This is a genomic window from Allobosea sp. OAE752, assembly GCF_050433265.1.
GTDB classification, from domain to species: Bacteria; Pseudomonadota; Alphaproteobacteria; order Rhizobiales; family Beijerinckiaceae; genus Allobosea; species Allobosea spartocytisi.
Genome location: NZ_JBNPXO010000006.1, coordinates 55249 through 283222, shown reverse-complemented (window position 1 = coordinate 283222; position 227974 = coordinate 55249). Strand labels below are relative to the sequence as shown.

201 protein-coding genes and 4 tRNA genes (2 of these 205 running past the window's edge) are annotated in these 227974 nt (G+C 67.6%); 93 read left to right on the top strand and 112 right to left on the bottom strand.

The window, feature by feature from the left end; all coding sequences use genetic code 11:
* The 15 genes from GGC47_RS17905 to GGC47_RS17835 all read left to right on the top strand — a co-directional run.
* Window positions 1-701 carry the 3' portion of a TRAP transporter large permease gene (locus tag GGC47_RS17905; RefSeq protein ID WP_142023160.1) on the top strand. 1186 nt of this gene lie to the left of the window's left edge, so only the last 701 of its 1887 coding nucleotides appear in the window; its start codon lies off the left edge, out of view; its stop codon occupies window positions 699-701.
* Between the two features lie 24 nt (window positions 702-725).
* On the top strand, window positions 726-1280 hold the full coding sequence (locus GGC47_RS17900; protein ID WP_142023159.1) for a VOC family protein: 555 nt from the start codon (window positions 726-728) through the stop codon (window positions 1278-1280).
* Between the two features lie 7 nt (window positions 1281-1287).
* A complete protein-coding gene (locus tag GGC47_RS17895; protein ID WP_142023158.1) occupies window positions 1288-2565 on the top strand; it encodes a ribulose-bisphosphate carboxylase large subunit family protein in 1278 nt (425 codons plus the stop codon).
* A gap of 7 nt (window positions 2566-2572) precedes the next feature.
* Window positions 2573-3829: a four-carbon acid sugar kinase family protein gene (locus GGC47_RS17890; protein WP_142023157.1), complete on the top strand. Its 1257-nt coding sequence runs from the start codon at window positions 2573-2575 to the stop codon at window positions 3827-3829.
* Between the two features lie 407 nt (window positions 3830-4236).
* A complete protein-coding gene (locus tag GGC47_RS17885; protein WP_429068578.1) occupies window positions 4237-4443 on the top strand; it encodes a putative quinol monooxygenase in 207 nt (68 codons plus the stop codon).
* A gap of 379 nt (window positions 4444-4822) precedes the next feature.
* Window positions 4823-5848: a Zn-dependent oxidoreductase gene (locus GGC47_RS17880; RefSeq protein WP_142023229.1), complete on the top strand. Its 1026-nt coding sequence runs from the start codon at window positions 4823-4825 to the stop codon at window positions 5846-5848.
* 44 nt (window positions 5849-5892) lie between these two features.
* Complete coding sequence (locus GGC47_RS17875; protein ID WP_038363331.1) at window positions 5893-6717, top strand: transporter substrate-binding domain-containing protein; 825 nt, start codon at window positions 5893-5895, stop codon at window positions 6715-6717.
* A 96-nt stretch (window positions 6718-6813) separates the two neighbouring features.
* Window positions 6814-7488, top strand: a complete 675-nt coding sequence (locus GGC47_RS17870) for an amino acid ABC transporter permease (protein ID WP_142023156.1) — start codon at window positions 6814-6816, stop codon at window positions 7486-7488.
* Window positions 7485-8162 carry an amino acid ABC transporter permease gene (locus GGC47_RS17865; RefSeq protein ID WP_038363325.1) on the top strand — a complete coding sequence of 226 codons (678 nt, stop codon included), beginning with the start codon at window positions 7485-7487 and terminating at the stop codon, window positions 8160-8162. The genes GGC47_RS17870 and GGC47_RS17865 overlap by 4 nt, the downstream gene beginning before the upstream one ends.
* Window positions 8159-8905 carry an amino acid ABC transporter ATP-binding protein gene (locus tag GGC47_RS17860; protein WP_038363322.1) on the top strand — a complete coding sequence of 249 codons (747 nt, stop codon included), beginning with the start codon at window positions 8159-8161 and terminating at the stop codon, window positions 8903-8905. Before GGC47_RS17865 ends, GGC47_RS17860 begins: the two co-directional genes overlap by 4 nt.
* Window positions 8906-8911: 6 nt before the next feature.
* Window positions 8912-9631: a GntR family transcriptional regulator gene (locus tag GGC47_RS17855; protein ID WP_370955042.1), complete on the top strand. Its 720-nt coding sequence runs from the start codon at window positions 8912-8914 to the stop codon at window positions 9629-9631.
* A gap of 28 nt (window positions 9632-9659) precedes the next feature.
* Window positions 9660-10856, top strand: coding sequence for a mannonate dehydratase (gene uxuA / locus GGC47_RS17850; RefSeq protein ID WP_370955043.1), 1197 nt, complete (start codon window positions 9660-9662; stop codon window positions 10854-10856).
* A complete protein-coding gene (locus tag GGC47_RS17845) occupies window positions 10853-11590 on the top strand; it encodes an SDR family oxidoreductase (protein ID WP_429068577.1) in 738 nt (245 codons plus the stop codon). Before uxuA ends, GGC47_RS17845 begins: the two co-directional genes overlap by 4 nt.
* A 323-nt stretch (window positions 11591-11913) precedes the next feature.
* A complete protein-coding gene (locus GGC47_RS17840) occupies window positions 11914-12585 on the top strand; it encodes a response regulator (RefSeq protein WP_429068576.1) in 672 nt (223 codons plus the stop codon).
* 49 nt (window positions 12586-12634) lie between these two features.
* Window positions 12635-14074, top strand: coding sequence for a sensor histidine kinase (locus GGC47_RS17835; RefSeq protein WP_429068575.1), 1440 nt, complete (start codon window positions 12635-12637; stop codon window positions 14072-14074).
* On the opposite strand, the gene GGC47_RS17830 is transcribed toward GGC47_RS17835, so the two are convergent.
* The 3 genes from GGC47_RS17830 to GGC47_RS17820 all read right to left on the bottom strand — a co-directional run bounded on the left by GGC47_RS17830 (window position 14068) and on the right by GGC47_RS17820 (window position 16879).
* Entirely contained in the window at window positions 14068-14943 is an 876-nt protein-coding gene (locus tag GGC47_RS17830; RefSeq protein ID WP_112764295.1) for an ABC transporter permease, read from the bottom strand. The genes GGC47_RS17835 and GGC47_RS17830 overlap by 7 nt on opposite strands.
* An 11-nt stretch (window positions 14944-14954) precedes the next feature.
* The gene (locus GGC47_RS17825) at window positions 14955-15779 is read right to left on the bottom strand and encodes an ABC transporter ATP-binding protein (RefSeq protein WP_113252058.1); all 825 of its coding nucleotides are present in this window, start codon (window positions 15777-15779) and stop codon (window positions 14955-14957) included.
* A gap of 101 nt (window positions 15780-15880) precedes the next feature.
* Window positions 15881-16879, bottom strand: a complete 999-nt coding sequence (locus GGC47_RS17820) for an ABC transporter substrate-binding protein (RefSeq protein ID WP_038363311.1) — start codon at window positions 16877-16879, stop codon at window positions 15881-15883.
* A 615-nt stretch (window positions 16880-17494) separates the two neighbouring features.
* On the opposite strand from GGC47_RS17820, the gene GGC47_RS17815 reads away from it, so the two are divergent.
* A complete protein-coding gene (locus tag GGC47_RS17815; RefSeq protein ID WP_142023151.1) occupies window positions 17495-17752 on the top strand; it encodes a hypothetical protein in 258 nt (85 codons plus the stop codon).
* Window positions 17753-17888: 136 nt separating this feature from the next.
* Here the strand turns inward: GGC47_RS17815 and GGC47_RS17810 are convergent.
* The 5 genes from GGC47_RS17810 to GGC47_RS17790 all read right to left on the bottom strand — a co-directional run bounded on the left by GGC47_RS17810 (window position 17889) and on the right by GGC47_RS17790 (window position 22797).
* Window positions 17889-17965 (bottom strand) — tRNA-Arg (locus tag GGC47_RS17810).
* A 563-nt stretch (window positions 17966-18528) separates the two neighbouring features.
* Window positions 18529-19446 carry a serine hydrolase gene (locus tag GGC47_RS17805; protein ID WP_142023150.1) on the bottom strand — a complete coding sequence of 306 codons (918 nt, stop codon included), beginning with the start codon at window positions 19444-19446 and terminating at the stop codon, window positions 18529-18531.
* A gap of 34 nt (window positions 19447-19480) precedes the next feature.
* Window positions 19481-20293, bottom strand: a complete 813-nt coding sequence (locus tag GGC47_RS17800; RefSeq protein ID WP_370955047.1) for an ABC transporter permease — start codon at window positions 20291-20293, stop codon at window positions 19481-19483.
* A 4-nt stretch (window positions 20294-20297) separates the two neighbouring features.
* Complete coding sequence (locus GGC47_RS17795; RefSeq protein ID WP_370955048.1) at window positions 20298-21233, bottom strand: ABC transporter permease; 936 nt, start codon at window positions 21231-21233, stop codon at window positions 20298-20300.
* A 37-nt stretch (window positions 21234-21270) separates the two neighbouring features.
* Entirely contained in the window at window positions 21271-22797 is a 1527-nt protein-coding gene (locus tag GGC47_RS17790; protein ID WP_113252083.1) for an ABC transporter substrate-binding protein, read from the bottom strand.
* A 113-nt stretch (window positions 22798-22910) separates the two neighbouring features.
* Between GGC47_RS17790 and GGC47_RS17785 the strand changes: the two genes are divergently transcribed.
* Both GGC47_RS17785 and GGC47_RS17780 read left to right on the top strand, forming a co-directional pair.
* Entirely contained in the window at window positions 22911-23789 is an 879-nt protein-coding gene (locus GGC47_RS17785; RefSeq protein ID WP_038363277.1) for a LysR family transcriptional regulator, read from the top strand.
* On the top strand, window positions 23786-24661 hold the full coding sequence (locus tag GGC47_RS17780) for a LysR family transcriptional regulator (RefSeq protein WP_370955049.1): 876 nt from the start codon (window positions 23786-23788) through the stop codon (window positions 24659-24661). The genes GGC47_RS17785 and GGC47_RS17780 overlap by 4 nt, the downstream gene beginning before the upstream one ends.
* 304 nt (window positions 24662-24965) lie before the next feature.
* Here the strand turns inward: GGC47_RS17780 and GGC47_RS17775 are convergent, their stop codons facing one another.
* The 9 genes from GGC47_RS17775 to GGC47_RS17735 form a co-directional block, all read right to left on the bottom strand.
* Window positions 24966-25799, bottom strand: coding sequence for an alpha/beta hydrolase (locus GGC47_RS17775; protein ID WP_429068574.1), 834 nt, complete (start codon window positions 25797-25799; stop codon window positions 24966-24968).
* A 2-nt stretch (window positions 25800-25801) separates the two neighbouring features.
* Window positions 25802-27787, bottom strand: coding sequence for a Fe(3+)-hydroxamate ABC transporter permease FhuB (fhuB, locus tag GGC47_RS17770; protein ID WP_429068573.1), 1986 nt, complete (start codon window positions 27785-27787; stop codon window positions 25802-25804).
* Window positions 27788-27790: 3 nt separating this feature from the next.
* Window positions 27791-28663: an ABC transporter substrate-binding protein gene (locus tag GGC47_RS17765; RefSeq protein WP_429068572.1), complete on the bottom strand. Its 873-nt coding sequence runs from the start codon at window positions 28661-28663 to the stop codon at window positions 27791-27793.
* Window positions 28664-28670: 7 nt separating this feature from the next.
* The gene (locus GGC47_RS17760; protein ID WP_429068571.1) at window positions 28671-31079 is read right to left on the bottom strand and encodes a TonB-dependent siderophore receptor; all 2409 of its coding nucleotides are present in this window, start codon (window positions 31077-31079) and stop codon (window positions 28671-28673) included.
* Between the two features lie 97 nt (window positions 31080-31176).
* Window positions 31177-32097: a FecR family protein gene (locus tag GGC47_RS17755; RefSeq protein ID WP_142023145.1), complete on the bottom strand. Its 921-nt coding sequence runs from the start codon at window positions 32095-32097 to the stop codon at window positions 31177-31179.
* Between the two features lie 196 nt (window positions 32098-32293).
* The gene (locus GGC47_RS17750; RefSeq protein ID WP_142023144.1) at window positions 32294-32794 is read right to left on the bottom strand and encodes an RNA polymerase sigma factor; all 501 of its coding nucleotides are present in this window, start codon (window positions 32792-32794) and stop codon (window positions 32294-32296) included.
* A gap of 91 nt (window positions 32795-32885) precedes the next feature.
* On the bottom strand, window positions 32886-34154 hold the full coding sequence (locus GGC47_RS17745; protein ID WP_429068570.1) for an MFS transporter: 1269 nt from the start codon (window positions 34152-34154) through the stop codon (window positions 32886-32888).
* Window positions 34151-34522 carry a hypothetical protein gene (locus GGC47_RS17740; RefSeq protein WP_429068569.1) on the bottom strand — a complete coding sequence of 124 codons (372 nt, stop codon included), beginning with the start codon at window positions 34520-34522 and terminating at the stop codon, window positions 34151-34153. Before GGC47_RS17740 ends, GGC47_RS17745 begins: the two co-directional genes overlap by 4 nt.
* A gap of 12 nt (window positions 34523-34534) precedes the next feature.
* A complete protein-coding gene (locus GGC47_RS17735) occupies window positions 34535-36763 on the bottom strand; it encodes a TonB-dependent receptor (protein ID WP_142023141.1) in 2229 nt (742 codons plus the stop codon).
* Between the two features lie 255 nt (window positions 36764-37018).
* Here GGC47_RS17735 and GGC47_RS17730 point away from each other — a divergent pair, with 255 nt between their 5' ends.
* From GGC47_RS17730 to GGC47_RS17705, 6 genes are all read left to right on the top strand, one after another.
* Window positions 37019-38041 (top strand): helix-turn-helix transcriptional regulator, encoded by a 1023-nt coding sequence (locus GGC47_RS17730; protein ID WP_185748045.1) that lies wholly within the window; start codon window positions 37019-37021, stop codon window positions 38039-38041.
* 321 nt (window positions 38042-38362) lie between these two features.
* The gene (locus GGC47_RS17725) at window positions 38363-39499 is read left to right on the top strand and encodes an ABC transporter substrate-binding protein (protein WP_429068568.1); all 1137 of its coding nucleotides are present in this window, start codon (window positions 38363-38365) and stop codon (window positions 39497-39499) included.
* Between the two features lie 14 nt (window positions 39500-39513).
* Window positions 39514-40575 (top strand): FecCD family ABC transporter permease, encoded by a 1062-nt coding sequence (locus tag GGC47_RS17720; protein WP_210323633.1) that lies wholly within the window; start codon window positions 39514-39516, stop codon window positions 40573-40575.
* Window positions 40576-40577: 2 nt separating this feature from the next.
* A complete protein-coding gene (locus GGC47_RS17715) occupies window positions 40578-41363 on the top strand; it encodes an ABC transporter ATP-binding protein (RefSeq protein WP_429068567.1) in 786 nt (261 codons plus the stop codon).
* Window positions 41364-41366: 3 nt separating this feature from the next.
* Window positions 41367-42155 carry a class I SAM-dependent methyltransferase gene (locus tag GGC47_RS17710; protein WP_429068566.1) on the top strand — a complete coding sequence of 263 codons (789 nt, stop codon included), beginning with the start codon at window positions 41367-41369 and terminating at the stop codon, window positions 42153-42155.
* 136 nt (window positions 42156-42291) lie between these two features.
* Complete coding sequence (locus GGC47_RS17705; RefSeq protein ID WP_113252033.1) at window positions 42292-43509, top strand: GGDEF domain-containing protein; 1218 nt, start codon at window positions 42292-42294, stop codon at window positions 43507-43509.
* A gap of 184 nt (window positions 43510-43693) precedes the next feature.
* On the opposite strand, the gene GGC47_RS17700 is transcribed toward GGC47_RS17705, so the two are convergent.
* The 13 genes from GGC47_RS17700 to GGC47_RS17640 all read right to left on the bottom strand — a co-directional run bounded on the left by GGC47_RS17700 (window position 43694) and on the right by GGC47_RS17640 (window position 61501).
* The gene (locus GGC47_RS17700; protein WP_429068565.1) at window positions 43694-44728 is read right to left on the bottom strand and encodes a GSCFA domain-containing protein; all 1035 of its coding nucleotides are present in this window, start codon (window positions 44726-44728) and stop codon (window positions 43694-43696) included.
* Between the two features lie 98 nt (window positions 44729-44826).
* Window positions 44827-46287, bottom strand: a complete 1461-nt coding sequence (locus GGC47_RS17695) for a polysaccharide pyruvyl transferase family protein (RefSeq protein WP_142023136.1) — start codon at window positions 46285-46287, stop codon at window positions 44827-44829.
* Window positions 46284-47468 carry a hypothetical protein gene (locus tag GGC47_RS17690; RefSeq protein WP_142023135.1) on the bottom strand — a complete coding sequence of 395 codons (1185 nt, stop codon included), beginning with the start codon at window positions 47466-47468 and terminating at the stop codon, window positions 46284-46286. Before GGC47_RS17690 ends, GGC47_RS17695 begins: the two co-directional genes overlap by 4 nt.
* A complete protein-coding gene (locus GGC47_RS17685) occupies window positions 47465-48643 on the bottom strand; it encodes a polysaccharide pyruvyl transferase family protein (RefSeq protein WP_142023134.1) in 1179 nt (392 codons plus the stop codon). The genes GGC47_RS17690 and GGC47_RS17685 overlap by 4 nt, the downstream gene beginning before the upstream one ends.
* 32 nt (window positions 48644-48675) lie before the next feature.
* The gene (locus GGC47_RS17680; protein WP_112764330.1) at window positions 48676-49980 is read right to left on the bottom strand and encodes a glycosyltransferase family 4 protein; all 1305 of its coding nucleotides are present in this window, start codon (window positions 49978-49980) and stop codon (window positions 48676-48678) included.
* A gap of 2 nt (window positions 49981-49982) precedes the next feature.
* Complete coding sequence (locus tag GGC47_RS17675) at window positions 49983-52169, bottom strand: glycosyltransferase family 2 protein (protein WP_142023133.1); 2187 nt, start codon at window positions 52167-52169, stop codon at window positions 49983-49985.
* Window positions 52170-52173: 4 nt separating this feature from the next.
* The gene (locus tag GGC47_RS17670) at window positions 52174-52941 is read right to left on the bottom strand and encodes a hypothetical protein (RefSeq protein WP_429068564.1); all 768 of its coding nucleotides are present in this window, start codon (window positions 52939-52941) and stop codon (window positions 52174-52176) included.
* Window positions 52938-54185 carry a glycosyltransferase family 4 protein gene (locus GGC47_RS17665; protein WP_142023132.1) on the bottom strand — a complete coding sequence of 416 codons (1248 nt, stop codon included), beginning with the start codon at window positions 54183-54185 and terminating at the stop codon, window positions 52938-52940. Before GGC47_RS17665 ends, GGC47_RS17670 begins: the two co-directional genes overlap by 4 nt.
* A complete protein-coding gene (locus GGC47_RS17660) occupies window positions 54182-55012 on the bottom strand; it encodes a class I SAM-dependent methyltransferase (protein ID WP_142023131.1) in 831 nt (276 codons plus the stop codon). The genes GGC47_RS17665 and GGC47_RS17660 overlap by 4 nt, the downstream gene beginning before the upstream one ends.
* The gene (locus GGC47_RS17655) at window positions 55009-57303 is read right to left on the bottom strand and encodes a glycosyltransferase (RefSeq protein WP_429068563.1); all 2295 of its coding nucleotides are present in this window, start codon (window positions 57301-57303) and stop codon (window positions 55009-55011) included. The genes GGC47_RS17660 and GGC47_RS17655 overlap by 4 nt, the downstream gene beginning before the upstream one ends.
* Window positions 57304-57450: 147 nt before the next feature.
* Window positions 57451-58110 carry a calcium-binding protein gene (locus GGC47_RS17650; protein WP_038363243.1) on the bottom strand — a complete coding sequence of 220 codons (660 nt, stop codon included), beginning with the start codon at window positions 58108-58110 and terminating at the stop codon, window positions 57451-57453.
* 281 nt (window positions 58111-58391) lie between these two features.
* Entirely contained in the window at window positions 58392-59747 is a 1356-nt protein-coding gene (locus tag GGC47_RS17645) for an HlyD family type I secretion periplasmic adaptor subunit (RefSeq protein ID WP_156115956.1), read from the bottom strand.
* Window positions 59744-61501 (bottom strand): type I secretion system permease/ATPase, encoded by a 1758-nt coding sequence (locus GGC47_RS17640; RefSeq protein ID WP_038363241.1) that lies wholly within the window; start codon window positions 61499-61501, stop codon window positions 59744-59746. The genes GGC47_RS17645 and GGC47_RS17640 overlap by 4 nt, the downstream gene beginning before the upstream one ends.
* 326 nt (window positions 61502-61827) lie before the next feature.
* Here GGC47_RS17640 and GGC47_RS17635 point away from each other — a divergent pair, with 326 nt between their 5' ends.
* Both GGC47_RS17635 and GGC47_RS17630 read left to right on the top strand, forming a co-directional pair.
* The gene (locus GGC47_RS17635; RefSeq protein WP_133565511.1) at window positions 61828-62442 is read left to right on the top strand and encodes a MarR family transcriptional regulator; all 615 of its coding nucleotides are present in this window, start codon (window positions 61828-61830) and stop codon (window positions 62440-62442) included.
* On the top strand, window positions 62439-63584 hold the full coding sequence (locus GGC47_RS17630; protein WP_370955069.1) for a glycosyltransferase: 1146 nt from the start codon (window positions 62439-62441) through the stop codon (window positions 63582-63584). Before GGC47_RS17635 ends, GGC47_RS17630 begins: the two co-directional genes overlap by 4 nt.
* Before the next feature lie 290 nt (window positions 63585-63874).
* Here GGC47_RS17630 and GGC47_RS17625 read toward each other — a convergent pair whose 3' ends face one another.
* Window positions 63875-64093: a YjiS-like domain-containing protein gene (locus GGC47_RS17625; RefSeq protein WP_038363236.1), complete on the bottom strand. Its 219-nt coding sequence runs from the start codon at window positions 64091-64093 to the stop codon at window positions 63875-63877.
* 103 nt (window positions 64094-64196) lie between these two features.
* On the opposite strand from GGC47_RS17625, the gene gcvA reads away from it, so the two are divergent.
* Entirely contained in the window at window positions 64197-65129 is a 933-nt protein-coding gene (gene gcvA, locus GGC47_RS17620; RefSeq protein WP_142023125.1) for a transcriptional regulator GcvA, read from the top strand.
* Window positions 65130-65159: 30 nt separating this feature from the next.
* On the opposite strand, the gene GGC47_RS17615 is transcribed toward gcvA, so the two are convergent.
* The 9 genes from GGC47_RS17615 to GGC47_RS17575 form a co-directional block, all read right to left on the bottom strand.
* Window positions 65160-66020 (bottom strand): metal ABC transporter permease, encoded by an 861-nt coding sequence (locus GGC47_RS17615; RefSeq protein ID WP_370955071.1) that lies wholly within the window; start codon window positions 66018-66020, stop codon window positions 65160-65162.
* Window positions 66017-66874 carry an iron/manganese ABC transporter permease subunit SitC gene (gene sitC / locus GGC47_RS17610; RefSeq protein WP_185748043.1) on the bottom strand — a complete coding sequence of 286 codons (858 nt, stop codon included), beginning with the start codon at window positions 66872-66874 and terminating at the stop codon, window positions 66017-66019. Before sitC ends, GGC47_RS17615 begins: the two co-directional genes overlap by 4 nt.
* Window positions 66871-67776, bottom strand: coding sequence for a manganese/iron ABC transporter ATP-binding protein (locus tag GGC47_RS17605; protein WP_142023123.1), 906 nt, complete (start codon window positions 67774-67776; stop codon window positions 66871-66873). Before GGC47_RS17605 ends, sitC begins: the two co-directional genes overlap by 4 nt.
* A complete protein-coding gene (locus GGC47_RS17600) occupies window positions 67773-68681 on the bottom strand; it encodes a metal ABC transporter substrate-binding protein (protein WP_142023122.1) in 909 nt (302 codons plus the stop codon). The genes GGC47_RS17605 and GGC47_RS17600 overlap by 4 nt, the downstream gene beginning before the upstream one ends.
* 151 nt (window positions 68682-68832) lie before the next feature.
* A complete protein-coding gene (locus GGC47_RS17595; protein ID WP_081925387.1) occupies window positions 68833-69804 on the bottom strand; it encodes a Csu type fimbrial protein in 972 nt (323 codons plus the stop codon).
* Complete coding sequence (locus GGC47_RS17590; RefSeq protein ID WP_142023121.1) at window positions 69795-72224, bottom strand: fimbria/pilus outer membrane usher protein; 2430 nt, start codon at window positions 72222-72224, stop codon at window positions 69795-69797. Before GGC47_RS17590 ends, GGC47_RS17595 begins: the two co-directional genes overlap by 10 nt.
* 10 nt (window positions 72225-72234) lie before the next feature.
* Complete coding sequence (locus GGC47_RS17585; protein ID WP_142023120.1) at window positions 72235-72951, bottom strand: fimbrial biogenesis chaperone; 717 nt, start codon at window positions 72949-72951, stop codon at window positions 72235-72237.
* A gap of 119 nt (window positions 72952-73070) precedes the next feature.
* Window positions 73071-73556, bottom strand: a complete 486-nt coding sequence (locus GGC47_RS17580) for a Csu type fimbrial protein (protein WP_142023222.1) — start codon at window positions 73554-73556, stop codon at window positions 73071-73073.
* A gap of 253 nt (window positions 73557-73809) precedes the next feature.
* Window positions 73810-74760: a LysR substrate-binding domain-containing protein gene (locus tag GGC47_RS17575; RefSeq protein ID WP_142023119.1), complete on the bottom strand. Its 951-nt coding sequence runs from the start codon at window positions 74758-74760 to the stop codon at window positions 73810-73812.
* A 121-nt stretch (window positions 74761-74881) separates the two neighbouring features.
* Here GGC47_RS17575 and GGC47_RS17570 point away from each other — a divergent pair, with 121 nt between their 5' ends.
* The 4 genes from GGC47_RS17570 (at window position 74882) to GGC47_RS17555 (ending at window position 79988) form a co-directional block, all read left to right on the top strand.
* Window positions 74882-76972, top strand: a complete 2091-nt coding sequence (locus GGC47_RS17570) for an oxidoreductase (protein WP_185748042.1) — start codon at window positions 74882-74884, stop codon at window positions 76970-76972.
* Window positions 76973-77170: 198 nt separating this feature from the next.
* Window positions 77171-78193 (top strand): ABC transporter substrate-binding protein, encoded by a 1023-nt coding sequence (locus GGC47_RS17565; protein ID WP_142023117.1) that lies wholly within the window; start codon window positions 77171-77173, stop codon window positions 78191-78193.
* The gene (locus GGC47_RS17560) at window positions 78190-79230 is read left to right on the top strand and encodes a FecCD family ABC transporter permease (protein WP_142023116.1); all 1041 of its coding nucleotides are present in this window, start codon (window positions 78190-78192) and stop codon (window positions 79228-79230) included. Before GGC47_RS17565 ends, GGC47_RS17560 begins: the two co-directional genes overlap by 4 nt.
* Complete coding sequence (locus GGC47_RS17555) at window positions 79227-79988, top strand: ABC transporter ATP-binding protein (protein WP_142023115.1); 762 nt, start codon at window positions 79227-79229, stop codon at window positions 79986-79988. The genes GGC47_RS17560 and GGC47_RS17555 overlap by 4 nt, the downstream gene beginning before the upstream one ends.
* Before the next feature lie 72 nt (window positions 79989-80060).
* Here the strand turns inward: GGC47_RS17555 and GGC47_RS17550 are convergent, their stop codons facing one another.
* The 7 genes from GGC47_RS17550 to GGC47_RS17520 form a co-directional block, all read right to left on the bottom strand.
* Window positions 80061-81386, bottom strand: coding sequence for an NAD(P)/FAD-dependent oxidoreductase (locus GGC47_RS17550; RefSeq protein ID WP_142023114.1), 1326 nt, complete (start codon window positions 81384-81386; stop codon window positions 80061-80063).
* The gene (locus tag GGC47_RS17545; protein ID WP_142023113.1) at window positions 81379-82143 is read right to left on the bottom strand and encodes an amino acid ABC transporter ATP-binding protein; all 765 of its coding nucleotides are present in this window, start codon (window positions 82141-82143) and stop codon (window positions 81379-81381) included. The genes GGC47_RS17550 and GGC47_RS17545 overlap by 8 nt, the downstream gene beginning before the upstream one ends.
* Window positions 82140-83639 carry an argininosuccinate lyase gene (gene argH / locus GGC47_RS17540; protein ID WP_142023112.1) on the bottom strand — a complete coding sequence of 500 codons (1500 nt, stop codon included), beginning with the start codon at window positions 83637-83639 and terminating at the stop codon, window positions 82140-82142. The genes GGC47_RS17545 and argH overlap by 4 nt, the downstream gene beginning before the upstream one ends.
* Window positions 83640-83675: 36 nt before the next feature.
* On the bottom strand, window positions 83676-84392 hold the full coding sequence (locus GGC47_RS17535) for an amino acid ABC transporter permease (protein ID WP_142023111.1): 717 nt from the start codon (window positions 84390-84392) through the stop codon (window positions 83676-83678).
* A gap of 10 nt (window positions 84393-84402) precedes the next feature.
* The gene (locus tag GGC47_RS17530; RefSeq protein ID WP_112764357.1) at window positions 84403-85065 is read right to left on the bottom strand and encodes an amino acid ABC transporter permease; all 663 of its coding nucleotides are present in this window, start codon (window positions 85063-85065) and stop codon (window positions 84403-84405) included.
* A 72-nt stretch (window positions 85066-85137) separates the two neighbouring features.
* Window positions 85138-85980 (bottom strand): transporter substrate-binding domain-containing protein, encoded by an 843-nt coding sequence (locus tag GGC47_RS17525; protein WP_142023110.1) that lies wholly within the window; start codon window positions 85978-85980, stop codon window positions 85138-85140.
* Window positions 85977-87170 (bottom strand): threonine synthase, encoded by a 1194-nt coding sequence (locus tag GGC47_RS17520; protein ID WP_210245703.1) that lies wholly within the window; start codon window positions 87168-87170, stop codon window positions 85977-85979. The genes GGC47_RS17525 and GGC47_RS17520 overlap by 4 nt, the downstream gene beginning before the upstream one ends.
* 106 nt (window positions 87171-87276) lie before the next feature.
* Here GGC47_RS17520 and GGC47_RS17515 point away from each other — a divergent pair, with 106 nt between their 5' ends.
* A complete protein-coding gene (locus GGC47_RS17515) occupies window positions 87277-88209 on the top strand; it encodes a LysR substrate-binding domain-containing protein (RefSeq protein WP_142023108.1) in 933 nt (310 codons plus the stop codon).
* 323 nt (window positions 88210-88532) lie between these two features.
* On the opposite strand, the gene GGC47_RS17510 is transcribed toward GGC47_RS17515, so the two are convergent.
* On the bottom strand, window positions 88533-89783 hold the full coding sequence (locus GGC47_RS17510; RefSeq protein ID WP_429068562.1) for an FAD-dependent oxidoreductase: 1251 nt from the start codon (window positions 89781-89783) through the stop codon (window positions 88533-88535).
* Between the two features lie 67 nt (window positions 89784-89850).
* Between GGC47_RS17510 and GGC47_RS17505 the strand changes: the two genes are divergently transcribed.
* Window positions 89851-90444 carry a TetR/AcrR family transcriptional regulator C-terminal domain-containing protein gene (locus GGC47_RS17505; RefSeq protein WP_142023106.1) on the top strand — a complete coding sequence of 198 codons (594 nt, stop codon included), beginning with the start codon at window positions 89851-89853 and terminating at the stop codon, window positions 90442-90444.
* Between the two features lie 45 nt (window positions 90445-90489).
* Here GGC47_RS17505 and GGC47_RS17500 read toward each other — a convergent pair whose 3' ends face one another.
* From GGC47_RS17500 to GGC47_RS17490, 3 genes are all read right to left on the bottom strand, one after another.
* Entirely contained in the window at window positions 90490-90936 is a 447-nt protein-coding gene (locus GGC47_RS17500; RefSeq protein WP_142023105.1) for a LysR family transcriptional regulator, read from the bottom strand.
* Between the two features lie 404 nt (window positions 90937-91340).
* Window positions 91341-91416, bottom strand: a tRNA-Glu gene (locus tag GGC47_RS17495).
* 181 nt (window positions 91417-91597) lie between these two features.
* The gene (locus GGC47_RS17490) at window positions 91598-92707 is read right to left on the bottom strand and encodes an alkene reductase (protein ID WP_429068561.1); all 1110 of its coding nucleotides are present in this window, start codon (window positions 92705-92707) and stop codon (window positions 91598-91600) included.
* A 230-nt stretch (window positions 92708-92937) separates the two neighbouring features.
* Between GGC47_RS17490 and GGC47_RS17485 the strand changes: the two genes are divergently transcribed.
* From GGC47_RS17485 to GGC47_RS17465, 5 genes are all read left to right on the top strand, one after another.
* The gene (locus tag GGC47_RS17485; protein WP_429068584.1) at window positions 92938-93684 is read left to right on the top strand and encodes a ComF family protein; all 747 of its coding nucleotides are present in this window, start codon (window positions 92938-92940) and stop codon (window positions 93682-93684) included.
* Window positions 93685-93731: 47 nt separating this feature from the next.
* Window positions 93732-93989: a glutaredoxin 3 gene (gene grxC, locus GGC47_RS17480; RefSeq protein WP_038363187.1), complete on the top strand. Its 258-nt coding sequence runs from the start codon at window positions 93732-93734 to the stop codon at window positions 93987-93989.
* Window positions 93990-94110: 121 nt separating this feature from the next.
* Window positions 94111-94578 (top strand): DUF1178 family protein, encoded by a 468-nt coding sequence (locus tag GGC47_RS17475; protein WP_142023102.1) that lies wholly within the window; start codon window positions 94111-94113, stop codon window positions 94576-94578.
* A gap of 564 nt (window positions 94579-95142) precedes the next feature.
* Complete coding sequence (locus GGC47_RS17470) at window positions 95143-95949, top strand: cell wall hydrolase (protein WP_142023101.1); 807 nt, start codon at window positions 95143-95145, stop codon at window positions 95947-95949.
* Window positions 95950-96145: 196 nt separating this feature from the next.
* Window positions 96146-98137 (top strand): methylmalonyl-CoA mutase family protein, encoded by a 1992-nt coding sequence (locus GGC47_RS17465; protein WP_142023100.1) that lies wholly within the window; start codon window positions 96146-96148, stop codon window positions 98135-98137.
* Between the two features lie 5 nt (window positions 98138-98142).
* On the opposite strand, the gene GGC47_RS17460 is transcribed toward GGC47_RS17465, so the two are convergent.
* Both GGC47_RS17460 and GGC47_RS17455 read right to left on the bottom strand, forming a co-directional pair.
* Window positions 98143-99000: an urea carboxylase-associated family protein gene (locus GGC47_RS17460; RefSeq protein ID WP_142023099.1), complete on the bottom strand. Its 858-nt coding sequence runs from the start codon at window positions 98998-99000 to the stop codon at window positions 98143-98145.
* 50 nt (window positions 99001-99050) lie between these two features.
* Window positions 99051-99668 carry a J domain-containing protein gene (locus tag GGC47_RS17455; RefSeq protein WP_038363182.1) on the bottom strand — a complete coding sequence of 206 codons (618 nt, stop codon included), beginning with the start codon at window positions 99666-99668 and terminating at the stop codon, window positions 99051-99053.
* Between the two features lie 97 nt (window positions 99669-99765).
* Between GGC47_RS17455 and GGC47_RS17450 the strand changes: the two genes are divergently transcribed.
* Window positions 99766-100038: a BolA family protein gene (locus GGC47_RS17450; RefSeq protein WP_038363181.1), complete on the top strand. Its 273-nt coding sequence runs from the start codon at window positions 99766-99768 to the stop codon at window positions 100036-100038.
* A 17-nt stretch (window positions 100039-100055) separates the two neighbouring features.
* On the opposite strand, the gene GGC47_RS17445 is transcribed toward GGC47_RS17450, so the two are convergent.
* The 5 genes from GGC47_RS17445 to GGC47_RS17425 all read right to left on the bottom strand — a co-directional run bounded on the left by GGC47_RS17445 (window position 100056) and on the right by GGC47_RS17425 (window position 104266).
* Window positions 100056-100454, bottom strand: a complete 399-nt coding sequence (locus GGC47_RS17445; RefSeq protein ID WP_142023098.1) for a type II toxin-antitoxin system VapC family toxin — start codon at window positions 100452-100454, stop codon at window positions 100056-100058.
* Complete coding sequence (locus tag GGC47_RS17440) at window positions 100455-100688, bottom strand: AbrB/MazE/SpoVT family DNA-binding domain-containing protein (RefSeq protein WP_142023097.1); 234 nt, start codon at window positions 100686-100688, stop codon at window positions 100455-100457.
* Between the two features lie 64 nt (window positions 100689-100752).
* Window positions 100753-101961 (bottom strand): MFS transporter, encoded by a 1209-nt coding sequence (locus GGC47_RS17435; protein ID WP_142023096.1) that lies wholly within the window; start codon window positions 101959-101961, stop codon window positions 100753-100755.
* A 94-nt stretch (window positions 101962-102055) separates the two neighbouring features.
* Entirely contained in the window at window positions 102056-103225 is a 1170-nt protein-coding gene (locus GGC47_RS17430) for an acetyl-CoA acetyltransferase (protein ID WP_142023095.1), read from the bottom strand.
* A 135-nt stretch (window positions 103226-103360) separates the two neighbouring features.
* A complete protein-coding gene (locus tag GGC47_RS17425; protein ID WP_142023094.1) occupies window positions 103361-104266 on the bottom strand; it encodes an EamA family transporter in 906 nt (301 codons plus the stop codon).
* A 217-nt stretch (window positions 104267-104483) separates the two neighbouring features.
* Between GGC47_RS17425 and GGC47_RS17420 the strand changes: the two genes are divergently transcribed.
* Genes GGC47_RS17420 through GGC47_RS17410 form a run of 3 tightly spaced genes read left to right on the top strand, consistent with a single transcriptional unit; the run spans window position 104484 to window position 108088 of the window.
* Entirely contained in the window at window positions 104484-106037 is a 1554-nt protein-coding gene (locus GGC47_RS17420; protein WP_185748040.1) for a serine hydrolase, read from the top strand.
* Window positions 106038-106054: 17 nt separating this feature from the next.
* A complete protein-coding gene (locus GGC47_RS17415; protein WP_142023092.1) occupies window positions 106055-106951 on the top strand; it encodes an EamA family transporter in 897 nt (298 codons plus the stop codon).
* Window positions 106952-106966: 15 nt separating this feature from the next.
* The gene (locus GGC47_RS17410) at window positions 106967-108088 is read left to right on the top strand and encodes a CobW family GTP-binding protein (protein ID WP_142023091.1); all 1122 of its coding nucleotides are present in this window, start codon (window positions 106967-106969) and stop codon (window positions 108086-108088) included.
* Window positions 108089-108176: 88 nt separating this feature from the next.
* Here the strand turns inward: GGC47_RS17410 and GGC47_RS17405 are convergent, their stop codons facing one another.
* From GGC47_RS17405 to GGC47_RS17395, 3 genes are all read right to left on the bottom strand, one after another.
* The gene (locus GGC47_RS17405; RefSeq protein WP_370955209.1) at window positions 108177-109790 is read right to left on the bottom strand and encodes an AMP-binding protein; all 1614 of its coding nucleotides are present in this window, start codon (window positions 109788-109790) and stop codon (window positions 108177-108179) included.
* 105 nt (window positions 109791-109895) lie between these two features.
* Complete coding sequence (locus tag GGC47_RS17400) at window positions 109896-110945, bottom strand: ABC transporter substrate-binding protein (protein ID WP_142023090.1); 1050 nt, start codon at window positions 110943-110945, stop codon at window positions 109896-109898.
* Window positions 110946-111061: 116 nt separating this feature from the next.
* Window positions 111062-111520 carry an Lrp/AsnC ligand binding domain-containing protein gene (locus GGC47_RS17395; protein ID WP_038363168.1) on the bottom strand — a complete coding sequence of 153 codons (459 nt, stop codon included), beginning with the start codon at window positions 111518-111520 and terminating at the stop codon, window positions 111062-111064.
* A 122-nt stretch (window positions 111521-111642) separates the two neighbouring features.
* Here GGC47_RS17395 and putA point away from each other — a divergent pair, with 122 nt between their 5' ends.
* The 3 genes from putA to GGC47_RS17380 all read left to right on the top strand — a co-directional run bounded on the left by putA (window position 111643) and on the right by GGC47_RS17380 (window position 115746).
* Entirely contained in the window at window positions 111643-114732 is a 3090-nt protein-coding gene (gene putA / locus GGC47_RS17390) for a bifunctional proline dehydrogenase/L-glutamate gamma-semialdehyde dehydrogenase PutA (RefSeq protein WP_370955082.1), read from the top strand.
* Window positions 114733-114841: 109 nt separating this feature from the next.
* Window positions 114842-115369, top strand: a complete 528-nt coding sequence (locus tag GGC47_RS17385) for an RNA pyrophosphohydrolase (protein WP_142023088.1) — start codon at window positions 114842-114844, stop codon at window positions 115367-115369.
* Window positions 115366-115746 carry a VOC family protein gene (locus tag GGC47_RS17380; RefSeq protein ID WP_142023087.1) on the top strand — a complete coding sequence of 127 codons (381 nt, stop codon included), beginning with the start codon at window positions 115366-115368 and terminating at the stop codon, window positions 115744-115746. Before GGC47_RS17385 ends, GGC47_RS17380 begins: the two co-directional genes overlap by 4 nt.
* A gap of 48 nt (window positions 115747-115794) precedes the next feature.
* Here the strand turns inward: GGC47_RS17380 and GGC47_RS17375 are convergent, their stop codons facing one another.
* The 6 genes from GGC47_RS17375 to GGC47_RS17350 form a co-directional block, all read right to left on the bottom strand.
* Window positions 115795-116208, bottom strand: coding sequence for a F0F1 ATP synthase subunit epsilon (locus GGC47_RS17375; protein WP_112764375.1), 414 nt, complete (start codon window positions 116206-116208; stop codon window positions 115795-115797).
* 115 nt (window positions 116209-116323) lie between these two features.
* Window positions 116324-117814 (bottom strand): F0F1 ATP synthase subunit beta, encoded by a 1491-nt coding sequence (atpD, locus tag GGC47_RS17370; protein WP_038363157.1) that lies wholly within the window; start codon window positions 117812-117814, stop codon window positions 116324-116326.
* 75 nt (window positions 117815-117889) lie between these two features.
* Window positions 117890-118759, bottom strand: a complete 870-nt coding sequence (locus GGC47_RS17365; RefSeq protein ID WP_038363156.1) for a F0F1 ATP synthase subunit gamma — start codon at window positions 118757-118759, stop codon at window positions 117890-117892.
* Between the two features lie 104 nt (window positions 118760-118863).
* Complete coding sequence (atpA, locus tag GGC47_RS17360; protein ID WP_038363155.1) at window positions 118864-120396, bottom strand: F0F1 ATP synthase subunit alpha; 1533 nt, start codon at window positions 120394-120396, stop codon at window positions 118864-118866.
* A complete protein-coding gene (locus GGC47_RS17355) occupies window positions 120396-120965 on the bottom strand; it encodes a F0F1 ATP synthase subunit delta (protein ID WP_429068560.1) in 570 nt (189 codons plus the stop codon). Before GGC47_RS17355 ends, atpA begins: the two co-directional genes overlap by 1 nt.
* A 208-nt stretch (window positions 120966-121173) precedes the next feature.
* The gene (locus GGC47_RS17350) at window positions 121174-123357 is read right to left on the bottom strand and encodes a primosomal protein N' (RefSeq protein WP_370955083.1); all 2184 of its coding nucleotides are present in this window, start codon (window positions 123355-123357) and stop codon (window positions 121174-121176) included.
* A gap of 59 nt (window positions 123358-123416) precedes the next feature.
* On the opposite strand from GGC47_RS17350, the gene GGC47_RS17345 reads away from it, so the two are divergent.
* Both GGC47_RS17345 and GGC47_RS17340 read left to right on the top strand, forming a co-directional pair.
* The gene (locus tag GGC47_RS17345) at window positions 123417-124343 is read left to right on the top strand and encodes a tyrosine recombinase XerC (protein WP_038363151.1); all 927 of its coding nucleotides are present in this window, start codon (window positions 123417-123419) and stop codon (window positions 124341-124343) included.
* Between the two features lie 155 nt (window positions 124344-124498).
* Window positions 124499-125059, top strand: coding sequence for a DUF4337 domain-containing protein (locus tag GGC47_RS17340; protein WP_038363148.1), 561 nt, complete (start codon window positions 124499-124501; stop codon window positions 125057-125059).
* A 29-nt stretch (window positions 125060-125088) separates the two neighbouring features.
* Here GGC47_RS17340 and GGC47_RS17335 read toward each other — a convergent pair whose 3' ends face one another.
* From GGC47_RS17335 to GGC47_RS17315, 5 genes are read right to left on the bottom strand one after another with little or no spacing between them, the layout of a single operon-like run.
* Window positions 125089-125889: an SDR family NAD(P)-dependent oxidoreductase gene (locus GGC47_RS17335; protein ID WP_142023086.1), complete on the bottom strand. Its 801-nt coding sequence runs from the start codon at window positions 125887-125889 to the stop codon at window positions 125089-125091.
* 26 nt (window positions 125890-125915) lie between these two features.
* On the bottom strand, window positions 125916-127304 hold the full coding sequence (locus GGC47_RS17330; RefSeq protein ID WP_142023085.1) for an amidase: 1389 nt from the start codon (window positions 127302-127304) through the stop codon (window positions 125916-125918).
* Between the two features lie 26 nt (window positions 127305-127330).
* The gene (locus tag GGC47_RS17325; protein ID WP_038363142.1) at window positions 127331-128191 is read right to left on the bottom strand and encodes an ABC transporter permease; all 861 of its coding nucleotides are present in this window, start codon (window positions 128189-128191) and stop codon (window positions 127331-127333) included.
* Window positions 128188-129132: an ABC transporter permease gene (locus tag GGC47_RS17320; protein WP_142023083.1), complete on the bottom strand. Its 945-nt coding sequence runs from the start codon at window positions 129130-129132 to the stop codon at window positions 128188-128190. The genes GGC47_RS17325 and GGC47_RS17320 overlap by 4 nt, the downstream gene beginning before the upstream one ends.
* A gap of 25 nt (window positions 129133-129157) precedes the next feature.
* Window positions 129158-130648: an ABC transporter substrate-binding protein gene (locus GGC47_RS17315; RefSeq protein WP_142023082.1), complete on the bottom strand. Its 1491-nt coding sequence runs from the start codon at window positions 130646-130648 to the stop codon at window positions 129158-129160.
* 174 nt (window positions 130649-130822) lie between these two features.
* On the opposite strand from GGC47_RS17315, the gene uxaC reads away from it, so the two are divergent.
* The 3 genes from uxaC to GGC47_RS17300 all read left to right on the top strand — a co-directional run bounded on the left by uxaC (window position 130823) and on the right by GGC47_RS17300 (window position 134680).
* Window positions 130823-132226 carry a glucuronate isomerase gene (gene uxaC / locus GGC47_RS17310; RefSeq protein WP_133565472.1) on the top strand — a complete coding sequence of 468 codons (1404 nt, stop codon included), beginning with the start codon at window positions 130823-130825 and terminating at the stop codon, window positions 132224-132226.
* Window positions 132223-133692 carry a mannitol dehydrogenase family protein gene (locus GGC47_RS17305; RefSeq protein WP_142023081.1) on the top strand — a complete coding sequence of 490 codons (1470 nt, stop codon included), beginning with the start codon at window positions 132223-132225 and terminating at the stop codon, window positions 133690-133692. The genes uxaC and GGC47_RS17305 overlap by 4 nt, the downstream gene beginning before the upstream one ends.
* 157 nt (window positions 133693-133849) lie before the next feature.
* The gene (locus GGC47_RS17300; RefSeq protein ID WP_112764383.1) at window positions 133850-134680 is read left to right on the top strand and encodes a transporter substrate-binding domain-containing protein; all 831 of its coding nucleotides are present in this window, start codon (window positions 133850-133852) and stop codon (window positions 134678-134680) included.
* Here GGC47_RS17300 and GGC47_RS17295 read toward each other — a convergent pair.
* The 3 genes from GGC47_RS17295 to GGC47_RS17285 form a co-directional block, all read right to left on the bottom strand.
* Complete coding sequence (locus tag GGC47_RS17295; RefSeq protein WP_142023080.1) at window positions 134647-136347, bottom strand: bifunctional aspartate transaminase/aspartate 4-decarboxylase; 1701 nt, start codon at window positions 136345-136347, stop codon at window positions 134647-134649. The two genes, GGC47_RS17300 and GGC47_RS17295, sit on opposite strands and share 34 nt — an antisense overlap.
* A 20-nt stretch (window positions 136348-136367) precedes the next feature.
* Window positions 136368-138056 carry an aspartate-alanine antiporter gene (gene aspT / locus GGC47_RS17290; protein ID WP_142023079.1) on the bottom strand — a complete coding sequence of 563 codons (1689 nt, stop codon included), beginning with the start codon at window positions 138054-138056 and terminating at the stop codon, window positions 136368-136370.
* Window positions 138057-138333: 277 nt separating this feature from the next.
* The gene (locus tag GGC47_RS17285) at window positions 138334-139485 is read right to left on the bottom strand and encodes an amidohydrolase (RefSeq protein ID WP_142023078.1); all 1152 of its coding nucleotides are present in this window, start codon (window positions 139483-139485) and stop codon (window positions 138334-138336) included.
* A 319-nt stretch (window positions 139486-139804) separates the two neighbouring features.
* On the opposite strand from GGC47_RS17285, the gene GGC47_RS17280 reads away from it, so the two are divergent.
* Window positions 139805-141514 carry a lysine--tRNA ligase gene (locus GGC47_RS17280; protein ID WP_370955084.1) on the top strand — a complete coding sequence of 570 codons (1710 nt, stop codon included), beginning with the start codon at window positions 139805-139807 and terminating at the stop codon, window positions 141512-141514.
* 3 nt (window positions 141515-141517) lie between these two features.
* On the opposite strand, the gene GGC47_RS17275 is transcribed toward GGC47_RS17280, so the two are convergent.
* A complete protein-coding gene (locus GGC47_RS17275; protein WP_429068559.1) occupies window positions 141518-142126 on the bottom strand; it encodes a histidine phosphatase family protein in 609 nt (202 codons plus the stop codon).
* A gap of 139 nt (window positions 142127-142265) precedes the next feature.
* Between GGC47_RS17275 and GGC47_RS17270 the strand changes: the two genes are divergently transcribed.
* Window positions 142266-142946, top strand: a complete 681-nt coding sequence (locus tag GGC47_RS17270) for a nitroreductase (RefSeq protein ID WP_142023075.1) — start codon at window positions 142266-142268, stop codon at window positions 142944-142946.
* A gap of 11 nt (window positions 142947-142957) precedes the next feature.
* Here the strand turns inward: GGC47_RS17270 and GGC47_RS17265 are convergent, their stop codons facing one another.
* Window positions 142958-144019: a DUF808 domain-containing protein gene (locus GGC47_RS17265; RefSeq protein WP_429068558.1), complete on the bottom strand. Its 1062-nt coding sequence runs from the start codon at window positions 144017-144019 to the stop codon at window positions 142958-142960.
* 199 nt (window positions 144020-144218) lie between these two features.
* Here GGC47_RS17265 and GGC47_RS17260 point away from each other — a divergent pair, with 199 nt between their 5' ends.
* Window positions 144219-144968, top strand: a complete 750-nt coding sequence (locus GGC47_RS17260) for an enoyl-CoA hydratase-related protein (protein ID WP_112764389.1) — start codon at window positions 144219-144221, stop codon at window positions 144966-144968.
* A gap of 10 nt (window positions 144969-144978) precedes the next feature.
* On the opposite strand, the gene GGC47_RS17255 is transcribed toward GGC47_RS17260, so the two are convergent.
* The 4 genes from GGC47_RS17255 to GGC47_RS17240 form a co-directional block, all read right to left on the bottom strand.
* On the bottom strand, window positions 144979-146481 hold the full coding sequence (locus tag GGC47_RS17255) for a tripartite tricarboxylate transporter permease (RefSeq protein WP_038363116.1): 1503 nt from the start codon (window positions 146479-146481) through the stop codon (window positions 144979-144981).
* A 13-nt stretch (window positions 146482-146494) separates the two neighbouring features.
* Complete coding sequence (locus GGC47_RS17250; protein ID WP_038363114.1) at window positions 146495-146986, bottom strand: tripartite tricarboxylate transporter TctB family protein; 492 nt, start codon at window positions 146984-146986, stop codon at window positions 146495-146497.
* A 78-nt stretch (window positions 146987-147064) separates the two neighbouring features.
* Window positions 147065-148054, bottom strand: coding sequence for a tripartite tricarboxylate transporter substrate binding protein (locus tag GGC47_RS17245; protein WP_429068557.1), 990 nt, complete (start codon window positions 148052-148054; stop codon window positions 147065-147067).
* Window positions 148055-148266: 212 nt separating this feature from the next.
* On the bottom strand, window positions 148267-149706 hold the full coding sequence (locus tag GGC47_RS17240) for a trypsin-like peptidase domain-containing protein (RefSeq protein ID WP_142023073.1): 1440 nt from the start codon (window positions 149704-149706) through the stop codon (window positions 148267-148269).
* 297 nt (window positions 149707-150003) lie between these two features.
* On the opposite strand from GGC47_RS17240, the gene GGC47_RS17235 reads away from it, so the two are divergent.
* Both GGC47_RS17235 and pbpC read left to right on the top strand, forming a co-directional pair.
* The gene (locus tag GGC47_RS17235) at window positions 150004-155262 is read left to right on the top strand and encodes an alpha-2-macroglobulin family protein (protein WP_142023072.1); all 5259 of its coding nucleotides are present in this window, start codon (window positions 150004-150006) and stop codon (window positions 155260-155262) included.
* 95 nt (window positions 155263-155357) lie between these two features.
* Window positions 155358-157454, top strand: coding sequence for a penicillin-binding protein 1C (pbpC, locus tag GGC47_RS17230; protein ID WP_429068556.1), 2097 nt, complete (start codon window positions 155358-155360; stop codon window positions 157452-157454).
* 509 nt (window positions 157455-157963) lie between these two features.
* Here pbpC and GGC47_RS17225 read toward each other — a convergent pair.
* On the bottom strand, window positions 157964-161050 hold the full coding sequence (locus GGC47_RS17225; RefSeq protein ID WP_112763088.1) for an efflux RND transporter permease subunit: 3087 nt from the start codon (window positions 161048-161050) through the stop codon (window positions 157964-157966).
* Window positions 161050-162132 carry an efflux RND transporter periplasmic adaptor subunit gene (locus tag GGC47_RS17220; RefSeq protein ID WP_429068555.1) on the bottom strand — a complete coding sequence of 361 codons (1083 nt, stop codon included), beginning with the start codon at window positions 162130-162132 and terminating at the stop codon, window positions 161050-161052. Before GGC47_RS17220 ends, GGC47_RS17225 begins: the two co-directional genes overlap by 1 nt.
* Before the next feature lie 433 nt (window positions 162133-162565).
* Here GGC47_RS17220 and phnC point away from each other — a divergent pair, with 433 nt between their 5' ends.
* The 4 genes from phnC (at window position 162566) to phnE (GGC47_RS17200) (ending at window position 166208) form a co-directional block, all read left to right on the top strand.
* Window positions 162566-163384, top strand: coding sequence for a phosphonate ABC transporter ATP-binding protein (gene phnC / locus GGC47_RS17215; protein WP_113251953.1), 819 nt, complete (start codon window positions 162566-162568; stop codon window positions 163382-163384).
* A gap of 71 nt (window positions 163385-163455) precedes the next feature.
* Window positions 163456-164370: a phosphonate ABC transporter substrate-binding protein gene (gene phnD / locus GGC47_RS17210; protein WP_142023068.1), complete on the top strand. Its 915-nt coding sequence runs from the start codon at window positions 163456-163458 to the stop codon at window positions 164368-164370.
* Between the two features lie 105 nt (window positions 164371-164475).
* Entirely contained in the window at window positions 164476-165357 is an 882-nt protein-coding gene (gene phnE, locus GGC47_RS17205; RefSeq protein ID WP_142023067.1) for a phosphonate ABC transporter, permease protein PhnE, read from the top strand.
* 2 nt (window positions 165358-165359) lie between these two features.
* Window positions 165360-166208, top strand: a complete 849-nt coding sequence (gene phnE, locus GGC47_RS17200) for a phosphonate ABC transporter, permease protein PhnE (protein WP_142023219.1) — start codon at window positions 165360-165362, stop codon at window positions 166206-166208.
* A gap of 13 nt (window positions 166209-166221) precedes the next feature.
* On the opposite strand, the gene GGC47_RS17195 is transcribed toward phnE (GGC47_RS17200), so the two are convergent.
* On the bottom strand, window positions 166222-167304 hold the full coding sequence (locus tag GGC47_RS17195; protein ID WP_142023066.1) for an alpha/beta fold hydrolase: 1083 nt from the start codon (window positions 167302-167304) through the stop codon (window positions 166222-166224).
* Between the two features lie 109 nt (window positions 167305-167413).
* On the bottom strand, window positions 167414-168181 hold the full coding sequence (gene phnF, locus GGC47_RS17190; RefSeq protein ID WP_142023065.1) for a phosphonate metabolism transcriptional regulator PhnF: 768 nt from the start codon (window positions 168179-168181) through the stop codon (window positions 167414-167416).
* Window positions 168182-168267: 86 nt separating this feature from the next.
* Between phnF and phnG the strand changes: the two genes are divergently transcribed.
* The 8 genes from phnG to GGC47_RS17150 all read left to right on the top strand — a co-directional run bounded on the left by phnG (window position 168268) and on the right by GGC47_RS17150 (window position 174845).
* Complete coding sequence (phnG, locus tag GGC47_RS17185) at window positions 168268-168711, top strand: phosphonate C-P lyase system protein PhnG (protein WP_210245702.1); 444 nt, start codon at window positions 168268-168270, stop codon at window positions 168709-168711.
* Entirely contained in the window at window positions 168711-169313 is a 603-nt protein-coding gene (gene phnH, locus GGC47_RS17180; protein WP_429068554.1) for a phosphonate C-P lyase system protein PhnH, read from the top strand. The genes phnG and phnH overlap by 1 nt, the downstream gene beginning before the upstream one ends.
* A complete protein-coding gene (locus GGC47_RS17175; RefSeq protein ID WP_142023062.1) occupies window positions 169313-170440 on the top strand; it encodes a carbon-phosphorus lyase complex subunit in 1128 nt (375 codons plus the stop codon). Before phnH ends, GGC47_RS17175 begins: the two co-directional genes overlap by 1 nt.
* Window positions 170437-171360: an alpha-D-ribose 1-methylphosphonate 5-phosphate C-P-lyase PhnJ gene (locus GGC47_RS17170; protein ID WP_370955098.1), complete on the top strand. Its 924-nt coding sequence runs from the start codon at window positions 170437-170439 to the stop codon at window positions 171358-171360. The genes GGC47_RS17175 and GGC47_RS17170 overlap by 4 nt, the downstream gene beginning before the upstream one ends.
* Window positions 171357-172163 (top strand): phosphonate C-P lyase system protein PhnK, encoded by an 807-nt coding sequence (gene phnK, locus GGC47_RS17165; RefSeq protein ID WP_142023061.1) that lies wholly within the window; start codon window positions 171357-171359, stop codon window positions 172161-172163. The genes GGC47_RS17170 and phnK overlap by 4 nt, the downstream gene beginning before the upstream one ends.
* Before the next feature lie 158 nt (window positions 172164-172321).
* Complete coding sequence (phnL, locus tag GGC47_RS17160) at window positions 172322-173017, top strand: phosphonate C-P lyase system protein PhnL (protein ID WP_133565451.1); 696 nt, start codon at window positions 172322-172324, stop codon at window positions 173015-173017.
* Complete coding sequence (locus GGC47_RS17155) at window positions 173017-174159, top strand: alpha-D-ribose 1-methylphosphonate 5-triphosphate diphosphatase (RefSeq protein ID WP_429068553.1); 1143 nt, start codon at window positions 173017-173019, stop codon at window positions 174157-174159. The genes phnL and GGC47_RS17155 overlap by 1 nt, the downstream gene beginning before the upstream one ends.
* Entirely contained in the window at window positions 174156-174845 is a 690-nt protein-coding gene (locus tag GGC47_RS17150) for a DUF1045 domain-containing protein (RefSeq protein ID WP_429068552.1), read from the top strand. Before GGC47_RS17155 ends, GGC47_RS17150 begins: the two co-directional genes overlap by 4 nt.
* A gap of 126 nt (window positions 174846-174971) precedes the next feature.
* On the opposite strand, the gene phnN is transcribed toward GGC47_RS17150, so the two are convergent.
* Entirely contained in the window at window positions 174972-175571 is a 600-nt protein-coding gene (gene phnN / locus GGC47_RS17145; RefSeq protein WP_051987983.1) for a phosphonate metabolism protein/1,5-bisphosphokinase (PRPP-forming) PhnN, read from the bottom strand.
* Between phnN and GGC47_RS17140 the strand changes: the two genes are divergently transcribed.
* Entirely contained in the window at window positions 175570-176190 is a 621-nt protein-coding gene (locus GGC47_RS17140; RefSeq protein ID WP_142023059.1) for an LbetaH domain-containing protein, read from the top strand. The genes phnN and GGC47_RS17140 overlap by 2 nt on opposite strands.
* A 110-nt stretch (window positions 176191-176300) precedes the next feature.
* Here the strand turns inward: GGC47_RS17140 and GGC47_RS17135 are convergent, their stop codons facing one another.
* The 7 genes from GGC47_RS17135 to rpsU form a co-directional block, all read right to left on the bottom strand.
* On the bottom strand, window positions 176301-176963 hold the full coding sequence (locus GGC47_RS17135; protein WP_142023058.1) for a class I SAM-dependent methyltransferase: 663 nt from the start codon (window positions 176961-176963) through the stop codon (window positions 176301-176303).
* Complete coding sequence (locus GGC47_RS17130; RefSeq protein WP_142023057.1) at window positions 176960-178114, bottom strand: glycosyltransferase family 4 protein; 1155 nt, start codon at window positions 178112-178114, stop codon at window positions 176960-176962. Before GGC47_RS17130 ends, GGC47_RS17135 begins: the two co-directional genes overlap by 4 nt.
* A gap of 47 nt (window positions 178115-178161) precedes the next feature.
* Window positions 178162-179658, bottom strand: coding sequence for a S8 family serine peptidase (locus GGC47_RS17125; RefSeq protein WP_133565446.1), 1497 nt, complete (start codon window positions 179656-179658; stop codon window positions 178162-178164).
* Window positions 179659-179722: 64 nt separating this feature from the next.
* Window positions 179723-180406 carry an anti-sigma factor family protein gene (locus GGC47_RS17120; protein WP_142023056.1) on the bottom strand — a complete coding sequence of 228 codons (684 nt, stop codon included), beginning with the start codon at window positions 180404-180406 and terminating at the stop codon, window positions 179723-179725.
* Window positions 180407-180454: 48 nt separating this feature from the next.
* Window positions 180455-181015, bottom strand: coding sequence for a sigma-70 family RNA polymerase sigma factor (locus GGC47_RS17115; RefSeq protein WP_142023055.1), 561 nt, complete (start codon window positions 181013-181015; stop codon window positions 180455-180457).
* A 271-nt stretch (window positions 181016-181286) separates the two neighbouring features.
* Complete coding sequence (locus GGC47_RS17110; RefSeq protein ID WP_185748039.1) at window positions 181287-181661, bottom strand: DUF6481 family protein; 375 nt, start codon at window positions 181659-181661, stop codon at window positions 181287-181289.
* 84 nt (window positions 181662-181745) lie between these two features.
* Window positions 181746-182009 carry a 30S ribosomal protein S21 gene (gene rpsU / locus GGC47_RS17105; protein ID WP_038363081.1) on the bottom strand — a complete coding sequence of 88 codons (264 nt, stop codon included), beginning with the start codon at window positions 182007-182009 and terminating at the stop codon, window positions 181746-181748.
* A 238-nt stretch (window positions 182010-182247) separates the two neighbouring features.
* Between rpsU and proB the strand changes: the two genes are divergently transcribed.
* The 11 genes from proB (at window position 182248) to tenA (ending at window position 192478) form a co-directional block, all read left to right on the top strand.
* Window positions 182248-183402, top strand: coding sequence for a glutamate 5-kinase (gene proB, locus GGC47_RS17100; RefSeq protein ID WP_142023054.1), 1155 nt, complete (start codon window positions 182248-182250; stop codon window positions 183400-183402).
* A gap of 113 nt (window positions 183403-183515) precedes the next feature.
* Window positions 183516-184757, top strand: coding sequence for a glutamate-5-semialdehyde dehydrogenase (locus GGC47_RS17095; RefSeq protein WP_142023216.1), 1242 nt, complete (start codon window positions 183516-183518; stop codon window positions 184755-184757).
* A gap of 37 nt (window positions 184758-184794) precedes the next feature.
* Window positions 184795-185400, top strand: a complete 606-nt coding sequence (locus GGC47_RS17090; protein ID WP_038363075.1) for a nicotinate-nucleotide adenylyltransferase — start codon at window positions 184795-184797, stop codon at window positions 185398-185400.
* The gene (rsfS, locus tag GGC47_RS17085; protein ID WP_081925377.1) at window positions 185342-185881 is read left to right on the top strand and encodes a ribosome silencing factor; all 540 of its coding nucleotides are present in this window, start codon (window positions 185342-185344) and stop codon (window positions 185879-185881) included. The genes GGC47_RS17090 and rsfS overlap by 59 nt, the downstream gene beginning before the upstream one ends.
* A 24-nt stretch (window positions 185882-185905) precedes the next feature.
* Complete coding sequence (gene rlmH / locus GGC47_RS17080) at window positions 185906-186388, top strand: 23S rRNA (pseudouridine(1915)-N(3))-methyltransferase RlmH (protein ID WP_112763104.1); 483 nt, start codon at window positions 185906-185908, stop codon at window positions 186386-186388.
* A 14-nt stretch (window positions 186389-186402) separates the two neighbouring features.
* Complete coding sequence (locus GGC47_RS17075; protein WP_142023053.1) at window positions 186403-187746, top strand: murein hydrolase activator EnvC family protein; 1344 nt, start codon at window positions 186403-186405, stop codon at window positions 187744-187746.
* Window positions 187746-189137, top strand: coding sequence for a S41 family peptidase (locus GGC47_RS17070; protein ID WP_112763119.1), 1392 nt, complete (start codon window positions 187746-187748; stop codon window positions 189135-189137). Before GGC47_RS17075 ends, GGC47_RS17070 begins: the two co-directional genes overlap by 1 nt.
* 121 nt (window positions 189138-189258) lie before the next feature.
* Window positions 189259-190506, top strand: coding sequence for a divergent polysaccharide deacetylase family protein (locus tag GGC47_RS17065; RefSeq protein WP_142023052.1), 1248 nt, complete (start codon window positions 189259-189261; stop codon window positions 190504-190506).
* Complete coding sequence (locus GGC47_RS17060; RefSeq protein WP_142023051.1) at window positions 190503-191027, top strand: RNA pyrophosphohydrolase; 525 nt, start codon at window positions 190503-190505, stop codon at window positions 191025-191027. Before GGC47_RS17065 ends, GGC47_RS17060 begins: the two co-directional genes overlap by 4 nt.
* 139 nt (window positions 191028-191166) lie before the next feature.
* Entirely contained in the window at window positions 191167-191808 is a 642-nt protein-coding gene (locus tag GGC47_RS17055; protein WP_142023215.1) for a TenA family protein, read from the top strand.
* A gap of 1 nt (window position 191809) precedes the next feature.
* Window positions 191810-192478, top strand: coding sequence for a thiaminase II (gene tenA, locus GGC47_RS17050; protein ID WP_113251932.1), 669 nt, complete (start codon window positions 191810-191812; stop codon window positions 192476-192478).
* 3 nt (window positions 192479-192481) lie between these two features.
* On the opposite strand, the gene GGC47_RS17045 is transcribed toward tenA, so the two are convergent.
* Both GGC47_RS17045 and GGC47_RS17040 read right to left on the bottom strand, forming a co-directional pair.
* Window positions 192482-193072, bottom strand: a complete 591-nt coding sequence (locus tag GGC47_RS17045) for a hypothetical protein (RefSeq protein ID WP_248312605.1) — start codon at window positions 193070-193072, stop codon at window positions 192482-192484.
* A 176-nt stretch (window positions 193073-193248) separates the two neighbouring features.
* Window positions 193249-193325: transfer RNA gene (locus GGC47_RS17040), tRNA-Arg, on the bottom strand.
* Window positions 193326-193353: 28 nt separating this feature from the next.
* Between GGC47_RS17040 and GGC47_RS17035 the strand changes: the two genes are divergently transcribed.
* Together GGC47_RS17035 and GGC47_RS17030 are read left to right on the top strand one after the other, a co-directional pair.
* Entirely contained in the window at window positions 193354-194145 is a 792-nt protein-coding gene (locus tag GGC47_RS17035; protein WP_142023050.1) for a hypothetical protein, read from the top strand.
* Window positions 194146-194148: 3 nt separating this feature from the next.
* Entirely contained in the window at window positions 194149-195633 is a 1485-nt protein-coding gene (locus tag GGC47_RS17030) for a M48 family metalloprotease (protein WP_142023049.1), read from the top strand.
* A 93-nt stretch (window positions 195634-195726) separates the two neighbouring features.
* Here the strand turns inward: GGC47_RS17030 and GGC47_RS17025 are convergent, their stop codons facing one another.
* From GGC47_RS17025 to GGC47_RS17000, 6 genes are all read right to left on the bottom strand, one after another.
* Window positions 195727-196326 (bottom strand): CarD family transcriptional regulator, encoded by a 600-nt coding sequence (locus tag GGC47_RS17025; RefSeq protein WP_038363047.1) that lies wholly within the window; start codon window positions 196324-196326, stop codon window positions 195727-195729.
* 377 nt (window positions 196327-196703) lie between these two features.
* A complete protein-coding gene (gene fdxA / locus GGC47_RS17020; RefSeq protein WP_038363045.1) occupies window positions 196704-197039 on the bottom strand; it encodes a ferredoxin FdxA in 336 nt (111 codons plus the stop codon).
* 170 nt (window positions 197040-197209) lie between these two features.
* Window positions 197210-197518, bottom strand: coding sequence for an RNA-binding S4 domain-containing protein (locus tag GGC47_RS17015; protein ID WP_038363042.1), 309 nt, complete (start codon window positions 197516-197518; stop codon window positions 197210-197212).
* A 20-nt stretch (window positions 197519-197538) separates the two neighbouring features.
* Window positions 197539-200928, bottom strand: a complete 3390-nt coding sequence (locus tag GGC47_RS17010; RefSeq protein ID WP_429068551.1) for a helicase-related protein — start codon at window positions 200926-200928, stop codon at window positions 197539-197541.
* 448 nt (window positions 200929-201376) lie between these two features.
* Window positions 201377-201823 carry a MerR family transcriptional regulator gene (locus tag GGC47_RS17005; RefSeq protein WP_197062748.1) on the bottom strand — a complete coding sequence of 149 codons (447 nt, stop codon included), beginning with the start codon at window positions 201821-201823 and terminating at the stop codon, window positions 201377-201379.
* 91 nt (window positions 201824-201914) lie between these two features.
* Window positions 201915-202889, bottom strand: a complete 975-nt coding sequence (locus GGC47_RS17000) for a KpsF/GutQ family sugar-phosphate isomerase (RefSeq protein ID WP_142023048.1) — start codon at window positions 202887-202889, stop codon at window positions 201915-201917.
* A gap of 172 nt (window positions 202890-203061) precedes the next feature.
* On the opposite strand from GGC47_RS17000, the gene GGC47_RS16995 reads away from it, so the two are divergent.
* A complete protein-coding gene (locus GGC47_RS16995; protein ID WP_185748037.1) occupies window positions 203062-204600 on the top strand; it encodes an outer membrane beta-barrel protein in 1539 nt (512 codons plus the stop codon).
* A 110-nt stretch (window positions 204601-204710) separates the two neighbouring features.
* On the opposite strand, the gene GGC47_RS16990 is transcribed toward GGC47_RS16995, so the two are convergent.
* Window positions 204711-206567, bottom strand: coding sequence for a M3 family oligoendopeptidase (locus GGC47_RS16990; RefSeq protein ID WP_142023046.1), 1857 nt, complete (start codon window positions 206565-206567; stop codon window positions 204711-204713).
* A 215-nt stretch (window positions 206568-206782) separates the two neighbouring features.
* Between GGC47_RS16990 and GGC47_RS16985 the strand changes: the two genes are divergently transcribed.
* From GGC47_RS16985 to GGC47_RS16975, 3 genes are all read left to right on the top strand, one after another.
* Complete coding sequence (locus tag GGC47_RS16985) at window positions 206783-208279, top strand: sigma-54-dependent transcriptional regulator (protein ID WP_038363032.1); 1497 nt, start codon at window positions 206783-206785, stop codon at window positions 208277-208279.
* 105 nt (window positions 208280-208384) lie between these two features.
* Entirely contained in the window at window positions 208385-210406 is a 2022-nt protein-coding gene (locus GGC47_RS16980; RefSeq protein ID WP_142023045.1) for a L,D-transpeptidase family protein, read from the top strand.
* 319 nt (window positions 210407-210725) lie between these two features.
* Window positions 210726-212480, top strand: a complete 1755-nt coding sequence (locus GGC47_RS16975; protein WP_429068550.1) for a peptidoglycan L,D-endopeptidase MepK — start codon at window positions 210726-210728, stop codon at window positions 212478-212480.
* A gap of 121 nt (window positions 212481-212601) precedes the next feature.
* Here the strand turns inward: GGC47_RS16975 and GGC47_RS16970 are convergent, their stop codons facing one another.
* Together GGC47_RS16970 and GGC47_RS16965 are read right to left on the bottom strand one after the other, a co-directional pair.
* Complete coding sequence (locus GGC47_RS16970) at window positions 212602-213210, bottom strand: glutathione S-transferase family protein (RefSeq protein WP_185748036.1); 609 nt, start codon at window positions 213208-213210, stop codon at window positions 212602-212604.
* A gap of 78 nt (window positions 213211-213288) precedes the next feature.
* The gene (locus tag GGC47_RS16965; RefSeq protein WP_112764901.1) at window positions 213289-214290 is read right to left on the bottom strand and encodes a LysR family transcriptional regulator; all 1002 of its coding nucleotides are present in this window, start codon (window positions 214288-214290) and stop codon (window positions 213289-213291) included.
* Between the two features lie 191 nt (window positions 214291-214481).
* On the opposite strand from GGC47_RS16965, the gene GGC47_RS16960 reads away from it, so the two are divergent.
* The gene (locus GGC47_RS16960) at window positions 214482-215069 is read left to right on the top strand and encodes a nitroreductase family protein (RefSeq protein ID WP_038363026.1); all 588 of its coding nucleotides are present in this window, start codon (window positions 214482-214484) and stop codon (window positions 215067-215069) included.
* Between the two features lie 127 nt (window positions 215070-215196).
* Here GGC47_RS16960 and GGC47_RS16955 read toward each other — a convergent pair whose 3' ends face one another.
* Window positions 215197-215439, bottom strand: coding sequence for a DUF2312 domain-containing protein (locus tag GGC47_RS16955; protein WP_038363023.1), 243 nt, complete (start codon window positions 215437-215439; stop codon window positions 215197-215199).
* A gap of 230 nt (window positions 215440-215669) precedes the next feature.
* Here GGC47_RS16955 and GGC47_RS16950 point away from each other — a divergent pair, with 230 nt between their 5' ends.
* The 3 genes from GGC47_RS16950 to pyk all read left to right on the top strand — a co-directional run bounded on the left by GGC47_RS16950 (window position 215670) and on the right by pyk (window position 218940).
* Window positions 215670-216974 carry a glycerate kinase type-2 family protein gene (locus GGC47_RS16950; RefSeq protein ID WP_142023043.1) on the top strand — a complete coding sequence of 435 codons (1305 nt, stop codon included), beginning with the start codon at window positions 215670-215672 and terminating at the stop codon, window positions 216972-216974.
* Window positions 216975-216976: 2 nt separating this feature from the next.
* Window positions 216977-217423 carry a DUF1036 domain-containing protein gene (locus GGC47_RS16945; RefSeq protein ID WP_038363021.1) on the top strand — a complete coding sequence of 149 codons (447 nt, stop codon included), beginning with the start codon at window positions 216977-216979 and terminating at the stop codon, window positions 217421-217423.
* 77 nt (window positions 217424-217500) lie between these two features.
* Window positions 217501-218940, top strand: coding sequence for a pyruvate kinase (gene pyk / locus GGC47_RS16940; protein ID WP_113251925.1), 1440 nt, complete (start codon window positions 217501-217503; stop codon window positions 218938-218940).
* A gap of 136 nt (window positions 218941-219076) precedes the next feature.
* On the opposite strand, the gene GGC47_RS16935 is transcribed toward pyk, so the two are convergent.
* Window positions 219077-219715 carry a tetratricopeptide repeat protein gene (locus tag GGC47_RS16935; protein ID WP_112764903.1) on the bottom strand — a complete coding sequence of 213 codons (639 nt, stop codon included), beginning with the start codon at window positions 219713-219715 and terminating at the stop codon, window positions 219077-219079.
* A gap of 157 nt (window positions 219716-219872) precedes the next feature.
* On the bottom strand, window positions 219873-219998 hold the full coding sequence (gene ykgO, locus GGC47_RS16930) for a type B 50S ribosomal protein L36 (protein WP_038363015.1): 126 nt from the start codon (window positions 219996-219998) through the stop codon (window positions 219873-219875).
* 247 nt (window positions 219999-220245) lie between these two features.
* Between ykgO and GGC47_RS16925 the strand changes: the two genes are divergently transcribed.
* A complete protein-coding gene (locus tag GGC47_RS16925; RefSeq protein WP_142023042.1) occupies window positions 220246-220455 on the top strand; it encodes a hypothetical protein in 210 nt (69 codons plus the stop codon).
* A gap of 45 nt (window positions 220456-220500) precedes the next feature.
* Here the strand turns inward: GGC47_RS16925 and GGC47_RS16920 are convergent, their stop codons facing one another.
* Window positions 220501-221814 (bottom strand): MFS transporter, encoded by a 1314-nt coding sequence (locus GGC47_RS16920; protein ID WP_142023041.1) that lies wholly within the window; start codon window positions 221812-221814, stop codon window positions 220501-220503.
* A 53-nt stretch (window positions 221815-221867) separates the two neighbouring features.
* The gene (locus GGC47_RS16915) at window positions 221868-222263 is read right to left on the bottom strand and encodes a MarR family winged helix-turn-helix transcriptional regulator (RefSeq protein WP_112764904.1); all 396 of its coding nucleotides are present in this window, start codon (window positions 222261-222263) and stop codon (window positions 221868-221870) included.
* A gap of 89 nt (window positions 222264-222352) precedes the next feature.
* Between GGC47_RS16915 and hisE the strand changes: the two genes are divergently transcribed.
* Complete coding sequence (gene hisE, locus GGC47_RS16910) at window positions 222353-222730, top strand: phosphoribosyl-ATP diphosphatase (protein ID WP_038364092.1); 378 nt, start codon at window positions 222353-222355, stop codon at window positions 222728-222730.
* Between the two features lie 244 nt (window positions 222731-222974).
* Window positions 222975-223051, top strand: a tRNA-Arg gene (locus GGC47_RS16905).
* A gap of 65 nt (window positions 223052-223116) precedes the next feature.
* Here the strand turns inward: GGC47_RS16905 and GGC47_RS16900 are convergent.
* From GGC47_RS16900 to GGC47_RS16890, 3 genes are read right to left on the bottom strand one after another with little or no spacing between them, the layout of a single operon-like run.
* Window positions 223117-223347, bottom strand: coding sequence for a hypothetical protein (locus tag GGC47_RS16900; protein ID WP_429068549.1), 231 nt, complete (start codon window positions 223345-223347; stop codon window positions 223117-223119).
* A 28-nt stretch (window positions 223348-223375) separates the two neighbouring features.
* Window positions 223376-224614, bottom strand: coding sequence for a flavin monoamine oxidase family protein (locus tag GGC47_RS16895; RefSeq protein ID WP_429068548.1), 1239 nt, complete (start codon window positions 224612-224614; stop codon window positions 223376-223378).
* Window positions 224611-226155 (bottom strand): cation:proton antiporter, encoded by a 1545-nt coding sequence (locus GGC47_RS16890; protein ID WP_113251920.1) that lies wholly within the window; start codon window positions 226153-226155, stop codon window positions 224611-224613. Before GGC47_RS16890 ends, GGC47_RS16895 begins: the two co-directional genes overlap by 4 nt.
* Before the next feature lie 419 nt (window positions 226156-226574).
* Here GGC47_RS16890 and GGC47_RS16885 point away from each other — a divergent pair, with 419 nt between their 5' ends.
* A protein-coding gene (locus GGC47_RS16885; RefSeq protein WP_038363004.1) for a B12-binding domain-containing radical SAM protein crosses the window boundary here: on the top strand, window positions 226575-227974 show its 5' portion. Its footprint extends 220 nt past the window's final position; the window shows 1400 of its 1620 coding nt (coding positions 1-1400); the start codon lies at window positions 226575-226577; the stop codon falls past the right edge of the window.

The window sequence follows — 227974 nt, the reverse complement described above, 5'->3', positions numbered from 1 at the left end:
GGCGCTATCGTGGAGAAGATCTGAGCCATGTGGTCCGGCATTCGAGCCGCGAGATCGCCAAGCTCTGCCTCATCGCGCTCCCCGCGATTGCCTTGCCCTTCGTCATCCGCGCCGCGGTCGTCGAAGGCGTTGCCACCGCGACCGAGGTTTCGACCATCGGTATCGCTTATGCCGTGCTGGCGGGGCTCCTGATCTATCGACAGTTCGATGTCCGCCGCCTCGGCAAGATGCTGGTCGACACGGCCTCGCTCACCGGCGCGATCATCTTCATCGTCGGCTGCGCCACCGCGATGGCCTGGGGGCTGACGCAATCGGGCTTCTCGCAGGATCTGGCCCGCGCCATGTCGTCGGTGCCCGGCGGAGGCTGGGGCTTCCTCGCCATCTCAATCCTGGCCTTCATCATTCTCGGGAGCGTGCTGGAAGGCATCCCGGCGATCGTGCTGTTCGGGCCTCTGCTCTTCCCTATCGCCAAGCAAGTTGGCGTGCATGAGGTCCATTATGCCATGGTCGTGATCTTCGCGATGGGCATCGGCCTGTTCGCCCCGCCTTTCGGCGTCGGCTATTACGGCGCCTGCGCCATCTCCAAGGTCAATCCCGACGACGGCCTCAAATACATCTGGGGCTACATGCTGGCCTTGCTGATCGGCCTTGTCGTGGTCGCCGCCTTCCCTTGGCTCTCCACCGGCTTCCTGAAATTCTGAACTGCTTGCATCGAGGTCATCACCATGAGCCGCTTTTTCGGCCAGATCCGCCAGGCCGGCTATGTCGTGCCTGATATCGAGGCCGCGATGGATTACTGGAGCCGCGTACTCGGCGTCGGCCCCTTCTTCTACAATCCCAAGGTTCCGATCCGGAATTACCGCTACAAGGGCGAGGCCCATGAGCCGCACAATTCCGTGGCGCTCGCCAATTCAGGGCCGCTCCAAATCGAACTGATCCAGTGCCGCAACGACGTGCCGTCGATGTACAAGGACTTCACCGATGCCGGCCATAGCGGCCTGCAGCACGTCGCCTACTGGACGTCGGATTACGACGCAGACCTTGAGCGGTTGCTGGCGGAAGGCTTCAAGCCGGTGATGAGCGGCGAGGTCGGCGAGCGCGGCCGCTTCATCTATTTCGATACGCATTATCACCCGGGCACCGTGATCGAGCTGTCGGAAGTGGCGGGGCCCAAGGGCGAGATGTTCCGGTTGATCCGCGAGGCGTCTGAAGGCTGGGACGGCAAGGATCCGGTACGGCCCTTCCCCGATCTCACGAAGCTTGCCGCAGCAAAGCGGTGACGCGGGCATGATGAACCATGACCGTTTCGAAGCCAGCTACCTGATCGAGACGCCGCTCGATCCCGCGCGCGTCGCCGAGATTATGGCCGGCGAGCAGTCAAGCGGTACCTTCACCCGTGTCGCTGGCGAAACCGACGCATTGCGCAATCGTACGCGGGCCGTTGTCACACAGGTGGAGGAGTTCGCGCCCGCCGCGACGCCGAGCCTTCCCAATGCCTGGCTCGCCCGCAAAGGCGTCTCTGGTCCTTATCGGCGGGCGCAGGTCTCCATCTCGTTCCCGGTCTCGAATGTCGGCGCCAATCTGGCCACGCTCGCCTCGATCGTCGCCGGCAATCTCTTCGACCTCGGCGAGACCACCGGGCTGCGTTTGGACAGCATCCGTCTTCCTGAGAGCTATCGCCGGCGCTTCGCGCTGCCTGCGCAGGGCATCGCCGGCACCCGTAGGCTCACCGGTGTGGACGCGGGCCCGCTGGTCGGCTCGATCATCAAGCCCAATGTCGGATTGAGCCCGGATGAGACAGCCGAACTCGTCGCGACGCTCTGCGCCGCCGGCCTCGACTTCATCAAGGATGACGAGATTTCAGCCAACCCGGACCATGCGCCACTCGCCGAACGCATCCCGGCGGTGATGGCGGCGGTCCGCCGCCATGCCGACCGAACCGGCAAGCAGGTCATGATCGCGTTCAACATCACGGACGAGACCGACGCGATGAGGCGCCATGCCGATCTCGTGGCGCGCGAAGGTGGCAACTGCGTGATGGCAAGCCTGAACTGGTGCGGCTTCTCCGGCATAGAGACCTTGCGCCGCTCGACCGATCTTGTCTTGCACGGCCATCGCAATGGCTATGGCGCGGTCTCACGCCATCCCTGGCTCGGCATCTCCTTTCAGGCTTATCAGACGCTCTGGCGACTGGCTGGCGTCGACCACATGCATGTCCATGGCGTGCAGGGTAAATTTGCGCAGGAGGACGAAGAAGTCGTCTCCTCAGCACGCGACTGCGTGACGCCGCTGACCGAAGACCTAGATGACCGGGTCCTGCCCGCCTTCTCCTCCGGCCAATGGGCCGGAACGGCGCAGCCGACCTGGGATGCGATCGGCCATGCCGATCTCCTGTTCATGGCAGGCGGCGGCATCCTGGCGCATCCGGGCGGGCCGGCCGCCGGCGTCGCCAGCATCCGCCAGGCCTGGGCGGCGGTGGCCGCGGGCGTGTCATTATCCGAGGCAGCCCAATGGCAGCCGGAACTGAAGCAGGCACTCGATACTTTCGGCGCCAAACCGTGCTGACCCCGAGATGACAATCCCGCCCTTCTACGGTTGGTTCGGTGACGACTTCACCGGCGCAACGGACACCCTCGCCATGCTCGCCGAGCGCGGCTTTCGGGCGCTACTCTTTCTCGGCATTCCCACCCCGGAGCAACTGGCCTCTGCCGGACCTCTCGACGCGGTTGGTATCGCGGGTGCGACCCGCTCGATGCCTCCAACCGAGATGGGCCCCGTGCTCGACACTGCCGGCCGCTTCTTCGCGCAGCTCGGCGTGCGGATCATGCACTACAAGTGCTGCTCCACCTTCGATAGCGCCCCTCACGTCGGCAACATCGGTGCCGCCGTCGCGGCGTTGAGGCCGCATTTTCCGGAAGGGCCAATCTCGATCATCGGCGGGCAACCCAATCTCGGCCGCTATTGCCTTTTCGGTCATCTCTTTGCTGCGGCCGGCGATGGTGAAGTCTACCGGATCGACCGGCACCCGACGATGAGCCGTCACCCCGTCACGCCGATGGTTGAGGCCGATCTGAGGCGGCATCTCGGGCTTCAAGGCTTCGGATCGATCAGCCTCGTGGACTACAGGGCCCTGGAAGGCGCAGGACCAGCGAATATTCTGGATCGGGACATCATCCTCTTCGATGTGTCACGCGAGAGCGACCTCACAGTGATCGCCGATCGGCTTCGGAAGTCTCTCGATGCCGCGCCTGGCCTGTTCGTAGGTGCGAGTTCGGTTGCGCGGATGGCGGCGCAACTCTTGGGGGGGACGGGGGAGCCGGCTGCGTCACAGCCTGTTGCACGATCGTACGGCCCTGTGCTTGCGCTGGTCGGTTCCCTCTCGCCCGTCACGCGAGCCCAGGTCGAGACCGCAAGCGGCTTCGCGCATCTGCCTGTCGATGCCGACCGGCTGCGCGATGAGCCATCCTATGGGCAGACGCTCTCTGAGCAAGCCCTGGAACTCCTCGCCGTCGGCGACACCATGCTCGTCACGAGACCACCTGACGGCGCTCCGGGCGATCCGCGCTCCGTCGCACAGGAGACCGGCCGTCTGATGCGCAGAATCATGGACCGTGCCCGCATCTCACGCCTCGTCGTCGCCGGCGGAGACACCTCCACTCTCGCAATCAAAGCGCTCGACATCTGGGGCCTATCTTACCGGGCCCCGCTGGTTGATGGAGCACCGCTTTGCCGCGCCCATAGCGCAGTTCAACAGTTGGATGGTTTGGAAGTTGTCTTGAAGGGTGGTCAGATGGGTCCAGTCGATTTCTTCCAGTTGGCTTCAAATTGAACGCCCATCTGCATCAGTCGCCTTCACACGGCGCTTCACGAGCAACTCCTGGATTGTTTTTGGTTTGAATTGGCTGGCGAAGTCACAGTGCCACAAGCTGACGTTGAAGGACCGCCCGGCAGCAGACGGTCTCAGCTTCAAGTCACCGGCGATGTTTTCCGAACGTGATCGATGAACGCGTGTAGCGGGATCGGCACCAGCCGGCGGCCTGGACAATAGAGAAACGAGCGCTCTCCGATCGACCGCAATTCAGGCGGGGATCGGCGGCGTTTAAGTAGCGAAAGTGGAGTTTGGCGTGCCGTCTCGGGCGATGATGAGAACTATGTCTGCTCCATAGTCCTCTACATTGAGAGCGGGGACATCGGCACCGCAGGAACGAGATCACTTCCGTCTGCCCAGACTATTGGATGCGAGGCCGAGGTTCGCGCAAAGCTCGGCATGGAAGACGAGCTGCGCAAGGCTACGCTCCCGCTCGTGGCGCAGGTTCGCAACGAGCCCCACAACCTGATCTACACGAGGATCGCACCGCGCCCGGCCATTTCATCTTCTACGAGATCTTCGCCACCGAGGCGGATTTCCAGGCGCGCAACGCGACGCCGCACGTGCAAACCTGAGTTCGCGCGCCTGCCCGAACTCGCAGAAGGCGGTGTCGCGGTCACGCATATGCAGATGCTCTCTGAAGCAAAGCGAGACCAGAACGACAAAGCATCGATTGGGCAGGAAAACGGGGCCCGCTCTCCTGCCCACAGAGCAGATTTGGCGCAGACTCACTGTCTGTTTCCCATTCGGCGTGGTCATTCGAAAAGGTGGAATCCTCAGGGCCGCCTCGCGCCACAACGCGGCTCGCGTCCCCTCAGCAGGCGGGTCTTTGGCGCATTGAGCTCAACTGGCGTGGGGCGACCGTTCTATCGATCGCCAAGCTTGCAGCCGGTCACCTGGAATGCTAGTGCACTTGTATACAAGAAGACGTTATCAAAATGATCCAGGGTGGAAATGGAGCCTATTGCCGTCAGCGTCGCGCGGCCGCACGCGCTCAGCCTGATTTCAGGCTCGCGGCCGAATCCCGGACCGGGTGAAGTGAAGCTGCGTGTCCGTCGCGCCGGAATCTGCGGCTCCGACATGCATATTCTCCACGGCTCCAATCCCTTTGCCCGCTATCCCCGCATCATCGGCCATGAATTCGCCGGCGAGATCACCGCGATCGGCGAAGGCGTCTCGGCGCTCGCGATCGGCGATCGTGTCGTCGCCGATCCGGTCGTCTCCTGCGGCCATTGCTATCCCTGCCGCCGCGGCCGGCCCAATGTTTGCGCCACACTCGAGGTCATCGGCGTCCATCGCGACGGCGGCTTCAGCAGCGAGGCGATCCTGCCGGCGAAGAACGCGGTGAAGGTTTCGCGCGACCTGTCATTTGCCGTGGCAGCCCTGGCCGAGCCGCTTTCGGTCGCCGCCAACGTGCTGACCGCGACGGGCTGCGATACCGAGGACACCGTGCTGGTCTATGGCGCGGGCACGGTCGGCATCACGGTGCTGCAAGTCGCCAAGCTGAAGGGCGCCCGCTGCATCGTCGTCGATATCGACGAGGCCCGGCTGGAGCGCGCCAAGAGCTTCGGCGCCGATCTCACCATCCACTCCCCTTCCCGCTCCGTTCCCGAAGCCGTGAAAGCGGAAATGGACGGCCTCGGCCCTTCGGTCGTGATCGACGGCGCCGGCATCCCGGCCTTGCTGGAGGAAGCCTGCCGGGTCGCGAGCCCCGCCGGCCGGATCGGACTGCTCGGCTTCTCGCCGGCACCCTGCAATGTCAGCCAGCAGGAAATCGTCCGGAAGGAGCTGTCGCTCTTCGGCTCGCGCCTGAACCGGCGGCTCATTCCCGAGGTCGTGAGCTGGCTTGAAAGCGGCCGCCTCGATCCGGCAGCCATGATCACGCAGACCTTCGCCGCGCGCGATGCGCGAGCGGCCTTCGATTTCGTCGAGACGCACCCCGATCGCTTGCTCAAGGTCCAGCTCGCCTTCGACGAATAAACCCGGCCTGACCGGGCCTCGCTTACAGGAAAGGGAGAGAAACAATGTTGTCCAAGCGCGGAATCATGAAGTCGCTTTGCGGTATCGCGGCGGTGGGGCTGTTCGGCATGGCCACGCTCGCGTCAGCGCAGGCGCAGAACGCCCCCGGCATTCTCCAGAGCATCCTCCAGCGCGGCACGATCCGCATCGCGGTCCTCGGCAGCCTGCCGCCCTATAGCCGCGTGATGCCCAATGGCGAGCCGGAAGGGTACGATATCGACATCGCCAAGCGGCTCGCAGAGGCGCTGAAGGTCAAGCCAGAATTCATCATCTCGGACATCCCGGCGCGCGTCACCGCCCTGCAGACCCGCAAGGCGGACGTCACGATCGCGGACTTCACCCGCAACGTCGAGCGCTCGACCTCGATCGCCTTCACCAACCCCTATCTCGTCACCACGATGCGCCTGCTCCTGCCGGCGAACAGCCCCTACAAGACCATCGCGGAGGCCAACGAGGCCGGCATCCGCGTCGCGATCTCGCGCGGCGGCACCGCCGAGCGCGCCGTCCCGGCCAATATGCCCAAGGCCCAGATCATCCGCTTCAACACCCAGGCCGACGAGCTCAACGCCGTGCTGACCGGCCAGGCCGATGCGATGGCCGAGGACAATTTCTACAACGGCAACGCGATCAAGGAGAATCCGGGCAAGCTGCGCGAGGCCGAGGGCGACCTGGCCCGCGCCGAAATCGCCATCGGCCTGCCGGCCGGCGACGCGGACTGGCTGCGCGTGCTCAACCTGTTCGTCGATCAGTTCAATGCCTCCGGCGACAACAAGAAGCTGTTCCAGAAGTGGTTCGGCTTCGAGCAGCCGCCGATCCAGGCGAAATACTGAGTTCGCACATGCGGCGACGCCCTCACGGGCGTCGCTCTTCCGCCGCGGAGTGTATCGGCGCCAGTTGAGCCGATGCCGGACAGGAAGGCCTGATCGGTGCCCTATTATTTCTCGTTTCGCAGCATTTACCCCTATCTCGGCGATCTCGCTGCCGCAGCTCAGGCGACGCTGCTGCTGTCCGTGCTCGCGATCGTGCTGAGCGTTGCAATCGGCTCCGGGGTCGCGCTGATGCGCCGCTCGGATTCGCGCCTCCTGCGCTTTACAGGCGGGCTCTATGTCGAGGTGATGCGCAACACGCCGCTGCTGGTCATCCTCTACATCGTCTATTTCGCGCTACCGCAGCTCGGCCTGCGCATGTCGCCCTTCAATTCCGCGCTGATCGGGCTGACGCTGAACAGCGCCGGCTATATGGCCGAGATCATTCGCGCCGGCCTCGTCGCCGTGCCGCCCGGCCAGTTCGAGGCCGCCGCCTCGCAGGGCTTCACCCGCTTTCAGCTCTACCGCCACATCGTGCTGCCGCAGGTCTTCCGCACCATATACGCCCCGCTCGGCAACCAGTTCATCGCCGTCATCCTCGCGTCCTCGCTGGCCTCGGCCGTCGCGGTCGAAGAGGTCGCGTCCTGGATGCAGACGGTCGGCTCCTCCTCCTTCCGCTTCTTCGAGACCTTCGTCATCGCGGCGGTGGTCTATCTGGTGCTCTGCCAGATCGTAAATCTCGGACGCATCGCCATCGGGCGCTGGCTGTTCCGCCAGCCGGAGGCCTATCGATGAGCGCGCAACTGCTCACCTACATGCCGCTGCTGCTGAAGGCGGCGCTCGTCACCATCTGGCTGTCCTGGCTCGCCCTGCTGATCGGCGCGGTCGGCGGCACGCTGATCGCGCTTGCCAGGATGTCCACGTTCCTGCCGCTCAGGCTGCTGGCACTGCTGTTCACGGAGTTCTTCCGCTCGATCCCGATCCTGATCGTGCTGTTCTTCGTCTTCTTCGGCATGCCGCTGGTCTTCGGGATCGATCTGTCTCCGTTCACCGCAACGACCGTCGCTCTGGCGCTCCATGCCAGCTCGACCATGTCCGAGGTCATCCGCGCCGGGCTCGAAAGCGTCGGCAAGGGCCAGTGGGAAGCGGCGCGGGCCGCCGGCATGACCTATTGGCAGATGATGCGCCACGTCATCGTGCCCCAGGCGCTGCGCGTCATCCTGCCGCCTTCGGTCGGCGTCTATATCGCGACGCTGAAGGAATCCTCGCTCGCCTCGATCATCGGCTATGTCGAGCTGACCAAGACCGGCCTCCTGATCCGCGAGACCATGGGCTCGAGCTTCGTGCCGCTGCTCCTGCTGGCGCTGATCTACTTCCTCATCAACTACGGCATCTCGCTCGGCGGGGCTGCGCTCGAACGGCGCTTCCACGTCAACACCCGCCTCATGACGGCCGGAGCAGGACAATGACCGACACCGTTCTCAAGTTCGACCATGTCGTGAAGCGCTTCGGGGACAGGACGATCCTCGACGGCGTCTCGACCACCGTGCAGGCCGGCGAGATCGTCTGCTTCATCGGCCCCTCCGGCACCGGCAAGTCGACGCTCCTGCGCTGCGTCAACGGCCTCGAGACCATCGAGGGCGGCAACATCCTCTTCGAGGGCAAGGCCGTGCAAGCCAAGCAGCGCAGCATCATCGACGTGCGCCGCCGCATCGGCATGATCTTCCAGCACTTCAATCTCTACCCGCATCTGACGGCGCTGGAAAACGTCATGCTGGCTCCGGTCGTCGTCCATGGCGAGGACCGCAAGACCGTCGAGGAGCGGGCGCGAGGCCTGTTCGAGAAGGTCCGGCTGTCGCACCGCATCAACGCCTATCCGGCGCAGATGTCCGGCGGCGAGCAGCAGCGCGTCGCGATCGCCCGCGCGCTCGCGACCAATCCGCATATCCTGCTGTTCGACGAGCCGACCTCGGCGCTGGACCCCGAGACCGTCGGCGAAGTGCTGGCCGTGATGCGCGACCTTGCCGTGGAAGGCCGGACCATGCTGGTCGTGACGCACGAGATCAGGTTCGCGGCCGATGTCGGCACGCGCATGGTCTTCCTGGACGGCGGCAAGATCGTCGAGGAAGGCAACCCGCGCGAGATGCTGGCGGCTCCCAAGAGCGAGCGCGCCAAGCGCTTCCTCAGCACCATCAGCAACGCCGCGCATTGACGCCCGATGGTCGTGGTCCCGAAAGCCGAGAGCCGCTGGACCGTCACCCAGGTCTATGACGACCTGAGCGGGCGTATCCTCACGGGCCAGTTGCGGCCGGGAGAGGCACTGTCCGAGATCAAGATGGCAGCGCATTACGGCCTGAGCCGGACACCGGTCCGCCAGGCCTTTCACCGCCTTTCCGTCGAGGGCTTGCTCTCCATCGTCCCTCAGGTCGGCAGCTTCGTCGCGCCGATTCAGCTATCGGCCGTTCGCGATGCGCAATTCGTGCGGCAAACCGTGGAATGCCGCGCCGTGCGCAGCGCCGCCCTCGCTACGGGCCACGAGAAGGAGCGCGTGCTGAACGGTTTGCTCAAGGAGCAGGCCAGGATCATCACGCGCCGCGACCATTATGGGTTCTTCAGCTCCGATGAGGATCTACACCGGGCGCTCATGCTGATCGCCGGTCATCCGCATGTCTGGGATTTCATTCTCTCGATGAAAACCCAGCTCGATCGCCTGCGCTATCTCTCGCTGGAGAGCCAGGAGTGGCTCGAAATGATCTTCCACCAGCATGAGCAACTGGTGAAATGCGTGCTCTCGCAGGATGCCGACGGAGCCGTGGCGTTGATGGAGACCCATCTGCACAGCGCCTCGCTGGCGCTCGAAAAGATCGCCGTCGAGCACGCCGAGTTTTTCGAGGATTCGCCTCCTCAGCCCGGCGGCACGCCGCCGAAATCGCTTTGAACTTGCCTATCTGAGAAAGCGCGAGACCATGGAACAGACCTGGCGGTGGTGGGGACCCAACGACATCATCCCCCTCGATCACATCCGGCAGACCGGCGCGACCGGGCTGGTGACGGCCCTGCACGAGGTGCCGGCGGGCGAGGTCTGGACACGCGAGCAGATCCGCGCCCGCTTCGATGCCATCGCCGCCAGGCCCGAGCTCGGCCTGCGCTGGAGCGTCGTCGAGAGCCTCTGGATCCATGAGAAGATCAAGCTGGCGGAGGATGATGTCGAGCCGCTCTACGAGCGCTTCCGCCAGTCGATGGTGAACCTCGCCGAGGCCGGCGTGCACATTATCTGCTACAACTTCATGCCGGTGCTCGATTGGGCCCGGACCGTGCTGCGTCACAAACTGCCGAGCGGCGCCATGGCCCTGCGCTTCAACGCGCATGAGTTCGCGGCCTTCGACTGCTTCATGCTGCAACGCGAGGGTGCGGAGGCCGACGTATCGCCCGAGGTGCTGGCCCGCGCCAAGGAATGGTACGACGCCTCGACGCAAGCCGACCGCGACCGCCTGCTCGCCACGATCATGGCCGGCTTGCCGGGCGCCTATGACCGCTACGACATCGAGGGTCTGCGCGTCATGCTGAAGCGTTATCACGGCGTCGGCCGCGAGCAGCTCCGCGACAACCTGATCCGCTTCCTCAAGGCGATCATCCCGACCGCCGAGAAGGTCGGCATCCGCATGGCGATCCATCCGGACGATCCGCCGCGGTCGCTGCTCGGCCTGCCGCGCATCGCCGGCTCCATGGAGGATTTCGAGGCGATCCTCAGCGCGGTCGACAGCCCCTCCAACGGCCTGACCTTCTGCACCGGTTCGCTCGGGGCCAATCCGAAGAACGATCCCGTCGCGATCGCCGAGCGCTTCGCCGATCGGATCCATTTCGCCCATCTGCGCAACGTCGCCAACGATCCCGACGGCTCCTTCATGGAAGCCGATCATCTCGGCGGCGATACCAACATGGTCGCGGTCATCCGGGTCCTGCTGCGCGAGCAGGCGCGGCGCAAGGCCGCCGGGCAAGCCGACTGGCGCATCCCCTTCCGGTCCGACCACGGCCATGAATTGCTCGACGACATCGGCAAGCCGACCTTCCCGGGCTACCCGGCGATCGGCCGCATGCGCGGCCTCGCCGAATTGCGCGGCGTGATGACGGCGCTGGCCGACGAGCACGGGTGGCCGCTGTGAGCGAAACCGGGAAGGTCCTTGCCGGCAAGACCGCCTGGGTGACGGGGGCCGCCAGCGGCATCGGCGAGGCCACGGCGCTTGCCTTGAGCCGCGCCGGCGCGACGGTGGCGCTGACCGGGCGGCGTCTGGAGCCGCTGGAGCAGCTCGCCGCGCGCATCGCGGGCGAAGGCGGGGAGGCGATCGTCGCCCCCGCCGACGTAGCCGATGTCGCGGCTATCGAGCGCGCGCTCGCGCTCCTCGTCGGCCGCTCGCTGGACATCGTCGTCAGCAATGCCGGCACGAACATTCCCGACCGCTCCTGGTCCAAGCTGACGCCGGATTCGGTCGACCTGCTGCTCGATGCCAATCTACGCGGCGCGCTCCAGCTCTCGCGGGCGGTGCTGCCGGTGATGCAGGCGCAGGGCGGCGGCGTCCTCATCCATATCGGCTCGCTGGCGGCGCATGTCCTCAGCGCCGGCCCCGGTCCGGTCTATACGGCCGCCAAGAGCGGTGTCGTCGCCATGAGCCATGCGATCAATATCGAGCACGGGGTGCACGGCATCCGCTCCTGCGTACTCTCGCCGGGCGATACGCTGACGCCGTTGATGGACAAGCGGCCAGTCAAGATGAGCGACGAGGTGCGGGCCCGGATGCTTCGCCCCGAGGATATCGCCGGCCTCGTGCTGCACGTCGCGACGCTGCCGCCGCATGTCTGCGTCAACGAGATCATCGTGACGCCGACATCGCTCGTCTGACAGCCAAACATGAGGTCAGAGGCGAGCACCAAGGCTCCGAGCAGGATCGCGCCCGTCACCCAGTCGAGTAGTCCGGCCGAGGACGGCCGTCGGGCTCAAGAAGAACGGCGCCTTCAAACTGTAGCGTGCCCACAGCCCACAAAGGTAGCCGACGCCGGACAGGCTGAGCGCTATCGCTAAAACTCCGGCGAGCAGAGCAGCGACAAAACCGCCACCGCCACTCGAGAGGAACGGCAGGACAGACAGTGCTGCCAGGCCGCGAACGAAACTCATCTTCGCGGAGAAGCTGGTTCTCGGCGCCGTGAAATGGCACTCTGCCCGCCATGCGCATCCTGCTGATCGAGGACAATCGCGAGCTCGCCGACTGGCTCTCCCGCCTGCTGCGCAAGAGCCGGTATGTCGTCGATGCGATCTATGACGGCGCGGATGCGGATGCCGCGCTGGCGACGCAGCTCTATGATCTGATCATCCTCGATATCGGTCTGCCCAACATGACCGGCCTGGAGCTGCTGCGGCGCTTCCGGCAGCGGCGCGGGCTCACTCCTGTGATCATCCTGACCGCCAATGACGCGGTTTCGAGCCGTGTGGCCGGGCTCGACGCCGGAGCCGACGACTATCTGGTCAAGCCTTTCGATCCGCAGGAGCTCGAAGCCCGTATCCGGGCCCAGCTACGCCGCAAGCAGGACAGCCGCGTTCCCCACCCCGCCTTCGGGCCACTGGTCCTGGAAACCGAGAGCCGCCAGTTCAAGCTCGAAAGCACTCCGCTGGATCTGACGGCGCGGGAGTACAGCGTTCTCGAAGCCCTCCTGCTGGCGTCGGGGCGCGTGGTCTCGAAAGCGGCCCTGACCGAAACGGTCTTCGGTCTCAACGACGACGCGACCGACAATGCGATCGAGATCTATGTCCACCGCGTCCGGAAAAAGCTGGGCGATGGCCCGATTGCGATCGGCACCTTGCGCGGGCTCGGCTATGCGTTGAGAAAGACTGCCGGCTAGAGCCGGAAATCCGAAGCGGCGACGCATCTAGACAGTGAGAGCAGGGTTCTTGCGAAAAGCCGGTTCCCCCTTTTTCGCATCCGGCTCGAGGAGCCTGCGCGCCGAGCTGCTGGGCTGGCTGCTGCTGCCTCTGGCCGGTATCGTCGTCTACAACGGCTGGACGGCACAGCGCAGCGCCGAAACCGTGGCCAATCTGATCACCGATCGCATGCTGCTGGCCTCGGCGCGCGTGATCGCCGAGCAGGTTCGCGAAACCGACGGGCGCGTCGAAGCGCTGATCCCGCCTTCGGCGCTGGAAATGTTCGCCTCGCCGGATCGCGACAGGGTGATCTATCGGGTGCTGTCGCCCACGGGGCAGCTGATCGCCGGATTTCCGGATATCGAGATGCCGCCTCAGCCGCCGCGCGATCTCCAGCCCGTCTTCTACAATGCGCGTTTCCGCGTCGACGATATCCGGGGCGTGGCTCTCGCACAGCCGGTGATCTCGGAAACCGCCGGGGGCAACGCGCTCGTCATCGTCGCCGCGACGTTAAACGGGCGCGACCGGCTGGTCCGGGAGCTCTGGCTGAGGTCGCTGCGCGACCAGGCGATCCTCGTCTGCATCGCCGCCCTGCTGGCGCTGCTGGGGCTCCGCAGCGGCCTTGCGCCGCTCCTGCGGGTCCGAAATGCCCTGCAGTCGCGCGATCCCGGCTCCCTGCAACCCTTGCGGCGGGAGGATGTGCAGACCGAGCTGCAGCCGCTGATCGATGCGCTCAACCAGGCCTTTGCGCGCGTGCAACGCTACATCGATCTGCAGCGACGCTTCGTGGCCGATGCCTCGCATCAGTTGCGTACGCCGCTCGCCGTGCTCAAGACGCAGGCCGCGACGGGGCTGCGCGAGGAGACCTCCGCGGGCAAGAGCGACGCGCTGGCCGCGATCGACGGCGGCATCGACGCCATGGGCCGCCTCGTCAATCAGTTGCTGACGCTGGCGCGCGCGGAGCCCGGTGGAGCCGCCTTGCGCAAGGAACGGATCGATCTCGCCCCCATCGCGCGCGCGGCTTTGGAGAGCCTGGCCGGCATCGCTTTCGACCGGAGCGTGGATCTTTCCTTCGAGGACAAGGTCGGCACCCTCCCTCTGGTCGGCCACAGCACGCTGCTGCGGGAGCTCGTGGTCAATCTGGTCGAGAACGCGCTTCGCCACGGGCCCTCCGGGGGCGCCGTGCGCGTGACGCTCGACCGGCAGGGCACGCAGGCCCTGCTGATCGTCGAGGACGAGGGGCCGGGCATTCCCGAGGCGGAGCGGGAACGCGTCTTCGAGCGCTTCCACCGGCTCGCTCCGGCGACGGTCGAAGGAACAGGGCTCGGACTCGCGATCGTTCGCGAGATCGTCGCGGCCCATGGCGGGACGATCTCGCTTTCCGACAGATCCGGCGGACCGGGACTGCGCGTCCTGGTCGAACTGCCCGTGGCGGACCGAGATGGCACACCACGGGAGGAGCCTCACTGAGTGTCGTGAAGGGGCGCCGGGCGCCAGGTCGCCAGCCGGTTCTCGACCAGCGTCATCAGATATTCCGCCGCCAGCGCCACGATCATGATGACCACGATCGCCGCATACATGCCGGCCGCATCGAAGGTGCCCTTGGCGATGTTGATGAGCAGCCCGATGCCGTGGCGGGAGCCGACGAACTCACCCACGATCGCGCCGATGATCGCGAAGCCGAAGCTCACATGCAGCGATGCGAAGATCCAGCTCATGGCCGAGGGGATCACCACTGAACGGGTGAGCTGCCATCCCTTCGCGCCCAGGATCTGGGCATTGGCCATCAGGTTGCGGTCCGCCTCGCGCACGCCCTGGAAAGCGTTGGCGAAGACGACGAAGAACACCATCACGAAGGCCAGCGCCACCTTGGAAGCGAGGCCGAGCCCGAAGATCATGATGAAGATCGGCGCCAGGACGACGCGCGGGACGGAGTTGATCAGCTTGATGTAGATCGAGAAGATGTCGGAGAGCATCCGGTTGCGGCCGAGCGCGATGCCGACGACGATGCCCGTCACCGAGCCCAGCGCGAAGCCCGCCAGCGCCTCCTCCATCGTCACCCAGAGATGGAGCCAGAGCGGGCCCTCCGAGGTGCCGTTGACCACCCAGTCGACCAGCCGTTCCCAGATCGCGCTCGGGCGCGAGAAGAAGAACTCGTCGATGATGCCGAGCCGGGCGCCCGCTTCCCAGCCGCCGAGCAGGACGAAGAGGATCACCCAGCGCCAGAACAGGACCGTCCGGCGGCGGTTGCGGGCGGCCTTGGCGGCGGCCGCCTCGATTTCGGCATCCGACGTGCCGGGCCGGAAGGTCGTGTCGGCTGTGAGGGCTATATCGGTCATGATCGATCTCCTCAGGCAGCCACGGCTTCGTCGCGGGCGGCGCCACGCTCGACCTCGTCGCGCAGATCGTCCCAGATCGTGCGCGAGAGGGCGATGAAGTCCTCCTGGTAGCGGATCTCGGCGACCACGCGCGGGCGCGGCAGCGCCACCGGATAGACCGACTTCACGGTCGCGGGGCCGGCGGTGAGCACATAGACCTTGTCGGCCAGCGCGATGGCTTCCTCGAGATCATGCGTCACGAAGATCACGGAGGCCTTCGCCTCGGACCACAATCCGAGCAGCACGTCGTGCATGATCACCCGCGTCTGCACGTCGAGCGCGGAAAAGGGCTCGTCCATCAGCAGGATCTGCGGCTCGTTGATGAAGGTCTGCGCCAGCGAGACGCGCTTGCGCATGCCTCCGGAAAGCTGATGCGGATATTTGCTCTCATGGCCGCTCAGATGGACCCGCGCCAGCCATTCGCGGGCCTTCGCATAGGCCTCCTCGCGCGGCTTGCCGCGGAAGAGCGGGCCGGCCACGACGTTGTCGATGACGCTGCGCCAGGGAAAGAGCGCGTCCGTCTGGAAGGCGAAGCCGATCCGGGGATCGATGCCGTCGACCGGGCCGCCGAAGAGCCGAACCTCGCCGCTCGACGGCCTGGCGAGGCCGGTGACGAGGTTGAGCGTCGTCGATTTGCCGCAGCCGGTCGGGCCGACCACCGCGACGAACTCGCCGCGGCCGACGCTCATGTTGAAGTCGCGGATGGCCGTCATCGACTTGCCGTCCGGAGTCAGGAAGCGGCGGCTGACATTGATCAGCTCGACCGCCGGGCTTGCGCTCGCCTCGATTGCAGGCATGGAGCCTCCTTCGCCGCGAAAGCGGCGGGATAGGGATAGGCCGAAGGGGAGCGGGCGGAGCAGAGCCACCGCCCGCGGAGAGTCTGGCTGCGAGACCCGCCTTACTTGGCGTTCTTCACGAACTCGGTCGTGTAGGTCTTCGACAGGTCGATCTGCTTGCCCTTGATGTTCTTCGAGAAGCCGGAGAGCACGGCCAGCACCGTCTCCGGGCCACCCTGCGGCATGACGCCGTCGGTGGTGAACATCGCCTTGCCGTCGGCCAGAGCCTTCACATAGGCCTCCTTGTTGCCGACGTAATAGTCCTTCGGCATCTTGTCGGCGATCTCTTCGGCGCTGTGGGTACCGATGTATTTCAGCGTCTTGACGAACGCGTTCGCCAGCTTCTGCACGATGGGCTTGTTCTTCTCGACCCAGGCCGTCGTCATGTAGAGCGAAGCGGCGGGATAGGTGCCGCCCAGAGCCGCCTTGGTCTGCTCGACCGTGCGCATGTCGACGAGGATGCGCGCTTCTCCGGTCGAGAGCAGGCGCGAGATCGTCGGCTCGGTCGTCATGCCCGCCTGGATCTTGTCCTGCTGCATCGCGGCGATGAAGGTGGCGCCGGCGCCGACCGGGACGGAGGTGAAGTCTCCGAGCTGCACGCCCGACTTCATCATCAGATACTGCGTCAGGAAATTGGTCGATGAGCCGAGCCCGGTGACGCCGAGATTCTTGCCCTTCAGATCGGCCATCGATTTGACGTCCGGATATTTCGACGAAACCAGCTCGACCTCGCCTGGCGCCTGACTGAACTGCACCACGGACATCACGAACTTGCCCTTGGACTGCAGGTCGACGCAATGGTCGTAGAAGCCGACCACGCCCTGGACCACGCCAGCCAGCATCTCGTTCTCGGCATCGACGCCGGCCGCCTCGTTGAGGAGCTCGACCTCGAGGCCCTCATCCTTGAAATAACCGAGACTCTCGGCGAGCTTGGCCGGCAGGTAGATCTGCTTCTCATAGCCGCCGACCATGATGGTCACCTTGTCGGCGGCCAGCGCCGCGGTCGACGCGGCAAAAAGCGAAGCGAAAGCAATCGAGCGGATGAGAGTCTGCGCGCGCATAAGGCTACTCCTTGTTCGTTTCCTCGTCCGGAAGCGCTTCTCTTGAGTGGAAGCTCTCCGACCATGCATCGGCTTCCTAGGCCGCCAAGCTTTCACCAACCTTTCGGCCTCGCCCGCCCACGGCACCGGCTTCCTTGCACGCGATGCGGCCGGCAGCTCCGCGGCTTGTGGCGCGAGCCGGTCAATAAAGGGCATCCCAGCCCAAACATAACAGCGTCGGCTATCCTACACCCTGTTAGACAACGCAAAAGTTGTCATTGAGACGCGAACGCCAACGGCACAACCTGGCCGCATCGATTTTTTGAATGTCCTAGCAAACGGCCATGATCGCGGCGTTCTGCGCGCGAGCTGACTAGATCTGTTGCAGTCATGGGGCGCTATGAAACCAGTGTCCGGTTTCGGGCGAGTGCCCAATCTCGGGTTGCGGCGCGACCCACGTGCAGCTGGGAACCGGCAATTTGTCACCGGTCCAGCGGCAAAGCCTGGCGCCGATATGCGCCGGGTTTGCGAAGCTGCATCGCCATCAACTGCCCCGATAGACTAAGCGGGTGCCGCTTGCTCAGGCCTTTCCGTTTCGGAGAAGCCCGTTAATCTCCCTTCCCGGGGAGCTGGCTGATGGACAACGCGCACATTGATAACCTGGAAGGAGCCGGAAACGGCGATAGCCAGACGCAAAGCAATCCAGAGATCGTTCCGGACGTTGCTACGGGCTTTACATACGCATCCTACCAGAACGCGATCCCGGTGATCCGCTCCATTCGGATCGCGAACATGAGCGGCCGGCATTTTGAGGGCTGCCGGCTCGATCTGACCTCGACGCCGTCTTTCCTGCGCCTCGGACGCGCGCACAAACGGCAGGCCATCCGCGACTGATGCTCTGCCGGTAAACAGCTGCTAGAGCCGCGTGTGGAGCTGCCCACGGTGGCTGTCGGGTGGCTATTCAGCAATTCTGACCGCTTTCGCCCGACCGCTCGCACAGAAAAAAGCATTGCAATTTCAAAGAGTTAGTTGGCGCGCCCGACACGATTCGAACGTGTGACCTTTGCCTTCGGAGGGCAACGCTCTATCCAGCTGAGCTACGGGCGCAAACCGTGGAAGGTGGATAGCCGATTGCCGGGCGCTCGGCAACGAGGGATTTTGCAAAGAAGCAAGGTGCCGACAGGCAAAGGTCGCATGATCGAATTGCGCCGGGCATGGCGGGAGTGTGCCGGCGCCGTTTATCTTCGGCCAGCGCTTCCCATATCCACCGGAATGACTGCTTGGTCATGGCCGACATCAAGGAGGCGCGCGCAAAGGTCGCTGCTGCCCTGGTTGCTCTGGAAGCTGTTCGAGCCGTCCAGTTGGGGAACGAAGACCCGCAGTGACGCGTCGCGGAATAGGATGCGGTTGGCTCTCTCCGGCACCGCATGAATTGAAGTCGCCTGCGGCGTGATCGTGCCGCCCAGGCTCACAAGAGGATTCGTAGCGACGATGTATCGCCTTATCCGTTGAAATATGTGGAGTTTTTGGGGGCGCATTATGCGCGATTCCCAGCTTCGGATGGACATGCTCCCTCGGCAAGCTGCCTTCAGCGGGCAGCGTTCTCTAGGGTGCGGGTTTCACCGTCAGTGTCGCGTCGTGTTGAACTCTCGATGAGATTGCAACAAGGATCAAAGGGCTAAGATCTCTTTCGCAGCGGTGGATCCGAGTAGCGGCAGAAATCCGTCATCCTCTGCGATTGCCTCGCCTTGTGAAAAGACCGTCAGGATGAACTCGGCCCCGTTCGGAAGGACGGCTCGAAGCGCATCGTGACGTCGAAAATCGGCGCGCTCGTCACCGAGCCAGCGGGTGCGCCCCGCCTTCGACCAGATCTGCGTTCCTCCGGGCATACCGCCGGCCAGATAGCCCGTGACCTGATAGGCTCCTCGCTGAAGGAAGGGGCTAGCGAGATCGCGGGCGAGTAGATTCTGGACCTTCTCTCGGCTCGCCTCGGTCAGCACCGAGCCGTGGAAGATCGCGTGCATCAGGCGGGCCATGGCGATCGGCGTCAGGGCATTGTGCCCGTCCGGTGAGCGATCGAGGCCGATCTTCTCCCGGCCATAGCGCAGGTCGTCCATCAGCTTCTGATTGAGGTTGATGCCGGCCAGCTCCGGCCAGCCGAGCTGCGCGAAGAAGCGATTGACCACCTGGCGCCGCTCACACCACTCAGCCATCTCCAGCTCAGAGAGCAATGTGTCTCCGGTTGTTCCGGAAAGGAGGTCGATGACGTAGTTGGTCGCCGAGTTCGAGGACCAGAGGATCATGTCGCGCATGGCGCGATCCAGTTCCTCGTGCTCGGTGAGTTGTCCTGCCTCAAGTGCGGCCTGCGCGGCGACGAGGAAGAAGACCTTGACCAGCGAGCAGGGATAGCTGCGCCAATCGGGCCGCAAGGCAACGCCCTTCGGTCGGCCGCCATCTCTCGCCGGCTGTAACAGGACGAAGCCGAACTGCTCGGCCGGGACGCCGCGTTCGCGGAAGAGGGCTTCTGCCTTCGCCGTCAGCAACGCGCCGATGCGCTGCAGGTTTTCATCCGTGTCGAAAAAGCTCATGGCGCACCTGTCGGGGGCGGGTCGGAAGCGGAGGTCAGCCTTTGGGCCGAAGGGCGGTGTCGAGGCCTTCGCCGATCAACGCGAAGGTCACGCCGGTGTAGATGATCGCGAAACCCGGGAAGGTCGCGATCCACCAGGCATCGAACAGGAACTGGCGTCCGTCCGAGATCATCAGTCCCCACTCCGGTGTCGGCGGCTGGATGCCGAGGCCGAGGAAGCTGAGCGAGGTCACGGCAAGGATGGTCAGCACCACGTCGGCCATCGCGTAGACGATCGCAGGGTTGACCGCATTCGGCAGGATATGGGCGGTGACGATCCGCGGTGTCGTGCAGCCGAGGCTGCGCGCCGCCTGCACGAATTCGAGATTGCGCAGCACCAGCACCTCGCCACGCACGATGCGGGCGAAGGAGATCCAGTTCACCAGCAGGAAGGCCAGGTAGAGATTGGCCTCGCCCGGCCCCAGCACGCCGACGATGGCGATGACGAGCACATAGAAGGGGAAGGCCCAGAAGATGTCCGTGACGCGCATGATGAAGGTGTCGACGCGCCCGCCGATGAAGCCGGAGATCGCCCCGATCATCACGCCGAGAAGGGCCGGCGCGACGACGCAGATCAGCGCGACCTTGAGGTCGACATAGCCGCCGGCCAGCACGCGCGAGGCGACATCGCGCCCGAGATCGTCGGTACCGAACCAGTTCGCCAGGGAAGGCGGCTGGAGCGTGTTGCCATAATCGACCTCGAACGGGTCATGCGGCGTCCAGATCTGGCCGAGCGCGACGAAACCGGCGAGCAGGGCCAGCATGACGAGCCCGATGAAAAGGCTCGGATTGGAGCGGAGGCGGCTCATCGTCTCACTCCAGCCGGATGCGCGGATCGGCGAGCGCATAGGCGATATCGGTCGCCAGGTTGATCAGCACGACGAGGACGGCGAAGACGATGGTCAGCCCCTGGATCAGCGGATAGTCGCGGGAGAAGATCGACTCGACGAAGAGCGAGCCGAGCCCCGGCAGGGCGAAGACGGTCTCGATCACCACCGTGCCGCCGATCACCCAGCTCGTATGAGCGCCAAGCACCGATATCGATGAGATCAGCGCATTGGGCAGCACATGGACGCCCATCAGTCGGCCCGTGCCGGCGCCTTTTGCGCGTGCCGTCGTGACGTAGTCGGAGCCGAGCACGGCGAGGATGGCGCTGCGCAGACTGCGGATCGTCAGCGAGGCGGTCGCCAGCGCGATGACGAGTGCCGGCAGCGTCGTATGGTGCAGACGCGAGAGCAGGTCATCGCCATAGCCCGAGGTCGGGAACAGCGGCAGCCAGATCGCAAAGAGGATGACGAAGATCAGCCCGAGCCAGAAGGACGGCATCGCGATGACGATGGTGAAGGCGAGCTTGATCGCGAGATCGACCGGGCCGCCGCGCCGCATCGCCGACCAGAGTGCGAGCGGCACCGTCATCGCCACGGCGAGCACTGTCGAATAGGCGACGAGCCACAAAGTCGCCGGCAGCCGCTCCAGCACGAGTTGCATCACCGGTCGGGCATGCACGACCGAGCGGCCGAGGCTGCCCGAGCCGATATCGGCGAGGAACAGCAGATATTGCCGCCAGAGCGGCAGATCGAGGCCGAGCCGCTGCTTCATCAGCGCGATCTCCTCGGGACCACCGCGCGCGCCGAGGAGCAGCGTCGCGGGGTCTCCGGGGAGGGCGCGCAGCAGCAGGAAACAGGCCAGAGTGATGCCGAAGAGGACCGGCACCAGCTGGGCGAGACGCTTGACGATGTAGATCAGCATGGCGGTGCACGAGGAAGGGCGCGGCAGCGCCCTTCCGTCACTTCAGCTTGACGTCCTCGAGGCGGAAGTTCGAGGTCGGCAGCACCTCGAAGCCCTCGACATTGCTGCGATAGGCATAGGAGGTGCCAGGATAGAACAGGAAGACCGAGGGTGCGCCGTCATGGGCGAGCTTGATGATCTCCTGGAACATCTTGCCCCGCTCCGGCCCGTCGGCCGTCACGCGCTCCTTCTCGTAGAGCTCGTTGACGCGCTCGTTCTTCCATTCGGTGTGATAGGCGTTGGCGCGCTCGGGATTGACGAGGAGGAAGCCGACGAGCTGGTCCGGATCGATCGTGTCACTCGTTGCATAGGCGACGGCCATCTCGTAGTCGCCGGATTTCGTCGTGGTCCAGTGCGTGCCGCCTTCGACGAGGCGGATATCGGCGGTGACGCCGATCTGCTTCAGCGCCGCCTGCAGGGCCTGGCCGAGCTGGCGATGCAGCGGGCGGCCGGAATCGACGAGGAGCGAGGTCTTGAAACCATCCTTGTAGCCGGCTTCCGCCAGCAAGGCCTTAGCTTTGGCGATGTCATGCGCGTAGGGCTTCAGGTCCGGATCGGCATAGGCCATCGGCGGCATCGGTGAGTTCGAGACCTTGCCCGTGCCGTAGAGCAGCGCCTTGAGCAACCCCTCTTTGTCGACGGCATAGTTCAAGGCCTGCCGGACGCGCAGGTCGTCGAAGGGCTTCTTCTTCGTATTCATCAGCACGAAATCCGTGCGGAAGACGTTGGCGACGGCCGTCTTGATCTTGCCGTCGCGTCCCAGTGCCTGGAGCTGGTTCAGCGGAATGTCGATCGCGGCATCGACCTCTCCAGCCTGCAGCTTGAGCACGCGGCTGTTGCCCTCAGGGATGACCATCAGCTCGGCGCCGTCGAGATCGGGCTTGCCGGCCTGCCAGTAGTTCGCGTTCTTCTTGAGAGACAGGCCCTGTCCCTTGTTCCAGGCCGCGACGGTGAAGGGGCCGCTGCCGATCGGTTTGTCGAAAAACTTGTCGCCCGCGGCCTCGAAGGCCTTCTGCGGCAGGATCGCCGAGGAGAACAGGGCAAGGTTGTTGAGGAGCGGCGTGAACACCTTCTTGAGCTTGAGCACGACGGTGCGATCGTCCGGCGTGTCGATGGTCTCTATGCCGGAGAAGAAGCGCTTCCAGCTCGAGGCATCGCTGCCGGCGCGCTTCAGCGAGAAGGCGACATCGGCGGCCGTCACTGGAGTTCCATCGGAGAACTTCGCCTCGCGCAGCTTGAAGCTGTAGGTCATGCCGTCATCGCTGACCTTCCAGCTCTCGGCGAGGCCGGGCTCGAGCTTCGTGGCATCCTTACTGGGCCGCAGCAACGTGTCGAAGATCAGGAGCTGCGCGTAGATCGAAGCGTTGTCGCTCGTCGCGATCGGGTCGAGCGAGACGAGATCCTGAGTCTGCGCCAATCTGAGAATGCCCTTGGCGAAAGCTGCGGACGGCGCGGTCACGAGCGCCGGGGCGCCGATGGCAAGCGCCAGCGCGCCGGCCGAAATCATCGAGCGAAGCTTGGTCATACCGATCCCCTGATTCATTGGCCGCGCCACGGCGACGACTTGCATCCTTCCATGAGGGGATCTAGTCCTTCCAATGAAACATTCGGCAAGTTCATCGACCATTTGGAATAGTCATGAAGCTGGGCTCGTTGCGTGCGATCGATGCCTTCATCCGGCTCGGCGGAACGGGCGAGGCGGCGCAAGGCCTCGGCATCAGCCAATCGGCGGTGATCAAGACATTGCGCCAAGCCGAGGAAGAGCTCGATCTCAGCCTGGCCACGACCATCCAGGGCCGGCTGGTGCCGACTCCTGAGGCTCAATCGCTCGTCCGGCAGGCTCAGCCACTCTTCGGCGCGCTGAGGCGCGCCCATCATGAAGCGGACATGATCCGGGTTGGCATGGTCAATCGGCTGAGGGTGGCGACCGTTCCCGGCCTCGCCCACAGCATCCTGCCGCCGGCCATTACCCATACGCGGCGAGCGCTCGATGAATCCGCAGCGGTGGAGATCATGTTCGACCATGTGCGAGAGCATCTCGCCACGGGCGAGGCCGATCTGGGGATTTCCTACGGTCCCATGAGGGCGGACGACATCGAGGACGTGGCGCTGGGGCAAAGCCCTCTAGTCTGCGTGCTCTCGCGCGATCATCACCTAGCCCGGCGAACGGAACTCAGCAGGGGCGACATCGAGGGCGAGCGCCTGATCAGCTATGGACCGGACGGCGTCAGCGCGTCCGACAGTTTTCAGGAGGCCCTGACGAGCGCGGGCCTGTCCGAGCGGGTCGCCATCACCGTTCGCCACACCGATACCGCCTGCCATCTCGCTCGCGAGCGCGTCGGCATCGCCCTGGTCGACGGGTTCGTCATCAGCAGCAATCTGGTTGAAGGCCTCGCCGCGCTGCCGCTGGAGCAAAGTCCTCTGGTGACGGCCTATGCCCATCATCGCCGGCATTCGCCTCTTGATCGCGCAGCCCGATTGCTCCTAGCGCAACTGCAGGAGCGATCCGGGTCATGAAGGCATTCACGCCCGCCCATGCCGCGGTCCTTCGTGCCGTTCATCGCTTCGGCACAACCGTCGAAGCGGCCCATCGGCTCCACCTCACGCAGTCGGCCATCAGCAAGATCATCGCGCGCAGCGAAGCCAGCCTTGGCGTCGCCGTCTTCGAGCGCCGGGAGGGGCGTCTGCTGCTGCGTCCCGAGGCCAGCGCCCTGATGACTGCGCTCGACTCGGTCGATCACGAATGGCGTGAATTGCGCGCCGCCGCGACGCGGTTGCGGGCTGGCCGGGAAACGCCGCTGCGCATCGCCTCGACGCCGAGCATCGGCCACGGACTCATCGCCCGCGCCTTGCGCCGCCTGACGGACGAATATCCGCAGGCGCGCGTCGAGCTGATCATGGGCGATGCGCCGACGGAACTCTCCCTGGGGACGGCCGATATCGGCCTGATGTTCTCCCCGCGCGTCACCGACGACATCACGCTGACGCCCCTGGCCGGCGGCGAGATCATCGCGCTGGTGCGAGAGGACGATGCTCTGGCGAAGCGGCGCGTCGTCAGCCTGCATGATCTCAAACCCCGGCGCATGATCTGCTTCGATCGCGAGAAGTCGCCGCTCGGCTGGCTGATTGCGCAGTGCTACGAGAAAGAGGGGCTCGAATACGCCCCGTTCATGACCGTTCCCTACAGCATTTCAGCCGCTCATCTTCTGGCGGAGCCCGGGGATGTGACGCTGATCGACAGCCTGCTGACGCAAGCGCAGCGTTTCGATGGGTTGGCTCAGCTCTCCTTGGAACCGCAGATCCCCACCACGATCTGTCTCATGACCATGCGCAGCCGACCGCTGTCGCGATTGGCAGCCCGCTTTGTCGAGATCGTCCGCAAGCAGTGATCGTGACCGCAGCGCATTGCCCGAGCCAAACGTCAACGAACAGAACTTCTGAGGCGATAACTCGATGCACTGTGGCTTGGTCGTGCCGTCCTCTCGGAAACTGGCCCGGATCGGCTGCAGTATCAGCTTAAGATATTGATATATTGATGTAATTTTTGGAGTGCCGAGCCGCGATTCCCAGCTTCGGAGGGCAACGCTCTATCCAGCTGAGCTACGGGCGCAAACCGTGAAGGCTGGATAGCCGATCCCCGCTGCTTCGGCAATGCGGGATTTTGGATGAGGCGCAGTTCTCCGAAGGCAAAGGTCACGGCCCGAAGGCGAAACGGATCGCGCGATTGATCGCGACCGGCAGGACGGACATATGCGTCTCGCCCTCGAAGACCGCGAATTCCACCGGCTTTCCGTAACCGCGCAGGCGCTCCGCCATCTCCCGGGTCTCGTCCACCGTCCGCGCCTCCTCCAGACGCCCGCGCCGCTCGCTCTCGTCAGGGGCTCCGATCTGGAAGGGCGCAAGGGCCTGCTCGTATTCGCCGACGCCGAGGAAGACACGAACGGCTGCCTCCGGTGATACGGCGAAGCGCAGCACATTGTGCTGTTCCCACCAGATCGCCGGGCTGATGGCGATCCAGTCGCGAAAGGCGGCGGGACGCGTGAACAGCGCGTAGAGGACGAAGAGCCCCCCGAAAGAATGGCCGAAAATGGCCTGATGCGCCGCATCGATGCGCGTCCGCACCGCGACCAACGGCTTCAGCTCCTCCTCGATGAAGGTCAGGAACGCCTCGGCGCCGCCCGTGCGCACATCGGGCCCCCCCGCCGCGTGTGGCGGATAGATCTGGCCGGGTGGCGGGCCATAGTCCCAGGAGCGGCGCACGCTATCATAGGCGCCTTCGGTGGGATAGCCGATGCCGACGACGACGGCATCCCGGATGCCCGTGCCGAGCGGATAGGCCGCCTGGACGCGCAGGGCCTCCACCGCCGTGGCGATGACCGCATTGGCGTCGAGGAGATAGAGGACGGGCCAGCCCGAGGCCGGCGGCGTTCCCGGCGGAATACGCAGGAAAATCCGGTAAGGCGCGCCCCCAGCCTGCGGCGTGAGATCGAACCGGACGGTCTCGGGAACCGGCAAAATCGCATCCATGGTCATTTCCTTGCGAGCAGGGCGATGAGGACCGGGCCACCGATCAGCGTCGCGATCAGCCCGGCCGGCATTTGCCAGGGAAAGGCGGCGACTCGGCCGAGCCAGTCCGCCGCCACCATCACGAGAGCCCCGGCGAGAGCCGAGGCTGCGAGCTGCGATGCGGCACGCTGGAGACCGAGCAGCCTGGCGAGATGCGGTGTCATCAGGCCGACGAAGGTCAAAGGACCGATGACGAGCGTCCCCGCGGCCGTCAGCGCCGCGCTCAACAGCAGCAGGAAAAGCCTGACCAGAGGCAGCGTCAGACCCAACGATCGGCCGGCCGCATCGCCGAGACCGACGAGTTCGAGCCAGCGCAGCAGCAACGGCACCGATGCGAGGAGGAGGATGGCCGTCGCGGCGGCCCAGACCATCTGCGTCTCATCGACGGCATAGGTCGAGCCGGTCATCCAGCTCATCAGCAGCATGGCGCGGGGATCGCCTCCCGCCAGCAGGGCGCCGACGACCGCATCGAGCATGGCGCCGAGCGCGATACCGGCGAGCAGGGTGCGCTCCGGCGAGAAGCCCGCTTTGCGACCGAGCACGAGGATGAGCCCGAGGATCGCGGCCGCACCGGCCGTCGCCGCGAATAATTGCTGGTGGCGACCGACCGCGGGCAGGACGAACAGCGCCACGATCAGGCCGAAGGCGGCTCCGGAACTAATTCCGAGGATCTCGGGGCTCGCCATCGGATTGCGCAGAAGGCGCTGGAGGATCGCTCCGGCCACACCGAGCATGGCGCCCGCGGCAAGGGCCGCGACGACCCGGGGAAGGCGCCACGGCAGCAGCGCCGCCAACCCATCTCCCCACGCGAAGGACCAGCCGCCCGACGGCGTGCGTCCAAATGTCAAAGCGAGGGCCAGGACAGCGGTCAGGGCCAGGCCGAGCCCGGCCAGCACGAGGGCAGCGCTGCGGGCTCGCGGCTCGCTTCGCGGGGCGTTGCTGGCCTGCGGGAACGTCGTGCGTAGCCGCGGCAGCATCCAGAGCAGCACCGGCGCTCCGAACAGGGCCGTGATCGCACCGGTCGGCAAGGTGGTGCCGGCACCGAGCTGGAGAACCGCCTGGTCGGTCAGCCAGAGCAGGGCAGCGCCGATGATCGGCGCCCAGAGCATCTGCTGGTCGATCCGCCGCGCGCCGCCGAGCCGCGCGAGCGCCGGCGCGATCAGGCCGATGAAGCCGATGACCCCGACGAGACTGACCACGACGGTGCTGAGAGCAACCGCGACGGCAAGCGCGCCGAGCCGCGCGAACAGCAGCGACAGGCCGAGGCCGCGCACGCCGTCATCGTTCAGCGCCAGCAGGGCAAGAGGCCGGAGCAGCAACACCGCCAGCCCGGCCAGGACGACGAGGCGCAAGGCCAGCGCCAGCGCGACATCCCAGCCCTGCTGTGCCAGCGAGCCGTTGCCCCACAGGAAGAGCCCCTGCAGATCATGCTCCTTGAACAGCAGCAGCAATGCCGACAGCGCGCCACAATAGAGGCCGAGCACCAGCCCGCCCAGCACCAGCGCCAGTGGCGAGAGCCCGCGGCGCCAGGCCAGCGCGATCGTCGCCGCTATCGCCAGCGCGCCCCCGGCGAAGGCGATGCCGTCTCGCCCGACGGAGGAGAGCAGCGGCGCGCCCATCACCGTCGCGAGGCCGAGCGCCAGCTTGGCGCCGGCGGCGACGCCCAGCGTCATCGGGCTCGCCAACGGGTTGCGCAGCACCTGCTGGAAGATGGTGCCGGCGAGCCCCAGCGCCGCGCCGCAGAGCAGGCTGACCGCCATGCGCGGCAGCAGCGATTGCTGCAGGACCAGGATGGCGATATCGCCACCGGCATCGGCCTTGAACAGCGCGAACCATTGTGGCGGCGGCAGGCGGACCGCCAGCGTCCAAAGCGACAGGGCGAAGGCGGCAGTGAGCAGCGGCAGCGCCAGCCGCCAGGGGCGCATCGGCGAGGAATCGGCGGAGATCATCGTTCAGCCGCGCTCCGCGAGGAGATCGCCGACGAGCCGCGCGAAGCGCAGGGCCGAGGGCACGCAGCCGAACATCAGCACCGGCGGCAAGCCATGGACGCGGCCGCTGCGAACGAAGGACAGCGACCGCCAGATCGGATTGCGCGCCAGGGAAGGCAGGACCGCGGGAGGAACGGGATCGAAATAGACCAGCAGAGCGTCCTTCCCTGTCTGGAGCGCCTCGATCCCGACCGTGGCGAAACCCCAGTCATTCGTCGGCCCCCGCCAGGCATTGGCGAGGCCGATGCGGTGGAGCGTGTCGTCGAACAGGCTCTTGGCGCCATAGACGCGCACATGGCGCTCATCCATGAAGTTGACGAGATAGACCGGCGGCAGCGCGCGGTCCGCGAGCCTGTCGCGGATCTGCTCGAAGCAGCCATCCGCTTCCGCAAGGAAGCGCGCCGCGGCGGCGGGGTCCCCGATCATCTCGCCGAGCCGGCGCGCCGCCGCCCCGGCCAGCGCAAGGGGGCGTCCTTCCGGCGCGTAGATCGGCAGCGAGATGACCGGCGCGATCCGCTCCAGCCGGTGATGGATTCCGGCGAGGTAGGGCGTGCTCAGGATGGCATCGGGCCGCAGCGCCTGCAGCACTTCGAGATTGGGCTCGCGGCTGGCACCCAGATTGACGGTATCGGCCGGCAAGGCCGGCTCGACGACCCACCGGTTCCAATCCTGGGTCGCGACCAGCGCGACCGGCGGACAGCCGAGGCGGATCAGCGTCTCGGCGAGCCCATAGTCCAGCGACGCCAGCCGGCGATCGGGCGGTGCTGCGCGAGCGGCCGGCGAGAATGCCGCCGACGCGCCGGCCAGCAGCAGCGAGCGCCGGTCGAGCGACACCACCCTGCCCTCACCAGCGATAGGTCAAGGTGCCGATGACCGTGCGCCCCTGGCTCAGATAGCAATAGCCGGCATTGCAAACGCTGACCTGCTTGTCGGTGATGTTGTTGGCGGCGACGGAGGCGCTCAGCCCCGCGAGCTGCCGGTTCGCCTTGCCGAAATCGTAACGGAGCACCGCGTCGAACAGGGTGTAGGCATCGTTCTTCGCCGTATTGTCGTTGGCGGTCCAGGTCTCGCCGACATAGCGGACGCCGACACCGGCGCCCAGGCCGGCGAACGGCCCGGCCTGCAGATTATAGTTCAGCCAGAGCGAGGCCGTATGCCGGGGCGTCACGGCCGGCGTGCGGCCATATTCGCTGGCCACCGTCGTCCTGGTGATCTCCGCATCCGAGAATGTGTAGGAGGCCGCGAGATCGAGCCCTTCGAACAGGCGCGCCTTTCCTTCCAGCTCGACGCCGCGCACCGTCACCTCGCCGACCGAAACGTAATAGGGCAGCCCGGCGACATAGCCGCCGAGCTTCGGCGCATTCTTTTCCTTGAGCTGGTAGGCCGAGGCGGTGAGCGAGATCGCGCCATTGGCGGGCTGGTACTTCAGCCCCGCCTCGATCTGCTCGCCCTCGGACGGCTCGAGCACCGCGCCGTTGGCGCCCTGGCTCGTGACCGGCTGGAACGAGGTCGCATAGCTGACATAGGGCGCAAGGCCGTTGTCGAAGAGATAGAGCAGGCCGGCACTGTAGGTGAAGGCGTCGTTCCGGTTGGCCGCCGTCACCGTGTTCGCGATCTGATTGCTCTCGTTGCGGTCGGTCCAGTCCTTGCGGGCGCTGAGGGCGATCCGCCAGTTGCCGAGGCTGATCTGGTCCTGGACGTAGAGGCCGAGCTGTTCGAGCTGCGAGCGCGTCCGGATCGTGTAGGCCGGCGTCGGCCCCGAGAAGCCGTAGACCGGGTTCGCAATATCGAACCGGTAGGCCGGAAGGACAGGGCCGAAGCCCAGGCCGAAATGCCAGAGATTATAGTCGTAGTTCAGGCCGAGCAGCAGCTTGTGGGCCGCCGGACCCGTGCGGAAATTCGCTTCGAGATTGTTGTCGATCTGGAAGCTCGTCAGCCTATCGCCCACCGAAACCGCGCCGCGGTCGTAGATCGTCGTCGTGGCATTGGCGAAGCTGCCGCTCAGATAGCGCGACTCGGCCTCGATCTGGCTGTAGCGGGCCTTCTGGCGGAAGGTCAGGATGTCGTTGAACTTGTGTTCGAACTCATAGCCGATCTGGCCCTGCTTCTGCTTGAGATGGTCGTAATGCGGATCGCTGCCGCGCAGCTTCAGCACCTGGCCGTTCCGATTGATCCCCGCGGCGCTCGCATCGGTCTCGTCCTGTTGGTAGAGCGCTGAGAGGGTCAGCGAGGTCGCCCCATTCGGCCGCCAGGTGAAGGACGGCGCGATCATGAAGCGCTGGTCGGCGATGTCGAAATTGGTGTCGCCGAGGCGCCCGAGCCCGACGACGCGGTAAAGCATGGTCTTCTCGGGATCGACGGGCCCACCGAAATCGAAGGCCGTCTGGGCACGGCCGAAGGTGCCGATCTGCGCCTGGACTTCGCGGAAGGTGTAGTCCGTCGGCAGCTTCGAGCGCCGGTCGACGAGGCCGCCGGGCACGCTCTGGCCGTAGAGCACCGCTGCCGGGCCCTTGATCACCTCGATGCGTTCGAGCTGGTAGGGCTCGGTGCGGAAGGTGGTGAAGCCGGCCGGGAACTGCTTCAGCCCGTCACGGAAGTCGCCCAGCGTGGTCATCGGGAAGCCGCGGACATAGATCTGGTCGAAACGAGGGTCGAAGCCATAGGCGCCCGTCGTCACGCCGGCGGTGTAACGCAGCGCTTCCGGCACCGTGGTCGCGCCGCGATCGTCCATTTCCTGCCGGGTCACGACGCTGATCGAACGTGGCGTCTCGATCAGAGGCGTCGATGTTTTCGTCCCCGCCGTGCTGCTGCGCGCGACATAGCCGGTCGTCTCGCCCTGCCCCTGGACCTCGACCGTATCGAGCGCGATCGTCCCCTCCGGCACGGCCGGGGTTGCTCCGCCCGAGGCCCAGGCGATCGTCACGCTGGCGGGCCCCGAGAAGCGATAGCTCAGCCCCGTCCCCGCCAGCAGCCGCGACAGGCCCTGCTGGATGCTGTGGCGACCGGAGAGGCCGGGGCTGGAACGCCCGCGCGCAACATCTCCGCTATAGACGAGCTGGATCTGCGCTGCGTCGGCGAAGCGGTTCAGCGCGGCCGCCAGCGAGCCCGGCGGGATCGCGAAGGTGCGGATCTGCGCGCTCTCGGACGGCCGGGCCTGCGCGAATGACGGCGACGATGCGGCAGCCGCCAGCACGGCCGCGACGCTCGCGCTCCACATCAGCGCGGCGATCCGCCCCTTCTTCGACCCAGCCATTCCGCTCTCCGCTTCGACATCCGGCGGGCCCTTCGAGGCCCCTCTGCCGCTATGACGAAGGCGTTCGCGAAATGAGGAGGTCGATCGCCGAATTTTTTCAGCGATGGAGCAGAACGAGATAATCCGTCAGGCGCGTCGAGCGCAGGCCGAGCGATGTCTGCACCAGATCGAGGGCATGGAGCGGGTCCCTCGTCTCGAAAACCCCGTTGACGCGCTGGCGGCGGATCCCCGGGTCGACGATGCGGATGTAACCGCGATGGTAGCGGTTGAGTTCGTCGATGACCTCGCCCAGCGGCTTGTCGATGAAGATCAGCTTGCCCCGGCGCCAGGCCGTCCGCGCATCGGCATCGACGGTCTCGATCGCATCGAGCTTCGTGGACGAGAACCGCACGCTCTGCCCGGATGCGAGGGTGGCGGCTTGTCCCGCCTCCACGCCCGGCTCGACCGCGACGCGGCTCTCCAGCACGGTGACCACGGTCTCATTCGCGTCCTGCCGCACCGAAAATACGGTGCCGAGTGCGGTCGCGCTGCCCGAAGCCGTCTCGACCACGAAGGGGCGTCCCGGATCCTTCGCGACCGTGAACAGCGCCTCGCCACCGACGACCCGGATGCGGCGCTCGCGCCCGTCATAGCGGATCTGGATCGCCGTATCGGTGTTGAGATCCACCCGCGAGCCATCGGCCAGGACGATCTCCTCGGTCTCCCCGACGCCGGTGGCGGCATCGGCACCGAGATGGCGCCACCAGGAACTGTTCAGGATGGCGAGTGCGAGCATTGCCGCGAGAGCCGCACCCGGCACCGCATGGCGCAGATAGCGGCGCGCCGGCCGCATGGCGGGGCGCTCGATCCGCGAAAGGGCCGACCAGGTTCCCGCGATCTCCGCATAGGCCGAGCGGTGGCCCGGCTCCGACAGCCAGCGCTGGAATTCCGCCTCTGCTTCCGGCGCCAGCGGACCGGCATCGCGACGAAAATACCAGGCCGCCGCCTCGCTTCTGATTGTCTCGTCGGCGTCCGCCATTCGGCTCGTCCTGCCCCACCCGCTCCCTGCACCCTGTCCATGAGACGTCGGGCTGCGGAAAAACAGGAGCTTAGAGCATTTTCAAGCGCGGCGGTCACGGGCTCGCGCGGATAAAATGCGATAAAACAAGGGGATAGAGAGCTTTCGCGATTTGAGAAAACGCGGAAACGCCCCCAAGGCGGAATGTCGTTTCCGGTCAATCGTGCTCGCGCAGGCGTCGGGCGCAATGCAGGGCGGCGGCGCGCAGATGCTTCTCGACCATGTTGCGCGAGATGCCCATCCGCCGTGCAATCTCATCCTGCGGAAGCTCGTCGAAACGCCGCAGGACGAAGCACTCGCGGCAACGCGGCGGCAATTCCTCGACAGCCCGCGAAAGGATTGCCAGGCGCTCCCGCCAGATCAATACGCTTTCGGCATCGGCGGAACCATCGACCGGCTCGATCTCGCCCAACGGCTCGCAAGCCTGTCGCCCGCGCCGGCGCTGGTGATCGACGACGAGATTGGCGAGAATCCGATAAAGAAAGGCGCGCGGGCTGACGATCGACTGCGTCCGGGCGTTGGCATAGCGCAGGCAGGCTTCCTGCACGAGATCGTCCGCCACATGCTCGCCGCCGAGCTTGCGGCGCGCGAAGCGCAGAAGCTCGCCGTAGCAGGCCTCGATCAGCCGGGACGCGGGCGTGGAAGCGGCCGAACTCATGAATCCCGATTGCACGATCAACAGCACGAGTGATGTGCCGCTGCATAGGGCATCGAAATTAAACCTGCAATATCAATGTTTTATATCGATTCTAGACTACTGACGGCGATGGCGGGCGAGGCTCCCGTCCGAAACGGGCGATCATCCGCACCGTCGCGATGACGGCGATCGCGGAAATCGCGGTAGCGATGGCGAACAGCCAGCCATAGCCCAGCGCGTCCGCCAGTCTGCCCGCCAGCATCGAGCCGGCGAGATAGACCAGGAGCTGCGCGCAGGAGAGGATGGTGAAATCGGTGCCTGGCTGCTCGGAGGTCGCCACCGACATGAACAGCGAATAAAGCGCGACGATCTCCATATAGCGGATCAGCGTCTGGAAACCGGCGGCGCCGAAGAGCGGCCAGGCTCCAACGACGACGCCGAGCGCATGCGCCGTGAACAGCAGGAAGCACAGCGTCCGCATGCCGCCGAGCAAAGCGAGCACGACAGAGAGCCCGTGTCGCTTGACCATCCAGGCTGCCAGAGCCGAGCCGGCGAGCCCCGCCGTCGTCGCCGAAAGCCCGGAGAGATAGCCGATCTGGTCGAGCGGAATGCCGGCATCGACGAGATAGGCCCCCTCCATCGCCTTCACCAGCCCTTCGCTCGCGCGGTAGATCAGCGCGATCCAGAGGATCTGGCGCGCCTCGGGGCGTTTCAGGAAAGCGCGGATCGACGGTCGCCCGACGGCCTGCCCGGCCACGGGATCGTCCTCGCGCATCATCGCCGCGGCGACGAGCGGCAAGAGCGAGACCGCCGCGATGGTCACGAGCATCCCGGTCCAGCCGACATGGTGGTAGAGCACCAGCCCCAGCGTACCGCCGATCACCACGCCGAAGGCGACCGAGCCGCCCTGGATGGCGTTGCCGATCGGCCGATCCGCCTCTGGCAGATATTTTGCCGCATAACCATCCGTCGCGATATCCTGCGTCGAGATCAGCACGGAGGCGACGAAGCCGATCGCGACGATGGCGCCGACCTGCGTGGGCCCCACCGCGATCAGGGCCAGGATGGCGAGGATCGTCAGGCTTTGCGTGATGAAGACCCAGCCGGCCCGATGCGCCCGCGCGAAGGGGCGGATGCGGTCGATCCAGGGCGCCCAGAGGAACTTGATCACCAGCGGCAGCAACAGGATGCTCATGGAGCCGATGGCGGTGCGCGAGACGCCGAGCTCGCGCATGATCGGCGGCAGCGCCGCGACGAAGAGATAGGACGGGATCGCCTGCGCCAGATAAAGCCCGCCGAGCACGGCGAAGAGGCGATAGCGGCCGCCCCTCGGCGCCGCGCCGCTCTCCGCTGCCGCCGTTCCCGATCCCGCCGCGCTCATGTCGCCCTCGCCTGTTCTAGCAGGAAGGCGCGGCCGACCGCCTCGTCGCGCTCGGCGACGATCGGAAAGGGCCAGAGACGGCGGAAGATCTCGGCCGTCTTCTCCTCCGCATCCGGCCTGACGATCGCACAGGCCTGGCAATAGCGCCCGACCCGCTCGCGCGTCGCCTTGAACCAGAGCGCCTGCTCGCGCTCGCCGGCCTGCGAGAGCGCCCGCCCGCCGCCGAAGATCGTCAGCAGCGTATAGGGCTCCTCGCACTGGCCGATCTGGTGGAGCGCGTCGAGATAGGCGCGCTCGTCCCGCGCTTCATAGGGCGGCACGAAGCGCAGCGTCACCACCGCATCGGCGTCGATATCGAGGCTGACCATCGGCGCGCAGCCTCAAAAGGTCTTGCGGAAGCCGAGCGTGACGGTCCGGCCCCAGCTATAATTCGCCAGATTGCGGACCGAGGTCGCGGTCGGGTTCTGGTAGTTCCGGTCGAACAGGTTGTTCACCGCGACATAGGCCTCGCCCTCCCAGATCGGGGCGGTGAGTGCGGCATTCATCGTCGCCGCGCCCTTCAGCTTGTAGCGCGTGCCGCGCAGATCGATGGCGACGTCGCGGTCCGAGAAGGCTTCACCCTCGACCCTGAGCTGCATGCCGTTCACGAAGCGATAGCTGCCATAGAGCATGCCGCGCCAGGGCGAGCCGATGCGGTTGTTCGGCAGGTTGCTGTCGAGCTTGCCGTCGCCATTGGTGTCGTAGCGACCCTCGCGATAGGAGATCACCGTGCCCATCGTGAAGGCATCGGTGACGGTGACGTCGCCGGTCGCCTCGACGCCCCAGATCCGCTCCTTCTGCTGCGACATGGTGTTGGTGACGGAATCGAAGGTGACGCCGTCGTCGGAGGTGCTGATGAAGCCGGTCAGCGAGCCCTTGAAGCGCTCATAGCTGCCGCGAATGCCGAGTTCGTAATTGTTCACGATCTGCGCCTTGGGCGCGATCGCGGCATAGCTGATCGTCTGCCGGCTGGCGGGCAGGCAGTTCGGCGCCTGCAACGGGCAGGCATAGAGCGTCGAGACGCCGGCGCGCCGCGTGAAGGCGCCGACATCGGGCAGCGCGAAGCCCTGCGAGAAACCGCCGAAGATCTCGCTGGTCTCCGAGAGCTTGATCGTCGCGCCGATATTGGCGGTGAGCGCCGAATAGTCGAAATCGCCGCCGGTCACCTTGAGCGCCGGCAGGACGAAGGCCTGGTAGCCCTGAGCATTATTGGCAGCGACGGCGGCATAGGCGGCCGGGCGCGTATAGTCGCTGACCGAGAGCGAAAAATGCTCGTAGCGCAGGCCGCCGCGCAGCACGATACGCTCGCCGACCGGGATCTGGAGCTGGCCGAAGCCCGCCGCGGTCGTCTGCTTCAGCGGAGTGAAGACATCCTGCCCGCTGGTCAGCGTCTGCCAGGTCTTCTCCTGGATGAGGTCCCCGCCCCAGGTGAATTTCGCGCCTGGCAGGAGTCGGTCGAGCGGCGTGTCGATGGTGACGTTCACACCGCCGCGCTGCGAATGGAGCGTCGTCTGGTTGTCCGGGCTCGTCGGCGAGAGCGGGTTGAAGGAATAGTAGACCTGGGTGTTGTACGGATACGAGAAGGTCGAGAAATTGAAGCGCTTCTTGATGTCGTTGTAGTAGCCGAGCACGCTGAGCTTGCCGAGCGCGAAATCAGCGTCGCTATAACGCAGCGAGACGGTCTTCGTATCCTCCAGCACGCTCTGGCCGGTATAGGGCTTGGTCAGGTCCGGCCGCGCGAAGGGCGGGGCGTAGTTCGTCAGATATTTCGGGTCCTGGTCGAAGCCGATCCAGGAGGCGTTGAGTTCGACACGCTTGCCCCCGGCGAAGTCGTAGCCGAGCTTGGCGAGCAGGTTGCCGGCCTTGTAGCGATCGCCACCGCCCTGCCCGAGCAGCCCGTCCGAGGGCAGCTCGCGCCCGGCGCCGTCATAGGTCCGGCCCGCCCCGCGGATCTGGCCTGAGAACAGGTAATCCACCCCTTCCGGCACCTTGCCCGAGACCGTCACCGAGGCTTCCGGCGCCAGCGAGCGGCCGATGTTCTGGGTGAAGGCGCGGATCGCCGTGTTGACCGTCACCCGCGGCTTGCCCTCGGCCGCCTTCCTGGTGATGAAGTTCACCGTGCCTCCGGTCGCCCCCGCGCCATAGAGGCTGGAGGCGCCGGCGACGACCTCGATGCGCTCGACCGTGTTGAGATCGATCAGCGAGAGGATGCGCGAGACGTCGCGCAGCGGCGTGTTCATCGGCACGCCGTCGATCATCACCAGCAGATCGCGGCCGCGATAGTTCTCCGAGGCGCTGGAGACCGTCTGCGTCGACATCGAATAGCCCGGCACCAGCTTGCCGAGCACAGCGGCGGCGTTCGGGCTGAACTGAAGCTGCTCCTCGATCGCCTTGCGCTCGATCACCTGGATCGATTGCGGGGTCTCGGCCGTGCTGCGCTCGGCACGGGCAGCCGTCACCGTGATGGTGTCGAGATCGATCGTGGCCGGCGGCGGCGCCTGCTGCGCGAAGGCGGGCGATGCGACACAGAGCGCCAGGAGGCTGCTGGCAAGGGGAGCGAACTTGAACATCTCGGCACCTGTCGGTGAAGGTTCTCGGATCTGCGCTGCCGGGCAGCGCCATGAATCCGAAGTTGATCTAGTCTTTTGCGTGAACTCTGCCGGCTGTTTAGAAATAGAATAAACTGTGAAATTGCACCATTATCACCGTCCATTCCGCGTAAGCGTGCAGCGATTGAGCGAATGCTCTATCTTCCGCTACAGGATTTAATCTTGGACCTGTGCGAACGCCGTATAGGACGGAAGCGAACTGAAGCATCGAAGACGATGGATGTAGTCGCCACGACACAGCCCGAAGCCGCGGATGCCGGCGCCGGCGATGCCTTTTCACCGTTCTGGCTGATGTCGGACAGCATCGCGGAGGCAGAGGCGTGCGCGATCGCGCACAAGATTCTCGGGCGCGTTCTCGGGCGCCGCGATCTCCGCACCGAGCCGGCGCTGCCTTTCGGCGCGCGCTGCGTCCTGACCACCCGGCCGGATATCGGCCTGATGTCCTGTTTCGAGCCGGCGGCCCGCTGGCTTTGGCCCGTCGCAGGCGCTGTCGATCTACCGCGCTATGTGCTGGTCAGGCCGGCCGATGGCCGGGCCGTGATCGAGCAGGGCGAGCGCCGGCTGTCATTGCGTGCCCGCGAAGCGGCCATTCTCGACCTCGCCTGCGAGACGCGCTTCCGCTTGCCGCAGCTCGGGCGGATCGACCTCATCGCGCTCGACGCCGGGCGGTTGCCCGCCCTGGCCTCGGCCGATGCGGCCGCGTTGATGCGACCGATTCCGCGCGGCAATCGCGGCCTGCAGGTCCTCGCGCATTACGGTGCGTTGCTGCTGCGCGGATTGTTCCCGCTGAACTCGGCCGCGCTCCGGGATCTCGCGATCCGGCATGTCCATGACCTGGTCGACGTCATGATGACGGATCGCAGCCCGCCCGGCACGCCCGCCACGGCGGACAAGCGGGCGGGACGGCTGATGGCGATCAAGGCGGATATCGAGGTCAGGCTGGAACGGCGCGACCTGAGCCTCGAGATGATCGCGGGACTTCACGGCGTGACGCCCCGCGCCATCCAGAAGTCCTTCGAAGCCGAAGGCAGGGCCTTCTCGGAATATGTTCTCGAACGCAGGCTGGAGCGCGCCTGGCTCAGGCTGGTCGCGGCGGACGAAGCCCGGCTCTCGATCAGCGGCGTCGCCTTCGAGGTCGGCTTCGGCGACCTGTCCTATTTCAACCGCAGCTTCCGCAAACGCTTCGGCTGCTCGCCATCGCAGGCGAAGGCTGGTGCGGCGCAGAGCGAGGTTCCGTAGCGACGGCGCCAACGAGCGATGGCCCCAGTGGTCATCGCGGGCTTGACCGCGATCCATACCGGAGCGCTGCCGAAACGAGGCGCGGGCACGCCGTTGGGCGGCCTGCGTCTGTCTTGTCTCTCTCACATTTTGAATCCCGAGCGAGTATCGAGCGAACCCGCCTCCTTTCGTCATGAGCAAAATCTGTCGACATCAAGAAACCGTGGAACGAATGCTTCTCATTCGATTGTATTTAGAGCAATTACAAACAAGAGAATTGCTTTGCGGAACTGTGATCGCCTGTGTTAGCGCGGGGCCGTCTTCACTGATGGATCCCCTCCCATGGTCGCTTCCCGCTGGTTCCGCCGCCTGACTTCGGCGCTCACGCTCGGCATGGCGCTCCTCGGTGCTGCCACGGCCTGGGCGGAGACCATCGAGGTCACCGATCTCGCCGGCCGCGTCGTCAAGGTGACGCGCGATCCGCAGAAGATCGTCCTCAGCGAAGGCCGCCAGCTCTACACGTTGGCGATGCTCGACCGCGACGATCCGTTCAAGCGCGTCGTCGGCTGGGGCAACGACCTGATCGCCAACGATCCGGGCGCCTGGGCGAAATATCTGGCCAAGTTCCCCAAGGCCAAGGACGTGGCCGATATGGGCAACCCCTACGCGTCCGATGTCAGCATGGAGAAGATCGCCGCGCTCGGCACCGAGGTCTACATCCTCGACCTCTCCAACTATTTCAAGGCGCAGGAGACTGGCTTGCTGGGCAAGCTCGAGAAGGCCGGCATCGCCACGATCTTCGTCGATTTCCGCCAGGACCCGACCCAGAACGTGCTGCCGAGCGTCCAGTTGCTGGGCCGCGTGCTCGGCCGCGAGAAGGAGGCGAACGCCTTCGCCGACTACTTCCTGCAGCAGACCCGGCGCATCTATGCCCGCGTCGGCGCTGTTCCCGACAAGAAGAAGCCGCTGGTCTTCATCGAGCGCGCCGCCGGCCTGCTGCCCTGCTGCGCCACCTTCGGCGCCCTCAATTTCGGCCGCTTCATCGAGGAGGCCGGCGGGCGCAACTGGGGCAGCCAGTTCTTCACCGGCTTCCAGGGCGATGCGGCGCAGGAGAAGGTCCTTTCGGACAACCCCGACATCTACTTCCTGACCGGCGCCAACTGGTACGGCAGCAATCCGGGCAGCAGCGCCGTCAGCCTCGGCTATGACGCCACGCCCGAGAAGGTCCAGAAGGAGATCTCGGCCCTGATGAACCGGCCGGGCTTCCAGCAGCTCAAGGCCGTGCAGGGCAAGAAGGTGATGGCCTTCTACCACCAGTTCTACGATGCGCCCTATTACTTCGTCGCCGAGCTCGCCATGGCGAAGGAATTCTATCCCGATCTGTTCAAGGACGTCGATCCGGAAGCGGTGTTCAAGGAATTCCACGAGAAATTCCTGCCGATCTCCTATTCCGGCCTGTTCTGGGCGAAGCTGCAGTGAAGAGGTAAGCGGCGATGGCCGCCGTCATGCCCGCCACAGTGCCTGCCGCCGCGGATTATCGCAGGCGCAATGCGCGCCGCCTGCAGCTCGTCCTGTTCGGGTTGCTGGCGCTGACCTTCGCGCTGGCGCTCGACGTCTCGATCGGCCCGGGCAATCTGCCGCTCGCCGACGTGCTGCGGACATTGCTCGACCCGCAATCGGCGACGCCACGCCTCTCCGTCATCGTCTGGGATCTGCGCCTGCCGATCGCGCTGATGGCGCTCGCCGTCGGCGCCATGCTGGGCCTGAGCGGCGCCGGCATGCAGACGATCCTCTCCAACCCGCTGGCCGACCCGTTCACGCTCGGCGTCTCCGCCGCCGCCACCGTCGGCGCCTCCGTCGCGATCGTCTTCGGCTGGAGCGTCGTGCCGGGCGCCGGCCCCTTCATCGTGACGGCGAACGCCTTCGTCTTCGCGCTCGGGGCCTCGCTGATCCTGTTCTTCATGACCAAGCTGCGCGGCGTCAGCGCCGAGACCATGATCCTGGTCGGCATCGCCCTGCTCTTCACCTGCAACGCCATCACCGCCCTGCTGCAATATCGCTCGAACGAGGTGCAGCTCACCCAGATCGTGTTCTGGTCCCTGGGCAGCCTCGCCCGCGCGACCTGGACCAAGGTCGGCGTCGCCGCGCTGCTAATCGCGCTCGCCCTGCCCTTTTTCCTGATGCGCGGCTGGGCGTTGACCGCGCTCCGGCTCGGCGACGAGCGAGCCGAGAGCCTCGGCATCCGCGTCGATCGCTTACGCCTGGAAATCCTGATCGCCACCTCGCTGCTCGCGGCGGTTTCCGTCTCCTTCGTCGGCGGCATCGGCTTCATCGGGCTCGTCGGCCCTCACATCGCCCGGCTCCTGGTCGGCGAGGACCAGCGCTTCTTCCTGCCGGTCGCGACGCTGGCGAGCGCCACCCTGCTTTCGCTCGCATCCAGCCTCTCGAAGGCGATCACGCCCGGCGTCATCTACCCGATCGGCATCATCACGGCGCTGATCGGCGTGCCCTTCTTCTTCAGCCTGGTCATGTCGATCCGCAGCAGGGGAGCCTGAGCATGGCGCTTGCGATCCGCGATCTCTCCTTCCGCTACGGCGCGGTGCCCGTGCTGGAGCGGCTTTCCACCGGCGCATTGCCGCGCGGCGAGCTCACGGCGCTGGTCGGCCCCAACGGCGCCGGCAAGTCGACGCTGTTCCGCTGCGCCGCCGGGCTGCTCAAGCCCCAGCTCGGTTCCGCCACCCTCGACGGCGCCGATCTCGCCCCTCTGACGAGCCGTGAGCGGGCGCGCAAGATCTTCTACCTGTCGCAGGATACGCAGGCGCGCGTCGCACTCTCGGTCTTCGACATCATCCTGCTCGCCCGCAAGAGCCTGCATCGCGGCTTCGCGCTGGCGGCTTCCGCGGACGACATGCGCGCGGTCGAGGCGGTGATCGCCGAGCTGAGCTTGGGCCCCTTCGCCTCGCGCGATATCGGCACGCTCTCCGGCGGCCAGCGCCAGCTCGCCGCCATCGGCCAGGCACTGGTGCGCGAGCCCGACGTGCTGCTGCTCGACGAGCCGACCAGCGCGCTCGACGTGCGCCGCCAGCTCGACGTGATGGCGACGATCCGCGAGGCGACGCGCCGGCGCCATATCGTCACGATCACCGCCATCCACGACCTCTCTCTGGCGGCGCGCTTCGCCGACCGGGTGCTGGTCATGAATGAGGGGCGCATCGCACAGGCCGGCCCCCCGGCCGAGGTGCTTGCCCACTCCGCCGTTTCCGAGACATATGCGGTCGGCGTGCATCTCGAACGCTCGGCACGCGGCACGCTTCTGGTCGAGCCCTATATCCAGGTCGATTGAGCCATGTCAGTCCCCACCCCGCAGGACAATTTCTCCCTCAAGGAAGAGATCCGGGCCTATTGGTCGGCGCGGGCCGAGAGCTTCGACCTCTCCTACGGCCATGCGATCAAGTCAGACCGTGAGCTTGCCGCCTTCCAGCGGCTGATCCGCGATTCCTTCGGACCGGCGCCGCTCGACGTGCTCGACCTCGCCTGCGGCACCGGCGAGATCACGCGCGCCTTACTGTCGCTCGGCCACCGCGTCACGGCGCTCGATTTCTCCGAGGCGATGATCGCCCGCGCCCGCGCCAAGCACGGCAACGCCGCGCGCATCCTGCTCGGCGACGCCGAAAGGCTGCTCGACGACGAGGAGAGTTATGACGCGCTGATCACGCGTCATCTCGTCTGGACGCTGACCGATCCCGAGGCCGCCTTCGCCGAATGGTTCCGCGTGCTGAAGCCCGGCGGCCGGCTCCTGGTCATCGACGGCGACTGGGTCAATCGCACCCGCTGGCAGGCTCTCGTCAACCGCTTCGGCACATGGCTGCGCGAGCGTCGCGGCGCGGCCGTGCACCAGATCGACGCCGACACTCACGCCTCGATCACCAGCCGCTTCTATTTCAGGGACGGACTCGGACGGGAGCGTCTGGAAGCCATGCTGACGGCCGCCGGCTTCACCGGGATCACGCCGGCCGACTACCATCAGGTCGTGCGCGAGCAGCAGCGGGCAGCCCCGCTGCACGACGCGATCCGCCTGGCTTCCTCGACCCGCTTCGCGCTGGTCGCACGCAAGCCCGGCGGCGCGGCGCGGTAACGGCCACCGGTCCGCGCGGCGCATAAACAAGTCGGACCTCGCAACAGGGTGGGGTTTGCTCTATCGGTTTAAATGTTTCGCAATGGCGCCGCCCCCATAAACGGGGCGAATCTCGCTGCCTGATCCAGAGTCGCCCGTGCCGCTGGACTATCATTCGCTGCTGACGGCCTTCACCCTTTCCGGCTGCGGATTGGCGGCCGCGTTCCTCGCAAGCTGGCTCGTCTCGCAAAAGGAACGCTTCCTGATGGCCTGGACCATCGGCGTCTCGCTGATGGCGCTCGGCGTACTGGTCTATGGCGCCTATGGAAAGACGATGTCCCCGGCGCTCGGCGCCACCGGCTATACGATCCTGCTGATCGGCCTTGCCTTCGTCTTCGGCGCCGGCCGCGAGTTCCGCACCGCAATTCTGCCCTGGCGCGGCATGGTCGTGATGGCGGTCTCCTCCTCCGTCGCCATGGCCGTTCCCATGCTCGCCGGCTACAACGGCATCGCGATCCTCATGCTCAATGTCGCGGCGACGATCATCCTGCTCGTCACCGCCTGGGATTACTGGCTCGGCCGCGCGGAAGCCCGGCTGATGATCGCGCTGCTCACCGCCCTCTACGTCCTGACCGGGCTGTCCTTCGTCCCCTGCGCCGTCCTCCTGCTGCAGGACGGCCAATGGGTTCTGCCGCAAATCCCGGCGAACTGGGCCGAAGACCTCAATATCGGTATCTGCCTGACCACGCTTGCCGGCATCGGTGCCCTCTCGCTCGCGCTCAACCAGGCGCGGCTGGCGCGCGGCCACAAGCGCGACGCGGAAACCGACCCCCTTACCGGCCTGCTCAACCGGCGCGCGTTGCTCGCTCGCCTGGCGGGTGAGATCAAGGGACCGGCCGCGCTGGTCGTCCTCGACGTCGACCGTTTCAAGATGATCAACGACGCCCATGGCCACCTCGCCGGTGACGACGTCCTGCGCGCCTTCGGTGAAATCCTGACCCTCTCTGCGCGCCCGCAGGATCTGGCCGCACGGCTCGGCGGCGAGGAATTCGCGCTGCTCATGCCCGGCACCTCGCTCGTCTCCGCCGCCATTCTCGCCGAAGGCATCCGCACGCGCCTCGCCAAGCGCGATTTCACCGGGAGCGCCGGCGCGTTCGACTGCACCGTCAGCGCGGGCGTCGCCCATACCGAAGACAGCGTCATCGATTTCGACGCCTTGCTGCACGACGCCGACAAGGCGCTCTACGCGGCCAAGCGCAATGGCCGCGACCAGGTCGCGATCAGCTCGGACGAAGCGGAGTTCCTGGCCCAGATCCGGCCACTGCCGGACGGCCAGCGCGGCTCTGCCGACATCGTCAAGCTGAGGACGGGCTGAGACGCCGCCGCAGCGACCTTCTCCCCCACCACCCGCGCCGGTCCCACCCGGTACAGGCCGCGTGGTGTCCCGGGTCTGACGCCCGCTAGCGGCGGCAGACACGAAGCCGGGCCTGTCCGCCTCAGCTCAAGCCGAGAGTCGGCGATTTGAGCTGGGCAAGCTCCAGGAACGGTCTGTCCGTTCGTCAGGCGGCCTGGGACTGCTCCTGCGGCGCCAGATAGGCATTCTCGAAGGTCGTCATCACATGCGCGACCATGTCACGGGCAATGTGGAGCTGATCGTCCTGGAAGGCGATCGGCCGCGGCGAGTTGAGCACGATCTCGTAGCTCGGGAAGTAGTAGACGAAATCGTGGCGCCGGAACAGCTCCTCCGCCACCGCCCGCAGCACCGATTTCGAGGCGCTGTTGGCGACGATGACGTCGGCGTCCTTGAAGGTCGCGCCGAACGGCACCGGCGAAACCGTGACGACGAAGCGCATCTCCGGATGGCAATGCTCACGGATCAGCCCGATGATCTCCTCCATATCGGCGAGCGTCGCGTCATAGCCGTAGTCCACGAAGCGGAAGCGCTCCGGCATCCGTTGCAGCCAGCTCGGCCCGGGATGCGCATTCATGACGATGCCGGTCTGCGCATCGAGCCAGGTCTCGGTCAGGCCGAGCGTGAAGAAGCAGACGCGCGCCTGCTTGATCTGGGCGGTCGCCGCGGCGAGGCGCTTGCGGTTGGCAAAGGCGTTCTCGCGATCGAGCAATCGCAACCCGCTGGCTTGCGGATCGAACCATTGCCCGGGCGCGAGCTCGATCAGCCCATCGTCCGGATAGCTTTCCCCGAGCAGGCTGCGCTTGAGCTCGTGTGTCATCGAGCGCACCGAATATTTGTTCAGCGCGCCCCGGCTGAGCTGGCCACGGTCGGCACCGCCGCCACGGCCGCTTTCCTCGTTCCAGCTCTCGAAATGCTCGGCCGGCACCCCGTGACCGTTGAGCAGCAGCTGCAGGCCACGCATCATCAGGATGTTCTCGACCTCGCGCGCAAAGCACGAACCCATGGTGAAGATCGGCCAGGAGGGGTCGATCTTGAATTTCGGCTTGTGCTCGATGGCAAGGTAGGCGCCCGTGGTCAGGCGCTCCTTGGCCATCTTTTCCGGCTTGCCCGAAATCCAGCCGCGCACGGGGTTGCCGCGCATGATCGAAAGCGCCGTGCCTGCATCATATTCGATCTTCATGATCGTCTCCTGACTGGTGAGAACGCGTAGGCTTGCAGTCTTGGGCTCTCCCGGCCTGCGGGCCTGCGAGGCGGGCCCGCCGTGATCCCGCCCGGCCCTCACATCCGGTGGGGAATACCGTTCCGGTCGAGGAAATTGCGCATCCGGTCGTAGGATCCGGCATAGCTCTTCGCCAGACCGTTCAGCGCCGCCTCCTGATAGACCGCGCGCCAGCCGCCCTCGGCCAGGGCCGCCTCCGGCACAACCGGGATCTTCAGCGTCTCGGCCAGCTCCTGGCTGCGCGTGTCATAGGCGACGAGCACGCCGGGCACGCCATGCGCGACGGCCGGCAGCACGCCATGGACGCGGTAGCCGACAGCAAGGTCCTGCGAGCGGGCAAAGGCGTCGTAATGCTCGACATCGAAGAAGGAGAACAGCTGCTTCTCGTAGATCCGGCGCATCGCGGCATCGTCCGGCCCGCTCCACCAGCCGGTCTTGACGAATTCGGCAACCGCCTTCTCCTTGGCCGCGACATCGCGCAGGAAGAACGCCTTCTCCTCCTGCTCGCCATGCGAGGACATCACCATCTCGCTCTGGTCGTCGACCTTGAGCAGGGCGGCCTTCTGGTTGCGCAGATAGGCTTCCGGATCGGCGGTGTAGCTCTTGTCGGATTCGCGGCGCAGGCTGAACGCGACCTTGCGGATATCGCGCTGGTCGGGAACGCGGATCTGGAGCTCGCGGTTGCGGGTGCGGAAAATCGAGGGACAGCCCACCACCTCGACATTGCGGATGCCGTTCTGCCTGAGGGTCTCGGCACTGAAGGCGCCACGGACGCCGATGGCGGCCGAGCGCTCGGCCACGATCGACCAGAAGCGCTTCGAAGCTTCGGGCAATTCGATCCTGCGGTTCTGGCTCGCCTGAGCGCCGACGCCGATGGCGTAGACCGGCAGCTTCACCTTCTCCAGCACCTCGACGGCGCGGAACCATTCCATGCTCTCATGGATGAAGTTCGAGCCGCGCACGAAGATGAAATCGAACTCATTGGCATAGCGCGCGATGTCGGCCTCGGTCGGCGCCATGATCTTCATCGGCTCCAGATGCGCATAGCGCAGGAGCTTCAGCGTCGAATCATAGACGATCATGTCGCCGATGTTGAAATAGTCGCTGAGCAGCTTCTCCATCGGCGCGCGGTACCAACGCACCTTGTCGTGGTCATAGACCTCGCCGGCCGGATAGATCACCAGCGCGCGCAGCTTGGTCTCGGTCGGTATCGGACGCAGATTCGAGCCGGGCGCGAGCGTGCCCGTCGCCGCATCGACAACCGCGATCGAGCGGAGGCGCCCCTCGGGCAGGCGCGGCAGCGGAATCGACAACTCGGCGACGGGCGCGTGGCCGGTCACGATCGCGCCGGGCTGGATCGTCGCGTAATCCTGCCCGTCGAGCATCAGCTTGAGCGCCGGCCAGCTTCCATCCGGCCGGCGGCCGACGGAAACGACGACCTCGCTCGTGGTCGCGCGCAGGATCTTGATGGCGTTCTCCAGCGAAACGGCGGAGACAGGCGAGAGCACGGGCGCGTTCATGGGCCCTCCTTGACGAAACGAAGTTTCAGGCGAACCAAGTCGCGGTCGGGGCCGAGCTTGCAGCCGGTGACGTGCATCCGCGTCATGAACAGATAGGCGGTGTCGCCCGTCGTCTGGAAATTCCGCGAACGCGATTGCGGATCGGCGATGGCGCCATAGCCGTAGCGCAGTCGGTCGCTGCAATCCTTGCTCCACATCGTCGGGTGCACGAGCAGCGTCTGCAGCGGCGACCAGTGGATCAGATCGTCGGACCAGCTATAGGCGACGCGGCCACCCGCAATGTTCTGGCGCGGATCCGGGCCGAGATGGAAGAGAGAGAGCCATGTCCCGCTCGCCTCATGCCGGGTGACGGAACCGACCGTGGTCGGCAGCTCCTTGAGCGGCTGGCACGGCCGCGCCCGGCTCAGATCGTCGCGGTAGGGGTCGACCGCCGGAATCGTGAAGTCCTGCCCGTCAAAGGCCCGCCACATCGTCGGATCCTTGATGTCCGTGGACCGGAACAGGCAGACGCCGCTCTTCTGGCCCTCGCCACCGGTGGTCGCGATCAGCGCATACCAGGCGCCATCCTTCTCGACGATGTTCGAGGGGTTGAAGAACCCGCGATGCCGGCCCTGGTCGACATCCTGCCTGTAGGGCGGCGCCGCCACGAGAGGGCGCGGCTCGTCGGTCTTGAAGCTGCGCCCGCCATCGTTCGACTGGGCCGCGGTGACGACGTTGTACCAGCAGCTCATCGCCTCCTTGAAGCGGCAGGCCCCGGGATGCTTGTCGGCATGGTACTCGGCATGGATCAGCGCCTGGACATGGCGTCCGTCGTCGGTCCAGGTCGCGGCGATCCAGCTCTTGTCGCTGAACTGGCTGGGATCGGCGCTGTTCTTCGCCTCGAAGGAGACGGCGCAGCTCTTGCGGATCGAGGACAGGTCGGCCCCAATCAACGGGCGGCTGCGGTAATGGCTGGCGAAGGCGACGACCTCGCCCTTGTCGTCGCGGAAGGCACGCAGAGGCGCATCCGGCAGATCCCATTCCTCGCAACGCTGGCGCGCCCAGGAGACGACCGTCTCCTCCTTCGCGTCGGGCGCGACCTCGAGCCGATAGGCAGGCGCCTGCGCCTCTGCGGCCAGGGGCGCCACCAGCAGCAGGAAAACCGCCGACAGCGCGAGATGCGCGATGCGGGCGCCCCTCATGCCACCTTCCGCTGCGGCTCGGCCGCACGCGGCACCATCTTGTTGTCGACGCGGTTCTCGACGAGGAAGTCGCGCATCTGCCCGTAGACCTGGGCGTAAGCCGCGTTGAAGCGGTCGAAGCGGGACTGGTCCCAATACTCCTCCAGCCGGAAGTCCTGGCCAGAGAAGACGTCCACGCTCGGGATCTTGAAGGTATCGGCGAACTCGACGGTGCGGCTGTCATAGGTGAAGTAGATCGACGGCGTGCCATTGGCGAGCGCCATCAGATTGCCGTGCAGCCGGTAGCCGAGCACGAGATCGAGCCCGCGCACCAGTCGCTCATAGTCCGCGACCACGTCGGAATAGAACATGCGGCTCCGGTAGAGGCCCTCGACCTGCTCATCGAGATACCAGCTGCTCGCCCAGGCATTGTCCTTGAGCGCCGCCATGGCCGCCGCCTTCTGCTCAGGCGTGCCCAGCGCGAGCTTCTTCTCCTCGGCCTCGCCCTGCGACATCAGCGTGACCTCGAAGCGATCCGCCATCGCCTTCACCAGATCGCGGTGGAAGGTGAGATAGCGCTGGATGTCCTGCGCATAGGTCTTGGAAACCTCGCGCCTGAGCGTGACGCCGGCGGTCTTGACCTGGTCGAGCGGCGGCAGGCGGATCGCGAGACCGGGATTGTTGTTCCGGAACGCGGTCGGGCAGCCGATGATGCGGACATTGCGGATGCCGAGATCGTTCAGAACCTCGGCCGAATAGGTCCCGCGCACGCCGAGCGAAGCGGTCGAATCCGCGATCAGCTTGAGGACCGTCTTGCTATCCTCGCTCAGCTCCAGCTTGCCGCTGACCGGCGCCTGCGCGCCGATGCCGAAGGCGATGACCGGGATCTTCAGCCGGCGCAGCACATCCGGGGCCTGTGCCCAGTCCATCTCCGCATGGACATAGTTCGAGCCACGCAGGAAGACGTAGTCGTATTCGGCGTTGAGCCGGTCGATCATCGCCGGGTCGACATGGTCGATCGGCAAGGTGTCGAGCGTCTCGAAATTGAGCAGCTTCAGCGAGGAATCGAAGACGAAGGCGTCGCCGATATTGTGGTAATGATCGATGTGGCTGGCGAGATTGGCATAATCGTACCAGCGCACATTGTCATGGTCGTAGACCTCCCCGGAGGGGCTGATGACGAGGATGCGGGCCATGGACAGGTCTCCCCTTTTGTCTCGTTATGGTTTCAGGCGATCATCGCCGCGGGGTCTTGCCGCGCCTGCGCGGGGCGGCTGCGTTCGGCGATGAGGCGGCGATAGAGATCGAGATGCGTCTGCGCGCATTCGCGATGGCTCATCGGCCGGGTGATGCCGCCGCGCAGGCGTTCCCAGAGCCCCGGCTCGGTCAAGGCGCGGACCATGCAGTCGACGAGATCCTCGGGGCTGCCAGCGCGGAAATGCAGGCCGTCGACCTCGTCGGTGATCTTCTCGGCCATGCCGCCGAGCGCGCTCGCCAGGATCGGGCGGCCGTGGAAGAACGCCTCCTGGATCACGATCGGCGAGTTCTCCCACCAGACCGAGGGCATCACCACCCAGTCGACCGAGCGCATCAGGTTCGGCATCTCGTGGTTCTGGAAGGCGCCGCAGAAGCGCACGCGCCGGCCGGCGCTCTCGACCAGCTTGGCGAACTTGTCCTGATAGGCCTGCGGCTGGCGCTCCAGATTGCCGCCATAGACCAGCAGCATCGCATCCTCGCCCCAGACGGAATCGGGAATGCGCGTCACCGCGTCGATCAGCACGTCGGCGCCCTTATAGGGCGTGAGCTGGCCGAAATAGGCGAAGCGCGAGCGCCGCTCCTTGCCTTCGGGCAGGGGCCGCGGCGGGGCGGTGCTGGCCACGTCGATGCCGTTCTCGATCACCGAGAAGCGCTCCTCCGCCAGTCCCCAGCCGACATAGCGGTCGACGAGGAAGCGACTCGGCGAGACGAAATGGTCGGCCAGCCCCAGCATGCCCTTGATGAAGGTCTCGCGCGCCAGGAAGCGGGCCGGCGAGATGTCGGGAAAGCAGGCGTTGCAGTCGGTCGGCGAGGCCCGGTAGCAGAGCTTGAAAGCGCCGGTCTTCACCATCTGGCCGTGATGGTGGCAGATCGAGAGATATTCGTGGAAGGTGACCACGATCAGCGCATCGGGCAGCGCGTCGCGCACCGCGAACAGGCATTCGAGCCCGAGCCCGATGAAGTGGTGGAAATGCACCACATCCGGCTTCAGATCGTGCAGCACGCGGACGAAGTCGCGTTCGATCTCCTCCGTGGCGCGGTTGGAGATCAGGAAGTGATCGTAATCCTCGGCGTAGTAGAGCAGCTCCCCGCCGCGTTGGCGCAGGCTCATCAGCGCCGTGCCGGCATGGCGCGGCGTCGGCGCGCCGACACGGGCGAGATAATGGGAATCGATGCCCTCGCCCGCCTGCAGCCCCTTGTGCAGGTTGTAGGACGCCACCTCCGCCCCGCCCAGCGAGAGCGAGGGATGGGCGTGCGATATCACGAGAACCCGCATCCTCAGCCTTTCATGTTGGAAATCGCGAGCGCCCAGCGCCGGTCGAAGCTCGTCCGGTCGGCGAGCCTGGCCAGCGCGCCGGCATGCGGCGCGGCCGTCTCGGTGTCGTCGACCGCGTAGACCTCGACGTCGGGCACCCAGAGCGAGGGCGAGCCCGCCATCCTGAGCTTGAGGCAGAGATCGAGCCCCTTCTCCGCCGTAGTGAAGTAATTGCGCGCGAAACCGCCGACCTCGATGAAAGCGGCGCGCGACAGCACGCAGCATTCGCTCGCCCCGGCCGCGACCTCCATCGGCCCGAGATTGCCGACCGCATCGAGCGGATAGCCGACAAAGCGATTGGCGATGCGCCGGCTCGTGCCTTCTCCTTCCAGCCAGGCGCCGGCCCAGCGGATGGAATCGTCCTCGAACAGCAAGGTCGGGCTGGCGACGCATTGCCCGCCCCGGGCGCGATAGGCCCGTTCGAGCCGTCCGAGCCAGCCCGGCATCCGGATCTGCGCGGCCCCCGAGAGCAGCACGACCGTCTGGAAGCGGCAGGCGCGTACGCCAGCCTCCAGCGCGTCGCAGGCATCCTCGACACCTTCGACCGCGACGAGGCGCACCGACAGCCCGTAGAAGCGTGCGAGCCGCCGCGCTTCCGCGCCGACGCGGTCGAAGCTCTCGGAGGGCGCCGCGATCGCGATCGGCAGCGGCCGGACTTCCGGATCCATCGCCAGCAAGGCGAAGAGCGCCGACAATTCGCGCTGGCGATGGTCCAGGCCGATGACGAGGCCGAGCGGCGCCTCCGCATCGAAGGGGCCGACATCGAGCGTCTCGACGGCGCGCGGCGGCACGATCTCGGCCGCCTGCAGGGCCGGCGCGATCTGGCGCTCGACCACCGCATTCGCCGTCGAGGAGCGCGGATCGAGCAGGCCGAGGACGCGCTCCAGCGCCCGCCGCGCCTGGGCGCGGTTCGGTTCGAGCGGCAGGAAGGCCGGCCCCGTACCCTGAACCTCGAAGGCGAGGTGGAGCGGCTGCCCCGGCTCCGGCAGGAGCTTCGGCGCGAAGACGATGAAGCCGTGGCTGTTGCGCCGCGCCGCCAGCGCCGGGCCGAAGCGCGGATCCTCCATGAAGGCGGCGGTGACGTCCGGGCGCTGCACGCGCGTCCAGAGCCGGTCGACGGCGCAGGACTGGCCGCCGCTGCGCAAGGTGACCGCATCGACCCGGCGCTCCGGATCGAAAAGCCAGCCGATGATCAGCACGCCGGTATCCTCGACGACCGTCACGGAGTCGATGCCGGCACGCACCGGCTCCTCCAGCAGACAGACGGTGTCGCGGCCGTCGAAGCGCTGCGAGGCACGCCTGAGCCTGTCGGTGGTGGTCTGGGGCGCCGCGCCGCGCGCCAGCCCGTCGCGCAGATGGCCGGGAACCGTGATCGGCTCGAGCAGGACGTAGCGCTCATAGACCTCCAGCGCGCGCCAGCCGTCGCTCCCGCGGAAATAGAGCCGCTCGATCTCGCCCGGCTGCTGGACCTGGCAATCCTCGAGCAGGCCGAAGAAGCCACGCGCGCCCTCCCCGAGATCGCCCCGCTCGAAAGTTCCGGCTTCGAGATGGGCCGGAGACAGGCCGCCATGCGCGATCAGGAGCTTGAGCCGCCCGGCTGCGAAATCGGAGGTCCAGCCCTGCAGGAAGATGCCGTCGCCCTCCAGCGCGCCCATCACCTCGACGAAGCCTCCGGGCCGCGCGACGGTCTGCAGCAGCATCGCCACCGCCCTCAGGCGACGCGGATTGGGCGCGCCGGTCAGCAGCACTTCGAGCAGGCCATCGACCACGCTCGGAAAGGCCTGGCCCGCATCCTCGGCGAGTTCGGAGAGGAAGGTCTGCAAGGGCTGCGGCTTCGCCGCCAGGATCAGGCGCAAGGGACGGCCAGGGCGGCCGATCAGCAGGGCGCCGGTGCCGCTATTGTCGACGCTGGGCGCGGGCGCGAGGCAGAGGAAGCCGGTGGCCGCCAAAGGCTCGGCCCCGGGCCGGCGCCAGCTCAGCACCATGGTCTGGGCGCGGTTGCGCGGATTGCCATCGACCGCGACCGGAACCTTGGCCGGAATGGCGTCGCAGGCGCTGCGGACAAGAATGGCGTTCTCGCCGAGCGGCGTCCAGGCGACGATCGGCGCCGGGCTGACGGACGTCCTTTCCGGAACGATGACTTCGCTCATCGCCTCAACCTCCCCAGAGCGTCACGGCAAGCGTGGCGAAGGACATCACAGCGGCGAGCGTCGAGAGGAAGCCGAGGATCACCGTGACCTGCCGGAGCGGCGCGCGCGCCTCCTTGCGGATCGCCATGAGGCGCTCGTCGAAGGCGCGCAACGTGCCGTCGAAGCGAAGCTGGAAGACGTCGAGCTCGCCGAGGCGGCGCACGATCTCGCTTTGCGTCTCGGCCTCCACCTTGCTGGCCTCGGCGAGGGCGTTGTTCTCTTCGAGACGCGCCGCGATGCGGTCGAGCTTCTCGTTCAGCTCCTTCTGGACGAGCTGGGCGCGCCGGTTGAGCGCGATCAGCACCTCGACCTTGTCGAAGAAGCGGGCGAGCGGCACGGCGATCGCGGCCTCCGCCGCCAGCTCGTCCGCCGCCGGCAGGCGCAGTTCCAATTCGGCCCCGGTCGCCGGCGAGATGCCGACGACCTTGAGGCGGCCGCGTGCCGCGACCAGCCTCTCGTCGAGTTCCATGGAGAAGGCGTGCTTGCCGTCGCCGATGCCGTTGCGACGCAGATCGATGCGACTTTGATCCGCCTTGGCCTCCAAAGCGAGCTTGCCGTCGCAATAAAGCTTCACCGTGACGGCCTGGTCGGGACGGGTCTCGTCCCAGATCCAGCCATGCAGGCGGTTGCCGTCGAGGGCGTCGATCCGTCCGTTCAGCTTCGCCGGCTCGACATTCGGCGCGTCGACGCGCGGCAGCCGGAGTTCGTTGTTCTGGTTGGTCGCGGTCATCATGCGGCCTCCGCGAGCTTGAGGCTGTCGAAGAGGGCGAGATGGCGGGCGGCGCATGCGGCGAGCGAAGGCTGCTCGGCGATGCCGTGGACGAGGCGCTGCCACAGCCCGGCCTCCTCCATCGCCCGGCGCATGGTGCGGGCGAGCGCGGCCGGATCGCCCGGCCGGACATGCAGCCCGTCGATCTCGTCGCGCACCATCTCGGCCATGCCACCGATATCGCTGACGATCAGCGGCCGGCGATGCTGGAAGGCTTCCTGGATGACGAGCGGCGCGTTCTCCCACCAGATCGAGGGCATCACCACCCAGTCGATCTCGGCCATCAGCGCCGGCACCTCGTCGCGGGCGTAAGCGCCGCAATGGGTGACGACGCCTTCGGTCCCGGCGAGCGCGGCGTCGAGCGCGCTGGTGAAGGCCTCGCTCTGGAACGGCGCGCCGCCATGGATGCGCAGGCTGAAGCCGCTCTCCCCCGAAGCCTGAAGAATCCTGGCCGCCTGCAGCAGCGGCAGCACGCCCTTCCAGGGATTCAGATTGCCGAAATAGCCGAAGCTGGCGCGCCGGCCCGTCGCGCGGCGGTGCGGAACCGGCTCCTGCGCCGGCCGGGCATTGGCGAAGACCTCGATCCTGTCGCCCGGCAGGCCCCATTCGATATAGCGCTGGCGCAGGAAACGACTCGGCGCGACGAAATGATCGACCGCCGCCAGATGCGTCTTGATGAAGCGCTCGCGCAACAGGAAGCGGTCGGCGCCGATCTCGGGGAAGCAGCCATGGCAGCCCGCCGGCGAGGCGCCGGCGCAGCGCTGCCGGTCGCCCGGCCGCACCATCAACCCGTCATGGTGGCAGATCGGATAGTAGTCGTGCAGCGTCATCACGATCGCCGCCCGCGGCAGCAGCCGGCGCGCCAGCGTCAGGAATTCCGCGCCGATCAGGGCGAGATGATGGACATGGATCACGTCCGGGCGGAACTCGCTGAGCAGCGTCCCCAGGTCCTGCAACGTGCCGTAATGGTCGATCTGGCTCATGTGGAAGCGGTCGTAATGCGCGCTCCACAGCACCACGTCCTCGCCGACGGATTGCAGCGCCGTGCCCGGATGCGGCTCACGATGAATCGTGTTGGTCGCGCCGAGGAAGAGCACCTCGCAGCCCTGCTCGCGATAGGCGCCCGCAAGGTCATGCGCGAAGATCTCGGTCCCGCCCGGATGCAGCGCGGGGTGGTTGTGCGCGACGACGAGGATGCGGCGGCTCATGGCCGGCCTCCCGGCTTGGTCGCGATCAGCACGTCCTGGTAATGCGCCGCGCTGATACCGCGCCAATGCCCCGGACGCAGGGCCTCGACGGCAAGCCCGGCCTGCATCGCCTGCTCCAGCAGGAAGCCCGCATCGATCCCAGCCGCCGCAAGCGGCGCCTCGTCGATCGCATACCAGCCCGGCCCGTCCTGCCAGCGCTTGAACGAGAGGCGCTCCTGGCCCGTGCTGCCGTCGATCGCAAAGGCGGTGAGGAAGAGCCGACCGCCCGGCGCCAGCAGGCGCGAGGCTTCCTGCAGATAGACCACGAGCTCGTCGGGCGGCAGATGCGTCGCCACCGAGATCATCGTCACGAAGTCGAAGCTGCCATTGGCGAAGCCGAAGCGGACCTCGTTGCCCGGCAGCGACCCCTGCGGATTGTAGAGCGGGTGGGCGATGTCGAGGCGCTGGAAGCGGAAGCGCGGATAGGCCGGCGTGATCGTCTGGGCGCACCAGAGGATGCCGTCCATCACCGGGTCGACACCGTCATAGCTGCCCCGTTCGGGGTCGAGATACTGCGTCAGCGGCACCGCCATGCGGCCGATGCCGCAGCCGATATCGAAGACGCGCTCATGCGGCATGAGCCGGCCGATCCGGACGAAGTGGCCGAGGAATTCGGCGCCGATGGCGCGATAGTCGCCATCGCCGACGAAGATCGAATCCGGCGGCGGATGCGGCATAAAGCGGTTGGTCTGAAGCCCGGCCAGCAGCCAGTCGAGCTCCGGCCCGGCCGGGGCGCTCGCGGGCGCCGGTTCGGGCGCGATCTGTCTCAGGGCCGTCATCGCCGTCATGCCGCGGTCGCTCTCCTGAAGCTGAAGCGGGGAACAAGGTCGGGTTCGCTCGGCGCCTGTGCCTGCAGCAGCGCGGGCTCGGCCGCCGAGGTCTCGAAGGCCTGCATCAGCGCGGCGATCTGCGCGTCCCAGCGCCGCATCTGCAGCCAGGCATTGTGCTGGGAGGCGGCGCCGCGCGTGTAATCAGTGCTCTTGGAGATCGACTGGCGCTCGAGATGGTAGAGCGCAACATCCGGCACATAGATGATGCCGAGGCCGGCGCGCCGGATCTTGAGGCACAGATCGCTGTCCTCGTAGTCGCCGATCACATAGCTCTCGTCGAAGCCGCCGAGCTCGCCGAACAGCTCGCGCGCCATGACGATGCAGGCGCCGGTGACGCCCGGCACCGGGCGCTCGACATTGGCCGGCGCATAGCTGCCCGGCATGCCCTTGAAGTAATGATGGTTGAGCCAGGTGCCTTTACTGTCGCGCTTGAAGAAAAGGCCGGCATGCTGCAGCGAGCCGTCCTCGTAGAGCAGCTTCGGGCCGACGGCACCGACCCGCCGGCGCTTGTCGAGCTTGGCGACCAGAGCCGGCAGCCAGCCATTGCCGACGGGGATCACGTCGGAATTGACCAAAGCCAGCGCCTCGCCGCGCGCCTGGCGCGCGCCTGCATTGCAGGCGGCCGAGAAGCCGCCATTGCGCCGCATCGCCACGAGCTGCATCGGCAGGCCGTAGGCGAGATGCAACCCGCCCAGGAGATGCGCGACCTCGGCCTCGTGTTCGGGAGAATCGAGCACATAGATCAGCTCGGCGTTCTCGGCGAACCAGGGATCGCCTGCGAAGGCCGCGACCTGCACGCGCAGGAAATCATAGACGCGGTAGAGCGGGATCACCACGGAGGCTTTCGGCCGGGACGGGCCGCGGCCGAAAGCTTTTACCTCGGGCTCCGGCCGGTTCTCGCGCAACTCCTCCTGGCAAGCGGCGAGGATCGGCGCGAGCGTCTCCTCGAGCATCGCGCCGGTGAGATATTGCGGCGGGATCGCCGAAAGCGCCCGCGCGCGGATCGTGGCCGCGTCGGCCGGCTGCACGGGCGGGCGCAGCGTCAGCACCGTCCCCGATTTCAGCCTGATCTCGCAGCGCGGCTGCAGCACCGGCGCCCCGGCGGCATAGTCCGGGGCGAAGGCGGCGAAGCCGATGGCGGCCCGCGTCTCGCCTTCCGCCCCGCTCGGCAACCTGACCGGGAAGCGCTGGAGGCGCGAGAGCATGGCGATCGGCTCGCCGGTGCCGCGATGCAGCAGCACCTCCTCCAGGAGATCGTCGGGATCGCGCAGATAGCCGCCGATCAGCAGGCCCGCCCGGTTGCAGACCGCGAGATCGAGCTCGGCGGCGGGCAGATCGTCGTTGCGGCGGACATGCTGGACGGCGAGAGGCGCCCGGCGCTGCATCTCGACGGCGAGAAGCCGGCCCTGCTCGGACAGGCCGGCGAGCTGCTCGATGACCCAGTTGCGCAGGCCGTCGCGGCTCGCGGCCTTGCCGGCCCACCAGCGGCCGAGCGAGGGCGCCGCCTGCCGCCCGGGCAAGGTCCTGACCACGAGGGAGCGCTCGCTCTGCAGGATCAGCAGGCCGCCGCCGCGCACCGGCGGCTCCTCCAGCACGAGATGAAGCTCGCGCTGGCCGTTGCGATCGGCTGCGCCGAGGCGCGACGGCAGCTCGAGGCGTGTGAGGCCGGCGCCGTCCAGGCGGAACGCCGTGCGCAGCGCGTCGAGATCGGCGGGGACGACGGTCTCGGACAGCCATCGGCCCTCGACCAGCGCCGCGCTGGGCTGCATCGCGGCCGGCTCGGGAAAGAGAGCCAGGAGAAGCTGGCGCAGAAAGGACAGGTAGCTCGGGACCGCGGCGAGGTTGAACAAGGGCGGCCAGGCCCGTACCAGCGCATTGGCGAGCGCCAGCCGGGCCCGCGGCGTGAGGTCCTTCAGGATGTCGTCGGGATCGGCCAGACCGTGGACCAGCGCCGGGTCGAACGCTGCCGTCACGTCGCCCTGCGGGCCGTGGTCGGAGAGGGTCGCGACGATGCTGTCATGGCCGGAGGAGCGGAAGGCGACGGCCAGCCTTTCGCGCCCGTCGCGCAGCCCCAGCGAGATCGAGGCCGCGGCGAGGCGCCGGCCACCGCCCGTCAGCGCGATCGACGGCTTGCCGAAGGGCGAGGCTTCGAGCGTCCAGCAGAGCAGGAAGACCGAACCACCAAGGCGATGGAGCTCGAGTTGGGTCGGGGCCGCCACCGCCGTGGCGGCGGGCGCAAGTGAAAGCATGGGGTTCTCCTGCCGCACGGAGGATCCCGGAGCGCTCGGCGAAGAGGGAAATCCACCTCCCGGGAAGCCGCGCGCTCCGGAGCGTTGTCGGGCGCGTCGCCTTCCGCCCGGCCGCTGCCGGCCGGACGGACACGCGCGTCAGGACGATCAGGCGATCGAGAAGTAGCTGTGCGGATCGGCCTGGATGTCCTCGGCGGTCACGCCGACGAGGGTCAGGGTGTCGCCATGGCCGAGATCGATGACGGTGTTGCCGCCGACCGTGGTCGCGCGCGCCGCCACGTCCTCGGCCGTCGCCACGCCGGTGCCGTTGATGTCATGCGCGATCTGCAGCATGTCCGTGCCCGCCTCGAAATCGAGGACGACGTCGTTGCCGCCGCCACCGGTGAAGACGAAGACATCGTGTCCGGCGCCGCCGATCAGGACGTCGTCCCCGGCGCCGCCGAAGAGGATGTCGTCGCCCGCGCCGCCGATCAGCACGTCGTTGCCGTCGCCGCCATACAGGACGTCGTCCCCCTTGCCGCCCTGGAGAATATCGTCTCCCGCGCCGCCCTGAAGGACATCGTTGCCATTGCCGCCGGACAGGACATCATTGCCATTGCCGCCGAAGAGGATGTCGTCGCCATTGCCGCCGAAGAGCGCGTCATCGCCCTCGTCGCCGTAAAGCACGTCGTCCCCTTTATCGCCGAAGATGAAATCATCCCCGTCGCCACCATGAACGAAATCGTCGCCGTTGCCGGCGTGGATCACGTCGCTGAAGCGAGTCCCAATCAAAAAGTCGTCGAATGCACTTCCTTCGATCGTCGCCATTCGGCACCTCCTAAGCGATCTGGTGAACCCGGACCTGTCCGGAAATCCGGCCGCAAATCCTGTGTCCGGGAACGGTTCCGACAGCATCGCAAGCGTCACGCCGTCGCTCGACTCTTAGAAGATTACTCAATGCGTGCGTCGCAGCAAGCTTTTTATTGTGACTATTTTGCGATGCACAAAAATTTAGACTTCATTTTATTCGGCAATTCTTCCGACAATCCCGAGAATATACTTCCAATTTCGAAATATCCCTCGCCATCCGCTCCTCGCCTCGGGTCGCGTCAATCCTCGCGGAATGCCCGGTTGAAGCTGTCGGTGAAGGGCGAGATCAGATAATCGATCGCGCGGCGCGCGCCATTGACGATCATGACCTCCGCGGTCATGCCGGCATGCAGCACGATCTTATGGCCCTTCAGGCTGTCGGGATCGATCTCGGCGCGCACGACGAAATAGGCAACGCCGGATTTCTCGTCGACGAGCTGGTCCGGCGCGACATAAGTCACCTTCGCCTCCAGCGGCGGCAGGGTCCGCGAGTTGAACGCGGTCAATCGCACGCGGGTGGGCGCCCCGACGCGTACCACATCGATATCGCGCGGGTCGACCTTGGCCTCGACGATCAACGGCTCGTTCTCCGGCACGATGTCGAGGATCGCCTCGCCGGCCGTGATCACGCTGCCGGCGGTGCGCATGCGGATATTGGTGACGATGCCCTCCTGAGGAGCGGTCACGATCAGGCGGCGCAACACGTCCCGCGCCTGGACGATGCGCTCGATGACCTCCGACAGCGCCAGCTGGGCATCCTGAATATCGCCAGCGATCTGGTTCTGCCGCTCGAGGCTGATCGACAGGATCTCCAGATTGGCGCCGGCCACGGCCTGCTCGGCCTTGGCCTTGCGCGCCGCGAATTCGCCAGCCCGCCCGGAAAGCTCGCTCTGCCGCGTCTGCAGCTCGACGAGCTGGCTGCGCTTGGCGTAGCGCTTCTCGTAGAGATCGGTGAGAATCCGGACCTCGTCGTCGATCAGGGAGCGCTGCCGGATGGTGGCGTCGATCTGCGCGTTCAGCGCCTCGGACTCGGCCTGATGCTGTTCGATGACGCGCTGCTGGATGTTGATCTTGCCGTCATGGACCTGCGCGCGTGACTTGAACAGCGTGAGCTCGGCACGCAGCACCTCGCGCGCGATCGGGCTCTCTCCCCGCTCGACGATGTCGGGGAAGTCGACCTCGGCTGCATTCGCCTGCTCGGCTCGGAGGCGGGCGAGCTTCGCCTCCAGCCCGATCCGTTTCGCCTCGAGCTGCTGCAATTCCGCACGGGCGCGGGCATCCTCCAGCCGCAGCAGCGGTTCATCCTTGGCGACCCGCTCGCCCTCGGCCTTGAGCAGGGTCTTGAGGATGCCGCCTTCGAGATGGCTGACCGTCTTGCGCTTGCTGTCGACGGCCACGACGCCGCTCGCCACGGCGGCGTTGTCGAGCCGGGCCGTGACCGCCCAGGCGCCGAAGCCGCCGAAGCCGACGCCGATCGCCGCCACCCCGGCGAGAACCAGGCTGCGCAGGCTCGGCACGCGCTCCTCCGGTTCCTGCCACGCGGCGGAGGCGACAGGCAGCATTTCGGGGCGTTTGATCAGGGAGTTTCCGGTCACGCCTTCACCTCGCGAACGGACGGAGCGGATGGGGCGGCATTCGCCGCGGCCGGCTCGATCTCCACACGCCCGCCGGGCGTGATCATGCCGGCGATCGCCGCACGCGGGCCGAATTGCTGCACGCGGCCGTCCTTCAGGATCAGGAGCTTGTCGACGACCTGCATCACCGAGGGGCGGTGCGCGATCAGAATGACGATGGCCCCGCTCTCGCGCGCGGCCGCCACGGCGCGGATCAGGCTCTGCTCGCCCTCGGCGTCGAGATTGGCGTTCGGCTCGTCGAGAACGATCAGGCGCGGCAGCCCGTAGAGCGCGCGCGCCAGGCCGATGCGCTGGCGCTGGCCGCCGGACAGCTTGAAGTCGCTGTCGGCCACGCTGGTGTCGTAGCCGAGCGGCAGCCGGCCGATCAGCTCATGCACGCCCGCGATGCGCGCCGCCTCGAGGATCGCATGCGGATCGGGGGCCCGCATGCGGGCGATGTTCTCGGCGATCGTGCCGTTCAGGAGCGAGACCGATTGCGGCAGATAGCCGACCATGGCCCCGAAGGAGCCGCGCTCCCAGAGATAGGTGCTGTGGCCGTCGAGATAGACGCCGCCGGCATTCGGCTTGAGGACGCCGACGAGCAGCCGGGCCAGCGTCGACTTGCCGGCGCCCGACGGCCCGACGATGCCGAGCACCTCGCCCGGCTCCAGCGAGAAGGACACGCCCTTGATCACGGTCTGCTCCGAGCCGGCAGGAGCGAAGATCACGCGATCGACCACCAGATCGCCCTGGCAGGGCGGCGTCGGCACGGTCTGGCGCTGCGAGCTGCGCGACAGCACCAGCTCCCGCACCCGCTTCCATGCGGTCGCGGCCAGCACCCATTGCCGCCAGTCGGTGATCATCGAATCGAACGGCGCCAGCAGCCGGCCGAGCAGGATGCTCGCCGCCATCAGCGTGCCGGCCGTGACCTCCGCGCGGATGATCAGCACGGCGCCGGTGGCATAGACCGCCAGCTGCATCGTCATCCGGCACGAACGCGTCAGCGCCGCGATGAACTTGGCGCGGCGCGTGCCCATGTCGAGCTGCTCGATCATGACGAGCTGCTGTCCGCGCCAGCGCTGCGACAGCGCCGGCAGCATGCCCATCGCCTCGATCGTCTCGGCGTGACGCAGGCTGGAGCCGACCTCGTTGATGCTGGCGACGCCGGCCTCGTTGGCCTCCTTGAGGATCCGGCGGGTCAGCATGTCCGAGAGCACCCCGAGCAGCAGCAGGATGATCAGCGACGCCAGCCCGACCAGCCCGTAGACGGGGTGCAGCATGAACAGCACGGCGAGGAAGACCGGCGACCAGGCGGCTTCGAGCGGTGTCGCGATGGCCGAGCTCGCGATGAAGAAGCGGATGTCGTTGAGATCGCGGATCGCCTGCGTCGCCTGGCCCGAACCCTGCTCGAGCGAGGCGCTCACCGCCGCCTGCAGGGCCGGCAGGTTGAGCCGGCGCGCGAAGATGCTGGCCATGGTCTGGAAGGTCAGCGAGCGGATGAACTCGATCGTGCCATAGAGCGCGAGCGCCCCCACCGCGACGACGAGCAGCATCGTCAGCGTGTCGTAGCTGTGGCTGACGGTCACCCGGTCCTGGACCTGCATCATGAAGAGCGGGACGGTCAGCAGCAGCAGATTCACGCACAGGCTGAGAGAGCCGGCATAGCCGAGGCCGCCCACGAACGACCGCTGCAAATCCCTGACCAAGGCGTCGGAGGCGGTCTGCACAGCCTTCATTCCTATCTCCGGAAAGCGAGGGTTGCCGAGCCAGAAGGATGACGTCACCATTGCGCGACGCCGACCAAGCGTCAGCATTGGGAACGTGATATGCGCGGAGTGTCAAGATTATGACAGATTAGAACTCTATCTCCTCACGCAGCGACTCAGCAAATGCGGCGTGATTATGGGATATTTCGAAATTCGAAGTAGTTTCCATCTAATTCACGTTTGATAAATTCTTATCTTTTGGCCACGCAGTATGGCACGTGCTTTGCCATAGGCTTCACTGGGGAAAGGGAGAAAAAAGGGTGGATTGTCCAAAACTCGATCAGACGGGGTAAGGAATGCACTTCAAATTGCATGGCGGCGGGCAATTTTCAGGCAGATCCTTGAACGGCCATCACCAGCCCAACGGCGATGGCGATCTCGAGGACGGTCCCGAGCGAAGGCTTTCCGCCTTTGATCTGGCCCGTGTCATCGAGCGCGTGAGCCGAAGATTTCTCGACTATCTGCGCCTCGAGCTGGGCAAGCTCGGCATCGAGGACATCTCACCTGCGCAGGTGATGATTCTGTTAACCATCGGGCAAGGTGAGATCGCGGTCCGCGACCTGCTGGATCGTGGGCATTACGGGGGCTCGAACGCCTCCTATAATCTCAAGCAGCTCGTCGAGAGCGGCTATCTCGATCGAACGGCGTCGCCACGCGACCGCCGGCTGGCCAAGATCTCGCTCTCGCCCAAGGGGCAGATGCTCTGCGAGCGGCTGCGCCTGCTCGACGAAACCAGCCAGTTCAGCCAACGCTCCGAGAACGGAACCGAGGCCGATCTTCTGACGACTCACGAAACCCTGCGCCGTCTGGAGCAGTGGTGGAACGATTCCCTCCGTTACGGCGGTGTCTTACTGGCCTCATGCATATCCTATTCGTTCATCGTGCAGGATCTGGTCAGTTCGCTTCTTTGATCGCGAGCCTCGTCGCCCAGGGCGACGAGGTCACGCTGATCACCGAACGCCCTGCGCAGGAGCAGGCCGGCGTGCGGCAACTGACCTATGCGGTCGGGGAAGCATCGACACAGCACCCGGCGCTTGCCGCCACCGACTATCATCTGCGCACCGGGGAGGCCGTTGCGCAGATGATGACGTCCCTGAAGACGACCGATCCGCCCGATGTCGTGATCGGGCACACTGGCTGGGGCGGGCTTCTCTTCGCGCGTGACGCGCTGCCGGACGCCGCCTTGATGGGTTACTGCGAATATTACTACCGCAGTTCCGGATCGGATCTGGATTTCGGTGCGACCGCGCCGATCCCCCTGGCGGAGCGGCAGCGCATCCGCATGCGCAACGCCGCGCAGCTCCTCGCTCTCGACACGCTCGACGCGGCCTACGCCCCGACGCAGTGGCAACGCCGGCAATATCCCACAGCCTATCGTCAGCGCATCGCCGTCTGTCATGACGGGATCGACACGGCGCTCTGCCGGCCCGAGCCGCAGGCGCGCTTCACCTTGCCGGATGGCCGCGAGCTCGCGCCGGGCGCGCCGGTCGTCACCTTCGTCGCGCGCGACCTCGACCCCTATCGCGGCTATCCCCAGTTCATGCGCGCCGCCGCCATTCTGGCGGAACGCGATCCGGACCTGATCTTCGTGGCTGTCGGTGGCGATGGGGCGGGCTATGGCCGCCCACGCGACGATGGTCGCGTCTGGCGCGAAGCGATGCTGGCGGAAACCGGCCTGGCCGATCGCATCGTGCACATCCCCTGGCTGCCTCATGACGAACTGATCAGGCTGTTCCAGGTCTCGGCGGCACATGTCTATCTGACGGTCCCCTTCGTGCTGTCCTGGTCGCTGCTGGAGGCGATGGCCTGCGGCTGCCTCGTCGTCGCCTCCGACACGCCGCCGGTGAGGGAGGTGGTGCGCGACGGCATCAACGGCCTGCTCGCCCCGTTCGACGACCCCGCCTTGCTGGCGCGGCGCATCGGCGAGGCGCTGCGGCACGCCCCCGCGATGGCGCCTCTGCGCCACGTCGCACGCGAAACGATCCGGGCCGGATATGAACGCGAGCGTTGCGTGGACCGCCAGATCGGCTGGATTCACAGGCTGAGCGGCTAGCCGCTGCTACGCGCGGGCATTTTCGGGCGAGGCGGATCGATACCAATGCGCATGAGGAAAATACTCGGGCAACCCGACCTCAGCCCGGCGCGCCGCGAAAGGCCGGCGGGGGCTTGAGGCGGCGCTGAAGGCCTCGACCAGCTCGCCGGTCGGCCGTTCGCGTTGGCGAAACAGGAAGATCGGAACCCGTATCGCCGGCCGGAAGTTGCGGAAGACGAGGCCGTGGCCGTCGCGCATCCGCGTCGCGTGCGGCCTCGCTTCACTGCCGGCCTCTTTCCGCGCCGATCGCCTCAGGCCGTTCCGGCCGGCCGGCGGGCGTCGGCGTTGACGCGCTCGACATCGCTGCGCGACAGAGCGAGATCGGACAGGCCGCGCTCGTCCATCGCATAGAGAGCGCGCGCGCTCGCCCTCGCATCGAGCCAGGCCTCGAGCTGCAGCAGGAGTTTCAGGGCGCCGCCGCGCGAGCGATGGGAAAGGGAAAGCTGGGCTGTGGCTGGGCTTGCGAACATGGCATGCCTCTCAGGTGACTTGATTGCCCGGGAATCTGCGCCTTGCCGCGGCGTCAAGCAAATGCGAAGTTCTTCGCATTGCCCAAGTTGAGCTTGGCCTGCCATGAGCCGCCGCCATCTTCCGCCGCTGGCCTCCTTGCGCGCCTTCGAGGCTGCCGCCCGGCATCGCAATTTCGAGAAGGCAGGCGATGAGCTGGCTGTCACCGCCAGTGCTGTCGGCCAGCATGTCAGAGCGCTCGAAACCTGGCTGCGGCGCCCGCTCTTCATTCGGCTGCCGAGCAAGGGCGTCGCCTTGACCGAGATCGGCGAGCGCTATGCCGCGACCGTCTCGCAGGCGCTCGACCAGCTCAACGAGGCGACGGCGCGGGCCTTGCGCCCGGAGACGCCGAATGTCCTGACCGTCAGCACCCTGCCGAGCTTCGCCCTGAACTGGCTGATTCCCCGGCTCGGCTCGCTGAAGGAGCGCCAGCCCCATCTGGAGGTGCGGGTCGAGGTCTCGGTGAGCCTGGCCGATTTCGCCCGCGAGAATGTCGATGTGGCGATCCGCTCCGGCCGCGGCGACTATCCGGGCCTGCGGGCGGATCTCCTGATGGAGGAGAATTTCTTTCCCGTCTGCAGCGCCTCCCTGCTCGGCGATCCGGCCCGGCCGCTGCGCGAGCCGGCGGATCTCAGCCATCACACCTTGCTGCACGAGATCCCGGAGGGAATCCCCGACTTCGTCACCTGGCCGCGCTGGCTCGCGGCGGTGGGCATGTCGCAGATCGACGCGAGCCATGGGCCGCGCTTCTCGCATACGTTTCTCGCCCTGCAGGCTGCCGCCTCGGGACAGGGCGTGGCGCTCGCGACCAATGTCCTGATCGGGGATTATCTCGATGCCGGCCGTCTGGTCCGGCCCTTCCCGGATCAGGTCAGGGGTCCGCACCAGTATTATCTGGTCTGCCCGGAGGCGTCGGCGCAGCGGCCGGCGATCGCCGCGTTCCGGCAATGGCTCCGCGACGAGGCGGCAGCCCATCGCCTCGCGGCCGGCCCGGGATGACCGCGTCGTTCCGCTGAAAGTCAGCCCGTTCTAATGAAGTGGACGCGCGGCACCATCCGGCCGGGTTTCGGGCGTCCTGCGGCTCGCATGGGCCAGCGCCAGGATGAAGGCGAGCGACAGCAGGAGCACGATGGTCGGCGCCGGCGCACTGTCGATGAAGAACGAGAGATAGACCCCGAGGAACGAGCCGATCACGGCCATGACGACCGCCGCGAGCAGCATGGTGCTGAACCGGCGGGTCAGCAGGAAAGCGAAGGCGCCCGGCGCGATCAACATGGCGATGGCCAGGATGATGCCGACGGCCTGCAGCGCGCCGACGATCGTCAGCGAAATCAGGCTGAGCAGGCCGTAATGCAGCAGGTTCACCCGAAGGCCGACCGCCCGCGCCTGCGCCGGATCGAAGGCGTGCAGCAGGAAATCCTTCCATTTGATGCCGATCACGCCCGCTGTCAGCAGGGCGATCAGCGCGGCCCCGCCAATATCGGCCACGGAGACGCCGAGCATGTCGCCGAAGAGAATATGGTCGAGATGCACCTCGGACTGGATCTTCACATAGAGGACGAGACCGAGCCCGAACATGCCGGAGAAGACCACGCCCATCACGGTGTCCTGCTTGATCCGGCTGTTGTCCTTCAGGAAGCCCGTTGCGGTGGCACAGATCATCCCTGCGGCGAAAGCCCCGACGGCATAGGGAAAGCCGAGGATGTAGGCGAGGACCACGCCGGGAAAGACGGCATGGCTGATCGCATCGCCCATCAGCGACCAGCCCTTCAGCACGAGGAAGCAGGACAGCAGCGCCATCGGTATGGCGACGACCACCGCGATCACCAGCGCATTGACCATGAAGTCGAAGCGGAAGGGCTGGAGCAGCGTCTCGACGAGGATCGTCATGCGGCCTCCAGGGTGCGGGCGGCGCGGCGACGGGCGGCCAGCATGCCGTGCTTGGGCGCGAGGAAGAAGGCGAGCAGGAAGATCGCCGTCTGCAGCACGACGATGATGCCGCCGGTGGCTCCGTCGAGATGATAGCTGGCATAGGCGCCGGCGAAGCTGGTCAGCGTGCCGATCGCAACCGCGATCGCCAGCAGCCGGGGGAAGCGATCCGTCAGCAGATAGGCGGTGGCGCCGGGCGTGACGACCATGCAGATGACGAGGAAGGCCCCCACCGTCTGCAACGCCGCGACGGTCGAGGCCGAAAGCAGCGTGAAGAACACCAGCTTCAGAGCGGTCGGGTTGAGGCCGATCGAGCGCGCATGGCTCTCGTCGAAGAAGGTGACCATGAGGTCCTTCCATTTGACGAGCAGGACACCGAGCGAGACGAAGCCGATCAGCGCGAGCTGAATCGTGTCGGCGGGGGTGATGGCGAGGATGTTGCCGAGCACGATGGTCTGGATGTTCACCGAGGTCGGCGACAGCGACACCATGAACAGGCCAAGCCCGAAGAAGCTCGAGAAGATCAGGCCGATGATGGCATCTTCCTTCAGCTTGGTCCGCTGGTTCAGGAAGAGCATCGCGCCGGCGGCGAGCCCGCCGGAGAAGAAGGCGCCGATCGAGAAGGGCAGGCCCAGCATGTAGGCGCCGGCCACGCCCGGCACGATCGCATGCGACAGCGCATCGCCGATCAGCGACCAGCCCTTCAGCATCAGGTAGCAGGACAGGAAGGCGCAGACGCCCCCGACGAGGGCCGAGACCCACATGGCGTTGCGCATATAGCCGTATGAGAAAGGCTCGAGGAGAACGGCGATCATTCCCCGCCTCCTTCGCGCATCCCGGCCTCCCGGGGGGCCGCCCTGCCTTCGTGCAGCATCAATGGCCGCTCGTCGTCAGTGACGACGCCGACGGGCGCCTGTCCGGCGCCCTGCGCCTCGTTCAGCACGACATGGCGCAGCACGCCGCCGAAGGTCTTCTGCAGGTTCTCCTGGGTGAAGGTGTCCGCGGTCGGGCCATGGGCCAGGACCGTTCCCTTGATCAGGATCGTCCGATCGCAGAATTCCGGCACGGAGCCGAGATTATGCGTCGAGACCAGCATGACGCGGCCCTCCGCTCGCAATTCGCGCAGCAGCGCGATGATCCGCTCCTCGGTCTTGACGTCGACGCCGGTGAAAGGCTCGTCGAGCAGGATGACCCGGCTGTCCTGGGCGAGCGCCCGCGCCAGGAAGACGCGCTTCTTCTGGCCGCCCGAGAGCTCCCCGATCTGGCGCTTGCGAAAAGCGCCCATGTCGACGCGGGCGAGCGCAGCATCGACGGCCGCGTGATCGGCGGCTTTCGGGATGCGCATCAGGCCCATGCGGCCGTAGCGGCCCATCATCACGACATCCTCGACCAGGACCGGGAAGTTCCAGTCGACCTCCTCGGCCTGCGGCACATAGGCGATGAGGTTCTGGCGCAGCGCCTGCCGGACCGTCAACCCGAGCACGCGGATATCGCCCGTGGCGAGGCGCACGAAGCCCATGATCGCCTTGAACAGCGTCGACTTGCCGGAGCCGTTGACGCCGACGAGAGCCGCGATCGTGCCCGTAGGTATCCGGAAGCTCGCATCCCGCAGCGCCGTATGGCCATTGCGGTAGGTGACCGTCGCACCGGTCACCGCGATGCCGCCCCCCGCCTCGGACGCGGCGAGGAGGGCTTTGGCATCGACGGGCGCGTTCACTGCGCCAGCCCCTTGGCGATGGTGCCCGAGGTGACCTTGAGCAGGTCGATATAGGTCGGAACCGGACCGTCGCTCTCGCTCAGCGAATCCACATAGAGGACGCCGCCATATGTCGCCCCGGTTTCCCGCGCGACCTGCTGGGCCGGCTTCGGCGAAATCGTGCTCTCGGAGAAGACCACCGTGATCTTGTTCTTCCGCACCGCGTCGATCACTTTGCGGACCTGCTGCGGCGTGCCCTGCTGGTCGGCGTTGATCGGCCAGAGATAGAGCTCCTTCAGCCCGAAATCGCGTGCCAGATACGAGAAGGCGCCCTCGCTGGAGACAAGCCAGCGCTTCTCGGCGGGAACGGCGGCGAGTTCCGCCCTGATCGGCTCGATGGCAGCCTTGATCCTGGCCTTGTAGGCTTCCGCATTGGCCTTGTAGGTCTCGGCATTCTGCGGGTCGTACTTCGCGAAGGCGTCGCGGATGTTGTCGACATAGATCAGCGCGGCCGCGGGCGACATCCAGGCATGCGGGTTCGGCTTGCCCTTGTAGGGGCCTTCGACGATGCCCATCGGGGCGACGCCCTGCGAGACGACGACGCCCGGCACGTTCCTGAGATTCTGGAAGAACTTCTCGAACCAGAGCTCGAGCCCGAGGCCGTTCCAGAGGATGAGCTGCGCGCCCTGGGCGCGCTGGATGTCGCCCGGCGTCGGCTGGTAGTTGTGGATTTCGGCACCGGGCTTGGTGATCGACTCAACGACCGCCGCGTCGCCCGCGACGTTTTTCGCGATGTCCGCGATCACCGTGAAGGTGGTGACGGCCTTGAACTTGCCCTGGGCGGCGGCTGGCGAGCTGCCCAGCACGGCGGCGAAGGCGGCGCCCATGAAACCGGCCAGGACCGATCGACGCGAAGCAGCGGGCATTGAGGCATCCTTATTGACAATGAATTGCAAAAGCAATTCATTGCTACCTTGAAGTCCGCCGTACTTGCAAGTGCGATTTATTCGCAATTATGGAGGAGGAATTGCGCCCGACCCGCTGGAGGGCGGCGGCGTTCGACGACAGCGCGAGCGCTCAATAGGTGACCGTTGCTTGGATCGTATCGGCATAGGCGCCCGGCGACGGCGTCGCCTGAGCCGGCACGCGCCCATAGACGAATGTCGTCTGCGCCAGACCCGACCCCAGCCCCGCCAGGGTATTGGCACCGAGCGTGTTTCCGAACGCCTGGGTGCGCGCCGTATCCCGGTAGAGGCCGTAGGTGATCCCCTCGCCGCCCTTGACCATGCGCCGCAGCGTCGGATTGGTGGCGCCCGACAGGCCGCCATCGAGTCCGATCTGATAGGCGGTTCCGTTCGTGCAGGTCGGCGCCAGGCTGGTGAAGGCATCATGGGGCGCGGTCAGGACGCCGACCGGCCCGAAATTCAGGTCGCTGGTCGTGACCCTGCAGGTCGGCGGCACGTTCGCCGTGACGTTGAAGCTCCCAGACTGGGTGACCGTCAGCAGATTGCATCCGAGCAGGAAGGAGAGGAGCCCATAGCGGATCTGCGCGTCGGCGCCGGAAAAACTGCTGCTGTAAGGCACCGGCGCAGCCGTGGCCTGGCCGCTATAGACGCGGCCATAGATCGTGACGCTGCGGCTGCCGGTGCCGCCGGGCATGGACAGATTGAAGCCAACGGGCGATGCGCCTCCTGCCGCCCACGCCCCCGATCCCCAGGGGACACTCGCCGCCGCATCGGAGAACAGGCCGTAACGGAGCTGGTTGGCGCCGTTGACGAGGGTGCGATTCGCCGCATTCGTGCCGCCGCCGCTGCCGGGCCCCAGCTCTATGCAGACTCCCACCGGCAAGATTGTACCCGAGCAGGAGACCGTGGCCGTGGCCGTTCCGTTCACCTGCGCATTGGCCGTGACGTCGACATCGCCAAAGGCCAGGGGCGTGATGCTCAAGGAGCAGGATTGGGCGCTCGCCGGCCGGGCCGCCGGCAGCATCCCTGCCGCCGCGAGCATGGTCCAGAGGCACAGCCACAGCAGACCACGCGCTATTGGCATCGGACCGCTCCGATCGAGACTTGCGCCTTGTCCCGGGGCGCGAAGGGAAACCGCGCATGGCAGGATCCCGCCTCAAGCCGCACGACCACCTCGTTATCCGCCGACAGGTTCTCGATGAAGGCTCGGCCGTCATAGCCCACCGTGAATTCCGGCGCCGCGGCACTCGTCCCCCTGAGACCGGGCTGAAGCGCGCCCGTCGCCCCGACGCGCAAGGGGCGCCCCGCCGCGTCCTGAAGGATGACGATCGCCGCGTTGCTCATCGACCTGACGCCGAAATCGACGATCACGCCGGCCCGATCCGACGGGGCGCGCAATTCGACCGTGGTCTCCGAGGACGCATCGACCGGCAGGTCGCGGGGGTCGATCGAGATCCTGTTGGCCTGATAGGATCGCAGCGTCGGGATGAGCGCGCTGCCGGATGCGTCGGTGCGAGCGACCACCCGGTTCTCGAACAGCACGTCGACGCCGGGGACGCCGACCTTCGCCACGGCGAACGCATCGTCGATCCGGTTGCCGGCGAAGACGCTGCCCCCCGCGATCGCCACCGAGCCGTCGAGCTGCATCGTCCCGGTGAAACCTCCGTCGCCCTGCGCCACGCCGGCCTCGATCTGGCCGGCGGCGCCGCGATAGGCGACGGACGCCGCCCGCCGCGTCTGTCCGGAGGGCCCTTCGACATCGCGGATGCGCCAGCCGACGCTTCCGATCTCCTGGCCGATGGGCTTGTTGACGTCGGCCGCGAGCGACCAGGTCGAGCCCGTGCGGCTGGCGCCCGCCGAGGAGGTGATGTCGCTCCCGAACGGAAACGACAGCCCGGCGAAAACGCCAGCGGAACTGCGATCCGCCAGATCGGTGTAGAAGGTGGCGTAGAATGAACCACCGCCCCAGAGCGGCCGCGTATAGCTCGCATTCACGATCCGGTTGGCGCGTCCCAGCGCCGGCTTCACATGGGCGAAGCCGAGGCTGACCGCTCCGCCCAGCAGCGGCACTGGCACGCCGATCGAGACCCTGTCGAGCGCGCGCGGCGGCAGAAGCATCCGCTCCCATCTGTCGCCGCTCAGCGTCGGCGAGCCCGCCGTCGCGACATAGTCGGTGACGCCGCCGCCCAGCCCCGGGAACGGAACGCCGCTGACCGCCGCCAGATCCCTGTAGGCTCCGAAGGTTCTCTGGGACGCGGCCATGAAGGACACCCCCCAAAGCTGCGTCTCGAACGAAACATAGGACTGGCCGCCAATGCGGCCATCGTTCCAACTGCCGGCGCCCGCCGCGGTCAGGACACCGTAGCGACCGAGGCCGAAGACGCCGCCGACGCTACCCATGCCGAGCCCGCGCGTCCCCTCGCCATGAGCGACCACCGTGACGGTGTCGGTGATGCCATAACGCGCGCTTGCCGATCCCGCGACATCGTCGCCATAGAGGCTGGACCGCAAGCCGTATTGCAGGCGCGGCAGGCCAAGCTCGGCGGAAAAGTCGAACAGGCCCGGCCGGAGCAGATTGCTGGACACGACGAAGGGCAGGCTCGACTCGCTCTGCCGGCCCGAGGCGTCGCGCACGACCACGCTGGCATTGCCGTTGCCGGTGAGGATGGGGATGTTGGTGATGCGGAACGGGCCGCTGCCGACATCCTGTGAAATGGCCTTCGCGCCGTTGACGAACACGTCGACCGTCGACGGGACCGCCGCGGAACCCGTGACGCTGGGCAGCGGCAGCGTGATCAGGTCGGGGCGCAGCCCGAAATTCCGCTGGAACTGTAGGCCGCCCAGGCGGACGGGGCGGGTCCATGCCAAGCCGCTCGAGATCAGGTCGCCGGCACGGTAGGTCAGCAGGGTCTCCGGGTCGGAATAGGTCCAGCTCGTCTCCAGCCGGAGCGCTTCGGTCGATCCTCCCGCAAGCGACCGGTCGCTCAGGATCCCGGTCTGCGAGACCACGCCGATGGGGCTGAACAGCCGCGCGTCGAGCGTCGCGGACAGGGTGGGATAGCGCCAGAAGCTGCTCAATTGCTTGTCCTCGGATGTTCCGAAGAGCGTGTAGTTGAGGACGGCGCCGGTGCTGCCGCGCTCGGGCTTCGGCGCGGGCGTGGCGCTGGACGGTTGCGCGTCGTAGGTCTTGGGCAGGCGCCCCTCCGGCGGCAGCCTGATGTCGATCCGCTGCGCCGCCTCGTCATAGCGGAAGGTCAGGCCGGGAATGGCGAGCAGGGCGACCTCGTCCGCCGCCTTGAAGGCACCGGGGACCTTGACGCCGAGCTCCTCCAGCTCCTTGCGAAGCGCCAGGATGTCACCGCGAGGATTTTGACGGAAGGCGCCGATCAGGCCGATCGCCTGGCCGTCGAGAAGAACATCGAGATGCAGCTCGCGGCCCGTGCCGTCCTCGCCTCGAGCGGGGTTCGCAGCCCAGCACGCCGATCCAAGCACCAGCATCGCCATGGCTGCGAACCTAGCGGCTGGCGGACACCGGCAGCGGCGCATTGAACGAGCCAATGTCGGTCATGCCGGAGATCGTGAACCGCGCGCCCGACCTCGCTGACGGCGACGAGGGAAGGACCCATTGCATCGACGAACCGCCGAGCGAATAGCCGAGAAGCCCCTTCGTCTCGGACACCACCTTTCCGGAGGCGTCGCGGATCGTGACCGCGGCGAAGCGTGCGCGCCTTTCTCCGCTGTTCACCGCGCTCAGGGTCAAGCCCTTGTCATGGCGGCTGACCGACCAGGCGACCGAGGCGGGCGAAGCGGATTTCCGGCTGAAGAAGACGGGCACCACATGGCGCATGACCAGAGCCACGGTTCCGGGCGTGCGGTTCGGCTTGGGCAATTCGTCGATGACCAGCCGATACGCCTCCTCTCGCGCGACGGGCTGCCCCGTCACCCGGACGATCCGGACCGTGTAATCCTGACGGGAACGCAGCTGAACGACCGGCGGGCTGGCCACGACGTCGTCCACGGGCTCAAGCCGTTCGGCTCCGTCGCGCTGGATCCAGCGAAAGACGCGGATCTGGGCGGTGATCGGTTCGACATCCGTGTTGCGCAAGGTGATCGTCGCCGTGTTTCCGGGCGCCGGGAGGTCCAGCAGCACGGGGGCGACCTGCAGGGAAGCCGCATCCGCCACTCCGGCGATGAGGCTTGCAAAACCAATTCCGATGACCGCGCTCTTCATGCGGGTTTCCTTCTGTTCCGGCACAGCGGCAGGGATCGGCGCTGCGCATGCAGCTCCGTCGCGCCTCCTCCGGTTAGGCCTGGTCGATCGTCGGCGGCAGGCGAGCGCGATTGCGCCGGTCAGTACGTCACCGTCACCGTGATGGTGTCGGTGTAGAGCGCCGGCGCGGGGGTGGTTTGGGGCGGAACCCGGCCGTAGACGGTATAGTTCTGCGCCGCGCCGCTCCCGATCCCGGCAACGGTATCCGTCGCGATGGTCGATCCCCAGTTCTGGGTTCGGCCGGCGTCACGGAAAAGCGCGTAATTGATCAGGCCGCCGGTCCCCGCCATTTGGCGCGTCGTGACGGAGCCGCCATTCACGCCCTGGTTGAGCCCGATGGAATAAGGCGTCGTGGCCGTGCACTGGACACTGATAGTACTCGTCGAATCGACATTCGCCGAAAGGACGCCGGCGTTGCCGAAGTTAAGATCCGAGGCACTGACAACAATGCAGGTAGCCTGGATATTGATCTGAACCTGGAAATTGCCCGTCGCTGTGGCCGCACTCAGGGCGCTTGACACAAGGGAAGCTATCAGTACTGCCGGAACGAAATGTATTCTTGCCATGATAAAAACATCCATTGTCAGGAATTTAGGCAAGTCGATACAATAGGAGTATTGGGCCAGCTTGGTTAATGGATGCTTAACATCGCAACCTGAGCGTGCTGGCGCCGGCATCCGTTCACGCACCTCACGCGGCCTGCAATCCTCGGCACGAGGCCGGCAGCGCTGCAGCGCCTCTTGCCGGCGCAAGCCGCTCCCGACCACCTCGACGCCCTGCTTTTCTGAAGCGAAACCGGTCCGCCGCCGGCTCCCGCGATCAGCTCCCGATGGACAGGCCATCCATGCCGGCGAGCGCATCGAGCTCTTTCGCGATCCCAGCCTGGAGCCAGAGAGCGATCTCGACGACGACGGGGCTCAGGGGCTTGGACCGGGGCGCGACCAGGCTATGGTGCTGGCCGGTGCGGATGACGAGATCCGAGGCAGGCACCAGCATGCCCTTCAGCAGCATGCTCGCGATGACGCTGACCCAGCCGAGCGCGATGCCCTCGCCGTTGAGAGCGGCCTGGAGAATGACGGAGTAATCCGTGAATTCGTGCCAGACGCCGCGGGACGTGCCGCGATGGGCGACGTTGCCCCATTCCTTGGCCCATTTGGGGGTCGCATGGTCCGTCAGCCACAGGAACACATGTCCGGCCCCATCGCCCTTATGGTCGAGCGGGCCGCGGGCGCTGAGATAGGCCGCGCTGCACACCGGGAAAATGATCTCGGGCGCGAAAGACCAGCGATGAAAGCTTTCATCGTCGGCGGCGACGATGCGCGTGGCGAGATCGACATTGTCCGGGATGCCGCGCAGGACGCCCGGAACCAGATCGAAGCGGATATCGACCTGCGGGAATGCCGCATTGAACTCGCCGAGACGCGGCAGCAGCCAATGGGCCACGAAAGAGCTCGACATCGAAAGCGTGACGACAGGTTTCGTCGAACTCTTGCGACGCTGGATCGCCTCGATGGTCTCGGCAATACGGGTGACGGCCTCACCGAGGACGTCATGGAGCGCGCGCCCATCGATGGTCAGCTCGATTCCACGCGCGCGGCGTTCGAAGAGCTTGACCCCGATGGCCGCCTCCAGCTCGGCGACGCTGCGGCTGATCGAGGGTTGGGTGACATTGAACTCGACCGCCGTCGCCGTGAAGCTGCCGGTGCGTGCCGCGGCCTCGAAGATCAGCAGCCCGCGCGCCGACGGAACCAGGTGAGGAAGAAGAGCCATACGCTCAGCGTATCCCTCGCCAAGCTTTTTTCAATCTACTCCGCTTCCGGCATCTGCCGCAGGATCGCAGGGGGATCAGCCATATGACAGCGGCTGCGCAGCTTCGCAACTGCCATCACGCATGCGTATAGGCTTTGGCTTTGGCGAGGACAATTCGGTGAGTGCAGCACAGCTAACCGTCGCTCCCGCGCCCGGTGCAAGCCTCGACCCGCTTCTCGAGGCGTTCGCGATCAAGAAACTGCGTTTCCGGAATCGCATCGTCAGCACCAGCCACGCCTCCATGCTCGACGATGGCGGGCTGCCGCTGGAGCGCTATCAGCGCTACCATGAGGAGAAGGCCCGCGGCGGGCTCGCCATGACGATGATCGGCGGCTCGGCGATGACCTCCCCCGACTCCAGCTGGGGCGGCGGCCAGCTCGATCTCTCCAGCGACCGCATCATTCCGCATCTGTCGCAATTATCGGCGCGCATCCATGGCCATGGCGCGGCGGTGATGTGCCAGGTCTCGCATCTCGGCCGCCGCGCCACCTCCTATGGCTGGAACTGGCTGCCGGTGCTGGCGCCGTCGCGCGTGCGCGAGACGCGCAACCGCAACTTTCCCAAGGAAATGGATGAGGCGGATATCGCGCGGATCATCCGGGATTACGCCGATGCGGCGCTGCGTTGCATGGAGGGCGGGCTCGACGGCGTCGAGACCGTGACGGGAGGCCATCTCATCGGCCAGTTCCTGTCGCCGCTCACCAACAAGCGCAGGGATCGCTTCGGCGGCTCGCCCGAGAACCGCGCCCGCTTCGGCCTGATGGTCCATGAGGCCATTCGCAAGCGCGTCGGTGACGACGCCGTGGTCGGCATCCGCTTCGTGATCGACGAAGGCGTCGCCGATGGATCGGGGTTCGAGGACTGCGTGCAGCTCGCCCGCATCTTCGAGCGCGAGGGGCACATCGATTACTTCAACTGCATCTACGGCCGCATGGACACCGATCTGGCGCTGGCGGAAGACAACATGCCCGGCCTGTTCCAGCGCAGCGCGCCCTATCTCGACAAGGTGGCGCAATTCCGCCGCGAGACGAAGCTGCCGCTGATCCATGCCGGCGGTATCCGTGATATCGCGACGGCCCGCCATACGATCCGCGAGGGCATCGTCGACCTGATCGGCATGACCCGCGCCCATATCGCCGACCCGCATATCGTCAACAAGCTCATCCGGGGCGATGAGGAGCGGATCAGGCCCTGTGTCGGGGCCTCCTACTGCCTCTACAAGAAGGTCAACTGCATCCATAACCCCGCCAGCGGACGCGAGACCGTGCTCGGTCACGAGGTGAAGCCGGCTTCGCGGCGGCTGAAAGCCATCGTCGTCGGCGGCGGCCCCGCCGGCCTTGAAGCTGCCCGCGTCTGCGCCGAGCGCGGCCATTCCGTCATCCTGTTCGAGGCGGCGCCCAGGCTCGGCGGCCAGCTGCTCGTAGCAACGGCCGCGGTCGAACGGCGCGACCTGATCGGCATCGTCGACTGGCGGATCGGCGAATTGGCGCGGCTCGGCGTCGATATCCGCACGAACTGCTATGTCGAGGCCGACGCGGTGCGCGCCGAGGAGCCCGACCTCGTCATCATCGCCACGGGCGGCGTTCCCGACACCGACTGGCTGGAGGGTGCCGAGCTCTGCGACACAGTCTGGGACGTGCTGACCGGAACGGTGCCGGGCAAGGACGATGTGCTCGTCTATGATGGAACCGGGCGGCAGGCGGCGGCGTCCTGCGTCCTGCATCTCGCCCAGCAGGGCAAGACGGTCTCGATCGCCACCCCGGACGACGCGCTTGCCGTCGAGATGTCCTATATCGACAGATCCGGCTTCAGGAAGCGCTTTGCGGAGCTTGGCATCCGCTCCTTCACCGAGGTCAGGCTGGAGAAGGTCGAACGCCGAGGCAACGCCCTTCAGGCCAGCTTCCGCCATGAGCTGACCGGTGCGCAAAGCCGGATCGAAGCGAGCCAGATCGTCGTCGAGCACGGCACATTGCCCGCCGCCGAGATCTATCACGCGCTGAGAGCGCTCTCGGCCAATGACGGTGTCACCGATACCGCTTTCATGGTCGGCGATGCGGAGGCTGAAGCGCCTCCGGCTGGCAGCTTCCTTCTGCATCGCATCGGCGACGCCGTGTCGAGCCGGGACATCTATTCATCGATCTACGAGGCCTACCGGCTCTGCTCGAAGCTTTGAGCGGGGGCGCCCGGACGACGGACATGGCATCGTCGCATGGCCCTTGCGAATCTCCGCAGGGGAAGCACTGTTCATGCCGCCGGAAAGTAAATCGTCGCCGTAATTTAGAATATTTATAATGTTTTGGCCTCGGCTAGCCCTTTTCTCGCAGGGCCGTTAAGAGGTCGCCCCACAGACAACTTTCCTTGGACATGACGCGTGGGCAGCTTCAAATCGCTTGTGATCGCGGCCGGGCTTTGCGCTGCCGGCGGCGTTGCGACCCCGGTTGCGGCAGCTCCGAACAGCTACCCCCTGACGCTCGACAATTGCGGCGTGAAGGTCATCTTCCAGAAGGCTCCGCAGCGGGCCATCGGTCTCGGCCAGAACAGCGCCGAGATCATGCTGCTGCTCGGGTTGCAGGACAGGATGGTGGGCACCGCCTTCTGGCCAAGCAAGGTCCTGCCGCAGCTTGCCGAAGCCAATGCCAAGGTGAAGCTCCTGACCGTGGAGTTCCCGACCTTCGAGAGCCTCCTCGCCGAGAGGCCGGATTTCGTCGCAGCCGCCCTTCCCACGCTGCTCGGTCCGAGCAGCAAGGTCGCCAAGCGCGAGGATTTCGAGCGTGTCGGCATTCCCAGCTATCTGTCCCCCAGCACCTGTCTCGATACGAAGGGCAGCAAGGACGCCTATGGCAGCCGCGCCCAGCTCTGGAGCACGGATGCGCTCTATCAGGAGATCGACGAGCTCTCGCGGATCTTCGACGTCGCCGATCGCGGCCAGGCCCTGATCACCGATTTCAAGGCGCGTGAGGCGGCGCTGCGCGCCAGCGTGACGCCGGGCGACCGGAAACTCTCCTACGTCTTCTGGTTCTCCAGCCCCTCCCCATCTGCCGACGCCTATCTCGGCGGCAAGAACGGCGCCTCCGGGTTCATCGCCGACCTGCTCGGCGGTCGCAACGCCATACAGACCGAGGCCGAATGGCCGACGCTTGGCTGGGAAGGCATCATCGCGGCGAAGCCCGACGTGATCGTCGTCGCCAGCCTCGACCGCAATCGCTGGGAGCTCGACAAGCCGGAGGCCAAGATCAAGTTCCTGACCACGGACCCGGCCGTCAGCCAGCTCGCCGCCGTCAGGAACAAGGCGGTCGTGGTCATGGATGGGCAGGCGATGAACCCCACCGTCCGGACGATCTACGGCGCCGAACAGGTGGCGCAGCAGTTGAAAGCGCTCGGCCTGCTGAAGTGAACGGGGAATACGGCGCCCTTCAGGGCAAGGCGGCCCTGGCCGGCCTGCTGCTGGGATCGCTGGCGGCGATCGGGCTCGCCATCGGTCTCAGCGTCGGCATCGGCGACCTGCCGATCCCGCTCGGCACGACGCTCGCCGCCGTGACCAACCGGCTGGGTTGGACGACGGTCGAGATCGATCGCGTCTACGAGACGGTGATCTGGGATTACCGCTTGAGCCGCGCTCTGGTCGCCGCCTTCTGTGGCGCCGGCCTCGCGCTCTCCGGCGCGATCATGCAGTCGCTGCTGCGCAACCCGCTCGCGGAACCCTATGTGCTCGGCATCTCGGCAGGCGCATCGACCGGCGCGGTCGCCATCATCATCCTGGGTCTGGGCGGCGGCGTTCTCTCGCTGTCCGGCGGCGCGTTCCTCGGCGCCTTCGCCGCCTTCTGCTTCGTCGCCCTGCTCTCGAACGGCACGCGCGGCGGCGCCGACCGCACCATCCTGGCGGGCGTAGCGGCTTCGCAGCTCTTCAATGCCGCGACCTCCTATATCGTCACCACCTCCGGCAACGCCCAGCAGGCCCGCGACGTCATGTTCTGGCTTCTCGGCAGCTTCGGCGGCGTGCGCTGGCCGGAGTTCATGCTGGTTTCGATGGTCGTCAGCCTCGGGCTCGTCGCCTGCCTCTGCTATGCCCGGACGCTCGACACCTTCGCCTTCGGCGACGAAACGGCCGCCTCCCTCGGCGTCAATGTCGGCCGGGCCCGGATCGTCCTCTTTGCCCTCACCGCCATGATGACCGCGACCATCGTCAGCATGGTCGGCTCCATCGGCTTTGTCGGCTTGATCGTGCCCCATACCGCCCGGGCCCTGATCGGCCCCCTCCATGTCCGGCTCCTGCCGGCCTGCGTGCTGATCGGCGCGGTCTTCATGGTCTTGGCGGATGTCGCTTCGCGCGCCCTGATCCCACAACAGGTGCTCCCGATCGGCGTCGTCACCGCTCTCGTCGGCGTGCCGTTCTTCTCGATCATCCTCTACCGGCTGCAGCGTGCCTCATGAGCATCACGGCAGAGAATCTGGTCTGGCGGATCGGAAGCAGGACGATCGTCGACGGCGTCTCCTTTGCCGCCGAGCCCGGACGGATGCTGGGATTGCTCGGCCCCAACGGCTCCGGCAAGACCTCGCTCCTGCGCCTTTTGACCGGTCTGAAGCGCCCGCAATCGGGCCGCGTGCTGCTGGATGGAAGCGATCTCGCATCGCTGGGTGCTCGAACGGTGGCGCGTCGTGTCGCCTTCGTCGAGCAGCATGCGACCACCAGCGCCAATCTCCGTGTCGTCGATGTCGTCCGGCTCGGACGGTTTCCGCATCGCTCCTGGATGTCCCGCTGGACCCATGCGGACGACCGTGCCGTGGACGAGGCGCTCCAGCGCGCCGGCATGCAGGACCGGCGCAACGAGCGCTGGCAGAGCCTGTCGGGCGGCGAGAAGCAGCGCACGCATATCGCCAGGGCGCTCGCGCAGACGCCGACCGAGCTGATCCTCGACGAGCCGACCAACCATCTCGACATCCAGCACCAGATCGGCGTGCTGAAGCTCGTCGCGAGCCTGCCGATCACCAGCGTGGTCGCCCTGCACGACCTCAACCACGCCGCCATGTTCTGCGACCGGGTGATCGTCATGCAGCAAGGCCGGATCGTGGCGTCCGGACCGCCGGACGCGGTGATCAGCGAAACGCTCCTCCGGGAGGTCTTTTCGGTCGAGGCGCGCGTCGAGGCGTCTCCTCACCATCACAGGCCGCATATCCACTATCTGCGGTGACCGCGGCGCGCCCTGCTGCGGGGTGAGGCTGCCGCGAGCAACTCGGCGGTTTTTTTGCCGCCGTCATTTCCTTCAGAACCGCGCCAGTCGGCGATCGATCGCGTCCTGCAGATGGTACCAGCCGCTGACGATGGGCAGGAACCAGGGGCGGCCATCGTAGAGCGGTACCGGAATTTCGGGGAAGGCAGGGTCGTCGAAGGCGCTCCTGCGGTTCTGCTTCCCGAGCAGCTTCAGCGCCGATTGGTGGCCGAGATAGGTCATCAGCGCGACACCGTTGCCATTGCAGCCGACGGCGAAGTCGATACCGCCGAGCTTGCCCATATGCGCGATCTTGTCCGCGGTCATGCCGACCTTGCCGCTCCAGCAATGCGTGACCTTGTAGCCGGCGAGTTGCGGCCAGACCTTCAGCATCATGGCGTGAAGGCGCGGCGCCGCCTCCCGTTCCGGCACGTTGAGCATGCCGGGCCGGCTGCCGAACAGGATGCGCGTGCCGTCCGGAGACGGGCGGGTATAGATCAGCTCGCGCTTGGAATCGGTGATCATGCGCCGGCCGGGATTGATCTCGGCCATCAGCTCCGGCGGCAGCGGCTCGGTCGCGATCTGGTAGCTGCGCACGCCGACGATCCGCTTGTGCAGGAAGCCGCTCGCCTTGTCGCTGTAGCCGTTGGTGCCGAAGAAGACATGGCGCGCGCGAACCATGCCGCGACCGGTCTCGACCTCGTGGAAGCCGTTCGCCAGCGGGCCGACCTTGAGGACCGGGGCATGCGAGCGCAGCTTTGCGCCATTGGCCTGCGCGAGGCGGCGCAGGGCCCGGTGATACTTCGCCGGATGGAGGCCGCCATAATCGTCGATGACGATGCCGCCATGGTAGAAATCCGTCTTCGTGATCTCGTGCTGCCGCGATTTCGGAATCTCGTGGACGGTGACGCCGGTGTGCTTCGCCAGCAATTCGCCATGGCGGCGCAGCCGGTCGTAATGACCAGGCACATGGGCGCCGAAATAGCGGCCGAAGACGCCGAGATCGGCATCGAGCTCCTTCTCGCGGATCAGGCTCTTGAGGTGCTCGTAGGATGACAGCGAATCCTCCAGAAGCCGTTCCATGCGCGCGGCATCGACGCCCTTGATCGCGCCGCCGATGACGAGCTTCTGGCCGCTCGAGACCATGCCGCCGGAGCGCGTCGAGGCGCCGGCGCCGAGTTCCTCCGCGTCGACGACCGTGACGTCGACACCATTGCGAGCCAGTTCGGCCGCAGCCGAGAGGCCGCAATAGCCTGAGCCGACGACAAGGATATCGGTCTCCTCCGGCAGCGGGTCACGTGCGGTCTCGGGCGGGGCCGCGTCCCACCAGTACGGATCGGTTGTGAAGTTCGGCGCCAGAACGCCGGTCGGCTCAGCCATGGGCGGCCTCTCCGAAGGATCTGATGTTGGACAGGAAAGTGCGGGTGCGCTCGTGCCGTGGTGCGCCGAAGAAGGCATCCGGCGGCCCCTCCTCGACGATCTGCCCCTCCGCCATGAACACCACGCGATCGGCAACCTCGCGGGCAAAGCCCATCTCGTGCGTGACGACGACCATGGTCGTGCCCTCCCGGGCAAGATCCTTCATCACGTCGAGGACGCTGCCGATCGTCTCAGGATCCAGTGCGGATGTGGGCTCATCGAAGAGGATCGCCTTCGGCCGCATGGCGAGCGCGCGGACGATGGCGACGCGCTGCTGCTGCCCGCCGGACAGGGCAGACGGATAATCCAGCGCCTTGTGGGCAAGGCCGACGCGCGTCAGCAGCGCCCGCGCCTCCTCCTCGGCCTTGGCGCGCGGCACGCCCCGGCGGCGCTCCGGCGTGATCGTCATGTTGCGCAGTACGCTCAGATGCGGGAACAGCGCGTAGTCCTGGAAGACCATGCCGACCTCGGTCCGCATCTGCTGCCAGGCGCTCTCGTGGTGGATATCGACCGGTTTTCCGGCGATGTGGAGCGTGCCTTCGTCTGGCCGGACGAGGCCGTTAATGCAGCGGATCAGCGTACTCTTGCCGGAGCCGCTCGGCCCGATCAGGACCACGACGCTACCGGCCTCGACATCGAGATCGATGCCGCTGAGCGCCCGATGCGCACCGAAGCGCTTGCCGATGCCGCGCAAGCTGATCAGCGGCCGGGCGCTCATGCGGCGAGCTCCCGCATGGCGCGTTTCAGCTCCTCGCGCGCGCCCTGCAGATCCCCGCGCTTGCGTGCCAGAACGCCACGGCGATTTTCGAGCCGCGCCTGCGCCGCCTCCACCGCCTGCGCGACCGCATCCGGGGCCGGCCCGCCGGGAACGAGGCGCGCAGCGACGCTGGCCGCCGGGTCGAGGCTCTCGCGGACGCGATCCGCCGGCAGGCCGAGCGACCGGCCAAGCTGATCCTGGGCTGCCGCATCGACCATCCCGGTGGTGATGCCGTCGGCGGCGAGGCCGGCATCCATCGCCGCGCGGACGACCCCGCCAACGACGTGATGCGCCTCGCGGAACGAGAGATCGGCCTCCCGCACCATCAGGTCGGCAAGATCGGTCGCGGAGGCGAAATCCTCGGTGACGCGGCGCTTCATCAAGGCCGCGTTCGGCCGGGCCGTGGCGATGATCAGATCGAAGAGCGAGAGGCAGCGCAGCGTCTCCTCGCCCGCCTCCCAGACCCCGCGCATCCCCTCGCGATTGCCGTCGATGGTGTTGGTGAAATGCGTGCCCTTCACCGCCGTCGCGGAGGCGACGTAGAGGCCGAGCAGATGCCCGGCCTTGCCCTTGAGATGTTCGAGCACCACCGGGTTCTTCTTCTGCGGCATGATGCTCGACGTGCCGGTCACCCGATCCGGGAACTCGATCGTCTGGAATTCGTGCGAGACCATCACATGGTAGTCCTGCGCCACGCGGCTCCACCCCAATGCGATCTGGGTGAGCGCCGACAGGATCTCGAGCCCGAAATCCCGGGTCGCGACGGCATCAAGGGCATTTTCCACCAGCCCCTGGAAGCCGAGTGAGCGTGCGACCGCGTCCCGGTCGATCGCGAAGGTCGTGCCGGCAAGCGCGCCTGCTCCGAGCGGACTGATATTGGTGCGCGCCCAGGCATCCGTCAGGCGGCCGTGGTCGCGTTCGAGCGACTGCGCGACGCCGGCGAGATAGAAGCCGTAGGTGATGGGCTGCGCCGGCTGGAGATGGGTGTAGCCCGGCATCACCACCTCCCGGAAGCGGAAGGCTCCGTCCAGCGCGTGCTCCTCGACCGAGAGAAGAGCCTGGCTCGCGTCGAGCAGCAGGTCGCGGGCGCGCAGCCGGTCGATTCCCGAGGTCAGGTCATTGCGGCTGCGGGCGATATGCATCCGCCCGCCGGCCTCGGTCCCGATCAGCTTGATCAGGTGCGCTTCGAAATTGAAGTAGGAATCCTCGCGTTGCGGGTCGAGTTCGACGACCTCGGGCCCGTCGGCCTCCATGCGCAGGAGCCCGACGGCAAGCGCTTTCGCAGCCTGCGGAGAGATCAGCCCGCAGCGCGCGAGCATCAGCACATGGGCCTGGTTGAGGTCGCTCATATAGCCGAAGACGGTGCGGAAATCCCGCGCGAGCCGCGGCGCGTAGATGTGCTCGCAGACCTCCTCGGCGACCTTCTCGGTCAGACGGCGGCTGACTTTCGATTCCATGACGGCTTCCCCAGTATCCAGGTGAGTTTGCGAAGATCAGGGCAGTTGCGCTGCCGGCGCGGCCGAGGAGATCGCCTCCGGACGGGCTTGCGGGCGGTCGCGCTTCAGCCGGTGCTCCAGCCAGCGGCCGAACCAGGTCAGCGTCGAGCAGATGACGAAATAGGTGAGCAGGACCGCGGCATAGACGGTGAAGGCCGGATTCCAGCCCTCCATCATCGTCGTGCGCTCGACGATGATCTGCCCGACCTTGAAGAACTCGTTGACCCCGACGAGCGCGCCGAGCGACGTCGCCTGCACGAGCAGCGTCAAGAGCCCGACGAAGGGCGGCAGGATCGCGCGCAGGGCCTGCGGGCCGGTGATGAAGAGATAGATTTCCCAGGTCTTCAGCCCGAGCGCGGCGGCGCTCTGCCATTGATGCCTCGGCACCGCATTGAAGCCGCCGCGGACGATCTCGATGCCGTTGGCGCTGCCCCAGACCGAAAGCCCCACCGTCACGGCCGCGAAGGGCGACAGCTCCAGCCCGAAGAGCGGCGCGACGAAGAACACGAAGAAGATGTTCACGATCAGCGGAATGTCGCGGAAGAGCTCGACATAGATCTTCACCAGCACGCGCAGCCAGCCGAAGCGCAGCGTCGCCAGCGTGCCGAGCACGAAGGAGATGATCGTCGCGAAGAACAGCGTCGCCAGCGCCAGGCCCAGCGTCATGGCGAGGCCTTGCAGGATGAAGGGAAAATTGCGGATCAGCAGCTCCATCTGCGCCCCCTCAATGCCTGAACGGCGCGTTGAGCCGGTATTCCAGCCGGCTCGCGAGGAATGAGAGGGCGAGGACCAGCAGGAGGTAGATCACGCAGATCGCGGAGAACATCTCGATGGTGCGGAAATCCATCGAGATCCGGTCGATCGCGACATAGGTCAGCTCGGCCAGGCCGATCGCCTGCAGATAGGAGGAGTTCTTCAGGAGCGAGATCGAGGTGTTCAGCATCGACGGCAGGCTGACGCGAATCGCCATCGGCGCAGCTACCAGGCGGAAATAGCGCCAGGGCGACAGGCCCAGCGAGAAGGCGGCCTCCCGCAGGCCCTTGCCCACTGTCTCGAGCCCGCCGCGGATATTCTCGATCTGGTAGGCGCCGGCCCAGATGGTGAGGCAGAGCACGCCCGACCAGAACAGCGAGAGTCTGAGGCCCAGGCCCGGCAGGCCATAGAAGATGAAGAAGAGCTGGGCCAGCAGCGGCGTGTTGCGGATGAACTCGACATAGCCGACGACAAGCTTGTCGAGCACCGGCACTTGCAGCACGCGCGCCGCCGCGCCGAACACGCCGACCAGAATCGAGAGCACGATCGAGAGCGCGCTGACCTGCACCGTCAGCCACAGGCCGCGCATCAGCGCCGGCCATTGCGCAGTGAGATAGGCGAAGTCGAACTCCATGGCACGCGCTCCTCTCGCTGCCAGGCTGCCGGGGTGCCGGGAGCGCGAACCGCTCCCGGCGCTTGCCTGCGCTCAGCGCGCGCTGGGCTTCGGCTTGGTGAAGGCGTCGACGTAGAAGGGCCGGATATCGGCCGGGATCCACTTGTCGACCCATTTGCCGTAGAGGCCCTCGGCCTTCATTCGGTCGAGCGCGGCATCGACATAGGCGAGCCATTCCGGCTCGTTCTTGCGCACCCCGACGGCGGCGTCCGAGACGGCGAAGGGCTCGCCGACGAGCCGCAGGCTCGGATCCTTGGCGGCGATGACCACGAGCGTGGCGGCATCATGCGTATAGGCGTCGCCGCGGCCCTGTTTCAGCGCCTGCAGCGCATCGGATGCCGTGTTCAGCCTCAGGCCCTCGAGCTTGGGCATGTTGTCCTCGAACCATTTCGCCTGGGTCGAGCCCTTGAGCATGATCACGGTCTTGCCGGCGACATCGTCGAGCTTCTTGATCGGGCTGTCCTTGGCGACGAGCATGTCCGAACCGCCCCAGCGATAAGGCTTGGAGAAGTCGATCACGCGGGCGCGCTCGGGCGTGACGCCGAGCGTGGCGATCAGGATATCGACCTTCTTGCCGGCCAGCTGCGGGATGCGGTTCTCGGCCGTCACGCAGGTCAGCTCGATCTTGTCCGGCGAGCCAAAGGCCCAGGCAGCGATCTGGATCGCCATCTCGGTCTCGACGCCGGCGAACTTGCCGGTTTCGTCCTTGTAGCCATAGGGCGGCTGGTCGCAGCGCACCCCGGCCTTGAGGACGCCTGCGGATTTGATCGCTTCCGGTAGGGGAGGCAGACTCTGGGCCTGGGCCCCGAGCGAGAGCGTGAAGGCGGTGGCGGCGAAAGCCGAGAGCGCCGATAGGCGCGAGACGAGCGTGGTCATCCGTTTTCCCTCTGTTGGACCGATGGATCGGTTCTCTGTGGTGAAACGCCGGTCGTTGCCGGCTGTGCGAGCGCCCCGTCCGAGGCAGCTTCATCCTGGGGTCTCGCAGCCATGTCGCTGTCGCCGGGATCGCGCGATCCCGAGCCGGTGAGCACGATCACGGCGTGGCGGCCCGCGAGCCCACCGCCTGCGGCGAGTATGGCCAGCGCAGCCAATGCGGAGGCCGCGGACAGCTCGGCATGGAGCCCGCAGGCCGCGAGGCGGCGTTGCGCCGCCCGCGCTGCCCCATCATCGACCGGAATAGCGCGGCCGGCGCTGGCACGCAGCGCCTCGACCGCCTGCCATGTCACCGTGCTGCCGGCGATCGAAGCCTGGGCGGTGTCGCCGGCAAACGGCTCGCGATAATCGGCGCCGGCGAGCACCCGCTCCAGCCGCGCGAAGGGCTCGGCCGCGACCAGCATCGGCACACCCGCGCCGATCTCCTCGAAGCCGAGGCGGATGCCGGACAGAAGATCCCCGCGCGAACAGGGCATGACGACGAGATCGGGCATCGTCCCCGCTGCCAGCTCCGCCGCGATCGTCTTGTAGCCTTCGATACCGAAGGGGTTGGTGCCGATGGCCGGCACCTTGTAGTTCGTCGCCGCGAAGGCTCCCTCGCCGACGCGCTTCGCGAGATGCTTCCAGCGGGCCATGCTGTCGGCAAAGCGCACCAGCGTCGCGCCATATGCGGTGATCGCCCGGCGATAGACCCGCGGCAGCGCTTCGGTGGTCGCGATCTCCGCGGAGAGCCCGGCACGGGCGGCGTACGCCGCCACCGAGAGGCCGCCATTGCCGCTCGACGCCGCCACGACGCGTGCGGCGCCGCGATCGAGAGCCCGCGCGATCAGCTGCGCGCTCATCCGGTCCTTGTGCGAGCCCGTCGGGTTGCACCATTCGAGCTTTGCGGACAGCTTGCCGAGCTTCAGCTCGCTCGCCAGCTCAGGCAGCTCGACCAGTGGTGTGCCGCCTTCACCCAGAGAGAGGGCCTCGGGATAGGGCAGCGAGGCGCCGCGCCCGCCGGGCAAATAGGTCAGCCGCAGATTGGACGCATGTCCCTCGGCGGCGCAGCGCGGGCAACCCGCCTCGTACTCCGCGACCGGCCAGGGCTCGGCGCAGCGCAGGCAGGCCATGCCGGTGAGGCGGGACGTCACGGCGATGCTCGGACGCGTTGACATGGCCAAAAGTATTGTCTTGGCCATCTATCTGGTCAAATCTCAGTTTTTGGCTCTTCTATTCACCAGTGATATGAGCTTGCCGATGAATCTCCGACAGGTGGACGCGTTCCGGACCATCATCTTGCGCGGTTCGATGACGGCGGCGGCGCAGGAGCTGCGAACCTCCCAGCCCAGCATCAGCCGGCTGATCGCCGAGCTGGAGGCCGAGATCGACCTCAAGCTGTTCGAGCGGAAAGCGGGGCGGATTCGGCCGACGCAGGAGGGGCTGGCCTTCTATCGCGAGGTCGAACGCAGCTATATCGGGCTGGAGACCCTCTCCTACGCCGCGCGCGACATCCGCATCTTCGGGACGGGGCGCCTGCGCATCGCGGCGATGCCGGTGATGGCGCTGGGCTTCATTCCGCGCTGCATCCGGCGCTTCAAGGAGCGCTTTCCGCAAGTCAGCATCTCACTGCAGATGGGCCATGACGGCACGGTCACGCGCTGGATGTCGTCATCCTATTGCGACATCGGCTTCATCGCGAACGTGATCGACATTCCGCGCGTCGAACATCGCCCGCTCTACATGATCCCCGGCGTCTGCGCCCTTCCGCCGGGACACCGCCTGGCGAAACGCGACCGCATCACGCCCAAGGATCTCGAAGGCGAGGCCTTCATCTCGCTTTCGCTCGAGGATGGCGCGCGAGCCCGTGTCGACCGCATCTTCCAGGATGCGGGCGTGCGCCGCCATCTCGCGCTGGAAACGCCGTTCAGCGCGGCGATCTGCGCGCTTGTCGAGCAAGGGCTCGGCATCGGCATCGTCAATCCGATCGCCGCCGACGACTATCGGCGCAGCGGCATCGTCTTCCGGCCTTTCAAGCCGGAGGTGATGTTCCACGGCCATGCCATGTTCCCGAGCCACCACCGCACCGACCCCCTCGTCGATGGTTTTCTGGCCATCGTGCGCGAAGAGCTCGCCGGATACGAAACAACATCGGTGCGCCACGGGGGACCGGCTCCGCAAGGGCCGGTATGATGCCGCCCGCGCCGCGTCTACCGCGTGCTCAATGGATGGATAAACGACGACAAGGATCGACTGCACTTAAGCCGTCGATTTGATTGGCGCGCCATACAGGATAAAACTGCGAACACTTATGCGGTTGAAATAGCAATGTAATTTAGGTCAATCCGGAGCCAAATGCGCTGCAGTGAGAAACCGGCCCAGTGGAGCGCCTGCGGTTTTGCTGACGCGGACCGGGCAAAACTAGACCACCGCTGAGGATCCCAATTCCGAAACCAGAGAGATCAAGCCTTGATCAGCACGCGCCGTCTGCCCACCCGCACAAGGGTCTCATCAGGTCAGTCATGCCGAAGAAGCTCTGGGTATTTTGGCAGGAGCCACCTGCCATCTCTGTCGTCCGGCAATATTCTGGCGATGAGCTCAGGTATACGAAGAAACAAGGCCAATGCGGTCACGGCATGAAATGCAGATATCTGCCATCGCGCCCGGGGCATGCCCAGCTGAAGGAGAAAAGGCTTCACGCTGTCCTGGATTTCGTTCGCGAACGGCCGAAGCACGGCGTCATAATTCGCAAATGCCTGCCGCAGATCTCCTGAATTCCGACTGATCTCGCCGGCCAGAACGTATGCGCCAACGAGGCTGCCGGATATTCCCATGCCGCTGAAAGGTGAAGCGCAATGCGCAGCATCTCCAATGAGCACGACGCGTCGGTCCGACCAGGAATCGACGCGTACCTGCAAAACCTCCTGGGAGTAAAAGAAGTCTGCCGTGTTCATTCCCTCGATGAACCGTTCGGTTTGCCAACCCGCATCCCGAAACCGTTTCGCCCAGAATGCCTTCTGCCTATCGATAGGCTCTCTGTGAACTGACGACGCCTCGTCCGACTCGTCTCTCAGTACGAAGTAAACCTGGGTCTCTGCGGGATTATGGCTCCGGCGCATGACCATTCTGCCACCGGGCGCGATGTAGGTGTCGCGGATGTTGTTGTCCGACGTGATGCGCGGAATGAACCAGTATGCCATTTGAATCCCCATCCGTCGGTAGGGATCGGCGCCGGTCGGCAAGATGGCTTTCCGGATATGCGAACCTTGGCCGTCAGCGCCAACCAGAATGTCGAACTCTTCGGACGAGCCGTCAGTGAAGCGAGCGACGACATGTTTCTCGTCCTGTTCGAACTGCTCGACACTGCAGTCGAAGCGGTAATCGACCGTTTCTCTGGTCGCCTCGAAGAGAATGCGCATCAGATCCCCGCGCATGATCTCGTATTCGGATGTGAGCGACTGAGGACCTCGACCGGAGGTGTTGGCCATCAGCATCGCCTTGATCTCGCCTTTCGTGTTCACGAAAGCGACGCCGGGTTCGTCGACCAGCTTGGTTTTGATGGCATCGAGCAATCCCATGCACCGGGCTGCCTCGATGCCCTGGCCGCGGAGATCGACCTGTGCACCCGCTTTCCTGAGCACCGGAAAACGCTCGACGATCGTGACCCGATGACCGTTTCGGGCGAGCCAATAAGCCAAGGCCGCGCCGGCGACGCCGGCCCCGCATATCAAAACTTTCAACGAGAGTGCTCTCTCCGCGATCGCCATCCGATATCCCACTCTATCGCTGATAGGGTAGCTTTACCAGATACCCTATCAGCGATAGATTGTCAGCATGACAAAGCTAAATCGGGAAATTGTGGTTGCCGAAGCGCTCGACCTGCTGGACGAAGTTGGCTTGGACGCTTTCACTACCCGGCAGCTCGCGAAGCGCCTGGGAGTGGAGCAGCCGACACTCTACTGGCATTTTCGAACCAAGGGCCTCTTGCTCGCTGCCATGGCAGATGCCGCCATGGCGCCTCACAAGGCGACTCCCGTGCCGACGCCGGTCTATGATTGGCGTGACTGGTTCTTGGAGAACAACCGGAGCTTTCGCCAAACTCTGCTTGCGCGCCGCGACGGTGCCCGGCTTCACGCAGGATCACGACCCGGCGCGGACGATATGGAGCGGATCATGCAATACCTCGCCTTCCTGGTCGCGGCCGGGCTGCCGGAGCAGGAGGCAAGGATGGGGCTCTTCACGGCAAATCGCTTCACGGTCGGAAGCGTGTTGGAAGAGCAGGCCGACGCAGGTCGGGACGAGGTGAAAGACCAATCGATCGGCATTCCGCCGATCGATTATCGGTTTGCGTTTGAAGCGGGCTTGGCGCTCATCGCAGATGGCCTGGGCCGGCATCTTCGCCCATTGGAAGGCAATAGACCGCGATGAGCGCACGCCTTTCGACGTGGCGAGCGGAGGCCTGATTCAGACTCGCTACCGCGGCACGTTACCGTCGGGAGTCGTCATTTCGACCATCTGTTCGAGGTCTCGAGAAAACCGGCATTGCAGATCAATATAGATATGCGGATGGAGTGGGCTGAAACGCTGGATCAAGGCATCGCCGAAACAGGTGATGTAGTCGTCCGGCATCCCCAGAACGACGCGGCTCTCGGTGACCTTGTCGATGATCGACGAGAGAGCCTCGGCTTCAATGGCGTGGATGCGCCTGGCATAGGTCAGCAAGCGCTCGCCGGTGACCGTCAGCGTCACGCCGCGCTTCGAGCGATCGAACAACCGCTTTCCGATCCGATCTTCGAAACGCGCGATGGAAATGCTGACCGCAGCCTGGGTTTTCCGAAGCTGCTCGGCTGCGGCGGTGAAGCTTCCGAGATCGGCGACCGCTGCGAACGCAGCCAGGGCCTCGCTATCGAAGTGGCGCATAAACTCTCTCTCCGAGAAACGGGCGGATGCTCGGCTGAGGGCTCCTATCCGATGCTACCCTACGCGCGGATGAGGGACGACAGCGAAGTTCGTTGCCGAAGCATGCAAAGATTACGCGACCTTCGCCACCCTCAAACAAGGCCGCGACAACGCCAAAGGCGCGCTCGATCGAATCAGAGCGCAAACGGCGCCGTTTGCGCCGATCGGTCCCGAAGTCGTGGAGAAATTTGGACGTATGATGCGCCAGAACGTCTCGACCGGCGATATTCCGTTCCGGAAGACCTACATCCGCTTGGTCGTCGATCGCATCAAGGTTGACGACGGTATCGTCCGCGTTATCGGCGACAAGCCACGCTCGAACGGTCAGTCACTGGGCGTCCGGTGTTCGCAGTTTTGCACGCAAATGGCGCTCCCTAGGGGACTCGAACCCCTGTTTTCGCCGTGAGAGGGCGACGTCCTAGACCGCTAGACGAAGGGAGCAGCGCCGGTCGAGGGCGCTATGTAGTCGGAGCGTTGCGCCGCCGCAACTCCTTTTTCACGGGAGACGGCAAAAGTTTTGCCGCCTCCCGCCGGGGCTTCCGAAGCGGACGCGCTCCCGCCGATGAAGAGCGGGATCGCGTCGCGCATGTGGCGAGAGGCCTAAAGAGGCCGGCCGAGGCGCTTAGGCCGCCTTCTCCGTCAGCGCCGGATAGTCGGTGTAACCACGCGCGTCGCCGCCATAGAAGGTCTCGGCTTGCGGCGTGTTGAGCGGTGCATTGCGCTCCAGTCTTTCGACAAGGTCGGGATTGGCGATGAAGGCCTTGCCGAAGGCGATCGCATCGGCCCGCCCGCTCTCCACCGCCGCGATCGCCGTCTCGCGATCGAAGCCGTTATTGGCGATGTAAGCGCCCTTGAAGGCCTTGCGCAGCGCATCGTAATCGAAGGGCGCGATGTCCCGCGGGCCGCCCGTGGCGCCCTCGACCACGTGCAGGAAAGCCAGCCCCCGCGCGCCGAGCTCGGCGACAAAATGGCCGAACACCGCCTGCGGGTCGCTGTCGGAAATCCCGTTGGCCGGGCTCACCGGCGAGATGCGGATGCCGACGCGCCCCTTGCCGATCGCCTTCGTCACCGCGTCGACGACCTCGAGCGGGAAGCGGACGCGGTTCTCCACGGATCCGCCATAGGCGTCCGTGCGCTGGTTGGTGCCGTCCTTCAGGAACTGGTCGATCAGATAGCCATTGGCGCCGTGGATCTCGATGCCGTCGAAACCGGCCTTGCGCGCATTCTCCGCCGCGCGGGCATAGTCCGCGACGATGCCGGGCAATTCCTCGGCAGGCAGGGCGCGCGGCTGCGAAACCTCGGCGAAGCCGCTTTCGATATAGGTCTTGGTCCGGGCGGCAACCGCCGAGGGCGCGACCGGCGCCTTGTTACCGGGCTGCAGCGAGACATGGCTGACGCGGCCGACATGCCAGATCTGGGCGACGATCTTGCCGCCCTCGGCATGGACGGCTTCCGTCACCGCCTTCCAGCCCTCAACCTGCGCCTCGCTATAGATGCCCGGCGTCCAGATATAGCCCTGCCCCTGCTGCGAGATCTGCGTGCCTTCGCTGATGATCAGCCCGGCGCTGGCGCGCTGGCGGTAATATTCGACGTTCAGCGCATTCGGCGCGTCGCTGCCATGCGTGGCGCGGTTGCGCGTCAGCGGCGCCATCACGACGCGGTTGCTCAGCGCGATGTCGCCGATGGTCAGAGGCGTGAACAGCTTCGGCAGGGTTTCTACGGATGAGCTCATGGGATTGTCCTTCGGAACGCGAGGCTCGATGGTAGGCCGGCACGCAACGACGCCGAGCGGTCGCCCGCCATCATGCAGTGCGAAGAAGATAGAGGTTGCAGCGCGGGATGACAGGGCAGCGGCAGGCCGATCTCGTCGACGAAGAGCGATTTCCCGAAGGCGCGCCGGCCATTCAGGAGGATTCCTCTGCCGCCTCCCCGGCGAGAAAAATAATATTCTCCTTCCCAGCATTGAAGCCTGCCCGTCTTGCGCTGGGTGCAGGGCTGAAGCGGGCCTTGGCCCTGATCTACCCGCCGGTCTGCGTCGCCTGCCGGGCCGCGACCGGGGATGCGCAGGCGCTCTGCGCCCATTGCTGGGGCGAGATCGGATTCATCGAGCGCCCCTATTGCGAGCGTCTCGGCACGCCCTTCGCCGTCGATCTCGGCCGGGGGCTCCTGTCGCCGGCGGCGATCGCCGATCCGCCGGTCTTCGCCCGCGCCCGCGCCGTCTGCCGCTTCGACGGCGTCGGGCGCGAACTGGTGCACCGGCTGAAATACGGCGACCGGGCGGAACTGGCGGTGACGCTCGGCCGGATGATGGTGCAGGCCGGGCACGAGCTGATCGCCGAGGCCGATCTGATCCTCCCCGTGCCGCTGCACCGGACGCGGCTCTGGAGCCGCCGTTTCAACCAGGCGGCCCTGCTGGCGCAGGTGATCGCCCGGCTGACCGGCCTGCCCCATGCGCCGGCCGCGCTCGCCCGCCGCAAGCGCACGCGCCAGCAGGTCGGGCTCACCCGCGCCCAGCGCGCCGATAATCTGCAGGGCGCCTTTCGGGTCCCGGACGGCGCGCGCCCGGACATCGAGGGCCGGCGCATCCTGCTGATCGACGACGTGCTGACCACGGGCGCGACCGTCAATGCCGCGGCGCGCGCCTTGCTCAGGGCCGGTGCGCGTCAGGTCGAGGTGCTGACCTTCGCGCGGGTCGTGACGGATGGATGACGACGCACTACATGAGGAACGACGCAACGCTAACCAAGGCCGCCTTCATGCCGCCGATCACGATCTACACCACCTCCTGGTGCCCCTATTGCGCGGCCGCCAAGTCCCTGCTGACCCGGAAGGGTGCGGCCTTCGAGGAGATCGACGTCGAGAGCGGGCCCGGCTTGCGCCAGCAGATGACGGCGCGCGCCGGCGGGCGGACCTCCGTGCCGCAGATCTTCATCGGCGAGAGGCATGTCGGCGGCTCGGACGACCTCCATGCCCTCGACGCGCGCGGCGAGCTCGACCCGCTGCTGGCGGCCTGACCGTTCCCACGCATGACCGCGGGAGGCGAGCGGCCTGCCGCCACGCGCCCGCCGCCTTGCCGACGACCTCCCGAACACCCATCTGCCCGACAGGCGCGATTGGTCGCCTTGCTGAAACGCCATGATCCGTTACGCCCTGATCTGCGACAACGCCCACGCCTTCGAAAGCTGGTTCTCGACCTCCGCAGGCTTCGAGGACCAGGCGAAGCGCGGGCTCGTCACCTGCCCGGTCTGCAACAGCGCCAAGGTCGAGCGCGCCATCATGGCGCCGAACGTCGCCCGCACCGATCTCGGCCCGAAGGCGCCCGTGCCTACGTCTTCCGCCCCTTCGCCGGCCCCTGCCCCTGTCGCGCTGATGAGCGAGAAGGAGAAGGCCTTTCGCGAGATGGTCACGGCGCTGCACCGCCATGTCCGCGACAATGCCGAGCATGTCGGCGAGCGCTTCGCCGAGGAAGCGCTGAAGATCCATCACGGCGAGACGGAAGAGCGCGCCATCTATGGCGAGGCGACGCCGGACGATGCCCGGATGCTGCATGAGGAAGGCGTCGAATTCCTGCCGCTGCCGCGCCTGCCGGGCTCGGGGAACTGAAGCTCCTCGCGCCGATCGGGTTGCGAAAACCGTCGCCCTGGACGAGTTCCGGGTTCGAACAGACGCATCCCGCGGCCGCTGAGGTTCGGAGGAGCCGCGCCGTCGCCCCGGGCTTGACCCGGGGCACCATGCTGGTGCGCGAGTCGGCAAAGTTCCGAGCTGAATCCCGGCTCTCCGCTTCCTTCGGGCCGGCACGGCATCGCTTCCTTAAGGCGTCTGCAGGCCCACCGCCGATAAAAAATCACCGCTCGGAGCGTTCCGGTTTTCCGTTGCGAAAGAGGGCGTTAGATGAGGCCGCCTCGGTGCCTTCCGGCCACCTCGGCCGCCCTCGCACGCACCACCCCTTCCTTCCCGGATTAACTTTCTGTTAAGGAATTCAGGTTTCCTTGCCGGAGATCCCGGTCGCCTTCCCGGCAACCCACGGTCCCGAATTCAGGAGGTTGCCGCATGAAGCGGACCGCGATCGCTGCACTTGGTCTTCGTCCCGGCGGCGTACGCCGACATGGCCGCAAAGCGATCCCGCTTCTGATTTCGCTGGCTGCTCCGGTCCTCGGCGCCTGTAGCATGTCGCCTGTCGAGACGGCCTCGACCGCCGCGCCGGCGGCGAAGGAACCGAGCCAGGCGCGCAAGCGCGCCGTCGCCCTCGCCAAGGCCGATCCCCGCGAGAAGGAATGCCTCGTCCGGGCGATGTATTTCGAGTCGAACCGCTCGAGCGAGGCGGGCCTGCTCGGCGTCGGCACGGTGGTGATGAACCGGGTCGAATCGGCGCGCTATCCCGAGACGATCTGCGGCGTGGTCGGCGCACCCCGCCAGTTCGCCTCCGGCGTCCTGACGCGCCCGATGACGGAAAAGACGCTGCCGAAGATCGAGGCCATCGCGGACGATATCCTCGACGGGCGCCGTAACGCGGCGGTCGGATCGGCCAAGCATTTTCATACGGCCGGGCTGCGCTTCTCCTACACCAACATGCATTACGTCACGGTGGCCGGCGGCAATGCCTTCTACCTGAAGGGCGAACGGCCCGAGCGTCGCCGCATCTACGAGGAGCCGAACTACCAGCTCGCGGCGGTATCCGAGCCGGCAGCCGCGCCGCTCGCGACGGCCTCCTCCGCCGCTTCGACCTCTTCTGCCTCCTTCGCATCCGCGCCGCTCGCCTTCGCGCCGCAACCTTCCGCGCCGGCGAACCCTGCCTTCGATTCCGCCGCGGTCAGGCTCGTCCGGAACGCGCCGATGCCGCCGGACCGGCCGCTCGATCTCGACCTGCCGAAGAAGACCGCCCACGCCTTCATCGCCCCTCCCAAGACCGATCGCCGCCTGGCAGCGCTTCTGCCGCCGCCTTCCCCGATGCGGGGCACGATCGTTTCGGAATAACCGATCCGGACCGGGCAAATCTCGGCATCCCGCATCTTGAGGACGGGTTCGCGGAAGCGCGTCCCGAGGGATGAACAGGGACTGCCCCAGGCATTGATCCCGTCCGCCTAACGTCGAAGGGGACATCGGCGCGGCTCTGGCGTTATCTTCGCCGCAGTGCAACATTGAGATTGCTCTGCAAGACCGGGGAAACGTCATGACCGCGATCGACCGAGGCGGCCTGCAGGCGGCGCAGCGCGACAAGCCCTGGATCTTCCGCACCTATGCGGGCCATTCCGACGCGGCTGAATCCAACAAGCTCTATCGCAACAATCTCGCCAAGGGCCAGACGGGCCTCTCCGTCGCCTTCGACCTGCCGACCCAGACCGGCTACGACCCCGACCATGTGCTGGCGCGCGGCGAGGTCGGCAAGGTCGGCGTGCCCGTGAGCCATCTTGGCGACATGCGGACCCTGTTCGACCAGATTCCGCTGGCGCAGATGAACACCTCGATGACGATCAACGCGACGGCGGCCTGGCTGCTCTCGCTCTACATCGCCGTCGCCGACGAGCAAGGCGCCGACCGCAGGCTCCTGCAGGGCACCACGCAGAACGACCTCGTCAAGGAATACCTGTCGCGCGGCACCTATGTCTTCCCGCCGCGCCCCTCGATGCAGCTCACCACCGACATCGTCGTCTTCACGGCCAGCGAATTGCCGAAATGGAACCCGACCAATGTCTGCTCCTACCATCTGCAGGAGGCCGGCGCCTCGCCGGTGCAGGAACTCTCCTTCGCGCTGGCGACGGCCATCGCCCTGCTTGATTCGATCCGCGCCCGGCCGGAGGTGAGCGCGGCCGACTTCCCCGGCGTCGTCGGGCGCATCTCCTTCTTCGTGAATGCCGGCATGCGCTTCGTCACCGAGCTGTGCAAGATGCGGGCTTTCGCCGAGCTCTGGGACGAGATCACATTAGGCAGGTATGGCGTTACCGAAGAACAGAGCAGGCGCTTCCGCTACGGCGTGCAGGTCAACTCACTCGGGCTGACCGAGCAGCAGGCCGAGAACAACGTCTACCGCATCCTGATCGAGATGCTGGCGGTCACGCTCTCGAAGAAGGCCCGCGCGCGGGCTGTGCAACTCCCCGCCTGGAACGAGGCGCTCGGCCTTCCCCGCCCCTTCGACCAGCAATGGTCGCTCAGGATGCAGCAGGTCCTGGCCTATGAGACCGACCTGCTCGAATTCGGCGACATCTTCGACGGCTCGACCGTGGTCGACGCCAAGGTCCACGAGCTCAAGGCGGCCGCGCTGGAGGAACTCGCCCGGATCGACGACATGGGCGGCGCACTCGCCGCCGTCGAGAGCGGCTACATGAAGCAGGCGCTGGTCGAGAACGGCGCGCGCCGCATCGAGGCGATCGAGCGCGGCGAGCAGGTCGTCGTCGGCGTCAACAAATTCACCAATAGCGAGCCCTCCCCGCTCTCGGCCGGCGACGGCTCTGTCGTCACCGTGCCGGATTCGGTCGAGATCGAGGCCATCGGCCGGCTGAAGGCCTGGCGCTCCGCCCGCGACGCGAAAGCCGTCGAGGCGGCGCTGGCCGATCTCGCGGCCAGCGCCCGCGAGGGCCGCAACGTAATGCCGGCCTCCATCGCCTGCGCCAAGGCCGGCGTCACCACCGGCGAATGGGCGCAGACCCTGCGCGAGATCTTCGGCGAATACCGCGCCCCCACCGGCGTCGACACGACGAAGCTTGGCGACGCGACGGGGCTCGCCACCGCCCGGGCCGCGGTCGAGAAGGCGACCGAGCGGCTCGGCCGCCCGCCACGCTTCCTCGTCGGCAAGCCCGGCCTGGACGGCCACTCCAACGGCGCCGAGCAGATCGCGGTGCGCGCCCGCGATGCCGGCATGAATGTCAGCTATGGCGGCATCCGCCAGACGCCGGAGGAGATCGTCACCCAGGCGCGGGAGACGGAGGCCGACATCATCGGCCTCTCCATCCTCTCCGGCTCGCATCTGCCGCTGGTGCGCGACGTCACGGCGCGCCTGCGCGTCGCCGGCATGGATGTCCCCGTCGTGGTCGGCGGCATCATCCCGCCCGACGACGAGAACGCGCTGCGCAACATGGGCGTGGCGCGGGTCTACACCCCGAAGGATTTCGCGCTCGACGGCATCATCGCCGATGTCGCGGGGCTGGCGGCGAAGAGGAAGGGTTAGGGGGCCTACTCCCCGTGCCCCCGCCCATACGGATTCCGCTCCGGCGGCGTCCACCCCTTCAGCAATTCCGGCTCCGTCGCGAAAATCTCGACCTTGAGCGGATGACAGGCCGCCGCATCGCTCGAATGCGTCGCGCCGCAATCGCCGCCGGGGCAGGCGGACAGCGCCCCGAGCAGATCGATCTCGGCGAAGAACTCGATGAAATCGCCGGGCCGCACCGGGCTCGCCTTCATGAAATACTGATGCGTGTCGCGGGTGAAGCCCGTGCACATGAAGACGTTGAGCACGTCATGGACATGGCCCTCGACCTCGCGCGCCGGCTTGCCGGTCGCCGCGCCCAGCGCCCGCGACAGGTTGGAGTGGCAGCAATGATGGTAGTCGTCCCCGCCGAGCAGGCGATGCGTATAGGGGTCGCAGCGCGTGCCGATGACGTCGTGGATGCCGGCGCCGTCCTGGTCCCAGCCATACCAGCCGAGCGTGTCATGGCTGATCGTCGCCATCGGGCGCAGATAGGGTAGCGAGCTCCACAGCCGGTCGCCTGTCGACAGATGCGTCGCATGCAGCGCCCGCGTCTTGCCGTTGAAGAAGCGCTCCGACAGGTCGTCCGCGTTCCAGAGATTGAGGTCGCCGACCTGCGGCCCCTCGATGCTGACGATCCGGAAAAAATGTCCCTTCGGCACGCGGAAGCTGCCGCCCTCGCGCGGCGGCACGATGATCTCGTCGATCTTGCTGAGCCGCGTGCGCGCCGCAGCCAGCATCGCCATATCGGGCGGCGGCAGGGTGCCGTTCGGATAGACCACGACCGGCGGCTTCGCCCGCCGCTGCGCCGCATCGGGCGGCGCCTGCACCATATCCGTCGTCATCTCGCCTCCGGCCTTGCGCCTCGCCCGCCGGGCGAAGCCGGCCCGGCCACTCAGACCATACCGACGCTCTTGAGCTGCTGATAGGCCTTGAGGATGTCCTGGAGCGTGCCTTCGCGCGAGCGGTCGCCGCCATTGGCGTCCGGATGGAAGCGCTTCACCAGCTCCTTGTAGCGCGCCTTGATCGCAGCGGAATCGGCGCTGTCGTCGAGACCGAGCGTCTCCAGCGCCTTCATCGCCACCACGCCGACGCGCGGCTCCTGCCGCGCCGCATGCTGGGCCCGGCGCGCGCCGAACAGGTTGAAGGCGTCGCTCGTATCGGGCCCCGCCTGGCCATTCGCGACGCGCCCCTTCTGGGCCATGCGCGCGGCCTTGGAGTTCACGCCGAGCTTCCAGGTCGGCCGGTGGCCGATCTCCTCCTGCTTCTGGTAGGCGGCGAGCGCGGCGTCGTCCATGCCGGAGAAGTAGTTGTAGGAGGCGTTGTATTCCTTCACATGCTCCATGCAGAAGCGGAAGAACTGGCCCTCGCGCCCGCGCCCCTTGGGCGCGCGGAACTCGCCGGTCCGCGCGCAGCCGGGATGGTCGCAGCGCGGCACATCGCCATCGACGACCGCTTCCGCCTCGGAAGGGCCGATCCTGATACGATCGAAAAGGCGCGAGTTGATGTTCATCGTCGAATGGTTATGAAACGCGGAAGGCGGGCCGGCAAGTGCGACGCAACATGCACGCGCCGAACCCTCAGGAGATCATCGCAACGGTGGCGCGATCATGACCACGATAGCTGAAAGGATCACTCACAAGCTCGATGCGGCCTTCGCGCCACAGAGCCTGCAGGTGATCGATGAATCGCACCAGCATCACGGCCATGGCGGCTGGCGCGAGGGCGGGGAAACTCACTTCCGGGTGAATATCGTGTCGGAAGCCTTCATCGGCAAGAGCCGGCTCGAGCGCCACCGCCTCGTCAACGCGGCGCTGTCGGAAGAGCTGGCGGACCGTGTCCACGCGCTCGCCATCGCGGCAAAGGCGCCCGGCGAGGGCTGAGCGCAGCGGGGGCGAACTTACGGCGCGATCAGCTCGACCGACGGAAAATAGCTTCGGTAGCGCCGCGCGTCACGGGTCAGAAGCCGTAGGCCCGCTGCCTCGGCATGGGCCCCGATGAAGAAATCCGGCAAGACGCCGGTTCGGGCTCCACCTGCCGCGCGGTAACGGCGGAAGGCCTTGCCGGCGTTGTAGAGCGCCTGGCGCGAGATCGATTCCAACAGGAGGCCCGCGCGCCGGATCGCGTCATCGACCTCCTCGACGCTCTCGAAGCGGATCGAGACCTCGGCATAGACGACATCGTTGATGATCAACGGTCCCTCCGCCGCCAACCGTTCGAGCTGCGCCTGAGACCAAGCGCCCCATTGCCGATCGGCGGTGAAGAGGTCGAGGAGAATATTGGTGTCGACGAAGGTCACTCAGTCTTCGCCGCGCGACATCGCCATGATCTCGTCCGTGCTCAAACCCGGCCCTGCGATCCCGCGCAAAGCTTCGAAGCGGCTTTTTGGGATGTCAGTCTTCGCCTTCAGCAGCACGACCCGCCCATCCGGCTCCACCCGGAAGTCGACGGCGTTGCCCGGCTTGATGCCGAGCCTGTCCCGCACCGCTTTGGGGATCGTGACCTGCCCCTTGCTGGTGACTGTGGTGGCCATCGCCGCCTCCGTAATACCCTGTTCCGAAAGGTAATACCCGGTCGGCCGCGCGGCAAGGGCGAGGTTACATCCCCGCGGGGGCGGCCGCCTTCGATTCGGCTGGCGATGCCATGTAGAGGGCAAGCGCCACGGCGAGGGCGACGCCCATGAAGACGAAAAGCCAGCCGAAGGTCGCCTGCGGTTCATAGCCCTGCCTGTCGAGCGCGTTCACCAGGCGCCCCGACACCCATTGCATCACGCCGGCTCCGCCCATGAAGACGAAATTCATGAAGGTCACGCCGCGGCCGATCTCCTGAGGCGACATGAAGGCGCGCGCATGCGCCATCACCACGGCATAGGTGACGCCGAACAGCCCGATGACGAGAAGCAGGCCGACGGCAAGGCGGGATGATGCCTCGCCCCACAGCGCCAGCGCGAAGCAGGCCAGGGCGACGGTCACCGCGCAGGCGATGACCGTAGGCTTGGCCCCGATCCGGCGATAGAGCGGCAGCACCAGCAGCGCGCCCGCCGCGATGACCCCTCCCATCGCCATCGCCGCATAGCTCGTGGCAGCGAGATCGAAGCCGTGCACCCTCTGGAGATAGGGCGCGATCCACAGGCCACGGATGGAGATCGTGACACCGTAGCTCACGAAGGTGAAGGGGAGGATCAGCCAAAGCGGGCGCTTCACCACGATCTGCCGGATCCCATCCAGCAGCGAGACATGCCGTTGCGGCGTGCCGGGAAGCGGCGGGGGATCCTTCAGCAGCAACATCACCAGCAGGGCCGTCAGCGCCACGATGCCGGAGAGGCCGAAGACGGTCGCGCGCCAGCCATAGGCCGCCAGGAAATAGGCGAGCGGCGCCCCGCTCAACGGATCGCCGATGCAGCCGAAGCCGATCAGGAAGGACGACATCGTCGCGAAATGCCGGGGCGAATAGAGGCGCGCAGCCAGGTAGAAGCCGGACATCAGGATGGGGGCGCAACCGATGCCGATCAGCGCCAGCGCCGCCAGGGCGGAGAGATAGCCGCGCGACAAGCCGAAGATCACCGTCCCGGCGAAGGCGACCAGGAGAAATCCCGCCAGCGTCCGCCGCGGGCCGATCCGGTCGAGCGCATAGCCGACCGGGAACTGCGTGAGCGCGAAGGCGACGAGCCAGGCCGCCTGTAGGCTCCCGAGCTGGCCCTGGTCGAGACCCAGATCCCGCGTCAGGTCGCCCGAGATCACCGCGAGGAACGCGCGGAAGAACTGGCTCAGGATATAGGCCAGCAGCAGGACGACGAAGCTCGTCACGAAGGGTCGCTTTCGCTTGGCGGCCCGCGCTCCGGCAAAGGCCCTGTCTGCAAGTCCGCGCCCCGGGAGGTCTCGCCCGCCCGAGGCGCCCCTGTCACCTGATGCGTTCGAGCACGGAGACGTAGTTCGCCACCGCCGCCCCGCCCATGTTGAAGATGCCGCCGAGGCGCGGGTCGCTGAGCTGCATGCCCTCCGGCGCCTCGCCGGTGAGCTGCATGGCGGAGAGGACATGCATCGAGACGCCGGTGGCGCCGATCGGATGGCCCTTGGCCTTCAGGCCGCCGGAGACGTTGACCGGCAGCTTGCCGTCCTTCTGCGTCCAGCCCTCCTTGATCGCACGGGCGCCCTCGCCTTCCTTGGTCAGCCCCATCGCCTCGTATTCGATCAATTCGGCGATGGTGAAGCAGTCATGCGTCTCGACGAAGGAGAGGTCATCCAGCGTCACGCCCGCATCCGCCAGCGCCTTCTTCCAGGCGAGCGCGCCGCCCTCGAATTTCAGGATGTCGCGCTTCGACATCGGCAGGAAATCCTGGACATGCGCCATGCCGCGGAAGCCGACGGCGCGGCGCATCTGCAAGGCGGTCTCCTCGTCGGCCAGCACGATCGCGGCGGCGCCGTCCGAGACCAGCGAGCAGTCGGTGCGCTTCAGCGGCCCGGCGACATAGGGGTTCTTCTCGCTCTCCTCGCGGCAGAAAGCGTAGCCGAGATCCTTGCGCATCTGCGCGAAGGGGTTCTCGACGCCGTTCTTGTGATTCTTCGCCGCGATCATGGCGAGCGCGTCGGACTGATCGCCATGGCGCTGGAAATAGCCGGCGGCGATCTTTCCGAAGACGCCGGCGAAACCGCCCTGCGTGCCGGCATCCTCCGGCAGATAGGAGGCCTTCAGCAGGTTCTGGCCGATCTCGGCCGAGGGCGTCTTGGTCATCTGCTCGACGCCGACGACGAGCACGATCTTGGCATCCTTGGCCCTGATCGCCCGCACGCCCTGATGGACCGCGGCCGAGCCGGTGGCGCAGGCATTCTCGACGCGGGTCGTCGGCTTGAAGCGCAGCGCCGGATCGGCCTGCAGCACCAGCGACGCGGTGAAGTCCTGAGCCGAGAAGCCGGCGTTGTAATGGCCGAGCACGATCTCGTCGACCTGGTCGGCGGTGATGCCGGCGTCGATCAGCGCGTCGGTCGCGACGCGTACGATCAGGCTTTCGACGGTTTCGACATCCTGCTTGCCGAACGGCGTATGGGCCCAGCCGACGATCGCAGCGCTCATGGCGAATCTCCCTTAATGTGCAGCTACACGTTATCTTGGCAGCGCTTGTCGATCCCGCAAGCCGGTATCCGCGCATGCTCGGCGTGCGCGGATCGGCTGACAGCCCTTCGCTTCAGCACTAGCCGGCCTCCGGCCTCACTGCAACGAGATCAAAAGCAGCAACCCGACGCCGCCGACGATCATCGCCATGCCGAGGATCTCGCGCCGGCTCGTTCCCTCCGCGAACAGGCGGCGCGAGGCGATCTGCGCCAGCGGCACCTCGATCAGGCCGAGCGTGCGGACATTGGCGGCGCTGGTCAGGGAGAAGCCGATGAACCAGAATTGCGAGGCGGCGGCGCCGAGGAAACCGGCCGAGAGCGAGCGGCGCCAGTTGCGCAGGCTGAGCCACAGCGCCGGGCGGTTCGCGACCAGCATGTACAAGGTCAAGAGCGCGGTCTGCATGGCCAGCCCCAGCACCAGGATGGTCGAGGCGCGAATCAGGAAATTGCCCTCCGGCAGGGCCTGGATGCCGCCGCGGAAGCCGATCGCCGAAAGCGCGAAGCAGGCGCCAGAGACGATGCCGAGCACGGCCGGCCGCAGGCCGGCGCGGGTCAGCTTCTCCCCCGGCTTCCAGGAGACGACGATGACGCCGCAGGTCGCGATCGCGATGGCGAGGAATTTGAGCGGGCTGAGCGCGTCGCCGAGCAGCAGAGCGCCGAAGATCGCGACCTGCACCGGCTCGGTCTTGGTGTAGGCGGTGGTCACGGCGAAGGAGCGCTCGCGCATCGCCGCCAGCATCAGCGCGGTCGCCGCGATCTGCATCAGCGCGCCCCAGGCGGTGTAGCCGAGCGAGGCTGGTCCGATCGAGGGCGGCAGCGTCCGCAGCCCGAGGCAGGCGGCGGCGAGGAAGACTATCGCGAAGGGCAGGCCGAACAGGAAGCGCACCTGCGTCGCCCCGACCACGCCGATGACGTCGGTCAGCGAGCGCTGCGCCAGGTTGCGCGCCGTCTGCAGCAGCGAGGCGAGGATCGTCGCCGGAATCCAGAGAAAGCCGAAAGCCACGCCGATGAGCCCCGCGAAAGCATGATGCGCTATCGCTTCTGGACCGGCCGTGGCGGCTAGGCAAATCGCTGCGCTGGGGGTAGGTATGCATGCAGCTATGAGTTCCTGGGCGGAGATTTGCGCCCGTCGTCTCGAAAATGCCGCATGCGTCGCGTTGAACCCAGCGCCGTCGCGCTGCCAAGCTTCGTTCACGACAAGACAGGTTCAAGACCCGCCGATGATCGCATCCCGCCTCACCGTCACCCTTGCCCTTGGTCTCGCCTTCACGGCACCCGCTCTTGCCGGAGCGAGCCTCGTCGTCGACGCCTCGAGCGGCGAGGTCCTGTCCGCCGAGAACGCGACCCAGGCCTGGCGCCCGGCCTCGACCGCCAAGATCATGACGATCTATCTGGCGCTGAAGGCTGTCCGCGACGGCCGCATCGGCCTGGAGACCGCGATCCCGGCCTCGAAGCTCGCCGCCAGCCAGCCCCGCGTGAAGGTCTATATCCGCGCCGGCCAGGAGATCACGCTCGACAACGCGCTCAGGATCATGATGGTCAAATCGGCCAACGACATCGCCTATGTCGTGGCCGAGGGCGTCGGCGGCAACGTGCCGGACTTCGTGGGCATGATGAATGCCGAGGCCCAGCGCCTCGGCATGCGCGATACCCGCTTCATGAATCCGAATGGCTGGGACAATCCCGACCAGCAGACCAGCGCGCATGACCTCGCCGTGCTCGCCATGGCGCTGATGCGCGACTTCCCGGAATACTCCGCCTATTGGAGCACCTCCGCCGTCCAGCTCGGCAAGCAGGTCATGCACAACACCAACGGCCTGGTCGGGCGCTATGCCGGCATCGGCGGCATGAAGACCGGCTTCACCTGCGCCTCGGGCTTCAACGTCGTCGCGACCGCGAGCCGCGGCGGACGCACCCTCATCGCCGTCGTGCTCGGCTCGGCGTCCGGCACGGAGCGCACGGTCAAGGCCGCGCAGCTCCTCGACGAAGGCTTCAGCCGCTGGGGTGGCACCGGCACCAACCTCGCCTCGATGCCGCCGAGCGGCACGCGCGCCCCGAATGTCTGCGACGAGATCCGCCGTCGCGGCGGCGGCGTGGCGCTGGCTGATGATGCCGATTCCAGCGGGCCGATCGGCGGCTTCGCGCCGACCGGCGGCAATGATTCCGATGGCGGTCGCTTCGCCACCTTCGCGACGCAGTCGGCCGGCCCCGTCGCGACGCGCTCCCCGCGCGGCCGCGTCGTCCTTGGTCCGCGCTCCGAGACCATGCCGGTTCAGGTCTCCTTCGGCCGCACCGCGGGCTCGGCCTCAGCACCGCTCGCCGCCAATGTGACCTCGCAGCCCGATTCGCGCGTCGCCCGCGGCGCGACGCCGACCATCGAGCCGGGCGCGCCCGTCGCCGCCGGCCTCGTCGGCGGCGCCGTGCCGCGCACGGCCTCCGCCAATGGCGCGATCCCGCGCGGCACCAACGCCTTCGCCCCGGCCGGCGCGCCGGTCCAGCCCTCCAGCGACGCCTTCGAATCCGGGCCGCTGCGCCTGCAGGGAGCGGTCCAGGCCGGCAACAAGGCGACGGCGGCGAGCCTGCGCCCCGGTTCCGCGGCCGGGATCAAGCCGGCCGCGCGGGCCGCCAATTCCCAGGCGGCCAAGCCACAGCCCGCCAAGGCGCAGCCGACGAAGGCCATCAAGGTTCCACCGGTGAAGCCGAAGCCCGCCGAGGCTGCCGTCAAGCCCAAGCCCGCGGCGAAAGCCAAGGCCAAGATCGGCGACGACGCCTGAAACGGTCGGGGGCCTGATTGAGCGGGGGGCGCACCAGCGAAGGCCAGGGGCTGCTGCTCGCCTTCGCGTCGGCCGCCGCCTTCGGCACCAATATCGTCAGCGCCCAGATCGCGGGGGCTGCCGGCCTCGGCGGTCCGCTGCTGGTCTTCTACCGCGTCCTGATCATGCTCGTGCTGGTCGGCGCGGCGGCCCTGCTCGCCCGCGCCTCGCTCGGCCTGCTTCGCGGCCAGCGCCTGCCCGTGCTGCGCTTCGGCATCGCCACCGCCCTCGTCGGCACTGCCTATCTCTCATCGGTGTCCTTCGTCCCGGTCTCGGTCGCGGCGGTGATCTTCTACACCTATCCGGTGCTCATCGTTCTGCTCGAGCCGCTCCTGACCCGGGCGCCGTTCCGGGCCGACAGGCTCGTCGTGGCGCTCGTCGCCTTCATCGGGATCGCGCTGGTGGTGGGGCCGGACCTGCATGGCCTCGATCCGCGCGGGCTGGCGCTGGCCGGGCTCGCCAGCCTCGCGGCGGCCGCCCAATTCTTCGCCGCTGCGAGCTGCGCATCGATCGCCACCATGCCGAAGCTGTTCTGGTCGCATGTCGTCATCCTGCCGGTAACGCTGCTGATCCTCGCGCTGACCGGCGGCTTCCTGCCGCCGCAGGCCTTCCTGCTCGCGCCGATCGCGCTTGCCGTGACCTATGGCGGCTATCTGGTCGGCTTCGTCCTGCAGATCCTGGCGCTGGCCCGGATCGCGCCGGGCCCCGCCGGCCTCGCCTACTGCGCCGAGCCGATCATCGCCGTCGCGATCGCCGCCGTCGTCCTCGGCGAGCGGCTGGGGTCTCTGCAATATGCCGGCGGCGCCCTTGTCATCGCGGCGCTGGTCACTAATGTAATACTAGAACAATCGAGGCGGCGCCCCGTGCCGGCCTGAGGCTTTCAGAGTGTGATGACCGGCGATCCAGCCCGCCCCGTTCCCGTTCCGCTGACCCTGCTCACGGGCTTCCTCGGCGCCGGCAAGACGACCCTGCTCAACCGCCTGCTGAAGGATCCGGCACTGGCCGACACCGTCGTGCTCGTCAACGAGTTCGGCGAGGTCGGGCTCGACCATCTGATGGTCGAGGGCGTCGCCGAGAACATGATCCTGCTGGAATCCGGCTGCCTCTGCTGCACCATCCGCGACGACCTCATCGTCACGCTGGAAGATCTGCTGCGCCGCCGCGACAACGGCCGTATCGGAGCCTTCTCCCGCCTCGTCATCGAGACGACCGGCCTCGCCGACCCCGCGCCGATCCTCAACGTGCTGATCAACCACCCCTATCTCGCTCTGCGCTTCCAGCTCGACGGCGTCGTCACGCTGGTCGATGCGGTCAACGGCATGGCGACACTCGACGCCCATGAGGAGGCGCGCCGGCAGGTCGTCGCGGCCGACCGGCTCGTCCTGACCAAAACCGACCTCGCCACGCCCGAGGATGTCGCGGCGCTGCGCGCGCGCCTCGCCGCGCTCAATCCCGGCATCGAGATCCTGCCGCCCGATGCTCCGGCCTCGACGCTGCTCGGCGCCGGCCTTTACGATCTCGCCAGGCGACCGGAAGCTCTGCGGCACTGGCTGGCGGCGGACGCGCTACCGGGGCACCACGACCACGGCCATCATCACCATGATCATGGCCATGGGCACGACCACCACCACGGCCATGAGCACCACGATCAGCACCCGCACGACGTCAATCGCCACGACGCCTCGATCCGGGCCTTCGCGCTGACGGCCGAGCAGCCGGTGGCACAGCAGACCTTCGAGCTGTTCTGGACGCTGCTGCGCTCGATCCACGGGCCGCGCCTGCTCCGGCTGAAGGGCCTCGTCCGGCTTGCCGACCAGCCGGAACGGCCGCTGCTGGTCCATGCCGTCCAGCAGATCCTGCATCCGCCGATCCGGCTCGATGCCTGGCCGGACGGCGACCACCGCTCCCGCCTCGTCCTGATCGTCAAGGACATCGAGGAAGAGACGGTGCAGCGGCTCTGGGCCGCGTTCCTCGGCCAGCAGGCCCGCGAGAGCACCGCTCAACCGGCTTGAAAGCGCTTCTCAGAGTGTTTTGACAGTTCGAGCCCTCATCCTGAGGAGCGCCGCTACGCGGCTCCTCAGGATGAGGGCTGCCTCCTGCCTACCCTTCCGCCCGCAGCAGCCTGCGGATGATCTTGCCGGTCGTCGTCAGCGGCAGTTCCTCGCGAAAGGCGATCTCGCGCGGATATTCATGCGCCGAGAGCCGCGCCCTGACGAAATCCTGTAATTCGGACACCAGCGCCGGCGAGCCGGCATAACCCGGCTTCAGCACGACGAAGGCCTTGACGATCTCCGTGCGCAGCGGATCGGGCTTGCCCACGGCCGCCGCCAGCGCCACCGCCGGGTGCCGCAGCAGGCAGTCCTCGATTTCGCCCGGCCCGATGCGATAGCCCGAGGAGGTGATGACGTCGTCGTCGCGGCCGATGAAGCGGACATAGCCGTCCTCGTCCTCAACGCCCTCGTCGCCGGTCGTCATCCAGTCGCCGATGAACTTCGCCGCCGTGGCCGCGGGATTGTTCCAGTAGCCGAGGAACATCACCGGATCGGGGCGCCTGACCGCGATCTGTCCCTCCTCGCCGGCTGCGCAGACCGAGCCGTCCGGCCGGATGATCGCGACCTCATGTCCCGGCACCGCCTTGCCGATCGCGCCCGGCCGGCTGACGCCGATCGCGGCGCTCGACGCGAGCACGAGATTGCATTCGGTCTGGCCATAGGCCTCGTTGATGGTGAGGCCGAGCGCCTCGCGCCCCCATTCCAGCGTCTCGGCGCCCAGCGCCTCGCCGGCGGCAGCGACACTTCTGAGGTTCAGCGTGAAACGGCCGCGCGGGCTGCCGGCGCCGCGCAGCATCCGGAGCGCCGTCGGCGGCACGAAGGCGTTGCGGATCCGCAAATCCTGCATCAGCCGGTAGGCTTCGTCCGGCTCGAAGCGCGTCACCGGCCGCGCCACCACCGCGACGCCGAAATGCAGCGCCGGCAGCAGCATGTTGAGCAGGCCGCCGGCCCAGGCCCAGTCGGCCGGCGTCCAGGCGAGATCGCCCGGCCGGGGCATGAACTCATGCGGCATCTGCACGCCCGGCAGATGGCCCGGCAGCACGCGGTGGCCGTGCAGCGCGCCCTTCGGATTGCCGGTGGTGCCGGAGGTGTAGATCATCAGCGCCGGATCGTCGGGCGTGGTGTCGACCGGCGTGAAATCCGGGCTCGCCCCGGCCAGCAGCGCCTCCCAATCCTCGGCCTCGCCATCGCGGCCATCGGTCGAGATGACCAGCGCGAGCCCGGGCAAGGGCTCCTCGATCCGGCGCAGCTTCGCCAGCCCCGGCGCGTTCGTCACGACGACCTTCGCGCCGGAATCGGCCAGGCGGTAGGTCAGCGCATCGACGCCGAACAGCGCCGCCAGCGGCACCGCGATGGCGCCGAGCTTGTAGGCCGCGAGATGGGCGGCGAGCACCGCCCGCCCCTGCGGCAGCAGGATCGCGATGCGGTCGCCGCGCGCGACGCCACGCGCCCGCAAGGCATTGGCGAGCCGGTTGGAATATTCCCGGAACCAGCCGAAGCTGACCGGCTCGACCTGCCAGTCGCCCGACACCTCGATGATCGCCGGCCGCTCCGGCTCGGCCATGGCCCAGCGGTCGCAGACATCGGCGGCGATGTTGTAGCGCTCGGGGATGCGCCAGCGGAAAGCGGAACGCAGCTGGGTGTAATCGGGCAGGTCGGGCAGGTGCAAAGAACCGGGATCCGGTGGAAAAAGGCGCGGCACGATAGGCAGCCCGCCCCGCCCTGTCACCCTCTCATGGGACAGGCCGCCTTGCGCCAGGCGCGGCGCTCAGAACAGGCGCTCGTCCTTCGCCGGCAGAAAGGCGTCGGTGAAGGCATCGCCCGCGCGGGCCTTGTCGCGGAAGGGCTGGGCCTGCGCGCTCTGCTCCAGCGCCGCCGCCCAGCGCACCCGGTCGATGCCGCCGAGCCCGTGTTCCCTCACAGAGGGCGTCAGCACGTTCTGCGCGAGCGCCAGCGTCAGCCGCTCGCGCTCGACCTCGGCTTGCGCATTCTCATTGCGACGCATGATCGCCTGCACGCCGAGGTCGGGATTCGCAGCCACATCCCGGACACCGCGAACCAGCGCCCGCAGGAGCCCGCGCACGGCCTCCGGCTTGTCGGTCGCGAGCTTGGGCGAAACCATGATCGCATTGCCGTAGAGCAGGACCCCGTGATCGGCCATCGTCATCACGACGATGTCGTCGGCCGGCACCCCGCGCGCCTTCAGGCCGGCAAAGGAATAGGGACCGAAGCCGAAGGCGGCGTCGACCTCCCCGGAAGCCAGCATCGGCTCCCTGACGGGGAAGCCGATATTTTCCAGCCGGATCCGGCTGTCGTCGATCCGGGTGAGGACCTTGAAGAGCGGCCATTGCGCGAAGGCGGCATCCGCCGCCGGTGCGCCGAGCTTCTTGTCTTCGAGGCTCGCCGGCTCGGCCGAGATGCCGCGGCTGCGGCGGCCGATGACGGCGAAAGGCGGGCGATCATGGATCATCATCACCGCCTTGAGATCCTGGCCGGCATTCGCATCCCGGAAGCGCATCAACGCATTGACGTCGCCGCAGGCGGCATCGAACTCGCCGGCCGCCACGCGCGCCGGGGTTTGCCGCGCCCCACTTCCCGCCTCGAAGCTGACATCGAGCCCTTCCGCACGGAAATAGCCCTTCTCCTGCGCGGCGAGGAACAGCCCCGCGAGCCCTTCGAGGCGCCAGCTCAGCAGCATCCGGATCGGCGTCACCGTCTCGGCCGAGACCGGTCTCGCCCCGAAGCCGCAGGCGGCGGCTCCCGCCACGAAAGCGCGGCGCGAGAGCAGAACGGAAGCACGGGGCGGCAGGGGCGCCATGGGAACCTCGGAAGCATTCTGGCCGGAACGGCCGGCCGTCGATCGCCTACCGGAGCAGTTTGAGATCACAACACGTTGAAATCACGTCAACATCGTCACGCGATTGCGTCGGGCGGTCACAATGGCAGCGCGCCATCGGTCTTGACCTCTTCCATCACGGCATAGGTGCGCGTCTCGCGCACCGCCGGCAGGGCGAGCAGCACCTCACCGAGGAAGCGGCGATAGGCATTCATATCGGCCACGCGCGTCTTCACGAGATAATCGAAACCGCCCGCCACCATATGGCATTCCAGCACTTCCGGCGCCCGCTTCACCGCCGCGGCGAAGCGCTCGAAGGCATCGGGCGTCGTCTTGTCGAGATAGACCTCGACGAAGACGAGCAGGTTCAGGCCGAGCCGCGTCGGATCGAGCGTCGCGCGATAGCCGGTGATGAAACCGTCCCGCGTCAGGCGTTTCAGCCGCTCGCCCGTGGCCGTGGGAGAAAGCCCGACCTTTTCGGCGAGCTCGACGCCGGCGATCCGGCCGTCGCCCTGCAGAAGCGAGAGGATGCGGCGGTCCGTCCGGTCCAGCATGATAAATCTCTGTAAAATTCGTCTTCTATGAAGTTTCATAAGGCAAATTTACCTGAAATGCCAATTGATATGCGGCCGATCTCTCATCATCCTTCAGATATTCCAGCCCGCCTTCGGAGCCCCTTATGGCCATCTCGACCGTCCCGCCTTTCCGCGCGCCTTATGCCGAGGATGACGGCGCAATGGCCGGCCGGCTGCTCGCAGGCGCCCGCCGCGACCCTGCGGCCAAGGCCCGGATCGACGCCCGCGCCACCGGGCTGATCGAGGCGATCCGCAGCCGCAAGGTAGGCCTGGGCGGCATCGAGGAATTGCTGCGCGAATATTCGCTCTCGACCAAGGAGGGCCTCGCGCTGATGGTGCTGGCGGAGGCGCTGCTGCGCGTGCCTGACGCCGCTACCGCCGACCGGCTGATCGAGGACAAGCTCGGCCAGGGCGATTTCGCCCATCACGAAGCGAAATCGGACGCCTTCCTGGTCTCGGCCTCGGCCTGGGCGCTCGGCATCACCGCGCGCGTCATCCAGCCCGGCGAAACGCCGACGGGCATCGTCAGCAGCCTCGCCAAGCGCCTGGGCGTGCCGACGGTTCGCACCGCGACGCGCCAGGCGATGCGCGTCATGGGCAACCATTTCGTCCTCGGCCAGACCATCGAGGAGGCGCTGAAGCGCGCCCGCTCCGGCACCGGCAAGCTTTATCGCTATTCCTTCGACATGCTGGGCGAAGGCGCACGCACGCAAGCCGACGCCGACCGCTATTTCGCCTCCTACACCGCCGCGATCGACGCCATCGGCCGCTCCGCCGGCAACGACAGGCTGCCCAACCGCCCCGGCATCTCGGTCAAGCTCTCGGCGCTGCATCCGCGCTATGACGCGACGAACCATGAGCGCGTGCTGTCGGAGCTCGTGCCGAAGGTCGTCGCGCTCGCCCGTCAGGCCAAGGGCTACGACCTCAACTTCACCGTCGATGCCGAGGAGGCCGACCGGCTGGAGCTCTCGCTCGACGTGATCGACGCCGTCTTCGCCGATGCCTCGCTCGACGGCTGGGACGGCTTCGGCCTTGCCATCCAGGCCTATCAGAAGCGCGCCTCGGCGGTGATCGACCATATCGGCCGCCTCGCCGAAACCCACAGCCGGCGCATGATGGTGCGGCTGGTCAAGGGCGCCTATTGGGACACCGAGCTCAAGCGCGCCCAGGAGCGCGGCCTGCCCGACTATCCCGTCTTCACCCGCAAGGCGATGACGGACCTGAATTACGAAGCCTGCGCGGCCCAGCTCCTGAAGCTTAGGCCGCGCATCATCCCGCAATTCGCGACGCATAACGCGCTCACCGTCGCGACCGTCGCCGAGATGGCGGGGAATGCCGAGGGCTTCGAATTCCAGCGCCTGCACGGCATGGGCGAGGCCCTCTACGAGAAGCTGCTGCGCGAGAACGAAGGCTATGCCTGCCGGACCTATGCGCCGGTCGGCGGCCATCAGGACCTGCTCGCCTATCTCGTCCGCCGCCTGCTCGAGAACGGCGCCAACTCCTCCTTCGTCAGCGCCTCCGGCGACCCCGAGGTTCCGGTCTCGCAGCTCCTGCTGGCGCCGGCCGAGATCATCGGCTCGGCCAGCGCCGCCCGCCACCGCCGCATCCCGCTCCCGGCCGATCTCTACGGCCCCTCGCGCAAGAACTCGGCCGGCACCGAGCTCGGCCATGAGGAAAGCCTCGACGGTCTGCTGAAGGAGATCGCGGCGGCCGGCCAATTCCCCGATGCCGCGCCGATCATCGACGGCAAGCCGCAGCCCGGCACGGCCCGCGAGGTGCGCTCGCCCATCGACGGCACGCCGATCGGCAAGGTGATCGAGGCCGATGCCGCGACCGCCGAGCGCGCCATGGCCGCGGCAGTGAAGGGCTTCCGTGCCTGGAACGAGACGCCGGCCCGCATTCGCGCCGCGGCGCTGCGCAAGGCCGCCGACATCATGGAGGCCCGACGCGGGCTCCTGATCGCGCTTCTGCAAGGCGAAGCCGGCAAAACCATCGACGACGCCATTTCCGAGGTGCGCGAGGCCGTCGATTTCTGCCGCTACTATGCGGCGCAGGCCGAGGAGCATTTCGCCACGCCGACCGCGCTTCCCGGCCCGACCGGCGAGGAGAACCGGCTCGTCCTGCGCGGGCGCGGCGCCTTCGTCTGCATCGCGCCCTGGAACTTCCCGCTCGCGATCTTCGCCGGGCAGGTCGTGGCCGCGCTCGTCGCCGGCAACAGCGTCGTCGCCAAGCCTGCCCCGCAGACGCCTTTGATCGCGGCCGTGGCGATCAGGATGCTGCACGAGGCCGGCGTGCCCGTCAGCGCGCTGCATCTCGTGCCAGGCGGCACGGAGGCCGGCTCGGCCCTGGTCGCGCACAAGGACGTGGCCGGCGTCGCCTTCACCGGCTCGACCGCGACCGCGCGCGGGATCAACCGGACGCTCGCCGCCAAGGACGGCCCGATCGTACCGCTGATCGCCGAGACCGGCGGCCTCAACGCCATGATCGTCGACGCCACCGCCCTGCCCGAACAGGTCAGCGACGACGTGGTGATGTCAGCCTTCCGTTCGGCCGGGCAGCGCTGCTCGGCGCTGCGCCTGCTGGTGGTGCAGGACGACGTTGCCGACAAGATGATCGAGATGATCGAAGGTGCGACCAAAGAGCTGAAGCTCGGCGATCCCCGCAAGCTCGACATCCATATCGGCCCGGTCATCGACGCCGCCGCCAGGCAGCGCCTCGACGCCCATCTCGCCGCCATGCGCCAGCAGGGTCGCGTCGCCTGGGCCGGGCAGGCGCCCGAGCTCGGCGGCACCTATGTCGCGCCGCATATCGTCAGGCTCGACCGGGTCAGCGACCTCACCGCCGAGCATTTCGGCCCGATCCTGCATGTCGTGCGCTGGAAGGCGGGCGAGCTCGACAAGGTCATCGCCGAGATCGACGCGACCGGCTACGGCCTGACGCTGGGCGTCCACTCGCGCATCGAGACGACGGTCGAGCGCGTCATCGAGCGGCTCTCTGCCGGCAATATCTACGTCAACCGCAACATCATCGGCGCGGTCGTCGGCGTGCAGCCCTTCGGCGGCCATGGCCTGTCCGGCACCGGCCCCAAGGCCGGCGGCCCGCACTATCTGATGCGCTTCGCCACCGAGCAGACCGTGACGATCAACACGGCCGCCGCCGGCGGCAATGCCAGCCTGATCGCGATGGGGGAATGAGTAGGCGCCTCCCGCGCCGTCATGCTCGGGCTTGACCCGAGCATCTCATGCCGAGAACACTGGTTTCCGAGATGGCCGGGTCAAGCCCGACCATGACGAGCCAAGGCGAATGACGGACGCAGCCCTCCCCTACCGCCCCAATGTCGGCATCGCCCTGTTCAACGCCGAAGGGCTGGTCTTCACCGGGAAGGCCCACAGCGCCGGCCCCGAGATCATCCTGCCCGGCCGGGACTGGCAGATGCCGCAGGGCGGCATCGATCCCGACGAGGAGATCGTCGCGGCCGCCCGGCGCGAGCTGGCGGAGGAAACCGGCATCGCCGGCGCGGAACTCTTGGCGGCGACGGAGGAGTGGTGGAGCTACGACTTCCCGCCCTATGACGGGCCGCCGCACAAGCTGGCGGCCTTTCGCGGCCAGCGCCAGCGCTGGGTCGCCTTCCGCTTCACGGGCGACGAGCGCGAGATCGACATCGGCAAGCCCAACGGCGACGAGCCGCCGGAGTTCGGCGCCTGGCGCTGGCGCCCGCTCGCGGAGATGCCGGAGCTCGTCGTGCCGTTCAAGCGAGCGGTCTATGCGCGGGTGGCCGCCGCTTTCGCCGCCTTCGCCGTGCCCATGGTTTCCCGGGGAGAAGCGAGATGAGCCTCGTCGAACTCGACCACTGCGTCATCCACGTCTCCGACTGGGAGCGCTCGAATGCCTTCTATCGCGACGTGATCGGCGCCGAGATCGTGCCGAACGGCGACGGCTTCGTCTATCGCATCGGCCGCGCCCAGCTCAATTGCCACGGCCCCGGGCTGCAGCCCACGCCCGTCGCGAGGCTGCCCGTCCCGCCCGGCGGCAGCGATCTCTGCTTCGCCTGGCCGGGACCGATCGCGGAGGCGATCGCCCATCTCGAACGGCAGGAGGTCGCGATCGAGCTCGGGCCTGTCCAGCGCTTCGGCCGTGGCGGTCGCGGCACCAGCGTCTATTTCCGCGACCCGGACGGTTCGCTGCTCGAATTCATCAGCTACGTATGAAAAAGGCCGCTCGCGCGGCCTTTTCTGTTCCGGATATGGGAGCTGGGCTCAGGCCGCCTTGCGCTGCTCGAAGACGTGCTTGAACTCGCGCAGCTGCACCAGCGTGTCGTGCAGGCGCTTCTTCTCGTCGTCATTGTGCGAGCCGGAGAGGCGGGTCTCGGCAGTCAGGATCTCGGCGTCGAGAACGGCGGTGTCGACGTCCTCGATGAAGCGGCCCTGCTCGGCCAGGATCGTCGTCGAGGCCTGGTTGACCTCGACGAGGCCGCCATTGACGAAGAACTCCTTGCCGTTGCTCTCCGTCGTCTGGACGAAGACGATGCCGGCCTTGATCACGGCAACCAGCGGCGCATGGCCGGCCAGCACGGTCATTTCGCCCTCGACCGAAGGAACGATGACGCTGACGACATCGCCCGAGAACAGGATGCGCTCCGGCGAGACGAGTTCGAACTTGAAGGTGGCCATCGTTTCATTCTCCCCGGTTCGTCATGACCGGGCTTGACCCGGTCATCTCGGAAACCAGCGTGTTCTGGTCATGAGATCCCCGGGGCAAGCCCGGGGATGACGCGTGCGGAATGCCTTACGCCGCCTCGGCGGCCAGGCGCTGCGCCTTCTCGACGGCTTCCTCGATCGAGCCGACCATGTAGAAGGCCGCCTCCGGCAGGTGATCGTACTTGCCCTCGACCAGGCCCTTGAAGCCCTTGATCGTGTCCTCGAGCGAGACGAGCTTGCCCGGCGAGCCGGTGAAGACTTCCGCGACGTGGAAGGGCTGCGACAGGAAGCGCTCGATCTTGCGGGCGCGCGCCACGGTCATCTTGTCGTCTTCCGAGAGCTCGTCCATGCCCAGGATCGCGATGATGTCCTGCAGCGCCTTGTAGCGCTGGAGCACCTGCTGGACCTGGCGAGCGACGCCGTAGTGCTCCTCACCGACGATGTCGGCCGAGAGCATGCGCGAGGTCGAGTCGAGCGGGTCGACCGCCGGATAGATGCCCTTTTCCGCGATCGAGCGCGAGAGCACGGTCGTGGCATCGAGGTGGGCGAAGGAGGTGGCCGGCGCCGGGTCGGTCAGGTCGTCCGCCGGCACGTAGATCGCCTGCACCGAGGTGATCGAGCCCTTGGTCGTGGTGGTGATGCGCTCCTGCAGGTTGCCCATGTCGGTGGCGAGCGTCGGCTGATAGCCCACCGCCGAAGGGATGCGGCCGAGCAGCGCCGACACTTCCGAACCCGCCTGCGTGAAGCGGAAGATGTTGTCGACGAAGAAGAGCACGTCCTGGCCCTTGTCGCGGAAGTCCTCGGCGACGGTCAGGCCGGCGAGAGCGACGCGCATGCGGGCGCCCGGGGGCTCGTTCATCTGGCCGTAAACGAGGGCGCATTTGGAGCCAGCGGTCGAGCCACCGTTCTCCTTCGGGTCCTTGTTGACGTTGGACTCGATCATCTCGTGATAAAGGTCGTTACCCTCGCGGGTGCGCTCGCCGACGCCGGCGAACACCGAGTAGCCGCCATGGGCCTTCGCGACGTTGTTGATCAGCTCCATGATCAGCACGGTCTTGCCGACGCCGGCGCCGCCGAACAGGCCGATCTTGCCGCCCTTGGCGTAGGGAGCCAGCAGGTCGACGACCTTGATGCCGGTGACGAGGATCTGCGCCTCGGTCGACTGTTCGGAATAGGCCGGGGCCGGCTGGTGGATGCCGCGGGTGGCGGTGGTCAGGATCGGGCCGGCTTCGTCGACCGGCTCGCCGATGACGTTCATGATGCGGCCGAGGCACTCCTCGCCGACCGGCACGGCGATCGGGGCGCCGGTGTCGGTGACCGACTGGCCGCGAACCAGACCTTCGGTCGAGTCCATCGCGATGGTGCGAACCGTGTTCTCGCCGAGATGCTGGGCGACCTCGAGGACGAGGCGGTTGCCGAGGTTGTCGGTCTCGAGCGCGTTCAGGATCTCCGGCAGGGCGCCGTCGAACTGCACGTCGACGACGGCGCCGATGACCTGGGCAACGCGGCCGGTGCCGGTGTTGGCGGGCTTGTCGTCAGCGGACTTCGTCTTGGTGGTCTTGGTAGCGGCTTTGGCCATGGTGGAACCTCGGGACTAGCGCATTCGGATGTTTCGGCTGCCGGCGGAAAGCGCCGCCGGCGGAAGGCTGGGCGGTTAGAGCGCTTCCGCGCCGGAGATGATCTCGATCAGTTCCTTCGTGATCATCGCCTGGCGCGAGCGGTTGTAGAGCTGCGTCTGCTTCTTGATCATCTCGCCGGCGTTGCGCGTGGCGGAATCCATCGCGGACATGCGCGCGCCCTGCTCGGAGGCGGCGTTCTCGAGCAGCCCGCGCAGGATCTGAACGGTCAGATTGCGCGGCAGCAGCGCCTCGAGAATCTCGCCTTCGTCCGGCTCGTAGTCGTAGACGGCGTCGGTCTGCTTCGTCCCTTCCGGAATCTCGGCCGGGATGATGCGCTGCGCTGTCGGGATCTGGGCGATCACCGACTTGAACTTCGAGAAGAACAGCGTCGCGACGTCGAACTCGCCGGCGGCGAAGCGGGCGAGCAGGTTCTGGGCGATCGCCTCGGCATTGACGTAGCCGACCTGCTTGAACTCGCGCAGGTCGATGAACTCGATGATCTCGTCGGCGAACTGACGCCGCAGGATGTCGTAGCCCTTCTTGCCGACGCAGATGATCTTGACCGTCTTGCCTTCGGCCTTGAGCGCATTCGCCTTGTCACGCGCCAGTCGCGCGATCGAGGAGTTGAAGGCGCCACACAGGCCGCGCTCGGCGGTCAGCACCAGCAGCAGATGCACCTTGTCCGAGCCCGTGCCGGCGATCAGGCGCGGCGCGCTCGAACCGGACACGCCGGAAGCGAGGTTCGACAGCACCGTCTCCATGCGCTCGGCATAGGGGCGCGCGGCCTCGGCAGCCATCTGCGCCCGGCGCAGCTTCGCAGCCGCGACCATCTGCATGGCCTTGGTGATTTTCTGCGTCGCCTTCACCGAGGCGATGCGGTTGCGTAGGTCCTTGAGGGACGGCATCCGATCTTGATCCCCTACCCGTCAGCCACGGAAAGCGCGGCAACGAAGCATTTCAGAGAAGCGGTGCGGCGAAGCTCCTGGCTCCGCCGCACCGAAGGTGATGATCAGGCGAAGGACTTCGCGAAGCCCGCGACGATGTCCTTGAGCTTGGCGGCGTTGGCGTCCGACAGATCCTTGCTCGTGCCGATCTCAGCGAGGAGGTCGGCATGCTTGCCGCGGACCAGCGCCAGCAGCCCGTCCTCGAAGGAGCGGACCTTGTTGACCGGCATCGCGTCGAGATAGCCGTTCACGCCGGCATAGATCACGACGACCTGCTCTTCCATCTTCAGCGGCGAGAACTGCGGCTGCTTCAGCAGCTCGGTCAGGCGGGCGCCGCGGTTGAGCAGGCGCTGCGTCACCGCGTCGAGGTCCGAGCCGAACTGGGCGAAGGCGGCCATCTCGCGGTACTGGGCGAGCTCGCCCTTGATCTTGCCGGCGACCTTCTTGGTGGCCTTGGTCTGCGCCGAGGAGCCGACGCGCGACACCGAGAGGCCGACGTTCACCGCCGGGCGGATGCCCTGGTAGAACAGGTCCGTCTCCAGGAAGATCTGGCCGTCGGTGATCGAGATCACGTTGGTCGGGATGTAGGCGGAGACGTCGTTCGCCTGGGTCTCGATGACCGGCAGCGCCGTCAGCGAGCCGAGGCCGGCGGCCTCGCCCATCTTCGCCGCGCGCTCGAGCAGGCGGGAGTGGAGATAGAACACGTCGCCCGGATAGGCTTCGCGGCCCGGCGGGCGGCGCAGCAGCAGCGACATCTGGCGGTAGGCGACGGCCTGCTTGGAGAGGTCGTCATAGATGATCACGGCGTGCATGCCGTTGTCGCGGAAGAACTCGCCCATCGAGCAGCCGGCGAAGGGCGCCAGGAACTGCATCGGGGCCGGGTCCGAGGCGGTGGCGGCCACGACGATGGAGTACTCCATCGCGCCGCGCTCCTCGAGCACCTTCACGAGCTGGGCGACGGTCGAGCGCTTCTGGCCGACGGCGACGTAGACGCAGTAGAGCTTCTGGCTCTCGGGGGCGCCTTCGACGTTCAGCGGACGCTGGTTCAGGATCGTGTCGAGCGCGATCGCGGTCTTGCCGGTCTGGCGGTCGCCGATGATGAGTTCGCGCTGGCCGCGGCCGATCGGGATCAGGGCATCGACCGCCTTGAGGCCGGTCGCCATCGGCTCATGCACCGACTTGCGCGGGATGATGCCGGGCGCCTTGACGTCGACACGGCGACGCTCCTTGGCCTTGATCGGACCCTTGCCGTCGATCGGGTTGCCGAGCGCGTCGACGACGCGGCCGAGCAGCTCCTTGCCGACGGGAACGTCGACGATGGCGCCGGTGCGCTTGACGGTCTGGCCTTCCTTGATCTCGCGGTCGGAACCGAAGATCACGACACCGACATTGTCGCTCTCGAGGTTGAGCGCCATGCCGCGCACGCCGGACTCGAACTCGACCATCTCGCCGGCCTGGACCTTGTCGAGGCCGTAGACGCGGGCGATGCCGTCACCGACGGAGAGAACCTGGCCGACTTCGGTCACCGAAGCTTCCGAGCCGAAATTCGAGATCTGAGCCTTCAGGATGGCGGAGATTTCAGCGGGGCGGATGTCCATCAGCCGACCTCTTTCATGGCAAGACGAATTGAATTGAGCTTGGTTTTCAGCGAGGCGTCGACCATGCGGGAGCCCATCTTGACGACGAGCCCGCCGATCAGCGCCGGATCGACCTTGATCGAGACGTCGACATCCTTGCCGGCGACGCCCTTCAGCGCCGCGCGGATCTCGTCGACGCGCTTGGCCGTGGGCTGCTCGGCGACCGTCACCTCGGCGGAGACGATGCCCTTGGCCTCGGCGACCAGGCGCTTGTAGCCGGCGATCATGCCCGGCAGCGCGAAGAGGCGGCGCTTGCTGGCGACCAGCCCGATGAAATTGGCGGTGATGCCGGTGATGCCGGCCTTCTCGAGCACGGCCTTGATCGCCGCGACCTGCTCCTCGGCGGTGAAGGCCGGGCTCTCGATCAGGCGGGTGAGATCGGCGCTCTCGGAGAGCAGGCCGTTGAAGGCGTCCAGAGCGGCGGCGACGGTGTCGATCGCGCCCGTCTCCTCAGCCAGCTCGAACAAAGCGGTGGCATAGCGCTGCGCTACGCCCGACACCAGTGTCCCCTGCGATCCGCCTTCTGCCACGCTTCCCGTCTCTCGTTTCAAGGGCTTGCACCGGCGACCTTCCGGGGAAGGTGGAGTGCATCGTCCCGACGCTGCGAGTATCACAGGCGCAAAGCCAGCGACACGGCTTCGCGACCAAAATGTGGCGGTGCACTAGCATGTGGTTCCGGGGCACGCAATCGCTAGTTCGACCATGGAAGTGGCGATTGGGCCACGGCTTTCAGCAATTTTACAGGAAGCTCTGCGGATCGACATCGACCGCGACCCGGACCGACCCCTTGGGTTTGGGCCCGCGCTTCAGCCAGGCGCGCAGATAGTCCTGCAGGTTGACCTCGCGGGTCGTCCTGACGATCAGACGCATGCGATGGCGCCCGCGCAGCACCGCCAGAGGCGCTTCCGCCGGCCCCAGCACCGCGATTCCGTCGCCGGCCTCGGCGCAGCGCGCCAGCGCGCGGGCATGGCTTTCGGCCTCGGCCTGACCGTTCGCGGAGACGATCAGCGCCGCCAGCCGGCCGAAGGGCGGCAGCCCCGCAGCCTCCCGCGACGCCTCCTCTGCGGCATAAAACCGCTCCGGGTCGCCCGAGACCAGCGCCTTGAGCACGGGATGCTCCGGGTCATGCGTCTGAAGCAAGGCGCGGCCGGGTTTCTCGCCCCGTCCTGCACGGCCCGTGACCTGCCGCAGCGCCTGAAAGGTCCGCTCGGCCGCGCGCGGGTCGCCCGAGGTCAGGCCGAGATCGGCATCGACGACGCCGACCAGCGTCATGCCGGGGAAATTATGGCCCTTGGCGACGAGCTGCGTGCCGATGACGATGTCGAACTCACCCTCGGCCACCGCCATCAGCTCCGTCTTCAGGCGTTCCGTCCCTCCGGGAAAATCGCTGGAGAGCACGATCGAGCGTGCCTGTGGAAAAAGCGTCGCGACCTCCTCGGCCAGCCGCTCGACGCCCGGCCCGCAGGCCATCAGGCTCTCGGGCTTGTGGCAGGCCGGACATTCCTGCGGCCGGCGCTCGACATGGCCGCAATGATGGCAGACCAGCGCCCGCCGGAACCGATGATCGACCAGCCAGGCCGTGCAGTTCGGGCACTGGAAGCGGTGACCGCAATCGCGACAGAGCGTCAGCGGCGCATAGCCGCGCCGGTTCAGGAAGAGCAGCGACTGCTCCTTGGCCTCGATATTGGTCTCGATCGCCTTGACCAGCGCGCCGGAGAGCCAGCGCCCGCGCTCCGGCTTGTCCCGTCGCAGATCGACGAGGCCGAGCGTCGGCAATTCGCGCCCGCCGAAACGCTCCGGCAGCTTGAGATGGGTGTAGCGGCCGCGCTCGGCATTGACGCGGGTTTCCAGCGAGGGCGTCGCGGAAGCCAGCACGACCGGCGCGTTCTCGATGCGCCCGCGCACCACAGCCATGTCGCGAGCATGGTAGGAGACCCCATCCTCCTGCTTGTAGGCGGATTCATGCTCCTCATCGACGACGACGAGGCCGAGATCCTTGTAGGGCAGGAACAGCGCCGAGCGGGCGCCCGCCACCACCTTCGCCTCGCCGCTCGCGATCGCCGCCTGCAGCCGCTCGCGTTTTCGGCCAGTTACAGCCGAGTGCCAGAGCCCCGGCCTGACCCCGAAGCGGGCCTCGAAGCGGTCGATGAACTGCGCGGTCAGCGCGATCTCCGGCATCAGGATCAGGCTCTGCCGGCCCTGCCGGATCGCCTCCGCCACCGCCTCGAAATAGACCTCGGTCTTGCCCGAGCCGGTGACGCCTTCGAGCAGCGCGACGCTGAACGCCCTCGCCTGCACGGCGGCCACCAGCGCCTGCGCCACCTCGCCCTGCCCCTCCGACAGCTCCGGGACGGCATGGTCGGGATCGGGCAGCGCCGCGATGGCTTCGCGCGGCATCGGCTCGACGATGAAGGTGCCGGCATCGACGAGGGAATCGATCACGGCAGCGCTGACCGAGGCCGCCTCGGCCAGCGCCGATTTCGCGATCAGCAGGCCACCCTCGGCCGCGGCGATGGCACGAGCGCGGGCCGGCGTCATCCGGCCGGGCGGCGGCCCGGCGAGCCTGACGCCGAGCTTCGGTCGCTCGGGCGTATCGTCCGGCTGCCGGCGCAGCGCCAATGCGAGCACCGAGCCTTTCGGCGCGAGCGTGTACCAGGCGACCCAGTCGACGAGCTTCCTGAGCGCCGGATCAAGCGGCGGCATGTCGTATTTGCCGGTGACCTGCTTGAGGTTGCCGCCGCGCCCGGCCCCGACGGCCCAGACCACGCCGACGGTCTCGCGCGGCCCCAGCGGCACCTGCACGACATCGCCGGCCGCAAGCGCGAGCCCCGGCGGCACGGCATAGCTATAGGCCTGGTCGAGCCCGAGCGGGATCAGCACGTCGACCGTGCCGCCTTCGATCATGTCCGCCGTCTCGTCCATCGTGCCAGTGTCTAGCACCGATTCGGCTGCTGTTAAGGCAGGAGCGTCATGCTTCAGCGATGACCGATTTCGACTCCTTCCGGCAGGACTGGCTGACCCATCTTTCGGCCGAGCGGCGCCTCTCGCCGAAGACGCTTGAAGCCTATGGCCGCGATCTCGGCCAGTTCACCGCTTTCCTCACCGGGCATCTCGGCGGAGCGCCCTCGCTCGCCGATATCGCCGCGCTGAAGCCCGTCGACCTGCGCGCCTTCCTCGGCCAGCGCCGCCGCGACGGGGTCGGCAACCGCACGCTGATGCGCCAGCTCGCGGCTTTGCGCTCCTTCGCCCGCTTCGGCGAGCGCAGCGGCAAGCTCACCGCCGCCGCCTTCGCCGCGACGCGCGGGCCGCGCCTCGGCAAATCGCTGCCGCGCCCGCTCGAACCCGCCTCCGCGCGCGCCGTCACCCAGGCCGACACCCGCGCCGGCGAGGAGCGCGAGCAATGGATCCTGGCCCGCGACGCCGCCGTGCTCGGCCTGCTCTATGGCAGCGGCCTGCGCATCTCGGAGGCGCTTTCGCTCGCCCGTGCCCAGGCGCCGCAAAGCGCCGGCGAGACGCTGACCGTGATCGGCAAGGGCTCGAAGACGCGGATGGTACCGGTGCTGCCAGTGGTGGTGGCCGCCATCGCGGAATATCTCAAGCTCTGCCCCTGGCGCCTGCCGCCGGAAGGTCCGCTCTTCGTCGGCGCCAAGGGCGGGCCGCTATCGCCCCGCATCATCCAGCTCGCGGTCGAGGGGCTGCGCGGCGCGCTCGGCCTGCCCTCATCCGCGACGCCGCACTCCCTGCGCCATTCCTTCGCGACGCATCTGCTCGGGCGCGGCGGCGATCTGCGCGCCATCCAGGAACTGCTCGGCCACGCCTCGCTCTCGACCACGCAGATCTACACCCGCGTCGATTCCGCCCGGCTGATGGCGGCCTATGACGCCGCCCATCCGCGGGCGGGGCGCTGACATCGGACCGAAAAGTGGAAACCCCTTTTCGGACGAATCCGATGCAAGAAACGGAACGCCATCTTGCGTCCGCCTGGGCGCATGGCGACCCGACATCTTGCTGCCGCAACGGAAAGCCTTAAACAGCGGCCATAGTGGCCCTGCGAGGTGATTCGATGTCGGAACCTGTCGAGATCCCGGAAGGCGGCAACAAGCGCATCGCGCTGCTGATCGCCTGTCTGGCCCTGCTGCTGGCGCTGGCTGAGATCGGCGGCAAGCAGGCCGAGAACGACGCGATCGCGCGCAACATCGACGCTTCCAATCTCTGGGCCTTCTTCCAGGCCAAGACGATCCGCGGCACCGTGGTGACCACGGCGGCGGAAACGCTCGAGCTCGATCTTGCCGCGACCGCCGATGCGGCGACCCGCGACCGGCTGCAGAAGCGCATCGACGGCTGGAAGGCGACGGCCGCCCGCTACAACAGCGAGCCCGAGACCAATGAAGGCCGCAAGGAGCTGATGGCACGGGCCAAGGCGGCCGAGCAGCAGCGCGACGACTACAAGGCCCGCAACGAGAATTTCGAGATCGCCTCGGGCCTGCTCCAGATCGGCATCGTCGTCGCTTCGGCCTCGATCATCACCGGCGTGGCGTTGCTCGCCGGCGTTGGCGGCGGGCTCGGCGCCGTCGCGATCGCCTTCATGGGGCTCGCGCTGTTCGCCCCGCATCTGCTGTTCTGAGGGCGCTGCTGCCTCGGTAAGGGGCTGCCTCAGTAGTGGATGGCGCCCCGCATGCCGCCGCCGCAGGCGATGGCATCGCCATTGATCGCGACGCTGCGCGGCGAGGCGAGGAAGGCGACGATATCCGCGACCTCCGCCGCATCGACCAGCCGGCCGATGGTGACGTTCGCGGTCATGCCGGCCTCGACCTCCGCCTCGCTCTTGCCGCTGACCTGCGCCCGCGCCCCGACCAGCCAGGCCGTGCGCTCGGTCCGCGTCACGCCGGGATGGACGACGGTGACGTTGATGCCTTGCGGGCCGAGCTCGTCGGCGAGGTTCTTGGTCATCGCCGCGACCGCGACATTGCGCATCGAGCCGATGGTGGAGCCGGTCGAGCGCGCCGCGAGACCGCTGATATTGATGATCCGGCCCCAGCCATTCGCCGCCATATGCGGCGCGGCCTCGCGCGCCATGCGCAGATAGCCCATCACCTTGACGTTGACGTCGTCCCAGAACAGCGCGTCGGTGATCTCGGCGAGCTTCGGCGGCGGCGCCTGCCCGCCCGGCTTGCCCGCCGCGTTCACGAGGATATCGAGCCCGCCGAGCACCTCGACGGCATGGGCGACGAGCGCCTTCACCGAGTCGTCGTGCTGGGTATCGACGGTATGGCCAACCACCTTGCGCCCGCTCTCGGCCGCGAGCGCCGAGGCGGCCTCGGCCAGCTCGTCCCGGTTGCGCGCGGCGATGACGACATCGGCGCCCTCGAGCGCGAGCTGCCGCGCGACGGCGCGCCCGATGCCCTTGCTGCCACCGGTCACCAGCGCGCGCTTGCCCTTGAGTTGCAGATCCATGGCTTCTCTCCTGTTCGATGAAAGCGTCAGGCCGAGGGTGCGCGCGGCCAGATGATCGGGCCGCGCATCTCTTCCCAGGCCCGCGCCATCCTGAGCACGCCGAGATCGTCGAAGCGCCTGCCGGTGATCTGCAGGCCGATCGGCAGCCCGGCCTTCGTCGTCCCGGCATGAACCGAGACCCCCGGCTGGTCCGACATGTTCGCCGCCACCGTGAAGCAGATATGCTCGAAGGGCTTGGCGGGGTCGTTAATGGGCGAGGCCCATTCCGCCGGATAGCTCGGCACCGGCGACACCGGCGAGAGGATGAAATCGTAAGGCAAGATCGCCTTCAGCGCGGCGTCGCGCATCGCCATCATCTGGCTCATGCCGCGATAGACCCGCTCGCCCGGCAGGTTCTGCCCGCCCTTCGCCCACTGGAAGATGTAGGGCAGGACCTTGGCCTGCTTCTCCGCCGGCAGGGCGCCGATATCGGCCCAGGCGCGCTGGCGCCAGAAATCGTCGAGCCCGTCGAGCATCGCGCGGGTGATGTGAGGCCCGACCGGCTCGACGATGGCCCCGGCATCGGCAAAGGCTTTCGCCGCCGCCTCGATCGCAGCCTTCGTCTCGGGCTCGACGGGGAGCCCGATGCCGGCATCGCGCTGGAGGCCGATGCGCAGCCCCTTCAGATCGATGTCCAGCGCCAGCCAGTCGATGTCCTGCGGCGGCAGGCTCATGCCGTCGCGCGCATCGGGCTTCGAGAGTTCCCGCATCGTCAGCGCGGCATCCTCAACCGTGCGCGTCATCGGCCCGGCGACGCGGCCGTAATAGGTCGGGTCGATCGGCACGCGCCCGAAGCTCGGCTTGAACCCCACCAGCCCGCACCAGCCCGCCGGCAGGCGGATCGAGCCGCCGATATCGGTGCCGACATGCAAGGGGCCGTAGCCCGCGGCCCCGGCCGCACCGGCCCCGGCGGAGGAGCCGCCGGGATTCTTCGTCACGTCCCATGGATTGCGTGCGAGCCTGTGGAAGCTCGACAGCCCGGAGGAGAGCATGCCGTAATCCGGCATCGTCGTCTTGCCGAGGATGACGCAGCCGGCCTCGCGCAGCCTTGCCGCCGGGGGCGCATCGTCGGCGGAAGGAGCGAGATCGTTCGCGGCCGTGCCCAGCGGCACGGCCACGCCCTTGGTGCGGATATTCTCCTTGATCGTGCCGGGCACACCGTCGAGCGCCAGCGCCTCGCCCTTCAGCCAGCGCGCCTCCGAGGCTTTTGCCTGCGCCCGCGCCGCGTCGGAATCATAGGCCCAGAGCGCGTCGAGCTTCGGCTCCCAGGCGGCGATGCGGGCGATGACGGCCTCCGTCACCTCGACCGGCGAGAGCGAGCGGCCGCGATAGGCGGACAGCAGCTCGGCCGCGCTCAGATCGGCAAGGTCGGTCATCGAAGCATCCTCATTCCCTTCAACCCTCACCGGCTGCGGCGCAGGCGCGGATCGATCGCGTCGCGCAGACCGTCGCCGAGCAGATTGAATCCCAGCACGGTCAGCGCGATCGCGGCACCCGGAAAGATCGCAAGCCAGGGCTGCGCCGCCATGAAGGTCTGGGCTTCGTTGAGCATCCGCCCCCAGGAGGGGTTGGGCGGCTGCGTGCCCAGGCCAAGATAGGACAGACCCGCCTCCGCCAGCACGGCCAACGCGAACTGGATCGTCGCCTGCACCACCAGAATGCCGGCGATGTTCGGCAGGATATGATGCAGCGTGATCTGGCGGTTGTTCAGCCCGTTGGCCCGCGCCGCCTGGATGAAATCCTGCGCCCAGACCTGCAGCGCCGCGCCTCGTGCCAGCCTTGCGAAATAGGGCAGGTTCAGCACGCCGATCGCGACGACGGCATTGAGCATGCCGGGCCCGGCGATGGCGGTCATCATGATCGCGGTGAGTACGGCCGGGAAGGCGTGGGTGAAATCAGCGGTCCTCATGATGACGTTGTCGAGGACGCCGTCGCGCCTCACCGCCGCGACCAGCCCCAGCACCGTCCCCAGCACCATGCCGATGCCGACCGCGCCCAGCCCCACCGCCAGCGAGTTGCGCGCGCCGACCATGATCATCGAGAAGACGTCACGGCCGAACGGGTCGGTGCCGAACCAGTTCGCCGCCGAGGGTCCTTGCAGCCGCTTCAGGATCGCCATCTGCGTCGGCGGATGCGGCGTCCAGACATAGGAAACCAGCGCCAGCGCCACCACGGCAAGGCTCAATGCCGCCCCGATCACGAAGGAAGGCCCGAGCCACCAGCGCCTTTTGCCATCGGGCGCCTTGACGACCGTCGCGCTCATGCCTGCCTCAGCCGCGGATCGATCAGCCCGTAGAGCAGTTCCACGGCGAAATTGATGATGATGGCGAGGCCGGCGAAGAGCATGACGAGGTCCTTGACCACGATCAAATCGTGCTGGGCGATGGCCTGGAAGACCAGCCGCCCCAGCCCCGGCAAGGCGAAGACGTTCTCGATGATGATGGCGCCGGCGATCAGCACGGAGAATTGCAGGCCGAGGATCGTCACCACCGGGATCAGCGCGTTACGCAGCGCGTGCCGGCGCATCGTCGTGCCCTCGCTCAGCCCCTTGGCGCGGGCGGTGCGGACGAAATCCTCCTGCAGCGTGTCGAGCATGGCCGAGCGCGTCACCCGCGCGATGATCGCCGCCTGCGGCAGGGCGAGCGCCAGCGCCGGCATGGCCAGCGACTTCAGCGAGGTGGCCAGCCCCGCCTGCCAGCCCGGAAAGCCGCCCGCCGGCAGCCAGCCGAGCCCGACCGCGAAGACGAGCACCAACAAGAGCCCAAACCAGAAATTCGGAATCGCGAGCCCCGCCTGCGCGAAGGCCATGACGCCGGCATCGGCCAGCCTGCCATGGCGCGAGGCGGCGAGCACGCCGAGCGGCATGCCGATCAGGACGGCAAGCGCGATCGCGAGCACGGCGAGCGGCAGCGTCACCGCCATCCGCTCCATGATGAGCTGCGCCACCGGCACACGATAGGTATAGCTCAGGCCGAGATCGCCGGTGGCGAGCCCGCCGAGCCAGAGGAGGAAGCGCAGCGGCGCCGGCTTGTCGAGGCCCAGCTCGGCGTGGAGCGCCGCCAGCGCCTCGGGCGAGGCGTTGAGGCCGAGCGTCACCGCCGCCGGATCGCCCGGCAGCACCTCCAGCACGAGGAAGATCACCAGCGCCGCCGCCAGCAGCGTCAGCACCAGTACGACAAGGCAGCGCAGGATGTAGCCGATCACGAGAAGATCCCGGGCGGAGCCGCGTTCAACGCCAGCGCAGCTCCGCCAGCGGCGTCACCGGCAATGGCCAGTCGGTCCACATGCCCTCCAGTTCGGCCTTGGCGACGGTGATCTTCGGCAGGATGAACAGGAAGCCGTTGACCGCGTCCTCGGCCAGCATGCGCTGCGCCTGCTTGTAGAGCTCGTTGCGCTCGCCCTCGTCCAGCGTCCCCGCGATCCTGGCGATCAGCGCCTTGAAGGCGGGATTCCTGTACTGGAAGTAGTAGTCGTCGCGCGCATAGATATCGATGTCGAGCGGCTCGGTATGGGCGATGATGCTGAGGTCGTAATCCTTGTTGCGGAAGACGCGCTCCAGCCATTGCGGGAATTCGAGCGGCTCGATGGAAACGTTGATCCCGACCTGGCCCAGCAGCGCCGCGACGATCTCGCCGGCCCGGCGCGCATAGGAAGGGGGCGGCAGCTTCAGCGTGCAGGAGAAGCCGTTGGGGAAACCCGCCTCCTTGAGCAGCGCCTTCGCCTTCTCGGGGTCGTAAGGGTAGGTGCCGGTCAGGTCGATATAGGCCGGGTGCAGCGGCGAGAAATGGCTGCCGATCGGGGTGACGTCGAAGCCGTAGACGCCGAGCGCGATGGTCTTGCGGTCGAGCGCATGGGCGATGGCCTGCCGCACCCTAGGATTGTCGAAGGGCGGCTTGGCGTTGTTGGTGGCGAGCACCGTCTCGCCCTCGGTCTTGCCGATGGTGACCTTGAGCCTGGGATCGGCCTGGAGTTGCGGCACCGCCTCCGGCGCCGAGAGATTGGTGTTGGCGTCGACATCGCCAGCCCGCAGCGCCGCGACCTGTGCCTGCGGATCGGACATGAAGCGGAAGGTCGCCTTCGCCAATGATGGCTTCTGCCCCCAATAGCCGTCGAAGCGGGTGAGTTCGAGCCGGTCGCCCCGGTTCCAGCGCGCGAACTTGAACGGCCCGGTTCCGATCGGGGCGGTCTTGTTGTTCGCCGCCGTCGCCGGCGCGACGATCACGGCATCGCCCCAGCTCAACCCGTAGAGGAAGCTCGCCGTCGGATGCTTGAGCTTGATGACGACGGTCGCGGGGTCGGGCGTCGCGATCTCCGCGATCGGCGTGAAGAGCTGGCGCTGCGCATTCGTCGAATCCGGCGCCACGGCCCGCTCGAAGGAGAATTTCACCTCCGCGGAGGTGAAGGGCGTGCCGTCATGGAAGGTCGCGCCGCTCCTGAGCGTGAAACGATAGGTGACGTTGTCGGGCGCGATCTCCCAGCTCTCGGCGAGGCCGGGCTGGATCTTGCCGGTCCGGTCCATCCTGACCAGCCCCTCGAAGATGTTCTGCAGCGTCACCTCGCGGATCGCCTGCGCGGCGCCGGAGGTCGGGTCGAGCGTCGGCGGCTCCAGCGTCATGCCGATGCTGACGGCATCCTTCGCCTGGGCGAAAGCGATTGCCGGCATCTGGGTCGCGACAGCCGCCAGACCGGCCCCTGCCAGAAGTTCACGCCGCGTCGTCATCGTCATCGCTCCGGTTGCGGCGGGCAAGATGGCGTGGGTCCGGCAGCGCTTGCAAGCCCAACCCCGCCACTTCGGATGCTTACAAACAAGCGTCTCTGGCGCACTAGTATACCACGCGATTGACCCCTGCTGCGCGCAGTTCTAGAGATCGGCCAAACACTAGGGAGATACCCCATGTTGCTGCACGATGATCGCCTCTTTCCCGCCGATCCGGTGACGCGCGGCATCGCGCGACGGCTCTTCGCAGCGATCCGCGACCTGCCGATCATCTCCCCGCACGGCCATACCGATCCGCGCTGGTACGCCGAGAACAACCCCTTTCCCGATCCGGCGACACTCTTCGTCAAGCCCGACCACTACATCTTCCGCATGCTCTATTCGCAAGGCGTGCAGCTCGAACAGCTCGGCATTCCGCGCAAGGACGGCGCTCCGGTCGAGACCGACCCGCGCAAGATCTGGCAGATCTTCGCAGACCATTGGCATCTCTTCCGGGGCACGCCGACCAGACTCTGGTTCGAGCACGCAGCCTCGACCATTTTCGGCGTCAACGAGCGCCTGACGTCGGAAAATGCCGACCGGATCTACGACAAGATCGCGGCCAAGCTGGAAGAGCCGGAACTGCGTCCGCGCGCTTTGTTCGAGCGCTTCAACATCGAGGCGATCAGCACGACCGAAGGCGCGCTCGACGACCTGAAATGGCATGACATGGTCCGCGACTCCGGCTGGGGCGGCAAGGTCGTCACCGCCTATCGGCCCGACAGCGTCGTCGATCCGGAATTCGAGGGCTTTGCCGAGAACCTCGAAAAGCTCGGCGAACTGACGGGCGAGGATATCGGCTCCTGGACCGGCTATCTCGCCGCCCATCGCCAGCGGCGCGCCTATTTCAAGCAGCGCGGCGCCACCTCCTCCGACCACGGCCACGCCACGGCGCGCACCGCCAACCTCTCCGATGCCGAGGCCGAGAAGCTCTACGCCAAGATCCTGAAGGGCAAGGTCTCGGCCAAGGATGCCGACCTGTTCCGCGGCCAGATGCTGACCGAGATGGCCAAGATGAGCCTGGACGACGGGCTCGTCCTGCAGATCCATCCCGGCTCCTGGCGCAACCACAACGCCGCGCTGTTCGAGCATTTCGGCCGCGACATGGGCTGCGATATCCCGACCGCGACCAACTATGTCGAGGCGCTGAAGCCCCTGCTCGACGCCGTCGGCAACGAGCGCAACCTCACCGTGATCGCCTTCACCCTCGACGAAACCAGCTATTCGCGCGAGCTTGCCCCGCTCGCCGGGCATTACCCGGCGCTGAAGCTCGGACCGGGCTGGTGGTTCCTCGATGCGCCCGAGGCGATGCTGCGCTTCCGCGAGCTCACGACCGAGACGGCCGGCTTCTACAACACCGTCGGCTTCAACGACGACACCCGCGCCTATCTCTCGATCCCCGCCCGCCACGACCTCGCCCGCCGGGTCGATTGCGCCTATCTCGCCAAACTCGTCGCCGAGCACCGGCTGGAGGAGGACGAGGCGGCCGAAGTGGCGCATGACCTCGCCTATCGCCTCGCCAAGGAGGCCTACAAGCTGTGACCCGCCTTTCCAACGCCACTCTCGGCCAGCTCGCGGCGGGCGTCCGCCGCCCGGCCTATGACCGCGCCGCCCTCAGGCCCGGCATCGTCCATCTCGGCCTCGGCGCCTTCGCCCGCGGCCATCTCGCCGAATACACCGAGGACACGCTGGAGAGCCGCTTCGGAGCCTGGGGCATCACCGGCGCCAGCCTCCAGCGCCCCGACCAGCGCGACCGGCTGAAGCCGCAGGACGGGCTCTACACCCTGCTGAAGCTCGCCCCCACGGGGCCGGAGCTGCGCGTCATCGGCTCGGTGCTGGATGTGCTCGTCGCGCCGGAAAGCCCGGCCGCCCTCGTCGCGAAGCTCGCTTCGCCCGACACCCGCATCGTCTCGCTGACCGTCACGGAAAAGGGTTATTGCCACGATCCGGCGACCGGCAAGCTCAAGGCCGATCATCCCGACATCGTCCACGATCTCGAAAACCCGGACGCGCCGCGCTCCGCCATCGGCATCCTGGTCGCCGGCCTGCGCGTGCGCCGGGCGGAAGGCCTTGGCCCCTTCACCGCGCTCTGCTGCGACAACCTGCCCTCGAACGGCCATGTCCTGCGCGGCCTCGTCCGCGACTTCGCCGCGCTCACCGACGACAGGCTCGCCGCCTGGATCGAGGCCAATGGCGCCTTCCCGGCGACGATGGTCGACCGCATTGTGCCGGCGACGACCGAGGCCGACATCGCCGAGGTCGCCAAGCAGACCGGCCTGGACGATGCCGCGCCCGTCATCGGCGAACCCTTCCGGCAATGGGCGATCGAGGACGTTTTCGCCGCCGGCCGCCCAGACTGGCATGAAGTCGGCGCCCAGATGGTGACGGAGGTCGCGCCCTTCGAGTTCATGAAGCTCAGGATGCTGAACGGCGCGCATTCCTCGCTCGCCTATCTCGGCTATCTCGCCGGCCATGAGACGGTGGCCGAGGCCAGCGGCGATCCCGTCCTCGCCCGCTTCCTGCAGGGGCTCTGGAGCGAGATCATCCCGACCGTGCCGGCACCGCAGGGCGTCGTACTGGCGGATTACGCGAAGGCCCTGCTTACCCGCTTCCAGAACCCGGCGATCCGCCACCGCACCTGGCAGATCGCCATGGACGGCTCGCAGAAGCTGCCGCAGCGCCTGCTCGGCACCATCCGCGAGCGGCTGAAGGCGGGCGCCGGAATCGACCACCTCGCTTTGGGTGTCGCCGCCTGGATGCGCTACGTCACCGGCATGGACGAGAAGGGCGGCGCCATCGACGTTCGCGACCCGCTAGCGGCGGAGTTCAAGCGCCGGGCCGATGTCGCGGGCCGCAACGCCGAGGCGTTGAGCGCGAGCCTGCTCGGCATCGAGGCGATCTTCGGCAGCGACCTGCCGGGCGAGCAACGGTTTACAAAACCGGTGACCGCCCATCTCGCTGCGCTCTTCGACAAGGGCGCGAAGGCGACGGCGGCGAGCCTGGGTTGAGCCTCACCGTCATTCTCGGGCGAGGCGCAGCTTCGACCCGAGAATCTCGTAACGAGAAGACTCCCGCACCAACATCCGGCAAGAGATGCTCGGGTCAGGCCCGAGCATGACGGCGGGCCCTTGATCCCCGCCGCCATCCGGCGCCAGATGCGCGGCAATGCTTCGCGCGCTCGCCGCCTTTGCCTTCGCACTCCTCGCCGCCGCGACTGCCGCGGCGCAGGACCAGCCGCGCATCGCCATCCCCAATTTCTGGGATCCGCGCATCAGGCTCGACCGGCCCGAGCCCGGCCCGCCGCGCGTCGTGCGCTTCCTGACCGATGACGACTATCCGCCCTTCCATTTCGCCGGGCCGGACGGGGCGCTGACCGGCTTCTCGGTGGAGCTCGCCCGCGCCGTCTGCGACAAGCTCGGCTGGACCTGCACCATCCAGCCGCGCCGCTTCGACACCTTGCTGGACTCGCTGGGCGAGGGCCGTGGCGACGTGCTGGCGGCGGCGATGAACCTGACACCCGCGATCCGCGAGCGCTTCGCCGCGAGCCATCTCTATTTCCGCGCGCCGGCCCGCTTCGTCACGACGCGCGGCAATGTCCGGGCCGAGCTCGACGGCGAAAGCCTGCAGGGACGGCGCGTCGCCGTCGTCTCCGGCACGGCCCACCAGGCCTTTCTCGAAAGGCTGATGCCCTTCGTCCAGCGCCGCGAGACCAGCGGCCTGAACGCCGCCGTCGCGGCGTTGCGCAGCGGCGACGCCGAATATGTCTTCGGTGACGGCCCGGCGCTGGCGCTGCTGATTTCCGCCAGCGGCGGCGAGCTTGCCTTCTCGGGCGGGCCCTATCTCGAGAGCCGCTATTTCGGCGAGGGCGTGGCCTTCCTGCTGCGCAAGGACGACCCGGCCCTGCAACGCGCCATCGACTACGCGCTCCAGAGCCTCTGGGACGACGGGACCTACAGCCGCCTCTATTTGCGCTTCTTCCCGGTCAGCCCCTTCTGACCGCCCTTGCCCTTGGCGGAGACCTTGTCGGCAGCGGCGGCGTCTTTCGCCTTGGCCTTGCCCCTGCCGGACCGCTTGCCGCCGCCCTTCTCGTAGAGCGCGTGGAACTCCTCGGCCATGCCGCGCAAGGACCGCCCGATATTGGCGTATTCGAACTCGTTGAGATTGGCGAGCGAGGCGCGACCGGCCGGCTGCTGGGTGCCGAAGCCGCGGCCGGGCAGCAGCACGATGCCGGTCTCGTCGGCGATGCGGAACAGCAGCTCGTCGGGATTGACGTTGTCTTTCACCCAGGCTGCGAAATCGTCGCCGTAGAGGTCGCGCGCGATCACCTCGAGATCGAGCAGCGTGTAGTAGTCGACCGCGTTGGGATCGCTCTCCTGCGCGACGCCGAGCTCGCGATAGAGCGCCGCCTCGCGCCGGCGGATCAACTTCTTCAGCTCCGCCTTGTAGCCATCGGCCTCGTCCATCAGGGCGAAGAGCGAGAACAGCACCATCTGCACCTGCTGCGGCGTCGAGAGGCCGGCGGTGTGGTTCAGCGCGACGGTACGGCTGTCGGCGACGAGCCGGTCGATGAAGCTGAGCGAGCGCACATCCGGCAGGAGCGAGCCATAGCGTCGGTCGAGCGCGGCCTTGGCCGCCTCCGGCAGGGCGGCCAAAGCCTTGTCGAAGATCGAGTTCCGATGCGTCGCGACCACGCCGAGACGCCAGCCCGTCGCGCCGAAATATTTCGAGAAGGAATAGACCAGCATCGTGTTCTGCGGGCAGAGCGCGAAGAGCGAGCGGAAATCGTCGGCGAAGGTGCCGTAGACGTCGTCGGTCAGGATGAACAGGTCCGGCCTGTGCTCGCGCACGATCGCGGCGACCTTCTCCAGGCTGCGATCATCCATCTTCACCGAGGGCGGGTTGCTCGGATTGATGCAGAAGAAGATCTTGATCGCCGGGTCCTTGAGCTTCTCCAGCTCGGAATCCGGATATTGCCACTCCTTCTTCGGATCGGCGTTGATCGCGACCTCGACCAGCCCGTATTCGTCAAGCTCGGGGATCTCGATATAGGGCGTAAAGACCGGCATGCCGATCGCGACCTTGTCGCCCTTCTTGACCAGGCCGTTCTGCTTCAGCGTGTTGAAGATATAGGTCATGGCGGCGGTGCCGCCCTCGACCGCGAAGAGATCGACATTGCCCGGCGGGATGAAGCCGCCGACCATCTCCTTGACGATGTAGTGCTTGACGATCTCCTCGCTGACCCGGAGCATCCGTGGCGGCACCGGGTAATTGCAGCCCAGGATGCCTTCGACCATCTCGTGCAGGAAGGCCGCGGCCGAGAGGCCGAGCTGGTCGCGCACATAGCTCAGCGCCCGGCCGAGGAAGACGACGCCGGGCTGGTCGCGGTTCTCGGCGATGAAGCGCTCGAAGCGCCCCTCGATCCCGGCGATCTGCGGCAGGCCGCCGACATTGTTCGGCATGTAGGAGAAGGACAGTTCGGATTCGTTCGCCGCGAACAGGCCGAGCCGGAAGAAGGCCCGGCGCGGCAAGGTCGCGAGGAAATTGGGATTGCCGCGGCCGGCATTGAGCATCAGCCGGTTCTCCCGGCCCGAAGCCAGCTTGATCAATTCGTCCTTGAGCTCGAACGGGCTGAGCTTGGCATACTGGCTGTAATCGGCGGCCATCTTGCGTCTCCTCGTTGCGTTCAGGCGAAGGCCACGACAAGCGGGCCGAGCAGGGTCAGGAAGACATTCGCGAGCGCATAGGTGATCGCGAAGGGCGTGGTCGGGATGGAATTGCCGGCCTTGTCGAGCACCTCGCCGAAGGCGGGATTGGCGCTGCGCGAGCCCGAGAGCGCGCCGGCGAAGATCGCCGTATTGTCGTAGCGCAGGATGTAGCGGCCCACGAGCATGGTGATGATCATCGGCAGGATGGTCACGACCACGCCGATCAGGAAGATCGACAGCCCCTGCTGGATGATGGTGCTGACCGCCTGCTGGCCGGATTGCAGGCCGACCACCGCGACGAAGCCGGCGAGGCCGAGATCGCGCAGCAGGGTCGATGCCGCCGTCGGCATGTTGCCGATGGCGAGGTTGCGGCTGCGATACCAGCCGAACAGCAGGCCGGAGAGCAGCGCGCCGCCGCCGCTGCCAAGCGTCAGCGGAATCGAGCCGATGCGCACGACGATGAGGCCGATGAGCAGGCCGACCACCAGCCCGAGCCCATGGAAGACGAAATCGGTCTTGTCGCTGGCGACGATCACCGTGCCGACGACCTTGGCGACGCGCTGCACGTCTTCCGCCGTGCCGTAGAGTTGCACGACATCGCCCGGCTCGATCACCGTGTCGGGCTTCAGCGGCAACGGCTTGCCGGCGCGCTGCAACCCGGTGACATAGATGCCGTGGCGCAGATTGCCCGCAGTAGCGTCCCTGATCTGCTGGACGCTCTTGCCGATGAAGTCGCGATTGGCGATGGCGACGTCCCGGACCTGCACGACCAGATCCATGCCTTCCGAGGATTGCAGCTCCGGGCCGATCTGCGCGGCGACGCCGACGACGCCCGCACGCCGCCCGACGACGAGGATGATGTCGCCGGCAGCAAGCTTCAGCGAGGGCTCGACGCCGACCACGGCCCCGCCGCGCTTGATCCGCTCGATGCTGATTGCATCGCCCTGCGCCAGCGCCTCGACCTCCGCGACGGTTCGCCCGGCGACCTTCTCGACTTTGTAGAGCCGCCCGACCAGATCGGGCGCCGCCGGCTGCTCGCCCGGCCCGTAGACGCGGATGCCGGCAAGCAGCGCGGCTTCCGCCTTGATCGCATCGTCGCGGATGCTGCGCCCCATCAGCCAGGGCAGGATGTTGACGCAGACGATGATCGCGCCGAAGGAGCCGAAGATATAGGTCACGGCATAGCCGACGGCGACATTGCCCTGCAGGCGCTGCACCTCGTCGGCCGCGAGCCCGAGCTTGCCGATCGCGGCGCTCGCCGTGCCGATGATCGCCGACTGCGTCAGCCCGCCGGCCGCGATGCCGGCCGCCAGGCCCTTGTCGAGCCCGAACATCCGCGCCAGCACCACCACGGTCGCAAGCCCGCTGACCGCCAGCACCGCCGCCATCACGATCTCGCGGATCGACTGGCGCCCGAGCGAACGGAAGAATTGCGGCCCGCTCTCGAAACCCACCGCGTAAATGAACAGCGCGAACAGCACCGATTTGATGCCGTTGTCGATGGTGACGCCGACCTGGCTGACCACCACCGCGGCGAGCAGCGAGCCGGCGACGCCGCCGAGCTGGAACTTCCCGAACTGGAACTTGCCGACCCAGTAGCCGACCGCCAGTGACAGGAAGAGTGCGATTTCAGGAGACTGGTGAAAGATCGAAGACAGCCAGGACATCTTTCCCCCCGCCCAAACAATCGTATCGAGATCAACGATTGTACAAAAACGGAAAAGACTCAAGCTGTGGTTGTATATTTTGAATTCGATCGGATTCTAGCGATCATTATAATAAAGACATCGGCATGAAGAGAGAAAAGACCTGCTTATGCCGGGAACGCGCAGAGCGAAACCCAGCTTGCCGATTCTGTCCCTGACAACCTGCTTCGGTTCCTCCGGTTCGGAAGGCGAGGCGCCGGCGCCTCGCCTTCGAAGACTTTGCCTGCCTTGGCGAAGCTCAGGGCGCGTTGCTGGCCAGCGCCTGCTTCGCCACGGCCGCGAGCCAGCCGGACGCTGCCGGCAGGATCGCGTCGTTGAAGTCGTAGCGGTCATTGTGCAGGTCGCCGCCATTCACGGCCGGGCCATTGCCCATCCAGATGTAGCAGCCGGGGCGCCGTTCCAGGAAATAGGCGAAATCCTCGCCGGTGGTGCTGGCCTTCAGGTCGCGCCGGACGGCGAGCCCCGCGGCCTCGCCAGCGGCGACGGCCATCTCCTCCTCGGGAGCCGTGTTGATCGTGGCGCTGCCATGCGTCGCCTCGACCGCGGCCGTCATCTCGAAGGTCGCGGCGATGTTCTCAGCGATGCCCTTGAGCCGCGCCAGCAGGCGGTTCCTGACCGCCGGCACGAAGGTGCGGAAAGTGCCCTCGATGAACACGCTGGTCGGGATCTGGTTGGAGGCGAGCCCGCCATGCACCTGCCCGATCGAGACCACGGCGGACTCCATCGGATCGACATTGCGCGACACGATCGTCTGCAGCGCGACGATGAGATGGCCCATCGCGACGATCGGGTCATGCGTCTGCTCGGGGAGCGCCGCATGACCCGCCTTGCCGGTCAGCGTGATCTTGAAGCGTCCGGGCTCCGACATCACCGGCCCGCGATGCACCGCGACGGTGCCGGCTTCCAGCCCCGGCCAGTTATGCAGCGCGAAGACGCGCTCCATCGGGAAGCGCTCGAGCACGCCATCGGCGAGCATCGCCTGGGCGCCGCCCGCCCCCTCCTCCGCCGGCTGGAAGACGAACTGCACCGTGCCGCTCCAGCCCTCGTCGCCCTTGAGCAGCGCCGCCGCCCCCAGCAGGGCCGTCGTGTGACCGTCATGACCGCAGGCATGCATCACGTTGGGCGTGCCGGATTTGTAGGGCAAGTCGCTGGCCTCCTGGATCGGCAGCGCGTCCATGTCGGCGCGCAGGCCGACGCTGCGCTCGGAGGCGCCGCGCTTCAGCGTCGCCACCACGCCATGGCCGCCGATGCCGGCGGTGAAGGGCACGCCGAGCTCGGTGAGCTTCTCCTGCACGAAGGCGCTCGTCGCCTTCTCGTGACGGCCAAGCTCCGGATGGGCGTGGAGATGGCGTCGCCAGGCGGTCAGCTTGTCGAGCAGGTCGCGGTCCAAGGCGGGGTTCCTTTCGAAGGATGGCCGAGTTTGAGAGGGCGCAAGACTATCCCTCGCCGCTCATTGAACAACCACGGAAAGGGAATACGGTCATTCCGGACAAGCGGCTTTGCCGCGCCGATCCGGAATCCATCGCAGAGCGCAGCACCCGATGATGGATTCCGGGTCTCCGCTTCGCTTCGCCCGGAATGACGTTGGAATTGGCCGAGGGCCGGCCAAGCATTGACGCCGCCCTTCGCAATCTGCGAAAGCCCGCAAACAAAAATTTGCGGATTGCGAATTTTTGGCCATGCCAGACACGGAGAGGACACCAGCCCCCATGCCCGCCTTCGACGCAGCCCTTGTTGACGCCGCCCAGCGTTCGGCCGCCTGGCCGTTCGAGGAGGCGCGCAAACTGGTGGCCCGCATCGAGAAATCGGGCAAGAAAGCGGTGATCTTCGAGACCGGCTACGGCCCCTCGGGCCTGCCGCATATCGGCACCTTCGGCGAGGTCGCGCGCACCTCGATGGTCCGTCATGCCTTCCGGGTGCTCACCGGCAACACGATTCCGACCCGCCTCATCGCTTTCTCAGACGATCTGGACGGGCTGCGCAAGGTGCCGGACAACGTGCCGAACAAGGAGCTGCTCGCCAACAATCTCGGCAAGCCGCTGACCGAGGTGCCGGACCCGTTCGGCACGCATGACTCGTTCGGCCGCCACAACAATGCGCGGCTGCGCGCCTTCCTCGACGGCTTCGGCTTCGACTACGAGTTCAAGTCCTCGACCGACTCCTACCGCGCCGGCGAGTTCGATGCGACGCTGCTCAAGATGCTCGCCCGCTACGATGCGGTGATGAAGATCATGCTGCCGACTTTGCGCGAGGAGCGGGCCGCGACCTATTCGCCCTTCCTGCCGATCCACCCGAAGACGCGCGTCGTCATGCAGGTGCCGATCGACGAGGTCGATGTCGAGGCCGGCACCATCGCCTGGACCGATCCGCAGACCCAAGAGCGCTTCGTCACCCCGGTCACTGGTGGCAACGTCAAGCTGCAATGGAAGCCGGATTGGGCGATGCGCTGGGTCGCGCTCGGCGTCGACTATGAGATGGCCGGGAAGGATTTGATCGACTCGGTCAAGGTCTCCTCGCAGATCGCCCGCGCGCTCGACGGCACGCCGCCGGAAGGCTTCAACTACGAGCTCTTCCTCGACGATCTCGGCCAGAAGATCTCGAAGTCGAAGGGCAACGGCCTGACCATCGAGGACTGGCTGACCTATGGCCCGCCGGAAAGCCTGGCGCTCTACATGTTCCAGCGCCCGCGCGAGGCCAAGAAGCTGCATTTCGACGTCATCCCGCGCGCCATCGACGAGTATCTGCAGTTCCTCAACGGCTATGAGCGGCAGGACTGGAAGAACCGGCTCGGCAACCCGGTCTGGCACATCCATGCCGGCAACCCGCCGGCGCCGGAGGTCATCGCCTCGGGCGAAGGCGACAACGCGGTCCGGACGCAGGTCACCTTCGGCCTGCTGATGAACCTCGTCGCCGTCGCGAATTCCGAGGACAAGGGCGTGCTCTGGGGCTTCCTCCAGCGCTATGCGCCGGGCATGTCGCCGCAGACCCATCCGCGCCTCGACGCGCTGGTCGGCTACGCGATCGCCTATTTCCGCGATTTCGTGAAGCCGGCGAAGAGCTACCGCCCGGCCGACGAGGTCGAGCGCGACGCCTTCACCAAGCTCGACGCGGCGCTGGCCGCCCTACCCGCCGACCCGACACCGGAGATGGTGCAGGACACCGCGCTGGACGTCGCCCGGGCCATCCCGCGCTACCAGAACCTCACCGCCAAGAACGCGACGCCGGAGCGGCCGGGCGTCTCGGGCGATTGGTGGAAGGCGATCTACCAGGTGATGTTCGGCGAGGATCAGGGCCCGCGCTTCGGCTCCTTCGCCGCGATCTACGGCCTGCCCAACACCCGGGCGCTGATCGCCAAGGCGCTCAGCGGTGATCTCCTGAAAGAGCACGCCGCCTTCCTGGAGACGCGCAAGGGTGGCTGACCCTCAGGGCGGGCAGTTCCGGGACTGCCCGTCCAGCCCCTGCCGGCGCTGCTCGAAGCTTGCGCTCGCCGTCTCGCCATCGTGCGCGATGCGGACGACATAGATGCCGTCGAAATCGCTGCCATGCCAGCGCGGCACCGCATCGGCATCCCCGCCATGCTCGGTCATGAGCCGCCGGGCGAGATCGACGAGGCGCTTGTGCTCCCAGGCGACGACCACGGTCGCGCCGCGATAGTCGGGCGCATCGAGCGCCTGCGCCAGCCGCCCGGTCTGCTTGTAGCCATAGGACGTCTGGATGGGCAGGCCGAGCTGCCGCGACAGCGGCTCGAGCGTCTGGAGCGGACGCCGATAGGGATATTTGACGCCGTCATCCTTCTTGAGATGGCCGGGATCGGGCGCGAACAGCGCATCGGGCTTGTCGAAAGCGCCCAGGATCACGCCGGGCAAGGCCTGCGCCCGGTTGAGGCCCTGGCAATCGAGCCGGCCGAAGCCGCCGGACGGCTTCTCGCCATGCCGGACGAGCACGATCGTCTCGACCGAGCGCGCGGCGGCGGGTGACCCCAGGGCCGCCGCCGCCAGCAACGCGACCACCAACCTTGCTGCGGCCATCATGCTCGTTCCTCCCTGCGGGCCGGCCGATGCCGCCCGCCTCATCCGCCTATAGGATAACCACGCAGACCCGCGCCGCGACCGATTCGAGACTTCGCCGCAGGCTGCCGAACGAACAGGACCGCAGGAGATCGACCTTTCCATGACGCCCGCCGAAGCTGTCGAACGTGCGATCCGCGCGCGCCGCGCCGTCCGGGCCTTCCGGCCCGACCCCGTCGATCCCGCCTTGCTGCGCCGGCTGATCGATCTGGCGGCGCAGGCGCCCTCCGGCACCAATATGCAGCCCTGGAAGCTCCGCGTGATCGGCCCGCAGGCGCGGGCGCGGCTCGAAACCGCCCTGCTCGCCGCGCTCGAGGCCGGCGAGCGGCCCGGCACCGAGGAATACCGCTATTATCCCGAGCGCTTCCGCGAGCCCTATCTCTCGCGCCGCCGCAAGGTCGGCTGGGATCTCTACGGCCTGCTCGGCGTGGTGAAGGGCGACATCGAGGGCATGAAGCGCCAGACGGCGGCGAATCTGCGCTTCTTCGACGCGCCGGTCGCGCTGATGGTCACGATCGATCGCGATCTGGAGATCGGCTCCTGGCTCGATCTCGGCATGTTCGTGCAGAATCTGCTGATCGCCGCGCAGGGGCACGGCCTCGATTCCTGCCCGCAGGCGATCTTCGCCCAGTTCCACCCGGTCGTGCGGCGCGAGCTCGCTATCCCTGAGGACGAGGTCGTGGTCTGCGGCATTGCCATCGGCAAGGCCGACCCCGACGCCCCGGCCAACCGCCTGGTGCCCGAGCGCGAGCCGGTCGAGAACTTCACCACCTGGCTGGATTGAACGGGGAAAGCCTAGCCGCCGAGCGACGCCTTGCGCTCGTCCTTGCGGAACAGCTTGAAGATCGGGCTCACCACCCAATGCATCGCGACGATGGCGATGCCGCCGACGACGAGGCCGAAGGCCGCCGCGAGCACCGCGCCCGCCAGCCATTCGCCCGCCCCGCTCAACCCGGCCGGAAGGGCTTTCCCGGTCGCGACCGAGAGATCGTGGATGGAGTGGCCGAGCGCGCCGAGCCCGTAGCCTTCCAGCCCGTGGATGATGATGCCGCCGCCGACCCAGAGCATCGCCGCCGTGCCGACCGCGCCGAGCAGGCCGAGGAAATGGGGCATGCCGACGACGAGGCCGCGGCCGAGCGGCCGCGTCAGCCGGCGCAAAGCGCGATCGGGCCAGCTCGCCTCGCCCGGTTCCAGCCGCCTCAGCCCCAGCAAGCTGGTAGCCGGACGCTCATTGCCGGCAAGCGCCACGCCGACATCGTCTGCCTTCACGATCAGGGCGACGACGCCATAGACGGCGGCGGTGATGCCGATGCCGACGATGGCGAGAACGGCCGCCTTCATCCAGAAGGACTGGTCCGACACACCCGCGAGCGTGATCGCCATGATCTCGGCCGAGAGGATGAAATCGGTCTTGATCGCGCCCGCGATCTTCCGCCGTTCGAGGGCCGTGGGATCGCCGGCCGCCGCCTCCCCCGCCTTCGCGCTATCCTGCGATCCATGTGGCAGCACCAGCTCCAGCAGCTTCTCCGCCCCCTCGAAGCAGAGGAAGACGCCGCCGGCCATCAGCAGCGGCGTGATCGCCCAGGGCGCGACCACGGCCAGGATGAGCGCGCCGGGCAAAAGGAAGAGAAGCTTGTTGCGCAGCGAGCCCAGCGCGATGCGCCAGATGATCGGCAATTCGCGCGAGGCCGCGAAACCGACGGCATAGCGCGGCGCCACCGCCGCATCGTCGATGACGACGCCCGCCGCCTTGGCCCCCGCCTTGCCCGCCTGCGCCACGATGTCGTCGACGGACGACGCCGCGACCTTGGCGATGCCGGCGACATCGTCGAGCAATGCGAACAGACCGGATGCCAAGCGTCTCTCCCCTATCGGCGTGTCCGGCAGGATAGGAGCTTGTGCGCCGCGCGCAATCGCGCAGGCTCCGCTTCCCGCCTGACGACGGCACCGGTGCGAAGGGCGGGCGATCCGTGACGAAAGGCGAAGCCCGCCTCGCTTGACCCGCCGGGAAACCGCATGCCATCCCGGCAGGACATTCCCCAGAAGGCGGACCGAGATGAGCGAAAGCGTGTTGAGCGAGATCGTCGCGGCGGGCGTCGTGCAGATCACCATGAACCGGCCCGACCGGAAGAACGCGCTCGACCGCGCCAGCTATGCCGGGCTGATCGCGGCCATCGCCGCGGCCGAGGCGGATGACGCGGTCCGCGCCATCCTGCTGACCGGCGCCGGCGGCTGCTTCACCAGCGGCAACGACATCAAGGATTTCGCCATGGCCGCCGCGGCCGGCGAAGGCCCGCGCGTCGCCATCGACTTCCTCGACGCGATCTCGACGGCGAAGAAGCCCATCGTCGCCGCCGTCGAGGGTTTTGCTGTCGGCATCGGCACGACGATGCTGCTGCATTGCGATCTCGCCTTCGCAGGCAGCGGCGCGAGCTTCCGCCTGCCCTTCGTCGCGCTCGGCCTCTCGCCCGAGGGCGGCTCCAGCTATCTCCTGCCGCTGGTCGCGGGCTCGAAGAAGGCGGCGGAGCTGCTGATGCTGGGCGAGGCCTTCGACGCCGCGACCGCCGCCGGGGCCGGGCTCGTCAATGCCGTGGTACCGGAGGGCACGGCGCTGGAGCATGGGCTCGCCAAGGCGAAAGCGCTGGCGGCACTGCCGCCACAATCGGTCGCCCTGACCAAGATGCTGCTGAAGCGCGGCTCTGCTGCTGCGGTGGCCGAAACCATCGCGACGGAGGCGCATCATTTCGGCGAGCGCCTGCGCTCGGCCGAGGCCATGGCGGCGTTCGCGGCGTTCCTGAAGAAATAGCGACGGCCCGTCAGGCCGCCACGGCTCTCCGCCCCCTCAGCCAGTCGCGCGTCCAGGAGAAGACCGGCCAGAGCAGCGCCGCAACCGTCATCGCCGCCAGCACGGACGAGACCGGTCGCTCGAAGAAAGGCAGGATCGAACCGTCCGACTTGATCAGCGAGGTGACGAAGCTCTGCTCCACCATCGTCCCCATGACGATGCCGAGCACCATCGCCGCGACCGGATAGCCGTTCTTCTCCATCACGAAGCCGATGATGCCGAAGAGGGCGACGCACCAGACCGCGAACAGGTTGTTGCCGGCCGTGGCGAAGGCGCCGACCGCGCAGAAGATCATGATCACCGGCATCACCGCCGAGCGCGGCGCGCCGACGACCTTGCTCGCCAGCCGGATCATGACGATGCCGAACGGGATCATGATGATGTTGCCGAGGATGAAGATGATGTAGAGCGCATACATGCTCTCGGCTTGCTGGGTGAACAGCGTCGGCCCGGGGTTCAGCCCCTTCATGTAGAGCACGCCGATGGCGATGGCGGTGATGGTATCGCCGGGAATGCCGAAGAGCAGCGCCGGCACCCAGCCCGAGGCGAGCGAGGCGTTGTTGGAGGCGCCGGCCTCGATCAGCCCTTCGGGATGGCCGGTGCCGAACTTCTCGGGCGTCTTCGAGAAGCGCTTGGCCATCGCATAGCTGACCCAGGCCGCCATGTCGGCGCCGGCGCCCGGCAGCACGCCGATGATGATGCCGACGATATTCCCGCGCGTCTGCTGCTTGGGGTATTCCTTGGTGAGCTTCCACTGCCCCTTGAGAATGGAGCCCAGGCGCCGGTTTTCGATCTTGGGCGGTTCGCGCTCGGTCAGCGCGCGCATCACCTCGGCCAGCGCGAAGACGCCGACCAGCGCCGGGATCGGCTCGATGCCGCCGAGCAGGTCGGTCGAGCCGAAGGTGAAGCGCGGCACGCCGCCGGGATTGTCGATGCCGATGCAGGTGATCAGCAGGCCGAGCAGCATCGCCGCGATCGCCTTGATCGGCGAGGACCGCGCCACCAGCGTCGAACACATCAGGCCGAGCATGGCGAGCCAGAAATTCTCATAGGTCGAGAAGGAGAGCGCGACATCGGCCAGCAGCGGCGCGATCAGCATCAGCGAGAGCGTGCCGGCGATGCCGCCCAGCGCCGAGAACCAGAGGCAGATGCCGAGCGCCGTCTCCGCCTGGCCCTTGCGCGTCATCGCATAGGCCTCGTCGGTATAGGCGGCCGAGGCCGGCGTGCCGGGGATGCGCAGGAGGCAGCCCGGAATGTCGCCGGAGAAGATCGCCATCGCCGATGCCGTGATGATCGTCGCGATCGCGGCGATCGGCGAGAGATAGAAGGTGACCGGCACCAGCAGCGCCGTCGCCATCGTCGCGGACAGGCCGGGCAGCGCGCCGACCGTCAGCCCGTAGAAGGCGGAGGCGACGATCGCGATCATCACGTCGAATTGGAAGACCAGCCCGAAGGCCTTGATGACGGTGTCCATCGTCAGGCCTCGCTCACCAGGGGAAGGGCAGGATGCCGCCGGGCAGCGGCACGCGCAGCAGCTTGAGGAAGATCAGGTTGATGACGAAGGGCGCGATGATCGCGAGGGGCACGGCGAGCTTCGGCCTGGCTCCGAAGGCGAGGCTCGCCACCAGGACCATGATCGCCGACGTCGGCAGGAAGCCCAGCGTCTCCGAGACCAGCGCATAGAAGGCCAGCAGCGCCGGCGGCAGCAAGGCCAGCCAGTTGCGCCAGGCCGGCAGCGGCGCGAGTTGCTCCGGCGCCGTATGACTGGCGAGATCGGCCTCGGCGACCTCCTCGAAGCGATGGCCGATCCCGAGCATGATCAGCCCGCCGCAGAGGACGAGGCCGGCACCGATCACCATCGGGAAGGCGGAAGGGCCGATCTGCTGGCCGGGCACCGGCGGCAGTTGCGAGCCATAGGCGAAGGCGAGGCCGCCCAGAACGGCGACGACACCTCCGGTGACCTTGTCTGAGAGGAGCATGGGCAAAAACGGCTTTCGTGACGGGAAGAGGCCGGTCGCGGCGTTTGCGGCCGCGCCCGGCTGCGCGAGGTCCGAGCGTCAGCCCTTGGCGAGCCCGCCCACCTTCATGAAGGCGCCCATCGCCTTGTCGCTCTCGGCCATGAACGAGCCGAAATTCTCCGCGTCCGCATATTTCATCGAGAGGCCGCGCGAATTCATGAAGTCCTTGTACTCCTGCGAGTCGTAGATCTTCTTCAGCTCGGCCGAGAGCAGCTTGGCGACGTCCGGCGGCAGGTTCTTCGGCCCCCCGATGCCGCGCCAGGAGCCGAGCGGAACCTCGATGTTCAGCGCCTCCTTCAGTGTCGGCACGTCCTTGAACTGCGGGTTGCGCTCCGCCGCCATGATGGCGAGTGCCTTGGCGCGGCCGGCATCGATCATCGCGCGGGCCTCGGGCACCGAGCAGGTCACGAGGTCGAGCCCGCCCGCAGCGAGGTCCTGCATCGCGGGCGCGGCGCCGTTCGAGGGAACCCAGGCGACATGGTCGGGCTTCAGCCCCATCGCCTGCATCCAGCCGACGAGGGCGAGATGCCAGATGCCGCCCTGCCCGGTGCCGGACGCCTTGAACTTGCCGGCCGGCGCGGCCTTGATCGCATCCGCGAGCTGCTTCACGTCCTTGTAGGGCGAATCCGACTTCACCTGCACGCCCGGCGGGTCGTCGTTCATCAGCGCCAGCGGCGTGTAGCTGGCATAGGTCAGTTGCGTCAGCCCCTGGTGATGCATCATCGCGATCTCGGAGGTGATGATGCCGAGCGTGTAGCCGTCCGGCGGCGCCGTCGCGATGGCGGAATGGCCGACCACGCCGGAGCCGCCGGTGCGGTTCACCACGCTGAAGGGCTGGCCGAGGCTCTTTTCCAGCAGCGAGGCGATGATGCGGACGACGGCATCGGTGCCGCCGCCGGCTCCCCAGGGGCATACCAGGGTGACGGGACGGGATGGGAACTTGGCCTGTGCGATGGCAGGCGCGGCGATCAGGCCGGCAGCCCCCGCCGCCGCTCCCTTGAGCACACTGCGTCTGTCGAGGGTGGTCATCTGTCATTCCTCCGCTAAATCGTTTTAGGGGCTGAGCGCTCCTCACCGCTGGCGGGGCGCTCTTGAGATAACCGGGTCATCTGAGCCGATCGCGGAAGCGGTGGCAACTTCGCATTTCGGCGAAGAAAGAGCCTTTTCCGGCGGGTTTCGTCGCGGCGGGCACGGGTGCTCCCCGCGCTGGGGGCTTCGGGAAACCGGCCGGCGGAAAAGCGCTACAACCCGCACACCAGCGGCACGACCGCGCCCGAGACCTTATCGACAACCGCGCCGGTGCTGAGGCTGGCGGCAGCGCCTGAATCGGTCGTCAGCGACAGGCCGGCATTGCCGAGAACCCCCTGGATCGCGGCGGAATCCGCCAGCGCATAGGAACGCTGCGGCGCGATGCCGGCGACGAGCTGCTTGTCGGATGGGTTGGCGGTCACCAGCCCGACGAGCCGGCCCTGACGGTCGAAGGCCGGGCTTCCGGCCTGTCCGGGTTGCAGCGGCGCCAGCACCGCCGCCCCGGTGGTGGCGCGCAGGGCCTGCCCCGGCAGCGCGACCGCGGCGCGCTTGCCGGCATCGTCGCTGAAGGCCACCAACACCAGCGCCGCGCCCGCATCCGGCACCTGCCCCGCCAATGCGGGCGGCCTGGCCGCGCCGGTTCCGTCGAGATCGAGCAGCACGAGGCCGCTGGCATCCTTGGCGCGCGGCTTGGCGGTGCGCGCACCGGCCCGCAGGCTGCGGCAGCCCTCGACCGCCGACGCCGCGCCGAGCGCGACCTTGTCGGAGAGCAGCACCGCGACGCCATAGCGCTCATTGCTGCGCGCCGCCGGCTGCGTCAGCGGCGGCGCCGATGCCGGCGCAGCAGCACTGGCGACAGCAGTCCCGCTTGCAGGCGCCGGCCCGGTCGGGAAGGGCTCGAAGCTCGCGGCGATCGCGATGACGAGCTTGTCGACGGTCGGTGCCAGCGCCTTGTCGTAGCCGATCGAGAAGCCGCGCAGGCCCTGCGGCCCGGCCGCGAGCCGGCGATAGAACCGCCCTGTCGGCGTCTCCCCGGTGACGACGAAGAAATCCGGCCGGAGCAGCTTGTAGGTGATCTTGCGCGGGCTGTTCGGGCTGACAGTGGTGGCCTTCTCGAACAGCGCCGCGAGATCGTCGCCCGGCGGCGAGGCGGTGGTGTCGAGCGTGACCTTGTCGTCGGCGCTCTGCCAGCGGCTGCCGCCGGCGGGCGTCGCATCGCGCTTCGGCAGGAGCTTGCCGGGAATGCCGATGCGCACCCCGGTCTTGTCGTCGGTGATCAGCCGGAAGCCGGCGGCATCGCGTGCCGCCTGCGCCGCCTTGGCCAGTGCCGCGCGGTCGGCCGGGGCGAGGACGCCGTCCGCCGGCCCGCGCCCGCCCTTGAGCGCATTGATCGCGCGGAAGGTCAGCGGACCGAAGGAGCCGCTGACCGCGCCGTTGAACTGGCCCGCCCAGATCAGATCGGTCTGGATCGCCTTGCGCTCGGCCTCGGGCAGCGCCTCGAAGCTCGCCTGCGCCGCCGCCATCTGCGGATTGGGCGCGGCCGGGGCGGGAGCCTGCGCCTGTGCGCCCGACGCCGCCGCCAGCAGCGCCAGACCGAGCAGGGCCGCACCGGCTTGCTTGATTCGCGCTCGGTTTCGATCGTCAGGCAACATGGTCTCGTCCTCGACAGGGGGGCGGAGCGGCTGCATTGAGCGTCAGAACGCCTGGCGCTGCAACCGGGGAAGGGCATCCCAGCGCGTGTCATCCCGGGCGACCGCAGGGAGACCCGGGATGACACGCGTGTTTCCCAATCGAACCGCCTAGCCCGCGCGCAGCGCCGCCGCATCCTTCACGCGCATGACTTGCACGGGCGCGGCGCGGTGATAGCCTGCCGGCCCGTTCAGCACCGTCATCGGTCCGAAGCCTTCGCCAGCCACGCTGAAGCCCTCGGCCGCCGAAGAGGATCGACGATGAACCTGTTGTCCCGCCTCCTGGTCGCGCTCTGCCTGAGCTTCGCGGCCGCCCCGGCTCTCGCCCAGAAGGCCTATATCCGCACCGATCTCGCGGCCGACGGGCAGAGGCTGGAGGAGCGGCTGAAGCGCGAGGTCGCGGCCGGCAACCGCCCGGCGGCCGATCTCGTCCGCGCCGGCGACATCGTGCTCGGGCGCGGCGATGCGCGCGGCGCCCTGCCGCTCGCCAATGCCGCCGTGGTCGCCGATTCCGGCAATGCCGCCGCCTGGCGCCTCATGGCCCGCGCCGCCAGCGGCATCGAGCCGCGCGACTATCGCGAGCGCTGGGAGATGCGCGAGCGCGCCATCACCGCCGCCTATCTCGCCTATAGCCGCGCCAGCAACCGCACCGACGAGGCCTCCTCGCTCGGCGTGCTCGCCCAGACCTTCGAGAAATACGAGCTCTGGCGCCCGGCGCTGACGACCTATCGCCTCAGCCTCGACCTCGCCGCCAATGCCTCGCTGCAGAAGAGCTATGAGGATTTGCGCGAAAAACGCGGCTTCCGCCTGCTCTCGAACCAGGTCGATTCCGACGCCGCCTCCCCGCGCGCCTGCTTCGAATTCTCCGAACCGCTCGCCCGCGGCAATGTCGATTTCGCGCCCTATGTCGCGATCTCCGGCGGCTCCGGCGATTTCGCCGTGAGCGGCGAGGAACGCCAGATCTGCGTCGACGGGCTGCGCCATGGCGAGCGCTACGCCATCGTCATCCGCCAGGGCGTGCCCTCCGCCATCCCCGACGAGACGCTGCTGAAATCGGCCGATTACGAGATCTATGTCCGCGACCGCACGCCCTCCGTCCGCTTCACCGGCAAGAACTACGTCCTGCCCCGCACCGGCCAGCAGGGCATCCCGGTCGTTTCGGTCAATTCCGGCAAGCTCGACCTCGAGGTGATGCGGATCGGCGACCGCAACCTGATCAACTCGGTCCATTCCGACGACTTCCTGAGCCAGCTCGGCTCGTGGCAATCCCGCCAGATCGCCTCCGACAAGGGCCAGAGCGTCTGGACCGGCACGATGGACGTGAAGTCCGAGCTCAACAAGGACGTCGTCACCGCCTTCCCGGTGGTCGAGGCGGTCGGCAGCCTGAAACCCGGCGTCTATGTGATGTTCGCCAAGCCCTCGGGCGGCCCGGCCGCGCCCGCGACCGGCGACGACGGCGATTCCTACGATGACGGCACCACCCGCGTGACGCAGTGGTTCGTCGTCTCCGATCTCGGCCTGACCTCCTTCTCCGGGCCGGACGGCGTGCATGTGCTTGCCCGCTCGCTCGCCGACGCCAAGCCGATCGCCAATGCCGAGCTGCGCCTGATCGCCCGCAACAACGAGGTGCTCGGCACGGCGAAGACCGATTCCAACGGCTATGCCCGCTTCGATGCAGGGCTCGCCAAGGGCGAAGGCGGCAATGCGCCCGGCCTCGTCACCGCCGGGCTGGGTGAGGATTACGGCTTCCTCGACCTGAAGCAGACCGCCTTCGATCTGTCGGATCGCGGCGTGAAGGGCCGCGTCGCGCCGGCCGGGCTCGACGCCTTCCTCTATACCGAGCGCGGCGTCTACCGCTCGGGCGAGACGGTCTATCTCACCTCGCTGCTGCGCGACGCCAAGGGCGCCGCCGTCACCGGCCTGCCGCTCACCATCGTGGTCAAGCGCCCCGACGGCGTCGAGTACCGCCGCCGTCAGGTCGAGGACCAGGGTGCGGGCGGCCGCGCCCATTCGATCCCGCTGATCTCCGGCGCCGCCACCGGCACCTGGCGCGTCCTCGCCTATGCCGATCCGAAGGGACAGGCGATCGGCGAGACCTCCTTCCTCGTCGAGGATTACGTCCCCGAGCGGCTGGAGCTGACGCTCACCCCGAAGGCTCCGGTGCTCCAGGCCGGCGAGCCGGCCGAGGTCAACGTCGCCGCCCGCTATCTCTATGGCGCGCCGGGCTCCGCCCTCGACGTCACCGGCTCGATGACGCTGCGCGCCGCGAGCGCCAGCGCCATCCCCGGCTTCGGGGATTATCAGGTCGGCCTGACCGACGAATCCTTCGATCCCGTCCAGACCGAATTCGAGGAGAGCGCCACCACCGACGCCGCCGGCAAGGCGACGATCTCCAACCCCGTCCAGCAGGCCGAGACCAACCGCCCGCTCGAGGTCGAGATGACCGTGCGCGTCGGCGAGCCCGGCGGGCGCGCCATCGCCCGCTCCGTCACCGTGCCGATCGTGCCCAAGGGCGCGGCCATCGGCGTCCGGCAGACCTTCAAGGACGGCGAGCTCGGCAACAACCAGAGCGCGACCTTCGACGTCATCATGGCGACCGGCGACGGCAAGCGGCTCAGCCGGCCGAACGTGAAATGGGTGCTCTCGAAGGTCCGCCGCAACTACCAGTGGTTCTTCAAGGATGGCCGCTGGAACTATGAGGGCGTCACCACCACGCGGCGCGTCTCGGACGGGCAGGTCACGGTCTCCGCGACCGAGCCGGCGAAGATCGCCGCGCCCGTCGAATGGGGCAATTACCGGCTCGACGTGACCTCCGACGGCGCCGAGGAGGCCGCGACTGCCGTCTCCTTCAGCGTCGGCTATGAAAGCGACAAGACGGCCGATACGCCGGACGTGCTCGACGTCGCCCTGGACAAGGCCTCCTACGCCAATGGCGAGACCGTGCAGGTCCGGCTCTCGCCGCGCTTCGCCGGCAAGGCGACGCTCGCCGTCATCAGCGACAAGCTCGCGGACATCCGCACCATCGACATCACCGAGGGCGGCACCACCGCCAATATCCCGGTGAAGTCGGAATGGGGCGCGAGCGCCTATCTCGTCGTGCTCGCCCATCGCCCGATGGATACCGCCGCCAAGCGCCTGCCCGGCCGCGCGATCGGTCTGGCATGGTTCCAGATCGGCAAGGACGAGCGCACGCTGGCGGTCGATCTCGGCGCGCCCAAGCTGGTGCGCCCGCTCTCGACGCTCTCGCTGCCGGTCAAGCTCTCCGGGCTGAAAGCCGGCGAGGACGCCTTCGTCACGGTCGCTGCCGTCGATGTCGGCATCCTCAACCTCACCCGCTATGAGAGCCCCGATCCGAGCAAGTATTTCTTCGGCCAGCGCCAGCTCGGCCATGATCTGCGCGATCTCTACGGCTATCTGATCGACGGCATGCAGGGCGTGCGCGGCACCATCCGCACCGGCGGCGACGCCGCGCCCAAGATGGACGGCGAGAAGCCGACGCAGGAGCCGCTCGCCCGCTATTCCGGCGTGGTCAAGGTCGGGGCCGACGGCACGGCGAAGATCGATTTTGACCTGCCGGCCTTCAACGGCACGGTGCGCGTCATGGGCGTCGCCTGGTCGGCCGGGCGCACCGGCCAGGCCAGCGCCGACGTGATCGTGCGCGACCAGGTCGTGGCGCAGGCGACGCTGCCGCGCTTCCTCGCCATCGGCGACCAGTCCCGCTTCCATCTCCAGATCGACAATGTCGAGGGTCCCGCCGGCGCCTACACCGTCGATCTCGACGTGAAGGGCCCGGTCCTCGTCGCCGCCGATGCGACCCATCGCACGGTCCAGCTCGCGGCCGGCGCCAAGACGCAGATGACGATCCCCGTCACCGCAGCCGGCCTCGGCCGCGCCGAATTCGACGTGCGCGTCTCCGGGCCGAACGGCATCGGCACGGTGCAGAACCTCGCGGTCAAGGTACAGCCCTCGGCCGCAACGCTGGCGCGCCGCATCGTCCGGCCGATCCCCGGCAATGGCGGGGCGATCACCGTCTCCTCCGACCTGCTGGCCGATCTCGTGCCGGGCTCGGGGCAGGTCTCGGTCTCGGTCTCGCCCTTCGGCTCGCTCGACGTGCCCGCCTTGCTCAAGGCGCTTGACCGCTACCCCTATGGCTGCACCGAGCAGACCGTCTCGCGGGCGCTGCCGCTGCTGGCGGTCAACCAGCTCGCCTCGATGGAGAACCTCGCGCTCGACGACAATGCCGATGAGCGCGTGCAGAAGGCAATCGAGCGCGTGCTCGCTCGGCAGGGCGGCAACGGCTCCTTCGGCCTGTGGGGCGTCGGCGGCGAGGATTTGTGGCTCGACGCCTTCGTCGCGGACTTCCTGACGCGGGCCCGCGAGCGCAAGTTCGACGTGCCGCAGACCGCCTTCAACATGGCGCTGGACCGCCTGCGCAACCAGGTCGTCAACACCGGCGACATCAACAAGGAGGAGGCCGCCGGCATCGCCTATGCGCTCTATGTGCTCGCCCGCAACGGCCGGCCGGTGATGGGCGATCTGCGCTATCTCGCCGACAACAAGCTCGGCGATTTCGCAACCCCGCTCGCCCGCGCCCAGATCGGCGCGGCGCTCTCGGCGCTCGGCGACCGGGCGCGGGGCCGCACCGCCTTCGGCAGCGCGCTCGGCCTGCTCCAGCAGGCAAGTGATGACGGGTTCTCGCGCCCTGATTACGGCTCGCGCCTGCGCGACGGTGCCGGCGTGCTCGCGCTGATCGCCGAGTCCAATGGCGAGCGTGCCGATATCGGTCGCGCCGTCTCCCTCCTCGACGCCACCCGCAACAGCGCCCGCTACAGCTACACCTCGACGCAGGAGCAGATGTGGATGGTGCTGGCGGCGCAGGCCATGTCCAAGGAGGCCGAGGGCATGACGCTGACCGTCGACGGCGCGGCCCGCAAGGGCGCCTTCTACCGCACCGTCTCGGCCGAGGCGCTGGACGCCAAGCCGCTGACCATCGCCAATCCGGGCAGCGCCAATGCCCAGGCGGTGATCACCGTCGCGGGCATCCCGACCACGCCGGAGCCGGCGCTGAACCAGGGTTTCGGCCTCGAGCGCGTGATCTACACGATGAAGGGCGAGCGGGCCGACCCCGCCCGCCTGCGCCAGAACGAGCGCTATGTCGTGGCGCTCAACGTGACCGAGGGCGCGCCGCGCTTCGGCCGCTTGCTGCTGGTCGATCCGGTGCCGGCCGGGCTGGAGATCGAGAACGCCAACCTGACCGAGGGCGCCTCGACCGCCGGGCTCGACTGGCTGAAGCAGGAGGTCTCGCCGGTGCATACCGAAGCGCGCGACGACCGCTTCGTCGCGGCCTTCGAGCGCTCCGGCGGAAAGAGCGACAAGCTCGCCTACACCGTCGCCTATATCGCCCGGGCCGTCTCGCCCGGCCGCTATGTCGCGCCGGCCGCCGTGATCGAGGACATGTACCGGCCGGATCGCTTCGGCCGCACGGGCTTCGGCGCGGTGGAGATCAGTTCGGCGCGGTGATGGCCGTGAATGACCCGACCAGTCCGTCATTCTCGGGCGAAGCGAAGCGCAGACCCGAGAATCTCGATCAGGAGATGCTCGGGTCAAGCCCGAGCATGACGCCGCGTCCTGGCCGCTTCGGCAAGCTTAAGATCGGGGTGGCGGCCTGCGCCCTTGCGGTCGTTGCCGCCACCACCGCCCTCACCCTCTATATCCGCTCCCTCCCGCCGCTCGACCTGTCCGCCGCCGCCGACCGCTCGACCGTCGTGCTCGACCGCGAGGGCCGGCTGCTGCGGCCCTTCCTCACCACCGACGGCCGCTGGAAGCTCCCCCTCACCAGCGACGATGTCGACCCGCGCTACCTCGCCATGCTCAAGGCCTATGAGGACAGGCGCTTCGACAGCCATCCCGGCATCGATCCGCTCGGCCTGGCGCGCGCTGCCGGCCAGATGCTGCGGCATGGCCGCGTCGTCTCCGGCGGCTCGACGCTCACCATGCAGGTCGCCCGCCTGCTCGAGCCGCGCGACGAGCGCACGCTCTCCGCAAAACTCCGGCAGGCCGTGCGCGCCGTCGAGCTGGAACGGCACCTCAGCAAGCCGCAGATCCTCGACCTCTATCTCAACCTCGCCCCCTTCGGCGGCAATCTCGAAGGCGTGCGCGCCGCGAGCTTCGCCTATTTCGGCAAGGAGCCGAAGCGGCTTTCCACCGCCGAGGCGGCGCTGCTCGTCGCCCTGCCGCAATCGCCCGAGACGCGCCGGCCCGACCGCTTCGCGGAAGCCGCCCGAAAAGCCCGCGCCCGTGTGCTCGTCCGCGTCGAACGCGCCGGCATCGCCACAAAGGGCGAGGTCACCGCCGCGCGCGACGAGGAGATCCCGACCGGGCGCCGCCCCTTCCCCACCTTGAGCCCCCATGTCGCCGAGCAGGTCGTGGCGGAGGCTCCGGCGCAGCGCGTCCACCGTCTCAGCCTCGATGCCCGCCTGCAGAAAAGCCTGGAAGGCCTTGCCCGCGAGCGCAGCCTCGGCCTCGCGCCCCAGGTTTCGATCGCGATCCTCGCCGTCGACAACGAGACCGGCGCGGTCCGCGCCTCCGTCGGCGGCGTCGATTATTTCGCGGCCGAACGGGCAGGCGCGCTCGACCTGACGCGCGCGTTGCGCTCGCCCGGTTCGGCGCTGAAGCCCTTCATCTATGCGCTCGCCTTCGACAACGGCATCGCCCATCCCGAGACGATGCTGGAAGACCGGCCGGCACGCTATGGCAGCTATGTGCCCGAGAATTTCGACATGACCTTCCAGGGCATGGTCAGCGCCCGCAAGGCGCTGCAACTCTCCCTGAATGTCCCGACGGTGGAGCTGCTCTCGGCGCTCGGCCCGCAGCGTTTCCTGTCGCGACTGCGCGATGCCGGCATCACCGTCGCTCTGCCGAAAGAGGGCGGCGCGCCCGGCCTTGCGGTCGGCCTCGGCGGGCTCGGCATCACCTTGCAGGACCTGACCCGCGCCTATGTCGGGCTGGCGCGCGGTGGCGAGATGGCGCCGCTGCGGTTCAGGGAAGAGCCGTCTTCCGGCGGAACGCCGCCCCTGCATCTCGTCGAGCCGGTCGCGGCCTGGTATGTCGCCGACACCCTGCTCGGCGCCCCGCCGCCGCTCAACGCCGTGCCCGGCCGCATCGCCTACAAGACCGGCACCTCCTACGGCTATCGCGATGCCTGGGCCGTCGGCTTCGACCGCAAGCACACCATCGGCGTCTGGGTCGGCCGGGCCGATAACGGCGCCGTGCCCGGCCTCGTCGGGCGCGTGGTGGCGGCGCCGATCCTGTTCGACGCCTTCGCCCGGCTCGGCATCGATCCGCGGCCCTTCCCGCAACCCACCGACGCCATCGTGGCCAGCACGAACCATCTGCCGCCACCGCTGCGCCATCTGCGCCAGGACGTGCCGAAGACGGTGGCCGCCATCGCGACGCCCGCCCTCAAGCTTGCCTTCCCGCCGGACGGCGCGCGCATCGACCTCTCGGCCGACAGCCTCGACGGCCAGGGCCAGCTCAATCTGAAGGCCGCGGGCGGTGCACCGCCCTTCACCTGGCTGGTCGACGGCACGCCTGTCACCGCGCCGCTGCGTCGACGCGAGGCCGCCTGGCAGCCGCCCGGCAAGGGCTTCATGCGAATTTCCGTGGTGGATGGGACGGGGGCGAGCGAGAGCGTCTCGGTCAGGTTGCAATAGCAAGCTTGCGCGCACCGAAAACCCCGTCCAGGCCTCGCCTGCGGGGTTTTCGGGCTTCAACATCCGAGGGATGCGCGGAGCCTGGCGGCGTTCGCAGTCGACGGCTGCGTGCCGATGTCGAGTCGATGTCGATGATGTCGAACAGCGACGACCTCGCGCCGTTCGGCTCCGCGCACGGGTATCTGGGGGTCCGCTTCGTGTTTGAAGCCCGGCAAAGGGCGGGGCCTGCCTGTTCGGCCCGGACGAAGTCGGCACCTCCGCGCGACCAAAGAGAGGATCACCGTGATCGCGTCCTGTCCGACGCGCGGCGATCCAGCGGACCCGCAACGGTCCGGGAGCGCGAAACCCGCAATCCCACCCGGCCTACGATGCCTCGCGAAGCCCCTCGGTCGAATGGGACGAGGCGAGAATAGGCATGGGGCGGAAGGGCGGGGATAAGTTTGGTCGAGGAACCGGGGTTTCTTCCTTCTCCCACAAGGGGAGAAGGGAGCCCTTTGTCTGTTCGCGCGCTACTCCGCCGGCTGCGGATGCGCGCCATGCGCCTCTTCATGTGCGCCATGGCGCGAGCCATGGACCTTGCGCGCCAGATAGCTGTAGGCCACCGGCACCACATAGAGCGTCAGCAAGGTGCCGAAGCTCATGCCGCCGACGATGACCCAGCCGATCTGCGAGCGGCTTTCCGCGCCGGCGCCATGGGCGATGGCCAGCGGCACGGCGCCGAGCACCATGGCGCCGGTCGTCATCAGGATCGGCCGCAGGCGCAGTTCCGCCGCCTCGACGAGGGCGTCGATCATCTCCTTGCCCTCCTCGCGCAGCTGGTTGGTGAACTCCAGGATCAGGATGCCGTGCTTGGTGATGAGGCCGACCAGCGTGATCAGGCCGATCTGGCTGTACACGTTCATCGTGCCGCCCGAATAGTACAGCGCGGCAAGCGCGCCCGTCAGCGAGAGCGGCACCGAGACCATGATGACGATGGGGTCGACGAAGCTCTCGAACTGCGCCGCCAGCACCAGATAGATGAAGCCGAGCGCGAGCAGGAAGACGATGAAGATGCTGGCGCCCGACTGCTTGAACTCGCGGCTCTGGCCGGAATAGTCGATCTGCACCGAACTGGGCAGCACGCGCCCCGCGCCCTCCTCCAGCACCTTGAGCGCATCGCCCAGCGAATAGCCCGGCGCGGGGATCGCGGTGATCGTCGCCGAGCGGAGCTGGTTGAAGCGGACCAGTTCCTTCGGCGCGACGTTTTCCTCGACCTTGACCAGACTGGAGAGCTGCACCACCGCGCCGCCGCGGCCCATCAGATAGATCGACTGCAGCGCCTGCGGCGTGTTGCGCTCCGTGCCCTCGACCTGCAGCACGACGTCATACTGCTTGCTGTTCATGTTGAAGCGCGTCACCTGCCGGCCGCCGAGCAGCGTCTCCATGGTGCGGCCGATGATGTCGACATTGACGCCGAGATCGGCGGCGCGCTGCCGGTCGATCGAAACCTTGATCTGCGGCTTGTCGAGAATGAGGTTGCTCTCGACATTGGTCAGAACGGGCGAGTTCGCGACCTCCGCCATCAGCTGGTCGACATAGGACTTGATCTGGGCATAGGGCTCGGACGAGCGCAGCACGAACTCGACCGGCTTGCTGTTCGCCTGGCCCTGGCCGAGCGAGGCCGGATTGGTGGCGAACAGGCGGATGCCCGGGATCTGCGACAGCCCCCTGTTGATCTCGGCGACCAGATCCTGCTGCTTGCGCTCGCGCTCCTCCCAGGGCTTGAGGCGGGCGAAGGCGATGGCGCGGGTCACATCGGGGAAGCCGACGATGACGAGGTAGGTCTCGACCTCCTGGATGTTCTTGAAATAGGTCTCGACCCGCCGGGCATAGTCGGCGGTGAAGGACAGTGTCGCGCCCTCGGGCGCGACGCCGATCACGTTGATCGTGCCGCGATCCTCGACCGGCGACAATTCCGAACGCAGATGGGTGAAGAAGTAGTAGCCGCCGCCGGCGACGCCCACCGCCAGCAGGATGATAAGCGGACGCACCGACAGCGCCGCGCGCAGCGACGCCCTGTAGCCCCGCGACAGCGCGTTGAAGCCACGCTCCAGCACGTTGAACAGCCAGCTATGGGAATCGTGATGGCGCAGCAGCTTGGCGCACATCATCGGGGTCAGCGTCAGCGCGACGAAGCCCGAGACCAGCACCGCGCCGGCCAGCGTCAGCGCGAACTCGATGAAGAGCTTGCCGGTGCGGCCGGTCGAGAACGCCATCGGCGCATAGACCGCGACCAGCGTCAGTGTCATCGCCACGACCGCGAAGGCGATCTCGTTGATGCCGCGGATCGCCGCCTTGGTCGGCGCGATGCCGTCCTCGATATGGCGGTGCACGTTCTCCAGCACCACGATGGCATCATCGACGACGAGGCCGATGGCGAGCACCATCGAGAGCAGCGTCAGGGTGTTCACGGTGAAGCCGAGCGCATACATCAGCGCGAAGGAGCCGATCAGCGAGACCGGAATCGTCACCAGCGGGATCAGCGTCGCTCGCAGCGAGCGCAGGAAGATGAAGATGATCAGGACGACGAGGACGGTCGCCTCGATGATCGTCTGGTAGACCGCCTTGATCGAGCGGTCGATGAAGACCGAGGTATCATAGGACTTGGCGATCGACATGCCCTGAGGCAGATCCTCGATGATGCCCGGCAGCGCCTCCTCGATGCCGGCCGAGACGTCGAGCGGGTTGGCCGTCGCCTGCTTGACGATGCCGATCGTCACCGAGGGCGCGCCGCCGAACCAGGCGGCGTTGCGCTCCTCGCGCGCGCCGAGCTCGACCTTGGCGACGTCCTTGAGCTTCACGGAGAAGCCGTTGGCGTCCTTGATGACGATCTCGCGGAATTCCTCCGGCGTCGTCATGCTGGTCTGCGAGAGCACGGTGAATTCGCGGTCGTTGCTCTCGATGCGGCCCGACGGGATCTCGATGTTCTGGGCCCGGACCGCCGCCTCGATCTGCTGGACGCTGACGTCATAGGCCGACATCCGGGCGCGATCGAGCCAGATGCGCATGGCGTATTGCCGCTGGCCGAGAATGCGGACCTCCGCCACGCCGGTGACGTTCTGCACGCGGTCGGAGATGAAGCGGTCGGCGAAGTCGGTGAGCTCGAGCGGCCCGTGCCGGGTGCTGGTCAGCGAGAGATACAGGATCGGCTGCGAATCGGCCTCGACCTTGGCGATGACGGGCTCGTCGATCTCGTCGGGCATGCGGCTGCGCACGCGGCTGACGCGGTCGCGCACATCCGAGGCCGCGACGTCGGGGTCGACATCCGGGCGGAAGCGCACCTGGATGAAGCTGCGCTCCTGGCGGCTGGTCGAGGACAGGATCTCGATGCCTTCGATGCCGGCGATCGAGTTCTCCAGGATCTGGGTGACCTGCGTCTCGATGATCTCGGCCGAGGCGCCGCGATAATCGGTGCGCACCGAGACGACGGGCTCGTCGATATTGGGATATTCGCGCACGGTCAGGCGCCCGTAGCTGACGAAGCCGATCAGCATCACCAGCAGACTCATGACCGTCGAGAGGACGGGCCTACGGACGAAGAGTTCGAACAGGCTCATCAGAGCTGGCTCGTCTGAACGATCTTGTCCTTGATCGCGATGGCGGCGCCGTCGCGCAGCCGCATCTGCCCGGCGGTGATGATCTGCATGCCGGGCGTCAGCCCGCTGACGATCTCGACCTTGCCCGGCAGGCGCTTGCCGAGCTCGACGCTGAGGCGCTTCGCTTTGCCGTTCTCGACGACATAGACCATCTTGCCGACGGCATCCGGCACCACCGCCATCTCCGGCACCACGATCGCGTTCGGGCGCTGGTCGATGGTGATGGCGAGGCGGGCGAAGAGGCCGGGCTTGAGCGCGAGATCCGCGTTCGGGATCGTCGCGCGCAGGCGGATGGCGCGGCCGTTCACGTCCACGACCGGGTCGATCGCGAAGATCTTGCCGGTGAATTTCCGGTCGACGACCGCATCGACCCGCATCTGCACGGGCTGCCCGACCTTGAGGCGGCTGAGGAAGATCTCGGGAACGCGGAAATCGATCTTGATCGGGTCGACGCTGGTCAGGGTGATCAGCGGCTTGCCGACCGGGACATAGTCGCCGACGCCGACCGCGCGCAGGCCGACCACGCCGTTGAACGGCGAGAGGATGGTCGATTGCGCGAGCTTGGCCTTGGCGAGCTGGACGCGGGCCTCAGTCGAGGCGAGCTTCGCCGCGGATTCGTCGAGCGCGACCTGCGTTCCCGAACCGCGCGAGACCAGCCCCCTCAGACGCTCGTTGGTGTCGCGGGCGAGGCCGAGATCGGCCATCGCCTGCTTGAGCTCGGCATCGAGGATCGCGGTGTCGAGCTTGACCAGCTCCTGCCCGGCCTTGACCGGCTCGCCTTCCCTGAAGCCGAGCGAGACGACGCGGCCGGCGATCTCGGGGGCGATGACGACGGATTCGTCGGCGGCCAAAGTGCCGAGCGCCTCGACCTCCTCGCTGACCGTCATGATCTCGACGGAGGCGACCTCCACCGGCACCGCCGCACGCGCCGTCGGCGCCACGCTGGCCTGGGCCGGCTGGCTGCCGGCCAGACGCATCCGGTAGCCGTAATACCCGCCGCCTGCCAGGCCGGCAACGAGGAGAAGGAGAACGAACCGCTTCATCAGGCTGGGGGCTCCGTTGCCGCCGGTTGGTCTTAAATGGAACGAAAGGCCTTGCTAAGATGCCGGCACGCCACAGCGGCACAAAAACGCATGTTTTTGCGCCGCCGCCGCATCGATCCGGCGCCTTTAGGCACCTATGCAAGATACCTGCCGGGGCGCGACGCGCCGATACGGCGCCTCTGCCGCACGCAGGCATCCATCCTCATCCTGCCGATAAGTCACCCATCGTCCAAGCGCATTTTACCGACCTCACGAAAATGTTGGCCGGCCCGGCCCCGTGAAAGGCCGTTCGGAGCCGCACAGCGGCCGCCCGCCGTCACGCCGCTGTCATCTCCGGCCGATAGCGCTTCTTCCCATGCATGAATCTTGGCTCCGACGGCTCCGGCCGGCCCGGTGTCGCCATCGTGCGAAATGTCATGTTCGAGAACCTTTCATGTTGCGCATCGAAGGCCTGGTGAAGCGCTTCGGCGACAAGAACGCCGTCGACAATGTCTCGCTGTCGATCCCCAACGGCGAGATGGTCGGCGTCATCGGCCGGTCCGGAGCCGGCAAATCGACGCTGCTGCGCATGCTCAACCGGCTCGCCGAGCCGAGCGCCGGGCGCATCATCTGCGAGGAGCGCGACATCACGGCGCTGAAGGGCACCGCGCTCCGGCGCTGGCGCCGCGACACCGCGATGATCTTCCAGCAATTCAACCTCGTCGGCCGCCTCGACGTGCTCACCAACGTGCTGCTCGGCCGGCTCAACCACCGCTCGCCCGCGCTGACGCTGGTGAAGAGCTTCTCCACCGACGACAAGATCCGCGCCATCGCCGCGCTCGAGCGGCTCGACATGGCCCATCTCCTCGCCCAGCGCGCCGAGACCCTGTCGGGCGGCCAGCAGCAGCGCGTCGCCATCGCCCGCGCTCTGGTCCAGGAGCCGCGCATCATCCTGGCCGACGAGCCGATCGCCTCGCTCGACCCGCGCAACACCCAGGTCGTGATGGACGCGCTGTTCCGCATCAACCGCGAGCACGGCATCACCGTGATGTGCAACCTGCACGACCTCGATATCGCGGCGAAATACTGCGACCGGCTGATCGGCATGGCCGCCGGCAAGGTCGTCTTCGACGACGTGCCGCAGGCGCTGACCCGCGAGGTCGCGGCCGAACTCTACGGCATCGAAGCGAAGGATGCCGGCGCCGAGGCCCTGGACGCGCTCGACGCCATCGCCGCCTCCGAAGCCAAGCGCGCCAAGCAGAAGATCGCCTGAGCGGCCGCCGCGCCGCCAGCCGCGAGAAGACGAGCCTAACCCGAAGACCCGCACCCAAAGGAGCAGACCGCATGCTGACCCGTCGCCATACCCTGAAGCTCGCCGCCGCCGGCCTCGCCGTCGCCGCCACCCCGGCTTTCGCCCAGGACTGGAAGGCGAAGTATCCGGAGCTCGTCTTCGCCATCATCCCGGCCGAGAACGCCTCGGGCGTCGTCGACCGCTACACCCCCTTCGTGAACTATCTCTCGAAGGAGCTCGGCACCAAGGTGACGCTGCGCGTCGCCAATGACTACGCCGCGATCATCGAGGGCCAGCGCGCCGGCAACATCCAGATCGGCATGTACGGCCCGGCTTCCTTCGCCCGCGCCCGCGTCACCGGCGTCAAGGTCGACGCCTTCGCGATCGAGACCAATCTCGACGGCACCAAGGGCTATCACTCCGTCTTCTACGTGAAGAAGGATTCGCCCTACCAGAAGATCGAGGACCTCAAGGGCAAGAACCTCGGCCTCGTCGACCCGAACTCCACCTCGGGCAACAACGTGCCGCGCTTCGTTCTCGACAAGATGAAGATCGACCCGGAGACCTTCTTCTCCAAGGTCGTCTATACCGGCAGCCACGAGAACGCGATCATCGCGCTGCAGCAGGGCACCGTCGACGTCGCCGCGAACTGGTGGAACGACGAGAACGAGTCGAACCTGCTGCGCATGGCCCGCAAGAACATGGCCAAGGCCGAGGACTTCCGGATCATCTACAAGTCCGAGCAGATCGTGAACTCGCCGATGGCCTATCTCTCGGACCTGCCTGAGGACCTCAAGGCCAAGATCCGCGACGCCGTCCTCAACCTCGCCACCAAGGACAAGGCCGCCTTCGACAAGATCTATGAAGGCAAGCAGGGCCCGCTCGTCGCCGTCGACAACAAGGCCTACGACCCGGTCATCGAGCTCATCACCTTCGTCGACTCGCTGCGCAAGAAGAAGTCGTCGTAATTCAGCCCGTCATGCTCGGGCTTGCCCCGAGCATCTCTTCAAAGAGCTTCTCGGGTCCGCGCGCCGCGGGCCCGAGAATGACGCCCTTCTCCACGGGCAGCCTCCATGACCCTCGCGATCGACCGTAACGACCCGGCCATCACGGCCCATGCCGAAAGCTACCGGCAGGCCGCCGCGAGCAAGCGCCGCCAGATGCTGGTCGGCATCGCCGTCTTCGCGATCTGCGTCTGGCTTTCCGCTGTTGGAGCCGAGGTCAGGCTCGGCACGCTCATCGAGAATATCCACCGCTTCCCGAACTATATCTGGCAGACGCTGCCGACGCTGCGCCTCGCCAGCCTCGGCTCCGACCTCGCCGAATGGTACTGGGGCCTGGCGCGCTGGCTGAGGCTGCTCTGGCAGACCGTGCTGATCGCCTATGTCGGCACCATCCTGGGCGCGGCCGGCGCCTTCCTCTTCTGCTTCGCCGCCGCCGCCAATCTCGGCCGCGCGCCCTGGCTGCGCTTCGCGGTGCGCCGTTATCTCGAATTCTGCCGCACCGTCCCCGAGATCGTCTTCGCGCTGATCTTCGTCATCGCCTTCGGGCTGGGGCCGCTGCCCGGCGTGCTCGCCATCGCCATCCACACCATGGGCGCGCTCGGCAAGCTCTTCTCCGAGGTCGTCGAGAACATCGACCTGAAGCCCGTCGACGGCATCACCGCGACCGGCGGAAGCTGGTGGCAGGTGGTGCGCTTCGCCGTGATGCCGCAGGTGCTCTCCAACTTCGCGAGCTACGCCCTGCTGCGCTTCGAGATCAATGTGCGCGGCGCCTCGATCATGGGCTTCGTCGGCGCCGGCGGCATCGGCCAGGACCTGATCGAGGCCATCCGCAAATTCTACTACACCGATGTCAGCGCCATCATGCTCCTGATCATCCTGGCGGTGATGCTGATCGACCTCGGCACGGAGCGGCTGCGCCACGCCCTCCTCAGCCTGGAGAGCCGCTCGTGAGCATCGCCATCTCCGCGACCGAGCGCAGCGACATCCTGCAGCGCCACGCCGCCGCCATCCGCGGATCGACCCGGACGCGGTTCTTCACCATCGCGACCGTCGTCTTCATCCTCGGCCTCTTCCTCTACGGGCTGACGACGCTGGAGACGACGCTCTGGCGGGTGCTGGCCGGCTTCGGCAATCTCGGCTCCTTCGTCGCGCTGATGCTGCCGCCCGATCCCGGCTCCTGGGCGAAGGCCCTGATCTTCGTTCAGGCGCTGTTCGAGACGATCGCCATCGCCTTCCTCGGCACGGTGCTGGCGGCCATCCTTGCCCTGCCGCTCGGCTTCATCGCCGCCCGCAATGTCGTCGCCAACCGCATCGTCCACTTCCTCGCGCGCCGCTCGCTCGACACGATCCGCGGCGTCGACGCGCTGATCTGGGCGCTGATCTGGATCAATGTCGTGGGTCTCGGCCCCTTCGCCGGCATGCTCGCCATCATGACCGCCGATTTCGGCGCCTTCGGCAAGCTCTACTCGGAGGCGATCGAGGCGGCCGACCGCAAGGCGGTCGAGGGCATCGCCTCGGTCGGCGGCGGCAAGAGCCATGAGATCCGCTTCGGCCTGCTGCCGCAGGTGCTGCCGGTGATCGCGAGCCAGGTGCTGTACTTCATCGAGTCGAACACGCGCTCCTCGACGATCATCGGCATCGTCGGCGCCGGCGGCATCGGCCTCTATCTCGCGGAGACCATCCGCACGCTGGAATGGCAGCAGACCTCCTTCCTGATCCTGCTGATCCTCGTCGCGGTCTCCGCCATCGACTTCCTGTCGAGCAAGCTGCGCTTCGCCATCATCGGCAAGCGGGCGGTCTGAGCGAGGCGTCGCCTCACTCGGCTCCGGCCGGCCGGCGCGGCACAGTCGGCAGCCAGGCGGCCAGATCCTTGGCCCAGAACTTCGCCATCCCCGTCGTGCCATGGCCGCGCGTCTCAGCGCTCGCCGGGATCAACAGCAGCTTTGCATTCGGAAGACGCTTGAGTTCTCGCTCCATGACGCCGGTTTCGGGTGGGTTGCGCTCGTCATCGGCGGAATTGATCGCCAGCACCGCTGCCTTGATCGAGCCCAGCCTGGGCGCGGGGTTGTAGTCCCGCGAGGCATCCCACTGATACAAGAAGTCGTTGGCATCGGCATCGAACGGCGCCTTGAGCCGCCCGTCGAGGAGCTTGTCGGCTGCCTCGCGGGTCGGCGCCATCTGCTGGTAGGCGAGCGTGCCGCCGCTGGTGGCGATGCCGAAGAAGACGTTGGCGACGCGGAAGGCCGTGGGCTGCGCGCTATAGTCGCCGCCTTTCCACTCCGGGTCGTTGCGAACGGCATCGATGATCATCCGCCGCATCATCCAGTTGCGGCTGGACATCTCGGTAGGCTGCGAGGCCATCGGCACGATCGCGTCCATGAAGCCGGGATATTTGACGCCCCAGAGCCAGCCATGCATGCCGCCCATCGAATTGCCGAGCACGAGCCGCAGATGGCGCAGGCCGAGCCCTTCCGTGACGAGCCGATACTGCGCCTCGACCAGATCCTCGTAGTTATAGCGCGGGAACTTGGCCTTGAGGCCGTCCGATGGTTTCGACGATTGCCCCACGCCGAGCGAATCCGGCAGGATGATGAAATATTTGCTCGCGTCGAGCGCCTGGCCGGGGCCGAACAGCTCGCCCGCAAACGCCGGGCTCAGCATGCTGGCGGCAGAACCATAGGTGCCATGCAGGATCAGCACGGGCTCGCCGGATGGGTCGCCCACCGTGACATAGCCGAGCTTGATCTCCGGCAAACTCTCGCCCGTGCTGAAGCGGAAATCCTTCGCGACGAAAACCCCCCGTTTCGGCGCCGGGTAGTCGGCAGCGGCCGTGGCGATGGGCAGGCAGACGGCAAGAAGCAAGAGGGCCGCGCGCAGCGACCGGCTGACCATGTCCATGATGGCATTTCCTCAGATGCGACCGGCATGGTCTCGAGGCCGTGCCGTGATCGATACGACCGAGGATCGCGCGCCATCGGCCGGGATGCAAGCCGCTCCAGGCGGCCGCTCACTCGCGAAACGGCTCGATCACCATCTCCATGCGCTCGCCGGCGAAGACACTCGCGACGAGATGGATCGGCGTCAGGTCCGGCAGCGCGTCGACCGCCGTCGAGATCATCACCGCCGCTTCCGGCGCGATCTGGAGCAGCTCAGCCTCCGCCTCATCCGCCAGCCTTGCGGTGAGCCGCGTCGACAGGCGCACATAATCCTCGATGCCATAGGCCTTGAAGGCCGCCGTGATCGAGCCGGCGGCCTCGCGATAGACCCGGTCGAAATCCGGAAAGCGCGCGACCGAGAGCCAGTGCGTGCCGGTCCCCATCGGCACGCCGTCGCCGAGGCTGACGCCCCGGACCCGCCAGAGCCGCGTCCCGGCCGCAAGCCCCAGCGCCGCACAGGGCTCCGCCTCCCCCTCCACCATCTCGGCCGAGAGCATGCGGCTCGTGCCGACGATGCCGAGCTTGCCGAAATTGGTCCGCATGCTGACGCGCCGGCCGATCGGATAGGGCACGCGCCGCGCGCTGACCTGCGTGCCGCGCCCGCGCGACACCGTCACCAGCCCGAGATCCGCAAGGTGGCGGAACGCCTGCCGCACGGTGTGGCGATGCACGCCATAGCGCTCCGCCAGCGCGACCGAGGCCGGCAGCGTGTCGCCCGGCCGGTACTCCTCGCGCTCGATCGCGGCCGCCAGCTCGTCGGCGATGCGCCGCCAGACCGTGCCGCCCTCGCCCTCCGGCAGCGCACCTTGCGCCGTCTCTTGCACCACGTCCTGCGTCATCAAAAATTCATCCAAAAAGTATAGACATTCACCATCGTCAGAGGCATTATAGTCTAGACCTTTGAAGCTGACCAGCGAGCCGGCGGATGAATGCAAGAACCCCTCGACAACATTGGATGGCGACCCTGTCGCGCGCTTCCCGCGACGAGATCGCGGGCCTGCTCGGCGCCTTGCCGGAGCATGAGGTGCTGAAGGCGCCGGAGACCGGGACCGTGATGGTCGAAGGCCGGGCCGGCGGCGCCGGACGGCGCTTCAATCTCGGCGAGGCCACCGTGACCCGCTGCGTCGTGCGCCTCGCCAATGGCCGGATGGGCTTTTCCTATGCGCTGGGCCGCGACCACCGGAAGGCGCGGCTCGCAGCCCTGCTCGATGCCCGCCTTCAGGACGAGACCCAAGAAGGTCGGTATGAAGGCGGCCTGCATGATGGCATCGCCGCGCTGGCTGCGCAGCAGGACGCGGCCCGCGACCTCGCCTCGCGCAAGGCGGCGGCGACCAAGGTCGATTTCTTCACGCTGGTCAGGGGCGAGTGATGGCGATCCAGGACATCATCTCGCCGGGCTTCTCCGATCCGGTCTTCCAGTCGCAGGCGGCCTTCCGCGCCCTGCTCACCGCGCTCTCCGAGCCTGGCACGTTGCAGAGCGTCGCGGCCGACATCACTCCGCCGGAAGGCCTCGCCACCGCGACGGCGACCGCCTTGCTGGCGCTGGCCGACTACGAGACGCCGGTCTGGCTGCCCGAGACACTGCGTGACGGCCCGGCCGCCGCCTGGCTGCGTTTCCACTGCGGCGTGGCGCTGGTCGGCGATCCCGCCAAAGCCGCCTTCGCCGTGATCGACGGCGCCGCGAGCGAGCCCAAGCTTGCCGCCTTCAACCCCGGCAACGACCAGTTCCCGGATCGCTCGACCACCGTGATCGTGCAGGTCTCAGGCCTGGATGGCGGCGCCGGCCTCACCCTCTCCGGCCCCGGCATTCCCGGTACGCGCAGGGTCGCGCCGCAGGGCCTGCGCCCCGGCTTCACCGACGAGCTGCGCGAGAACGGCGCGCTCTACCCGCTCGGCGTCGATGTCGTGCTCGCCTCCGGCGAAGGCATGATCGGCCTGCCGCGCTCGACGCAAATCGAGGAGGCTCGCTGATGTACGTTGCCGTCAAAGGCGGCGAGGCCGCCATCCTCGCCACGCATGACCTCGTGGCCGAGGCCCGCCGCGGCGACCCGGCCGTGCCGGAGATCACCGTCGCCCAGATCCGCGAGCAGCAGGCGCTGGCCTGCGCCCGCGTGATGAACGAGGGCTCGCTCTACGACCGGGATCTCGCCGCACTGGCGCTGAAGCAGTCGCAGGGCGACGTGATCGAGGCCGCCTTCCTGATGCGCGCCTACCGCACGACGCTGCCGCGCTTCGGTTCATCCGAGCCGCTCGATACCGCCGCCATGGCGATCCGCCGCCGGGTGTCGGCGACCTACAAGGATCTGCCCGGCGGGCAAGTGCTCGGCCCGACCTACGACTACACCCACCGGCTGTTCGATTTCGCGCTGATGGAAGAAGGCGGGGAGGCCGAGCCTCGCAAGGCCTCCGCCCCGCTCGACGCCACCATGCCGCGCGTGCCCGACATCCTCGGCGCCGAAGGGCTGATGGAGGCGGAGGAGCCGCCGGCGGGCGATCCGCGCCCCTTCGACCTGACGCGCGATCCGGTTTCCTTCCCCGCCGCTCGCGACGTGCGCCTGCAATCGATGGCGCGCGGCGACGAGGGCTTCCTGCTCGGCCTCGGCTATTCCGTGCAGCGCGGCTTCGGCGGCTCGCATCCCTTCGTCGGCGAGGTGCGCGTCGGCGAGGTCGCGGTCGAATTCGTGCCGGAGGAGCTCGGCTTCGCGGTCGATCTCGGCGAGGTCACCCTGACCGAATGCCAGATGGTCAACCAGTTCCAGGGCTCGAAGGACGTGCCGCCGCAATTCACCCGCGGCTATGGCCTCGTCTTCGGCCATAGCGAGCGCAAGGCGATGTCGATGTCGCTGGTCGACCGTGCCCTGAAATCCCGCGATTTCGGCGAGGCCACGAACTACCCGGCGCAGCAGGACGAGTTCGTCCTCTACCACGCCGATAATGTCGAGGCGGCCGGCTTCGTCGAGCACCTCAAGCTGCCGCATTATGTCGATTTCCAGGGCGAGCTCGAACTGATCCGCCGCATCCGCCGGGAGCGCGAGGAGCGGCTGGCCCAAGAACGGGGCGCCAAAGAGCAGGACACCATGCCGGAGGCTGCGGAATGACGGTTCATCAGATGCCGGCGGACAATACCAAGCCGGCTTACAACTACGCCTATCTCGACGAGCAGACCAAGCGGATGATCCGTCGCGCCCTGCTCAAGGCCGTCGCGGTTCCCGGCTATCAGGTGCCCTTCGGATCGCGCGAGATGCCCTTGGCACGCGGCTGGGGCACCGGCGGCATCCAGATCACCGCCGCGCTCATCGGCCCGGCCGACACGCTCAAGGTGATCGACCAGGGCGCCGACGACACCACCAACGCCGTCTCGATCCGCAAGTTCTTCGAGCGCACGGCCGATGCCCGCACCAGCGAGGCGACGGAGGAGGCGACGATCATCCAGACCCGCCACCGCATCCCGGAGGCGCCGCTGAAGAGCGGGCAGGTCATGGTCTATCAGGTGCCGATGCCGGAACCGCTGCGCAAGCTCGAGCCGCGCGAGGCCGAGACCCGCAAGATGCACGCCTGGGCCGAATACGGGCTGATGCAGGTCAAGCTCTACGAGAGCATCGCCCGCTTCGGCGAGGTGACGACGACCTATGACTATCCGGTCATGGTCAACGGACGCTACGTGATGTCCCCCTCGCCCATCCCGAAATTCGACAACCCGAAGATGCACATGTCGCCCGCGCTCCAGTTGTTCGGCGCCGGCCGCGAGAAGCGCATCTACGCGCTGCCGCCTTTTACCAGCGTGAAGAGCCTCGATTTCGAGGACCACCCCTTCCGCATCCAGAGCTGGTCGCAGCCCTGCGGCCTCTGCGGCGCCGCCGACAGCTATCTCGACGAGGTCGTCATCGACGATCGCGGCGGGCGCATGTTCGTCTGCTCCGACAGCCATTATTGCGAGACGCGCCGGGCGGAAGGGCACCGCGGCGCCATGCTGGGCGACGCTACCGCGAGCGGCCTGGTCGAGGAGACCAACCCATGACCCTCCACGTCGCACCGGCCGCGCTCGACCTCGAACCCGCCCCCCTGCTCTCGGTCGCCAATGTCAGCCGCTTCTATGGCGAGCGCATCGGCTGCGAGGGCGTCTCCTTCGATCTCTGGCCGGGCGAGGTGCTCGGCATCGTCGGCGAATCCGGCTCGGGCAAGTCGACCCTGCTGCGCTGCCTCGCCGGCATCGACAAGCCCGATGCGGGCGAGGTGCTGTTCCGGGGCGGCAGCGAGCCGCTCGACATCTACTCGGTCTCCGAGCAGGAGCGCCGGCGCCTGATGCGCACGGCCTGGGGCATCGTCCACCAGAACCCGCGCGACGGCCTGCGCATGGACGTCACCGCCGGTGGCAATGTCGGCGAACGCCTGATGGATCGCGGCGACCGCCATTACGGCGAGATCCGCGAGCGGGCGCTGGACTGGCTCCAGCGCGTCGAGATCGCGGGCTCGCGCATCGACGATCGGCCGCGCCAGTTCTCCGGCGGCATGCAGCAGCGCCTGCAGATCGCCCGCGTGCTGGTCTCCGAACCGCGCCTCGTCTTCATGGACGAGCCGACCGGCGGCCTCGACGTCTCCGTGCAGGCCCGCCTGCTCGACCTGCTGCGCGTCCTGGTCCGCGATCTCGGGCTGGCCGCGATCATCGTCACCCACGACCTCGCCGTCGCCCGCCTCCTCACCGACCGATTGATGGTGATGAAGGACGGGAAGGTCGTCGAGCAGGGCCTCACCGACCAGGTCCTCGACGATCCCCATCACGCCTACACGCAACTCCTGACCTCGGCGGTGCTGAGTGTGTGAGGGACGGAACGTCATGCTTGGGCTTGCCCCAAGCATCTCAGGAGGGAAGAGCGCCTCTTCCGGCGAGAGATTCTCGGGTCTGCGCCTCGCTCCGCCCGAGAATGACGTTCTGCGCCCGTCACATCCTCGTCACCGCGAATCGGCAAGGCACTGACACCATGACCACGATGATTCAGGTCGAGAACGTCGCCAAGACCTTCACCCTGCACAACCAGGGCGGAGCGCGTCTGCCCGTCTTCGACAACGTCAATTTCCATGTCGAGGCCGGCGAGGCGCTGGTGCTGGCCGGCGCGTCCGGCGCCGGCAAGTCGAGCCTGCTGCGCATCCTCTACGGCAACTACAGGCCGACCTCCGGGACGATCCACGTCACCCATGCCGGCCGGCCCGTCGACATCGTCGCCGCCGTCCCGCGCACCGTGCTCGACATCCGCCGCCGCACGCTCGGCTTCGTCTCGCAGTTCCTGCGCGTCATCCCGCGCGTCTCGACGCTCGACATCGTGCGCGACCCGCTGCTGGCGCGCGGCGCCTCACCGGAGACCGCGACCGAGCGCGCCAAGGCCATGCTCGCCCGGCTCAACCTGCCGGAACGCCTCTGGAACCTCGCGCCGGCCACCTTCTCCGGCGGCGAGCAGCAGCGCGTCAACATCGCCCGCTCCTTCGTCGACCCCTCGGCGATCATGCTGATCGATGAGCCCACCGCCTCGCTCGACGCCGCCAATCGCGACGTCGTCGTCGAGCTCATTGCCGAGGCGCGCGCCGCCGGCTCCGCCATCGTCGGCATTTTCCATGACGAGGCGGTTCGCGAACGCGTCGCGACGCGCTATCTCGACATCACCGCTTTCCGGAAGGCCTGATGATGCAAACCGTTCTCACCAATGCCAAGCTCATCCTCGAGAACGAGGTCGTCACCGGCACCATCGCCTTCGACGCGAACGGCATCACCGCCGTCGACCAGGGTAACTCGTCTCTGCCGGGCGCGATCGATGTCGGCGGCGACTATGTCGCGCCCGGCCTCGTCGAAATGCATACCGACAACATGGAAAAGCATTTCATGCCGCGCCCGAAGGTCTTCTGGCCTAACGGGCTGGCAGCCGCGCTGGTCCATGACGCGCAGATGGCCGCGGCCGGCGTCACCACGGTCTATGACGCGGTCTGCGCCGGCACGCCCTTCTCGGCCAAGGACTACCGCAAGGACATCTTCGCCGACGTGATGAAGTCGCTGGCCTATGGCAAGAGCGAGAACGTCTTCCGCATCGACCACCGCATCCATATGCGCTGCGAACTGACGAGCCCGGACCTTCTCAAGGACATCGAGCCCTATCAGGACGACGAGCTCGTCCAGCTGGTGTCGCTGATGGACCACACGCCGGGCCAGCGCCAGTGGCGCAACCTCGAGCATCTCAAGACCTATGCCGTCGGCAACGGCAAGACGGTCGCGGAGTTCGAGGAAGACGTCGAGGTCCGGCAGCGCGAGGGCGCCGCCAACGTCGCCAAGAACTGGCAGGCGGTCGTCGACATCTTCCGCGCGCGCGGCATCCCGCTCGCCACCCATGACGACACCATTCCGGAGCATGTCGAGGAAGGCATCGCCTCCGGCGCCGTGATCTCGGAATTCCCGACCACGATCGAGGCAGCGGCCGCCGCCAAGCAGGCCGGCCTCGCCACGGTCGCCGGTGCCCCTAACGTCGTGCGCGGCGGCTCGCATTCCGGCGGTGTCTCGGTCTCCGAGCTCGCCGAGAAGGGCCTGCTCGACGGCCTCTCTTCGGATTACGTGCCGGCGAGCCTGCTGCAGGCGGTCGTCAAGCTCAATGCCGGCCACGGCATCGCGCTGCCGGAAGCGATGGGCATGGTGACCTGGAAGGTCGCGGACATCCTCGGCCTCAGGGATCGCGGCCATCTCAAGACCGGCCTGCGCGCCGATCTCGTGCGCTTCAAGGTGCTCGGCGACACGCCGGTCCTCGCCGCCGTCTGGTCGCAGGGCGAGCGCGCATTTTGAGCAAGCCTCGCTACGCCGTCTACTACGCTCCGGCCGCCGACAGCGCCCTCTGGCGCTTCGGCTCGTCGGTGCTGGGCTATGACGCGCTGACGGGCGAGGATATCCCTTTCGCCGTTCCCTCGGGTTGCGACCCCGTGGAATGGCCGGCCTTGACCGAGGAGCCGCGCCGCTACGGCTTCCACGCCACGCTGAAGGCGCCCTTCGAACTGGCCGGCGGCCGGACCGAGGAACATCTGCGCGCCTTCGCCCGCAACTATGCCGCGGGCCTCGACGGCGTGCCGCTCGCGGGCTTGAACGTCAATGCGCTCGGCTCCTTCATCGCGCTGACGCCCGAGCCGAACGAGGCCTTGCAGCGTTTCGCCTTCGCGCTGGTGCAGGCTTTCGAGCCCTTTCGCGCGCCGCTGAGCGAGGCCGACCGCGCCCGGCGCCTCAAGAGCCCGATGACGCCGGCCCAGAGCGCCTATCTCGAAGCCTATGGCTATCCTTATGTCGGCGACGCCTTCCGCTTCCACATGACGCTGACCGGCTCGCTGCCGCCGGAGAAGACGGCGCCCGTGAAATCCGCTTTGGCGGAGGCCTATGCGACGGCCGTTGCGGACCCGGTCGCGCTCGACCGCTTCGCCCTGTTCAGGCAGGACCATCGCGACGCCCGCTTCCGCCTGCTCGATTCCTACCGGCTGGGGTAGAGGTCCTTGCGTCGAAACCGCCTCGTCATTCTCGGGCGAAGCGAAGCGCAGACCCGAGAATCTCCCGCCAGGGATGCTCGGGTCGAGCCTGAGCATGGCGGCGGCGAGAGACGCGGTATGTCGAGCTCAGCCCCGCCGCGGCCCGAGCGCGCGCAGGACCGCCAGCAGTTCGGCGCTCGCCTCGGCGATGCTGCGGTCGTTCATGATGGTGACGGTCTGGGCACGCTGCGTCTTGAGCGGCGCCTCGCGTGCGAGCCGCGCCGCGATATCCGCCTCGCTCTCGCGCCCGCGCGCCGCCAGGCGCTTCGCCAGCACCGCGACCGGCGCGGTGATGTTGATCGCCAGCACCCGCTCGGCCAGCCTCTCCGCCGCGGGAATGGCCCCGCGCGAGATGTTCGCGATGACGACGTCGCCCTTTGCGAGCCCCGCAAGCTCGGCTGCCGGAATGCCGTAGCTCAAGCCATGGGCGCGCCAGCTCAAGGCGAGATCGCCCTTCGCCTCGGCTGCCGCGAAGGCGGCCTCGTCGCAGGAATCATGGTCCTCGGCACCGGCCATGGCGGGGCGGGTGATCAATCGCCGCGCGAAATGGAAGGCCTCGTCCCCGGCGAGCTCGGCCCGCGCCGCATCCATCAACGTGTCCTTGCCGGCCCCCGAAGGCCCGACGACCAGAACCAGCGCTCCGGCAAGCGGAGCGGAAACAGCGACATCAGGAAAGGATAAGGACATGGCCGGAAAGAAGCTCGGACTGGAACCTGTGATCGACCCGACCGCCCAGGTCAGGCAGGCGACGCTCGGACGCTACACCGAAATCGGCGCCCGCACCGTCTTCGCCGAGTCGACGATGGGTGATTACTCCTATGTCGTGAACGACGCGAATGTCATTTACACGACGATCGGAAAATTCTGCTCGATCGCCGCAATGACGCGGATCAATCCCGGCAACCATCCGATGCACCGGGCGAGCCAGTCGCACTTCACTTATCGCGCCTCCGCCTATTTCGAGGATGCGCAGGACGATGCCGCCTTCTTCGACTGGCGCCGGGCGCATGCCGTCACCATCGGCCACGATGTCTGGATCGGCCATGGCGCGATCGTGCTCGCCGGCCGCAGCATCGGCACCGGCGCGGTCGTCGCCGGCGGCGCCGTCGTCACCAAGGACGTGCCGGCCTACACCATCGTCGCCGGCAATCCGGCCCGCCCGATCCGGCGGCGCTTTTCCGAGGATGTCGCCGAGCGGCTGCAGGAGTTGGCCTGGTGGGACTGGGAGCATGCCCGCCTGCGCGTGGCGCTGGACGATTTCCGCCATCTGCCGGTCGAGGCGTTCCTGGAGAAGCATGGCGGCTGATCCCGGCCGTCATTGCGAGCGCAGCGAAGCCACGCAGGGGACGGTAGCGCACGACGATACCGGATCGCTTCGCAGCGTGGCTCCGAGGGCCTGCCTTCGGCAAGACCCGTTCAGCTCTTCAACCGCCAGACCGAGCTGCGCTTGATCTCGGCATCTTCCAGCGCGCGCGTCACCGGCACCTCGTAGCTGGCGATGGACTCGAGCCGGTCCTTCGGCAGATAGGAGCGGCCGGGATCGCCGATCAGCACCGTCGCCCCCCGCTGCACCAGCGCGCCGAGCCAGCCGATCACGGCTTCCGCCATGGCGCGCTCATAGCAGACGTCGCCGGCGCAGATCACCTCCCAGCCCTCGTCATGGCCGATCAGATCTTCGAGCCGCGCCGTCACCCCGACGCCGTTCGCCTGCGCATTGAGACCAATCGCAGTCGCCGCGAAGGCGTCGATGTCGCAGGCTTCGACGCTGGCCGCGCCCGCCTTCATCGCCGCGATGGCGACGAGCCCCGAGCCCGAGGCGAAATCGAGCATGCGCCGGCCGGCGACGATCTCCCGATGGTCGAGCAGATAGCGCGCCAGTGCCTGCCCGCCGGCCCAGGCGAAGGCCCAGAACGGCGGCGGCAGGCCGATCACGGCGAGCTCATCCTCGGTCTTCTGCCAAAGTTCCGTCGCTTCCTCGGCGACATGGAGCGCGATCTCCGGCGCATAGGGCACCGGCAGGAGCCGCGTATGGGCACGGATGAAGGCGGTGCGATCCGGCTCGCTCGCCAGCGCGTTCATGCCGCCACATCCGTCGTGGGCTGCGCCAGCAGGCCGCGATAGAGCGCCTTCACCGCATTCATCACGTCGCGCTCGGTATGGCCGTCGAGCAGGCGCGCGCGCGCATTGGCGCCCATCCGCTCCGCCACCCCCGGCGCCCGGGCGAAGACGAGAAGCGCCTTGGCCAGCGCTGCGGCATCGTCCGGCGGCACGACCATGCCGTCCCGCCCCTCGCGCACGAAGCTGCGGCAGCCCGGCACGTCGGTCGTCAGGATCGGGCGGCCGCAGGCGGCGGCCTCCAGGATGGTGCGCGGCAGGCCCTCGCCGCCGCGCGACGGCATGATGCAGAGATGATGCGCCTTCCAGACGCCTTCGATGTCGCGCGTCGGCCCGGCCCAGACGATGCCCGGCCGCGCCGTCCATTCCTTCAGCGTCGCCTCGGGAATCGCCTTCGGGTTCGAGGGGTCGGGCGCGCCATGGATGGTGAGCGTGACCTTCACCCCCTCCGCCCGCGCCAGCCTGATCGCCTCGACCGCGAGATCGACGCCCTTCGACCACAGCATCCGGGCCACGATCGCGACCTTGAAGGGCGGCGTCGCCGGCATCGGCGACGGCATCAGGATCAGCGGATCGACGCCGGCCCCGCCGACGATCGCGACCTTGGCGGCATCCTGCGGATCAAGCCCGAGCGTGACGGGGTCGTCCGGATTCTCGAACAGGAAGCGCACCTGCCTGCCGTCGATCGCGCCGCGCAGCCAGCTCACCGCGGCAAACCGCGCCAGCGCCGCGAACAGGCCCTGCTTCGCGCCGAGGAAGCCGAGCCCAGTCAACGCATAGACGCGTCGCTCGATGCCGGCAAGCTTGCCGGCAAGGCCGGCCAGCGCGATCGGCTTCAATGCAATGCAGTGCAGGATGTCCGGCTTCTCGGCCGCGATGATCCGCTTCAGCGCCGTGACCTGCCTGAACAGCGTGCGCGGATCGAGGCTGCGCCGCTCCGCCTCCAGCGCGATCAATCGCGCCCCTGCCGCCTCGATCACGCGCCGGTGGTTGCGCTCGCGGGCGATGACCGCGACGTCGAGGCCCATCTCGCGCGCCGCCCGCGCCATCGGCAGGAAATGCGAGGCGAAGAACCAGTCCTCGGTGGCAACGAAAAGAAGTTTCGGGCGCGGCATCGCGCCATCAGGCCGATGCGGCGGCCAAGGTCAAGAGCGCGGGCCGCTCAGGGCCTCGCCGTCGCGACCGGCAGAACCCGCGCCACGGCCGCCTCGGCATCGACGCGGCCGGCGCCGAAGAGGGGGTCGCGCCCCTTCGCGCCGAGGTCGACGGCGCTGTCGGCAAGGATCTTGCGGGCGCTGGCGAGGTCGAGATCGGGCTGTTTCTCGACCAGCAGAGCGACGAGCCCGGAGACATGCGCCGTCGCAATCGAGGTGCCCGAGGAGAAGACGTAGCGCCCGCCGGGCTCTGCCGTCAGCACGTCGACGCCGGGCGCGGCCACGGCGATGTAGCCTCCGCGATTGGCATCGGGAAACAGCTTGTCGTCGGCATCGGTCGCCGTCACCGCGATGACGTTCGGGTCGGCGCCGGGATAGAGCGGGCCGGATTTCGGCCCGCCATTGCCGGCCGCGGCCACCACGATCAGCCCGCGCTCCTTCGCGCCGACCAGCGCCTGGGACAGCAGGCGGTCCTGCGGGCCGGCGAAGGAGAGATTGATGATCTTGGCCCGCTGCTGCGCCACCCAGTCGAGCGCGGTCAGGATCTGGAACGACTTGCCATTGGCCGAATTCGTCTGCGGGCCGCCGAAGGCCCGCCCGACGAGCAGCCGCGCCGCCGGCGCCATGCCTTCCAGCTCGCCATGCGCGACCATGGCCGTCGCCATCGAGGTGCCATGGGCATGCGGCGTCGCCAGCCCGTCGACCGCGTCGAGATAGCCGGCGACCGAGCCGCGCAGTTCCGGATGGTCCATGTCGACGCCGGAATCGATCAGCGCGACGCGCACGCCACGGCCCAGCGCCAGCTTGTGCGCCTCGGAGAGATGCAGCTTGCCGATGACATATTGCGGCGGCAGCACCCGGCGCATCGTTCCCGGCGCGCGGGCCGCGGGCGTGGGATCGGAAAGCCGCAGCGTTGGCAGGGTCGACTGGCTGCGCGCATCGCTGGAGGCGGTGCTCGCCCCGGTCGGAAGGCCGGAGAGCGGCTTGGGCGCATCCTCCTGCAGCTCGAACAGGAAGTTCGGCTGCGCTCCGGCGATGGCGTCGTCATCGCCCATCTGCGTCAGCACGGCGCGCAGGTCGCGCCCCGCTTCGAGCCTGGCGCGGATGATCGTCACGCCCGCCAGCTCGAAGCGCTGCCGGGCGATCACCGTCGCGCCGTAGCGATGCAGCACCGTATCGGCATCCGCATTGGGCGCGAGCTCGAACAGCACCTCGTCGGGCACGAAGCGGTTCTCGTCCTGCGCCGGAACCAGGCTGCGCGCCTGGCGCGGCTGAGCCCACAGGCCGGGCGGCACCTGCATCGAGCGGCTGGGCGAGGTCGCGGACGAAGGCGGCTGGCCGCCCGGCGCCACGGCGCGCCGTGTCGTCTCGCCCTGCGGCCGGGACGGGCCGGACGACGGCGACTGGGCCAGGGCAAGCGCCGGCAAGAGGGCGAACGCGAAAAGCCCCGCGCCCGCGAGGCGTCGCAGGCGCCGGAAACGTCGCGTGGGAAGGGTCGGGAGCATAGCCTGATCCTCCTGCCTCACCCGAGGGAACCGCGGCATGCCGCCGCCGCGCCGGAAGCCTTCGTCACGGTGTCGCCGCCACGAAGCTGACGATACCACTCTCCGCCTTCATCCGCGCGGCAATCGCATCGACCTGGGCGGGCGAAAGCGAGGCGTCGCCGACCCGCACCTTGAAGAAGCCGTTGGCGCGCGGCCCATCGACCACCGAGGCATCGAAGCGCTTGAAGAAGGAGGCGATGTCACCGGCTTTCGCATCGGGCGCGAAGCTCAGCAGCACATAGCGCTCCGAGGCGCGCGTGCCGGGGGCGGAGGCGGTCTGGAACCCGGCGCCGGCGTCGCGCAGCGCCAGCCCGCCGATGGCAACGGCCTGGATCGCGATCAGCGCGACGGCCGCGGCGCTGGCATAGGCCAGCCGGCGCGGCGGCTGGGACGCCAGCAGGCCGCCGAGCCAGCCGAGGAAGCCGCCCTTGGCACGGGTCAGCAGCGGCATCTGCCGGGGCTCGGCCTCGATGCCGGCCATCAGCGTCTCCAGGACCCGCGGCGACGGCGCGCCGAGATGCTCGTTGAGCAGCACCGTCTCGGCCATGTCGTCGCGGATGATCTCGAGCCGGGCGGCGAGTTCGGCGTCGGTCGCCAGCGCCGCCTCGATGCGGGCCTTGTCCGCCGCGGCAATGTGGCCATTGGCGTAGAAGGGCAGCAGCTCTTCGAGCTCGCGGCGCTTCGGATCGCTTGCGATGCTGTCGGTCATGACGCCACTCCTGCAGCGGCCTTGCCGCACTTCACCAATCGCTTCGTGTCACGGCCAGCCACGGTCGATGCCGGCGGCCTTGAGCATTTCGCCCAGCTTCTTGCGGGCATGGAACAGCCGGGTCTTGACCGTGTTCTCGGGGATCCCGACGATCCGCGCGACCTCCTCGACGGAAGTCTCGTGATAATAGACGAGGTCGACGACCTCGCGATGCTCGGCCGAGAGCCGTTGGAGGCAGGCGCGGATGGCGAGACCCTTGTCCTGCTTCTGCAGGACGACCTCGGGGCCGTCGGATTCGTCCTCGATCGTGTTGGCGAAATCCTCGTCGAGCTCGGCGTCGCGGCGCTTGCGCAGGAGCGACCAGGCCTTGTTGCGGGCAATGGCGAGCAGCCAGGTCGCGACCGAGGCGCGAGCCTCGAAGCGATCCGCCTGTCGCCAGAGATCCATGAACACGTCACTGATCACATCCTCGGCAAGCGTCTCGTCGCGGACGAGCCGCAGCACGAAACGGTAGACCCGCACCTGATGCCGCGAAAACAGCACCTTCATTGCGAGCCGGTCGCCGGAAGCGATCCGCTTGACGAGATCCTCGTCCGATTCCGTATGCATTGCCCCTCGAAGGCCAGGCATCCCGGCTCGCATCCATTCGTCGCGGCGAGCGGGAGGAAGGTTCAAAACGCCAGCAGATTAATCCGCACGGCCGGTTTTGCCGATAGCACGCCGAACGGCTTCGGTCACCTTTTGGCCATGATCGCAGAGGGAATGCGGGGCGGCCTTCGGACGAGGTGACGCAGACATGAAAAGGGGCGCCCGCGGCGCCCCAGATCCTCTCGCTCGCTCCATGTCCCGTCGGGACATGTGCGGCGACCTGCTCGATGTCTCAGCGGCGCTTGCCGGCCGAGCGCATCTGCATGTACTGCACGGCTTCGAGCAGCACCTTGCGGGGACGCTCTGCATCGCGCTTGGCCTGCTCCGCCTTGCGGGCGGCCTCGCGGGCGATTTCCTGCTGGCGCTTCTCTTCCGCGATGCGCTCGCGCTCGATCGCCTCCAGCCGTTCCTTCTCGGCGCGAAGCCTGGCCTTCTCCGCCTCGCGCTCGGCGCGGGCCTGCGCGATGGCTTCCCGCTCTTCGCGTCGCTGCATCATGACCGGGTCATCGGCCTTTGGCCGCGCCTTGAAACGCTCGAGGAGCGCCTGCTTGGCTTTGGCGGAGTTGGCCTGACGGTCAGTGAAGCTGCGGTCGTTCGGGTTCTTCAAGGGTGGTCTTCTCTCGGGTTGTCACGGGCTATCTGCAGCCTGCGCGGGCGCAATAATCCAGATTGCGGTGAATTGGTATCGAAATCAGCGCGGAGCCGGTGCGCTTCCAGCGCGGACCGGACGCGGCTTGGGCTTCGGCGCGGCGATCAGACCCTCGCGCTGGGCCTGCTTGCGGGCGAGCTTGCGAGCGCGGCGGATGGCGTCGGCCTTCTCGCGCACGCGCCGCTCGGAGGGCTTCTCGTAAGCGGAACGGCGCTTCATCTCGCGGAAAACGCCCTCGCGCTGCATCTTTTTCTTCAGTACGCGCAGGGCCTGATCGACATTGTTGTCCCGGACGAGAACTTGCATTGCGGCCTCCTGTTGGGAATGGACGCGATGTGCCGTCGCGAAAGGCGGCGGCCAGAAGCAGTCCGGAGTGACGGAAAAGTCGCAGAGGCGCTGAAAACGCGGCGAGTGCAACCGAAGCGAGTCCCGATATGGGTGCGCTGGCCCCCATTGTCAACTTCGGCGGCCGCCGATGCGTCCCTCGCCTGCCCGTCCTCACGGCGCCAACGCTTTACATCCGCGCGGTTTTCCCCAAACAGGCATGAACGTCGCCGCAATCGGTTCCACACCCGTGAACACGCCCACCCTCGCCCAGTTTCGCCGCATTGTCGTGAAGGTCGGCTCCAGCCTGCTGGTCGACCGGAGCCGCGGCCGCCTGCGCCATGCCTGGCTGGCCGCGCTCGCGGAAGACCTCGCCGATCTCCACCAGCGCGGCGCCGACATCCTCGTCGTCTCCTCGGGCGCGATCGCGCTCGGGCGCACCGTGCTCGGCCTGCCCTCCGGCCCCTTGCGGCTGGAGGAGAGCCAGGCGGCGGCGGCGGTCGGGCAGATCGCGCTCGCCCGCAACTGGGCCGAGGCGCTCGGCGCCCATGGCCTGACCGCCGGCCAGATCCTGCTGACGCTGGCCGACACCGAGCAGCGCCGCCGCTATCTTAACGCGCGCGCGACGCTCGGGCGCTTGCTCGACCTGCGCGCCATCCCCGTCATCAACGAGAACGACACCGTCGCCACCACCGAGATCCGCTACGGCGACAATGACCGGCTCGCGGCGCGGGTCGCGACCATGGCCGGCGCCGACCTGCTCGTGCTGTTCTCCGACATCGACGGGCTCTACACCGCCCCCCCCGCCAAGGACCCCGAGGCGCGGCACATCCCGGTGGTCGAGCGCATCACGCCCGAGATTGACGCCATGGCCGGCGGCGCGGCTTCCGAACTCTCGCGCGGCGGCATGCGCACCAAGATCGAGGCCGGCAAGATCGCGGCGGCCGGCGGCACGCATATGCTGATCGCCGACGGGCGGGCCAAGAATCCCCTCGCCGCCATCGCCGCCGGGGGGCGCTGCACCTGGTTCCTCACCGCCTCCACACCCGCGACCGCGCGCAAGACCTGGATCGCCGGCTCGCTCGAGCCGCGCGGCACGCTGCATGTCGATGCCGGCGCAGCCCGGGCTCTGCGCGGCGGGGCGAGCCTGCTGCCGGTCGGCGTCAGCCGCATCGAGGGCGAATTCTCGCGCGGCGACGCCGTGCTGATCCGCGACCCTGCCGGCCAGGTGCTCGGCCGCGGCCTCGTCGCCTATGATGCGTCGGAAGCCGCGCTCGTGCTCGGCAAGGCCTCGCGCGACATCGAGACGGTGCTGGGCTATCCCGGCCGGGCCGAGATGATCCACCGGGACGACATGGCGCTCGGTCTGAGCTAAATACAAAGCCGGATGCATATTTTGGGCGGGACAGGATGACGAGCGACAGCGCGCTGCGCATCATCGCGACGAGCGAGGCCGACAGGCAAGTCGGCCAAGTCGTGCAGCAAGTCATGCAGGAGGTCGGGCGGCGCGCCCGCGCCGCCGCGCGCAAGGTCGCGCTCAGCTCCGCCGACCGGCGCAATGCCGCCCTCCTCGCCATGGCCGAGGCGCTGCGCGCCCGCAGCGCCCGCATCCTGGCCGCCAATGCGCAGGACCTGGCCGACGGCAAGGCGGCCGGCCTGAGCGCCAGCTTCATGGATCGCCTTGCCCTCGACGAGAAGCGGCTCGCAGCCATCGCCGACGCCGTCGCCGAGGTCGCCGGGCTGGCCGATCCGCTCGGCCGCGTGCTGGCGGAATGGACGCAGCCGAACGGCCTGCGCTTCGAGCGCGTCGCGACCCCGCTCGGCGTCATCGCCGTGATCTTCGAGAGCCGCCCCAACGTCACCGCCGATGCGGGCGCGCTCTGCCTGAAGAGCGGCAATGCCGCGATCCTGCGCGCCGGCTCCGATTCCTTCCGCTCCTCCACCGAGATCGCCGCCGCCATGCGCGAAGGTCTGGAGGCGGCCGGCCTGCCCGGCGACGCCATCCAGCTCGTGCCGACGCGCGACCGCGCCGCCGTCGGCGAAATCCTCTCGGGGCTCAGCGGCACTGTCGATGTCGTCGTCCCGCGCGGGGGGAAAAGCCTCGTCGCCCGCGTGCAGAGCGAGGCGCGCGTGCCGGTCTTCGCCCATCTCGACGGCAACTGCCATGTGTATGTCCATGGCGCCGCCGACCTCGCCATGGCGCGCGACATCCTGCTCAACGCCAAATTGCGCCGCACCGGCGTCTGCGGCGCGGCCGAGACCTTGCTGGTCGACGAAGCCTGCGCCGCGACCCATCTCGCGCCGCTTGTCGCCGCCCTGCTCGATGCCGGCTGCGCGGTGCGCGGCGACGCGGCGACGCAAGGCCTCGATGCCCGAGTCACGGCCGCGACGGAGGAGGATTGGGCGACCGAGTATCTCGACCGCATCATCGCGGTGAAACGTGTCCCCGGCCTCGACGCGGCGATCGACCATATCGAGCTCTACGGCTCGCACCACACCGACGCCATCGTCACGGCCGATGCGGAGGCGGCCGCCCGCTTCCTCGCCGAGGTCGATTCCGCCATCGTGATCCACAACGCCTCGACCCAGTTCGCCGATGGCGGCGAATTCGGCTTCGGCGCCGAAATCGGCATCGCGACAGGGCGGATGCATGCGCGCGGACCGGTCGGCGTCGAGCAGCTCTGCTCCTTCAAATACCGCGTCCATGGCTGCGGCCAGACCCGGCCTTGACGCAAGCGCTCTCGTGACATCCCAGCCGATCGCCACAATGGAACATCTGCGGCTGCCGCCCTTCGCGCCGGGCCTGCGCATCGGCCTGTTCGGCGGCACCTTCAACCCCGCCCATGACGGCCATCGCATGGCCAGCGTGACAGCGCTGCAGCGGCTCCAGCTCGACCGGATCTGGTGGCTCGTCACCCCCGGCAACCCGCTGAAGAACAACAGCAACCTCCCCTCGCTGGCCGAGCGCATCCGCTTCGGCCGCAAGCTCGCCGACCATGCCCGCATCCATGTCACCGGCATCGAGGCACGGCTGCGCACCCGCTACACCGCCGACACGCTGCGCGCCCTGAAGCGGCGCTGCCCCGGCGTCCGCTTCGTCTGGATCATGGGCTCCGACAATCTCGCCAGCTTCCACCGCTGGAACGAGTGGCGCGCCATCGCCCGGATGATGCCGATCGCCGTGGTCGACCGGCCGGGCTCGACCCACAGCGCCATCGCCTCGCCGGCCGCCAACTGGATGTCGCGCTGGCGCATTCCCGAAAGCGAGGGCGCGGCGCTGGCACGGATACACCCGCCCGCCTGGGTGTTCCTGCATGGCCGCCGTTCGGACCTGTCCTCGACCAAGCTGCGCCGACAGGCCGGACGCGATTGAACTCCGGACCTATCCGGCTTATTTTACCTGCGTCGCGCCGAGAGCGCGTCGAGATCGAGAGGATACGTCACTGAACCGTCAAACCCTTGGTGAAGCCGAGCCGAAGCCGCTTCCCCAGGCTGCTGTTGCGGACAACCCCTCCGCCGATAGCATCGCCCTTGCGCAACGTGTCCTCGAAGACATGAAGGCCGAGGACATCACGGTGATCGACCTCGTTGGTAAGACGTCGCTGGCCGACGCGATGATTATCGCCTCGGGCAACGTCAATCGCCATGTCGCCGCCATCAGCGAGGCCCTGATCGAAGCCCTCAAGGGCTCCGGACTGCCCACGCCGAAGGTCGAGGGCATGCCGGCTTGCGACTGGGTGCTGATCGATACCGGCGATATCATCGTCCATGTCTTCCGGCCGGAAGTGCGCCAGTTCTACAATCTCGAGAAGATGTGGGGCACCGATCGCCCGAACGAACGTCTCGTGAGCTGATCGCAGCATAGGGTCGAAACCCTCATGCGGCTCGCGCTTATTGCGGTCGGCCGGCTCAAGGACGGGCCGGAACGCGAGCTCTGCGAGCGCTACCGCGAGCGCGCGGTGGCGCTCGGCCGGACCATCGGCTTCAGCGGTCCCGAGATCGTCGAATTGCCGGAAAGCCGGGGCCGCCGGCCGGAAGAGCGCAAGCGCGACGAGGGCGAGGCGATCCTCGCCAGGCTCCCGTCGCCCGGGCTGATCGTCGCGCTCGACGAGCGCGGGAAGAATCTCGGCAGCGAAGCCTTCGCCAGCCGCCTCGCTGCCGCGCGCGATGGCGGCACCGCCCATGCCAGCTTCGTCATCGGCGGTGCCGACGGCTTGAGCGAGGCGATCCGCGACCGCGCCGACATCACGCTCGCCTTCGGCGCGCTCACCCTGCCGCACCAGATCGTGCGCGCGCTCGTGCTGGAGCAGGTCTACCGGGCGATGACGATCCTCGCCGGGCACCCCTATCATCGCGTATGACTCGCGCTTAGCCGATGATTCGCACCGCGCTCCCCCGTCTGGGCCTAGCTGCCGCCCTGCTCCTCGGCACGGCATCGCCGTTGCTCGCCCAGAGCGCCCCGCCCGATCCGGACGCCTTCCAGCGCGAGGCGATGCAGAAGCTCGTCGAGAAGCAGGCGCGCGAGGCCGAGCTGAAGGCCATCGAGCAGCGCCTCGACGGCAATATCGAAGTCCGCCGCAAGCTCGAAGGCGAGATCGCCGCGATCCGCGCCGACCGCGCCGCGCTCAACAAGGCCCTGCTCGACACGACGGCCCGCACCCAGGCTGGCGAAGAGAAGCTCGGCGACCTCGAGAAGCGGCTCGCTCTGTCGCAATCCAGCGAGGCGGCGATCCGCCGCTCGCTCGAGAGCCGGCGCGGGCTGATCGCCGAGGTGCTGGCGGCGCTTCAGCGCATCGGCCGGCGCCCGCCGCCGGCCGTGCTGGTCAGGCCCGAGGATATTCTCGAGGCGGTCAGGGCCTCGATGCTGCTCGGCGCCGTGGTGCCGGACCTGCGGCAGGAGGTCGAGATTCTCGGCACCGACCTCGCCGAGCTGGTGCGGCTGCGCGACAACATCGCCGCGGAAAAGACCCGGATCGGCGCGGAGATGGAGCAGCTCGCGGCCGAGCGCCAGCGCCTGGCATCGCTGATCGAGGCAAGGCGCGAGCGCGAGGCCAGCGCGGCCAAGGATGTCGATGCGCAGAAGGCGCTGGGCGACCAGCTCGCCGGCCAGGCGCGTTCGATGCGCGACTTCGTCGAGAAGATCGAGAAGGAGATCTCCGTCGCGAGCAAGGCGGCGGAGGCGGCCCGCCAGGCGATCGAGCAGGAAACCCGCGAGCAGCGCGAACGCATGACCGCGCTCGCCTTCAAGGACCCGGCCCGGCTCGCCCCCAAGATCGCCTTCGCCGACGCCCGCGGCCTGCTCTCGCTGCCCGCCGCGGGTTCACGATTGCGTGGTTTTGGCGATCCGGATGGCGCCGGCGGCACCACGCGCGGGATTTCACTGGAAACCCGTCCCGGCGCCCTAGTTTCGGCGCCTTCTGACGCTTGGGTGGTTTATGCGGGTCCGTTCCGCTCTTTCGGGCAGCTCTTGATCCTGAATGCCGGCGGCGGATACTACATATTGCTGGCAGGAATGCAGCGCATCGATGTCGCCCTCAACCAGTTCGTGCTCGCCGGCGAGCCGGTTGCGGTGATGGGCGAAACATCGGAAGCTGCGGCGACGACAGTAGGAGTGGGAACCGGCCAGCCGGTCCTGTATATAGAATTCAGAAAAGACGGTGTTTCGGTCGATCCGACGCCGTGGTGGACGAAATCGCAAGGCGAAAAGGTTCGCGGATGATGCGCAAGGTTTCTCTCGTTCTCGCCGGCGCCATCATGGGCGCGGGCCTGACCGGACTGGCTACCCAGACGCGGTTGTTGAGTTCGACCAGCGCCGTCGCCGCCTCGGCCGAGGTCTATCGCAGCCTCAACCTGTTCGGTGACATCTTCGAGAAGATCCGCACCGACTATGTCGACAAGCCCGACGAGCAGAAGCTGATCGAGGCCGCCATCAACGGCATGGTCTCCTCGCTCGACCCGCATTCCTCCTATCTCGACGCCAAGTCCTTCCGCGAGATGGACACCGACATGCGCGGCCAGTTCGGCGGCCTCGGCATCGAGGTGACCATGGAGGACGGCGTCCTCAAGGTCGCCAAGCCGATCAAGGACACGCCTGCCTCCAAAGCCGGCATCCTCGCCAACGACATCATCCGCCAGATCGACGGCACCGAGGTGAAGGGGCTCTCCCTCACCCAGGCGGTCGACAAGATGCGCGGCCTGATCAACACCCAGGTGACGCTGAAGGTCGAGCGCCCCGGCAAGACGGAGCCGCTGGACTTCACCCTGACCCGCCAGACCATCGTCGTTCCGGCGGTTGAGGAGCGCGTCGAGGGCGACATCGCCTATATCCGCATCGGCACCTTCTCCGAGCAGACCTATGACGGCCTGCGCAAGGCGATCGACAAGACCACCAGCGAGATCGGCGCCGACAAGCTCAAGGGCTACATCATCGACCTGCGCAACAACCGCGGCGGGCGCCTCGACCAGTCCGTGCTGGTCTCCGACGCCTTCCTCGAGCGCGGCCGCATCGTCTCGACCCGCGGCCGCAACGCCGAGGAGACGCAGGTCTTCAACGCCAAGTCGGGCGACCTCACCAAGGGCAAGCCGGTCGTCGTGCTGATCAACGGCTCGTCCGCCTCGGCGGCCGAGATCGTCGCCGGCGCCCTGCAGGACCACAAGCGCGCCACGCTGATCGGCACACGCTCCTTCGGCAAGGGCTCGGTGCAGACCGTGATCCCGCTCGGCTCGAATGGCGGCCTGCGCCTGACCACGGCGCGCTACTACACCCCGTCGGGCAATTCGATCCAGGCCAAGGGCATCACGCCGGACATCGAGGTGCTGCAGGACATCCCGGCCGAGCTCAAGGACAAGCTCGTCGACAACAAGGGCGAAGCCGCACTCAAGGGCCATCTCAAGGCCGGCGAGGGCGAGGAACAGTCCGGCTCGAGCTCCTATGTCCCGAACGATCCCAAGAAGGACACGCAGCTCATCGCGGCGATCGACCTGCTTCACGGCGTGAAGAAGGATGCCGCCGCGCTCGCCCAGAAGCCGGCCGAGACCCCGGCCGCAACGCCCGCTCCCGCTCCGGCCGCCCCCGCGGCGCCGGCCACGCCGGAAGCGCCCAAGCCCTGACGAGCGGCCCCGAGCGCGCCTCGGGGCTCGACGGCGGGCGGCTAAGACGACAAGACTAGCGCGCGGACCACTGATTCGGGTCCGCGTCGCAATCTGTTAGGACGGCTGACCTTTGGCCGGAATGCCGCTCACGGACCTCAACCGGCCGCTCGGCCAGGACAAGCCTGCGCGCGCGAACAGGCCGTGGGGGCGTTGGCTTGCGACCGCCGCGGCCGGTTTGGTCGGCACCGTGCTTCTCGGCCTCCTCCTCGTCGTCGCCCTGCGCCGCGATCCCGATGGTGGCGAACCCATGGCCGTCGCGAGCATCGAGAAGCGCGCCGCACCGCCGGTCGCCGTCTCGGCCGGCCCGGACCCCGGGACCAATCCCGGTCCGCGCGGCCCCGCCAGCGCCGCGCAGCTCGAGAGCAATGCGGGCGTCACCGTCTACCGCCCGGATTCGGACGCACCCGGCGCCATCGTCATCACCGTTCCCGACGACGCCGGCCCGATCAAGCTCGCCCCCGCCCCCGATAACCGCCTCGTCGAGCGCACGCGCTACGGCCTGCTGCCGAAGACCGCACCGGACGGCGCCACCCCGGCGCAGATCTACGCCCGCCCGCTCGGCCCGGCCCCCGCGACCAAGCCGGCCGGACGGGTCGCGCTGATCGTCGGCGGCCTCGGCATCAGCCAGAGCGGCACGTCGGATGCGATCACGCGCCTGCCACCGCAGGTCTCGCTCGCCTTCGCGCCCTATGGCACCGAGCTGGAGCGCACCGTCCAGCGCGCCCGCGGCGAGGGGCACGAGGTCCTGCTCCAGCTCCCGATGGAGCCCTTCGACTATCCCGACAACGATCCCGGCCCGCATACGCTGCTGACCGGCCCGAAGTCGTCCGACAATCTGGACAAGCTGCACTGGTCGCTCGGCCGCTTCACCGGCTATGTCGGCATCATCAACTTTCTCGGCGGCCGGCTGACGGCGGATGAAGGCGCCCTCTCGCCGATCCTGCGCGATCTCGCCGGGCGCGGGCTCCTGGTCGTCGATGATGGCTCCTCGGCGCGCAGCCAGCTCGCGCCGGCAGCCAGCCGCGCCCAGATCCCGGCGCTCAGGATCGACCGGACCATCGACACGGTGGCGCGCGCCGACGCCATCGACAAGGAGCTCGCCAATCTGGAAGCGATGGCGCGCGACCAGGGCATCGTCGTCGCGGCGGCAAGCGCCCTGCCCGTCTCGATCGAGCGGATCGCGCAATGGGCGCAATCCCTCGAAGCCAAGAAGATCGCGATCGTGCCGGTGAGCGCCGCGCGGGGTTTCCGCAACCCCAAGAGCACAGGCTCGCTCGGCCCAGGCTCGCGCCCCGCAGGCTCTCTCCCGACCGGATCTCCGCGATGACCGACGACGCCCCCGAAGGCTACCGCCCCTGCGTGGGTCTCGCCCTGTTCAATGCCGAAGGCCTCGTCTTCATCGGCCGGCGCGCCGACAAGACCAAGCGCGAGCATGTCGCCCCCGGCCATGCCTGGCAGATGCCGCAAGGCGGCATCGACAAGGGCGAGACGCCGCTGGAAGCCGCCCGGCGCGAATTGCAGGAGGAGACCAACATCACCTCCGTCGAGCTCCTGGCCGAGGCGCCGGGTTGGCTGAGCTACGATCTGCCGGTCGATATCGGCCAGGAGGCCTGGAAAGGCCGCTGGCGCGGCCAGGCGCAGCGCTGGTTCGCCTTCCGCTTCACCGGCTCCGACAGCGAAATCGACATCCTCACGCCCGCCGGCGGCCACAAGGCCGAGTTCGACGCCTGGCGCTGGGCCCCGCTTGCCGAGACGCCGGAGCTGATTATCCCCTTCAAGCAGGGCGTCTACCGTCAGGTCGTCCGCCATTTCGCCCCCTTCGCGAAGGCCGGAACCGCAACCGCCTGACCGCCCACGGCGGCTGCCCTCGCATCTTCGAACTGTTCCAATTTTGCATATGGAACAAAGAGTTGAGCGGAATTCCCGGCGCGCCTAGATTGCCCGGATCCGGCGCTGCCGTGATGCCTGCCCTTCCGGAGACGACATGATGACCGAACGTTTCAGCGAGACCTTGCGGCAGGCGAGCGAGCCGCTCTGGTCGCAGGCGACGGAGCATCGCTTCGTGCGCGAGCTGCTCTCCGGAACGGTCTCCGACGCCGTGATGGCGCGCTACCTGATCCAGGACCACCGCTTTCTCGACGCCTTCCTCACCTTGCTCGGCGCGGCCGTCGCCACCACCGACAGCTTCGAGGCGCGGCTGCGCTTCGGCCGTTTCATCGGCATGGTCTCAGGCGAGGAGAACACCTATTTCCTGCGCGCCTTCGAGGCGCTCGGCGTGACCGCCGCCCAGCGCGAGCAGCGCCCGGACACGCAGGCCACGGCCGGCTTCAAGGCGATCATGCGGGACGCCGCCGCGACCCGCTCCTACGCCGCCGCTCTGGCCGTCCTGAACGTGGCGGAGTGGCTCTATCTCGACTGGGCGACGAAGGCCACGGCGCCGCTGCCGCAGAACTTCGTCCATGCCGAATGGATCACCCTGCACGACAATCCCGACTTCCGCGATTTCGTCGCCTTCCTGCGCGCCGAACTCGACCGCGTCGGCCCGGCCGAAGAGGCGCTGAGCCGCGATTTCTTCCTGCGCGCGGTCGCGCTTGAACTGGCCTTTTTCGACTCCGCCTATGAGCACTGAGATGGATCTCTTCGCGCGATTGAAGGCCGCAGCCAGCAGCGACTGGCAATCTTACGTCGATCACGACTTCGTCCGCCGGATGGGCGCAGGCACCCTGCCGCAGGAGGCCTTCCGCGACTACCTCGTCCAGGATTATCTCTTCCTGATCCAGTTCGCGCGCGCCTATGCGCTGGCGATCTACAAGGGCCGCAGCCTCGCCGATATGCGCGCCGCCAAGGCGGGCCTCGACGCCATCCTCGATGTCGAGATGGATCTGCATGTCCGGCTCTGCGGGCGCTGGGGCCTCTCGCCCGAGGCGATCGAAGCCGCGCCGGAGCATCAGGCCACCATCGCCTATACCCGCTTCGTGCTCGATTGCGGCATGGCGGGCGACCTGCTCGACCTGCATGTCGCGCTTGCCCCTTGCGTCATCGGCTATGCCGAGATCGGCCGCAATCTGGCACCGGACGGCGCCGGGGCGCTTGCCAACCATCCCTATCGCGACTGGATCGGCGAATATGCCGGGGAGACCTATCAGCAGGTCGCCGCAGAAGCCCGCCGCCATCTCGACGATCTCGCCGCGCGCGCGATGACCGAGCGCCGCTTCGCCGAGCTCACCGCCCTCTTCGCCAAGGCCTCGCGGCTGGAGGCCGATTTCTGGCAGATGGCGCTGACCGAGACCGGAAGCTGAATCCTATCCGTGCATGGCGGAGAGGAGGCGGATGATCCAGTAGAACTGATAGACGAGGTGGGTGATAGCGATCGCGATCTGCAGGCGGCGATCCGCCCAGATGCTGCCGACGACGCAGAAGGCCAGCCCGATCGGCACCTGCAGCAGATAATCACCGCTGAGCTGGCTCCAATGGTCGAGCCCCTTGATCAGCGTGTCGACGACGTCGAGCAGGAAGGCGACGGCGAGCAGCCCGAAGAACCAGCGCCGCCGCTTGATGAAGAAATCCTCGTAGCCGGCATATTCCGCGATCGAATCCGGGAAGAGCAGCGCCGCGAGCAGATAAAGCACGACGGCATAGCCGATCAGGAACAGGAAGACGCCGAAGCTCCAGCTCGGGATCCGCGACAGCGCGAACTCCCACCACCAGAACAGCGCCAGTTCGAGCAGGATCGAGCCGACCCAGAGCATGTGCAGCAGCGAGACGCGATTGCGGCCGGGATGCTGGATGAAGCCGGCAATGCCCAGGAGCATGCGGGTGATGCCGAGGCCGATCACCATGCCCATGACGATGCGGACATGGGAGAACAGCTCTTGCGGCGCGACGGTATCCATGCCCCCTGCATAGCTTGCCGGAAACCTGACGCCTAGATCGCCGCGCGCCCTGCCGGGCGCGATAACGGCGATCCATCTGCCTGGTGTGGCATCGGATGGTTCGGGAAAAGCGGATTTCGCCGTCCGGCCCGATGCCATGGCCGAGCCGATTCCCAGATGGGAACAGGAGGGTAAAATGGCGTCCCGGAAGGGATTCGAACCCCTGACCTACGGTTTAGGAAACCGTTGCTCTATCCTGCTGAGCTACCGGGACGCACGAAACTCCCTGTAGCATAACCACGATGACGGTGAAGCCCCTTCTTCTCGGCCTGTGGCTCCTCGGCGCCCTGCCGCTTGCCGCCCGCTCGGCCACGCCCTGCGGCGTCGAGGCGGTCGAGACGGTGCCGGCACGCCTCTCGGGCTTCGACGCCGCCGGCGATCCGCTCCTGGCCGATGGCCGCGCCTTGCGGCTGGTCGGCCTGGCACCTCGCCAGGATGCGGCGGAGGATGCCCGTTTCCGATCCGGGCTCGCGCCCTTTCTCGGCCGCGACATCCTGCTTGCGATCACCGGCGAGAAGGATCGCTGGGGTCGCTGGCCGGCCCGCCTCTTCGTCGAGGCCGCGCCCGGTGCCGGGCGCGAAGAGATCGCGCAACTGCTCCAGAAGAGCGGCGCCGCCCTGCCCTTGGCAGAAGCGCAGGTAGCGCGTTGCGCGCCCGGCCCCACCGCGATTCAGACAAAGGTAACCTCTGCCTCGCAAGTTTTGCCGCCGGCGGCCCAAGGTTTGACGCCGCTGGCGATCGACGGTCATGATCTCGCCGCCGTCAAGGGGCAGGAGGGGCGCTACGTCATGCTGGAAGGCCGGATCGCGTCCGTGGGCGAGCGCTCGCAGCGGACCTATCTGAACTTTTCGCGCCGGCCCGGGGAGGCGGCCTCGATCGTTCTGTCACGCAAGCTCTGGCGCGAACTGAAGGAGGCGGGCTGGACCCCGGCTGCACTCGGCGGTAAACGCCTGCGAGCCTATGGCGTGCTCGCGGGCCGCGGTGGCCTTCTGCTCGAAGTCACCTCGCACGCCGCGCTGGAACTGATCGACTGAGGGATGCGGAAAGTCTGGCCAACACGGTTCGCAGGACGGGGCAAGCGGCTCGGCGCCCTTGCCCTCGCGCTGCTGCTCGCCGGGTGCTTCGGCGACCAGACCTCCGTGCTGCCGGCCAGCATGTCGGGCGACGGCGAGATCGCGCCGCGCATCAGCCCCGTCCAGCGCGCCTCCGACCAGGAGCATCAGCGCCTGCTCGCGGCCTTCGGCGGGGAATATCGCGCGCCGCGCACCAAGGCCGCGCTCGACGACATCGTCCAGCGCCTCGCCAAGACCAGCGACGGCCAGATCGGCGCCTATGAGATCACCATCCTGAACTCGCCGGCGGTCAACGCCTTCGCTCTGCCCAACGGCCGGCTCTACGTCACGCGCGGCCTGCTGGCGCTCGCCAACGACACCTCCGAGATTGCCTCGGTCCTCGCCCATGAGATCGGGCACGTTACCGCCCAGCATGCGGTCCAGCGCGCCGAGAAGGAGGCGGAATCGGCCCTGGTCAACCAGGTCGTCTCGCAGGTGCTGAAGGATCCGAACCAGAGCGCCGCGGTCCAGGCGGGCTCGAAGCTCTCCCTCGCCCGCTTCTCGCGCCAGCAGGAATTCGAGGCCGACAAGATCAGCGTCACCAGCCTCGCCCGCGCCGGATACGACCCTTACGGCGCGAGCCGCTTCCTCAACACGCTCGGCCGCAACACTGCCTTCCGCAACAGCGGGCAGCAGCAGCAGAGCGCGGAGGACAAGCGCCTCGACATGCTCGCGACCCATCCGCAGACGCCGGAGCGCATCGCCGCCGTCACCGCCGCCGCGCGCCAGATCGCCGCGCCGGGCCTGGGCGAGCACGATGCCGGCCGCTGGCTGACCGCCATCGACGGCCTCGCCTATGGCGACGATCCGCGCGACGGCGTGGTGCGCGGCCGGCGCTATGTGAACAGCTCGCTGCGCATCTCCTTCTCGGCGCCGGACGGCTTCAGCCTCGAAGCGGCGCAGGACATGGTCATCGGCGTCAGCGCCAATGGCGCGCAGGCCCTGCGCTTCGACTCCGTGACGCTCAAGCCCGACCAGACGCTCGAATCCTATGTCGCGGCCGGTTGGATCGAGGGTGTCGAGACAACCGGAATCGAGAAGATCGAGATGGGCGGGCAGCCCGCCGTCATCGCCCATGGCAAGGGCACGGATTGGACGTTCCGTCTGGCGGCCGTGCAGTTCGGCGACCGCGTCTACCGCTTCATCCTGGCAGCGCGCGGCGCCGCCGATCCGGAACGCCCGATGCGCAGCATCGTCGAGAGCTTCCGGGCCCTGACGCCGGCCGAGGCGCAGACCGCCCGGCCGCTGCGCATCCGTATCGTCAACGCGGCGCCGGGCGACACGGTGGCGAGCATGGCGGAGCGCATGCCGGAGCAGGACCGGCCGGCCGAGCTCTTCCAGCTCCTGAACGGGTTCGACCGCGCCGCCGCGCTCACACCCGGCCAGCGCTACAAGGTCATCGGCGAGTAGCGGGCGCCTTCACCCGTCATTGCGAGGGCTCGGCAAACAAAAAACCCGGCGGTCGCCCGCCGGGTTCGCATTCCGGGATCCGACAGGAACGGCTCAGGCCGCTTCTTCCTGCAGATCGTCGTTGTCGCCTTCGAGCTCGGCATCCGCCTCGACGGCCTCGCCCTTGCCGACCCGGCGCGGCGACTTGGCGAGCTGGCCCTCGATCTTCTTGAGCGCCTCGATCTCGGTGACGTCGTCGACGACCGCGATCTCGCGAACCATGCGGTCGAGGGCGGCTTCATAGAGCTGGCGCTCGGAATAGGACTGCTCGGGCTGGGCCTCGGAGCGATAGAGATCGCGCACCACCTCGGCGATGGCGACGAGATCGCCCGAATTGATCTTCGCCTCGTATTCCTGCGCGCGGCGCGACCACATGGTGCGCTTGACGCGGGCGCGGCCGGTGAGAGTGGTCAGCGCCTTGGCGACGGCTTCGGCATCGGCGAGCTTGCGCAGCCCGACGCTGATGGCTTTGGCGGTGGGAACGCGCAGGGTCATCTTGTCCTTGGCAAAGCTGACCACGAACAGCTCGAGCTTGAAGCCGGCGACTTCCTGCTCTTCGATCGCCGTGATCTGTCCGACGCCATGGGACGGATAGACGACGTATTCGCCCGTCTTGAAACCCTGGCGCACAGCAGCTTTCTTCACCGTAGACATGCCGTTACGACTCCTGACCGGCCCGCCGTGGCGGGCGCGCGATGATCCGTCCCCGTCCGGATGGCCGGGGACATTCCGCCTGACGCGACGCGGTGATGCGGCGCTTCACGCTCCCTCAGTCGATTGGTTCATCTCGCCCACAGAAGCGAACAACGGATTGTTCCGGCGAAAAGCCGCCGGCCCTTCATGTTGCACGCGATCTTTGGGAACGCCCCGTTTGTGAAAACCTCGCAGGGGGCATGCGGAACGAATTCGACTGAGTTTGTGTGTAGCACAAAAAACACGCCGAATCAAAGGTAAACGCGGGCAACCATCCGCCGCCATGCGCGCGGCACGGTCATGGTTAACGCAGAACGGACCGTCCGAAGCGGCGAAAATCAGTCGCCTTCGCCCGGTTCGGGCGAGAACATCTCGAGCTTGCCGGCGACCCCGTCGAACGCCTTCGCATCGGCCGGGGCGTCCTTCTTCTGCGTGATGTTCGGCCAGCTCGCAGCGTATTTGGTGTTGAGCTGCAGCCAGCTTTCGAGGCCGGGCTCGGTGTCGGGCTTGATCGCTTCGGCCGGGCATTCCGGTTCGCAGACGCCGCAATCGATGCATTCGTCGGGGTGGATGACGAGCATGTTCTCGCCTTCATAGAAGCAGTCGACCGGGCAAACCTCGACGCAATCCATGTACTTGCACTTGATGCAGTTCTCGGTGACCACATAGGTCATGGGCCGGCCCTTCCAACACTTCTAAACAACCTCATAAACCCCCGACAGGCGCAGGTTTCAAGATTGTTTTCGCCGGGCTCGGCAGAAGACTTTGCCCTTCCGGCATCCACTGGGAGAAATTCGTTCGCCGCATGGCCGCATATCGATCCTGCGGGCGATAGCGGCCGGATTTAGTCGCCTCCCTCGCCCTCCGCAAGAGAGGGATCGTCGCCGCCTTCGTCGAGGCGCTCATAGAGGAGCCTCGCCGTCTCGAACGGGCCCCGGCGCTCGGCGAAGGCCAGGATCCGCACGACGACGGTGGCGTGCGGCAAGGCGAGCGTCAGCACGTCCCCCAGCTTGAGCCCCTGTGCGGGGTTCTCGGCGCGCCGCCCCGCAATGCGGACATGGCCGTCTTCCACCAGACGCACGGCCGCCGGCCGCGTTCGCGCGAAGCGCGCGAAGCAGAGCCATTTGTCGAGGCGTTGACGATGCTCCCGCAACGGCTACGCCTCCCCGGGTCCTAGGTCTTGCTGCCTTCGAGCTGCGCCTTGAGCGCGGCCAGCTTGGCGAAGGGCGAATCGGGATCGGGCTCGCGATTGGCCGGGCGCGGGCGCTGCGGCTGCTGGAAGCGCTCTCCCCCACGCTCCTCGCGGCGCGGGCCGCCGGGGCGACCGTCGCGCTTGAAGTCGGGGCGCGGGCCGCGACCGCCCTCGGGGCGACCCTGCCGCGGCTGATCCTCGCGACGCGGACGCTCATCGGAGCGCGGACGCTCGTCACGGCGGGGGCGCTGATCCTGGTTCGGACGTTCCTGGCGCTGAGCGGCACCCTCGCCCACTGCCGCGGCAGCCGGACGATTCTCGGGCCGCCCGTCGCGACGCGAGCCGCCGGGGCGCCCCTCGCGCTGCGGACGGTCACCGCCACGGCGCTCGCCCTCGCGGCGCGGGCCGTCCTGCCGGCCGCGCTGAGCATGCTCGGGCCGGCGCCCACCCTGGTGGCGATGCGGCCGCCAGATCTCGATGAGCTCGGGCTCGGCCGGCGCGGCTTCGGCAGCGGTTTCGGCCTCCGCGGCTGCATCCGCAACCTCAGCCGACGGCGCGGCAGGCAGGGCCGAGAGCGCATCGGCCGGCACGGGCTCGCGCACCGCGTCGAGCTCGGTTTCGGTGAGGATAGGCGTATCCGCCGTCTCGACGGCGGGCGCTTCGGAGACACGCGTCTCGCCCTCCGCCAGCGCACCCTCGTTCAGGGCCTCGGCCGGTTCGACGACGGCAGCGGCTTCCTCGGAAGCGTCCGCCGACACCGCGCCATCGGCCGGCACGGCCTCGTCGGCAGCGGCCCCGACCGGCGTCTCGCCGGCAGCGTCATCGGCCGTCTCGTCGCTCGCCTTCGCCTCGACCGGCTTGGCCGGCTCGGTGGCGGCCGGCGGCGGCGCCAGCGGCACGGTGATCGCGGGGCCCGGACGCTTCACCGAGACATAGCCGAGCGAGCGCAGGATCGAGGCGAAATCCTCGCCGGCGCAGCCGACGAGCGAGGTCATCGCGCCGGTGACGACGAAGCCGTCCTGATCGGCGCTGCCGGCCGGCGGCGTGCCCTGCGTGGCGCCGGGACGATAGGCGATCGCCGGGCGGATCAGGTCCGCGAGGCGTTCCAGAATGTCGACGCGCACCGCCCGCTCGCCGCAGACGCGATAGCCCGCCGCCCGGTAGAGCCCCTTCGGCACGGCCTTGTCGACCGGGAAGGAGGTGCGGCCGGACGCCGCGAGATGGGCGATGTCGTCGAGCCCCGCCGTCTCCGGTCCGCCATGCTTCAGCGCCCAGAGCTGGGCGGCGAGCGCACGCGGCGCCGGCTTCAGCAGGGCGGGCATGTAGATGTGGAAGGCCCCGAAGCGGATGCCGAGCTGGCGCAGCGCCGCCCGGCCCTCCTGATCGAGCGCCTTCATCTCCTCGCCGACCTTCGAACGCTCGAGCACGCCGAGCGCCTCGGCCGTCTGGTAGGCGATGCCGCGAGCGATGCCAGCGACGTTCTCGGCCGCCTCCAGGATCTGGATCGCGCCGAGCAGGCGGGTGACGTGATTCTTCAGCCAGAGCGTGAGGCGCGCCTCGACCTGCTCGCGCGCAGCCCCGTTGAGATGCTCCTCGACCAGCAGGCGAAGCCGCGGCTCCAGCACCTTCTCGCCGGCGACGAGGCGCGCCACAGGCTCGCCCGTCCAGCGCACGAGCCCGTCATGCGAGAGCAGGAAGGCGTCGTCGCCCGCCAGCACGACGCGCGCGGCCCGGGCCTCGATCTCGGAACCGAGCGCCTTCATGGCCGCGAGGTTCAGAGCCTTGACCTCCGACCCGCCCGCCTTCGGGTCCGCCGTGAAGCGGAAGCCCTGCAGCATTCCCACATGCTGGCCCTCGACGAGCACGTCGCCCGTCGCAGTGACCTCAGCCTCCAACATCGCATTCTCCCGCAAGCGGCGCATCAGGACACTGGTGCGCCGATCGACAAATCGGTGGGCCAGACGCTCATGCAGAGCATCCGACAGCTTGTCCTCTACAAGACGCGCCATGCCCTGCCAATGCTCAGGATCAGGTAACCAGTCGGGCCGGTTGGCGACATAGGTCCAGGTCCGGACCTGCGCGATGCGGGCGGAGAGCGTGTCGATCTCGCCATCGGTGCGGTCGAGCGAGCCGAGTTGCGCCGCATACCAGTCGGCATCGAGCCGGCCATGGCGCATCAGCCTGAGATAAAGCGTCGTCGCCAGATCGGCATGCTGCATCGGCGAGATCTTGCGGTAATCGGGCAGGCCGCAGACCTCCCAGAGCCGCTCCACCGCAGCCCGGCCATGCGCCAGCGGCGCGATGTCGGGGTCCCTGGCCAGGATTTCCAGCGTCGTCATGTCCTCGGCGATCAGCGCCCGCGTCAGCCCCTGCTCGGAAGGCTGGATGTTCAGCGTGTCTAGGAGGCCGCCGACCGAGCGCAGGTCGAGATCGGAATTGCGCCACTGCATCTGGCGGATCGGCTCGAAGCGGTGATTCTCGATCGCATCCACCAGCTCAGCGTCGAAGGGCGGGCAGCGCCCGCTGGTGCCGAAGGTGCCGTCGCGCAGATGCCGCCCGGCCCGGCCGGCGATCTGGCCGAACTCGGCCGGGTTGAGCTTGCGGAAATGATGGCCGTCGAATTTCTTGTCCGCCGCGAAGGCGATGTGGTTGACGTCGAGATTGAGCCCCATGCCGATCGCGTCGGTGGCGACGAGATAATCGACATCGCCGGACTGGTAGATCTCGACCTGGGCATTGCGCGTACGCGGTGACAACGCCCCCAGCACGACCGCCGCCCCGCCCTTCTGCCGGCGGATCAATTCGGCGATGGCGTAGACCTCCTCCACCGAGAAGGCGACGATCGCCGAGCGCGGCGGCAGACGGGTGATCTTGCGGTCGCCGGCGAAGGTGAGCTGCGACAGGCGTGGGCGCGTGACGACATTGACGCCCGGCATGAGCTGCTCGATCAGCGGACGCATCGTCCCGGCACCGATCAGCATCGTCTCGGCCCGGCCGCGCCGGTTCAGGAGCCTGTCGGTGAAGACATGGCCGCGGTCGAGATCGGCGGCGAGCTGGATCTCGTCGATCGCGACGAAATCGACGGCGAGATCGCGCGGCATCGCCTCGACGGTGCAGACCCAGAAGCGCGGCCGCTCCGGCTTGATCTTCTCCTCGCCGGTGACGAGGGCGACGGCCTCCGGCCCGACCTTGTCGACGACCCGTTGATAGACCTCGCGCGCCAGCAGGCGCAGCGGCAGGCCGATCATCCCGGTGGGATGGGCGACCATGCGCTCGATGGCGAGATGGGTCTTGCCGGTATTGGTGGGTCCGAGCACCGCGGTGACGCTGTTGGCGCGGGCGGCGGGAGGCAACGAACGAAAGAGCTGCAAGGCGAAGGGCCGATCATCTCGTCCATCCGGGCGACACCAGCTCGACGCGAGCCTCAGCCGTCCGGGCGGGTGCGTGAACTGAAATCAGGAACGGGTCTCGTCGGAACGACTCCGGCAGGAAGAACTCCGGCAAGAACGACTCCGGAACGAAGCAAGCCCGAATCGCTGACTCCCGGAGAATCGGGGTTTGTTCCCCTCGCCGGGCCGGAAGCCCGCCGACAAACGCAATACCGGCATCGCCCGCCCTCTTGCCAACCCGAAAACTGGACGACGAGGCCGTCCGGCACAGTTCCTATTTAAGGCTTTCCGGCGCGGAAACGAGAGGCAATCGACATCGAGCTCCACCCGATGAAAACGCACGGTCATCCCCGACAAGCGGCAAAGCCGCGCCGATCCGGGATGACGGCCGCTGTTCTGGCCGGCTGAAGCTTCACATCGCCAGACCGCCTCAATGGCGGGCGTGATCGCATTGGCCGTGATCGGCCAGCGCCTCGATGATGGCGCAATCGCAGGCGGCGACGCCGCCCGAGCAGGTGGTCGCGATCCGCTCCAGCTCCTTTTCCAGCGAGCGCAGCCTGGCGATCTTGTCGCGCACCTCTTCGAGATGACCGGCGGAGATCGCATGCGCCTCGTCGCAGGCCATGCCGGGCGTGTCGGAGAGCCTGAGCAGCGTGCGAATATTGTCCACCGCGAAGCCGAGATCGCGCGCATGCTTGATGAAGGCGAGCCGCTCGGCATGACGCCGGCCATAACGGCGCTGGTTGCCCTCGGAACGCTCCGGCGGCGGCAAAAGCCCGACCTGCTCGTAATAGCGGATGGTCTCGACCTTGACGCCGGTGCGCTCCGCCAGCGCGCCGATGGGCATCACGCGTTCGAGTCGTGCCGTCGCAGCCATCGCAACCTCCAAAGCTATAGTTTCTGGAGCTTTAGATAGATGGCCGCGCGCCGCTGACAAGGGCATCCCGGCCCCGGAACGACGTCGCGGCTCAGGCGACGCCCATCGCCAGCAGGTCGTGGACATGGACGAGCCCGACCGGCCGCTCCTGTTCGTCCACGACGATCAGCGCGGTGATCCGGCTGCGATTGACCAGCTCCAACGCTTCGACGGCGAGCGCATCCGGGCCGATGCGACGGGGATTCAGCGTCATGATATCGCGCGCCCTGAGCGCGGCACCACCTGCCATCGTCGCCTTGCGGCGCAGATCACCATCGGTGACCACGCCCGCAAGCTTGCCATCGATATCCATCACGATCGCACAGCCGAAGCCCTTGGCTGATATCATCGCGATGACATCGGGCAGCAAGGTATCGAGCCCCACGAGCGACAGCTCCGCGCCGCGATGCATGATGCTCTCGACCGTCTTGAGCTGCGCGCCGAGCTTGCCGCCGGGGTGGTAGACGAAGAAATCCTGCCGCGAGAAGCCGCGCGCCTCCAGCAGCGCCACCGCCAGCGCATCGCCGAGTGCGATCTGCATGGTGGTCGAGGTGGTCGGCGCGAGCCCGTTGGGGCAGGCCTCGGTCGCCTTGGGCAGGATCAGCGCGACATCCGCCTCCTTGCCGAGCGTGCTCTCGGGATTCGCGGTGAAGGCGATCAGCCCGACGCGGAAGCGGCGGGTATAGCCGACGAGCGCGGCAAGCTCCGCCGTCTCGCCCGACCAGGACAGCGCGATCACCACATCCTCCGGCCTGACCATGCCGAGATCGCCATGACTCGCCTCGGCCGGGTGGACGAAATGGGCGGGCGTGCCGGTCGAGGCCAGGGTCGCGGCGAGCTTGCGCCCGACATGGCCGGACTTGCCCATGCCGGAGACGATCACGCGGCCGCTCGCGGCCAGGATCATCGCGACGGCCTCGGTGAAGGGCTGCCCGAGCCCGTCGGCGAGGGCGGCATGGAGCGTGTCGAGCCCGGCCCGTTCCGTGGCGATGGTGCGGAGCGCCGAGGCGCGGATGTTTTCGGTCATGGCGCGCGCTCTAGCACGGGGCGATGCGGGATTTCCACCGCCGCGGCGATCGCGGCCGGCGCGTTGACGGCTCCTTAACCCTGTTCGTTCTAACTGCGTTAACCATGCGCCCTCTGCCGGGCGCGCCAGCCATTGCTGTCACCTGTTGCTGCCCTGGAGCCCCGCGAAGCCCGTGTCAGGCCGCGCCAAGATCCTGCTTCTGTCCGGCTCCGCGCTGGCGGCCCTGGCGCTCGGCTGCCTGCCGGCGGGCGCGCAGCAGGCGCCGCGCGCCGGGCTCAGGACGGGAACGCCGGCTTATGTCGCGCAGCCTCCCGCGCCGCCGGAACAGCCGCTCACGCCCGCCACCCCCGATCCGCAGGCGATCCGCGATCCGGCCTCCCTCGTCCAGGGCCAGCCTTCCGCCATCTCCGGGCGCCAGCCGCCGCGTGCCAGCCGACCGCTGCAGCCGCCGGCCCTGCGCGGCACCACGCAGCGCCAGTTCCGCCCGCCGCAACCGCCTGTCGCGGTCTTGCCCGCGCCGGAAGCGGCCTTGCCGCCTCCCCCGCGCCGGCGCCGCGCGAGCACCGATGACGATCCCTGGGCGCCGCTCGGCCTGCGGCTGGGCGCGGTCACGCTGAAGCCGGCGATCACCGGCTCGACCGGCTACGACACCAACCCGCAGCGCAGCGCCACGCCCGGCACCAAGGGCTCGGTCTTCCAGCGCTACGACGCGGAAGTGGAGGTGCAGTCCGACTGGAACGTGCATGAGCTCAAGGGCAAGCTGCGCGCCGGCTACATGGATTACTTCAGTGACCGGAACGCCTCGCGCCCCGATGCCGAGGGCAATCTCGACCTCAGGCTCGACGCCACGCGCGACACCCACATCCTCCTCGAATCGCGCCTCAAGCTCGACACCCAGCGCCCCGGCTCGCCGGACCTGAACGCCAATGTCCAGGGCCGCCCGCAGGTCTGGCAATATGGCGGCTCGGCCGGCGTGACGCAGGACTTCAACCGCCTGCAGCTCACCTTGCGCGGCTCGGCCGACCGCAGCGACTTCGAGGATGCCAGGCTGACGAGCGGTGCGATCCTCTCCCAGAAGGACCGCAACATGACCGATTACGGCCTGCGCCTACGCGCGGCCTATGAGGTCACGCCCGGCTTCAAGCCCTATGTCCAGGCCGAGATCGACCGGCGCGATTTCGACGAGAAGACCGATTCGAGCGGCTATATGCGCTCCTCCGACGGCATCACCGGCAGCATCGGCTCGACCTTCGAGTTCAGCCAGCAGCTCAAGGGCGAGGTCTCGGGCGGCTACCAGAACCGACGCTACGAGGATAACAGGCTGAAGGACCTGCGCGGCTTCGTCGGCGACGCCTCGATCCTCTGGTCGCCGACCCCGCTGACCACGGTGACGCTGCGCGGCACCGCCCAGCTCGGCGACACCACCATCGCCGGCTCGTCGGGCACGACGATGCGGCGCGCGACGCTGGAGATCGCCCACGCGCTGCGCCGCAACCTCACGCTCACCGGCTTCACCAATTTCAGCCGCACGGAATATGAGGGCCAGGGCCTGCGCGAGGACTACCTGAATGTCGGCGCGCGGATCGAATACAAGCTGACCCGCACCTTCGCGATCCGCGCGAGCTTCACCCATGAGCGGCTGAACTCGACGGCGGTGGGATCGGACTACACCGCGAATGTCTCGCAGGTGGGCTTGAGGGTGCAGTTCTAGTCGCCGCGGCGTCACTCTCGGGCGAAGCGTAGCGGAGACCCGAGAATCTCAGGACGAGAAGGCACTGGTTTCCGAGATGGTCGGGGCAAGCCCGACCATGACGGCAAGCCTCACTCCATCCCCTCCAGCTCGATGATCATCCCCTCGATCATCTTGAGCCCGATCTGCCAGAAGCCCGGATCCTTCGCATCGAGCCCGAAAGGCTTGAGCAATTCGCCATAGGGCTTGCTGCCGCCGGCCGCGAGCAGGGCGAAATAGCGGTCCTGGAAGCCCTCCGCCGCGCTCTGGTAGACGCCGTAGAGCGAGTTCACCAGGCAATCGCCGAAGGCATAGGCGTAGACGTAGAAGGGCGAATGGATGAAGTGCGGGACGTAGCACCAGAACGGCTCGTAGCCGCTCGACAGCCGGATCGCCGGCCCAAGACTTTCCGCCTGAACGCCCATCCAGAGATCGCACAGCGCCTCGGCCGTGAGCTCGCCTTGCCGACGCGCCTCATGGACCCTGCGCTCGAAGGTGTAGAAGGCGATCTGGCGCACGACCGTGTTGATCATGTCCTCGACCTTCGCCGCCAGCATCGCCTTGCGCTGCTTCGGGTCGCTGGTCGTGTCGAGCAGGCGCCGGAAGGTCAGCATCTCGCCGAAGACGCTCGCCGTCTCCGCCAGCGTCAATGGCGTCGGCGCCATCAGGGCGCCGTTGGGTGCCGCCAGCACCTGATGCACGCCATGGCCCAACTCATGCGCCAGCGTCATCACGTCGCGCGGCTTGCCCTGGTAGTTCAGCAGCACATAGGGGTGCGCCGACGGCACGGTGGGATGCGCGAAGGCGCCGGGTGCCTTGCCGGGACGCGGCGGCGCGTCGATCCAGCGCTCGTCGAAGAAGCGCCGGGCGATATCCGCCATCTTCGGCGAGAAGGCGCCATAGGCCGAAAGCACGGTGTCGCGCGCCTCGGTCCAGGGGATGCTGCGCTGCTCGATTTCCGGAAGCGGCGCGTTGCGGTCCCAGAAATCGAGCGCGTCGCGGCCGAACCATTTGGCCTTCAGGCGATAATAGCGGTGCGACAGCCGCGGATAGGCCTCGCGCACCGCTGAAACGAGAGCGTCCACGACCTCGCGCTCGACCCTGTTCGCCAGATGGCGGGAATCCGCGACATCCTCGAATTTGCGCCAGCGGTCGGAGATTTCCTTGTCCTTGGCCAGCGTGTTGGTGATCAGCGCGAAGGTGCGCAGCTCCTTGCGGAAGACCTTGCTCAGCGCCTCCGCCGCCTTGCGGCGCGCCTCGCCATCGGCGTCCTGCAATTTGTTGAGCGTGAGCTCCAGCGTCAGCTCCTCGCCATCGACGTCGAAACGCAGCGAGGCAATGGTCTCGTCGAAGAGGCGGTTCCAGGCGGCCGCGCCCGTCATCGACTTCTCGTGGAACAACGCCTCCAGCCGGTCGTCGAGCTGGTGCGGCTTGTCCTTGGAGAGATCGTCGAGCCAGGGCTTCCAATGCGAGAGCGGCGCCTCGCCGGCGACCTTGGCCAGCAAGTCCGGCTCGATCCGGTTGAGCTCGAGCTCGAAGAACAGCAATTCGGTGACGGCGGCGTTCAGCCTGTCCTGCGTGTCGCCATAGAATTTGGCGCGCTGCGGATCGGTGGTGTCGCCGGAATAGACCAGGCCCGCATAGGCGCCGATCCGCCCGAGCAGGTCGCTCAGGCTTTCATAGGCCTTGACCGCCTCGGCCAGCAGGGCGCTGCCATCGGGCTGCCCCGCCAGCTCCGCGAGCTTGCCGCGATAGCCCGCCGCCAGCGCCTGCGCCTGCGTGAAGGCGCGGTCGAGATCGGTCCGGAAGGCGGCGGAATCGATCCCGGGATAGAGATCGTCCAGGTTCCATTCCGGCAGGTCGCCGAGCGCTTTGTCGGAGGCGACGCCGCCGCCATGCGCCGCCGCCTGGCCGTGAACCGTCTCGCCTCGCATCGTCTGGAAGAACATGCTCTCTCCGTCTCGCGGCATCGGGTATGCCCCCACTTAGGCCAGCATGGGGCCGGGGATCAATCTCGGGCGTTCTGCCGCAGCGCTGATGACGGGCCCGGCCGGCGCGCTTAAACTCCGCTTAACTCTTCTGGCCGACGATGCCCCAGAACGGAACAGGCGATTCCTTTCGGAGCCGAGCCTTTCCGTCCTGTTGCGCCGTCTTTCGAGGTGTCATGACCGCCACCGTTCTCGTCGTCGACGACGATCCCGTCCAGCGCCGCCTGCTCGACGCGATGCTCAAGCGTTTCGGCTACGGCGTCCTGGTTGCGGAGAATGGCGAGGCGGCCGTCGCGCTGATCGCCGGCCCGGATGGCGACGCGATCGACGCGATCGTGCTCGACCTCAACATGCCCGGCCTCGACGGCATGGGCGTGCTCGCCACGCTGCGCGAACGCGAGATCGACAAGCCCGTCATCGTGCAGACGGCGAACGGCTCGATCGAGACCGTGGTCACGGCCATGCGCGCCGGCGCCGTCGATTTCGTGGTCAAGCCCGTCGGCGCCGAGCGCCTCCAGGTTTCGCTCAAGAACGCGCTGAAGCTCGGCGCCCTCGAACACGAATTGCGCCATATCAAGCGCCGCGCCTCCAACACGCTGGGCTTCCGCGACCTCGCGACCAAGAGCCCCGACATGGCCCGCGTCGTGCGCCTGGCCGAACGGGCGGCGAAATCGAACATCCCGATCCTGATCGAGGGCGAATCCGGCGTCGGCAAGGAGGTGCTGGCCCGCGCCATCCAGGGCTCCAGCGACCGCAAGGGCAAGCCCTTCGTCACGGTCAATTGCGGGGCGATCCCGCACAATCTCGTCGAATCCATCCTCTTCGGCCATGAGAAGGGCGCCTTCACCGGTGCCACCGAGCGCCATCTCGGCAAATTCGTCGAGGCCAATGGCGGCACGCTGTTCCTCGACGAGGTCGGCGAATTGCCGCTCGACGCCCAGGTCAAGCTGCTGCGCGCCATCCAGGAGAGCGAGGTCGACCCCGTCGGCGGCAAGAAGTCGGTCAGGGTCGACATCCGCGTCATCTCCGCCACCAACAAGAGCCTGCTCGATCAGGTGAAGCGCGGCGAGTTCCGCGAGGATCTCTACTACCGCCTCAACGTCTTCCCGATCACGCTGCCGCCGCTGCGCCAGCGCCGCGAGGACATTCCCGACCTTGCCCGCGGCTTCCTCGCCCGCTTCGCCGCCGAGGAGGGCAAGAAGCTCAGCGGCATCTCCAGCGAGGCGATGACCCTGATCGCGAGCTATGACTGGGCGGGCAATGTCCGCCAGCTCGAGAACGCCATGTTCCGCGCCGTCGTCCTGGCCGATGGCGGCGAGCTCGGCGTCGCCGAGTTCCCGCAGATCGCGGCGCAGATGGATGGTTACGACGTCCGCATCCCGCCGGCGCCGGCCCAGCTCGGCCCGGCCGATGCGCAGGCCGAAGCCGCTCCCCGCATCATCCACATGCCGGTGCGCGACCCGAACTCGCTCGAGCTCGTCTCCGGCTCCGACATGCGCAAGCTCGACGATCTCGAGCGCGACATCATCACTTTCGCGCTGGCGCATTACCGCGGGCACATGTCCGAGGTCTCGCGCAAGCTCGGCATCGGCCGCTCGACGCTCTACCGAAAGCTCAAGGATTACGGGCTGATCGAGAGCGACGGCCATCCTGAGGAAACCGACGCGGCCTGAGCCGCGACGAATCAAAGTGGCGGCCTGTTGCGCCGCCGCATCTTGTGGAAGCAAACCGAGTCACGCAGGAATGGGCGTGATCCGGCATTCATCGGGATAGCGACTATGCCTCGTCGCCACTGGGCGAATCTGACCTCGGCATCCGCCCTGGCCATCATGCTGAGCTGCGCTCCGGTGCTTGCCCAAACGCCTCCGGCCCAAGCCCCCCTCGCCACCGATCCGGCGACCGGCGTGCCCCTGCCCGAGACGCCCCAGCTCAAGCTGCTTGACACCGAGAAGCCGGCCCCTGCCGGCCAGACGGCGACGGACCGCCCCTCCGACAGCGACATCGTCACCGGAACCGTGAAGAGCGGCGCAACCTTGCGCGGTGCCGCCTCGGTCGATGCCACGGCCCCCGTCGAGACGGAAACCGAGCCGGTCACGCTCGACATTCCGCAAGTCGAGGTGCCGGCGCTGGACCCGGCGCTCGTGCCGGCCTCGAAATCCTCCGAGCCGGCGCCCGCCCCTGCTCCCGCCGAGACCGCGCCCGTCCAGGCCGCCCCGGCCCTGCCGGCTCCGGACAAGCCCGTGACGGCCTCGGTGACGGTGGCGCCGCCCGCAGCCGCCCCGGCCGCCGGGCCGCTCGAAGCCATCCCGTCACTGGTTCCGCCGCCCGAGATGCCGAAGGTGGTGGTCGACGTGCCGCCGGGCCTCGCCTTCGCCGCCGATATCGCGGCGCGCGCCAATGACGGCGTCGCGGTCCGCCGCCTCGGCGAGCGCGAGCGCGGCGAGATCCTCGCCGCCTATCAGGCGAACGAGAACAAGCCGTTCTGGATCGACGCCAAGGGCTGGACCGCCGCCGGCAAGCGCATCGTCGCCCAGCTCGAGCACGCCGCCGATGACGGCCTGCGCCCGACCGACTACGCCCTTCCGGTCTTCGAGCTGAGCGACAAGGCCAAGCTCGCCGAGGCCGATGTGCGGCTCTCGGCGCTCGCCGTGCTCTATGCCCGCGACGCGCGCGGCGGCCGCCTCGATCCGCGCCGCCTCTCCAAGCTGATCACGCCGACGCTCTACCTGCCCTCGGCGACGGAGGTGCTCTCCGAGCTCGCCGGCGCTCCCGATGCCGGCGCGGTGCTCGCCGCCTACAACCCGCCGCACGAGCAATATCGCCGCCTCAAGGCCAAGCTCGCCGAACTGCGCGAGCATCTCGACGACACGCCGCTAGTGCGCATCCCGGCCGGGCCGCCGCTCAAGCTCGGCATGCGCGACGAGCGCGTGCCGCTGGTGCGCGCCCGCCTCGGCCTCGGCTCCAGCGACGATTCGGTCTTCGACCGCTCGACCTCGCTGGCCCTGGCCGACTTCCAGAAGAAAGCCGGCCTGCCCGCCAACGGCATCCTCAGCGAGCGCACCCTCGCCGCACTCGGCAAGCCCGCGACGGCAAGGGGCGAGGAGGACATTGTCGCCCAGATGGAGCGCTGGCGCTGGCTGCCGCCGGATCTCGGCGCCAAGCACATCATGGTCAACGTGCCGGAGATGCGCGTGCGCGTCATCCGCGACGGACAGGTGATCCACGAGGCCCGCGCGATCATCGGCAAGCCGGATTCGGCGACGCCGATCTTCTCGCACAAGATGGACCACGTCATCGTCAACCCGTCCTGGTACGTGCCGCCCTCGATCCTGAAGAAGGAGTTCCTGCCGGGGCTGGCGGCCGATCCGGACTATGCGGCCAAGCGCGGCTATGTCGTCACCCGCACCAAGGGCGGCGGCATCTCGGTGCGCCAGCCGCCCGGCGAGCGCAACGCGCTGGGCTGGATCAAATTCATGTTCCCGAACGAGCATGCGGTCTATCTGCACGACACGCCGAACCGCCGGCTCTTCGCCGGCGAGCGGCGGGCCCTCAGCCATGGCTGCGTGCGCGTCGACGACCCCTTCGCGCTGGCCGACCAGGTGCTCGGGCCGGAATGGACGAGCGAGCGCCTGAAGAAGCTGATCGGCAAGGGTGAGCGCCGCATCAACCTGCCGCAGCCGCTGCCGATCCACCTCGTCTACAACACCATCGTCATCGGCGCGGACGGCCATATCACCCGCTTCGACGACGTCTACGGCTTCCACCGTCTCGTGCGGCAGGCGCTGGAGCAGCAGGGCTGACGGCTCGCCGGATCTCTCGGGCCCGTCGCGAGCAGCCGCGCCGCGGCCGCTCGGGACGAGGGCGCAGATCATCGAACCGACTCCCGTTTGTGGAGAATCCGGCCGAATTGGGGCCCGGCCGCCGGTTGGGCACCTTTTCGCCACGATCCGTCTTTAGCCAAACGTTCCCAGAAATTCCTGGCGCGGCGCTGGGCGGCTTGCTAACGGGTCGTTAACGCTTCTCCGCAACTGTTCGTTCACGTTCACCATACCGCTTCGGCGGGGGCACCGAGACGGGTCAGACAGATTGGGCAGGACAGACGCCACGATTACAGGTTGGTTGCGCTTCGGCTCGAAGCCAGCGCGCCGCCGCGTCGCGATGGTCTGCCTCGCAGTCGCCGCATCCCTGCTCGGCATTCGCGGCACGCAGAACGCCGTCGCCAACGGTGACACGCGCACCATCACCATCCTGCACATGCATACCAAGGAGGAGACGACCGTCACCTTCAAGCAGGATGGTCGCTACGTTTCCTCCGCACTCGAGAAGCTGAACTGGGCCCTGCGCGACTGGCGCAGCGACGAGCCGATCCGGATGGACCCGCGCCTGTTCGACGTCGTCTGGGAGGTTCAGCGCCAGCTCGGTTCCGAGCAGCCCTTCCACGTCGTCTCCGCCTATCGCTCGCCCAACACCAACGCCATGCTGCGCCGCCGCTCGCGCGCCGTCGCCAAGCACAGCCAGCACATGCTCGGCAAGGCGATGGACTTCTATCTGCCCGACGTGCCGACGGCCCGCATTCGCGAGATCGGCATGCGGCTGCAGCGCGGCGGCGTCGGCTTCTATCCGAACGCCCACACCCCCTTCGTCCATCTTGATGTCGGCTCGGTGCGCTCCTGGCCGCGCATGACGCGCGACCAGCTCGTGCGGCTCTTCCCGGACCAGAAGACCGTGCATATCCCGGCCGACGGCCAGCCCCTCGCCGGCTACGAGCTCGCCAGGGCCGAGATCCTGTCGGGCGGCGGCTCGGTCGGCGGCTATGCGGTGGCCGATGCCGATGAGGGCGCCGTCCAGTCCTCCGGCGGCAAGAGCCTGTGGGCCTCGCTCTTCGGCGGTGACGACGAGGAGGCCGATGCCCGGCCCGCCGCGCGTGGCCGCCGCGGCACCCGCCAGCAGCCGGCCGTCATGGCCTATGCCAATACCGGCTATGTCGACAGCAATGCCGCCGATGGCGGCCGCTTCGCCGTCGCCGCCGCGCCCAATCCGGCCGCGCAGGCGCTCACGCGCGAACGCTCGCAGCGCATCGCACCGCAACAGGCCCCGGTGCAGGCAGCCCCGGCACAGCCTGAACCCGCTCGTGCGGCGATCGCCGCCGCGGCCCCGCCGCCGCAGCCCGCCCCCCAGAATCGTCCGCAACTGATCGACGCGCCCTTGCCGCTCGCCCGGCCGCGCGGGTTGAGCGCACCGCCTGACGAGCCCGCGGTGCAGGTCGCATCGCTTCCCGGCGCCGCCGGCCCGCTCGCCTTCGCCCAGACCGGCCCGGGCGCCGAGCAGAAGCTCGTCCTCGCCTCACTGCCGCCGCGCCGCCCGGACGCGATGACCGCCCCGGAGAGCCTCGTCGTCGCCGGGACGCCGGCCAATGCGCCTTTGCCGCCGATCCGGCCGACCGGCCTCGCCGATGCGGCGCTCGCCGCCCTGCGCCCGGCCGATGGCGGAAACGCCGCCTCTCCCGCCATCGAGGGCAGGCTCGTGACCGCGAGCCTGCCGCCGGTCCGCCCGCGCGAAGGCGGCGTCAGCTACGTGACTGCGACGGAGCGCTCGGTACCGGTCGCAGCCGATCCCGAAGAGCCGGTCGGCATGGACCGCTCGGGTCTCGATTCGCTGTTCGCCACGGTCGTCCGGCCGGCCCGCAACACCGGCAAGCCGGTCGCGGTGGCGACGGCGCGTGCACGCGCGGCGGCGCCCTCCGCCGCCCCGATCGCCGGTCCAAGCCCCGCCGCGGCGCTCGGCTTCAGCCATGGCGACCCGATCGACGCCAAGCCCGGCGCCTTCACCGGCCCGGCCGTGCGCCCGCTGCCGACGAATTTCGTACAGAACTGAGCGCCGTTTCACCGTCATGCTCGGGCTTGACCCGAGCATCTCCGGACGCGCTTGTCCCGGAGCCTCCTTCGGTCCGAGACTCTCGGGTCGCCTGCGGTCGCCCGAGAGTGACGCCGCGCCCTCACTCCCTGTCGATTGGCCAGGCCTTGAAGACGTCCAGCGCCTCGCAGGCGGCGGCCTGCTTCGCGAGATGGGGCCAGCGCTCCTCCGGCGCGAAGTCCGGGATCACGAAGCGGCAGAAGCCCCAGGCGATGGCGGCGGTGATGTCGCTGGGCAGAAGCTCCGGTCCTGCCGTCAGGGCGCCGTCGCGGGCGGCCGCGTCGAGCAGATCGAGCGCGGTGTGGAGCTGCGTGACGATGCGCTCCTGCCAGGGCGCGTAGCGCTGCGCCTCCGGCCGCTTGCGCTCATATTCGATCGCGACGGCCTTGTCGGCCGCGACGATGCCGATCCCGGTCAGCGACAGGTCGCGCTCGCGCGAGCCGGGCTCGACCGGCCTGAGCGAGCGGCCGGCGACATCCTCGAAATGCTGGATGATCAGCAGCGATTCGCTGATGACCACGCCGCCCTCGGTGACCAGGCTCGGTGCCTTGATCAGCGGGTTGATCGCGCGGAACGCATCCATGTGCCGGAACACCGACACCGAGCGATGCTCGAAGGCGACGTCGAGCAGCGTGCCGATAATGGCGGCGCGGCGCACATAAGGACTGTCGAGCATACCGACCAGCAGCATCAGGCGATCTCCCATGGAACGAGGCGAGCCTGCCGGAAGCCGCGCCGAAAGCCACGCGAAATCGCGTGATGCCGGGGATCACGCCGGCTGATGCTCCGGCGCGGCGGCAACCCTGGCGACCGCTTCGCCGCTTTCCCACGGGGCCTCCCGGGAGACGCCTCGCTCCTGCATCGCCATCTGGCAGGGGTCCCAATAGGGCGTGCCGCCGAAGCGCTCGACGAGCAGGTCGATCAGCACGCGCACCTTGCCCGGCACGAAGGCGCCGGGCGGGCGCACGACATAGAGCCCGCGCGTCGGCATCGGATAATCCAGCAGCGCGTGCTTGAGCGCGCCCGAGTGGATCGCGTCCGACGCGATGAAGTTCGGCAGCACGACGAGGCCGAGCCCGGCCACGGCCCATTCCAGCAAGGTCTCGCCGCTATCCGAGCGCAACCGGCCCGGCGGCCGGACGGAAACCCAGCGCTTGCCCATCCGGAACGTCCATTCCTGCTCGGCGGTCCCGGTGTAGAGCAGGCAATCATGCTCGGCGAGATCGTGCGGCGTCGCGGGACGGCCCTTGCGGGCGAAATAGGAGGGGCTGCCGAGAACGGAAGTGTGAACCGGCGCGATGCGCCGGGCGATCAGGCTCGAATCCTTCAGCGTCCCGACCCGGATCGCCGCATCGAACCGCTCGCCGATCAGGTCGACATATTGATCGCTGGCATGCACGTCGATCTCGAGCCGGGGATATTTCAGCGCAAGCTCCCGCAGCAATGGCGCGACATGGCGGTTGCCGAAGGTCAGCGGCATGGCGAGCCGCAACCGGCCGGCGACGCCGCCCGCCTGCTGCGCCACCGCCTCGCGCGCCTCCTCCAGCTCCGCCAGGATGCGCTCGCTGCGGGCCTTGAACTCGTTGCCGGCCTCGGTCGGGCTCACTCCGCGCGTCGTGCGGCTGAGCAGGCGCGTGCCGAGCTCCTCCTCCAGCTTGCTGACGCGGCGGCTGACGATGGATTTCGACAGGCCGAGAATCTGGGCCGCGCGCCCGAAGCCGCCCGTCTCGGCGACGGCGATGAAGCTGCGGATATCGTCGAGCTCCGCCATGGGGCGTTCCTCCGGATGCAACAGTCTGGTGCCTATTATGGGTGTTCCGGTGCAGCAAGTGAACCGCTACCTCTCCACCACCGAACATCAGGTCCCGCTTTCGCAGAAGGGCACCCCAGGGTGCGTTCCGAGAAAAGCCATTCCGGCTCATCGGCCTGCCAGCGTGATCCGCGTTCACCTACGAGGAAGCCATGCTCGACAAGCTTAAGAAGCGCCGTACGCAATATGCCCTCGGCAAGAACCTGCCGATCTCCGAAACGCAGGTCGATGCCCTGATCAGGGACGCGATCCGCCTGTCCCCCTCCAGCTTCAACTCGCAGAGCTCGCGCGCCGTCGTCCTTTTCGGCAAGGAAAGCGACAAGTTCTGGAACATCGCCAGCGAGGCGCTTCGTGCGGTCGTGCCGGCGGCTGATTTCCAGGCGACGAGCAAGAAGCTCGACAGCTTCGCCAGCGGCGCCGGGACGGTGCTGTTCTACGAGGATCAGGAGCCGGTCAAGGCGCTCCAGGCCAATTTCCCGCTCTACGCGCACAACTTCCCGATCTGGTCCGAACATTCGACCGGCATGGCGCAGTTGGCGGTGTGGACGGCGCTTGCCGACGCCGGTATCGGCGCGAGCCTTCAGCACTATCATCCGCTCGTCGATGCCGACGTGGCCAAGACATGGAACATCCCGGCCTCCTGGGAGCTCAAGGCCCAGATGCCCTTCGGCTCCAATGAGGCCGGCTTTGCGGAGAAGACCTTCATCGACGACGAGCTGCGGTTCCGCACCCACCGTTGACGAGGCCCGCTCGCGACCGGGCAGCGCCGGACGGACCGGGCTGCGTTTCGTCGCCTGAACGAACCGCTTGAAAAGCAAACGCCGCTCGGGATCTCTCGAGCGGCGTTTCAGTATTCTCTGTCGAGGCTCAGACCGTCTCGCCGACCGCCTGGAGATAGAGGTCGAGGATCGCCTCTTCCTCCTTGCGCTCCTCGAGGTCGCGCTTGCGCAGCGCGACGACCTTGCGCAGCACCTTGACGTCGTAGCCGTTGCCCTTGGCCTCGGCATAGACCTCCTTGATGTCGTCGGCGATCGTCTTCTTCTCTTCCTCGAGCCGCTCGATGCGCTCGACGATGCTCTTGAGCTGATCGCCCTGAACCGGATCGTCCATGTCATATCCTTCCGGGATCGTAAAATTCGGCCGGCAGCGTTCGCCCGGAACGGGTCCGGGCGTCAAGCCGCAACGCTTCGCAGCGGCGCGTCCTTCAACAGATCCGATGCCGCGGCCGCTTGAAAAGTATGATTACATCATCAAAAGGCAGATGACGCGCGCGCGCGCCCGGCCTAAGACTCGGCCATAAACAACCGCCCTCGACGGGCGGCGCGGGGGCGAGGCGCGGCGTGCGGCCATCATCGATCGACATCAGCGAACTGCGCCTGACCGCGCGGACGATCTACGATGCCGCCGTGGCGCGCGCGCATCCTTCGGGCTGCCTGCCGCAGCATCTGCCGCCCGCCCCGGAACGGGGCCGCCTGATCCTGCTCGCCGCCGGCAAGGCCGCCGGCAGCATGACGGCGCTGGCGGAGGCGCATTACCTCGAGGCCGGCCTGCCGCCCGAGCGTCTCACCGGCCACGCTGTCGCCCGCCACGGCTATACCGCGCCGACCCGGCTGATCCCGATGGTGGCCGCCGGCCATCCGGTGCCGGACGAAGGCAGCGTCGCCAGCGCCGGCCGCGCGCTCGAACTCGCAGCCTCCGCGACAGCCGACGACCTCGTGCTCGTCCTGCTTTCCGGCGGCGGCTCGGCCAATTGGGTCGCGCCCGCCGGCCAGCTGACGCTCGCCGAGAAGCGGGCCGTGACCAAGGCGCTGCTGCGCTCTGGCGCGCCGATCGGCGAGATGAACATCGTCCGCAAGCGGCTCTCGCGCATCAAGGGCGGCCGGCTCGCGCTCGCTGCCGCGCCGGCCCGGCTCCTGACCCTCGCAATCTCCGACGTCCCCGGCGACGACCCTGCCGCCATCGCCTCGGGCCCCACCGTGCCCGATCCGAGCACCATGGCGGACGCCCGCGCCATCGTCGCCCGCTACGGGCTCGATCTGCCGCCGGCCGCCCGCGCCCTCATCGACGACGACGCCAATGAGACGCCGAAGCCCGGCCACCCCGCCTTCGCCGACAGCGAATTCCGCATCATCGCTCGCCCCGCCGATGCGCTCGGCGCTGCCCGCGCCGCCGCCGGGGCGGCCGGCTATGAGGTGATCGATCTCGGCGCGGATCTGGAGGGCGAGGCCCGCGAGGTCGCCGCCGCCCATGCCGACATGGCCAGGCGCCTGAAGGCCGAGGGCCGGCGCGCCGCGATCCTCTCCGGCGGCGAATTGACCGTGACCTTGCGTGGCTCCGGCCGAGGCGGCCCGAGCCAGGAATATGCGCTGGCGCTCGCCATCGCGCTCGGCGGAGAGGCGGGCATCGTCGCGCTCGCCGGCGATACGGATGGCACCGATGGCGGCGGCGGCGAGGCGACCGACCCGGCCGGCGCCGTCATCGATCCCCAGACATTGACGCGCGCGGCCGCGATCGGCCTTGATCCTGCCCGATCCCTCGCCGACAACGATTCGACCGGCTTCTTCGAAGCGCTCGGCGATTTGCTGCAGCCGGGACCGACCCTGACGAACGTCAATGACTGCCGCGTGATCCTGATCGAACCGTGAGAATGCCCGGACATCCTCGAACGGCCGCCTTTGCATGGGCCGTCGGCGCCGCCTTCCTGCTCCTGGGCGCGCTGCCGGCCAAGGCCGATCTGCGCATGTGCAACACCACCACGAGCCGCATCGGCGTCGCCATCGGCTATCGCGACGCGCAGGGCTGGACGACCGAGGGCTGGTGGAACATCAGCCCGCGCGGCTGCGAGACGCTGCTGCGTGGCACGCTGGCCGCGCGTTATTACTATGTGCACGCCGTCGATTACGACAAGGGCGGCGAATGGACGGGCAAATCCGTCATGTGCGTGCGCAACAAGGAATTCACGATTCGCGGCATCGAGGACTGCCTGGCGCGCGGCTATGATCGCGCCGGTTTCTTCGAGGTCGATACGGGCGAGCAGAAGAGCTGGACCATCCAGCTCACCGACACCACCGGCGGGGCCCCGCCCCGGCCCTGAGGCCGGGCCGAACGGGACCAGGCCGCACGAAACGACAGAGATGGCGGCGGGCTTGGAGCCGGCCGCGGGGGAAGACGATGAAGCGCGAACGCCGGATCAAGATCATTGCCACGCTGGGCCCCGCCTCCGCGACCGAGGAGATGTGCGCCAAGCTGTTCGAGGCCGGCGTCGACGTCTTCCGCATCAATATGAGCCACACCCAGCGCGAGACGCTCCATGACAAGGTCGCGATGCTGCGCGGGCTGGAGGCGAAGTTCCGCCGGCCGGTCGGCATTCTCGCCGATCTGCAGGGGCCGAAGCTGCGCGTCGGCTCCTTCGGCGGCGATGGCGGCGCCATGCTCGAGAAGGGCGCGCGCTTCATCCTCGATTCCGACCCCGCTCCGGGCGACGTGAACCGCGTCTACCTGCCCCATCCGGAAATCCTGAGCGCGCTCGAGCCCGGGCACCATCTCATCCTCGACGACGGCAAGCTGCGTCTCATCGTCGAGCAGGCGACGCCCGAGCAGGCCGTGACGAAGGTGCTGATCGGCGGCCGGCTCTCCTCGCGCAAGGGCGTCAGCCTGCCCGACACGGTCATTCCGGTTTCGGCGCTGACGGAGAAGGACCGCTCCGACGCCGAGGTCGCGGCCGAGGTCGGTGTCGACTGGATCGCGCTCTCCTTCGTGCAGCGGCCGGAGGACATGGCGGAGCTGCGCAAGATCGTGCGCGGCCGGGCGCTGGCGCTCGCCAAGATCGAGAAGCCGCAGGCCGTCGCGCGGATGGAGGAGATCATCGACGCCTCCGACGCCATCATGGTCGCGCGCGGCGATCTCGGCGTCGAGATGCCGCTGGAGAAGGTGCCGGGCACGCAGAAGCGGCTGACCCGCATGGCCCGGCTCAAGGGCAAGCCGGTCGTGGTCGCGACCCAGATGCTCGAAAGCATGATCACGAGCCCGGTGCCGACCCGCGCCGAGGTCTCAGACGTCGCGACCGCCGTCTTCGAGGGCGCCGACGCGGTGATGCTCTCCGCCGAGAGCGCCGCCGGCCAGTATCCGGTCGAGGCGGTGACGATGATGAACCGCATCGCCGAGGAGGTCGAAAACGACGCGGTCTACCGCTCGATCCTCGATTCGCAGCGCAACGAGCCGGAGGCCACCGGCGCCGACGCCATCGCCAAGGCGGCCCACGAGATCGCCGAGACGCTGAACCTCAAGGCGATCTGCGCCTGGACCTCGTCCGGCTCCACCGCCTTCCGCATTGCGCGCGAACGCCCGAATTCGACCGTGATCGCCCTGACGCCGAACCGCGCCACGGCGCGACGCCTCACCTTGGTCTGGGGTGTCCACGCCATCGTCACCAAGGACGCCAGCGACGCCGACGACATGGCCTTCCGCGCCTGCAAATTCGCGGTGCGCGAGCATTACGCCAAGATCGGCGACCGGGTGATCGTCGTCGCCGGCGTTCCCTTCGGCACGCCGGGCGCGACCAACATGGTCCGCATCGCCTTCGTCGCGCAGGAGCATGTCGCGAAGGCGTGAGCCGGCCATCGCTCAGCGTCATTCTCGGGCGAAGCGAAGCGCAGACCCGAGAATCTCGGGACGACAAAGCGCTGAAATCCGCTTCGGCGAGAGATGCTCGGGTCAAGCCCGAGCATGACGGGAGGTTTCCGGGCGCTCAGGTATCGCGCCCGTCGACCTCGAATTTGAGCGACTCGACGGCCTTCTTCACCGTCTCGAATTCCGGATAGACATCCAGCGCCCGGCGGAAGGCGACCATGGCCGCCTTGTCGTCGCCCTGCTGGCGCAGGATGAGGCCGAGCCCCATCATCGCGCCGTAATGGCGCGGCTCGCGCTTCAGCGTCTCGCCGATGTCGAACAGCGAGCGGATCGGGTCGCCAGCGATGTAGAGCGCGTTGGCGCGCTGGTTCCAGGCCTCGGCCCAGTCCGGCTGCAGGCTGATGACCCGGTCGAGCAATTCGATCGCCAGATCCGTCTGCTTGGCCTTGAGCGCCTCCTGCGCCCGCGTCATCAGCAGGTCCGCCGTGTCGGAGCCCGAGCGCGCCCAGCGTCGCTGGATCAGGTTGGCGACGCCCTGCGCCTCTTCCGGCGTTTTCGCGTCATGGAGGCGCTGGAACAGCCGGTCGAGCGTCGCCGCCGGCGTGCGCGGCGCGGGAGCCTCCGGCGCGGCCGGGTTTTCCATCTTGTCGGAGGGCGCGACCGAGCCCGGCCGCTGCGGCGGAACGGCCTGCGCCATGGCGCCTGCCGATGTCAGGGCCAGCGCCAGAAGGGCGGTGCCGATGCGAGATGCGCTCATGAGGGAGAATTTAGTCGCCCTGTCCGGGACGTCAAATCACGCACCGGCGAGGCGGGACGGCGCCTGTGCGAGGCAACGCAAAAAAGCGGCACGCCATCGGCGTCCCGCTTCGCAAAGTCCTGGCTCCGCCGCGCGGCCTTGCAGGCCGCGTGGAAGCTCAGCCCTGACGCGCCTTGAAGCGCTTCTGGACCTTGTTGATGATGTAGACGCGGCCCTTGCGGCGCACCAGCTGGTTGTCGCGATGGCGCGCACGCAGCGACTTCAGCGAATTGCGGATCTTCATTGTACCAACTCCATCGGCCCGCCCTCGCGAGCGCGCCGGTCAAAAAACTCACAGTCTGCGAAGCGAGCCTCGCGGCCCTCATCGCCCATGACAACGGTGCGACTGTTGCGATGTCGGCTGTATACGGATTTTTCCGTGGATCGCAAGTGCGATCGCCACCGCTCCGGCAGGAAATCCGCTTTCCATCCTCGGGAACCTTGGCGACAAGACAGCGTTCTCATCCTCGCCTTCACCGGAGACCCGGCCCATGCGCCTGCCCCTTCTCGCTTCCGCCCTCGCCGCCGCCCTCATGCTCGCCGCCTGCGGCAACACCGTGGAGCAGCGCATCGGCGGCGCCGCTGTCGGCGCCGGCACGGGCGCCGTCGTGGCCGGACCGGTCGGCGCTGTCGTCGGCGGTGCAGCCGGAGCCGTCACCGGGCCGTCCGTCGCGCGCGCCACGCGCCGCGCCACCCGCTGAGCGAAGGGCCGAGCCTGCGACGCAAGGCTCGGCCACCCGCATTTCCTAGGCTGCGGCGGCCTGCCGGCCCCGCAGCGGCAGGCTGCCGCCCTTGAGGCAGACCGCCATGCCGGCGGCGATCAGGCACAGCGCCCCGGCGATGAAGAAGGCCGGCAGGTAGCTGTCATAGGCCGTGCGGCTGAAGCCCGCCCCATAGGCCGCGAAGGCGGCGCCGAGCTGGTGGCCAGCGAAGATCCAGCCGAAGACCAGATTGGCCCGCTCGCCGAAGCGGTCGGCGGTGATCTTCACCGTCGGCGGCACGGTCGCGACCCAGTCGAGCCCGTAGAACACGGCAAAGAGCGACAAGCCGTAGAACGAGAAATCGGTGAAGGGCAGGTAGAGCAGCGACAGCCCGCGCAGGCCATAATACCAGAACAGCAGCCAGCGGCTGTCATAGCGGTCGGACAGCCAGCCCGAGCCGACCGTGCCGATGAAGTCGAAGACGCCGATCATCGCCAGCACGCTCGCCGCCGTCACCGCCGCCATGCCGAAATCGCCGCAGAGCGAGACGAAATGCGTCTGGACGAGGCCGTTGGTGCTCGCCCCGCAGACGAAGAAGGTGCCGAAGAGCAGCCAGAAGGCGCCCGTCCCGGCCGCCTCGCGCAGCGCCAGCAACGGCGACATCAGCATCGCCCCGAAACCGACGGGCTGCGCCGGTGCCGGCACGATCCGGTCGCCACCATAAGGCGCGAGGCCAAGATCGGACGGCCGGTCCCGCATCAGCAGCAGCACCATCAAAGCCGCGAACAGCAGCATCCCGAGCACGAAGACGAGCGCGCCGCGCCAGCCGACACTGTCCGCCAGCCCGGCCAGCAGCGGCAGGAAGACGAGCTGCCCGGTCGCGGTGCTCGCCGTCAGCAGGCCGATCACCAGCCCCCGCCTGTGCTGGAACCAGCGCGTCGCCACGGTCGCGCCCAGCACCATCGCGGTCAGCCCCGTGCCCAGCCCGACGACGACGCCCCAGAGCAGCACGAGATGCCAGATCTTGGTCATCGCGAAGGAGCCGAGAATGCCGCTGGCGATCAGCACGAGCGCGGTGCTCGCGACCCGCCGGACCCCGAACCGGTTCATGAAGGCCGCCGCGAAGGGCCCCATCAGGCCAAACAGCACGAGCCGCACCGCCAGCGCCGAGGAGATATCCGCCGTCGCCCAGCCGAATTCCCGCTCCAGCGGACCGATCAGAACGCCCGGCGCGCCGACCGCGCCGGCCGTGACCAGCATGGTCAGGAAGGTCACGGCGGCGACCACCCAGCCATAGTGAATGCCTCGGCGCCCCAGCGCGCCGGCAAGGCCGGACGGCGGATGAACGATCTGATCCATCGTGATCTCCATTAAGGGCATATGCCCGTATTATGTCCGAAACAAAGGCTTCGTCAGTTCGCCGCGACGGCTTCCAGCAGCGCCAAGGTGGTGGGGCCGAGCTCCTGCTCCATCTGGCTCTGAATACCGTCCCAGAGCGGCCCAGCCTCGTTCAGGAGCGCTTGGCCGCGTTCGCTCAGCTCGACCATGGCCTCGCGCTGGTCATCGCCACGGCCGAGCTCCACCAGCCCCATGCGCTGCAGCACGCGGACATTGCGCCCGATGGTCGAACGGTCGAGCTCGGTCAGGCGGGCGAGCTGCGTCAATGTCAGCGGGGCGTTCCGCTCGATGTTCCGCATCAGGCTGTACTGGGCGATATTGATGCCGAGCGGCGCGAGCGCGCGATCATAGATCCCGGCCACCCGACGGGTCACGGTTCTCAGGACGGTGCAATAGCAGCGGGAAGGCATTTCCGGGGTATATACCCGCAATCCCTCCGCGGCAAGCCCTCGCCTGCCGCTGTCATCAAACTCACATTTGGCCGCTTGAGGGTCGGATGATGAGTGATTCGGTCCAGAGACTTCACGCTGCCATCGGGCGGACCCGCGGAGGCGACCCCAGCCGCTCGCGCACGGCCAAGCTCTTCGCCGGCGGCATGGCCAAGATGGCGAAGAAGGTGGCGGAGGAGGCGGTCGAGACCGGCATCGCCGCACTTCAGGGCCAGCGTCGCGAGACGATCCTGGAAAGCGCCGACCTGATCTACAATCTCGTCGCCCTCTGGGCGGCCATGGGCATCGAGCCGAACGAGATCTGGGGCGAACTCGAGCGCCGCGAGCGGCTGTACGGGATCGCGGAGAAGCTCCCGAAGGGCCGCCCCCCTGCCCGGCCCAAGCGCGAACCGCGCCCGAAACTCGCCATCGGCTCGCCTGTCGGCTGATGGCTCGGCGGCATCGAACCCGATCCGGCGATCTGCTTTCCGGTCACCGGGCTCGGCTCGCCGCGGCATTGTAGGACGCCGCCTCGGCGTCTCGGCCCGCTTGTCCAGCCAGGTGACGCCCAGCGCTGTCCACAGCCGAGTCCCTTTGCAAGGCACCGTCATTTTCTGGGTTGCCAAGACGAAAGCGAGCGGCTACATCCGCCGCATCAGGCCAGACGCGCAAGCGTCTTGACGCACTGAAGACGCGCCCGTAGCTCAGCTGGATAGAGCATCAGACTACGAATCTGAGGGTCAGAGGTTCGAATCCTTTCGGGCGCGCCATTACTTAGCTCTCTTTCGAGGGCGCCGTTTGCAGCCCGGTTACAGGGCCGCTTACAAACACAAACTCACCCTTGATTCTGGGCTCGGCGCTTGGCACGCAGGTCGATGACGTTGTCGATCTTCGCTCGTCCATTGCCTGTGAGGCTGCGGCGCTCTGCCTGCCGGCGATAGATTTTGGCCTCCTTGTCGGTGGCGTGCTCGATCTGGGCCATGACCTCGGCATCGCGCGCGCCGGCCATTGCCAGCTCCGCGCCGCGCGCGTGACGAAGGCCGGGCGGGGTGAGGCCGGAGCGCATGACACCCGCGACAACGCTCCTCAGGTCTCTAGACCTGCAAATGAGCCTTCCGCGTTGCCAGAACGGCTCGTGCGGCAGCAAGGCCGGTTTGAAAGGCGCCATGCGCGGTCGAGAAATCCTGCGTCGAGCAGGCCTCGCCGGCAAAGAAGAGCCTGCCATCGACATCCCCGGCGAGAATGGCCCGGGCTTCGGCATGGCCTGGCAAGGCGTGGCTGTAGGAGCCTCGCGCAAAAGGCTGGCGGCCCCAGCGCGATTGCGCGATCGGCTTCAGCCGGCTCCGGATCCCCGAGCCGAAAAGCCCGGCCAGCTCATCGAGCGCGAAAGCGGCGAAAGCGCCGCCATCGGCTTCGAGCTCGCGTGCAGCCGCGCCGCCGACGAAGCCTTCGATCAGCGGCCGGCCGAACGGCCTCAGGTGGTAACTTGCCGTTCGCGCCACATACGGATTGCCCAGGACCTGCGTGTCCGGTTCGAAGCCGTCGCAATCGGACAATTTGAAGATGATCTTGTCGGCCAGGCCGAGAGGCAGCGCACTGGCGGCATCGATGTGATCCGAAGCCCGCGGCGGCAGACGTATCCCGCCGGAGGCGAGCACCTCGGTCGGGACGGTGACGATGACGCGCGCCGCCTCGATCTCGCCTCTGGCGGTGGTCAGCCTCAACGCGCGTCCCGATGCGTCGATGCCCGAGACCGGCGTGCTCAACGCGACCGGAACGTCCTTCGCCGCGGCGGCAATGAGGCGGCCATAGCCCTCGCTCACGCGCCAGTTCACGCCGCTGTCGGCATCGGCATAGGCGAGATAGTCGCGGATCGAAAGCTGCTCCAGCTCCGTGCCGTTGATATAGGTGCTGAGCGCCTCGAGATAGGGCGTCCAGCGGTCGTGGGCATCGAGACGATCCGAGGCGCGATCGCTGCCGGGCGGCGCCTCACGCAGGCGCTGCTCGAAGCGGGCGAAGGCCGCGCGCGCGGCGTGCTGGTCGGCCGCGGGAAAGCCGAGATCGCGAAACTGGACGCCCCATGGCGGCGTGGTTCGGTCGAGCTCGAAGCCGAGCTCCGGTGCCAGCGCGGCCCAGGGGTTTCGATCCGCCGAATGGAGCCAGCCGCAGCCGAGGTCGAAATGCAGGCCGTCGCCGAAAGCGGTATGCGCCCGCCCGCCGATCCTGTCGGTCGCCTCGATCAGAAGCACGTCGAGCCCGGAGGCGACGAGATGCCGGCCTGCGGCCACGCCGGCCGCTCCGGCCCCGACGATCGCGACATCGAGCGGCTTCATGCGGTGCCCTCCCGGGGGGAAGCGCCGAGCTCCAGCCAGTCGAGTTCCTCCTCGAGTCGGTGGAAGGCGTCGTCGCCGATGGTGCCGCGCTGCCGCAGATCGAATGCGGTCTTGCGCGCAACCGCGAGCGCCGTCCGCCGCAGGGCGTTATGGTCGGTGTCGAGCTGCGCGGTCCGCCCGGTCTGCTCCAGCATGTCGCGATACTCCTGCCGGATCGGCGCCGCAGCCGCCGGAAGCGCGCCTTCGAGCGATCCGATCGCCGCCTCAAGCGCCGCCTTCCGCGCCAGGGCGAACTCGCGGTCGACCGGGTGATCGTCGCTGATGGCGAGATAGCGCAGCAGCGGCGCAAGCGTCAGCCCCTGGATCAGCAGCGTGCCGACCACGACGGTGAAGGCGCAGAGCAGGATCATGTCCCGATGGGGGAAACCGGCGGGAAGGGCGTAGGCGGCGGCGAGCGTGACGATGCCGCGCATGCCGCTCCAGGCGACGACAGCGCTGCCTTTGATGTTCCGGAGCGAGGCCGCCTTGTCGCTCGCGCCGGAGGTTCGGCCCGGACGCAGGAGGGCGAGCGTCCTGTAGGTCGCCACCCATGTCAGCCTGACCACGATGACGGTTGCGAGAACCGCGAACGCGATCCAGGCATTTTCGACGCGCTGCGCGGCGTCGAAACCCTCGAGGATCGGCCGCAACTGCAAGCCGACCAGCACGAAGGCGAGGACCTGGAGCACGAAGACCGTGGTCTCCCACACGGCATAGGAGGGGATGCGCAGCCGCGCGCTCGTCCGGGCCGGTGCTGTCCGCGCGAGAACGATGCCATAGACGACGATGGTGATGATCCCGGACAGATGCAGCCGCTCCGCCAGGATCCAGACGCCGAAGGTCGAGATGAACTGCAGGATGATGGCGCTTGGCGGGTCGCCGAACAGCGCGAGCAGCCGCACCGAAACCCAGCCGAGCAGCGCGCCGAGAATGATGCTGCCCACCGTGACGAGGGCGAAGGCCGGCAAGGCGCTCGTCACGCTGAAGCTGCCGGCCGCGACGGCTCCCAGCGCCAGGCGGTAGATCAGCAGCGCGGTCGCATCGTTCAGCAGGCTCTCGCCCTCGAGGATCACGACGATGCGATGGGGCGGCCGCACCCTGCGCAGGATCGCCGTCGCCGCGACGGCGTCCGGCGGCGCGACGATCGCTCCCAGCGCGATCGCAGCCCCCCAGGGCAGTTCGGGCACGAACCACCGCGCCACCAGGGCGACGGCAGCGGTCGTGACGCCGACGGCGATGAACACCAGGCTGGTCACCGGCAGCCAGTTCCGGCGCAGATCGCGCGGCGAGCTGTCGAAGGCCGCATCGAGCAGGATCGGCGCGACGAACAGGGCGAGCACGAGCTCCGGATCCAGCGTGATGCGCGGCGCATTGGGAATGAAGGCGAGCGCCGTCCCGCCGATGGCGAGCACGACGGGGTAGGGGATACCGGCCCGCCGCGACCCCGCTGCGAGAAGGACAGCCCCGAACATGATGGCGAGGATCGACTCGAACAGGACCATGCCCTGCGATCTTATCGCCGTTTCAGGAGGTGTCGATCACGATCGATCGGAGCGTCGTCGCTGTCGTATCTCAAGCTCCTCAGGCGCGGAGGGCGCGAACATGTGCCTGAGCCGCTGCCGCCTCCAAGCTTTGTCGCTTGCGGCAGTTTCTGGAGCTGTCCCGGTGGCCCCGCAACCATCCGAGAATGCGCAGCGCTCTGATTTGAAAGGCGAATTGCGCGCGCCACGCCGCGGCACCGGCCTTGCTCTCTCCGGATAAGGGCGACCGACCCTCGCTTATCCGTCCTCGAACGGCTGGAGCAATGGTGCTATGGGTGGGAACTGCCCGGAGCCATTCTGGATCGTGCCCCGAATGGCCGCCGCGATCTTGCCGCTCCCGCTTCCTCCCCGGCTCACCAAGCGCGAACAAGGAAGATGAGATGTCGATCGACCGCTGCCGGGTGCTGATGATCTATCCGCGGTTCAACCCGGGATCCTTCTGGAACTACAAGGCGACCTGCGAACTGGCCGGAGCGCGCCACCCCGCCGCGCCACTCGGATTGATCACCGTTGCGGCGCTGCTGCCCGCGACATGGGAGATCCGGCTCCTCGACCTGAATGCGGAGGAGCTCGACGAACGGGACTTCGCCTGGGCGGATCTCGTCATGACCGGGGGCATGCTGCCGCAGCAGGACGGAACGCTGGCCGTCATCGCGCAGTGCCGCTCCCGGGGAAAGCCGGTCGTGGTCGGCGGTCCCGATGCGACATCGACGCCCGAGATCTACGAGGCCGCCGATTTTCGGGTGCTGGGCGAGGCCGAGGAGATCATGGCCGGCTTCGTCGATGCCTGGAACGCGGGGGCGAGAAGCGGGGACTTCCGCTCCGAGATGGGCAAGACCGACGTCACCAGGAGCCCGACACCGCGCTTCGACCTCCTGAAATTCGCGCATTACCTGCATGTCGGCGTGCAGTTCTCACGCGGCTGCCCGTTCAATTGCGAATTCTGCGACATCATCGAGCTCTATGGCCGCGTGCCGCGCACGAAGACGAACGCGCAGATCCTGACCGAGCTGGATACCCTCCACGCGCTCGGATATCGCGGCCATGTCGATTTCGTCGACGACAACCTGATCGGCAACAAGAAGGCGTTGAAGCAATTCCTGCCCGCCCTGACGCAATGGATCAGGGACAGGAACTTTCCTTTCGAGTTCTCGACCGAGGCGTCGATCAATCTCGCCGACGACGCCGCTCTGATGCAGTCCATGAGCGAGGCCAACTTCTTCACGATCTTTGTCGGCATCGAAAGCCCGGATACCGACACGCTGGTCTCGATGCAGAAGAAGCAGAACACCCGCCGCAGCCTCCAGGAGAGCGTCCATCGCATCTACAAGGCCGGGCTTTTCGTGAATGCCGGCTTCATCCTCGGCTTCGACAGCGAGAAGGGCAGCGTCGCGCGCGGCATGATCGACTGCATCGAGGATACCGCGATCCCTGTCTGCATGGTCGGCCTGCTCTATGCGCTGCCCAACACCCAATTGACGCGGCGTCTCGATCGCGAAGGCCGCCTGTCCATTCCCGACGACGCCGACCATACGCAAGGGCTGGGCGATCAGTGCACCGCCGGGCTCAACTTCGTCACCAGCCGCCCGCGCCGCGCCATCCTCGACGACTACAGGGCGGTGCTCGAGGCGGTCTATGCACCCGGCGCCTTCTTCGGGCGCGTCCGGCGGGTCGGCCGCATGCTCGACTGCACCAATCGCCAGCTGGAGCTGCCGAAGTCGATGGAGTGGGAGGAGATGAGATCGTCATGGCGCCTGATCTGGCGCATGACGACGGCGAA

Bases quoted from the DNA above. Each gene is read 5' to 3' on its own strand.
- GGC47_RS17900 (WP_142023159.1), top strand. From the start codon at position 726: ATGAGCCGCTTTTTCGGCCAGATCCGCCAGGCCGGCTATGTCGTGCCT.
- GGC47_RS17895 (WP_142023158.1), top strand. From the start codon at position 1,288: ATGATGAACCATGACCGTTTCGAAGCCAGCTACCTGATCGAGACGCCG.
- GGC47_RS17890 (WP_142023157.1), top strand. From the start codon at position 2,573: ATGACAATCCCGCCCTTCTACGGTTGGTTCGGTGACGACTTCACCGGC.
- GGC47_RS17885 (WP_429068578.1), top strand. From the start codon at position 4,237: ATGCGAGGCCGAGGTTCGCGCAAAGCTCGGCATGGAAGACGAGCTGCG.
- GGC47_RS17880 (WP_142023229.1), top strand. From the start codon at position 4,823: ATGGAGCCTATTGCCGTCAGCGTCGCGCGGCCGCACGCGCTCAGCCTG.
- GGC47_RS17875 (WP_038363331.1), top strand. From the start codon at position 5,893: ATGTTGTCCAAGCGCGGAATCATGAAGTCGCTTTGCGGTATCGCGGCG.
- GGC47_RS17865 (WP_038363325.1), top strand. From the start codon at position 7,485: ATGAGCGCGCAACTGCTCACCTACATGCCGCTGCTGCTGAAGGCGGCG.
- GGC47_RS17860 (WP_038363322.1), top strand. From the start codon at position 8,159: ATGACCGACACCGTTCTCAAGTTCGACCATGTCGTGAAGCGCTTCGGG.
- GGC47_RS17855 (WP_370955042.1), top strand. From the start codon at position 8,912: ATGGTCGTGGTCCCGAAAGCCGAGAGCCGCTGGACCGTCACCCAGGTC.
- uxuA (WP_370955043.1), top strand. From the start codon at position 9,660: ATGGAACAGACCTGGCGGTGGTGGGGACCCAACGACATCATCCCCCTC.
- GGC47_RS17840 (WP_429068576.1), top strand. From the start codon at position 11,914: ATGCGCATCCTGCTGATCGAGGACAATCGCGAGCTCGCCGACTGGCTC.
- GGC47_RS17830 (WP_112764295.1), bottom strand. From the start codon at position 14,943: ATGACCGATATAGCCCTCACAGCCGACACGACCTTCCGGCCCGGCACG.
- GGC47_RS17825 (WP_113252058.1), bottom strand. From the start codon at position 15,779: ATGCCTGCAATCGAGGCGAGCGCAAGCCCGGCGGTCGAGCTGATCAAT.
- GGC47_RS17820 (WP_038363311.1), bottom strand. From the start codon at position 16,879: ATGCGCGCGCAGACTCTCATCCGCTCGATTGCTTTCGCTTCGCTTTTT.
- GGC47_RS17815 (WP_142023151.1), top strand. From the start codon at position 17,495: ATGGACAACGCGCACATTGATAACCTGGAAGGAGCCGGAAACGGCGAT.
- GGC47_RS17805 (WP_142023150.1), bottom strand. From the start codon at position 19,446: ATGAGCTTTTTCGACACGGATGAAAACCTGCAGCGCATCGGCGCGTTG.
- GGC47_RS17800 (WP_370955047.1), bottom strand. From the start codon at position 20,293: ATGAGCCGCCTCCGCTCCAATCCGAGCCTTTTCATCGGGCTCGTCATG.
- GGC47_RS17795 (WP_370955048.1), bottom strand. From the start codon at position 21,233: ATGCTGATCTACATCGTCAAGCGTCTCGCCCAGCTGGTGCCGGTCCTC.
- GGC47_RS17790 (WP_113252083.1), bottom strand. From the start codon at position 22,797: ATGACCAAGCTTCGCTCGATGATTTCGGCCGGCGCGCTGGCGCTTGCC.
- GGC47_RS17785 (WP_038363277.1), top strand. From the start codon at position 22,911: ATGAAGCTGGGCTCGTTGCGTGCGATCGATGCCTTCATCCGGCTCGGC.
- GGC47_RS17780 (WP_370955049.1), top strand. From the start codon at position 23,786: ATGAAGGCATTCACGCCCGCCCATGCCGCGGTCCTTCGTGCCGTTCAT.
- GGC47_RS17775 (WP_429068574.1), bottom strand. From the start codon at position 25,799: ATGGATGCGATTTTGCCGGTTCCCGAGACCGTCCGGTTCGATCTCACG.
- fhuB (WP_429068573.1), bottom strand. From the start codon at position 27,787: ATGATCTCCGCCGATTCCTCGCCGATGCGCCCCTGGCGGCTGGCGCTG.
- GGC47_RS17760 (WP_429068571.1), bottom strand. From the start codon at position 31,079: ATGGCTGGGTCGAAGAAGGGGCGGATCGCCGCGCTGATGTGGAGCGCG.
- GGC47_RS17755 (WP_142023145.1), bottom strand. From the start codon at position 32,097: ATGGCGGACGCCGACGAGACAATCAGAAGCGAGGCGGCGGCCTGGTAT.
- GGC47_RS17750 (WP_142023144.1), bottom strand. From the start codon at position 32,794: ATGAGTTCGGCCGCTTCCACGCCCGCGTCCCGGCTGATCGAGGCCTGC.
- GGC47_RS17745 (WP_429068570.1), bottom strand. From the start codon at position 34,154: ATGAGCGCGGCGGGATCGGGAACGGCGGCAGCGGAGAGCGGCGCGGCG.
- GGC47_RS17740 (WP_429068569.1), bottom strand. From the start codon at position 34,522: ATGGTCAGCCTCGATATCGACGCCGATGCGGTGGTGACGCTGCGCTTC.
- GGC47_RS17735 (WP_142023141.1), bottom strand. From the start codon at position 36,763: ATGTTCAAGTTCGCTCCCCTTGCCAGCAGCCTCCTGGCGCTCTGTGTC.
- GGC47_RS17730 (WP_185748045.1), top strand. From the start codon at position 37,019: ATGGATGTAGTCGCCACGACACAGCCCGAAGCCGCGGATGCCGGCGCC.
- GGC47_RS17725 (WP_429068568.1), top strand. From the start codon at position 38,363: ATGGTCGCTTCCCGCTGGTTCCGCCGCCTGACTTCGGCGCTCACGCTC.
- GGC47_RS17720 (WP_210323633.1), top strand. From the start codon at position 39,514: ATGGCCGCCGTCATGCCCGCCACAGTGCCTGCCGCCGCGGATTATCGC.
- GGC47_RS17715 (WP_429068567.1), top strand. From the start codon at position 40,578: ATGGCGCTTGCGATCCGCGATCTCTCCTTCCGCTACGGCGCGGTGCCC.
- GGC47_RS17710 (WP_429068566.1), top strand. From the start codon at position 41,367: ATGTCAGTCCCCACCCCGCAGGACAATTTCTCCCTCAAGGAAGAGATC.
- GGC47_RS17700 (WP_429068565.1), bottom strand. From the start codon at position 44,728: ATGAAGATCGAATATGATGCAGGCACGGCGCTTTCGATCATGCGCGGC.
- GGC47_RS17695 (WP_142023136.1), bottom strand. From the start codon at position 46,287: ATGAACGCGCCCGTGCTCTCGCCTGTCTCCGCCGTTTCGCTGGAGAAC.
- GGC47_RS17690 (WP_142023135.1), bottom strand. From the start codon at position 47,468: ATGAGGGGCGCCCGCATCGCGCATCTCGCGCTGTCGGCGGTTTTCCTG.
- GGC47_RS17685 (WP_142023134.1), bottom strand. From the start codon at position 48,643: ATGGCCCGCATCCTCGTCATCAGCCCCTCCGGGGAGGTCTACGACCAT.
- GGC47_RS17680 (WP_112764330.1), bottom strand. From the start codon at position 49,980: ATGCGGGTTCTCGTGATATCGCACGCCCATCCCTCGCTCTCGCTGGGC.
- GGC47_RS17675 (WP_142023133.1), bottom strand. From the start codon at position 52,169: ATGAGCGAAGTCATCGTTCCGGAAAGGACGTCCGTCAGCCCGGCGCCG.
- GGC47_RS17670 (WP_429068564.1), bottom strand. From the start codon at position 52,941: ATGATGACCGCGACCAACCAGAACAACGAACTCCGGCTGCCGCGCGTC.
- GGC47_RS17665 (WP_142023132.1), bottom strand. From the start codon at position 54,185: ATGAGCCGCCGCATCCTCGTCGTCGCGCACAACCACCCCGCGCTGCAT.
- GGC47_RS17660 (WP_142023131.1), bottom strand. From the start codon at position 55,012: ATGACGGCGATGACGGCCCTGAGACAGATCGCGCCCGAACCGGCGCCC.
- GGC47_RS17655 (WP_429068563.1), bottom strand. From the start codon at position 57,303: ATGCTTTCACTTGCGCCCGCCGCCACGGCGGTGGCGGCCCCGACCCAA.
- GGC47_RS17650 (WP_038363243.1), bottom strand. From the start codon at position 58,110: ATGGCGACGATCGAAGGAAGTGCATTCGACGACTTTTTGATTGGGACT.
- GGC47_RS17640 (WP_038363241.1), bottom strand. From the start codon at position 61,501: ATGAAGGCTGTGCAGACCGCCTCCGACGCCTTGGTCAGGGATTTGCAG.
- GGC47_RS17635 (WP_133565511.1), top strand. From the start codon at position 61,828: ATGCACTTCAAATTGCATGGCGGCGGGCAATTTTCAGGCAGATCCTTG.
- GGC47_RS17625 (WP_038363236.1), bottom strand. From the start codon at position 64,093: ATGTTCGCAAGCCCAGCCACAGCCCAGCTTTCCCTTTCCCATCGCTCG.
- gcvA (WP_142023125.1), top strand. From the start codon at position 64,197: ATGAGCCGCCGCCATCTTCCGCCGCTGGCCTCCTTGCGCGCCTTCGAG.
- GGC47_RS17615 (WP_370955071.1), bottom strand. From the start codon at position 66,020: ATGACGATCCTCGTCGAGACGCTGCTCCAGCCCTTCCGCTTCGACTTC.
- sitC (WP_185748043.1), bottom strand. From the start codon at position 66,874: ATGATCGCCGTTCTCCTCGAGCCTTTCTCATACGGCTATATGCGCAAC.
- GGC47_RS17600 (WP_142023122.1), bottom strand. From the start codon at position 68,681: ATGCCCGCTGCTTCGCGTCGATCGGTCCTGGCCGGTTTCATGGGCGCC.
- GGC47_RS17595 (WP_081925387.1), bottom strand. From the start codon at position 69,804: ATGCCAATAGCGCGTGGTCTGCTGTGGCTGTGCCTCTGGACCATGCTC.
- GGC47_RS17590 (WP_142023121.1), bottom strand. From the start codon at position 72,224: ATGGCGATGCTGGTGCTTGGATCGGCGTGCTGGGCTGCGAACCCCGCT.
- GGC47_RS17585 (WP_142023120.1), bottom strand. From the start codon at position 72,951: ATGAAGAGCGCGGTCATCGGAATTGGTTTTGCAAGCCTCATCGCCGGA.
- GGC47_RS17580 (WP_142023222.1), bottom strand. From the start codon at position 73,556: ATGGCAAGAATACATTTCGTTCCGGCAGTACTGATAGCTTCCCTTGTG.
- GGC47_RS17575 (WP_142023119.1), bottom strand. From the start codon at position 74,760: ATGGCTCTTCTTCCTCACCTGGTTCCGTCGGCGCGCGGGCTGCTGATC.
- GGC47_RS17570 (WP_185748042.1), top strand. From the start codon at position 74,882: ATGCGTATAGGCTTTGGCTTTGGCGAGGACAATTCGGTGAGTGCAGCA.
- GGC47_RS17555 (WP_142023115.1), top strand. From the start codon at position 79,227: ATGAGCATCACGGCAGAGAATCTGGTCTGGCGGATCGGAAGCAGGACG.
- GGC47_RS17550 (WP_142023114.1), bottom strand. From the start codon at position 81,386: ATGGCTGAGCCGACCGGCGTTCTGGCGCCGAACTTCACAACCGATCCG.
- GGC47_RS17545 (WP_142023113.1), bottom strand. From the start codon at position 82,143: ATGAGCGCCCGGCCGCTGATCAGCTTGCGCGGCATCGGCAAGCGCTTC.
- argH (WP_142023112.1), bottom strand. From the start codon at position 83,639: ATGGAATCGAAAGTCAGCCGCCGTCTGACCGAGAAGGTCGCCGAGGAG.
- GGC47_RS17535 (WP_142023111.1), bottom strand. From the start codon at position 84,392: ATGGAGCTGCTGATCCGCAATTTTCCCTTCATCCTGCAAGGCCTCGCC.
- GGC47_RS17530 (WP_112764357.1), bottom strand. From the start codon at position 85,065: ATGGAGTTCGACTTCGCCTATCTCACTGCGCAATGGCCGGCGCTGATG.
- GGC47_RS17525 (WP_142023110.1), bottom strand. From the start codon at position 85,980: ATGACCACGCTCGTCTCGCGCCTATCGGCGCTCTCGGCTTTCGCCGCC.
- GGC47_RS17515 (WP_142023108.1), top strand. From the start codon at position 87,277: ATGAATCTCCGACAGGTGGACGCGTTCCGGACCATCATCTTGCGCGGT.
- GGC47_RS17510 (WP_429068562.1), bottom strand. From the start codon at position 89,783: ATGGCGATCGCGGAGAGAGCACTCTCGTTGAAAGTTTTGATATGCGGG.
- GGC47_RS17505 (WP_142023106.1), top strand. From the start codon at position 89,851: ATGACAAAGCTAAATCGGGAAATTGTGGTTGCCGAAGCGCTCGACCTG.
- GGC47_RS17500 (WP_142023105.1), bottom strand. From the start codon at position 90,936: ATGCGCCACTTCGATAGCGAGGCCCTGGCTGCGTTCGCAGCGGTCGCC.
- GGC47_RS17490 (WP_429068561.1), bottom strand. From the start codon at position 92,707: ATGAGCTCATCCGTAGAAACCCTGCCGAAGCTGTTCACGCCTCTGACC.
- grxC (WP_038363187.1), top strand. From the start codon at position 93,732: ATGCCGCCGATCACGATCTACACCACCTCCTGGTGCCCCTATTGCGCG.
- GGC47_RS17475 (WP_142023102.1), top strand. From the start codon at position 94,111: ATGATCCGTTACGCCCTGATCTGCGACAACGCCCACGCCTTCGAAAGC.
- GGC47_RS17470 (WP_142023101.1), top strand. From the start codon at position 95,143: ATGTCGCCTGTCGAGACGGCCTCGACCGCCGCGCCGGCGGCGAAGGAA.
- GGC47_RS17465 (WP_142023100.1), top strand. From the start codon at position 96,146: ATGACCGCGATCGACCGAGGCGGCCTGCAGGCGGCGCAGCGCGACAAG.
- GGC47_RS17460 (WP_142023099.1), bottom strand. From the start codon at position 99,000: ATGACGACGGATATGGTGCAGGCGCCGCCCGATGCGGCGCAGCGGCGG.
- GGC47_RS17455 (WP_038363182.1), bottom strand. From the start codon at position 99,668: ATGAACATCAACTCGCGCCTTTTCGATCGTATCAGGATCGGCCCTTCC.
- GGC47_RS17450 (WP_038363181.1), top strand. From the start codon at position 99,766: ATGACCACGATAGCTGAAAGGATCACTCACAAGCTCGATGCGGCCTTC.
- GGC47_RS17440 (WP_142023097.1), bottom strand. From the start codon at position 100,688: ATGGCCACCACAGTCACCAGCAAGGGGCAGGTCACGATCCCCAAAGCG.
- GGC47_RS17430 (WP_142023095.1), bottom strand. From the start codon at position 103,225: ATGAGCGCTGCGATCGTCGGCTGGGCCCATACGCCGTTCGGCAAGCAG.
- GGC47_RS17420 (WP_185748040.1), top strand. From the start codon at position 104,484: ATGATCGCATCCCGCCTCACCGTCACCCTTGCCCTTGGTCTCGCCTTC.
- GGC47_RS17410 (WP_142023091.1), top strand. From the start codon at position 106,967: ATGACCGGCGATCCAGCCCGCCCCGTTCCCGTTCCGCTGACCCTGCTC.
- GGC47_RS17400 (WP_142023090.1), bottom strand. From the start codon at position 110,945: ATGGCGCCCCTGCCGCCCCGTGCTTCCGTTCTGCTCTCGCGCCGCGCT.
- putA (WP_370955082.1), top strand. From the start codon at position 111,643: ATGGCCATCTCGACCGTCCCGCCTTTCCGCGCGCCTTATGCCGAGGAT.
- GGC47_RS17385 (WP_142023088.1), top strand. From the start codon at position 114,842: ATGACGGACGCAGCCCTCCCCTACCGCCCCAATGTCGGCATCGCCCTG.
- GGC47_RS17380 (WP_142023087.1), top strand. From the start codon at position 115,366: ATGAGCCTCGTCGAACTCGACCACTGCGTCATCCACGTCTCCGACTGG.
- GGC47_RS17375 (WP_112764375.1), bottom strand. From the start codon at position 116,208: ATGGCCACCTTCAAGTTCGAACTCGTCTCGCCGGAGCGCATCCTGTTC.
- atpD (WP_038363157.1), bottom strand. From the start codon at position 117,814: ATGGCCAAAGCCGCTACCAAGACCACCAAGACGAAGTCCGCTGACGAC.
- GGC47_RS17365 (WP_038363156.1), bottom strand. From the start codon at position 118,759: ATGCCGTCCCTCAAGGACCTACGCAACCGCATCGCCTCGGTGAAGGCG.
- atpA (WP_038363155.1), bottom strand. From the start codon at position 120,396: ATGGACATCCGCCCCGCTGAAATCTCCGCCATCCTGAAGGCTCAGATC.
- GGC47_RS17350 (WP_370955083.1), bottom strand. From the start codon at position 123,357: ATGGACGAGACGGCGGACATGATCGAAGGCGGCACGGTCGACGTGCTG.
- GGC47_RS17345 (WP_038363151.1), top strand. From the start codon at position 123,417: ATGACCGATTTCGACTCCTTCCGGCAGGACTGGCTGACCCATCTTTCG.
- GGC47_RS17340 (WP_038363148.1), top strand. From the start codon at position 124,499: ATGTCGGAACCTGTCGAGATCCCGGAAGGCGGCAACAAGCGCATCGCG.
- GGC47_RS17335 (WP_142023086.1), bottom strand. From the start codon at position 125,889: ATGGATCTGCAACTCAAGGGCAAGCGCGCGCTGGTGACCGGTGGCAGC.
- GGC47_RS17330 (WP_142023085.1), bottom strand. From the start codon at position 127,304: ATGACCGACCTTGCCGATCTGAGCGCGGCCGAGCTGCTGTCCGCCTAT.
- GGC47_RS17325 (WP_038363142.1), bottom strand. From the start codon at position 128,191: ATGAGCGCGACGGTCGTCAAGGCGCCCGATGGCAAAAGGCGCTGGTGG.
- GGC47_RS17315 (WP_142023082.1), bottom strand. From the start codon at position 130,648: ATGACGACGCGGCGTGAACTTCTGGCAGGGGCCGGTCTGGCGGCTGTC.
- uxaC (WP_133565472.1), top strand. From the start codon at position 130,823: ATGTTGCTGCACGATGATCGCCTCTTTCCCGCCGATCCGGTGACGCGC.
- GGC47_RS17300 (WP_112764383.1), top strand. From the start codon at position 133,850: ATGCTTCGCGCGCTCGCCGCCTTTGCCTTCGCACTCCTCGCCGCCGCG.
- GGC47_RS17295 (WP_142023080.1), bottom strand. From the start codon at position 136,347: ATGGCCGCCGATTACAGCCAGTATGCCAAGCTCAGCCCGTTCGAGCTC.
- aspT (WP_142023079.1), bottom strand. From the start codon at position 138,056: ATGTCCTGGCTGTCTTCGATCTTTCACCAGTCTCCTGAAATCGCACTC.
- GGC47_RS17280 (WP_370955084.1), top strand. From the start codon at position 139,805: ATGCCCGCCTTCGACGCAGCCCTTGTTGACGCCGCCCAGCGTTCGGCC.
- GGC47_RS17275 (WP_429068559.1), bottom strand. From the start codon at position 142,126: ATGATGGCCGCAGCAAGGTTGGTGGTCGCGTTGCTGGCGGCGGCGGCC.
- GGC47_RS17270 (WP_142023075.1), top strand. From the start codon at position 142,266: ATGACGCCCGCCGAAGCTGTCGAACGTGCGATCCGCGCGCGCCGCGCC.
- GGC47_RS17260 (WP_112764389.1), top strand. From the start codon at position 144,219: ATGAGCGAAAGCGTGTTGAGCGAGATCGTCGCGGCGGGCGTCGTGCAG.
- GGC47_RS17255 (WP_038363116.1), bottom strand. From the start codon at position 146,481: ATGGACACCGTCATCAAGGCCTTCGGGCTGGTCTTCCAATTCGACGTG.
- GGC47_RS17250 (WP_038363114.1), bottom strand. From the start codon at position 146,986: ATGCTCCTCTCAGACAAGGTCACCGGAGGTGTCGTCGCCGTTCTGGGC.
- GGC47_RS17245 (WP_429068557.1), bottom strand. From the start codon at position 148,054: ATGACCACCCTCGACAGACGCAGTGTGCTCAAGGGAGCGGCGGCGGGG.
- GGC47_RS17240 (WP_142023073.1), bottom strand. From the start codon at position 149,706: ATGTTGCCTGACGATCGAAACCGAGCGCGAATCAAGCAAGCCGGTGCG.
- GGC47_RS17235 (WP_142023072.1), top strand. From the start codon at position 150,004: ATGAACCTGTTGTCCCGCCTCCTGGTCGCGCTCTGCCTGAGCTTCGCG.
- pbpC (WP_429068556.1), top strand. From the start codon at position 155,358: ATGACGCCGCGTCCTGGCCGCTTCGGCAAGCTTAAGATCGGGGTGGCG.
- GGC47_RS17225 (WP_112763088.1), bottom strand. From the start codon at position 161,050: ATGAGCCTGTTCGAACTCTTCGTCCGTAGGCCCGTCCTCTCGACGGTC.
- GGC47_RS17220 (WP_429068555.1), bottom strand. From the start codon at position 162,132: ATGAAGCGGTTCGTTCTCCTTCTCCTCGTTGCCGGCCTGGCAGGCGGC.
- phnC (WP_113251953.1), top strand. From the start codon at position 162,566: ATGTTGCGCATCGAAGGCCTGGTGAAGCGCTTCGGCGACAAGAACGCC.
- phnD (WP_142023068.1), top strand. From the start codon at position 163,456: ATGCTGACCCGTCGCCATACCCTGAAGCTCGCCGCCGCCGGCCTCGCC.
- phnE (WP_142023067.1), top strand. From the start codon at position 164,476: ATGACCCTCGCGATCGACCGTAACGACCCGGCCATCACGGCCCATGCC.
- GGC47_RS17195 (WP_142023066.1), bottom strand. From the start codon at position 167,304: ATGGACATGGTCAGCCGGTCGCTGCGCGCGGCCCTCTTGCTTCTTGCC.
- phnF (WP_142023065.1), bottom strand. From the start codon at position 168,181: ATGACGCAGGACGTGGTGCAAGAGACGGCGCAAGGTGCGCTGCCGGAG.
- phnG (WP_210245702.1), top strand. From the start codon at position 168,268: ATGAATGCAAGAACCCCTCGACAACATTGGATGGCGACCCTGTCGCGC.
- phnH (WP_429068554.1), top strand. From the start codon at position 168,711: ATGGCGATCCAGGACATCATCTCGCCGGGCTTCTCCGATCCGGTCTTC.
- GGC47_RS17175 (WP_142023062.1), top strand. From the start codon at position 169,313: ATGTACGTTGCCGTCAAAGGCGGCGAGGCCGCCATCCTCGCCACGCAT.
- GGC47_RS17170 (WP_370955098.1), top strand. From the start codon at position 170,437: ATGACGGTTCATCAGATGCCGGCGGACAATACCAAGCCGGCTTACAAC.
- phnK (WP_142023061.1), top strand. From the start codon at position 171,357: ATGACCCTCCACGTCGCACCGGCCGCGCTCGACCTCGAACCCGCCCCC.
- phnL (WP_133565451.1), top strand. From the start codon at position 172,322: ATGACCACGATGATTCAGGTCGAGAACGTCGCCAAGACCTTCACCCTG.
- GGC47_RS17155 (WP_429068553.1), top strand. From the start codon at position 173,017: ATGATGCAAACCGTTCTCACCAATGCCAAGCTCATCCTCGAGAACGAG.
- GGC47_RS17140 (WP_142023059.1), top strand. From the start codon at position 175,570: ATGGCCGGAAAGAAGCTCGGACTGGAACCTGTGATCGACCCGACCGCC.
- phnN (WP_051987983.1), bottom strand. From the start codon at position 175,571: ATGTCCTTATCCTTTCCTGATGTCGCTGTTTCCGCTCCGCTTGCCGGA.
- GGC47_RS17135 (WP_142023058.1), bottom strand. From the start codon at position 176,963: ATGAACGCGCTGGCGAGCGAGCCGGATCGCACCGCCTTCATCCGTGCC.
- GGC47_RS17130 (WP_142023057.1), bottom strand. From the start codon at position 178,114: ATGCCGCGCCCGAAACTTCTTTTCGTTGCCACCGAGGACTGGTTCTTC.
- GGC47_RS17125 (WP_133565446.1), bottom strand. From the start codon at position 179,658: ATGCTCCCGACCCTTCCCACGCGACGTTTCCGGCGCCTGCGACGCCTC.
- GGC47_RS17120 (WP_142023056.1), bottom strand. From the start codon at position 180,406: ATGACCGACAGCATCGCAAGCGATCCGAAGCGCCGCGAGCTCGAAGAG.
- GGC47_RS17115 (WP_142023055.1), bottom strand. From the start codon at position 181,015: ATGCATACGGAATCGGACGAGGATCTCGTCAAGCGGATCGCTTCCGGC.
- rpsU (WP_038363081.1), bottom strand. From the start codon at position 182,009: ATGCAAGTTCTCGTCCGGGACAACAATGTCGATCAGGCCCTGCGCGTA.
- proB (WP_142023054.1), top strand. From the start codon at position 182,248: ATGAACGTCGCCGCAATCGGTTCCACACCCGTGAACACGCCCACCCTC.
- GGC47_RS17095 (WP_142023216.1), top strand. From the start codon at position 183,516: ATGCAGGAGGTCGGGCGGCGCGCCCGCGCCGCCGCGCGCAAGGTCGCG.
- GGC47_RS17090 (WP_038363075.1), top strand. From the start codon at position 184,795: ATGGAACATCTGCGGCTGCCGCCCTTCGCGCCGGGCCTGCGCATCGGC.
- rsfS (WP_081925377.1), top strand. From the start codon at position 185,342: ATGGCCGCCGTTCGGACCTGTCCTCGACCAAGCTGCGCCGACAGGCCG.
- rlmH (WP_112763104.1), top strand. From the start codon at position 185,906: ATGCGGCTCGCGCTTATTGCGGTCGGCCGGCTCAAGGACGGGCCGGAA.
- GGC47_RS17075 (WP_142023053.1), top strand. From the start codon at position 186,403: ATGATTCGCACCGCGCTCCCCCGTCTGGGCCTAGCTGCCGCCCTGCTC.
- GGC47_RS17070 (WP_112763119.1), top strand. From the start codon at position 187,746: ATGCGCAAGGTTTCTCTCGTTCTCGCCGGCGCCATCATGGGCGCGGGC.
- GGC47_RS17065 (WP_142023052.1), top strand. From the start codon at position 189,259: ATGCCGCTCACGGACCTCAACCGGCCGCTCGGCCAGGACAAGCCTGCG.
- GGC47_RS17060 (WP_142023051.1), top strand. From the start codon at position 190,503: ATGACCGACGACGCCCCCGAAGGCTACCGCCCCTGCGTGGGTCTCGCC.
- GGC47_RS17055 (WP_142023215.1), top strand. From the start codon at position 191,167: ATGACCGAACGTTTCAGCGAGACCTTGCGGCAGGCGAGCGAGCCGCTC.
- tenA (WP_113251932.1), top strand. From the start codon at position 191,810: ATGGATCTCTTCGCGCGATTGAAGGCCGCAGCCAGCAGCGACTGGCAA.
- GGC47_RS17045 (WP_248312605.1), bottom strand. From the start codon at position 193,072: ATGGATACCGTCGCGCCGCAAGAGCTGTTCTCCCATGTCCGCATCGTC.
- GGC47_RS17035 (WP_142023050.1), top strand. From the start codon at position 193,354: ATGACGGTGAAGCCCCTTCTTCTCGGCCTGTGGCTCCTCGGCGCCCTG.
- GGC47_RS17030 (WP_142023049.1), top strand. From the start codon at position 194,149: ATGCGGAAAGTCTGGCCAACACGGTTCGCAGGACGGGGCAAGCGGCTC.
- GGC47_RS17025 (WP_038363047.1), bottom strand. From the start codon at position 196,326: ATGTCTACGGTGAAGAAAGCTGCTGTGCGCCAGGGTTTCAAGACGGGC.
- fdxA (WP_038363045.1), bottom strand. From the start codon at position 197,039: ATGACCTATGTGGTCACCGAGAACTGCATCAAGTGCAAGTACATGGAT.
- GGC47_RS17005 (WP_197062748.1), bottom strand. From the start codon at position 201,823: ATGGCTGCGACGGCACGACTCGAACGCGTGATGCCCATCGGCGCGCTG.
- GGC47_RS17000 (WP_142023048.1), bottom strand. From the start codon at position 202,889: ATGACCGAAAACATCCGCGCCTCGGCGCTCCGCACCATCGCCACGGAA.
- GGC47_RS16990 (WP_142023046.1), bottom strand. From the start codon at position 206,567: ATGTTCTTCCAGACGATGCGAGGCGAGACGGTTCACGGCCAGGCGGCG.
- GGC47_RS16985 (WP_038363032.1), top strand. From the start codon at position 206,783: ATGACCGCCACCGTTCTCGTCGTCGACGACGATCCCGTCCAGCGCCGC.
- GGC47_RS16980 (WP_142023045.1), top strand. From the start codon at position 208,385: ATGCCTCGTCGCCACTGGGCGAATCTGACCTCGGCATCCGCCCTGGCC.
- GGC47_RS16970 (WP_185748036.1), bottom strand. From the start codon at position 213,210: ATGCTGCTGGTCGGTATGCTCGACAGTCCTTATGTGCGCCGCGCCGCC.
- GGC47_RS16965 (WP_112764901.1), bottom strand. From the start codon at position 214,290: ATGGCGGAGCTCGACGATATCCGCAGCTTCATCGCCGTCGCCGAGACG.
- GGC47_RS16960 (WP_038363026.1), top strand. From the start codon at position 214,482: ATGCTCGACAAGCTTAAGAAGCGCCGTACGCAATATGCCCTCGGCAAG.
- GGC47_RS16955 (WP_038363023.1), bottom strand. From the start codon at position 215,439: ATGGACGATCCGGTTCAGGGCGATCAGCTCAAGAGCATCGTCGAGCGC.
- GGC47_RS16945 (WP_038363021.1), top strand. From the start codon at position 216,977: ATGCCCGGACATCCTCGAACGGCCGCCTTTGCATGGGCCGTCGGCGCC.
- pyk (WP_113251925.1), top strand. From the start codon at position 217,501: ATGAAGCGCGAACGCCGGATCAAGATCATTGCCACGCTGGGCCCCGCC.
- GGC47_RS16935 (WP_112764903.1), bottom strand. From the start codon at position 219,715: ATGAGCGCATCTCGCATCGGCACCGCCCTTCTGGCGCTGGCCCTGACA.
- ykgO (WP_038363015.1), bottom strand. From the start codon at position 219,998: ATGAAGATCCGCAATTCGCTGAAGTCGCTGCGTGCGCGCCATCGCGAC.
- GGC47_RS16925 (WP_142023042.1), top strand. From the start codon at position 220,246: ATGCGCCTGCCCCTTCTCGCTTCCGCCCTCGCCGCCGCCCTCATGCTC.
- GGC47_RS16920 (WP_142023041.1), bottom strand. From the start codon at position 221,814: ATGGATCAGATCGTTCATCCGCCGTCCGGCCTTGCCGGCGCGCTGGGG.
- GGC47_RS16915 (WP_112764904.1), bottom strand. From the start codon at position 222,263: ATGCCTTCCCGCTGCTATTGCACCGTCCTGAGAACCGTGACCCGTCGG.
- hisE (WP_038364092.1), top strand. From the start codon at position 222,353: ATGAGTGATTCGGTCCAGAGACTTCACGCTGCCATCGGGCGGACCCGC.
- GGC47_RS16900 (WP_429068549.1), bottom strand. From the start codon at position 223,347: ATGCGCTCCGGCCTCACCCCGCCCGGCCTTCGTCACGCGCGCGGCGCG.
- GGC47_RS16895 (WP_429068548.1), bottom strand. From the start codon at position 224,614: ATGAAGCCGCTCGATGTCGCGATCGTCGGGGCCGGAGCGGCCGGCGTG.
- GGC47_RS16890 (WP_113251920.1), bottom strand. From the start codon at position 226,155: ATGGTCCTGTTCGAGTCGATCCTCGCCATCATGTTCGGGGCTGTCCTT.